A 230,686-nucleotide genomic window follows, 5' to 3' on the forward strand; every position below is an offset into this window, starting at 1 on the left:
GTGAGGCGTTGAGCTAACCAATACTAATTGCCCGTGAGGCTTGACCATATAACACCCAAGCAATTTGACTACTCGAAAGAGCATCAGATTGCGGTGTGTGAAGACGCAATGAACCGAAAGTTCGAGAAGCAACACACAAACTATCGCATACCCAATTCGCTGGAACGTCGCAAGACGCGTCAGCTCAAGAATTTCTTGACGACCATAGAGCATTGGAACCACCTGATCCCATCCCGAACTCAGCAGTGAAACGATGCATCGCCGATGGTAGTGTGGGGTTTCCCCATGTGAGAGTAGGTCATCGTCAAGATTAAATTCCGAAACCCCAATTGCGAAAGCAGTTGGGGTTTTGTTTTGCCCGCAGGAAAGTTCGTACAGCATTACCGGACAGCTCCCGGCTGTCACAGTCTCCCGACAATGCTAAGGTTCGGCCCTAGCTTTTGTATTTTTCCAAGGAAGCCTTTATGCCGGACGCGATGTCCCTCAGTGCTGGTTTTATGGTGGTTCACGGTAACCGCCTGGACGAGCTGCGCAGCCTGGTGGTCAGCTGGATGCGGCGATACCCGCTGGCTCCCTTGGAAAATGAAATCGCTCTGGTGCAGAGCAACGGCATCGCCCAGTGGCTAAAGCTGGCACTGGCAGAAGACCCGGAAGAGGACGATATGGGCGGCTGCGGAATCGCCGCAGCCATCGACGTGCAATTACCGGGCAGCTTCATGTGGCAGCTCTATCGCATGGTGCTTGGACGAGATGAAATTCCTGCCAAGTCTTTGCTCGATAAGGCCCCGCTGACCTGGCGACTCATGCGACTGCTTCCGCAGTTGATCGGTCAGCCCCACTTCGAACCTCTGCAACGCTTTCTGACCAATGACACCGATCTGCGCAAACGCTATCAACTGGCTGAGCGGCTGGCAGACCTGTTCGACCAATATCAGGTGTACCGAGCCGACTGGCTTGAAGACTGGGCTGAAGGTCGTCATCAATTACGCAACGGTCGGGGTGAAGCGAAACCCCTGACCCCGGCCAACTGCTGGCAGGCGGAATTGTGGCGTGCGTTGTTGCTGGATGTGGGGGAGCAAGGCATGGCGCAAAGTCGTGCTGGCGTCCATCAACGATTTATCGAGCGCATTAACAACCTCGATGTCGCCCCCGACGGATTACCATCCCGAGTGATCGTTTTCGGGATTTCTTCGCTTCCCGCTCAGGCTCTGGAAGCACTCGCCGGTCTGGCCCGTTTCAGCCAGGTTCTGCTTTGCGTGCACAACCCATGTCGTCACCATTGGGCGGACATCGTCGCTGATAAAGACCTGTTACGGCATCAATACAAACGTCAGGCTCGTAAGAGTGGCATGCCGGTCGTGCTGGATTCGCAAACCCTGCATCAGCATGCACATCCGCTGTTGGCAGCGTGGGGTAAACAAGGGCGGGACTACATTAATCTGCTCGACAGCTACGACGATCCCAACAGCTATCGCTCGGCGTTTCGTGATGGGCGCATTGATCTGTTCAGTGACAGCCAGCCACAGAATCTGTTGAACCAGCTGCAGGACGACATCCTCGAATTGCGTCCTCTGAATGAAACGCGCGAACGCTGGCCGGCAGTCGATACAGACGCGGATCAATCGATCCGTTTTCACATTGCCCACAGTGCTCAGCGCGAAGTAGAGATACTCCACGATCAGTTGCTCGCACGCTTCAGTGCTGATCCTGGGTTAAGACCGCGCGACATTATCGTGATGGTTCCGGACATCGACAGTTATGCACCGCATATTCGCGCTGTGTTCGGCCAGCTTGAGCGCCATGACCCACGCTTCATTCCATTCACGCTCGCAGATCAAGGCCAGCGCGGTCGTGACCCGTTGCTGATTGCTGTCGAACACCTGCTCAAACTGCCCGACAGTCGCTTCCCCGTCAGTGAGATCCTTGATCTGCTGGACGTTCCAGCGTTGCGCGCTCGCTTCGGTGTAGAGGAACGTGACCTGCCGACCCTGCATCGCTGGATCGAAGGCGCGGGCATCCGCTGGGGCATGAGCGCCGAGCAACGAGCGGGGCTTGGATTGCCGCAGGAACTGGAGCAAAACAGTTGGCGATTCGGCTTGCGGCGGATGTTGCTTGGGTATGCAGTCGGCAGCGCCGGTGCCTGCCAAGGTATCGAGCCCTACGATGAGATTGGTGGTCTGGACGCAGCGCTGATAGGTCCATTAGTAGCGCTCCTGGATGCGCTTGAAATTGCTCACCAGGAACTCACCCGACCTGCGCCGCCCCTGCAATGGGGGATGCGCCTGCAAGCGTTGGTGCAGTTGTTTTTCCAGGCCAGTAATGAGCACGACGACTACTTGCTTGCCCAGCTCGAAGAGTTGCGTGAAACCTGGCTTGAGACCTGTGAGTCTGTCGGTCTGCATGACGAGTTGCCGTTGACCGTAGTTCGTGAAGCCTGGCTCGCCGGTCTCGATCAGGGGCGCTTGTCCCAACGTTTTCTCGCCGGTGCAGTTAACTTCTGCACCCTGATGCCCATGCGCGCGATCCCGTTCAAGCTGGTCTGCCTGCTTGGGATGAATGATGGCGATTATCCGCGTGCGCAACCGCCACTGGACTTCGACCTGATGGGCAGCGATTACCGTCCGGGTGATCGCTCCCGGCGCGAAGATGACCGCTATCTGTTGTTGGAAGCGCTATTGTCAGCGCGTAACCAGCTCTACATCAGTTGGGTTGGCCGCAGCATTCGCGATAACAGCGAGCGCCCGGCTTCTGTGCTGATTGGCCAACTGCGCGACCATCTGGCCAGCGGATGGCGACTGCAAAATGCCGATGAAGACTTGCTTGAGGCAATGACTCAGGAGCACCCGTTACAGCCGTTCAGTGCCCGCTATTTCCACGAAGGCGATGACTTGTTCAGCTACGCCAGCGAATGGCAGGTGCTTCATCATGCTGTTGAGTCGGCAGCCGATAACGGCATCCTCGCCCCCTATGTTCAGGAAGAGCCGCTAAGCCTTGGCCAACTGCAGGACTTTCTGCGCAACCCGGTGCGACACTTCTTCAGTCAGCGGCTGAAGGTGTTCTTTGAAGCGGCTGAAGTGCCGCTTGCCGATGAGGAGCCATTTGTCCTCGACGCGCTGCAACGCTACAGCCTCAGCGACAGTTTGCTCGACGCCGCGCTGGAGCATCTGGATCAACCCGATCAGGCTTTGGAGGCGCAGGCCAAGCGTCTGCAAAACAGCGGCCTGCTGCCCATGGCCGGCTTTGGCGAATGCCTGCAACGGGAATTGATCGAGCCATTGCCGGATCTGCTGCAGCGTTATCAACAGCTTTTGGCCCTATGGCCGACACCGCTCACCAGCGCTTTACCTGTGAGTCTTGAGCTGCAAGGGCTGCGCCTCGAAGGTTGGCTCAGCGGTCTGCATCAGCGAGCCGACGGTGGTTTGCTGTCGGTCACCACGATTCCCAACAGCATCGGCTCGATCAAATCTCGCAAATGGCATCGTCTGACACGGTCATGGGTCAATCATCTGGTTGCCAGCGCCAGTGGAATGGCCATGACCACTGCGCTGGTGGCAAGTGACGACAGCCTGCTGCTCGGTCCGATGGAGAAGTATGTTGCATTCCGGACCTTGAGCGACCTGCTGATGGCCTGGCAAGCAGGCATGCGCCAACCTCTACCCATTGCAGTAAAAACGGCGTTTGCCTGGCTGGCCCAGACTGATCCTGCCAAAGCCGACGCCGCTGCTCGCAAGGCCTATGAAGGCGACGGTTTGACCACTGATGGCGAGCGCCGCGAAAGTCCCGCGCTTGCCCGGCAGTTCAGCGACTATGACGCACTGATTGCCGACGAGACCTTCGCCGATTGGTGCAACGCCTTGTACAAGCCAATGCTGGAAGCCCCTTGGCGCTCATTGACCAGCGAGGAGCCGCGCTCATGACCAGCCAGACACCGTTGGCCCTGGCGTTCCCGCTGCGCGGCAGTCAACTGATCGAGGCCAGTGCCGGGACCGGCAAGACCTTCACTATTTCCGCGTTGTACCTGCGTCTGGTCTTGGGCCACGGCGGGGAATCGAGCGGATTTGGACGTGAACTGTTACCGCCGCAAATCCTCGTAGTGACGTTCACCGACGCCGCGACCAAAGAGCTGCGCGAACGCATTCGAACGCGTCTTGCCGAAGCGGCACGTTTTTTCCGCGATGAAACACCGGCGCCGGATGCCCTGATTGCAGAGCTGCGTGAACAGTACCTTCCCGAGCAGTGGCCCGGATGCGCAAACCGTCTGGACATCGCTGCTCAGTGGATGGACGAAGCGGCTGTCTCGACCATCCACAGTTGGTGTCAGCGCATGTTGCGCGAGCACGCGTTCGACAGTGGCAGCCTGTTTACCCAGACCCTGGAAACCGATCACAGTGATTTGCTCGGCGAGGTTCTGCGCGATTACTGGCGATTGTTTTGTTACCCGATGCAAGGCGATGCGCTGAATTGGGTGCGCGGTAATTGGGGCGGGCCCGCAGCCCTGTTGCCGCGAGTTCGTGGTTTGTTCGCCAGTGAGCGCCACAGCACTGAAGGCAAAGAGCCTGTCGAGCTGATCACTGAGTGTCTGCAAGAGCGACGAGCCGCATTGCTCGAACTCAAAATGCCTTGGCGTCAATGGGCGGACGAGTTGCTTGCCATCTGTCATGAGGGCGTCGCGAGTAAAAGCGTCGACGGTCGGAAGATGCAGGCACGCTATTTCGAACCCTGGTTCGAAAAGATAAAAGCCTGGGCCGAAGATGAATCGCTTGAGCAGTTGGATATTGGCACCGGCTTCACTCGCCTGACGCCTGATGGCATGGCTGAGGCGTGGAAAAAGGGCGAAGCGCCCAATCACCCTGGACTGGACGCAATGCCTGGCCTCAAGGCCAGTCTCGACAGATTGCCGACCCCCGATGCGGCAGTCCTGCAACACGCCGCTCAGTGGGTAGGCGCGCGGTTCGAGGAGGAAAAACGTCGCCGCGCGGAAATGGGTTTCGATGACATGCTGTTGCGCCTCGATGTCGCGTTGCAAGCCGAGGGCGGCGAACGTTTGGCAACCCTGATCCGCGAGCAATTTCCGGTAGCGTTGATCGACGAATTCCAGGATACCGACCCGGTTCAGTACCAGATCTTCGAAAGCATCTATCGTATCGAGGACAACAATCCTGAATGCGGCCTGTTCCTGATCGGCGACCCGAAGCAGGCGATCTACGCCTTCCGTGGTGCTGACATCTATACCTATCTGCGTGCCCGCCAGGCCACCACTGGCCGGTTGCATACCCTGGGCACCAACTTCCGTTCCAGTCATGGCATGGTCGATGCGGTGAACCATGTGTTCGAGCGCGCCGAGTCGCGGGAAGCGGGGCGGGGCGCATTTCTGTTCCGTGAAAAAAATGGCGAAAATCCGGTGCCGTTCCTGCCGGTCGACTCCCAGGGCCGCAAAGAAGTTTTGCAGGTTAAGGGTCAGGTTGTACCCGCTCTGAACATCTGGCATCTGCCCGCCGAGCAACCATTGTCCGGCGCCGTTTACCGACAGCAATTAGCCGCCGCTTGCGCCAGCGAAATCACCGCTTTGCTCAATGGCGGACAACAAGGCCAGGCGGGTTTCATCCAGGACGGCAAGGACTTCAAAGGTTTGCTGCCAGCGGATATTGCGATCCTGGTACGTGACGGCAAAGAGGCCCAGGCCGTGCGCGCCGAACTCACGGCCCGGGGCGTGCGTAGCGTGTATCTGTCGGACAAGGACTCGGTGTTCGCCGCACAGGAAGCTCATGACCTGCTGACCTGGCTCAAGGCCTGCGCCGAGCCGGATGTCGAGCGTCCGCTGCGAGCGGCGTTGGCCTGTATCACGCTGAATCTGTCGCTGGCTGAGCTGGAACGCTTGAATCAGGACGAGTTGGCGTGGGAAGCGCGGGTCATGCAGTTCCGCGGTTATCGCGAACTCTGGCGCAAACAGGGTGTGCTGCCGATGCTGCGTCGCTTGCTGCATGACTTCCAGCTACCTCAGGCACTGATTGCGCGAAGCGACGGCGAGCGTGTGCTGACCAACCTGTTGCACTTGTCCGAACTGCTGCAACAGGCGGCCGCCGAACTCGATGGCGAGCAAGCATTGATCCGGCATTTATCCGAACACCTGGCGTTGTCCGGCCAGGCTGGCGAAGAGCAGATACTGCGTCTGGAGAGCGACGAGCAACTGGTCAAGGTCGTGACGATTCACAAGTCCAAGGGGCTTGAGTATCCGTTGGTGTTCCTGCCGTTCGTGTGTTCGGCGAAGCCGGTCGACGGCAGCCGCTTGCCGCTGCATTACCACGACGAGACCGGCAAGGCCCAGGTGACGTTGAAGCCGACACCCGAGTTGATCGCGCTGGCCGATCATGAGCGCCTGGCCGAGGATCTGCGCTTGTTGTATGTGGCCTTGACCCGTGCACAACATGCCTGTTGGCTCGGTGTTACGGACCTCAAGCGCGGCAATAACAACAGCTCGGTGCTGCACCTTTCGGCACTGGGTTATTTGCTGGGCGGTGGTGCGCCATTGACCGAATCGGCGGGGTTGACGCGTTGGCTTGAAGACTTGCAGCAGGACTGTCCGGCGCTGAACTACAGTGAAATGCCTGAAGAAACCGCCGAGCATTACCACCCGCCGCAAAACGATGCGACATTGCTTGCCCCGCTGATTCCCAAACGCAAGGCCAGCGAAAACTGGTGGATTGCCTCCTACAGCGCCCTGCGCATTGGCGACAGCCTGAGCGTGGGCAGTGACGAAGCACCGGAAAACCCGCAAGCGCAAAAGCTGTTTGACGACGAGCGCCTTGACCCGGAAGCGCCGCGAGAAGTGGTCGCTGGCGGTGCAGATATCCATCGCTTCCCTCGGGGTCCGAATCCCGGCACCTTTCTCCATGGTTTGCTTGAATGGGCCGGTAACGAAGGTTTTGCCGCCACACCACAAGCCGTGGAAGATGCCATTGCCCGCCGCTGCAACCGTCGTGGCTGGGAAGGCTGGATCACCACGCTGAGCGATTGGCTGCAGCACCTGCTCAAGTCCCCGCTGCACATCGGTGCCGGACAGGCGCCAGTGATATTCGAGCAATTGACCCAGTACCGCGTCGAGATGGAATTCTGGTTCGCCAGCCATAAAGTCGATGTGCTCAAACTCGACGAACTGGTCCGCCAATACACCCACAACGGCGTTGCCCGTGTTGCAGCCGAACCGGTGTTGCTCAATGGCATGTTCAAAGGTTTCATCGATCTGACGTTCGAGCATGATGGTCGCTATTACGTCGCCGATTACAAATCCAATTGGCTGGGCGTCGATGACATGGCTTATACCGAGCAAGCCATGGAGCAGTCGATTCTGGACAATCGCTACGACCTGCAATACGTGCTGTACCTGTTGGCCCTGCACCGCCAACTCAAGGCGCGGCTTGCCGATTACGATTACGACCGGCACGTCGGTGGGGCGCTGTATCTGTTCCTGCGTGGCACCCGCGCATCCAGTCAGGGCGTGTATTTCGCCCGTCCGCCAAGAGAACTGATCGAGCGTCTTGACCGGCTGTTCCAGGGCAAGCCAGAACCCAAGGCCGAACCCGCCTGGGAACAGGGAGTACTGCTATGAGTCGCACCTTCGCCGATTTGCTGCCGACGCCATTGGCAGCGGAAAGTCTGGCGAGTCTGGCACCGTTGAGTCGTGCCGATGACTTGTTGCTGCTGCTCACCCGTTGGGTCGAACGGGGTTGGTTGCGAGCGCTGGACAAGGCCTTCGTTGCGTTCTTGCACGAACTCGCTCCCGACGATGACCCTCTGGTGCTGCTGGCTGCGGCATTGACCAGTCACCAATTGGGCCACGGCCATGTCTGCCTGGACCTTTTCGAGACCCTGAAAGAGCCGGACTTCGCGTTGTCATTGCCGCCGGAAGGCGATCTGCAAAGTGGCGCGATGCTGCTGCCATCACAATTGCTCGAGGCGCTGGACGGCGCCCATTGGTGCAAGGTACTGGCCGCCAGCAATCTGGTCGCATTGGCAGCAGACAGGCGTGAAACGGCTCAACAAAGGCCGTTGGTACTGTCGGGAAAACGCCTTTACCTGCGCCGCTATTGGGCTTACGAGCGGCGTATCGATGACGCCCTGCGTGTGCGTCTGGCCGAACACGAAACCACACCGAGTGATCTGCCCCAACGTCTTGTCGGTTTGTTCGGCCAGGCCAAGCCTGGCGAGCTGATCGACTGGCAGAAACTCGCGTGTGCCTTGGCGACCCGCAGTGCCTTCAGTATCGTCACCGGCGGCCCGGGGACGGGCAAGACCACCACGGTCGTGCGCTTGCTGGCATTGCTTCAGGCGCCGGCGGTGGAGGCTGGCAAACCACTGCGCATTCGGCTCGCCGCCCCCACCGGGAAAGCTGCGGCACGGTTGACGGAGTCCATCAGCCAACAAGTCCGCACGCTGGAAGTCGCTGAAGCCGTGCGAGATAAAATTCCGTCAGACGTGACCACCGTGCACCGTCTGCTCGGCAGTCGGCCCGGTACGCGACATTTCCGGCACCACGCCGGTAACCGTTTGCCGCTGGATGTGCTGGTGGTGGATGAAGCCTCAATGATTGACCTGGAGATGATGGCCAATCTTCTCGACGCGATGCCGGCCCATGCCCGACTGATTCTGCTGGGTGACAAGGACCAACTGGCCTCGGTGGAGGCCGGCGCTGTGTTGGGTGATCTGTGCCGCGACGCCGAGGCCGGTTGGTATAGCCCGCAGACGCGTCAGTGGCTGGAAACGGTCAGTGGTGAAAACCTCGCAGCCAGTGGTTTGCAAGAAGACACTCACGGGACTCATCCACTGGCCCAGCAAGTGGTAATGCTGCGTCACTCGCGCCGGTTCGGCGAGGGAAGCGGCATTGGCCAACTGGCGCGCTGGGTCAACCGGCAACAACCCGAAGAAGCTCGGCAGCTGCTGGCGGCTCGAAGCCACGGCGATGTATTTTCCCTGCCCCTCAAGGGTGAACAGGACCGGACGCTGGAACGCTTGTTGCTCGAAGGTCATGGTGATGGGCCGCAAGGCTACCGGCATTACCTCAGCCTGCTGCGCCACCTGCGGCCACCGCCCGACAGCTCGCTTGAGGATTCACGCTGGACCGATTGGGCGCGCCAGGTGCTGCAAGCCTTCGACGCCTTCCAGTTGTTGTGTGCCGTTCGTAAAGGGCCATGGGGTGTGGAAGGTTTGAATCAGCGCGTGACCGATGCGTTGCTCAAGGCCCGATTGATCGACAGCAATCAGCAGTGGTACGAAGGCCGGCCGGTGCTGATGACCCGTAACGACTATGGCTTGGGTTTGATGAACGGCGACATCGGCATTGCCCTCAAGCTGCCAGAGCGCGATGGCCCCGAGGCGGGTCGTCAGGTATTGCGCGTGGCCTTCCCGCGCAATGATGGCCAGGGTGGCGTGCGTTTTGTCCTGCCGAGTCGGCTCAATGATGTCGAAACCGTGTACGCCATGACCGTGCACAAATCCCAGGGCTCCGAGTTTGCCCATACGGCGCTGATTTTGCCGGACGCCCTGAACCCGGTTCTGACCAAGGAGCTGATCTATACCGGCATTACCCGGGCCAAGGACTGGTTCACATTGATCGAACCACGTGCCGGAGTGTTTGAAGAGGCGGTGCGACGCAAGGTCAAGCGGTTGAGCGGGTTGATGCTGGAGTTGGACGAGGCCGTCGAGCCGAGGCAATAAATGGCGGCGGCACCGGACGCCGGAAACTGTCCGAAGTGCCGTCGTACGTGGCCTCGCTGGTGTTTCAGCGCTGTGCTATCGTTGCGGCACCCTCCCGTTACGACCGAAGAGAATCCCTGCATGAAGGTGGCTGTCTGGATGACAGAGTGCGTTGCTGGCTGCAAGCAGGCCGTACTTGCAGGCTTTCTCTGTTTGCTGAGCGGCTTCGTTTTCGCTCAAACGCAAACCCCACCAGGCATGGCCGACCAGCGCGCCAAATCGGTCACGCAGGTTGTACTTGGGATACTCAGCTATGCCCGCTGGCCAGTCGAGCCCGCACAACTTCGTTTGTGCATCGTCGGCCCTACCGAATACACCGACGACCTGGTCAAGGGCACCACCCAGGCCACCGGCCGACCCGTTACCGTGCGCCGCCTGCTGGCCGACAACCCATCCATTGTCAGTGAGTGCGACGCGGTGTACATCGGCAAATTGACCAGCGAAGAGCGCAGCCGGTTGTTCGCTTCGCTGAGCGGGCATCCGGTGTTGAGCATCAGCGAAAGCGACGATCAATGCACCGTCGGCAGTCTGTTCTGTTTGCGTGTCGGCGATGAACAAGTGTCCTTTGAGGTCAACCTCGATTCCGTCGCCCGCAGCGGCGTGCGAATTCACCCAAGTGTGCTGCAACTGTCCCGCCGCAAACCGGCGGCGCCATGAGTCTATTCAAGCCGGGCAGTCGTCCGACCTTGCGTTCGGTCATTGGCCGCGGTCATTTGATCGTCGCGCTGGTCGGCGTGGCCATGGCCAGCATCTCGCTGACGCTGCTCGGCGTCCTGGCGTTGCGGGTCTATGCCGACCACAACCTGCATTTGATTGCGCGCTCCATCAACTACACCGTGGAAGCTGCCGTGGTGTTCAATGACAAAGCCGCCGCCACTGAAGCGCTGGCGCTGATCGCCTCCACCGAAGAAGTGGCGGATGCCCAAGTGCTGGACTTGCAAGGCAAGTTGTTGGCGCGTTGGCAGCGGCCGGAAACCGGATTGTTCTCTGATCTCGAAATGCAGATGGCCAAAGCCTTTCTGGAAGAGCCCATCAGCATGCCGATCATCCATCAAGGTCAGGAAATCGGCAGCACTCTGCTGATCGGCCACGGCGGCAGCCTGATGCGCTTCTTGCTCAGCGGTCTGGTGGGCATCGTTCTGTGCACCGCCGCCAGTGCCTGGGTAGCGCTTTATCTGGCTCGCCGACAACTGCGCGGGATCACAGGGCCGCTGCGCAGTCTGGCGTTCGTGGCGCACGCCGCGCGCAGCGAACGTGCCTTCGACCAGCGTGTACCGCCTGCCGACATCGCCGAACTCGATAACCTGGGCAATGACTTCAATGCCCTGCTCGATGAACTCGAATCCTGGCAAACCCACCTGCAAAGCGAGAATGAAACCCTCGCCCACCAGGCCAGTCATGACAGCCTCACCGGGTTGCCGAACCGGGCGTTTTTCGAAGGACGATTGATTCGTGCGCTGCGCAACGCCAACAAGCTCAACGAGCGGGTAGCGGTGCTGTTTCTCGACAGTGACCGGTTCAAGGAAATCAACGACACCTTCGGTCACGCCGCTGGCGATGCAGTGTTGGTCGCAGTCGCCAATCGGGTTCGCGCGCAACTGCGCGAAGAGGATCTGGTGGCGCGTCTTGGGGGGGACGAGTTTGCTGTCCTGCTGACACCGCTGCACAAGACCGAAGACGCCGAGCGGATCGCCGATAAAATCATTGCCAGCATGGAAGTGCCGATCCCGTTGCCGGGTCATACTCAGGTTTTGACTTCCCTGAGCATCGGCATTGCCGTGTACCCGGATCATGGTGCTACACCGGGTGCTCTGCTCAATGCTGCCGATGCGGCCATGTACCAGGCCAAACGCTTTTCCAGAGGTGCGCAGCACACGTCAGGGTCGGAGCACCCTGTCGCCGATGTTCAAACCAGGAGCTAATGTCCGTGTTCTCATTCAATCTGCGATTTCTTGCGATCCCCTTGTTCATGGTTTTGCTGGCACTGACCGGTTGCCAGACGGCACCACAAAAAGGTTTGAGTCCGGCACAGGTTGCAGTGCTGCAACAGCAAGGTTTCGAGTTGACCGACGAGGGCTGGGCGTTTGGCTTGTCCGGCAAAGTGTTGTTTGGCAGTGATGTCGAAAGCTTGAATCCGCAGAGCACCGAGATCGTCGAGCGCATTGGCAAGGCGTTGCTGGGTGTCGGGATCGATCGGGTGCGGGTTGATGGTCACACCGATGCGTCGGGCAAAGAGACCTACAACGAACAGCTGTCCCTGCGCCGCTCGAACAGCGTCGGCAAGGTTCTGATCGCGGTTGGCATGAAAGAGCAGAATATCCAGCTAAGGGGCTTTGGCAGCAGTGAACCGGTAGCCTCCAACGACAACGCGGCCGGTCGAACCGAAAACCGTCGGGTGTCGATTGTGGTGAGCGCCGATTGATCGGCTGCCTCCCTTTTTAACTATTTTTTTTGGGGGGAATTCATACCCCCGTAGATGAACGGAACACGACGACTGCCACATGGAAAAAATAATAAATTACTGCCGCAACCACTTCTGGAAAAAATGGCTTCGCCAGCATAAATGCAAGATCGCTGGCGGGGTGTCATCGCTTAACGCCAAAACCACGTTGCTGGTGGAAGAGAATGTTTCGCTCGGCCATGTGGTTGTCGGCACCAAACGGTTGAGCATTGGTGCCCACACGTACATTCGAAGTGGTTGCGTGCTGTCCGCGGTGTCATCGATAGGACGGTTTTGTTCGATTGGAAATGACTGCTACATCGGGCAAGACAAAAATACCCACCCGTCCGATTGGGTCAGTTCGCACCCCTTCCAATTTACCCGTACAAAACTGTCCTTCGAACCAGAGATCGTTGATGTAACGATCGGCGACGACGTCTGGATCGGACATGGCGCCATGATCATGGAAGGTGTCACGGTGGGCACGGGTGCCATCATCGCCACCCGCGCACTGGTTGCCCACGATGTGCCGCCCTATGCAGTAGTCGCCGGGATTCCGGCGAAGGTCATCAAGTATCGGCACCCGCCAGAGGTTGTGGCGCAGTTGCTTGAGAGCAAATGGTGGGAATGTAGTGTCGATTTTCTTCTGAGCTTGCGTTTGGACGATCCCCGTACTTCCCTGCCAATGATTATCGAGTCACACAAGGCCAACCGGGTTGTTTACAAGCGGCTGGAAGTCACCCGCAAGGGCTGCCAATTGGCTAGCCCACTTTGAACATCTGCTCAGCCGCTCAGTCCGTAAACCGTAGCTCCCGCGTTTCGCCCAGTAATAACGGGCGGTTTAGCTCGGTCACTTCGCGGATGTAATCCCACAACAGGGTAATCCGCTTGAGCTTGCGCAGGTCCTCGCGGCAGTACATCCAGAACTGCCGGGTGATGTTGATTTCCTCCGGCAACACCGGCAGCAACCGCGGATCCTGAGCCGCGAGGAAGCACGGCAGGATCGCCAGCGAACGCCCTTGCTGCGCTGCCACGAACTGCGCAATCACGCTGGTGCTGCGCAAGTTGGCGCTGGCGCCGGGCAGCACGTTCGCCAGGTACAGCAGCTCCGAACTGAAAGCCAGGTCGTCGACATAACTGATAAATGAATGCTTGCCCAAGTCCGCCGGGCGCCGGATCGGTGGGTGTTTGTCCAGATAGTCCTGGGTCGCGTACAGCTGCAACCGGTAGTCGCAGAGTTTGCAGCAGACGTACGGGCCATGCTCCGGACGTTCCAGGGCGATGACGATGTCCGCCTCGCGTTTGGACAGGCTGATGAAGTGCGGCAGCGGCAGGATGTCCACCGAGATCGCCGGGTAGGCGTCGACGAAATGGCTCAGTTGCGGGGTGATGAAAAAGCTGCCGAAACCTTCGGTGCAACCCATCCGCACATGACCGGACAGCGCCACGCCGGAACCGGAAACCTGTTCGCACGCCATGTGCAGCGTGCTCTCGATCGACTCGGCGTAACCCAGTAAACGCTGACCCTCAGCGGTCAGGACAAAACCGCTGGTCCGGGACTTCTCGAACAACAATGTACCCAATGCCGCTTCCAGCGAGCTGATACGCCGCGACACCGTGGTGTAGTCCACCGCCAGGCGCTTGGCCGCGGTGCTGGCCTTGCGGGTGCGGGCCACTTCGAGGAAAAACTTGAGGTCATCCCAGTTCAGCGAACCTAAAGACGTGATGTTTTTTTGCATGATGGACCGGCTTTTATGTGCGTTCTTATTAGAAGTTTGCACATCTATACTCCAAAAACAGTCCGACAACCAATTCGCGACACACGCCTCATCTCAAGGCGACTTATCCGCCTTGGCTCCCTGCATAACAACAAGTCCAGGAGACCAGCATGAACGCATCGCTCACGCCCAACGAAACCACTGTCCAGAACGTCAAACTGTTGATCGACGGCGAGTGGGTCGAGTCCCAGACCACTGAGTGGCACGACATCGTCAACCCGGCGACTCAGCAAGTACTGGCCAAGGTTCCGTTTGCCACCGCCTCGGAAGTCGACGCCGCGATCAGCGCCGCCCATCGCGCCTTCCAGACCTGGAAGCTGACGCCGATCGGCGCCCGCATGCGCATCATGCTCAAGCTCCAGGCGTTGATTCGCGAACACTCCAAGCGTATCGCCGTGGTGCTCAGCAACGAACAGGGCAAGACCATTGCCGACGCTGAAGGCGATATTTTCCGAGGCCTGGAAGTCGTCGAACACGCGTGCTCCATCGGCAGCCTGCAAATGGGCGAGTTCGCCGAGAACGTCGCAGGCGGCGTCGATACCTACACCTTGCGTCAGCCAATCGGTGTTTGCGCCGGTATCACCCCGTTCAACTTCCCGGCGATGATTCCGCTGTGGATGTTCCCGATGGCCATCGCCTGCGGCAACACCTTCGTGCTCAAGCCGTCCGAACAGGACCCGATGTCGACCATGCTGCTGGTGGAGCTGGCGATTGAAGCAGGCGTTCCGGCGGGCGTGCTCAACGTGGTTCACGGCGGCAAGGACGTGGTGGACGCGCTCTGCACCCACAAAGACATCAAGGCGGTTTCCTTCGTCGGTTCGACTGCCGTCGGTACTCACGTTTATGACCTGGCCGGTAAGCACGGCAAGCGCGTGCAATCGATGATGGGCGCTAAAAACCACGCCGTGGTGCTGCCGGATGCCAACCGCGAACAAGCGCTGAATGCGCTGGTCGGTGCCGGTTTCGGTGCGGCCGGTCAGCGTTGCATGGCAACGTCGGTGGTGGTGTTGGTCGGCGCGGCCAAGCAATGGCTGCCGGACCTGAAAGCGCTGGCGCAGAAGCTCAAGGTCAACGCTGGCAGCGAGCCGGGCACGGACGTTGGTCCGGTGATCTCCAAGCGTGCCAAAGCGCGGATTCTGGATCTGATCGAAAGCGGCATCAAGGAAGGCGCCAAGCTTGAGCTGGATGGTCGTGACATCACGGTTCCCGGCTACGAGAAGGGCAACTTTGTCGGTCCGACCCTGTTCTCTGGCGTGACCCCCGAGATGCAGATCTACACCCAGGAAATCTTCGGCCCGGTACTGGTGGTGCTGGAAGTGAATACGCTCGACGAGGCCATCGCCCTGGTCAACGCCAACCCGTTCGGCAACGGCACGGGCCTGTTCACCCAAAGCGGTGCGGCGGCGCGCAAATTCCAGAACGAAATCGACGTGGGTCAGGTCGGCATCAACATTCCGATTCCGGTGCCGGTCCCGTTCTTCAGCTTCACCGGTTCGCGCGGTTCCAAGCTCGGTGACCTCGGCCCGTATGGCAAGCAAGTGGTGCAGTTCTACACTCAGACCAAGACCGTCACCAGTCGCTGGTTCGATGACGACAGCGTCAACGACGGTGTGAACACCACCATCAACTTGCGTTAAGGAGCCGGACATGAAAATCGCTTTTATCGGTCTCGGCAACATGGGCGCGCCGATGGCGCGCAACCTGATCAAGGCCGGCCATGCGCTGCGACTGGTTGATTTGAACAAAACCGTTCTGGCCGAACTGGAGCAACTGGGCGGCAGCATCAGCGCGACGGCTCGTGAAGCGGCTCAAGGCGCAGAACTGGTGATCACCATGCTGCCCGCCGCTGTGCATGTGCGCAGCGTGTGGCTGGGTGAAGACGGCGTGCTGGCGGGGATCGCCAAAGGCGTGCCGGCCGTGGATTGCAGCACCATCGATCCGCAAACGGCGCGAGATGTGGCGGCGGCCGCGGCCAAGCAAGGCGTGGCCATGGCCGATGCGCCGGTGTCGGGTGGCACTGGCGGTGCAGCAGCCGGGACCCTGACCTTCATGGTCGGCGCCACGCCTGAACTGTTCGCCACCCTGCAACCGGTGCTGGCGCAGATGGGTCGCAACATTGTCCATTGTGGCGAGGTCGGCACCGGGCAAATCGCCAAGATCTGCAACAACCTGCTGCTGGCGATCTCCATGGTTGGCGTCAGCGAAGCCATGGCACTCGGTGATGCACTGGGGATCGACACTGGCGTGCTGGCCGGGATCATCAACAGTTCCACGGGACGTTGCTGGAGTTCGGAGATGTACAACCCGTGGCCGGGCATCGTTGAAACGGCACCTGCGTCGCGAGGTTATACCGGTGGTTTTGGTGCCGAGCTGATGCTCAAGGATCTGGGACTTGCCACGGAAGCGGCACGTCAGGCGCACCAACCGGTGGTGCTCGGCGCGGTGGCCCAGCAGTTGTATCAGGCGATGAGCCAGCGTGGGGAAGGGGGTAAAGACTTCTCGGCGATCATCAACAGCTATCGCAAACCGCAATAACGACCTGCTTCAACCTGTGGGAGCGAGCCGGCTCGCGATGGTCGTTAACGATAACGCGGGGAATCTGACCCCCCGCGTTGCTCTCGAGTTTTTCGCCAGCAAGCCGGCTCCTACAGGTGTGTGCGCATCGACATTTACCGGGAAATCACGTCGGGTGATCTCCCGGTTTTTTTGCATCAGGCAAACACGAAATACTTGCGCACGGTTTCAACCACTTCCCACGTGCCTTTCATCCCCGGCTCGATGACGAAAATATCACCGGCACGCAGATGGATCGGCTCCTTTCCTTCCGGGGTGATGATGCAGTAACCCTCGCGGAAATCGCAGTATTCCCACTTCACGTATTCCACATACCACTTGCCCGGCGTGCAGATCCAGGTGCCCATGATCTTGCTGCCGTCTTCGCTGGTGTAGGCGTTGAGGTTGACGGTGTGCGGATCGCCTTCGAGTTTTTCCCATTTGCAGGCGTCGAGTACTGGCAGCGGGTGGGTGTCGCGAAGAACGGTAATCGGTGCGGACATGATGACTCCGAGCGTGATGGAGAACTGAAGTCGCACCCTATCGGGCTTGGTGTGGCGTCAGTTGTCTGTGCTCGACATCGAGGTATCCAGAAACGCTGGATTCACTGCGCTCGCCATAAAAAACGCCCCGGCATTCATCGAATGCCGGGGCGTTTTTTTTACGCGATTACTGAGTCACTGACAGCTTTCGGTGCCTGGCCATGCGCAACCGATAGCAACCGTAGATGAGCAACACCCACACCGGCATGGCGTACACCGAGGCGCGCACCGGCGGGATCATCCAGATAACGCAGATGATCACGGCCATGAACGCCAGGCACAGGTAGTTGGTGTACGGCGACCAGAACGCCTTGAAGCCTGGCACGATGCCGCGCTGGACCATGGCCTTGCGGAACTTCAAATGCGTGAGGCTGATCAGCGCCCAGTTGATCATCAAGGACGCGACCACCAGGGCAAACAACAACTCAAGCGCTTCGTGCGGCGCGACGTAGTTGACCAGCACCGCCAGCATCGTGATCAACGCCGAAACGCCCAGTGCCAGCAATGGAACGCCCTGCTTGTTCAACTTCATCAGCACTTTGGGGGCGTCGCCTTGCTCGGCCAGGCCGTAGAGCATGCGGCTGTTGCAGTACACGCCGCTGTTGTAGACCGAGAGCGCGGCGGTAAGCACCACGAAGTTGAGGATCTGCGCGGCGGTGTCGCTGCCGATCAGGGCGAAAATCTGCACGAACGGACTGCCGCTGTAGGCATCGCCCGAGGCGCCCAGTGTCTGCAGCAGTTGGTCCCATGGGTAAAGCGACAGCAACACGGTGAGTGCGCCGACGTAGAAGATCAGCACCCGATAAACCACCTGGTTGATGGCCTTGGGAATGACCTTGCGCGGTTCGCTGGCTTCAGCGGCGGTGATGCCGACCAGTTCCAGGCCGCCGAAGGAGAACATGATGAACGCCATCGCCATCAGCAAACCGTTGGTGCCATTGGGGAAGAAACCGCCGTGGCTCCACAGGTTGCTCACCGATGCTTGCGGGCCGCCGGTGCCGCTGAACAGCATGTAGCAGCCCAGGAGGATCATGCCGATGATGGCCACGACCTTGATGATCGCGAACCAGAACTCCATCTCGCCGAACACTTTGACGTTCAGCGTATTGATCAGGTTGACCAGCACAAAGAACACCGCCGCGCTGACCCAGGTCGGCACTTCCGGCCACCAGAACTGCACGTACTTGCCGACGGCGGTCAGCTCAGCCATGCCCACCAGCACATACAGGACCCAGTAGTTCCAGCCGGACAGGAAACCGGCAAAGCCGCCCCAGTAGTTGTGAGCGAAGTGGCTGAACGAGCCGGCCACGGGTTCCTCGACAATCATTTCGCCCAGTTGGCGCATGATCAGGAACGCGATGAAACCGGCAATCGCATAGCCGAGGATCATCGACGGTCCGGCGGACTTGAGCACTCCGGCGGAGCCCAGGAACAGCCCCGTACCAATGGCGCCGCCCAATGCGATCAGTTGAATGTGCCGATTTTTCAACCCCCGCTTGAGCGTTGCCTGTTGCAAGATTTCATCCGCCATCTGGTTCCCTTTTGGTTGTTGTGGCCAGGCTTGATTTGAAAGGGCAGATATTACTCTTCGCAGCCTTCGTCATACAGGTGCCTGTTGGGCCAAACACTGGTTTTCAAAGGCTCCCGGCCCGGTTTGCAGCGCACAACGCGTCGAGCAAGGCTCTGGCGTAACCGGGCAGGCCAGCAAACGAGCGGGCGCACAGCAGCAGTTTGCGCTGCGCCCAGGCTTCCTGCAGGGCAACGTATTTGAACGGTTGATCGACGGCCCGGCGCTCGATCGCCGCCAGCGGCACGATCGCCAGCCCCGCGCCGCGAGCGACCATGCGAATCACCCCGTCGAAGCCTTCCGCCCGGATGCGGATCTGCATGCGGGTGCCCGTGTGCAGCGCCTGTTCTTCGAGGTACACCGCCAGTGCGCTGTTGGCGCTCAGGCCGACGTAATCGTGATGCAGCGTCTCGCTGAAGCTCGGTGTTGCGCCGTCAGCCAATGGATGCCCGAGTGGCATGATCAGCACCAGCGGATCGTTGCGAAAGGGCTGGGTTTCGAGGGCGTGGGTGTCGACGGCGTCGGAGACGATGCCAAGGTCCGCCGCACCCTGATGCAGTGCATGGACGATGCGCAGGCTTGGCAATTCCTGCAGATCAATGTCGAGGTTGGGATGGCGGCAGAGGAAGTCCGCCAGCACTTCCGGCAGGTACTCGGTGATTGCCGTGGTGTTGCATAACAAACGCACCTGACCTTTGACGCCTTTGGCGTATTCGGCCAGGTCCTGCTGCATGCGGTCGGCGTGTTGCAGTAGTAGTCGGGCGTGTTGCGCCAGGGCTTTTCCGGCGGACGTGGGGGTGACGCCGCGACGACCGCGTTCCAGAAAGTCGATGCCGAGCGAGGCCTCCATCGCGCGGATTCGCGCGCTCGCCGCCGCCAGGGATAAATGGCTGCGCGCGGCGCCGGCGGTGATGTTGCCGGTGTCGAGGATATTCAGGTAAAGGCGCAGGTCGGTGAGGTCGAAGTGCATGGGTACAGCCTCGGGAGGTGTGTTGACTGGGCAGCCGCCTTCGCGGGCAAGCCTCGCTCCTACAGGGTCACAACAGTGCAAATACCGCATTAACTGTAGGAGCGAGGCTTGCCCGCGAAGGCGTCAGCAGCAACAACGAAATCGTCAGCCTCTATCAAAACAAGAGGCACCCTCAGTATATGGCGAATTTTCACACGGCCAATCCAGGCGCAGGATCAGCCCATGAATACACTCGCCACGTTCTACCAAAATCTTGGCCTGGCCCTTTCTCTACTGGTCATCGCCACCTTCCTCCTGGCCGGCATGATCAAAGGCGTGATCGGCCTCGGCCTGCCAACCATCGCCATGGGGCTGCTCGGTCTGGCTATGGCACCGTCGCAGGCTGCCGCGCTGCTGATCATTCCGGCGACCCTGACTAACGTCTGGCAACTGGCATTCGGCGGGCATTTGCACGGGCTGGTCAGGCGGCTGTGGCCGATGCTGCTGGCAATCTTCATCGGCACCGGTGCCGGGACGGTCTGGATTGGCATGGCGGGTGGTCATTGGGTGGTGCGGGGGTTGGGCGCGGCATTGCTGCTCTATGCGTTGAGCGGTTTGTTCCTGCCGACTTTGCGCGTCAGCCGTCAGACCGAGCGCTGGCTCGGTCCACTGTGCGGCGTGCTGACCGGCGTCATCACTTCCGCCACCGGCGTCTTCGTGATTCCGGCGGTGCCGTATCTGCAAGCACTGGGTTTGAACAAGGATGAGCTGGTGCAGGCGCTGGGCCTGTCGTTCACCGTATCGACCCTCGCCCTCGCTGCCGGCCTGTTGTGGCGCGGGGCGCTGGGCGGTGGCGAATTGAGCGCGTCATTGCTGGCGCTGATCCCGGCGGTGCTCGGCATGTTGCTCGGGCAATGGCTGCGCCAGCGGATCAGCGCCGTGCTGTTCAAACGCGTGTTCTTCATCGGCCTCGGTGTGCTCGGCGGCCACTTGCTGATCAGCGGGTAGCGGACGACGGGCTGAGCATCTCGATGGCACGGATATCGAAATCCTGTTCCAGGAATTCGTCGCGCTGTTCGAGGAACTGCTTCATGTGCGGCAGGTTCGAGTGCACGTCGAGGTGCGCCTGGGATTGCCAGATCTCGAAGAAGATAAACAGCGTCGGGTCCTGTTTGTCGCGCAGCATGTGGTACTCGATGCAGCCCGGCTCGGCACGACTCGCTTCCACATAACCGCGGAAGAACGCTTCGAAGGCGTCGGATTTTTCCGGGCGGGTTTTGGCGTGCAGGATGAAGCCTTGTATTTCACTCATCAGGAGTCTCCTCAAAGTCAGAATCGGCGCCATTTTATGGCAACAATCGCCCGTTGATTCGTGCGTATAGGTCAAATGAATTTTGCGAATTCAGGACTTATTCCGCGCGAGGCCGATGGCTAACCTGCCGCCATCCACTTTCTGACCCTTCCGAGATTCCTCATGAAAAAAGTACTGTTGCTCAATGGCGGCAAAAAGTTTGCGCACTCTGATGGCCGCTACAACACCACCCTGCATGAAGCCGCGTTGAGCGTGCTGGATCGCGGCGGCGTTGACATGAAAACCACCTTCATCGACGAGGGCTATGACGTCGCTGAAGAAGTTGCCAAATTCCTCTGGGCCGACGTGATCATTTATCAAATGCCGGGCTGGTGGATGGGCGCGCCGTGGACTGTGAAAAAGTACATCGACGAAGTCTTCACCGAAGGCTACGGCAGCCTCTACGCCAGTGACGGCCGCACCCGTTCCGATGCTTCGCAAAAGTACGGCAGCGGTGGTTTGGTGCAGGGCAAGCAATACATGTTGTCGCTGACCTGGAACGCGCCGCAGCAAGCCTTCGACGACCCGACCGACTTCTTCGAAGGCAAGGGCGTGGACGCGGTGTACTTCCCGTTCCACAAGGCCAACGAATTCCTCGGCATGACCGGTTTGCCGACGTTCCTGGCGGTTGATGTGATGAAACGCCCGAACATCGAAGGTGATGTGGCGCGTTATGAGCAGCACCTGACCAAGGTGTTCGGCCTGAAGGCGTAAGGTTCGGCTACTATCGTCATCTGGAATCCGAACCTGTAGGAGCCGGCTTGCTGCGGGCGGCGTTCCGACGATGGCGCCCTCAAGATCGCTATCGCCAGCAAGCCGGCTCCTACAAAAAGCGATCGGCGCTGAATTCTCGATAAGGAACACAGGTGAAAGCCAGATCCGATGAGTTGCAGATTTTCGTCTGCGTGATTGAGTGCGGATCGATTTCCGCTGCGGCCGAACAGGTCGGGCAGACGCCTTCGGCGGTCAGCCGCACGTTGTCGCGGCTGGAGGCCAAGCTAGATACCACGCTGATCAACCGCACCACGCGGCGCATGGACCTGACGGAGGAGGGCAAGTATTTCTTCGAGCACGCCAAACTGATACTCGATCAGATGGAGGAGCTTGAAGAGCGCCTCAGTTCACGTCAGCAAACCCCGTCCGGGCGTCTGCGGATCAACGCCGCCTCGCCGTTCATGCTGCACGCTATCGTGCCGTACATCGACGAGTTCCGCCGGCTCTACCCGGACATCCAGCTCGAACTCAACAGCAACGACCTGATCATCGACCTGCTCGAACAAAGCACCGACATTGCCATCCGCATCGGCACGCTGGCCGACTCGACCCTGCACGCCCGCTCGTTGGGTTGCAGCCCGCTGCACATCGTCGCCAGCCCGGCTTACCTTGAGCAACACGGCACACCGTTGGTGGTCGAGGACCTGAGCGGGCACGCGCTGTTGGGCTTCACCCACAATGAAGGCCTCAACCAATGGCCGCTCCGTTATGTGCATGGTGACCGCTGGCCGATTCAGGCGTCCATCAGCGCGTCCAGCGGCGAGACGATCAGGCACCTGGCGCTGGAAGGTCAGGGCATTGCCAGCCTGTCGCATTTCATGACCATCGAAGACATCCGTGCCGGGCGCCTGAAAGTGCTGCTGGCGGATTTCAACAGCGGTTATCGCCAGCCGATCAACGCGGTCTATTACCGCAACTCGCAGCTGGCCCTGCGGATTCAGTGCTTCCTGGACTTTATCCAGGGCAAATTGGCGGTGTACGCGAATGCGGATTTTGAAGGTTGATTCATGACTCCTGCGCAAGAGTGAATTGGGTCAACGGGGATTTTTCAGTCGTGATGACTGCTTGATACTCGTTGCATCACTTATTCACGCAGGGAGTTTCTCCATGAACGTATTCGTTACCGGCGCCGCAGGTTTCATCGGCGGCTCCATCGCTACGGGCCTGGTTCGCGCTGGCCACAAGGTCACCGGCCTGGTGCGCAGCAGCGAACAAGCCAATGAACTGAGCGCGTTGGGCATCACTGCGGTGATCGGCACTCTTGACGACAGCGCACTATTGGCCGAACAGGCCCGCGCTGCCGACGCCGTGATCAACGCCGCCAGCAGCGACCATCGCGGCGCGGTGGAAGCCTTGGTCAATGCCTTGCGCGGTTCCAACAAGGTGTTCCTGCACACCAGCGGTTCGAGCATCGTCGGCGATGCGTCGGGCGGCCAGTTCGGCGACGCCATTTATTACGAAGACACGCTGCCGGAGCCTACTGTCGACAAGGCGGCCCGCGTGGCCATCGACAACCTGATCCTCGATGCGGCGAACGACGGGGTGAACTCGGCGGTCATCTGTAACACGCTGATCTACGGCCACAGCCTGGGCGTCAATCGCGACAGCGTGCAGTTGCCGCGCCTGCTGAAACAGGCACGCAAAAGTGGCGTGGTTCGGCATGTCGGCACCGGCCGGAACATCTGGTCCAACGTGCACATCGAAGACGTGGTGTCTCTGTACCTGCTGGCGCTGACCAAAAACGTGCCGGGCACGTTCTATTTCGTTGAGAGCGGTGAAGCGTCGTTCGTCGACATGACCACGGCGATTGCCCAGGCGTTGAATCTCGCTGAGCCGCAAGACTGGCCGCTGAAAGAGGCCGAAGCCGAGTGGGGTTATGAAATGGCCAACTACGGTTTGGGTTCCAACAGCCGGGTGCGCGGCAAGCATGCGCGGGAGTTGCTGGGTTGGGTGCCGAAGCGGACTTCGGTGGTTGAGTGGATTCTTAACGAGATGGTGTGAGTTCGCTTTAGACCGCGTCATCGTTCTTCGCGGGCAAGCCTCGCTCCTACAAGGGTTGTGTCGTTCACAAAATGGGTGAGCGACATAACCCCTGTAGGAGCGAGGCTTGCCCGCGAAGGCGTCTTCAGCACCACCACAACTGGCCGGGCCGCCCTCAATTCCGTACCATCCGCCCCCTCTTCCCCAGTTGTGTCCAGTCCTCCCCATGAAAGCAAACCGTCTGCGCGCCGATGTCCTGGCCGGGCTCACCACCTCTTTCGCCTTGTTGCCAGAATGCATCGCCTTCGCGCTGGTGGCTCACCTCAATCCGCTGATGGGCCTGTACGGCGCGTTCATCATTTGCACCCTGACCGCGCTGTTCGGTGGTCGGCCGGGCATGGTGTCGGGCGCAGCCGGTTCGATGGCCGTGGTGATCGTCGCTCTGGTGGTGCAGCACGGTGTGCAGTACTTGCTCGCGACGGTGTTGCTGGGCGGGTTGATCATGCTGGCGTTCGGGTTGCTGAAGCTCGGCAAACTGGTGCGGATGGTGCCGCATCCGGTGATGCTCGGCTTCGTCAACGGCCTGGCGATCATCATCGCGCTGGCGCAACTGGAACACTTCAAGAGTGGTGACAACTGGCTCAGCGGCTCACCGCTTTATGTGATGAGCGGATTGGTGGCGCTGACGATGGCGATCGTCTATCTGCTGCCGCGACTGACCCGTGCCGTGCCGCCCGCGCTGGTGGCTATTCTGGGCGTCGGGCTGGCGGTGTATCTGCTCGGTTTGCCGACTCGCACACTGGGCGACATGGCGCACATCGCCGGTGGCTTGCCGACGCTGGCCTTGCCAGACATTCCGTGGACGCTGGACACCCTGCGCATCATCGCCCCCTACGCGATATTGATGGCGCTGGTCGGCCTGCTGGAAACCCTGCTGACCCTGAACCTCACCGACGAAATCACCGAGAGCCGTGGCTTCCCGGATCGTGAGTGTGTGGCGCTGGGCGCGGCCAACATGGTCTCCGGTGTGTTTGGCGGCATGGGCGGCTGCGCGATGATCGGCCAGACCGTGATCAACCTCAGCTCCGGTGGCCGAGGTCGGCTTTCCGGTGTGGTGGCCGGCGTGCTGATTCTGCTGTTCATTTTGTTCTTGTCGCCGCTGATCGAACGCATTCCGCTGGCCGCATTGGTCGGCGTGATGTTCGTGGTGTCGCAACAGACGTTTGCATGGGCTTCGCTGCGGGTGGTCAACAAGGTGCCGCTGAACGACGTGCTGGTGATCGTCGCCGTAACGGTCATCACGGTGTTCACCGACCTGGCCACCGCCGTGCTCTGCGGGATCATCATTGCGGCGCTCAACTTTGCCTGGCAGCAGGCCCGCGAGCTGTATGCCGACAGTCACCTCGAAACCGACGGCAGCAAGCTTTACCTGCTGCATGGCACGCTGTTTTTTGCCTCGACTACACCGTTTCTCAACCAGTTCGATCCTGCCAATGACCCGTCCGTGGTGACGATTGATTGTCGTCACCTGAGCTTCGTCGACTACTCGGCCATCGCGGCGCTGAAGACCCTGCGCGAACGTTACGCCAAGGCGGGCAAGCATCTGCGGGTGTTGCACCTGTCCGAACGCTGCAAGAAGTTGCTCAAGCGTGCCCGGGTCAGTCACGACTGATCTATCAATCCTCTGGGCTGCGGCCATTCCCTATAGGAGCGAGCCTGCTCGCGAAAAACGTTCAGACAACGCGTTGATTCAGGAAGTGCGCGTTATCGTTGACGCCCATCGCCGGCAAGCCGGTCTCGCTCCTACAGGGGAATGGATGAAAGTCCGCTTGCCTGATTTTCATATTCACCGACCTCGCATACCTCTGCGCGACAACCCTTACCCCTGTACGAAAATTACTTTCACCTCGTTTGAGTTTCACGCTTCGAAATGTTTTAAGAGTTTCACAAAACTTTCGACGTGACCCTTTCGAGGAGTACCGCATGACCCTGTCCTTCGGCTATTGGCTGCTGGTATATGCCGCCATCGCCATCATCGCGCTGATCGTTCTGATCGCCCGTTACCGGCTTAATCCCTTCATCGTCATCACCCTGGTCTCCATCGGCCTGGCATTGCTCGCCGGCATGCCGCCGTCCGGGGTGGTCGGCGCCTACGAGGCCGGTGTCGGCAAGACCCTGGGGCACATTGCGCTGGTGGTGGCGCTGGGCACAATGCTCGGCAAGATGATGGCCGAATCCGGCGGCGCCGAGCAGGTGGCGCGCACCTTGATCGACCGTTTTGGCGAGAAGAACGCGCATTGGGCCATGGTGTGCATCGCGTTTCTGGTCGGGCTGCCGCTGTTCTTCGAAGTCGGTTTTGTGTTGCTGGTGCCGATTGCGTTTACCGTGGCGCGCCGCGTGGGCGTGTCGATCCTGATGGTCGGTTTGCCGATGGTCGCCGGGCTATCGGTGGTCCATGCGCTGGTGCCGCCGCACCCGGCGGCGATGCTCGCGGTGCAGGTGTATCAGGCGTCGGTGGGGCAGACGCTGATGTATGCGATTCTGATCGGCATTCCGACGGCGATCATCGCCGGTCCGCTGTACGCCAAATTCATCGTGCCGCGCATTCAGCTGCCGGCGGAAAACCCGCTGGAACGGCAGTTCCTTGAGCGCGAACCGCGCGACAGCCTGCCGGGTTTCGGCATCACCATGGCGACCATTCTGTTGCCGGTGCTGTTGATGCTGATCGGTGGCTGGGCCAACCTGATATCCACACCGGGCAGCGGCTTCAACCAGTTTTTGCTGTTCATCGGCAACTCGGTGATCGCGCTGCTGCTGGCGACCTTGCTGAGCTTCTGGACCCTCGGCCTCGCCCAGGGCTTCAACCGTGAATCGATCCTCAAGTTCACCAACGAATGCCTGGCACCGACCGCCAGCATCACCTTGCTGGTCGGCGCCGGCGGCGGCTTGAACCGGATCCTGGTGGACGCCGGGGTCACCGACCAGATCGTCAGCCTGGCCCACGAATTTCACCTGTCGCCGCTGCTGATGGGCTGGTTGTTCGCCGCGCTGATGCGCATCGCCACCGGTTCCGCCACCGTGGCCATGACCACCGCCTCCGGCATTGTCGCGCCGGTGGCCATCGGTCTGGGTTATCCGCACCCGGAGTTGCTGGTGCTGGCGACGGGCGCCGGGTCGGTGATCTTTTCCCACGTCAACGACGGCGGCTTCTGGTTGATCAAGGAATACTTCAACATGAGCGTTACCCAGACGTTCAAGACCTGGACCGTGCTGGAGACCATTATTTCGCTGGTCGCCTTCGCGCTGACCGTGGGTCTTTCTTACCTGATTTAACCGGAGCCGCCTGCCATGGACATCCTCTACCAGATCCGCGCCCGTCAGGATTCCTTCAGCGCCGGCGAAGGACGCATCGCGCGGCTGATGCTCGATGACGTAGGATTTGCCTCTGCCGCCAGCCTCGACGAGCTGGCGCTGAGAGCGGAAGTCAGCACCGCCACGCTGTCGCGTTTCGCCCGCACGGTGGGTTGCCGCGACTTGCGCGACCTGCGCCTGCAACTGGCGCAGGCCAGCGGCGTCGGCAGCCGTTTTCTCGACCCGGCGGGCACGCCCGATCAGTCGGCGTTCTATGGGCAGATTGTGGGCGACATCGAGTCGACGTTGCGTCAGCACCTGTCGGCGTTCGACGAGTCGCGCTTCGCCGACGCGGTGAAACTGTTGGGCAAGGCGCGGATGATTCATGCCTTCGGCATGGGCGGTTGCTCGACCTTGTGCAGCGATGAACTGCAAGTGCGGCTGGTGCGCTTCGGCTACCCGATTTCGGTGTGCCACGACCCGGTGATGATGCGGGTCACCGCCGCCAGCCTCAGTGCCGAGCACGTGGTCATCGTCTGCTCGCTGACCGGCATCACCCCCGAGTTGCTCGAAACGGTGGAAGTGGCCCGCAACTACGGCGCAAGGATTCTGGCCATCACACGCAGCGACTCGCCGTTGGCGCAACTGGCCGACATCGTGCTGCCGCTGCAAAGTGCGGAAACCTCGTTCATCTACAAACCCACGGCGGCGCGCTACGGCATGCTGCTGGCCATCGACGTGCTCGCTACCGAGCTGGCGCTGGCCAATCCTGAAGACAATCAAGAGCGTCTGCGGCGGATCAAACTCGCCCTCGACGATTACCGCGGCGGCGACGATCACTTGCCGCTGGGAGACTGACATGATGTACGACACGCTGATTCGCAACGCCCTGATCATCGACGGCAGCAACGCCCCCGGTTACCCCGCCGACGTGGCGATTCTGCACGGCCGCATCGAGCGCATCGGCGACCTGCACGACGCCACCGCCACCGAAGAAATCGACGCCGCCGGCCGAGTGCTGGCGCCAGGTTTTATCGATGTGCACACCCACGACGACACGGTGGTGATCCGCCAGCCGCAAATGCTGCCCAAGCTCAGCCAGGGCGTGACCACGGTGATCGTCGGCAACTGCGGGATCAGCGCTTCGCCGGTGAGTTTGAAGGGCGATCCGCCAGACCCGATGAACCTGCTCGGCACCTCGGCGGCCTTTGTTTACCCGACGTTCCGCGACTACCGCGCGGCGGTCGAAGCGGCGAACACCACGTTGAACGTCGCCGCTCTGGTCGGCCACACCGCGTTGCGCAGCAATCACCTTGATGACCTGTTTCGCACGGCCACGCCGGATGAAATCAGCGCGATGCGTGAGCAACTGCGCGAAAGCCTTGAAGCCGGCGCGTTGGGTCTGTCCACTGGTCTGGCGTACGCCAGCGCGTTCTCGGCGTCCACCGATGAAGTGATGCAACTGACCGAAGAACTGACCGCGTTCGGCGCGGTGTACACCACCCATTTGCGCAGCGAATTCGAGCCCGTGCTGGAAGCCATGGACGAGGCGTTCCGGATCGGCCGTCATGCGCAATCACCGGTGATCATTTCCCACCTCAAATGTGCCGGCGCCGGTAATTGGGGGCGGAGTCCGCAACTGTTGGCCTCACTTGAAGAGGCCGCGAAAACCCACCCGGTGGGCTGCGATTGCTATCCCTACGCGGCGAGTTCTTCGACCCTGGACCTCAAGCAAGTCACCGATGCGCACCGCATCACCATTACCTGGTCCACGCCGCACCCGGAACTCGGTGGCCGCGACCTGATGGATATCGCCGCCGAATGGGGTGTGCCGTTGCTCGATGCCGCTCGCCGGCTGCAACCGGCTGGCGCGGTGTACTACGGAATGGACGAGGCGGACGTACGAAGCATCCTCGCGCATCCGCTGTCGATGGTCGGTTCCGACGGCTTGCCGGAAGACCCGTTCCCGCATCCACGTTTGTGGGGCGCTTTCCCACGCGTCCTCGGACATTTCAGTCGCGATGTCGGGCTGTTTCCGCTGCACACCGCGGTACACAAAATGACCGGGTTGTCCGCAGCGCGATTCGGCTTGAAGGAGCGCGGCGAAATCCGTGAAGGGCATTGGGCGGACCTGGTGCTGTTCGATCCTGCAACGATTCGTGATGTCGCGGATTTCAACGATCCGCAACGGGCGGCAGAAGGCATCGACGGGGTGTGGGTCAACGGTGTGTTGAGTTACAGCGAAGGGCAGGCGAACGGGAAACGAGAAGGGCGGTTCCTGGCGCGGGAAGGCGATTTGCGTGACGGTTTTCAGAGCCCCCACAAACCCCTGTAGGAGCCAGGCTTGCCGGCGAAAGCGATCAGCCAGTCGACAAATCTTTTGAACTGCTTCACGTGGTGGCACATTGCAATTAAAGAAAGCCATCGCCAAGCCGAAGCGCTGACACTAGCCCGGCTACACTCTGGGCCTTACCAGTCTGGGAGCAACTTGATGAGCTTCGGCAAAACCACCCCGATCCTGCGGATTTTCGACGAAAACAAAGCCGTGGAGTTCTACGTCGACTTCCTCGGTTTCAAGATCGACTGGCAGCACCGTTTCGAGCCGAATTTCCCGCTGTACCTGCAAGTCTCCCGCGGCGAATGCGTGTTGCACCTGTCGGAACATCACGGCGACAGCACACCGGGCTCGGCGCTGCGCATCGAGACCGATGAGCTGGAGGCGTTTCAGCAGCAATTGCTGGCCAAGGACTACACGTTTTCGCACCCACAGATTCAGGCCATGCCGTGGGGCAGCCAGGACATGACCATCAGCGATCCGTTCGGGAATCGGTTGGTGTTTACCAATGCGATTAGTGTGTAACGCAGCAGGAAAAATCACGCCTCGTGATAGTGTCGTCCGTTCAATTTCGACGAGCACAGGAGGCGCTTATGGCCAGCATCACCATTGGCAATCTTGATCCGCAGATCTACGAGCAATTGCGAATCGCGGCAGAGAGTAATTGCCGTTCAGTTGAAGAGGAGGCTCTCTTCATCTTGAGGAAAGCGCTCGACCCGAATGGTCGTACCTGCGGTTTGGGGAGTCGAATCAATAATCGATTCAGAGAGAGTGGTGGTATCGAGTTAGATCTGCCTCTGCGTTAAGGCGGTGAAAGCGAGGCTAAGGGCTGATCCCAGGTATTTGTTGTCTGTTCGATTGCATTCGCGGGCAAGCCTCGCTCCTACAGGATTGATGTCGTTCCGATGATTTTCCGAACGACATCAACCCTGTAGGAGCGAGGCTTGCCCGCGAATGGGCCTTTGCTTCACCGCAAAGTGAACGTCAAACCCTGAAGTGACTCACCATCATCTGCAACTGATTACCCAACCGCGCCAGTTCAACACTGGATTTAGCGGTTTCGTCGCTGGCAGCGGCGGTCTGTTCGGACACGTCGCGTACGTTGATGATGCTGCGGCTGATCTCTTCGGCCACGGCGCTTTGCTGTTCGGCGGCGGCAGCGATCTGCTGGTTCATCGACTGGATGTTGGACACCGTGCGGGTGATGTTTTCCAGTGACACACCGGCCTTGCGGGTCAGGGCGACGCTGCTGTCGGTGAGGGCGCGGCTGTTGTTCATCACGGCGGACACTTGTTGCGTGCCGTTCTGCAAACCGGCCACCAGGCCTTCGATTTCCTCGGTGGATTTCTGCGTGCGCTGGGCCAGGCCACGCACTTCATCGGCCACCACGGCAAAACCACGACCGGCTTCACCGGCGCGCGCCGCTTCAATGGCAGCGTTGAGCGCCAGCAGGTTGGTCTGTTCGGCCACGGCCTTGATCACGTCCATGACGCTGCCGATCTTGTCGCTTTCGTGTTGCAGCACACTCATGGCTTCGGTGGAACGCACCACTTCGCTGGCCAGACGCTCGATCTGGGCGATGGCTTCGTTGACCACTTTGTCGCCTTCGCGGGCTTCGCCGTCGGCGGCGGCCGCTGCTTGTGACGCTTCTTCGGCATTGCGCGCGACTTCCTGCACGGTGGCGGTCATCTCGTGCATGGCGGTGGCCACCTGATCGGTCTCGATCTTCTGGCTGTTAACGCCGGCGCTGGTCTGCCCGGTCACGGCGGACAACTCTTCGGCGGCGCTGGCGATCTGGGTGACGCCGTCGCGGATACCGCTGATCAGGTCACGCAGGGTCACGCCCATGCGCGCGATGCCTTGTTGCAATACGCCGAGTTCATCGCGGCGGGTCACTTTGACGTCCTGGGACAGGTCGCCGCCGGCGATGCGCTCGACCACTGCCAGCGTGTCGCGCAGCGGGCGGGTGATCTGACGGGTGATGATGACGGCGGCAATGATCCCGACCAGCAACGCCAGCAAGGTGCTGATCAGTTGCAGAGTGCGGGCTTGTGCGCTTTCGGCGTCACGACGGTCGAGCTGGATCTGATACAGCTGCTCACTCAGGGTCACGATGGCGGCGCCCTGATCGGTCATTTCCTTGCGCGCCTGCACAGCATCGTTGCTCGCGGCTTTATAAGCCTGCAAAGCGCTGCGGTAATTGCTCAATGCCGTTTCCAGCTGACGCAACTCGTCCAGCATCGTGTCGGCGAATTGCACATTGAGTTGTTTCAGGCTGGCGATGGCCGCGTCCAGTTGGCCGACGGCTTTCTGCTCGGTCTCGGCGTTGGTGGTCGCGGTATAACCGCGCACTTCGTAGCGGGCCAGCATGAACGCTTCCTTGGCGGCGGTGATGGCCTGGAATTGTTCGAAGCGCTGATCGCTCAACGGCATTTGTTGTACGCGGGTACTGATGGCGTTGATCAGCGAATTCGCGTTTTCCGCGTTGGCGCCCATGGCGTCGCGCGCGCTGTTGCCGGAACGGTAGGCGCTGCGCATTTTGTTCAGGGACGTTTTGTACGCGTCAATTTGCGTACCTTGCTCTTTGAGCAGCTTGAGGTTTTCCGGGCTCTTGAACTTCACCAGCAGCGCTTGTTGCTGAGCGGCAAACGCATCCAGGGTGGTCTGGACGTTCTGCGCGGTGGTTTCATCGCCGTTGGTCAGCATGTATTGCAAGCGAACCACACGCAGTTTGGTCAGACCGGCATTGAGCTGGGTGATGTCGCTCATCCAGTTGCTGCGGTCAATCAGACTGCCCAGGCTCGTCCAGCCGGTCAGGGCGAGGACGCAGGTCAGTGCCAGGACCAGGCCAAACCCCAGGCCCAGTTTCATGTTCACGCTGATGTTGCCGAACCAGCTATTCATCAAATTCCTCCAGGAACGTTGCGCTTTTGGTCGTCGGTTGGCTGGAAGATTGTTGTTTTTGGTAGCCAAGGGTGTGTAGCAGGTCTGTATCGGCAGCAATCGCGAGAGCTGAAAGGATTTTGTCAGACGGTTCTGTAACAAAAGTTTTTGCAGGGGGCTTAAGCTTTTTTTCACATGGGTTTCACCGACTGCCGACGCGAGCCTCTCTACCCTCGCGGCATCGAATGTAAGTGATGCATGCCGGTGAGGCGGCCTGATGTGGAATTGAGACTGAGTCTGTTCGGGGTCAAACGCTCGATTGATCTGAGCCGTTTTACCCGCTATCGAAACACCGCAGTGGTACTCGCCTCGGCGCTGTTGGTGATCCCGTTGACCGTCTGGCTGTTGCGGCCTGCCGCCGTTCCGGACCTGGCCCATGGCAATGTCTCGGGCGCCCGGGCGTTGTTATCCGGTTGGGCCAAGGGCGACATGATTGTGCTGGTGCGCCATGTCGAGCGCTGCGATCACTCGACGGCCGCGTGTCTGACGGGCAATGACGGCATCACGGATCGTTCGCGCAGCGTCGCCGTGAGTGTCGGTGCGCAATTCGAAAGGCTCGGCCTGGGCGAGGCTGACATTTACAACAGCCCGATGATGCGGACCGCACAGACGGCCTCCTACATGTTCAACAAGGTGAGTACTCATGAGGAGTGGTTGATCAATTGCAAGGGCACTATGTTGCGTGACGCGCTGGCGCACAAAGTGCCAGGGCGTAATCTGATTCTGGTGACCCACAGTGAATGCATGGCGCAGATCGAAAAAGGCCTCAAGCTGCCGACGGCCACTCTTGGCTATGGATCCTCTTTGTTTATCTCCGCCGAATCGCTACAGGCGCCGCGAATGCTTGGTTATATCGAAGCTTCCGACTGGCGCTCGGTGACCAGCCAATGAGTAATCCCATGCGTTTCTACTACTTCAACTTCGGTATTCCACTGGCCTGCGCAGCCGTCGTTTTTCTGATGTTCGACATGACCAAAATCGACATCGCGTTCAGTAATCTTTTTTTTGATCCGCTGACCCAGACCTTCCCGCTCGACCAGGTTCACTTCTTTGAAAAGCTCACCCATAAATGGGCGCGCATCATTCCGAACTGGACTGCTGAAATTGCCTTGATCGGCGTGATGCTGTCGTTTGTCTGGCCGCTGATCAACCCGCAAAAACGTCCGCGTCTTGGCCGATTCCTGGAGCGGAGCAAAGCCGCTCCGGTGCTGAAGTTTGCCTATGACCATCGTCGGGATTTTCTGTTTGTGGTGTTCGCGTTTGCCATTTGCACCGGGGTGATCCATTTCCTCAAGGCGCACACCAGCGTGTATTGCCCAATTGAAACGACGCTATATGGCGGGAAAATTGCCCACATGGAGTGGTACGAAAACTTCCAACTGTTCAGGGAAGCCGGTGAGGGGCGCTGCTGGCCGGGCGGGCATGCGTCCGGCGGGTTCACCATGCTGGCGCTGTACTTCGTCGCGCGCCGCTACCGCTGGCGCTATTCGAAAGCGCTGATGTACGGCTCGCTGCTGCTCGGTTTCGTCTACGGCACGACGCGGGTCCTGCAAGGCTGGCACTACATGTCCCACACATTCTGGGCCGGGATCTTCGTGTGGCTGGCGTGTTTGCTGACGGCGTTGGCGTTTTATGGGCGAGCGCGGCTGGATGTGCCGGTGGATCAGATGACATCACTGTCGGCTGGCCGTCCGTCATCGCGAGCAGGCTCGCTCCCGCAAGGGAACGCGGTCCAGTGCGGGAGCGAGCCTGCTCGCGATTAACGATGACGCGGTATGCCTGCCTACTCCTGCGGATCAACGTTATCCAGTGCCTGGTTCACTGCCAGCTCCGCCAGCATGATGATCTGCGCAATGGCCAGCGCGGTGTTGCGCTGTGAACCGTCGAGGTAGGTGGCTAAATCGCTGGTCATGACGCTGGCGGATGCCAATGACTCGCAGGCATGGGCGAGGAGGTTTTCAGTGCCGATGTCGGGAAGGATCGTGAAGAAGGGGCTGGGGCGGTATGGGGAGGTAGTCGGGGGATCGGGGATTAATTTGTCCATACAAATTTTCCTTTTGCGTTGGAGCCGCCGCTTGCCGTTTCTCACGCGGCTAAGAGGTGGCAGCTATGTGCGGGGTGAGAAAACCGGTTATGGACACCCGGGCCAGACCAAAGTCTGCCCGCACACAGCCGCCATAACGCATTTGCGGACAGCGGATAAGCTGGCGCGATTATGCGGTTACAGGCTCTGTATGACCATAAGTTGCCAGGTTCTCACACCCGATCACTGAGTTTTCAGTGACAAGCAAAGACTAAAGAGCCCGCTTCCGAGCAACAACCCTAAAAATCTGTGGGCGTTTTCTTCGTTTTTGGTAGGAGATGTCCTGCAATGACGACGACATTTTTATCGACAGTGAAGCCGCCATCGCGAGCAGGCTCGCTCCTACAGGCGACTGCGGTCGTACGCGTAATCCGTGAGCAAAGTCATCAAGCGGGATGGCGTACGGTTACCGGGACAGCGAATTCTTTTTCATGAAGACCAGGAGCGTCTTTCCCGGTAATCCGTGAAGTACCCCAAAAAAAAAAGCCCGCGGGAGGGCGGGCAAACCGTAGTTTCTTGAATGAGCGAGCGCAATGTACCGGTTGCCGGGGTGCGATGGGGTGAAGAAAAATTCATCTGCGCCGCGGCAAAGTCGGGGGCTTACGGCAAATGATCGGCCGCAAAGTCCGCCTCCGACCGTGCCCGCAAACGGCCCTTGCGACAGGCTTGCTGGAAGCGTTCGAAGTCGCGGTCATTCTGTTCGGTATAGGTTTTCGCATACTTGAACAGCGCATCGGCCAGCGCATCGCTTTTGCCGATATAACCGCTGATCTGCGCGGCATGCCCGGAGGATTTGGCGTGCGCACGGGCGAGGGCGCGGCCGCAGATTCGGCCGTAGGCGGCAAAGGCTTCAGCGTCGAAGGTTTCCAGTTCGGCGGAGATTTTCATATCGCGCAACTGGCGCACGTAAAAATGGCGTCCGTTGGGGCCGGTGGTCCAGCCGAGGAACAGATCACTGGCGGACTGCATCAGCCGTTGACCATCGACCACGCGCTGACCGTTATGCCGCACGCGAGACTTGGCCTTCACGTAGTCGGCGAGCACCGATCGCCGTGCTTCCTTGAATTGCAGGAACAACGGGAACTCTTGCTCGTCAGTCAGCAGCGCCACCAGGCAGCGCGTGCCGACACTGCCGACGCCGACCACTTTGAACACCAGGTCCTGAACATTGAAGCGCGACAGCAGCCCGCGCCGGTCGGCTTGCAGGGTCGCCCGATATTCGCTCATGAACGTCTCGTAGAGCGGTCGCCAGTCCGCGAGCCGCAGCCAGTCATCGTCGGCATCCAGCAGCGTGGTGTTTTTGTGCAGATGGAAAATTTCCGGCAGGTCATCGCGAATGATCAGACGGCCTGCGGCGTCACGTTCACTGATTTTCGGCAACAATTCGGCATGGGTACGACGTTCGGCTTTGGCGATGGCGCGCTCCACGTGCTCCAGCGTGGCTTTACTCGCCTGTTGCCGCAGATCGTCATAACTGATGGACTCGTACCAAGTCTCCAACGCGCTTTGCTCCGCGCATTCGAGCATCGTTTGCTGATACGCGGCGACCACTTCGCGGCAGACGTTTTCTTCCACGGTTTCGCCATGGCGCAGGTCACGGGCGGCCACCATGAAACTCGCCACCAGACGTTTGACATCCCACTCCCAGGGGCCGGGATGGACCTCATCGAAGTCATTGACGCTGAACAGCAGGTTGCGCTCTGGCGTGGCGAAACCGCCGAAGTTCATCAAGTGACTGTCACCGCAGATCGTCGACACCAGACCCATGTTCGCCGTGCCGGCCAGGTCGTGAGCCTGCAACAGCGCGTTGCCGCGATAAAAGGTGAACGGCGACACCAGCATGCGGCCATAGCGTAACTCGACCAGAGAATTGACCCGTCCCTCGCTGGATCGCTTGATCAGTGGCAGCGGGTCACGACTGGTTTTTCCGGTGGCCGCTTGAGCACTGCGAGGGCAGTTTTTTCGAGCGTCCTTGCCTTGCTTCAAGCGGTCTTTGAGGGTCATGGGGGCTCGGTAGATAAAAGTGATGAAAGGTCAGGTTTTGGTATCCGAACGATTTGTCTTGGATGGGATGAGTGTAGAGAAAAATGCTCAAAGCACTGCTTCAAGTTGGTTGATGTCATTTTGATGTTGAAGTGGGCAGTAATGGCCCCTAAAGTGATTGTTCTTATGTTCAAGAGAAGGAACTCCCGCGTGAAGATTATCCAGTGCTCTTTGATCTTGGGTGCCGTGTTCGTGTTGAACGGCTGTGTGGTGCAAAGCACCTATAGCAAGACCATCGCCGTTACCAAGGACGCTGACGGTCGTGTGATTCAAACCGTTGAAAGCGAGACAGTGGTTCAGCCAGCCTCGGGTTACCCACTGCGACTGGAAAAAATCAAAGGTGTTCAACCTTGATGGTTCGTTGAAAAAACATCTCTTGGAAAGTGATCGCCGGGTAAAAATTCCAGGCAACAAAAAAGCCGTGAAGCTTCGATTTCTCGACGCTTCACGGCTTTGTTCAGTCTGCGCAGCAAGAACCTCTACGAGCCAGATTACTTGGCCTTCGCGCTCTTGATGTCGCTGATGATTTGTTGCGCAATCGCCTGGACCTGTTTTTTGGTCATGGCCGACATCACGCCTTCCCATGCCGACGATGAAGTGTCGTAGGTTCGGGTGCCGATCAGGCTCCCCGATTTCAAATCAGAAAAGTCGGCGCTGGAATTGACCCAGGCGTTGCCCACCATAATGCCAGCGGCAACACGTGCCCCCGGCGTCAGGTAGCGGAAGTTGCTCACGTTGATGGTGATGCCGACGCCATCCTTGGTGCCCGAACTCAACGTCTGAACCTCTGTAAGGCTGTAGCCGGCACGGGCGGCTTCTGCTTGCAGGGCCTCATTCCAGTCACGCTGCAAAAGGGGCCAGTCTTCATTCTGCTGGACTTTGCTGTTCCCTTTGAAATTGACCACCAGGTTTTGCTTCGCCGACTCCTGAATCGCCAGTGTTTCACCACCGCCACTTTTTACCGACGCAGCACAACCGCTCAGAAGTGACACGGCCAGGAGGCATGAAAGGGAGAGCAAATACTTTGGGTTTTTCATTGAATGTCCATATCGGGAACGATTGGGTTGGCGCTAAACAGAGGGTGATAGCGATATGATGGCAGTTGGCGCAATCCTGAGGCGAAGCCATTGATTTCGTCAATCAGTCAGGCATAAAAAAGGAACTTTCGATTCAGATTTAACGTAGCGGCGTACAAAAAAATGGCGCTTTCAATGCTCAACGCATTGCCCACTTGGCTGGGGTGACTTTTTCAACGCAATCGGCTAGGAGAGGACGGTGGGCACAGTGGTGGCAAGTGGGTAGCGTTGCCGATGCTGCTTTCGTATCTGGAAAGCACAGGGCATACGGTCAACCTTGTGGTGTTTCTCACAGGGCGATGTCGCGTTTGCCGCAACCACTTTCAAGCTAGACAAGCACTTACAGGGCGACATGGAGCGTTTACGACAAGCCATCGCAACAAGAAACGCGATATGGCATGTCTTCTAATCAGTAGTCAGATCTCAGGAGAGATCCCCCGATGCCCAGAGAATTTGAGCTCATTACCTCCGTGCCAGTCCCCTCGAGGTCCGGCATCACCCACCTTTACAAGTCGATGAACCTGGCGGACGCTTTTTCGATTCGGCTTCCTGCGGGCGCCTCCAGTAATCCAGATTTGCTAGCTAGATTCCTGTTTTCCCACCAGCCATCCTGGATCGGATGGCTCACGAAAGTCCGAGACACTATCGTTGCCTGTTTTGGTCTCAAGACAGCCAAACACTTGGCATCACTTGCTGGTCGGGTTGGAATCTTCAAGGTCTACAGCACCAACCAGACTGAAATCGTGTTGGGAGAGGACGACAAGCACCTCGACTTCCGTATATCGATTCTATGTTCCGCAGAGGCAGAGCCAGAAGGTAGTCGCCAACTCGTTGTTTCAACCGTGGTCCAGTGCCACAACCGTTTAGGCCGCGCCTACATCTTCATCATTGCTCCATTTCACCGTTTGGTTGTTAAAGCCAGCCTCCTCCGTGCAGCGCGTATCGGTTGGCCTCTGGCTACCTGCCCCTAAGGCTGAAAACGCTGTATCGAGAGGCTGGTTCCGGCAAGCCCGGCCAAGCGTCTCATGTCAAACCTCAGACCTCTAAGGTTCATTCGCTCCATCTGCCGTACATCCCTAAAGGAAAGGAAAACATGTCCAGGTCTGCGCTCAGTGCCAAGGTCTTCGCCGTCTATTTGTTCTTCGTAGGGGCCGTGTTAGTCGTCGCGCCGAACTTCTTGCTGTCGATCTTTCAGATTCCACCAACCTCCGAAGTATGGATTCACGTGGTTGGCGTTATCGCATTCAATATCGGCATCTACGCCTGGGTCGCAGCCAAGCACGAAAACAAACCATTTTTGGAAGCGTCGGTGTACACGCGCTTCGTCGTCTTCGTGGCCTTCACTACCTTCGCTGTCGTTGGCCTTGGCAGTCCAATGATCGTTCTCTTTGGAGTGGCGGATCTTTTGGGAGGCATATGGACCTACTTCGCGCTGAAAGCTGATGCTCGGTCGATCAGTCCTGTTCTGGCAGGCCAGCACTGAGGCCTGACTCTCCATCGAGCGGACGTCAGGTTCAATAAGCTTGTGCTCAATAGACATTCTCTGAATTTCAGGCACAAAAAAAAGACGTCCGTGGACGTCTTTTTTCGTTGAAGTGGTGGGCCGGGGGAGAAACTCCTTGGTGGTGATGTCATTGCGGTTATGTGTGGCTGAGATTTTTTTAATCGAATCACCAAAAGTCGAGGCCTTGTAATCGGACCGTAGTTGGTAATAAGATCCATCCATCGCTTTAGTGCGTGTGGTGCCTGAGCAACCACGGCTGGGAAGTTGCCTCCTCAGTTGATCAGCTCAAAGGGGCTTTCCCCTCTCTCTCCAAATCCATTGCTGACCATGACCTGTTGCCTGAGGCGGCACGGTGCTTTGTTGCCGTGGCTTTATTGGAGAGAGCTATGAAAATTTCTGACCTTTTGCACGCATCGCGTGACGTCTATGTCCTGACTGAGAAGCCGAACATCGAGGAAGGGTGTTCTGATCGCTTCTGGTCTATGCGACTCGAAGGCCTTCATCACGATCATATCTGTCGTGCCGTAGCTGAGCTGCGTAAACGCCGGTCTCGTCCTATCTCAAAGCAAGTCGAGCGCACCACGAAGTCGGTTGCGCTTCAGGACTCTCTGGCTCGTGCCCTAGGCGCCAAGTCCTACTGCGACTGGCGTGAGGTCGAGCAGCAGAAGATCGCCGACTTTCTGTCCGAGCACGGTATGTCAGTGCCGACCGATCTCATTAGGTGGCCGTATTCGCCAGGGCTGGTTGGCGCTCTGACGGCGCAGAAGGTGGCTGATCGACTTTTCAATTCCGGCTTACCGCTCCCCAAGCGGATCTTCACCGGGGTGAGTTCTTGCCTGTTCTCACCGCGCGCCTACGGTCGTCTGGATTTTGACCAGGCAGCTGGCTACACATACTGGACCGACCAGCAGCGATACGCTTTTTGTGAGCAGCACGAGGACAAGATCCTAATGCGTGCAGAGTACATGCAGGATGGCTGCGGTCTCGATTACCTGGATATGACAGGTCGGATGTTGATGCTCAACGCGGTAAAAGAGTTTATCGGCTGCATGTACAACATGATGGGCTGCAATCTCATGGATCCTGCGGTCGGTGATCCAGTGATGCGCAGTTACAACATGTCCGAAGAGGATCTGGTGTTTGAGCTGCAGCTATTCCGACTGTTCCGGAAAGAGATTGAAGGTTCCGACGACGGTTGGGTGGAGGTGCTGCCCGTTCCTGGGAACGACAATCTCATCTTCCTGAAAGGTGCCAACGATACTTTTGACTGGGTAATTCGTGATCAGCGCGACGTTGCGTTTTCGTCCAATCCGCTTTACCCGTTCTTCACAAAGGACGAGGTGCCCAAGGCAATGGACCGGAGCAAGCTGGAAGGGCACTTGTACTTCGCAACCGGCATATGGGCTGAGCGGCTGGAACACGATGCGGAGACACGCCATTACGCCAAAGGGGGAACGGCGGCGAATTGGCCTGGTTATGCGAAGCTGATTCAACGCGAGCTCATTGCCAGTCAGGGGTATCGGACTCCCCGTCCTGAAACTGGGGGCGCATCTAATCACTTTATCCTGCATCGGCTTGGTGAAAGTTGCTTGATGGTCTCTCCACTAGTAACGATCGCTAATTTTTTTGATTTCTGTAGCCGGTCGAATTGGGGGCAAGTCAGGCAAGAGAAAGCCCACAAGACAAGAGACAAACGGATTGACGATTTGGGCACTATCAACATGGAGTCCAGTGAGCTTCCGGTGAGCGTAACTTGGCTGGATGCTGTCGCGTATTGCCGTGACTATGAGCGTCAGACGGAGCTCCCTGTTCGGCTGATGACCGTCGAGGAGTGGCAGCAAGTTGCCCCGCCGTCGATGGATTTTAGCCATGTATCACCGGTGCGTACCTTTATGGTCAAGTCAGGGGAGATGCCAGACGATCCCATTTACGAGCAGTTGGGGTGGGGCATTGTCGGCGGGGATGGCAGGCTGGGTGGCAACTCGTCGCATCGATACCGGCCTGATGGCTCCATGCACTTCGGGCCTAACCTGAAATGGGTCGACAACGGCGAAGGAGTTCCATTCCTCTCGGCACCTGGTTTTGGCGAATGGCTGTCTGATTACCAGCATGGGGCTGCTCCGGCTGCTTGTGTCGCAACCGGTCTGTCTGTTGCCGGCGGAGCTATTGAACGGGATCTTTGCCCTGTTCGCATGACGATGAGCTACAAGGGCGTCAAAGTCGGATTTCGGCTTTGCTACGTCGCTCATCTCGACGCCTAACCCCCGCTCCAGGAGCTGAGTAAATGGTGTATCTCCAGCGAGGAGAGGGGAGCGTTCGCCCTCACGTATCCGAGTTAGTTATCAACTGGCACATCACGGAAGCCTGTAACTATAAATGCCGCTATTGCTGCGCAAAATGGGATGGTGCTGGCAGGAAGCTGTCGCATGACTCGTGCCGTGTCCGCAATTTGCTGGATGAGCTACAGGCGTTTTTTTATCCAGGGAACGCTTCCAACCCACTCCGCCAGCACATGTCGTGGTCCGGCATCCGTTTGAACTTGGCCGGTGGCGAGCCGCTGCTGTATCAAGATGCCTCGCTTCGCGTGCTGGATTACGCGAGGAGCAAAGGGATGTCAGCCTCCATTATCACGAATGGCAACCGGCTCACTGATGATCTGATTGCCCGACTCGCACCGCTCGTTTCGATGTTCGGGCTGAGCTTGGATTCAGCGAGCCCTGTCAAGATTATGGAGATCGGCCGCGTCGATAGCCGTGGCTGTTTGCTGGACGTCGACTCAGTCTCGGAAATGCTGGCGCGCGCAAAGCTGCGAAATTCGGCCCTGCGGTTGAAGGTCAATACAGTGGTCAAAGCGCTGAACCGCCAGGAGGACATGTCGCCGATCATTCATACGCTTGCGCCGCATAGGTGGAAGGTGTTGCGCATACTGCAGGTGGTGACCAGTGAGCTGGCTGTTTCCACCGAGGACTTTCTCGCCTTCGTTGCGCGACATGACGCATTTCATGACGTGATGTGTGTCGAGGGCAATGACGACATGAGTGAGTCGTACATCATGATCGACCCGTTGGGACGCTTCTTTCAGAACACAAGCGGTCAGAAGGGTTACCACTTCAGCATCCCTATTGATGTCATTGGCGCGGAGCGTGCGTTCAGCGAGTGGCGCCTTTCGGTTGGTGCATATGCTGCGAGGTATCGGAGCGCATTGATGGTAGGGCGATCATGAGGAGATACAGTTCATCCAAGGACATTAATCTGCTCATCAAGAGTCTTCTAGCTAAGGGCTGGTCCTATCAGACAGGTAAGCGTCATGGTCGAATTCGCCCACCATGGGGAAGTGGTTTTATCAGCGTGCCATGCACCCCCAGCGATTTCCGTGCATTTGATAACTTCTCACATGCAGTCAGTCGTCTGGTCCGTGATGGCCATCCCGTGCCGGACACCTAGCATTCGTTGATTGCCCCTGGTCAGGAGGGAACTGTTTACTCTTGGTCAGGGGCAAGCTTGTCAGCGTATCGGAACGACTTTCCTATCCCCATTTTTTGGATGGCTGACACAGACAGGTTGCCGGTAGCAGCTTCCTGGATGTGTTCGCTCCACCACTTCATCATGGGGCGTCTGCGCTCAATGTAGTCGGCTCGGTTGTGGCGCTGCATACCTCATCTTTATCGACGTGCGCAAGTGCGACCTCGATCAGTTCAGGATCAAAGCTGCGCTCGTTGAGGATGGTGCTCGCCATTGAGCGCATACCATGACTTACCAAGCGCCCTTCGAACCCCATGCGCTTCAGCGCCATGTTGGCGGTCTGGCTGTTGCAGTGAGTGCGAGGGTTCCGGTCTGCAGGAAACACGTACTCTCCGTGTCCACTGTAGGGCTTGATGGCCTCTAGGAGCGCTAAAGCCTGCTCCGTGAGGTGCGACGTTTCTTCATGCGCTCCGCTGGGATCGTCCAGATCTTCTTCTCAAAGTCGATGTCAGCCCAACGGGTGGTGGCAGCCTCTGCTGGTCGGGTCATAGTGTGGAGCTGCCATTCGATTAGGCAACGCGTAGTTTTTTTGATGCTGGCATTGGCAATTGCCACCATGAGCTCATTTAGCTCATCGGGAGGTAGTGCCGCCATATTTTTCTTTTTTCGTTTTGAAACGTGTGCTCTGTCGCGGCTTTTTTTACTTGGCGCTGAACATCACGCTGCTCTTTCGGATTTAGTCCTTGGGCGACAAGCTCCTAGGCCTCAACAGTCCGTTTTCGCGCTTGTGCCAGGCTGACTTCGGGAAAGGTACCTAATCCCATGTTTATCCGTTTGTTGGTCACGGGATGGATATAGTTAAAGTTCCAAAGTCTAGATCTTTTGATTCTCACTTGTATTTGAGGGTTGTTGCCATCCGTGAGCGTGTAGTCCTTTTTTTAGGCTTGGCTGCTTTGACTTTCATGTCTGAAAGGCGCGTGGCTTGGGCACCCATGGTGTATTCCAAAAATTACCAGTCGGGAGGTTGGAATACCACTTGGAATACACGTTTGCATGGATGTCTATGGACGCTGATGGATCCTGATATCGCTGAAAGCCCCATATTTGCTGAATTTCAGGCACAAAAAAAGACGTCCGTGGACGTCTTTTTTCGTTGAAGTGGTGGAGCCGGGGGGATTTGAACCCCCGTCCGCCAGTACTCCGCTGTCGGTACTACATGCGTAGCCGTGTCTATTAAGTTAACCCTCAGCGACCCGACGGGCAGGGTGCTTTGGGCGAGTTGTGTAAGTTTTAGCCGCTTCGTCCACAACGTACTGCACGGCGATTCTGTTCTATATGACAATCACTTTGGGTTTACAGACATCCCCTGATGATTGCTGGACCCGAAGGTACCAGAAGGGAAGGGCTAAGGCTGCTTACGCAGCGAGAGCGTATTCCCCGTAGGTTTCGTCATTGGCAACTATAAGAAGTTGCAACAGTGGATTTACGAGTTCTGTTACCAACTCGGCATGCACCTAAAGTTTCGCGACCGGCGTCGAATCCTAAACGGCCCCGTGCCTGTTGCTCTGTGAATCAAAGTGAGCAGCAAGCCTGCGCAGTGTACGCCAACGTGGCTCAGAAGGCCACCCGATGCTTGGCGCGAGTGATCATGGGTTGGGATCTTTGCTCAGTTTGCCAGCGACAATCCCTGGGTGGCCTCGGTGACGCATTTTTTGTCGTCCCCGGCCGCTTTTGAAGCTTCGGCGCTGGCCAGCAGTCTTTTGATCTCCATTGTGGTGTTGTCGGCGCTCGCCGGCAGTGCATTCACTTTGGCTTTGAGCTGTTGCAGCTTGCTCGTACACAGGTCGTTGTCCGCTGCAAATACGGGAGAAGCCAACAGTGCAGCAGACATGAGCAAACCAGCGATCGCGGTACGTTTCATGGGTATTTCCTTGTACGGGTAGTCTCGGTGCTGCCATAGGGGCGGGGGCTCGGCCGAGGTCGAAAAACAAGCCACGATTGATCGGCCCTAACTAAAAGACTACGACGCTGCGCAAGAATTCGCTTTTCACCCGAAGGCTATGGAAAAAAGGTCCATGCAGGACCAAACCCCAGAAGCAACAAAACCCGCAGTTGGCGGGTTTTGGTTTGTTTCGCATTGGGTGGAGCCATCCTGAGCGCTCCCTGGCCTGTTGCTCTGTGAATCTTGATGAGCAACAAGCCTGCGAGTTGAACGCCAGGAAAGCCCACCCGAAGGTTGGCAGTGTGCCGGGTTACTTCCCGCCTTTGTTCGCGTCCTTGATTTGCTTGATCGTTTGTTCTGTCTCGGCGATGCAATCATCAGTCCCTTCCTTGGTGCCTTTTGCCTGATCGGCTTTGGCTTGCTTGACGCTGTCCATTACCTGATCAGACATTTCTGGAGGAGTCTGTGCCCTGGCATTTTCGATGGTTTTAATGTTGACCGCACAGAGGTCTTCAGCGGCAAACGAGGGGGACGCCATCAGCGAGACAGTAACGAACAGACCTAACAGTACAGAACGTTTCATGAGTATCTCCTTGAACTGAGGGCTCAGGTGTTTCCGGGCCATCAGAACGGGCTGCCGAGGTTGGGTAAGGCCCGGCAATGTCCGGGCTTAACCAGTGGACTACGACGTTCCGTCAGGGTTCTATTTTTCTTCAGATGCCCCTCGGCTGTGTGACCCGATCCACCAGATAGACCAGCCCGTGGTAGTCGATTCCGCCATGTTGCGTCAGACCGATCTCACAGGTGCGGCTGGTCGAAATCCCCTCGCTGCACTGTTGCACCGCGTCCTTGAGCGTACGCAGCGAATGGGCGTTCAGCTCCGGCGTGGTGAAGCCCTTGTCGCCGGCAAATCCACAGCAGTGAATGCCTTCGGGGATTACCACGTTTTTGCTGCACTTGCGCGCCAGATCAATCAGCGCCTGGCTTTCCCCGAGGTGCTGAGTGCTGCACGTGACATGCACGGCGATGGGCGCTTCCTGCGGTGTGAAGTCGAGTCGATCCATCAAATGCGTACGGATGAAACGCACTGGGTCGTACAGGTCCAGTCGAACATCTCCCAGGTCCTGAACCAGTCGCAAGGTGCAGGGGCTGGTGTCGCAGTAGATCGGATCGAGCCCGCCACGGCTGGCGTGCAGTAGTGCGCCAATCAGTTCCTGGCGCTTGTGTTCGGCCTGTTCGGCGTAGCCCTTGGAGGCAAACGGCTGGCCGCAGCAGAGGCTGTCCTGATTGTCCGGAAAGACTACCTGGTAACCGGCTTTTTCCAGCAGGCCACGGGTTTTGTCGTACAGCGACATTTGCTCTTTATCACCGGCCGCAGGCCCCATGACCCGCGAGACGCAAGCCGCCAGGTACACCACGCGAGGGCGCTCGTCCGACACGATCGGGCTGAAGCGAATGGCTTTTTCCGGCTGCGGCATGGCGTTGGTCCATTGTGGGACCTGACCTTTGGACAACTTCGTCAGCGTTGCCGAAAGCTTCGCCAGACGTGGTGCCCCCAACAGCATCCGCGCGCCATTGGCCACATGCAGGGTGAAACGGGCGCCTTGCAGCGCGGTGGCGAAATTGCCTTCCAGCCAGTTGGCGGTTTTCGTATGCGTCGCCTTACGGCTGCGAAGCTTTTTCACCAGCTCGCCAGTGTTGATTCCTACAGGGCAACGCTGTGCGCACAACCCGGTGGCGGCGCAGGTGTCGATGCCCTGGTATTCGTAAGCGGCTTCGAGTTCAGTGGTGTCCACGCCGGCGCGTTTTTTTGCCTGAATGTCTCGCCAGATCACGATGCGCTGGCGCGGGCTCAGGGTCAGGCCTTTCGACGGGCAGACCGGCTCACAAAAACCGCACTCGATGCACTTATCCACAATCTCGTCGGCGGCCGGCAACGGCTTCAGGTGTTTGAGGTGAATCTGCGGATCGTCACTGAGCACCACGTCCGGGTTGAGAATGCCGTTGGGGTCGAGCAGGCGCTTGAGCTGCCACATCAACTGGTAGGCATCTCTGCCCCATTCCAGCTCCACGAACGGCGCCATGTTGCGACCGGTGCCGTGCTCGGCTTTCAGCGAACCGCCGAACTCCACCGCGACCAACTGCGCCACGTCGTCCATGAACGCCTGATAGCGTGCGACTTCTTCCGGGTTGTTGAAGCCTTGGGTGAAGACGAAGTGCAGATTACCTTCCAGCGCGTGTCCGAAAAGGATCGCTTCGTCGTAGTGATGCTTGTCGAACAACTCGATCAGACGATTCACGCCGATGGCCAGTTGTTCTACCGGGAAGGTCACGTCTTCGATGATCACCGTGGTGCCGGTTTTACGCACCGCGCCGACGGCGGGGAAGGTGTCCTTGCGAATGGCCCAGAGGCGGGCGTTCTCGATTGGGTCTTCGGTGAAGTCGACCTGTTTTTCCACTGGGAACGAAGTCAGTGACGCCATGATTTGCGCCAATTGCTCGTGCAGTAAAGTCGACGACGCAGCGCGGGATTCGATCAGCAGCGCGCAGGCATTGTTCGACAGATGCTGTACGAAATCCGGCATGCCGGGTTTGTTCTGCACTGAACGCAGACTGCGACGGTCGAGCAGTTCCACGGCCGACACCGGTTGGCTTTTCAGCACGGTGACGGCGTTGCAGCAGGTCTCCACATCCGGAAACACGATCAGCGCCGACGCCTTGTTCGGGTGGTCGATCACCGTGTCGTAGGTCACGGCGCTGATGAACCCCAGCGTGCCTTCGGAACCCACCAGCAAGTGGCTCAAGATATCCACAGGCTCGTCGTAATCCACCAGGGCGTTGAGTGACAGGCCGGTGGTATTTTTCAGACGGTATTTGTGGCGGATTTTTGCAGCCAGTTCGGAATTGGCGCGGGTCTCGTGGCCCAGTGTCGCTAAACGTTCAAGCAGCGCTGCGTGGCTCTCACGAAACGCCGTGACACTCGCCGCATCTTCGGTGTCGAGGCGGCTGCCGTCGGCGAGCACCAGGCGAATACCGGCCAGCGTGTGATAGGTGTTTTGCGCCGTGCCGCAGCACATGCCGCTGGCGTTATTGGCGACGATACCGCCGATTTTGCAGGCGTTGATCGAGGCCGGGTCGGGACCGATCTTGCGTCCGAACGGTGCCAGCCACGCGTTGGCCTGCGCGCCGATAACGCCCGGCTGCAGACGAATTTGCATGCCGTGGCCGCGGATCTCGCGTCCGTTCCAGTTATCCCCAAGCACGATCAGCACCGAGTCGCTGATGGCCTGGCCGGACAGGCTGGTGCCGGCGGCGCGGAAGGTCACCGGAACCTGATCCCGTTGCGCCAGTTTCAGCAGCGCCACCACTTCATCTTCAGACTCGACGCGGATCACCAGTTGCGGAATCAACCGGTAGAAACTGGCATCGGTGCCGAACGCCAATGTCGACAGCGGGTCGTCGAACCGTCGTTCTTGAGGGATCAGTTGCTGCGCATCTCGCAGGAAAGTCGCCGGTAGAGTCATTGGTCCTCCAGGATCAAAACCACCAGGTCTTTCGGGCCGTGGGCACCGTAAGCCAGGACTTGTTCGATGTCGGCCGTTTTCGACGGGCCGGACACTAACAGCGCGTTGGTCGGCATGCCGTGAGCCCAGTTGAACTCCTGCTGCACCTGATAGAAGTTGTCACGGATTTCACTGGCCTTGAGCAGGGCGAAATGTACGGGTGGCACCAGGCTCAACAAGCGCGGTTCTTCCCGCGTCGGCCAGAGAATCAGACTACCTGTCGCGGCGATTGCGCCGAGGGTGGTGGTCAGGCTGGCCGGTGTGTCGTTGAACAGCTCGGCTTTCCATTCTTCCACCGGACGGTCGTAGGCCTGTAGCGTCGGCAAGCCGGGATTTTTCGCCCAGTGCTGAGTGACACGTTGACCGTGCGGCGTCGTCGGCGCGATCAACAGGCTCGGCAACTGACGATCTTGCAGCAACTGAGCAAGCAACGAAGGCCAGGCTTCGCCGGACGTCAGATGGATTTCCGTGTGCACCGCTTCCATCAGTTTGCGCAGCTGCGGAATGCGTTGTTCGGGTGCGTAGGTGTACGGCGCTGTCACCAGTTCGACGTCGAACTCGTCAGGCACGGGCGTCGTGCCGGTCAGACTTTTCCGTAACTTGGCGAGGATGTTTTGCTTGGCGCTCATCAGCGATCTCCCTGTTTGGCCAGATGCTCGCGGGCCATGTCGTGCAGTGAGCGGGCAGCCGGTTTCGGGGCGCTGTGGTTTTGCGTCCAAGGGCCGACGTTGCTCGGTGCGAGGGCACGCAGACGCGTGGCGACAAAGCCGAACAGTCGATACAGCGTCGGCGAACTGTTGAGTTTCGCCCAGGCATTCCAGATAAAACGCTCCTTGCGCGAATACTTGCTGCCCTGGCCGCGCATCACTTGATGCGGGCTGTCCGGGGCTTTGACGTTCTCTTCCCGCAGGCGACGCAGTAGGGAAGGGATAGGAATTTTTACCGGACAGACTTCGCCGCAAGCACCACACAGCGACGACGCACTCGGATGATCCGGGACATTCGCCAGGCCGACCATGTGCGGCGTGATGATTTTTCCGATAGGCCCAGGGTAAACCTCCCCATAGGCGTGGCCGCCGATTCGAGTGTAGACCGGGCAATGATTCATACAGGCGCCGCAGCGAATGCAGTTCAGGGTCTGGCGCAATTCACTGTCGGCAAAGGCCTGGCTGCGACCGTTGTCCAGCAGCACAAGGTGCACTTCCTGCGGGCCATCGAGTTCATCGGCCTTGCGTGGGCCGGAGATCATATTGACGTAGGTAGTGATCGGCTGGCCGAGGGCCGAGCGGGTCAACAGTGACACCAGCGGCACCACGTCACGCAGGTTTTCCACGACTTTTTCGATGCCGGTGACCGCGATGTGTACCGGCGGCACCGTGGTGGTCATGCGCCCGTTGCCTTCGTTTTCCACCAGCAGCAAGGTGCCGGTTTCGGCCACGGCGAAGTTGACGCCTGAGACGCCGATGTCCGCTTCGAAGAATTTCTGCCGCAAGACTTTGCGACCGATCTGAATGAGTTGGTCAACGTCCTTGGTGTATTCCACGCCAAGTTTGTCATGGAACAAGGACGCGACCTGACCGGCATTCTTGTGGATCGCCGGCATAATAATGTGTGAAGGCTTCTCGTGGTCGAGCTGGACGATGTACTCGCCCATGTCCGATTCCAGGCATTCAATGCCCCGTTCAGCGAGGAAATGGTTCATCTCCATTTCTTCGCTGACCATCGATTTGCCCTTGATCACTTGCCGCCCCTCGTGAGCGCGGATGATCGAGAGGACGATGCCATTGGCTTCGTCCACCGTTTCCGCCCAGTGCACTGTCACACCGTTGCGGGTCAGGTTCTGTTCAAGCTGCTCGAGCAGGTCGGGCAACTTCGATAACGCACGGGCGCGGACAGCGTTGCCCAGCGCTCGCAAATGTTCTCTTTCATGGGCATCGCTGAAGGACGCTGCCCGTTTTGTCATCAGAGAATCCATCGCAGTGCGAAAGTTGTTTCGCAGTTGCTTGTCACCCAATGCCGTGTGAGCACGGGTGCGGAAATCTTCTTCTACGGCAACCGTAGGAATAATCGCGGAAGCGTTCATTGAACACCTCCGGTGCGCTGCCAAAGGAAACTGGCCAGGTGTTGGCCGCGCAACGCTTCCTTCTGTTTCTCCAGCGAGCCGTTGATGTTCATCAGGCAACCGCAGTCGGCACTGAGTACCTTGTGCGCACCGGATTCCTTCAACGCCCGGGTCTTGTCAGCCACCATCGCGCCGGAAATGTCTGGCATACGGACGCTGAAAGTCCCACCGAAGCCACAGCATTCACTTTCATGGCTATGGTCGACTCGCTCCACATTCCCCAACTGCGCCAACAACTCGCGGCCGTGCAAGTGGGTGTTCATCTCACGACGTGCCGAACACGATGTGTGCAATGCCACTTTGACCGGTTCGCCGCTGTCCTTGAGCTGCACCTTGCAGACAAACAACAGAAACTCGGCCAGCTCATAAGTCCGGGCCGCCAGGGCCTGAACCTGTTTCAACGTTTGCGGCTCGTCCTTGAACAAGTCGGCATAGTGCTCGCGCAACATGCCGGCGCACGATCCCGACGGCACCACCACCGGATAATCTCCGGCGAACAGCGCCAGTTGCGCGCGTGCCACGGTCCGGGCCTGGTCGGTGTAACCGGAGGTGTAGGCCGGTTGTCCGCAGCAGCTTTGCCCTTGCGGGTACTCGACGCGAATGCCTTCGCGTTCCAGCAGGTGAATCGCATCCATCCCGGCTTCCGGGTAGAACAGATCAACCACGCAGGTCCCGAACAGGTAGACCCGTTTCGGTTTTTCGCTGGGATATTGCCGAGGCTTGGGCAGTGGCGGGGCGACGCGGGTCGCGTTCGGCACGGCGTTGTAAAAAAGCTCGCTCATCAGGCGTGTCTCCGGGTGGTCCCGGTTATCCGTCCGCTGAGGCTGCTGAATATAGAGAGAGATTCTTTCAGCAGCCTTACAGACCGGGTTGTGAATAGCTGACGCCGGAATCGTGGTCCGGCGTCGGTTTTTGCGTTTTTTCTTGTAGTACTTAGTGCACCAGCATGCCGGTGAACCAGTAGGCCTGAGCCAAGGTGATCAGGCCGACGATGGTTGCGAAGAACAGGCTGTGCTTGAGGGTGAAACGGAACAGGTCCGATTCCTTGCCGACCAGACCGGTCGCGGCGCAGGCCACGGCGATCGATTGTGGCGAGATCATCTTGCCGGTCACGCCGCCGCTGGTGTTTGCCGCCACCAACAAGGTGTCGTTGACGCCGATCTGGTGTGCGGTGGTCGCTTGCAACGAGCTGAACAGCGCGTTGGACGAGGTGTCGGAACCGGTCAGGAACACGCCCAGCCAGCCGAGGAACGGCGAGAAGAACGGGAACGCCGCGCCGGTGCCTGCCAATACCAGCGCCATGGTCGACGACATGCCCGAGTAGTTGGTGACGAAGGCAAACGCCAACACCATGCCGATGGACAGGATCGGCCAACGCAGCTCGTAGAATGTCTCTCTAAAAGTGGTCAGACCAGTTTTGATGTTGATCTTCAACACCAGCATCGAGATCAGTGCGGAGAAGAAAATCGCCGTACCGGTCGCGGAGATCGGATCGAGTTTGAACACGGCCGGGATGGCGGTCGGAGCGGTCACGATCGGAGCGACCTTGATCACCATTTGGTCCAGGTGCGGAATGGCGAAGTTGAACACCCAGCCGTACATCGAGCCGCCAGCGGCGAACATCGCCTTGAACGGCTTCAGGGTCCAGATGGTGACCAGCACGGTGAGGATCAGGAACGGCGACCAGGCTTTGAAAATTTCACCGAGGCTGTAAGGCGAGGCCACGGTTGTGCGCGGCTGGCCGAAACCGCCGGCGCTGGCGGTCACAACGGAGGCCGAAACGGCACCGACGATGTGTTGGCCTGCGGCGCGTTTCGGCTGCCAGACTTTCAGGAACAGCGTCAGGGAGATCAGGCTGGCCAGGGCCGAGGTGATGTCCGGCAGTTCCGGGCCGATGAAGTTCGACGTGAAGTATTGGGTGATGGCGAAGCTCAAACCGGCCACCAGTGCTGCTGGCCAGGTTTCCCGCACGCCGCGCAGGCCGTCCATCATGAACACCAGCCAGAACGGCACGAACAGCGACAGCAGCGGCAGTTGGCGACCGGTCATGGCGCCGATCTTGAACGCGTCGATACCGGTCACTTGCCCGGCCACGATGATCGGGATCCCCAAGGCGCCGAAGGCCACTGGCGCGGTGTTGGCGATCAGGCACAGGCCTGCAGCGTATAGCGGGTTGAAGCCGAGTCCTACAAGGAGGGCGGCGGTAATCGCTACCGGTGCGCCGAAACCGGCTGCACCTTCAAGGAATGCACCGAAGCAGAAGCCGATCAGCAGCACCTGCAAACGCTGGTCGTCGGTGATCGACAGGACGGAGCTGCGAATCACTTCGAACTGACCACTCTTGACCGTCAGTTTGTAGAGGAACACGGCGGCGACGATGATCCACGCAATCGGCCACAGGCCGTAGGCGAAGCCATACCCGGCGGCGGCGAATGCCATATCGACCGGCATCTGGAACGCGAAGATGGCCACCGCAATGGACAAGGCCAGCGTGATGCTGCCGGCCACGTGCCCTTTGAGTCGGAACACGGCCAACGCCAGGAAGAAAAACACGATGGGGATAACGGCTGCGAGCGCGGAAAAGCCGAGGCTGCCGAGCGGGGTATAGAGCTGTTGCCAGGTTTGCATATGGGGTGGCCCCTAATTGTTGTTGGTCAGGCACTGATCAGCGTTCTTGGATAATTGGTAATACCAATTTACAATCGCTGTTCGCTAGGGTAAAAGCCTTGTAGGCGGCGTGTCAATTTGCCGCCCTAAAACTTTTGTCGAACACGTGCTGTGGCGTCTGCTTGATCCGCTCGTACAAATGCCGTCTGGTAGGTGCTGGCAAAGCGCCGATAGGCCAGAATAGAGAGCCCGGCGAGCCGTCGGGATCGTGGAGAATTGAGTTATGGGGTTTGATCAAATTCGTCAGCGCCGTTTGTCTGACGATATTGTCGAGCAGCTCGAGGGGATGATTCTCGAGGGCACGCTGAAGGCTGGTGAGCGCTTGCCGGCCGAGCGTGCATTGGCCGAGCAGTTCGGCGTGTCACGCCCTTCGTTGCGCGAAGCGATTCAGAAGCTGGCGGCCAAGGGCTTGCTGGTCAGTCGCCAGGGTGGCGGCAACTATGTGGTGGAGTCACTGGGCACGACCTTTAGTGATCCGCTGCTTCATCTGCTTGAAAGCAACCCTGAGGCCCAGCGCGATCTGCTTGAATTTCGCCATACCCTGGAGGCGTCCTGCGCCTATTACGCAGCAATGCGGGCGACAGATGTCGATCGCGAGCGGTTGACCGCGGCCTTCAATGAATTGCAGGACTGCTACACCCGTCACGATGAAGTGAGTCGGGCGGAAGAGGGGGCGGCGGACGCGAAGTTTCACCTGGCAATCGCCGAAGCCAGTCACAACGCGGTGTTGCTGCACACCATTCGCGGGCTGTTCGATCTGCTCAAACGCAACGTGGTGACCAACATTGGCGGCATGTACAAACAGCGCACGGAAACCCGCGACATGCTGATCACGCAGCATCGGGAGTTGTACATGGCGATTATTGAGGGGAGGGCGGAGCAGGCGCGGGAAGTTTCCAGTCGACACATTCTGTATGTACAGGAAGTGCTGGAAGAGGTGCGTCAGGAAGTGCAGCGCATGGCCCGGGCGGAGCGGCGCAAGGGGATGTAGTCAGTTAGTTTTGTATCGTTCGTGCGATTGCATTCGCGGGCAAGCCTCGCTCCTACAGGGTGATGTGTAGGAGCGAGGCTTGCCCGCGAAGAGGGCCTCAAGGCGAAAAATTACTCTTCCTTGCCCTTGTTGCGCACCGCTCGCTGCAACTCGCGACCGGCGTCGCGTTCGCGTTCGGTATCACGCTTGTCGTATTCCTTCTTGCCCTTGCCCAGAGCGATCTCGCACTTGACCATGTGCTTGCTCCAGTACCAGGACAGGCACACGCAGGCGTAACCCTTTTGCTGCACGGCGGCGGCCAGCTTTTCCAGCTCGCGGCGGTTGAGCAGCAATTTGCGGGTGCGCGTCGGATCGGCGATGACGTGCGTGCTGGCGGTCGTCAGGGGCGTAATGTGGCTGCCGAGCAGCCATGCTTCGCCATCTTTCAACAGCACGTAACTGTCGACCAGTTGCAGCTTGCTTGCCCGCAGACTTTTTACTTCCCAGCCGGCCAGGACCAGACCAGCCTCGAACCGATGTTCGATGAAGTAATCGTGTCGCGCCTTTTTATTCTGCGCGATGGTCCCTGTTGGGTGTTTCTTCTGTTTAGCCATAGGGGCGGCATTATAGGGAGTTGCACGCGAGTCGGCTACGGTGATGCTGCGTGCTTGAGCAGGTTGATTGAATCCCGGACAATGCGCCCTCTTTTTTCAATGCTTGGACGTGGTAACGATGTCGACAGACAAGGTTTCTGTCCACGGCAGTTGGGCTAGCCGCTGGGTCTTCATACTCGCCGCGACCGGTTCGGCCGTGGGCCTGGGTAGCATCTGGAAGTTCCCGTACATGGTCGGGGTCTACGGCGGCGGTGCCTTTGTATTGATGTTCCTGGCCTGTATCGCACTGATCGGAGTACCGGTCATGCTGGCTGAAACCCTGATCGGTCGTCGCGCCCGGCAAAGTCCGGCCAATGCCTTGAAGGTGCTGGCGCTGGAGGCCGGGCATTCGGGCAAGTGGTCCTGGGGCGCATTCGCCGGGATGATCACGGCGTTGCTGATCCTGTCTTTCTATAGCGTCGTCGGTGGTTGGTCGCTGGATTACATCATCGACATGGGGCGCGGCGACTTTCAGGGGGTAACGCCGGATCAGGTCGGTGCGTACTTTGGTAAGGTGATCGCCGATCCATGGCGCCTGACACTTTGGCATACGATTTTTATGCTGTTGTCCGCTGTTGTCATCGCCAGAGGCGTAGTCGCCGGCCTTGAGCGCAGCCTGCGCATCATGATGCCGCTGCTCTTCGTGATGGTTCTGGTGCTGCTGGGTTACAGCATGACCACCGGCCATTTCATGGAGGGCGTGCATTTCATGTTCGACTTCCACCCGGAAAAAGTCCTCGACGGCTTGCTGCCGGCCATGGGGCACGCGTTCTTTTCCCTGAGCGTCGGCGTTGGTTCGATCATGATTTATGGCGCCTACATGCCGAAACATTCGTCGATCTCCGGCACAGTGGTTGGTGTCGCGCTGCTCGATACCTTTGTTTCGCTGGTCGCGGGTCTGGCATTGTTTCCGATTGTGTTCGCCGCCGGCCTGAACCCGAGCGAAGGCCCTGGCCTGATGTTCGTCAGCCTGCCATTTGCCTTTGGCAACGTAGCGTTTGGTCAGTTGATGGGGGTAGTGTTCTTCGTCCTGGTCGCGATTGCAGCCTGGAGTTCGGCGATTTCACTGCTTGAACCGATGGTGGCTTACCTGGTTGAACGCACTAAAGTCAGTCGCGCGTGGGTGACTTTCTGGCTGGCGTTCACCTGCTGGTTCGTCGGTCTGGGCACGGTGTTTTCCTTCAATATCTGGAAGGAAGCCAAGTTTTTCGTGAACGAAGGCGGGATGTTCCATCTCTATCAATGGGGTGCGGCCGGCGGTCTGGATTTCTTTGGCGTGATCGATTTCTTTACCTCGCGGATCATGTTGCCACTCGGTGGTTTGTGTTTCGTGGTGTTTGCAGGATGGGTGATGGGGCGTGAAGCGGTGCGCGACGAGTTGTCGATCCGCAACCCCATGCTGTTCAATCTGTCCCTGTTTTTGATGCGCTATGTGGCGCCCATCGGCATTCTTGTAGTGTTTGCCGCCCAGCTGTGGAAGTGACGCTGACATGACGACACACATTCAACGTTCGGCTCTGCTGCCGTACCCGGCACAAGCGCTGTATGACCTGGTCAATGACGTGGCACGTTACCCGGAGTTTTTGCCGTGGTGCTCGTCGGCCGAAGTCCTGGAAAACTCTCCCGAGTACATGCGCGCGAGCGTTGGCGTGGCCAAGGGTGGCCTCAGTCAGCATTTCGTGACGCGTAACACCTTGGTCCCCGGGCATTCGATCGAGATGAATCTCGAGGAAGGCCCATTCACCCAGTTGCATGGCATCTGGGTGTTCAAGGCGTTGACCGACAAGGCCTGCAAGATCAGCCTGGACCTGTCGTTCGATTACGCCGGGCCGATTGTTCGCGCGACCCTGGGGCCATTGTTCAATCAGGCGGCCAATACGCTGGTCGATGCGTTCTGCCAGCGCGCCAAACAGATACATGGTTAAGCCCGTGATCGAAATCGAGGTGGTGTATGCCGCTGTTGATCGTCAGGTGCTTCGCTGTGTGACGGTGCCCGCAGGCACAACAGTGCGCGCAGCGCTGCTTGATTCGGGAATAGGCGAAGCGTTTCCAGAGCTGGATCTGGGCGAATGCCCTGTCGGGATATTCGGCAAGGTGATCGCCGATCCGGACACGCATCAGGTTCGGGCAGGGGATCGTATCGAGATCTATCGGCCTTTACTGGCCGATCCGAAAGAGGTTCGCCGGTTGCGCGCAGCGAAGGCTGCCGAGGCAAAAGCCCGAAATCAGTGACCTGGTTAAATGCCAGGCAATAAAAAACCCGGACATTCCGGGTTTTTTATTGCGTCGCAAATTATTGCGGCGAGGTTTCCAGCGGTTCTGGCGTCGGGACTGGAACGGTTTCTACGCCGTCCACGTCCTTCTGGATCTGATCCAGCAACGAACCTGGCTTGACCGGTTTTTCCGGTTTCGGCTTCTCGGCGTTTTCAACAGGCGCGGTCACGTTAGTGCCACTGTCCTTGCCGAGAATGGCTTCGTCCCGGCTCACGCCTGGCATGAAATCACCAGAGAGGCTGACAAGTTGGTCATTTGGGTTGAAGATAACGCTAATGCGTTCCTGTTGGCGTTCACCGCCACCGGGTTGCAGGCTGTACAGATAATCCCAGCGATCGGCATGGAACGTGTCGGTCAACAGGGGGTTGCCCATGATAAACCGTACTTGCTTACGGGTCATTCCCGGGCGTAACTGGTTTATCATGTCCTGCGTGACGACATTGCCCTGCTGGATGTCGATTTTGTAAACCCCGGGGAATGAACAACCGGCGAGTGCGAGCAGTCCCACAAAGGTGAAACTGGTTAGCAAGAGCTTGGTGTTTTGCATCGGTGGGCGACTTCCACTATCTTGGCTGGGACAACGTAAACGCCGATCATACCCGCATTAAGAGAAGCTGCGAAGCAGCATCGCGAGAAAGCTGACCATGGTTGAAAATAGCGAACTACGCAAAGCCGGTCTCAAAGTGACCCTTCCACGGGTCAAAATTCTGCAAATGCTCGATTCCGCCGCGCAACGCCACATGAGTGCCGAGGATGTTTACAAGGCGCTGATGGAGGCTGGTGAGGACGTCGGTCTGGCCACGGTTTACCGTGTACTGACTCAGTTCGAGGCAGCTGGCCTTGTGGTGCGGCACAACTTCGACGGAGGCCATGCGGTCTTCGAGCTGGATGACGGCAAGCATCACGACCATATGGTCAACGTCGAAACCAGCGAAGTGATCGAATTCTTCGACGAAGAAATCGAGCGCCTGCAGAAAGCCATCGTCGACAAGTACGGTTTCGAGATGGTCGATCACAATCTGGTGCTGTACGTGCGCAAGAAAAAGTAAGCATGTCGCGCGAATTTCACATTCGCGAAACGAACGAAGGCGACCCCAGGGTCGCCTTCGTGCTGTCTGCCGTTCTTAAATCTTTGCGGTAACGACCATTTTTTTCGCGTGCGCCAGGGATTCCTTGGTGAGGTCGATGCCGCCGAGCATCCGCGCGACTTCTTCAACGCGATCATTCTTGCTCAGTTTGGAAACGGCCGTGTGGGTCGCCTCTTCGCCACGCACCTTGTGCACAAATAGATGCTGATGCCCTTGCGCCGCCACTTGCGGCAAGTGAGTCACTGTCAGCACCTGTCCGCGCTCACCGAGGCGACGCAGTAACTGGCCGACAATCTCCGCCGTCGGGCCGCCGATGCCGACGTCCACTTCGTCGAATACCAGGGTTGGTACGCGTGAAGTCTGTGCGGTGATCACCTGAATCGCCAGGCTGATCCGCGACAGCTCACCACCCGAGGCTACTTTGGCCAACGCTTTCAAGGGCTGGCCGGGGTTGGCGCTGACCAGCAGTTCTACCTGTTCGAGCCCGTTAGGCAGCAGCTCATCGCTGCTGTTGGGGCGCAGCTCGATGGTGAAGCGGCCGCCGGGCATGCCCAGTCGCTGGATTTCCTGCTCAACAGCGCTGGCCAGGCTGCTGGAGGCCTGGTGGCGCAAATCGCTCAGTTCGCGAGCCTTCTCCTGATAGTGGCGGGCATAAGAAGCCAGTTCATCGCCCAGGCGCTCGATGGATTCATCATTGGCATTGAGGGTTTCAATTTCATCCAGCAAGCGCTGCTGCATCTCGGCGACCTCGGTCGGCTGGATGCGGTGCTTGCGCGCCATGGTGTAGATCGCATCGAGGCGTTCTTCCAGGTACTGCAGGCGCGCCGGGTCGGCATCGAAGTTATCGAGGAAGCGATTCAGTTCGCCGACGGCCTCTTCAACCTGGATCTGTGCACTGGTCAGCAAACTGCTGGCTTCACCCAGTGCGCCGATCGAGTTGTTCACGCTCGACAGGCGGTTGAGGCTGGCGGTCAGGGCGTTGAGGACATTGCCGGAATCACTTTCGCTGCATTGTTCGACCACTTGCCGGCAGATGCCAAGCAGGGTTTCGGCGTTGGTCAGGTTCTTGTGTTCCTGCTCCAACTGCTCCAACTCGTTGTCACCGAGACCGAGGTTTTCCAGTTCTTCGAGTTGATAGCTGAGCAGTTGATGGCGGGCGCGTTGTTCATCGCCGGAGTTGGAGAGGCGCTCCAGTTCCTGGCGAGTCTGGCGCCAGCGCTGGGCGGCCAATTGCACCTGGCGGGCAAGGTCGGTGGCGCCGGCGTATTCGTCGAGCAGGCGGCGGTGAGTATCGGTCTTGAGCAGGGATTGGTGCTCATGCTGGCTGTGGATATCGATCAGCAACTCGCCCAGGGCCTTGAGATCACCAAGCGGGCAGGGCGTGCCATTGATATAGCCGCGGGAGCGCCCTTCGGCGGTGATCACCCGGCGCAAGATGCACGGGCCGTCGCTTTCAAGGTCGCGCTCGGCCAGCCAGGCACTGGCTTCGGGAATATCGACCAGGTCGAAGGTGGCCAGGATGTCGGCCTTGTCGGCGCCCGGGCGGACCACGCCACTGTCGGCGCGATCGCCCAGGGTCAGGCCGAGGGCGTCGAGCATGATCGACTTGCCGGCGCCGGTTTCCCCTGTGATCACACTCATCCCGCGATCGAGTTCGAGATCGAGATGTTCAACGATGGCGTAATTGTGTACGGACAGGTGCACCAGCATAAAGGCCGCTCCCAGGCTTTAGGTCTGGTTATTTATACAGTGTTTTATTTGCGGCTGACAATGCCCTCGCTTAGCTCGATTTGATTGATCCGACGAAATCGTTAGCGCATCGGGAAATGACAATGCAGCTGTTTTTTGTAGGGTTAATCACAACAAACCCCTTGAAGCTGATTTTTGCGGCCCCATATAGCTGGGCAGAAGCGCGAGTTGAGCTCGCGGACGATATTGAAAGGAGAAATCTATGGCTGACGAACAGACAGTGGATACGCAAAATCAAGAAGCCAACCAGGGCTCCGCGGCTTCGGGTGAAGACCTCGCGGCTCGTGTACAAGTGCTCGAAGAGCAACTGGCAGGCGCGCAGGATCAGGCTTTGCGTGTTGCCGCCGATCTGCAGAACGTCCGCCGTCGCGCCGAGCAGGATGTTGAAAAGGCTCACAAATTCGCTCTGGAAAAATTTGCCGGTGATCTGCTGCCGATCATCGACAGCCTTGAGCGTGGTCTGGAGTTGTCCAACCCGGACGATGAAAGCATCCGCCCAATGCGCGAAGGCATCGAGCTGACCCTGAAAATGTTCCAGGACACCCTGAAGCGTTATCAGCTGGAAGCGATCGACCCGCATGGCGAACCGTTTAACGCCGTTCTTCATCAGGCAATGGCCATGCAGGAAAGCGCTGACGTCGAGCCGAACAGCGTGCTCAAGGTGTTCCAGAAGGGCTATCAGCTCAATGGTCGTCTGCTGCGCCCGGCCATGGTCGTGGTCAGCAAGGCACCGGCACCGGTTTCGCCTTCGATTGACGAGCAGGCTTGAAATTAGCCGCAAGGCCCCCATTTAGAAGTCAAGCGTTTAAGTGCTACCGCAGTTAGCCACCACTGCTGCGGCAACCAAATCCAAAGTTTCGGGAGAGTGAACATGGGCAAAATTATCGGTATCGACCTGGGGACTACCAACTCCTGCGTCTCCGTGCTTGAAAACGGCGTAGCCAAAGTTATTGAAAACGCTGAAGGCGCGCGTACCACGCCGTCGATCATCGCTTACGCCAACGACGGCGAAATCCTCGTTGGTCAGTCGGCCAAGCGTCAGGCTGTGACCAATCCGCACAACACCCTGTATGCGGTGAAGCGTCTGATCGGTCGTAAGTTCGACGAAGAAGTCGTACAGAAAGACATCAAGATGGTCCCTTACAAAATCGCCAAGGCTGACAATGGCGACGCTTGGGTTGAAGTGAACGGCCAGAAAATGTCGCCGCCACAGATCTCGGCTGAAATTCTGAAGAAAATGAAGAAGACCGCCGAAGACTACCTCGGCGAGCCAGTGACCGAAGCGGTGATCACCGTTCCGGCCTACTTCAACGACAGCCAGCGCCAGGCGACCAAAGACGCCGGCCGCATCGCGGGCCTGGACGTTAAACGTATCATCAACGAACCAACCGCAGCTGCTCTGGCTTACGGTATGGACAAGGCGAAAGGCGATCACACCGTGATCGTTTACGACTTGGGCGGCGGTACTTTCGACGTTTCCGTGATCGAAATCGCTGAAGTCGATGGCGAGCACCAGTTCGAAGTATTGGCCACCAACGGTGACACGTTCCTGGGCGGTGAAGACTTTGACATTCGTCTGATCGACTACCTCGTCGACGAATTCAAGAAAGAAAGCGGCATGAACCTCAAAGGTGACCCGCTGGCCATGCAGCGCCTGAAAGAAGCCGCTGAGAAAGCCAAGATCGAACTGTCTTCGAGCATGTCGACCGACGTGAACCTGCCGTACATCACTGCAGACGCCACCGGTCCTAAGCACTTGAACGTGAAAATTTCCCGCGCCAAGCTGGAAGCGCTGGTTGAAGACCTGGTTCAACGCACCATCGAACCTTGCCGCATCGCTCTGAAAGACTCCGGCATCGAAGTTGGCTCGATCAACGACGTGATCCTGGTAGGCGGTCAGACCCGTATGCCACTGGTTCAGAAGCTGGTGACCGAGTTCTTCGGTAAAGAAGCACGTAAAGACGTGAACCCGGACGAAGCCGTTGCCATGGGTGCTGCTATCCAGGGCGCCGTATTGGCCGGTGACGTGAAAGACGTTCTGCTGCTGGACGTCAGCCCGCTGACCCTGGGTATCGAAACCATGGGTGGCGTGATGACCGCGCTGATCGAGAAAAACACCACGATTCCTACCAAGAAATCGCAAGTGTTCTCGACTGCCGACGACAACCAGGGCGCCGTGACCATCCACGTGCTGCAAGGTGAGCGTAAGCAAGCCGCCCAGAACAAGTCCCTGGGCAAGTTCGACCTGGCCGAGATTCCACCAGCACCACGTGGCGTGCCACAAATCGAAGTGACCTTCGACATCGACGCCAACGGCATCCTGCACGTAGGCGCCAAAGACAAGGCCACCGGCAAGGCTCAATCGATCGTGATCAAGGCAAACTCCGGTTTGTCCGATGAAGAGATCGAGAAAATGATTCGCGACGCTGAAGCGAACTCCGAGGAAGACCGCAAGTTCGAAGAGCTGGCCACTGCCCGCAACCAGGGCGATGCACTGGTTCACTCGACTCGCAAAATGGTCACTGAGGCAGGCGATAAAGTGACTGCTGAAGAGAAGACTGCAATCGAAGCTGCTGTTGTTGCTCTGGAAGCCGCTGTCAAAGGCGACGACAAAGCTGCAATCGAAGCCAAGGTTGAAGAGCTGTCGAAAGTCTCCGCTCCAGTGGCGCAGAAGATGTACGCCGAACAGGCTCAGCCTGCTGAAGGCGCAGCACCGCACGACGAAAAAGCTGAAAAAGCCGACGACGTTGTCGATGCCGAGTTTGAAGAAGTCAAAGACCACAAGTAAGTTGTTGGTCGCCCGGTTGACTGCCTTTAGGCGGTGACTGGTAGGATGTCGCCGCGCGGGAGCCTGCTCCCGCGTTGGCGTGTCTGGAGTACACGAATTTTTACAGCATGCGACAAGTTCGTGTGCTGGCGGTATGGCCGGGAATGCTCCTGCTTTTCGAGCCGAAAGTACCGCATCGAATCAAAGACCAGGATCGTTGAATTGACGTGAGTTGGGTCCGGGCCTGTATTGGGGCTCAACGAGTTCGGCAGGGCTCAGGAGAGGTTTGCCGAACGTCCTTAAGAGTGCAAAGACTTATGGCAAAGCGTGACTATTACGAAGTATTGGGTGTTGAGCGTGGCACAAGCGAAGCGGACCTGAAAAAGGCCTACCGTCGCCTGGCGATGAAGCACCACCCGGACCGTAATCCCGATGACAAAGCGTCGGAAGAGATGTTCAAGGAGGCCAACGAGGCCTACGAAGTGCTGTCCGATTCCAGCAAGCGCGCGGCGTACGACCAATACGGTCATGCCGGTGTCGACCCAAGCATGGGCGGCGGCGGTGCCGGGTTTGGCGGTCAGAACTTCTCCGACATCTTTGGCGATGTCTTCAGTGACTTCTTCGGTGGCGGTCGCGGCGGTGCTCGTGGCGGCGCTCAGCGCGGCAGCGACCTGCGTTACACCCTGGAACTGAATCTGGAAGAAGCGGTACGCGGTACCACCGTGAATATCCGCGTTCCGACACTGGTCAACTGCAAGCCGTGCGATGGCTCGGGTGCCAAGAAAGGCTCTTCGCCAGTCACTTGCCCGACGTGCGGCGGTATCGGTCAGGTCCGCATGCAGCAAGGTTTCTTCTCGGTGCAGCAGACCTGCCCGCGCTGCCATGGCCAGGGCAAGATCATTTCCGACCCGTGCAACTCCTGCAACGGCGACGGTCGCGTTGAAGAGTACAAAACCCTTTCCGTGAAAGTGCCGGCCGGTGTCGACACCGGTGACCGCATTCGTCTGTCCGGCGAAGGCGAGGCGGGCGCTCAGGGTGGTCCGACGGGCGATCTGTACGTCGTGATCAACGTGCGCGAACACGCGATCTTCCAGCGTGACGGCAAGCATCTGTTCTGCGAAGTGCCGATCAGTTTCGTCGATGCGGCGCTGGGTGGCGAGCTGGAGATTCCGACCCTTGATGGTCGGGTCAAACTGAAAATCCCTGAGGGGACTCAGACCGGCAAGCAGTTCCGTGTTCGCGGCAAAGGCGTTGCGCCTGTGCGTGGCGGCGGTGCCGGTGACTTGATGTGCCGTGTTGCGGTGGAAACCCCAGTCAATCTGGGTCGTCGTCAGCGCGAATTGCTGGAAGAGTTCCGTAGCTCCCTGGCGGACGACAATAGCCATTCGCCGAAAACCACCGGTTGGTTCGAAGGCGTGAAGCGCTTCTTCGGCGATCTGTAAGGAGTGAGCATGCGACGTATAGCTGTGATGGGCGCCGCTGGCCGCATGGGCAAGATCCTGGTTGAAGCGGTGCAGCAACGTGCACCGCTGACCGGTCTGACAGCCGCCATCGTGCGTCCTGGCAGCACGCTGATTGGCGTGGATGCTGGCGAGCTGGCTTCGCTGGGGCGTATCGGTGTGCCGTTGTCCGGTAACCTGGATGCGGTCGCGGATGAGTTCGATGTGTTGATCGATTTCACGCTGCCGGAAGTCATGCTGAAAAACCTGGCGTTCTGCCGCAAGGCGGGCAAAGCCATGGTCATCGGTACGACGGGGCTCGACGCTGCGCAGAAGCAGTTGCTGGCCGAGGCGGGCAAGGACATTCCAATCGTGTTCGCGGCGAATTTCAGTGTCGGTGTGAACCTGTCGCTGAAGCTGCTCGACATGGCTGCCCGCGTGCTGGGCGGTGACGCCGATATCGAGATCATCGAGGCGCATCATCGGCACAAGATCGATGCGCCTTCCGGCACCGCCCTGCGTATGGGTGAGGTGATTGCCAGTGCGCTGGATCGTGACCTGCAGAAGGTCGCGGTCTACGGGCGTGAAGGTCACACCGGTGTGCGCGAGCGTGAAACGATCGGTTTTGCCACTGTGCGCGGCGGTGATGTGGTCGGTGATCACACCGTGCTGTTCGCCTGTGAGGGCGAGCGCCTGGAAATCACGCATAAAGCGTCCAGTCGCATGACCTTCGCCAAGGGCGCTGTGCGTGCGGCGTTGTGGCTGGACAGTCGTGAGCCTGGCCTCTACGACATGCAAGACGTGCTCGACCTGCGTTAAGATGCAGCCGAAACCGGGTTCCAACATTGCGTTTGGGCCCGGTTTTATTACGCCAAGCGACGTCCTGTCGCATTCTCCGGCCTTTAGGGCTCATTGGCGGTAGACCAAAAAAGCCTTTTTCTGTAAGCTACAGCTTTAGTGTGTCCACTAAAAGCGCGCAGAATAATTCAGTGAAGAAGCGGGGTGACGTGTCCATACGTCACTCCGCTTTTTTACAACCTGCGATCGCCCTTTCAGGCTTTATTTACGGGAGGTCTTCTTGACTAAGCCAGCCATACTCGCCCTTGCTGATGGCAGCATTTTTCGCGGCGAAGCCATTGGAGCCGACGGTCAAACCGTTGGTGAGGTGGTGTTTAACACCGCAATGACCGGCTATCAGGAAATCCTTACCGATCCTTCCTACGCCCAACAGATCGTTACCCTGACTTACCCGCACATCGGCAACACCGGCACCACGCCGGAAGACGCCGAGTCCGATCGCGTCTGGTCCGCTGGCCTGGTCATCCGTGACCTGCCGCTGGTTGCGAGCAACTGGCGTAACACGATGTCCCTGTCCGACTACCTGAAAGCCAACAACGTTGTGGCAATCGCCGGTATCGACACCCGCCGCCTGACGCGCATCCTGCGTGAGAAAGGCGCGCAGAACGGCTGCATCATGGCCGGTGACAACATTTCCGAAGAAGCGGCCATCGCCGCGGCTCAAGGCTTCCCTGGCCTCAAAGGCATGGACCTGGCGAAAGTCGTCAGCACCAAGGAAACCTACGAGTGGCGCTCGACTGTCTGGGAGTTGAAAACCGACAGCCACGCGACCATCGACGCTTCCGAGCTGCCGTACCACGTGGTTGCCTACGACTACGGCGTCAAGCTCAACATCCTGCGCATGCTGGTCGAGCGCGGTTGCCGTGTGACCGTGGTGCCGGCGCAAACGCCTGCCGCTGACGTGCTGGCGATGAAGCCGGACGGCGTGTTCCTGTCCAACGGCCCTGGCGACCCGGAGCCTTGCGATTACGCGATCCAGGCGATCAAGGATGTGCTGGAAACCGAGATTCCGGTATTCGGCATCTGCCTCGGTCACCAACTGCTGGCCCTGGCCTCCGGCGCCAAGACCCTGAAAATGGGCCACGGCCACCACGGTGCCAACCACCCGGTCCAGGATCTGGACAGCGGCGTGGTGATGATCACCAGCCAGAACCACGGTTTTGCGGTAGACGAAGCGACCCTGCCAGCCAACGTTCGTGCGATTCACAAATCGCTGTTCGACGGCACCCTGCAAGGCATCGAGCGTACCGACAAGAGCGCCTTCAGCTTCCAGGGTCACCCGGAAGCCAGCCCTGGCCCGAACGACGTAGCGCCATTGTTCGATCGCTTCATCAACGAAATGGCCAAGCGACGCTGATCGCTCGCCTTGATGCAGCAAAGCTTGAGGGCGGTCCCGCACCGGTGGCCCCCTCAAGGCTTCAAAGATTGAACAAGACGGCTTGCCGACTGACCTGCGGATTTGAGTGACAAACCCATGCCAAAACGTACAGACATTAAAAGCATCCTGATTCTCGGCGCTGGCCCGATCGTTATCGGCCAGGCCTGCGAATTCGACTACTCCGGCGCCCAGGCCTGCAAGGCCCTGCGCGAAGAGGGTTACCGCGTCATCCTGGTGAACTCCAACCCAGCGACCATCATGACCGACCCGGACATGGCCGACGCCACCTACATCGAACCGATCAAATGGCAGACCGTTGCCAAGATCATCGAGAAAGAGCGTCCGGACGCGCTGCTGCCAACCATGGGCGGCCAGACCGCTCTGAACTGCGCACTGGACCTGGAGCGCGAAGGCGTTCTGGAGAAGTTCGGCGTAGAGATGATCGGCGCCAACGCTGACACCATCGACAAGGCTGAAGACCGTTCGCGCTTCGACAAGGCGATGAAATCCATCGGCCTGGACTGCCCGCGCTCGGGTATCGCCCACAGCATGGAAGAGGCCAACGCCGTTCTTGAACGCTTGGGCTTCCCGTGCATCATCCGTCCGTCCTTCACCATGGGCGGCACCGGCGGCGGTATCGCTTACAACCGTGAAGAGTTCGAAGAAATCTGCGCCCGTGGCCTGGACCTGTCGCCGACCAAAGAGCTGCTGATCGACGAATCCCTGATCGGCTGGAAAGAATACGAGATGGAGGTTGTCCGCGATAAGAAGGACAACTGCATCATCGTCTGCTCCATTGAAAACTTTGACCCGATGGGCGTGCACACCGGTGACTCGATCACTGTTGCGCCGGCACAGACCCTGACGGACAAGGAATACCAGATCATGCGTAACGCCTCCCTGGCGGTACTGCGCGAGATCGGCGTGGAAACCGGCGGCTCCAACGTTCAGTTCGGCATCTGCCCGGACACTGGCCGCATGGTCGTCATCGAGATGAACCCGCGGGTATCCCGCTCCTCGGCCCTGGCCTCGAAAGCCACCGGTTTCCCGATTGCGCGTATCGCTGCAAAGCTGGCGATCGGCTATACCCTGGACGAGCTGCAGAACGAAATCACCGGTGGCGCTACTCCGGCGTCGTTCGAGCCGTCGATCGACTACGTCGTCACCAAGCTGCCGCGTTTCGCCTTCGAGAAATTCCCGAAAGCCGACGCACGCCTGACCACTCAAATGAAGTCGGTCGGTGAAGTCATGGCCATCGGCCGGACCTTCCAGGAATCCCTGCAGAAAGCCCTGCGCGGCCTGGAAGTGGGCGTTTGCGGCCTGGACGAGAAGCTCGACCTGGGCAACCCGGAAAGCATGAGCATCCTCAAGCGCGAACTGACCGTGCCGGGCGCCGAGCGCATCTGGTACGTGGCTGACGCCTTCCGCGCCGGCCTGTCGGTCGAAGACATCTTCGGCATGAACATGATCGACCCGTGGTTCCTGGTACAGATCGAAGATCTGATCAAGGAAGAAGAGAAGGTCAAGACCCTGGGTCTGGCCAGCATCGACCGCGACCTGATGTTCAAGCTCAAGCGCAAAGGCTTCTCGGACATGCGTCTGGCCAAGCTGCTGGGCGTGACCGAAAAAGCTTTGCGTCGCCACCGTCACAAGCTGGAGATCTTCCCGGTCTACAAGCGCGTTGACACCTGCGCGGCCGAGTTCGCCACCGACACCGCCTACATGTACTCGACTTACGAGGAAGAGTGCGAAGCCGCGCCGTCGGGTCGCGACAAGATCATGATCCTCGGCGGCGGTCCAAACCGTATCGGCCAGGGCATCGAGTTCGACTACTGCTGCGTACACGCGGCACTGGCCCTGCGCGAAGACGGTTACGAGACCATCATGGTCAACTGCAACCCGGAAACCGTTTCCACCGACTACGACACCTCCGATCGCCTGTACTTCGAACCAGTAACCCTGGAAGACGTGCTGGAAATCTGCCGGGTCGAGAAGCCGAAAGGCGTAATCGTCCAGTACGGCGGCCAGACTCCACTGAAACTGGCTCGCGCCCTGGAAGAAGCCGGCGTGCCGATCATCGGCACCAGCCCTGACGCCATCGACCGTGCCGAAGACCGTGAGCGCTTCCAGCAAATGGTTGAGCGTCTGAACCTGCGTCAGCCGCCAAACGCCACCGTGCGCAGCGAAGACGAAGCGATTCGTGCCGCGGCCAAGATCGGTTACCCGCTGGTGGTTCGTCCGTCCTACGTACTGGGCGGCCGTGCAATGGAAATCGTCTACGAAGAAGAAGAACTCAAGCGCTACCTGCGTGACGCAGTGAAAGTGTCCAACGACAGCCCGGTGCTGCTTGACCACTTCCTGAACTGCGCCATCGAGATGGACGTGGATGCAGTTTGCGACGGCACCGACGTGGTGATCGGCGCGATCATGCAGCACATCGAGCAGGCCGGTGTTCACTCCGGTGACTCCGCATGCTCCCTGCCGCCGTACTCGCTGCCTGCGCACATCCAGGACGAGATGCGCGAACAGGTCAAGAAAATGGCCCTGGAACTGGGCGTTGTCGGCCTGATGAACGTTCAGTTGGCGCTGCAAGGCGAAGACATCTACGTCATCGAAGTCAACCCGCGCGCTTCCCGTACCGTACCGTTCGTGTCCAAGTGCATCGGTGTTTCCCTGGCGATGATCGCGGCACGCGTCATGGCCGGTAAAACCCTGAAAGAAATCGGCTTCACCAAAGAAATCATCCCGAACTTCTACAGTGTGAAAGAGGCGGTCTTCCCGTTCGCCAAATTCCCTGGCGTGGACCCGATCCTGGGCCCAGAGATGAAGTCCACCGGTGAAGTGATGGGCGTGGGCGACACCTTCGGCGAAGCGTTCGCCAAGGCTCAGATGGGCGCCAGCGAAGTGCTGCCGACCGGCGGTACCGCGTTCATCAGCGTGCGTGACGACGACAAGCCACTGGTTGCAGGCGTGGCCCGTGATCTGATCAACTTGGGCTTCGAAGTGGTTGCCACTGCCGGTACTGCCAAGCTGATCGAAGCCGCAGGCCTGAAAGTGCGCCGTGTGAACAAGGTGACTGAAGGTCGTCCGCACGTGGTCGACATGATCAAGAATGACGAAGTCACCCTGATCATCAACACCACCGAAGGTCGCCAGTCGATTGCTGACTCGTACTCCATTCGTCGTAATGCCTTGCAGCACAAAATCTATTGCACCACCACCATTGCTGCTGGCGAAGCCATCTGCGAAGCGCTGAAGTTCGGTCCCGAGAAGACCGTACGCCGCTTGCAGGATCTACACGCAGGATTGAAGGCATGATCAAGTACCCAATGACCGTCCAGGGCGCGAAAGCCCTGGAAGAAGAACACGCTCACCTGACCAAGGTCGTCCGTCCGAAGCTCAGCCAGGACATCGGTACGGCCCGGGAATTGGGTGACTTGAAGGAAAACGCCGAATACCACGCAGCTCGCGAGCAGCAAGGTATGGTCGAGGCGCGGATTCGTGACATCGAAGGCCGGATTCAGAATCAGGTCATCATCGACGTCACGAGCATTCCTCACACCGGTAAAGTGATTTTCGGCACCACCGTTGAAATCGCCAACGTCGAGACCGATGAGCGCGTCACTTACCACATCGTGGGTGAGGACGAGGCTGACTTCAAACTCGGCAAGATTTCGGTAGGTTCGCCATTGGCCCGCGCCTTGATTGCCAAGGAAGAGGGTGATGTGGTTGCCGTGAAAACGCCGGGTGGCGTTATCGAGTACGAGATTGTCGAAGTCCGCCACATCTGAAAGAAGGCGCCCGCTGCGTGCGGGCGCCATGCTTTGGCAGCTGACTCAGATGTTGTGGGTCGGCGGCTTGTGGCTGTTACACATCGGTCTGCTGCCGGTGCTGGGCCAAATTGGCCTGGCGCCGCTGCTGATCGAAGAAATTGCAGGCATGCTGAATGCGCTGATGGTGGGGTTCGCCTCGGCGTGTGTAATTTTTCAGGCTTTGGTGCTGGTTCAGGCTGAGGGCCTTGCCAGTCTATGGCGCGATATTCGCGGGCAACTGCTAATGATGGCGCTGTATGCGTGCGCGATGTTTTTCGCGGTGCGTGTCGGCTGGCCGGATGCAGTGCGTTGGCAAGTGTTCAGCTATCTTGTTCTGGGCTTTTCCGGGCTGGTGCTGGTCTTGCAGCCGGTACCGGGATGGAGCGGCAGGGTGCGCGAAGCACACCCTTGACCCTTGCCATCACTTGAAGCGATGGACGTTCGACAGCTGCTTGTTGACGCTGAAGTTCTTGCGGTAAATCAGTGCCATCTTGCCGATGACTTGAACCAGATCCGCTTTGCCGACCTTGCAGAGTTCTGCAATGGACGCCAGGCGCGATTCGCGATCGAGGATGTTGAGCTTGATTTTGATCAGCTCGTGATCCGCCAAAGCGCGTTCAAGTTCGGCTAACACACCTTCAGTCAGACCGTTGTCAGCCACAATCAAAACTGGTTTCAGATGGTGGCCAATGGATTTGTACTGTTTCTTCTGCTCTTGAGTGAGCGGCATAATCTGACCCTTTCGTCTGGATTCTGTAAAATGGCGGCCATTTTACCCGAGGGTTCGTGGATCCGCCCAACTAATCACGACCCTTATCATCGAGGTGCCCAATGGCGCGTTCCAAGACAAGCCTTGGTTGGCTGAAAAGACATGTCAATGATCCCTATGTGAAGCAGGCGCAGAAGGATGGTTACCGCTCGCGTGCGAGTTACAAGCTTCTGGAGGTCCAGGAGAAATACAAGCTGATCCGTCCGGGTATGAGCGTTGTCGACCTGGGGGCGGCGCCCGGCGGCTGGTCGCAGGTCACCAGTCGGCTGATCGGTGGTCAGGGGCGCCTGATCGCCTCGGACATCCTGGAAATGGACGGCATTCCGGACGTGACTTTCATCCAGGGTGACTTCACCGAGGACAAAGTGCTCGCTCAGATCCTTGAAGCCGTCGGTAATTCGCAGGTGGACCTTGTGATTTCCGATATGGCCCCCAATATGAGTGGTACGCCTGAGGTGGACATGCCAAAAGCCATGTTTCTATGTGAGCTGGCTCTTGATCTGGCTGCCCGGATACTCAAGCCGGGTGGTAACTTCGTGATCAAGGTGTTTCAGGGCGAAGGGTTTGATGCTTACGTGAAGGACGCTCGTCAGAAATTCGACAAGGTCCAGATGATCAAGCCGGACTCTTCCCGTGGCAGTTCCCGCGAGCAATACATGCTGGCTTGGGGTTACCGTGGCCGTAGTGAGTAAATCGAGGTTTTTTTGCGGGGCGATAGGTTTTTCGTATTTCGCCTTGTGGGAATTAGCGAATATTGTGTAGGAAGTGTTTCACAAAGGGTTACAGACGGCGCCTGCCAGTGTTGTAGGTAATGTAGTAAGTTAGGCCGGTGAATATCATGCGAAGCGCGCGCCATTAGCGGCGCTTGCTTCAGAGGGTAGTTAATTGAACGATATGGCAAAGAATCTGATCCTGTGGTTGATCATCGCGGCTGTCCTGGTGACAGTGATGAACAACTTCTCCAGCCCTAACGAGCCGCAGACCCTCAACTATTCCGACTTCATCCAGCAGGTCAAGGATGGCAAGGTCGAGCGCGTAGCCGTTGATGGCTATGTGATTACCGGTAAGCGCAACGATGGCGACAGCTTCAAGACCATTCGTCCTGCGATCCAGGACAACGGTCTGATCGGCGATCTCGTGGACAACCACGTGGTAGTCGAAGGCAAGCAGCCTGAGCAGCAAAGCATCTGGACTCAACTGCTGGTCGCGAGCTTCCCGATCCTGGTGATCATCGCCGTGTTCATGTTCTTCATGCGGCAGATGCAGGGCGGTGCCGGAGGCAAGGGCGGGCCGATGAGCTTCGGCAAGAGCAAGGCGCGCCTGCTCTCCGAAGACCAGGTGAAAACTACCCTGGCTGACGTTGCCGGTTGCGACGAAGCCAAGGAAGAAGTCGGCGAACTGGTCGAGTTCCTCCGCGATCCGGGCAAGTTCCAGCGTCTGGGCGGCCGCATTCCTCGCGGCGTGCTGATGGTCGGTCCTCCAGGTACCGGTAAAACCTTGCTGGCCAAGGCAATTGCCGGTGAAGCCAAGGTGCCGTTCTTCACCATTTCCGGTTCCGACTTTGTCGAAATGTTCGTCGGTGTCGGTGCCAGCCGTGTTCGCGACATGTTCGAGCAAGCCAAAAAACACGCGCCATGCATCATCTTCATCGATGAAATCGACGCCGTCGGTCGCCATCGTGGCGCCGGCATGGGCGGTGGTCACGATGAGCGCGAGCAGACTCTCAACCAGTTGCTGGTAGAGATGGACGGCTTTGAAATGAATGACGGCATCATCGTCATCGCCGCAACCAACCGTCCGGACGTACTGGATCCTGCGTTGCTGCGTCCGGGCCGTTTCGACCGTCAGGTTGTGGTCGGGCTGCCGGATATCCGCGGTCGCGAGCAAATTCTCAAGGTCCACATGCGCAAAGTGCCAATGGGTGACGACGTCGCTCCGGCCGTGATCGCTCGTGGTACGCCTGGTTTCTCCGGTGCCGACCTTGCCAACCTGGTGAACGAGGCGTCGCTGTTCGCCGCTCGCACCGGCAAGCGCATCGTTGAGATGAAAGAATTCGAACTGGCGAAAGACAAGATCATGATGGGCGCCGAGCGCAAATCCATGGTCATGTCCGAGAAAGAGAAGCAGAACACCGCTTATCACGAAGCAGGCCATGCCATTGTTGGTCGCGTCGTGCCTGAGCATGATCCGGTCTACAAAGTGTCGATCATCCCGCGCGGTCGTGCGCTGGGTGTGACCATGTTCCTGCCGGAAGAAGATCGCTACAGCCTGTCCAAGCGTGCGTTGATCAGCCAGATCTGCTCGCTGTACGGCGGCCGTATCGCTGAAGAGATGACTTTGGGCTTTGACGGTGTCACTACCGGTGCATCCAACGACATCATGCGTGCCAGTCAGATTGCACGGAACATGGTGACCAAGTGGGGACTGTCGGAGAAACTCGGTCCGTTGATGTACGCCGAAGAAGAGGGCGAAGTGTTCCTCGGTCGCGGCGGCGGTGGTCAGAGTGCAAGCTTCTCTGGTGAGACGGCCAAGCTGATCGACTCCGAAGTGCGCAGCATCATTGACCAGTGCTATGGCACGGCCAAACAGATCCTCACGGATAACCGTGACAAGCTCGACGCCATGGCTGATGCCCTGATGAAGTACGAAACGATCGATGCTGATCAGATCGACGACATCATGGCGGGTCGTACGCCTCGCGAACCTCGCGACTGGTCGGGCGGCACCGGTACCTCCGGAACGCCTCCGGTGGTACAGGATGAGCGTCCGGAAACACCGATCGGCGGTCCGGCTGCTGACGTTTAAGGTTTGAAATGACTTCTGTTCAGTCCTCGACCCGGTTGCCTTGCGGCAACCGGGTTCTTGATTTGGCCCAGACGCATGTCATGGGCATTCTCAATGTCACCCCTGATTCCTTTTCCGATGGCGGCCAATACAGCCAGCTCGATGCGGCCTTGCGCCACGCCGAAGCCATGGTGCTGGCCGGCGCGACGCTGATTGATGTCGGTGGTGAGTCGACCCGGCCCGGTGCCAGGGCGGTTTCGCCGCTCGAAGAGCTGGAGCGCGTAGCGCCGATCGTCGAGCGCATCAATCGCGAGCTGGATGTGATTATCTCGGTCGATACCTCCACGCCAGCGGTCATGCGTGAAGCGGCGCGGCTGGGTGCGGGTTTGATCAATGACGTCCGCTCGTTGCGTCGAGAGGGTGCTCTGGATGCGGCGGCCGCCACTGGTCTGCCGGTCTGTCTGATGCATATGCTCGGTGAGCCGGGCGACATGCAGGACAATCCGCATTATCAGGATGTCACCCGAGAGGTTGGCGAGTTTCTTGTCGAACGCATGGCGCAGTGTGCGTCAGTCGGAATTCCGGCTGAACGGATCATCCTGGATCCGGGTTTCGGCTTCGCCAAAACCTTGCAGCACAACCTGAGCTTGTTCAAACATATGGAAGTCCTGCATGCCTTGGGGCGGCCCCTGTTGGTCGGGGGTTCGCGAAAGAGCATGATAGGTCAGGCCTTGAATCGCCCGGTCGGTGAGCGACTGTATGGCGGTTTGGCGCTCGCGGCGCTGGCTTCATTCAAGGGGGCGCGTATATTGCGCGTCCATGATGTGGCCGAAACCGTCGATGTGGTGCGGATGATCGCCGCAGTGGAATCAGCCGAATAAGAATGATGGAGCACTTATGACTAAGAAATATTTTGGCACCGACGGCATTCGTGGTCGGGTCGGCGTGTACCCGATTACTCCTGAATTCATGCTCAAGCTCGGCTGGGCTGCGGGCATGGCGTTCCGCAAAATGGGCGCCTGCAAAGTGTTGGTAGGCAAGGACACCCGGATCTCCGGATACATGTTTGAATCGGCGCTCGAGGCCGGGCTGACTTCGGCGGGTGCCGACGTGATGCTCCTGGGCCCGATGCCGACGCCGGCCATCGCCTACCTGACGCGTACGTTCCATGCCGAAGCGGGCATCGTGATCAGTGCCTCGCACAATCCTCACGATGACAACGGCATCAAGTTTTTCTCCGGCAAGGGCACCAAGCTGCCGGATGAAGTCGAGCATATGATCGAAGAGTTGCTCGACACCCCGATGACCGTGGTTGAGTCGAGCAAAATCGGCAAAGTGTCGCGAATCAACGATGCTTCGGGCCGTTATATTGAATTCTGCAAGAGTAGCGTACCGACCGGCACCAGCTTTACGGGCCTGAAGATCGTGATCGATTGCGCTCACGGTGCGACCTACAAAGTGGCGCCGAGCGTGTTCCGTGAGTTGGGCGCCGACGTTGTCGTGCTTTCAGCGCAGCCAAACGGCCTGAACATCAATGACAACTGCGGTTCGACCCATATGGGTCAGTTGCAGGCTGCCGTTCTTGCCGAACATGCTGATCTCGGTATTGCGTTCGATGGTGATGGCGACCGGGTCCTGATGGTCGATCACACGGGGGCTGTTGTTGATGGTGACGAGTTGCTGTTCATCATCGCCCGCGACTTGCATGAGCGTGATCTGCTGAAAGGCGGTGTGGTTGGAACATTGATGAGTAACCTGGGGCTGGAGCTGGCCCTGGCAGATCTGTCGATTCCGTTTGTGCGCGCCAACGTCGGTGACCGTTATGTGATCGCGGATCTGCTGGAACGCAATTGGCTGGTCGGTGGCGAGAACTCGGGTCATATCGTCTGCTTCAATCACACCACCACCGGTGATGCGATCATTGCCGCGTTGCAGGTGCTGATGGCATTGCAGACTCGCTCCGAAGGACTGGCTCAAGCCCGTCAGTCGCTGCGCAAGTGTCCTCAGGTGCTGATCAACGTGCGTTTCAGTGGCGGTGCGAGCCCGCTGGATCATCCGTCGGTCAAAGAGGCCAGCGAGCGCGTTACCAAGGCCATGGCCGGGCGTGGGCGCGTGCTGTTGCGCAAGTCCGGCACCGAGCCGTTGGTGCGTGTCATGGTCGAAGGCGAGGACGAAACACAGGTTCGCGGCTACGCCGAAGAGCTGGCAAAACTGGTTACTGAAGTTTCTGCCTGAATTCGGCTTGCCAGCCATGATTGTGTTGGGTAACATCTGCGCCCACTTTGACCGACGAGGTACAGCATGCGTCGCCCTATGGTAGCTGGTAACTGGAAGATGCACGGTACCCGCGCCAGCGTCGCTGAGCTGATCAACGGCCTGAGTCATTTGGCCTTGCCGAGCGGTGTTGATGTCGCGGTATTCCCGCCTTTCCTGCATATCAATCAAGTGATTGAAGGTTTGAAAGGCAAGTCGATTTCGGTCGGCGCGCAGAACTCTGCAGTGGAATCCATGCAAGGTGCTTTGACCGGCGAAGTTGCACCGAGTCAGTTGGTGGATGCAGGTTGTACCTTTGTACTTGTCGGGCATTCCGAGCGCCGCCAAATGGGCGAGCAGGACGGAATGCTGATTCGCAAGTTCGCAGCGGCACAGGCATGTGGCTTGATTCCAGTGTTGTGTATAGGGGAGACCCTGGAGCAACGCGAAGCTGGAAAAACTCTTGAGGTTGTCGGGCGTCAGCTTGGCAGTATCATTGAGGAGCTGGGTGTTGGTGCTTTTGCAAATGCAGTCATTGCTTACGAGCCGGTCTGGGCCATTGGCACCGGGCTGACTGCTTCGCCGCAACAGGCGCAGGATGTGCACGCAGCCATTCGCGCTCAGTTGGCGGCAGAGAATTCTGAGGTCGCACAAGGTGTGCGGCTTCTATACGGCGGCAGCGTGAAGGCGGCCAATGCGGTCGAACTGTTCGGCATGCCGGATATCGATGGGGGGCTCATTGGTGGAGCTTCCCTGAATGCAGATGAGTTCGGTGCGATTATTCGCGCCGCGGGAAACTGAAAAAATGCTGGAAACAGTCGTAGTCGTTTTTCATCTGCTGGGTGCATTGGGCGTAGTTGCTCTGGTATTGCTGCAGCAGGGTAAGGGTGCGGATGCTGGCGCGTCTTTCGGAGCAGGTGCTTCAAATACTGTGTTCGGAAGCCAAGGTTCCTCTACCTTTCTTAGTAAGTTTACTGCTATACTTGCCGCCGGTTTCTTCATAACCAGCTTAGGGTTAGGTTACTTTGCTAAAGAGAAGGCTCACCAGCTGACTCAAGTAGGTTTGCCAAATCCAGCAGTGTTGGAAGTTCCAAAGCAACAACCGGCTTCTGATGATGTACCGGTGCTTCAAGAGCAAAAGTCGGCTACTCCAGCGACTGACGTACCTCCAGCTCAAGAGCAGAAGTAAGAAGGGTTTCAAACGTAGTATTGCCGAGGTGGTGGAATTGGTAGACACGCAACCTTGAGGTGGTTGTGCCCATAGGGTGTAGGGGTTCGAGTCCCCTTCTCGGTACCAATTATCAGGAGAGCCCGCTGTTGCGGGCTTTCTTGTAGGTGGAAGGTTACATTGACCCTGTCAGGGATCGGTCGTATACTTCCGCCCCAGCTTTGTCGCGGGGTGGAGCAGTCTGGTAGCTCGTCGGGCTCATAACCCGAAGGTCGTCGGTTCAAATCCGGCCCCCGCAACCAGTTTAAGGAGCCCCTTTTAAGGGGCTTTTTGTTAGCTGGACACTTTCTACGCCGCTGTTCGACGGCGTTTCAAGGATGGGCGTTTCGCCCATTTTTTTATTTTGCATAGCATGCACATACATGCACGAGGGGGTTCAGGTGTCGAGCAAGCTAGAAGAGTTGCAGGCCTTGTTGGCCCCGGTGGTCGTGGCCCTAGGCTATGAATGCTGGGGTATTGAGTTTTCGGCTCAAGGTCGCCACTCAATGTTGCGCGTTTATATTGATAAAGAAGGCGGCGTGCTGGTGGACGATTGCGCCATCGTCAGCCGTCAGATCAGCGGTGTCCTGGATGTTGAAGATCCAATCGCCGTTGAGTACACCCTTGAAGTTTCCTCGCCTGGCATGGAACGCCCGCTGTTCACTATTGAGCAGTTTGCAAAATTTGCCGGTGAACAAGTGAAGATCAGGCTGCGCTCGCCTTTTGAAGGGCGACGCAACTTTCAGGGCCTTCTGCGCGGTGTAGAAGAGCAGGATGTCGTGGTGCAGGTAGAAGACCATGAGTTCCTGTTGCCGATCGATATGATCGACAAGGCCAACATTATTCCCAGTTTTGACTGAGACGCGGATCCCGCGGATCCAATGGCTTGCGAAAGGCGAGGCGTACGATGAGCAAAGAAGTACTGCTGGTTGTTGAGTCGGTATCCAATGAAAAGGGCGTACCGGCAAACGTAATTTTTGAAGCGCTGGAGCTGGCTCTGGCCACTGCTACCAAAAAGCGTTTCGAGGACGAAGTCGATCTGCGTGTGGAAATCAATCGCCACACCGGTGCTTACGAGACCTTCCGTCGCTGGACGGTTGTCGAAGAAGCAGATCTGGACGATCCGGCCATCGAAACCTGGCCGAGCAAGGTTGCCGAAACGCATCCTGGTGCCCAGGTTGGTGATGTAGTCGAAGAAAAAATCGAATCCATCGAGTTCGGCCGCATTGCTGCACAGACTGCCAAGCAAGTCATCGTGCAGAAAGTTCGCGAAGCCGAGCGCGCTCAAGTCGTTGACGCCTATCGCGAGCGCCTGGGGGAAATTATCTCCGGCACCGTGAAGAAAGTGACCCGCGACAATGTGATCGTCGACCTGGGCAACAACGCTGAAGCGTTGCTGGCTCGTGAAGACATCATCTCTCGCGAAACCTTCCGGGTTGGCGTACGTCTGCGTGCGCTGCTCAAGGAAATCCGCACCGAGAACCGCGGCCCGCAGCTGATCCTGTCGCGTACCGCGCCGGAAATGCTGATCGAGTTGTTCCGCATCGAAGTGCCGGAAATCGCTGAAGGCCTGATCGAAGTAATGGCTGCTTCCCGTGACCCGGGTTCGCGCGCCAAGATCGCGGTCCGCTCCAAGGACAAACGCATCGACCCGCAGGGCGCTTGCATCGGTATGCGCGGCTCGCGCGTCCAGGCAGTGTCGGGTGAGTTGGGCGGTGAGCGTGTTGATATCGTCCTGTGGGACGACAACCCGGCTCAGTTCGTAATCAACGCCATGTCCCCGGCTGAGGTTGCGGCAATTATCGTTGACGAAGATGCCCATGCAATGGACATCGCCGTTGGCGCAGACAATCTGGCTCAGGCCATCGGTCGCGGTGGTCAGAACGTGCGTCTGGCTAGCCAGTTGACTGGCTGGACCCTGAACGTGATGACCGAATCGGACATCCAGGCTAAGCAGCAAGCAGAAACCGGCGACATCCTGCGCAACTTCATCGACGAGCTGGAAGTCGACGAAGACCTGGCACAGGTGCTGGTAGATGAAGGCTTCACCAGCCTGGAAGAGATTGCCTACGTACCGTTGGAAGAAATGCTCAACATCGACGGCTTTGACGAAGAAACCGTCAACGAGCTTCGCGCTCGTGCCAAGGATCGTTTGTTGACCAAAGCCATCGCTACTGAGGAAAAGCTGGCAGACGCCCATCCGGCCGAAGACCTGCTCTCGCTTGAGGGTATGGACAAGGATTTGGCGATGGAACTGGCGGTGCGCGGCGTAATTACCCGCGAAGACCTGGCCGAGCAGTCTATTGACGACCTGCTCGACATCGACGGCATTGACGATGATCGTGCCGGCAAGTTGATCATGGCCGCCCGAGCCCACTGGTTCGAGTAATTAGGCGCGGCCTGAGGAGAGAAGTGCATGACGCAAGTCACGGTGAAACAACTGGCCGATGAGGTCAAAACACCGGTAGAGCGCCTGTTGCAGCAGATGCGTGAGGCAGGTCTGCCGCACACCGCCGCCGAAGAACATGTGACTGACAGTGAGAAGCAATCTTTGCTGACTCACTTGAAAAGCAGCCACAAGGCGAAAGTGGAAGAACCACGCAAGATCACACTGCAGCGTAAAACCACCAGCACCCTGCGTGTTGCTGGCAGCAAAAGCATCAGTGTTGAAGTCCGTAAAAAGAAGGTTTTCGTACAACGCAGCCCGGAAGAAATCGAAGCCGAGCGCAAACGCGAACTGGATGAACGTCGCGCAGTAGAAAATGCTGCTCGTCAGAAGGCTGAAGAAGAAGCCAAGCGTCGCGCCGAAGAAGAAGCGCGTCGCCAGCCTGCTGCTGCGCAAACCGCTACCAACGACGCTGTTGCAGCGCCGGTTGCCGTTGCCGAGCCAGTGCGTGAAAGCGCTCCGGTGGTTGCAGCTGCTCCAGCTCCGTCTGCTGATGTTCGCAACAAGCAGAACGAACAGCGCCGTCCGGACAAACCACGTGCCGACGATAACAATCGTCGTGGCAGTGGCGATGGCGAGCGCAAAAACGCTCCGCATCGTGCTTCGGTTAAAGAGAAAGCGCCTGCTCCACGTGTTGCGCCACGTACTACCGACGAAGAAAGCGATGGCTTCCGTCGTGGTGGTCGCGGCAAGGCCAAGCTGAAGAAACGCAACGCTCACGGTTTCCAGAGCCCAACCGGCCCTGTAGTGCGCGAAGTGAAGATCGGCGAGACCATCACTGTTGGCGATCTCGCCCAGCAGATGTCGGTCAAGGCTGCTGAAATCATCAAGTTCATGTTCAAACTGGGTACCCCAGCGACCATCAACCAGGTACTGGATCAGGAAACTGCCCAACTGGTTGCCGAAGAGCTGGGCCACAAAGTGACCCTGGTCAGCGACACCGCCCTGGAAGATTCCCTGGCCGAGTCCCTGAAGTTTGAAGGTGAAGCGTTCTCCCGTGCTCCGGTCGTGACCGTAATGGGCCACGTTGACCACGGTAAGACCTCGCTGCTCGACTACATCCGTCGTGCCAAGGTTGCTGCTGGCGAAGCCGGCGGTATCACCCAGCACATCGGCGCGTACCACGTTGAAACCGAACGCGGCATGGTCACCTTCCTCGACACCCCTGGTCACGCCGCGTTTACCGCCATGCGTGCTCGTGGTGCCAAGGCGACCGACATCGTGATCCTGGTGGTTGCAGCGGACGACGGCGTGATGCCGCAGACCGTTGAAGCCGTTCAGCACGCCAAGGCTGCCGGTGTTCCGCTGGTTGTTGCTGTGAACAAAATCGACAAGCCGGGCGCCGATCTCGATCGCATCCGTAGCGAACTGTCGGTTCACGGCGTGACTTCGGAAGAGTGGGGCGGCGACACCCCGTTCGTATCGGTTTCGGCGAAAGTCGGTACTGGCGTTGACGAGTTGCTCGAAGCTGTTTTGCTGCAAGCTGAAGTTCTGGAACTGAAAGCAACTCCGTCGGCTCCGGGTCGTGGCGTTGTGGTTGAATCGCGTCTCGACAAAGGTCGTGGCCCGGTTGCAACCGTTCTGGTTCAAGACGGTACCCTGCGCCAAGGCGACATGGTCCTGGTCGGTTCGAACTATGGCCGTGTACGTGCCATGCTCGACGAGAACGGCAAGCCAATCAAAGAAGCCGGTCCTTCCATCCCTGTCGAGATCCTCGGCCTGGACGGTACGCCGGATGCTGGCGACGAGATGAGCGTGGTTGCCGACGAGAAGAAAGCCCGTGAAGTGGCTCTGTTCCGTCAAGGCAAGTTCCGCGAAGTCAAGCTGGCCCGTGCTCACGCCGGCAAGCTTGAAAACATCTTCGAGAACATGGGTCAGGAAGAGAAGAAGACGCTCAACATCGTCCTCAAATCCGACGTCCGTGGTTCGCTGGAAGCGTTGAACGGTGCCTTGAATGGCCTGGGTAACGACGAAGTGCAAGTGCGTGTTGTTGGTGGCGGTGTCGGTGGTATCACCGAGTCCGACGCTAACCTGGCACTGGCCTCCAACGCTGTACTGTTCGGCTTCAACGTGCGTGCCGATGCCGGCGCTCGCAAGATCGTCGAGCAGGAAGGTCTGGATATGCGTTACTACAACGTGATCTACGACATCATCGAAGACGTCAAGAAAGCCCTGACCGGTATGCTCGGCAGTGATGTTCGCGAGAACATCCTGGGTGTGGCCGAAGTGCGTGACGTGTTCCGTTCGCCGAAGTTTGGCGCGATCGCCGGTTGCATGGTTATCGAAGGTGTTGTTCACCGTAACCGTCCAATCCGTGTACTGCGTGAAGACATCGTTATCTTCGAAGGCGAGCTGGAATCCCTGCGCCGCTTCAAGGATGACGCTTCCGAAGTACGTGCCGGCATGGAATGCGGTATCGGCGTGAAGAGCTACAACGACGTCAAAGTCGGTGACAAGATCGAAGTCTTCGAGAAGGTTCAGGTTGCTCGCAGCCTCTAACTCGCGCACTTCAAGGGCCACGATGGGCCGCTGCATGCAAATGCGCGGCACAGCGTCAGGACTCTAAACGCAACGCCCGGTCTGGCTTTTGTCAGGCCGGGCGTTTGCCGCTTTCAGACCCCACGGGTTTCACCGTGAGGCAGTAACAGGTAACAAGACATGGCAAAAGAATATAGCCGTACCCAGCGTATCGGCGATCAGATGCAGCGTGAGCTGGCACAGCTGATCCGTCGTGAAGTCAAAGACCCGCGCGTAGGCCTGGTCACCATTACCGCTGTTGAAGTCAGTCGTGACGTTGGTCACGCCAAGATTTTCATCACCGTGATGGGCCAGGACAGCGCCGAAGATATCGCGCAAAGCATCAAGGTGCTCAACTCCGCCGCCGGTTTCCTGCGTATGCAGTTGGCCCGCGAAATGAAGTTGCGCAGCGTTCCGCAGTTGCACTTCCACTACGACGAAAGCGTCGTACGTGGTGCGCACCTGTCGGCCCTGATCGAGCGTGCGGTGGCTGAAGACAATCAGCACCCGGTTGCGGCAGAAGTCGAAGACACCAAGGAGTAATCGGTGGCTCAGGTCAAACGTATCCGTCGTAACGTCAGCGGCATTATCCTGCTCGACAAACCGCTGGGGTTCACTTCCAACGCGGCGTTGCAGAAGGTTCGCTGGTTGCTGAACGCCGAGAAGGCCGGGCACACCGGCAGTCTTGATCCGCTGGCCACCGGCGTGTTGCCGTTGTGCTTCGGTGAGGCGACCAAGTTCTCGCAATACCTGCTCGATTCCGACAAGGGTTATGAAACCCTGGCGCAACTGGGCAAAACCACCACCACGGCGGATGCCGAAGGTGAAGTTTTGCAGGAGCGCCCGGTGACCGTTGGTCGATCCGATGTCGAAGCGGTGCTGCCGAAATTTCGTGGGCAAATCAGTCAGATACCGCCGATGTACTCAGCGCTCAAGCGTGATGGCCAGCCGCTGTACAAGCTGGCACGTGCAGGCGAAGTAGTGGAGCGCGAACCGCGTTCTGTTACTATTGCGCGCTTGGAATTGCTGGCCTTTGAAGGTGATACTGCGCGGCTTGCGGTGGATTGCAGCAAAGGCACCTATATCCGCACCCTGGTGGAGGATATCGGTGAGCAACTCGGTTGTGGCGCTTACGTTGCTGAATTGCGACGTACCCAGGCCGGGCCTTTCACGCTGGCGCAGACTGTCACGCTTGAAGAGCTGGAAGCGGTACATGCCGAAGGTGGCAACGAAGCGGTCGACCGCTTCCTGATGCCATCGGACAGCGGCCTGCTGGATTGGCCGCTGCTGCAGTTCTCGGAAGCGAGCGCGTTCTACTGGCTCAACGGCCAGCCGGTTCGTGCCCCGGATGCTCCGAAGTTCGGCATGGTACGGGTACAGGATCACAATGGTCGCTTCATCGGTATCGGTGAAGTGAGCGAAGACGGGCGCATCGCGCCGCGTCGACTGATTCGGTCAGAATGACCGGACGAGGGTGGCTGTTAACAGGCACGGTCACTACTCATTTTTAGATACAGGGATTTGTCCCTGGCCTGTTGAAGCTGTTTTTTTGAAACAGTTTCCTGATAAAAGGATTGCCTCATGGCTCTCGACGTTCAAGAAAAAGCTCAAATCGTAGCTGACTACCAGCAAGCTGTTGGTGACACTGGTTCGCCAGAAGTGCAAGTTGCACTGCTGACCCACAACATCAACAAGCTGCAAGGTCACTTCAAGGCCAACGGTAAAGATCACCACTCCCGTCGTGGTCTGATCCGCATGGTAAACCAGCGTCGTAAGCTGCTGGACTACCTGAAAGGCAAGGATCTGGGTCGTTATCAGACTCTGATCGGTCGCCTGGGTCTGCGTCGCTAATAAGCGATTGCGCTAGAGGTTGGTTGTCTGCCGTGCATCAGTGGGTTTCCCGCTGGTGCGTGGCAGGCTCCCAGCCTCAAGTTTTATCTGGATACACCGTTTTACCCTGGACAGGCGTTGGGCCGATTCCCGACATTGCCCAAGAATTTCGCAAGAAGACAAGTTCCCCAAGAGCCACAAAAGAAGGTAGGACACCGTGAACCCGGTAATCAAAAAATTCCAGTTCGGTCAGTCGACCGTTACCCTCGAGACTGGCCGTATCGCCCGTCAGGCCTCCGGCGCAGTATTGGTCACCGTTGACGACGACGTCAGCGTATTGGTGACCGTAGTCGGTGCCAAGCAAGCCGATCCAGGCAAGGGCTTCTTCCCTCTGTCCGTTCACTACCAGGAAAAGACTTACGCTGCCGGTAAGATCCCTGGCGGTTTCTTCAAGCGCGAAGGCCGTCCTTCCGAGAAAGAAACCCTGACTTCCCGACTGATCGACCGTCCGATCCGTCCGCTGTTCCCGGAAGGCTTCATGAACGAAGTGCAGGTTGTCTGCACCGTCGTTTCCACCAGCAAGAAGACCGATCCGGACATCGCTGCGATGATCGGTACCTCGGCTGCGCTGGCCATCTCCGGCATTCCTTTCGACGGCCCGATCGGCGCTGCCCGCGTTGCGTTCCACGAAAGCACCGGCTACCTGCTGAACCCGACTTACGAACAACTGAAAGCATCGAGCCTGGACATGGTCGTTGCCGGTACTTCGGAAGCCGTTCTGATGGTTGAATCGGAAGCCAAAGAGCTGACCGAAGACCAGATGCTGGGCGCGGTACTGTTTGCTCACGACGAGTTCCAGGTGGTGATCAACGCCGTCAAGGAACTGGCCGCCGAAGCTGCCAAGCCGACCTGGACCTGGGCTCCACAACCAGAAGCCACTGCTCTGCTGGGCGCTATCCGTGCCGAGTTCGGCGACGCGATCTCCCAGGCTTACACCATCACCATCAAGGCCGACCGTTACGCTCGCCTGGGTGAGCTGAAGGATCAGGTTGTTGCCAAGCTGTCCGGTGAAGAAGGCCAGCCTTCTTCCAGCGAAGTCAAAGCTGCTTTCGGCGAAATCGAATACCGCACCGTTCGCGAAAACATCGTTAACGGCAAGCCACGTATCGACGGCCGCGACACCAAGACCGTACGTCCTTTGAACATCGAAGTCGGTGTTCTGCCAAAGACCCACGGTTCGGCTCTGTTCACCCGTGGCGAAACCCAGGCTCTGGTCGTTGCAACACTGGGCACCGCCCGTGACGCACAACTGCTGGACACCCTGGAAGGCGAGAAAAAAGACCCGTTCATGCTGCACTACAACTTCCCTCCGTTCTCGGTAGGTGAGTGTGGTCGCATGGGTGGCGCTGGTCGTCGCGAAATCGGTCACGGCCGTCTGGCCCGTCGTTCGGTTCAGGCCATGCTGCCTGCTGCCGACGTGTTCCCGTACACCATCCGTGTTGTATCGGAAATCACCGAATCCAACGGTTCGAGCTCCATGGCTTCGGTCTGCGGCGCTTCCCTGGCCCTGATGGACGCCGGCGTTCCGATGAAGGCACCGGTTGCCGGTATCGCGATGGGTCTGGTTAAAGAAGGCGAGAAATTCGCTGTCCTGACCGACATCCTGGGTGACGAAGACCACCTCGGCGACATGGACTTCAAAGTAGCCGGTACCGCCAAAGGTGTTACCGCGCTGCAGATGGACATCAAGATCAAAGGCATCACCGAAGAAATCATGGAGATCGCTCTGGGCCAAGCCCTGGAAGCGCGCCTGAACATCCTCGGTCAGATGAACCAGATCATTGGCCAGTCGCGTACCGAACTGTCGGAAAACGCTCCGACCATGATCGCGATGAAAATCGACACCGACAAAATCCGTGATGTCATCGGTAAAGGCGGCGCGACCATTCGTGCGATCTGTGAAGAGACCAAGGCTTCGATCGACATCGAAGACGACGGCTCGATCAAGATCTTCGGCGAAACCAAGGAAGCGGCTGAAGCAGCACGTCAGCGCGTTCTGGGCATCACCGCAGAAGCTGAAATCGGCAAGATCTACGTCGGTAAAGTTGAGCGCATCGTCGACTTCGGCGCATTCGTCAACATCCTGCCGGGCAAGGACGGTCTGGTTCACATCTCGATGCTGAGCGATGCTCGCGTTGAGAAAGTGACCGACATCCTGAAAGAAGGCCAGGAAGTGGAAGTGCTGGTACTGGACGTGGACAACCGCGGCCGTATCAAGCTCTCCATCAAAGACGTAGCAGCAGCCAAGGCTTCGGGCGTTTAATCACTCCCCACGCCTGACCGCTTCAACGTTATAAAAAATGCCCCGCAGTGAAAACTGCGGGGCATTTTTTTGTCTGCGAAAACTGGAAACGGTTTGTGGATTTGCCCGCTTCCAATCTCGATGCTAGGTTTAGCTCACCGCCCGTGTAGCTCAGCCGGTAGAGCAGCGCACTCGTAACGCGAAGGTCGCAGGTTCGATTCCTGTCTCGGGCACCATCCCCTGTTATTTCACCTTGCTTCTCAGATCATCCACGGCGCGTTTCAGCTGATCCAGTTGGCTGTCCTGATTGCTGACGTCCCGCTTGAGGCTGGACAGGTCGCTGGAACTCGCGCTGGAGCTCGACCCGGCGCTACGTTTCAAGTCTTCCACCTGACTGGCGAGCCTTTTCAAGTCGTTGTCCTGTGCGCTGACGGTGCGTTTGAGGTCGCTCACTTCGCTGGAGCTGGAGCTTGAACTGGAGTTCGAGCCGCTGCTGCGCTTGAGGTCGTCCATTTGGCTGGCGAGCTTTTTCAGGCCGTTGTCCTGTTCACTGACGGTGCGCTTGAGGTCGCTCACTTCGCTGGAACTGGCGCTTGAACCGGAATTCGAGCTGCTGCTGCGCTTGAGATCGTCCACCGCTTTAGCAAGGTTTTTCAGGCCGTTGTCCTGTTCACTGACAGAACGCTTGAGGTCGCTCACTTCGCTGGAACTGGCGCTTGAACCGGAGTTCGAGCTGCTGTTGCGCTTGAGTTCGTCCACTGCTTTGGCGAGGTTTCTCAGGCCGGTTTCCTGTTCACTGAGCGTGCGCTTGAGGTTGGCCACTTCGCTGGAACTGGAGCTGGAACTCGAACCGCTGTTGCGTTTGAACTCCTCCAATTGCTTGGTGAGTTCTTTCAGGTCCTTGTCCTGTTCGGTGGCAGTGCGTTTGAGGTTGGTTATCTCACTGGCACTCGAACTGGAGCTTGTTCCGTTGTTGCGCTTGAGTTCCTCGATGAGACGAGCCTGCGCTTCGAGGAGATTCTTGAGTTCCTTGATGTCATCCGTGTTGGTTTTAGTGGTGCGTTGCAGTGTTTCCATACCCTCGACACTGAGATTGCTCCTGACCATAACGTCTTTACCATACAGTCTGTGAAAGACGAGGAAGCTGTCGGTGGAGGAAGGGTTGTCTGAGGCGAACTCCAGACCGGCTTGGGCCGTATTGGCCATTGCCATGTTGCCAAGAAAAAGGGCGGCCATGCCGGTTGCCAACAGGGTAGACGGAAGCTTCTTGAAAATGCGCATCACCTGAGTTCCTTGTGAAGTGCCTAGATGGCACATCGCTATGACTTTGCTTTTTGAAGGTTGTTCCTGTGTGGCGAGGGAATATTTTCAGAAAAACCGCTCGGCATTTTTTTTGTAGATTTGATGTAAAAGTCCATATAAATCGTCTTCCAAACGTCCTATATTCGGACATTGCACGAGCATCACCCTGCAGTTTTCAAATGATCCACGAATGGTTCTGAAGGCCAGACAAACCGGGCTTCACACGGTTTTTTGCGTCAGAGAGATCCTTGATGATCCAGATCCATCTTCCATTCCCCCGATCAGCGAGAACGAAATGACCGTTAAAGAATTGACCCAGGAAGCCAGGCACGAAGAAGCGCTGAAGAAGTACGTGCTGGACGCGCCCCAACTGCTGGAAGAGATCAAGGACTTGTCCGCCGACGATCAGAAAGACCAGATTCAATGGGCGTTCGAGGATGAAGCAGAAGCCCAGGGCTTGCAGCCGTGGGAGCTGACGCTCAAGTACACCTCGAGCCCGGAAGAGTTTGAAGCGGCGCGACTGGTGCTGCACAAAGAGGCGGCCGAGGTATTGGGCGTCGAGTGGGAAGAGTACTGCGAGATGAATAATCTGGTGGTCTGACCCTTGTAGGAGCCGGCTTGCTGGCGATGGCGGCGTAACGGGTAAACCGCGTCGCCTGGATCGCCAGCAAGCCGGCTCCTACAGTTTCATGTCGTTCAGGAAATTTCAGAGGCTGAGTCGCATCGACAGATCGACAGCCTTCACGTCCTTGGTCATCGCACCAATCGAAATGTAATCCACCCCGGTTTCGGCGATCGGCAGCAGCGTGCTTTCGTTGATGCCGCCGCTGGCTTCCAGTTTTGCCTTGCCGCCATTCAGGCGCACGGCCTCGCGCATGTCATCCAGGCTCAACTCGTCGAGCATGATGATGTCGGCACCCGCCGCAAGCGCTTCCTTCAGCTCCGCCAGGCTTTCCACTTCGATCTCCACCGGTTTGCCCGGGGCGATCTTGTGCGCGGCGTTGATCGCTTCAGGTATGCCGCCGCTGGCAGCAATGTGGTTTTCCTTGATCAGGAAGGCGTCGTACAGGCCGATGCGGTGGTTGTGGCAGCCGCCGCAGGTCACGGCGTACTTTTGCGCCAGGCGCAGCCCCGGCAGGGTTTTGCGGGTGTCGAGCAGCTTCACCTGCGTTTCGGCGACGAAATCCGCCAGGTATTGCGCACGAGTGGCCACACCGGAAAGCAATTGCAGGAAGTTCAGCGCACTACGCTCGCCTGTGAGCAGGGAGCGGGCAGGGCCTTCGAGGTGGAACAGCACTTGATTGGGCTTCACTCGTTCGCCATCGGCCACCTGCCAATGCACGGCAACCCGCGGGTCCAGTTGCCGGAAAACCGCGTCAACCCAGGCGGTGCCGGCGATGACTGCGGCGTCGCGCGTGATGATGGTGGCTTTGGCCAGGCGTTCGGCCGGGATCAGCTGCGCGGTGATGTCGCCGCTGCCGATGTCTTCGCGCAACGCACGGCGTACGTTGGCTTCGATTTCGGCGGTCAGATCGGCGAGACGTAGATTCGGCATAACGGACTCCACAAACAAAGTGGCTCGATTATAGGGCCATGGCGCGGGGCAACCCAAGGCGCGCGAGACCTTCCGGTCGTTCTGAAACCTGCATTTGGTCGAATCTCTTGAGCCTGCGAGGTTCAGCAGCGGTCCTTTACAGGCGTCTATTTCAAAGAGAAACACAGAGTCTGCTGGCATACGGGACATCTTTTGCAAGATAATGCGCCTTGCATTTGACGTCATGACTTTGACGTGTCTTTGGTTCGCCGATTATTGAATGACAGCGGGCGGGCATTGTCTTCTGTTGCGCACGGCTGTGAGGCTGGCGTACTCGATCTTTCCAACCGAACCGAAGCATCACCGTTTCAGGAGGCCAGGATGCACAACGACGGGAATGTAGTGCCTTTGCACAAGGCAACTACCGATCAGGCGAGTCACTCGCCGCTCGCCCGCCTGCCTGTGATTCTGCTTCAGGTTCGCGACAAGGCCGCTCAACAGCTGCGGCATGCTCTGCAGGAGCTGTTCGATAACGCCGACGACACGCTGTTCGAAATGGCTGACCGGGCCCGCAATGACGTCGAGCAGAACATTTTTTTTGAAGCCATGCGCGATTTGCGCCTCAAGCGCAAAAATATCGAGCGGGCGTTTCTCGAACAGTTCTTCGAAGCGTTTGTCGGTCTCGCAGGCAGTATTCAGACGGCCTTGCCGCCGGCATTGACCCTCGATATTCAGGCGCAACAGTCCGGTGATGAGCTGGAACGTCGCGTGGCAGTGGAGGCCATGGTCAATAAAGTGCTGAGCCGCGACGGTTTTGCGCTTGATCAATTGACCGCCCGGCTCAGCACGTTGCTGGGCAAGCAGCTGGTGACTACGCGCAATCCCCTGGGCCCGGCGATGCTCTGTGAGTATTTCATGCAGGCCGGGCGTAACCTGGGGGTCGAGATCAAGGTCAAGTTGATCATCCTCAAGCTTTTCGAGCGTTATGTGCTCAGTGATGCCGATCAGCTCTACACCGAAGCCAATCAGATATTGATCGCCACCGGCATATTGCCCGACCTGAAGCCGGCCCCGAATCGGCGTGCCATTGATCGTGCGCAGGCCAGTGTTCGTGCCGAGCCCGACGAGGCTGGCAACCGTTGGGACAGCACGCCAATCGATGACAGCGTGCAGGAAGTGTTCGCGGCGTTGCAGGAATTGCTGCTCCATGTGCGTGGCAGTGTCGCGCCAACGCTGGAAACCAGTGCTCAGACGCAACCGATATCCACCCGCGACCTGCTGCGGCTGCTCTCGCACTTGCAGCAGTACGTGCCGGCTCCGGCGGTCCAGGACGAATTCGACCTGCGAAACCAGCTTGAGCAACTGCTGACCCGGGTCAGCGTCAAAAGCGGCAAGTCGCGTGTGGTCGGCGTCGCTGACGAAGATGTGATCAACCTGATTGCCATGCTCTTCGAATGCATCCTCGATGACCGCAATCTGCCGGATTCTCTCAAGGCGCTGATCGGGCGCTTGCAGATCCCGATGCTGAAAGTGGCGGTGATCGACAAGAGTTTCTTCAGCCGCAGCAGTCACCCGGCCCGTCGTCTGCTCAACGAAATCGCCGCCGCGGCCCTGGGCTGGGGCGAGTGCGATGACCACGAGCGCGACAGCCTGTACCTGCGCATCGAGCAAGTGGTGCAGCGTTTGTTGAACGACTTTGTCGACGATCCGGCGATCTTCTCCGAATTGCTGGCGGATTTTCTGGCGTTCACCAGCGACGAACGTCGTCGCAGCGATTTGTTGGAGCAGCGTACCCGCGACGCCGAAGAGGGCCGCGCCAAAACCGAACTGGCCCGGCAACGCGTCGAGCTGGCGTTGAATCAGGCGTTGTTGGGTAAAGTGCTGCCGCAACGGGTGGTGGCGTTTGTTCAGGACGCCTGGAGCCAGGTGCTGCTGCTGACCTGCCTCAAGCACGGCGATCAGTCCGCCGAGTGGCATGCGGATGTGCAAACCATGGAGCAATTGATCTGGAGCGTGCAGCGTCATGACGACGCTGACGCAAGCCTGCGCCTGTTGGCGCTGGTGCCGGGGTTGCTCAAGTCCTTGCGCGACGGGTTGAGCAGTTCTGCGTTTGATCCGTTCGCCACCGGAGAGTTTTTCAGCGAGCTGGAAGGCTTGCACGTTCAACTGTTCGAACGAGCGGACCTGGCACCGGCCGCCACCTGTCCTGCCGATGCGCCGCTGATGGTTGAAGTGCGCGAAGAAATCGTGCTGCTCACCGCCGACGAAGGACCAGTCGAAACGGCCTCGGTGCGCTTGCCGGCGGATGATCCGGGCCTGCTTCAAGTCGATCAGTTGCACGCGGGTTGCTGGGTCGAGTTTCAGGAAGACGAGGAAAACACCCTGCGCTGCAAGCTCGCCGCGATCATCGAAGCCACGGGCAAGTACATTTTCGTCAACCGCACCGGCATGAAAGTGCTGGAGCGCAGCCGTACCGGGCTGGCGCTGGATTTCCGTCGTGGCGCGGTGCGTACCCTCGACGACACCTTGCTGTTCGATCGGGCCCTGGAGTCGGTGGTCGGCAACCTGCGGCGGCTCAATCGCGGCAAGTGATCGCGCGCCGAGGGTCTATCACGGCATACTGGGCACCAACACAGTCGTCGTTGAAGGAACCTGTATGCAGTTGGACCCCGCGAGCGGTTGGTGTCAGGGCGTGAACGTTTGCCCCTCACCCAACTTCAATGCGCGCCCCACGGGCGAAATTTCCCTGCTGGTGATCCACAACATCAGTCTGCCGCCGGCGCAGTTTGCCACCGGCAAGGTGCAGGAATTTTTCCAGAACCGGCTGGATGTCACAGAGCATCCCTACTTTGAAGGGATCGCTGACCTACGGGTGTCTGCGCATTTTCTGATTGAGCGTGACGGCACCGTCACTCAGTTTGTCTCTTGTCTTGAACGCGCCTGGCATGCCGGTGTGTCGTGTTTCGACGGCCGGGAAACCTGTAACGATTTTTCCGTGGGCATCGAGCTTGAAGGCACGGATGATCTGCCGTTCACCGATGCTCAATATGACGCGTTGACGGCCCTGACCTTGCAACTGCAAAGCGCTTTTACGGGCATCACCGCGCAGCGCATCTGCGGGCATAGCGACATCGCGCCGGGGCGCAAGACGGATCCCGGACCTGCGTTCGACTGGGCGCGTTATCGCGCGGCCCTGGCTAAAGAGGAACCACAATGAGTTTTCTGGTGTTGCTGTTGGCGGTCTGGATCGAGAAGTTCTCGGCCCTGCGCCATCGGGTTCAACGTGATGGCGGTTGGGTGGCCGAGTTGCACAAGCTTGAAGCCAACCCGCGTATGGTCAATCGCCCGTGGTTGATTTTGCTGATTCTGGTGCTGCTGCCAGTGGCACTGTTGGGGTTGTTGCTGGTGGTGCTGGAGCCGGTCGCTTACGGTCTGTTGGCGCTGCCGGTGCATTTGCTGGTGGTGATTTATAGCCTGGGGCGCGGTGATCTGCTGGCCGATCTCGGACCGTTTCGCGATGCCTGGCGCCGGGAAGACCTGCAAGCTGCCGCTCATGTGGCAAAACGTGACCTGGACATTTGTGCCGAAAACGGCGAGCAACTACTGGAACGGGTTGAGGGGCATCTGCTCTGGGAGGCGTACCAGAGTTTTTTTGCGGTGATTTTCTGGTACTTCCTGCTGGGCCCGGTGGCGGCGCTGAGCTATCGACTGCTGGCCCTCGCCGAAGAACACGGGCAGAACCCGGCCGTCGTCGAGCGCGCCGCACAACTGCGTCACGCCTTCGATTGGGTGCCGGTGCGTCTGTTGGCGGCGAGTTTTGCGCTGGTCGGCAATTTTGTCGCCGTCAGTCGGGTGATGCTGAGCGAACTGCTGAACTGGAACATCAGTGCCGCCCAACTGATCGAGAAGGTCGGGCTGGTGGCCGGTGAAATTCCTGCGCCGGTGGTCGGGCCCGATGGCATCAACAGTCTCGACCGGATCTGGGAGCTGTTGCTGCGTGCGGCGGTGCTCTGGTACGCCGGTTTCGCGCTGTGGACAGTCTTCCCCTAAACACCACACCCCTGTAGGAGCCGGCTTGCTGGCGATAGCATCGACGCGGTGTCCCTGAGGCACCGAGGTGCAGCCATCGCCAGCAAGCCGGCTCCTACAAGGTCTGTAATGGCAAGACGGAGCGTCTCGTCGGATAAGCTGCCGTTAACCTTAAGTTACAAAACCTCCCGTCGATTTAAGCTATACAGAGATAGCACTCAATAGTGGCTATCTGCTGCTTGTCTGTGCCTGCCAATAAAAATAAGAAACCCAAGGGAGACTTCCAGTGAAGAGCTTGCTCTATCCCGCCGTCGCGCTAATGAATCGCCTGAGCTTCGGCATGAAGTTCAGCCTGATCAGCGTTCTGTTCCTGGTGCCCATGCTGGTGACCAACTTTTATCTGGTGCGTGATTCCTATCGCGAATTCCAGGGCACCCGGGTGGAACTGCAGAGCCTCGACCTGCTGGGCAGCAGCCTGTCGCTTCGACGCGACCTGGAAACCCTGAACAACCTGGTGCAGATCAACGTCATCCTTGGCCAGTCCGGCAAGGCCGGTAATCTCGAATCCCAGATCACATCCCTGGAGCAAAACGTTCTGGCCCGCCTGCAAGGGCTGACAGCGATGACCACCGATCCGGAACTGATCACCGTTTTCGATGGCAAACGCGACGAAATGATCACCGCGTTCAAGGCCCAGCAAACGGAAAACTCCCTGCAAAGTAAAAGTGCGCTGATCGGCAAGTTGCTCGGCAATGCACAGATTTTCAGCCAGATCATCGCCAGCCAGGCGGGTTTGAGCCGTGACAATCAGAGCGACATGCGTCAGCTCACCGAACTCATCACCAATGTCACGCCGCCCGTCACCCAGACGTTGGGCGATGGTCGCGCCATGGGCTCTTACTCGCTGGGGCAGGGGTTTCTCAATTCGTCTTCGAGCACCCGCTTCGATGAATTGCTGGTGCAGATTGAAAAGCTGCAAGCCGAGTACGGTCTGAAGTTGCAGGATGCGCTGGGGTCGAGCAAGGCGGCACGTGAAACCCTGGCGGCGCAGGCCGAGAGCAGCAAGGCGTCGCTGAAAAAGGCCAGTGAACTGTTCGAAGAGCAGGTGGTGATGGCCGACACCCTCGATGCGCCGTGGCTGGCCTTCTACGATCAGGTCAGCGGCCTGATGGACCAGACTTACCAACTCAACGAAGCCACCCTGAAATTCCTCGACACCCAATTGCAACAACGACTGAGCCAGAACCGCACGCACATGGTCTTGCAGGCCGTGGCGCTGTCGGTGGTGTTTGTGTTGATTTTTTATCTCTACGGCGGCTTCTACGCCTCGACACGCACCACCCTCAAGCGCCTTGGCGCGATGATGGACAAGGTCGCGGCCGGCGACATGACCGTGACCTTCAACGCCAACAGCCGTGATGAATTGGGTGAGTTGGGCGAGGTGTTCAACGGCACGGTGAAGAAAATCCATGACTTGATCGAGCGTGTCGGTCAAACGGTCGGGGAAGTCGAGCGTCAGGCCGGTCAGGTCGAGAACGTGTCCGCCCAGAGCAACCAGGCTGTCGCGGGGCAACGCACGCAGATCGAGCAAGTCGCCACGGCGATGAACCAAATGTCGGCCACCTCACTGGAGGTGGCCCGCAGCGCTGCCGCGGCGGTCAGCAGTGCCCACAGCGTCAACGACGAAACCATCAGCGGTCGCGGGTTGGTGGAGTCTCAGCAGGGCAGCATCGCTGCGCTGGCCAGCGAGATCGATCAGTCGGTGCTGGTGATCAATCAACTGGCCAGCGACAGCCAGTCCATCAGCCGTGTGCTGGAAGTGATCAAAAGCATCGCCGAACAGACCAATCTGCTGGCGCTCAACGCCGCTATCGAAGCAGCGAGGGCAGGCGAGCAGGGGCGTGGTTTTGCGGTGGTGGCGGACGAGGTCCGGACCCTGGCCAAACGCACCCAGCAATCGACCGAAGAAATTGAACAGATGATCGCCAAACTGCACAGCGGTGTCGGCGCCGCGGTGAAGGCCATGGGCACCAGTCATCAAATGGCCAACGGCACGGTAGGTCAGTCGGAAAAGGTCCAGCAGGCGCTGGAAAACATCCTTGGCGCTGTCGGCATGATCGTCGATCAGAACCAGCAGATTGCGGCCGCCGTAGAGCAGCAGACCGCCGTGGCCCACGACATTGACCAGAACATCGTCGAGATCAACCGGGCTGGCGAACGCACCGCCGAAGGTGCGCACCAGACCGAGGACGCCAGCCGGGCGTTGTCGGCGCAGGTGGTGGAGCTCAAGCAGTTGATCAGCGCGTTCCGGGTTTGAAGAACCGCATAACCCCTGTAGGAGTGAGCCTGCTCGCGATGGCGTAGGTACATTCACCCTACAGGGTGTTTACCAGACCGCTATCGCGAGCAAGCTTGCTCCTACAGTTTTGTGCGTTGTCTGTAGTACTTGTTTCTTCCACAAGTAGGCGGTATCCGATTTCCCTCCAGAGTCTGGTTTTTGGTCTTCAATGAGGGATGATCCACAACCCTGACCTACTCTGAGGAGGCTCGGTTATGTCCTTCGCTACAACTGGAATCCAGGGCCATTGTGCCCATTGCGGATGCACACTCCTGCTCGAACCCTGGCAACTCAACGCCATTGCCATCCATGAAGCCTTCGCCTGTTCCCACTGTCACAAAGCCTTGCAACTGAGCGACCCGAAACAGATCAGGCGCATCAAATCCCTCGACTCGCTTGCGATGCTACGTGCGAGCACGCTGGTGATGGTATGCACCGCTTTGCTGGTGGCATTAGTGATGGAATGGGTGGGGATGCTCAGCGCGGTCGAGCAGCTGAATTTTTCGTTGATCGCGATTCTGGTCTACTTCGCGGTTATCCGGTTCGCCCGTCACCGACAACACATGACGCTGATTCTGGAAGCGGCCAAGGCTCACGCCGACTGATTACCAGTTGAACAACTCACACGCATTGGCCGTGCTCGCAGCGGCCAACTGCTCAGGGCTGATCGCCATGATGTCAGCCAGCGCCGAGCAGATCGCCGGCAAATGCGCCGGGCTGTTGCGTTGACCGGGAAACATGGCGGGGGCCATGTCCGGTGAGTCGGTTTCCAGCACCACAGACTCCAACGGCAACTCTGCAAGCACCCTGTGCATGCGCAACGCCTGCGGCCAGGTCGCCGCGCCGCCCAGGCCCAGTTTGAAGCCGAGCCTGATGTACTCGCGGGCTTCTTCCTTGCTGCCGGCGAAGGCGTGAATAATCCCCGCGCGTTTCAACTTGAAGCGCTTGAGCGTGGCAATCACCGCCGCATGGCTGCGTCGCACGTGAATCAGCGCCGGCAGATTGAAGTCCGCCGCCAGTTGCAGTTGCGCGTCGAACAACGTCTGCTGGCGTTCGCGGTCAAGGGTTTCGATGAAGTAATCCAGGCCGATCTCGCCCACCGCGCACAGCTGTCGGTGACCGGCCAGGCGGGTCAGCCACTCGGCGAGTTCGCGTAGGTCCTCAGGCCGATGCTCGTCCAGATACACCGGGTGCAAACCGAACGCCGCGTGCAGATCGGGATCGCTTTGCACCAGATCCCAGACCCGCTGCCAATTGGCCTGATAAACCCCCAGCACCACCATCCGCCGCACGCCAAGGGCGCGGCTCTCGGCGAGCAGCGCCTGACGATCCTCGTCGAAGTCCGGAAAATCCAGATGAGTGTGGCTGTCGATCAGCTCCACGGTTCAGTCCTGGCGAATACGCTGCTTGAAGGTCCGCGCGATGGCTTGCACACCGGGCTGGTAGTCGGACTGCTCGATGGCGGCGAGGGCCAGTTCCAGCGCTTTGTCGGCGATCAACTGGTGTTGCTGGGCCATGGCGTTGACCGGCAGCGGCAGAAAGTCCAGCAACTGCGTGTCGCCGAATGTGCCGAGGCGCAGCGGACGGTTTTTCAGCGGGAAGTCGTGCAAGGCGTCGAACACACCCTGGAGCAGCACGTAGGAAGTGGTCACCAGCGCGTCCGGCAAATGCCCCAGGCGCTGAAGCATTTCTTCCATCAGTTGCTTGCCGTACTCACGGCTGAACGATTCGCCGTGTTCGATCAGGATCTCGCCTTTGAACCCGGCCAGCGCTTCCTTGAAACCGGCGGCCCGTTCCTGACTGATGCTCAGTTCGGGGCGCGCGCCGATCAGGGCGATCTGCTTGGGCAACGGATCGAGCAGGCTGCGCGTCAGTTGCAGGCTGGCTTCGCGATCATCACTGATCACCGAGCAGAAATGCTCGGGCTCCATGACCCGGTCGATGGCGATGATTGGGATGCCTTTGGCTTGCAACTGGCGGTAACTGTCGTCGCCGGACGGCAGGCAACTGGCGACGATCAACGCATCGCAGCGCCGGGCGCGGAACAGTTGCAGCAGTTGCCGTTCGCTGTCCGGCGCATCGTCGGAACTGGCGATCAGCAACTGATAACCGCGGGCCCGGGCACCTTGCTCCAGCAGCTTGGCGATACGTGCGTAACTGGGGTTTTCCAGGTCCGGCAGAATGAAACCCAGCGTGCGGGTGTGCCGACTGCGCAGCCCGGCCGCTTGCGGATTGGGCGTAAAGCCATGTTCTTCAACAACCGCGCGCACGCGCTCGACGGTGGCACTGCTGATGCGTTGCTGTTCCGCCTTGCCGTTGATGACATAACTGGCGGTGGTCACGGACACACCGGCCAGTTGGGCGATATCACTGAGTTTCAACTCGGGATTTCCTTGTTTTTCGGCCGATACTTTCGCCAATCCTACCCGATTCAGGCAGGGGACTATTGTCGCAACATATCCGACAAGTTGGACTTCAAGGATGGGACATTATCGAGTAACGTGCCAATCATTCTAGATTAAACGTTTCAGCAAGCGTATTTTCTACGCATCAGGTGCATTTGGCCGGTTCTGCCGCGAAACCGCCAAAAGTGATGGTTAAGCGCCTAAGCTGACTCATTCAAAACAATACCTGGCACCTCAAGGTGCCAAAAAGGAGAAAGCATGCTCGAGCTCACTCTAGAGCAGATTTCCATGGGCCAGTCGGCCGTGGACAAGTCCGCAGCACTGCATTTGTTGGCGCAGCATCTGGTCAACGACGGCCTGGTCGCCGACGGTTATCTCGCCGGTTTACAGGCGCGCGAAGCCCAGGGCTCGACCTTTCTCGGTCAAGGTATTGCCATCCCCCACGGTACGCCGCAAACCCGCGACCAGGTGTTTTCCACTGGCGTGCGGCTGATGCAGTTTCCCGAAGGGGTGGATTGGGGCGACGGTCAGATCGTCTACCTGGCGATCGGCATTGCGGCCAAATCCGATGAACATTTGCGCCTGTTGCAATTGCTGACCCGCGCCCTCGGCGAAACCGATCTGGGCCAGGCCCTGCGTCGTGCCAGTTCTGCCGAAGCGTTGCTGAAACTGCTGCAAGGCGCGCCGCAGGAACTGGCGCTGGATGCGCAGATGATCGGCCTCGGGGTGTCGGCCGATGACTTCGAAGAACTGGTCTGGCGCGGTGCCCGTTTGTTGCGTCAGGCGGATTGTGTGAGCAATGGTTTTTCTGCGGTTTTGCAGCAAGTCGACGCGTTGCCGCTGGGCGACGGTTTGTGGTGGTTGCACAGCGAGCAAACGGTGAAGCGTCCGGGCCTGGCGTTTGTCACGCCGGACAAACCGATGCGCTACCTCGGCCAGCCGCTCAGCGGTCTGTTCTGTCTGGCCAGCTTGGGCGAGGCGCACCAGGCGTTGCTCGAACGCCTTTGCGCGTTGCTGATCGAAGGCCGTGGCCATGAACTGGGACGCGCCACCAGCAGCCGTAAAGTCCTCGAAGTGCTCGGCGGTGAACTGCCGGCGGACTGGCCGAGCGCACGCATTGCGCTGGCCAATGCCCATGGTTTGCATGCGCGCCCGGCGAAGATCCTCGCGCAACTGGCGAAGAGTTTTGAAGGCGAAATTCGTGTGCGCATCGTCGATGGCCAAGACAGCGCAGTGTCGGTGAAAAGCTTGAGTAAACTGCTCAGCCTCGGCGCCCGTCGCGGTCAGGTGCTGGAATTCATCGCCGAGCCGAGCATCGCCGCCGATGCCTTGCCGGCGTTGTTGGCGGCAATCGAAGAGGGGCTGGGGGAAGAAGTCGAGCCTTTGCCTGCCGTGAGCCCGCAGCGTGAAGTGATCACCGAGGTGGCCGAAGTGCTGTTCGCCCCGGCGTCCGGCAGCCTGGTTCAGGCCATCCCCGCCGCACCGGGCATCGCCATCGGCCCGGCGCATATCCAAGTGCTGCAAACCATCGAATACCCGTTGCGCGGCGAGTCCGCCGCCATTGAGCGCGAGCGTCTTAAACAAGCGCTGGCGCATGTGCGTCACGACATCGAAGGCTTGATCGAGCGCAGCAAATCCAAAGCCATCCGCGAAATCTTCATCACCCATCAGGAAATGCTCGACGACCCGGAACTGACCGATGAAGTCGAGACTCGCCTCAAGCAGGGCGAAAGCGCCGAAGCGGCGTGGATGGCGGTGATTGAAGCGGCGGCGAAACAACAGGAATCGTTGCAGGATGCATTGCTTGCCGAGCGTGCGGCGGACTTGCGCGATATCGGCCGTCGCGTGTTGGCGCAACTGAGCGGCGTCGAAACCCCGAGCGAACCCGATCAACCGTACATTCTGGTGATGGACGAAGTGGGTCCTTCCGACGTGGCACGTCTCGATCCGACCCGAGTCGCCGGCATTCTCACCGCCCGTGGCGGCGCCACCGCGCACAGTGCCATCGTCGCCCGTGCGCTGGGCATTCCGGCATTGGTCGGCGCAGGTGCCGCGGTGTTGCTGCTGGCGCCGGGCACGCCGTTGCTGCTCGATGGCCAGCGCGGTCGCCTGCACGTGGACGCCGACGCGGCGACCTTGCAGCGCGCCACCGAAGAGCGCGACACCCGCGAGCAACGCTTGAAAGCGGCGGCCGAACAACGTCATCAACCGGCGCTGACCACAGACGGCCATGCGGTCGAAGTGTTCGCCAACATCGGCGAAAGCGCGGGCGTCACCAGCGCAGTGGAGCAGGGCGCCGAAGGCATTGGCCTGCTGCGCACCGAACTGATTTTCATGGCCCACTCGCAGGCGCCGGACGAAGCGACTCAGGAAGTTGAATACCGGCGCGTGCTCGATGGCCTCGCCGGTCGGCCACTGGTGGTGCGCACCCTCGACGTTGGTGGCGACAAGCCGCTGCCGTATTGGCCGATTGCGAAAGAAGAAAACCCGTTCCTCGGCGTGCGTGGCATTCGCCTGACCTTGCAGCGTCCGCACATCATGGAAGCGCAATTGCGCGCTCTGTTGCGAGCCGCTGACAACCGCCCGTTGCGCATCATGTTCCCGATGGTCGGCAGTGTTGAAGAGTGGCGTCAGGCGCGGGACATGACCGAGCGCCTGCGTCTGGAAATCCCTGTGGCGGACCTGCAACTGGGGATCATGATCGAAGTGCCGTCGGCCGCACTGTTGGCGCCGGTGCTGGCCAAAGAGGTCGACTTTTTCAGCGTCGGCACCAACGACCTCACCCAATACACCCTGGCCATCGACCGTGGTCATCCGACCTTGTCGGCCCAGGCTGACGGCTTGCACCCGGCGGTGCTGCAACTGATCGACATCACCGTGCGCGCGGCCCATGCCCATGGCAAATGGGTCGGTGTGTGCGGCGAACTGGCGGCCGATCCGCTGGCGGTGCCGGTGCTGGTCGGCCTCGGTGTGGATGAGTTGAGCGTGTCGGGCCGCAGCATTGCCGAGGTCAAGGCGCGCATCCGCGAACTCAGCCTGACCCAGACTCAAACCCTTGCCCAGCAGGCTCTGGCCGTGGGCAGCGCCAATGAAGTGCGCGCATTAGTGGAGGCCCTGTAATGGCCAAGATCCTGACCCTGACACTCAACCCGGCGCTGGACCTGACGGTGCAGTTGCCGCGCCTTGAGCCCGGCCAGGTCAATCGCAGCGACGAGATGCACACCCACGCCGCCGGTAAAGGCGTGAACGTGGCGCAGGTGCTGGCAGACCTCGGGCATTCGCTCACCGTCAGCGGTTTTCTCGGCGAGGACAACCTTCAGGCGTTCGAAACCCTGTTCGCCAAGCGCGGTTTTGTCGACGCGTTTATCCGCGTTCCCGGTGAGACCCGCAGCAACCTCAAACTGGCGGAAAGCGACGGGCGCATCACCGACATCAACGGTCCCGGACCCAAGGTCAGTGAAGCGGCGCAGCAGGCGTTGCTCGATCGACTGGAACAGATTGCCCCGGGGCATGACGCGGTCGTTGTGGCCGGTAGCCTGCCGCAAGGCGTCAGTCCTGAATGGTTGCAGGCATTGGTACTGCGCTTGAACAACCTCGGGTTGAACGTCGCGCTCGATACCAGTGGCGAAGCGTTGCGGGCGGCGCTCAAGGCCGGTCCGTGGCTGATCAAACCGAACACCGAAGAGCTGGCCGAAGTGCTCGGCTGCGAGGTTGTTTCGGTTGCGGCTCAGGCCGAAGCCGCGAGCCGTTTGCATGCCCAAGGCATCGAGCACGTGGTGATTTCCCACGGCGCCGACGGTGTGAACTGGTTCAGTGTCGGCTCGGCGCTGCACGCCACGCCGCCCAAGGTCAGCGTCGCCAGCACCGTGGGCGCAGGGGATTCGTTGCTGGCCGGCATGCTTCACGGTTTGCTCAAGCCCGATACGCCGGAACAGACCCTGCGCACCGCCACGGCGATTGCGGCGATGGCGGTCACGCAGATCGGTTTCGGTATCGGCGATGCGGCGCAGTTGGCGCGGCTCGAACAGGGCGTGCGCGTGCGCCCCCTGACAGAACAATAAGAGGGTTTGTCATGAAGTTAGCCATCGTTACGGCTTGCCCCAACGGCATGGTCACCAGCGTGCTGTGCGCCCGTTTGCTCGATGCTGCGGCGCAGCGTCAGGGCTGGAGCACCAGTGTCGAAGTGGTGGATGTGGCGCACCCGGAACGCCAGTTGTCGGCGGCCACGATCGAGGCCGCCGAGTGGGTGTTGCTGGTCACCAGCGCGCCGGTGGATATGTCGCGATTCGTCGGCAAGCGTGTGTTCCAAAGCACCCCGGCACACGCCCTGCAAGATGTCGAAGCAGTGCTGCGACGCGGTGCCGGAGAAGCGCAGGTTTACGCCGCAGCCGAAGTCACCGTCGAACCTGCAGCCGTTGCCAAAAGCGCCCCGCGCCTGGTCGCGATCACCGCGTGCCCGACCGGCGTTGCTCATACTTTCATGGCCGCTGAAGCCTTGCAGCAGGCGGCCAAGCGATTGGGCTATGACCTGCAAATCGAAACCCAGGGCTCGGTCGGTGCGCGCAATCCGTTGAGCGCGGCAGCGATTGCCGATGCGGATGTGGTGCTGCTGGCCTGCGATATCGAAGTCGCGACCGAGCGTTTTGCCGGCAAGAAAATCTACCGTTGCGGCACGGGCATCGCCTTGAAGCAAGCCGAAGCGACGCTGAACAAAGCGCTGGCCGAAGGCAAGCAGGAAAGTGCCGCGACCGGTGCCAAAGGCCCGGCCAAACAAGAGAAGACCGGCATCTACAAACACCTGCTGACCGGCGTGTCGTTCATGCTGCCAATGGTGGTGGCGGGCGGTCTGATGATTGCCTTGTCGTTCGTCTTCGGCATCACCGCGTTCAAGGAAGAAGGCACACTCGCCGCCGCGCTGATGCAGATCGGCGGCGAGACCGCGTTCAAGCTGATGGTGCCGCTGCTGGCGGGCTACATCGCCTACTCGATTGCCGACCGTCCGGGCCTGGCGCCGGGGATGATTGGTGGCTTGCTGGCGAGCACGTTGGGCGCCGGTTTCATCGGCGGGATCATTGCCGGTTTCATCGCCGGTTACGCGGCGCAGGCGATCAACCGTTACGCGCGATTGCCGCAAAGCCTTGAAGCGTTGAAGCCGATCCTGATCATCCCGTTGTTGGCGAGTCTGTTCACCGGGTTGGTGATGATCTATGTAGTCGGTAAACCGGTGGCCGGGATGCTCACCGGGCTCACGCATTTCCTCGACAGCATGGGCACCACCAACGCGATTCTGCTCGGCGTGTTGTTGGGCGGGATGATGTGCGTCGACTTGGGCGGGCCGATCAACAAAGCCGCTTATGCCTTCTCGGTGGGGCTATTGGCGTCCCAGAGTTATGCGCCAATGGCCGCGACCATGGCCGCCGGGATGGTGCCGCCGATTGGCCTGGGTATTGCCACGTTCATTGCCCGGCGCAAGTTTGCCCAGACTGAACGCGAGGCGGGTAAAGCGGCGTTGGTGCTGGGGCTGTGTTTCATCTCCGAAGGCGCGATTCCGTTTGCCGCCAAGGACCCGCTGCGGGTGATCCCGGCGAGCATTGCCGGTGGCGCGCTGACCGGTGCGCTGTCGATGTATTTCGGCTGCAAACTGATGGCGCCGCACGGTGGATTGTTCGTGTTGGCGATTCCGAATGCGATCAACCATGCGTTGTTGTATCTGCTGGCGATTGTGGCCGGGAGTTTGCTGACGGCGGTGGTGTATGCGGTGGTCAAGCGACCTGAGGTTGTCGAGTTGGCAATAGAACCCGTCAACGCATAATCCACCTTTGTAGGAGCCGGCTTGCTGGCGATGGCGGTGTAACAGTCACCGTTTTCGTTGAATGGTGCACCGCCATCGCGAGCAGGCTCGCTCCCACAGTGATCTCTGTCGTACACAAGATTTGTGTCCAGCGCCGTAACCTGTGGGAGCGAGCCTGCTCGCGATGGGGCCGGCGGCAACACCGCTAAATCGTGGTTTTGTACTCATTCTCCCGCTGCGATGCCCGCGCTTGAACCACATCCAGCACGGCACAGCCTTCACGCATCAGCAGATGCACGGCGCGGGTGACCCGTGTCAGGTCACAGTCGGAAATGTTTTTCAGATTCAGGCTGGTCAGCGTATCTGCCAAATCGCGAACCACGGTGAAGCGATGCATGGCGCAGGCGGTGAGTTCACTGAGTTCTTTGTGGGTGTTGACGAAGAGCACCGGTGTTTCGGCGTCGTAGGTATCGATGGGGAGGTAACGCGGCATGACTTGGAACATGATGTAACTCCTGTAATTGGAGCTACCACCATTCGCAGCCAAACGAAGAGGGTGGCAGCCATACGCGGGTTGGCCGACCGGGCACAGGAACCGGCACACCCGAAGGTGTCCCACGCACAGCTGCCATAAAACAACACCTCAGGCACAAAGTGCCTGAGGAGGTGTTGCTGCGCTGTAGCGTTCCTGCACCGACCGGCCAAGGTCGTTCGCGGTGTTCTCCGCGAGCCCGAACTATGGAGTCGATACCGAAACGCGGCAACAAGATACGTTGTAGGAAACGTCTTGAAAAGTTGTGTGCCCCACGGTGATCATTTCCACCTGTGTGGGAGAACGACGCAGATCCTGTAGGAGCAGAGCTTGCTCGCGAAGGCGGTGTAACGGTCAGCATCGTTGGTGAATGTTAAACCGCCTTCGCGAGCAAGCTCTGCTCCTACAGGGATTTGTGGTGTTGGTGGGTTTTGTGTCATGCCTGAGTCATGCGTGCGTGTTTTAGTTTTCCTTTTTCAGGGAGAACACCATGAGCGAATTCAACCTCGGTCGCCGTCGTGTCATGCAAGCAGTCGGCGCCGGGATTCTGCTTCCCGGTCTTGCGCCGGCGGTGATTGCCTCGGTCAAGGATCGGCCGCAACTCACCGATGGCGTGCAGTCCGGCGACGTACTGGGCGACCGGGCGATGGTCTGGAGCCGCAGCGATCGTGCGGCGCGGATGGTGGTGGAATGGGACACCCGTAGCCTGTTCACCAACCCTCGGCGTTTTGTTTCGCCGCTGGCTGATGCCCGTAGCGATTTCACCGCGCGGGTCGAGCTCACCGGTCTGCCCGCCGACCAGGCGATTTTCTATCGCGTGCATTTCGAAGATGCCCAGAGCGGTGTCACCAGCGAACCCTGGTTTGGCCACTTGCGCAGCGTGCCGCAAACCCTGCGCGACATCCGTTTCGTCTGGAGCGGCGATACCGTTGGCCAGGGCTACGGCATCAACCCGGACATCGGTGGCATGCGCATCTACGAAGCCATGCGTTTGCGCCTGCCGGACTTCTTTATCCACAGTGGCGACACCATCTACGCCGACGGCCCGGTGCCGGCACAACTTGTGACTGAAAGTGGCCGCGTGTGGCGCAACATCACCAGCGACGCCAAGAGCAAAGTCGCCGAAACCCTCGACGAGTATCGCGGCAATTACCGCTACAACCTGATGGACGAAAACGTCCGTCGCTTCAACGCCGAAGTGCCGCAGATCTGGCAGTGGGACGACCACGAAGTGGTCAATAACTGGTCACCGGGCAAGCAACTGGACGAGCGTTACCAGAGCAAGGATATCCACAGCCTGGTAGGCCGCGCACGTCAGGCGTGGCTGGAATATGCGCCGATGCGTTTGCAGATCGCGGATAACGGCGGGCGGATCTATCGCAAGCTCGGTTATGGGCCGATGCTGGATGTGTTTGTGCTCGACATGCGCAGCTATCGCGAGGCCAATGATGACAACCTCGGTGCAGCCAAACCCTTTCTCGGGCGTGAACAGCTGGACTGGCTCAAGCGTGAATTGAAAGCCTCCAGCGCCCAGTGGAAAGTCATTGCCGCCGACATGCCGATCGGCCTCGGTGTGCCTGACGGCGAAGTCAGCCCCGGCGTGGCGCGCTGGGAAGCGGTGGCCAACGGTGATCCGGGCGCGGCCCAGGGGCGTGAGCTGGAAATCGCCGAACTGCTTGGTTTTCTGCGGGCGCAACAGGTGCGCAATTTCGTGTTTCTGACGGCGGATGTGCATTACTGCGCGGCGCATCACTACCATCCGGATCGTGCCGCGTTTCAGGATTTCGAACCGTTCTGGGAGTTTGTTGCCGGGCCGTTGAACGCGGGGAGCTTCGGGCCTAATCCGCTGGATAAAACCTTCGGGCCTGAAGTGGTGTTCGAGAAAGCACCGTCGGCGCAGAACATGTCGCCGTTTGCCGGGTTTCAGTTTTTTGGCGAGGTGAATATTGAGGGGGCGACGGGGGAGATGAGTGTGGTGTTGCGGGATCTGGATGGGGTCAGTGTGTTTGAGCAGAAGTTGCAGCCGGTAGAAGCGTAACGGACGACACTTGGCCCCTGTAGGAGCCGGCTTGCTGGCGATGGCGGTGCAACATCCAACAGATCTGTTGAATGTAAAACCGCCATCGCCAGCAAGCTGGCTCCTACAGGGGGAGGGGGTCAGTAAACGTCGCGGCGGTAGCGGCCTTGCTCGATCAAGCGCTCAACCTCCTCAGCCCCGAGCACTTCGTTGAGCACCTGATCCACCCCCGAAGCCATTCCCTGCAAGCTGCCGCAGATGTAAATGACGGCACCGTCATCCAGCCATTGCTTGAGCAAACTGGCGGATTCACGCAGGCGATCCTGCACGTAGATCTTCTCGGCCTGATCCCGCGAAAACGCCAGGTCCAGCCGTTCGATATCCCCTGAAATCAACCACTCTTCAAGTTCGTCGCGGCACAGGTAGTCGTGCTCGCGGTTTCGCTCGCCAAACAACAGCCAGTGACGTTGTTGCCCATCGGCGATCCGCGCCTTGAGCAAACTGCGCAGCCCGGCCAGGCCGGTGCCGTTGCCCAGCAGGATCATCGGCAGCGGTTCGACCGGCAGATGGAAACCGCTGTTGCGGCGCACCCGCAGGCTGATGGTGCTGCCCACCGGGGCGTGTTCGGTCAGCCATCCGGAGCCGATACCCAGGCTGCCGTCGGGGTGCAGTTCCTGGCGCACGATCAGTTCCAGCACACCGTCGGCGGCAATCGAGGCGATGGAGTATTCGCGCATGGCCAGCGGCACCAAAGCATCCACCAGTGCTTGCGCGTGCAAGCCGACAAGGTGCGTGCGGTTCTCGGGCAATTGTCGAGTCGCGAGTGCTTGTTCCAGCGCTTGCGACAGGCCATCGAGTATCACCGAGGCGCGACCGTCGATCCCGAGGCCATCGAGGAAATGCTCGATTGCCCATGGGCAGTTACGTGGCAACACTTCCACCAGATCACCGGCCAGCCAACTGCTGGTGGTGGGTGCGCTGAGGCCCAGCAGGTACACCGGCGAGCCGCTGCTGTCCGGGTTCATCACGTCGCGGCGGCTCAGCGTCCAGTTGTCGTAGCTTGGCGCTTGCCAGGTGTCCACGGGCGCTTGTCCGGTCAGCAGACCAAGTTGCTGCTGCCAGTGACGCAAGGCGTAAGGGTCGCCGCAGTCGACTTCCACCGGCGCGAACAAATGCTTGCCGCCGTGCTCGCCGAGCCAGGCATGCAAGCGTCGGGCGAAACCACAGAAGTGTTGATACTGCCGGTCACCCAATCCAAGCACCGCATAATTCAGGCTCTCCAGGCTCAATGCCCGGCCCAGCACTTTGCGTTCGAAACCACGGGCGCTGTCCGGCGCTTCGCCGTCGCCGAAGGTGCTGACGACGAACAGCGCATTGCCGGAGTTCCGCAGGTCATGCTCGCTGACGCTGGCCAGTGGCTGAACCTTTACCGGCAGGCCTGCTGCCTGCAGTTGGCCGGCGGTCTGCCACGCCAGTTGTTCGGCAAACCCGCTTTGGCTGGCGAAACCGATCAGCCACGCCGGAGCATCGCTGTCCGGTTGTTCGAGACCTTTGCGGGCGTCCTTGATCTGCTTTTTCTTGCGTCGACGATCGAGGTACAGCAACCAGCCCGTGACGAAAAACAGCGGCATGGTCAGCGCGCTGAGCGTCAGGACGATCCGCCCGACAATCCCGAAGTAACTGCCGACGTGCAGCGCGTAGATGCTCGTCAGCAGTTGCGCCTTGAAGCTTTTGTCGCTGTAGCGGTCATGGCGTTTGACGACGCCGGTGGCCGGGTCGAGGGTGATCTGGTTCAGCGCGCGGTCGTGAGGCGAGGTGGTCAACAGGTAGAACACCGTCGCGGGTTGCCCGGCCACAGGCGGCATACGAATGTTGTAGGCACTCAATGCCGGGCCGGCAGCGCTGTAAATGCTGCTCCACATCGATGCGTAATCGGCCGTCGGTGCCGGGCCTTCCGGTGCCGGGCCACGATTGCGAACACGTTCATTCTGCGGCGCATCGGACAGCAATCGGGTCAGGCCCTTGTTGTACCACTCATAGGACCAGGACAACCCGGTCAGCGCTGCCAACAGATAAAACACCAGGCACCAGGTGCCGGCCACCGAGTGCAAATCCCAGTTGAAGCTGCGGCCTGTTTTTTTCCAGTCGAGGGTCAGCCAGGCGCGCCAGCTTTTCCATTGACGCGGCCAGCGCAGGTACAGGCCGGACAGGCAGAAGAACAGCAGAATCAGCGTGCACGCGCCGGTGATCTGCCGACCGGTATCGCCCATGGCGAGGAAGCGGTGCAGTTTCAGCATCAGGTCGAAGAAACCCTGGCCGGTGGCGTCGCCCATGAACTCGGCGGTGTACGGGTCGAAATAGCGCATCTCCCCGCGACGCTCACCCGGTGGCGGGGTGAAGTTCACCCGTGCGGCGTTACCGCTGTCGGTGTCGACCCAGAGCATCGAGACTTTCTTGCCCGATGCACCCTCGATTTTTTCCACCAGCTCAGCGGGCGGCAGCACACCGGCGACCTGTTTCTCGACCTGCAACACCGACGGGTTGAGTGCGCGCAGGATTTCATCCTCAAACGACACTATCGCCCCGGTGATGCCCATGAGGGCCAGGACCAGCCCGGCACTGATACCGAAAAACCAGTGCAACTGGAACAGGGTTTTCTTCAACACGTCACTCGCCTTGTTCGTTCGAAATTGTCATCACGGCGCGCATTATGCCGTGGGCTGTCGAGAAGCATTCTTTTTTACACACAAAAGCCCCGTTCAATTGCGTGAACGGGGCCTGTCCCTGATTCCAGCCTTCATCTGCACACCTGTAGGAGCACAGCTTGCTGGCGATGACGGTGTGTCAGGCAACATAAATGCTGTCTATGCCGACGTCTTCGCGAGCAAGCTTTGCTCCTACAGGGTTGTGGTGTGGTCAAAAGTGGAAGTTGGCGCTCAGCAGGGCGGTACGGCCGGCCGCTACGTGGGCGTAGTGGTTCTGCAGTATCTGGTCGAAGTAACGCTTGTCGGTCAGGTTCTGCACGTTGAGTTGCAGGTCGACGTTTTTGGTCAGACGGTAGCTGGCCATCGCGTCGTAACGCCAGTAGGACGGGATCTCCACCGAGTTGGCGATGTTGCCGAACTGCGAGTCAACAAAAGTGGCACCCGCACCCACGGTAAGCTTGTCCGGCACCACGTCGTAAGTCGACCACAGGGTGAAGTTGTTCCGCGGGGTGCTCGGCATGTGATTGCCTTCATCGGCGGCGAGGGTGGTTTTGACCACTTCGCTTTCCATGTAGGTGTAGCCGCCGAAGACTCTCCAGTTGCGGGTCAGCTTACCGGTGTACGTCAGCTCGAGGCCGTTGACGGTTTGCTCGCCATCCAGCACTTGCGAGGTGGCACCATCCGGATCGTTCATACGTGCGTTGGTTTTCTCGGTGCGGAACAGTGCAGCGGTCAGCGACAGGTCGTCACCGAAGAAGTCCCACTTGGTGCCGATCTCGTAGTTGCGGTTCTTTTCCGGGTCCAGATCGGTGTTGTTCGCCGCCAGATCCAGGCCACCGTTGCCGCTGGTTTCACCGGACGGGTTGCTGGAGGTGGAGTAGGCCGCGTAGATGCTGCCGTTAGGCAACGGGTTGTAGACCACGCCGATCTGGTAGTTGAGCAGGTCGCTGGTGTTCTCGCGGGAGAAGTCGTTCGCCGGCGCTGTGCTGCTAGCGTTGGCGTGGCCGCTGGATTCGACCTGGTAGTTGTCATAACGCAGGCCCAGGTTCAGGGACCATTGATCGTTGAACTTCAGCGTGTCGAACACGTAGGCCGCAGCGGTTTTGGTGTCGGTGTCGGTGAACGCGGCGCTGTCGGTGATCTTGCCGTTCCAGGTATCCCCGGGCGTCGGGTTGTACAGGCTGGTGCAGTCGCCGGAGCGGAAGAGTGCAGTGTTGCACGTCGTGCCGCTGGCGGCCGAAGTCAGGATGTAAGGGCGGTTGTGGGTGTCTTGATAAGAGAACTCAATACCGGTGACCAGGCTGTGTGCGATGGTGCCAGTGTCGAACTTGGCGCTCAGGTCGGTCTGGTTGATCCAGCCGCTGGACGTCGAATTACGGCTCTTGGCGCCACGGTACACATTGCCCTTGGCGACGTTGCCCTTGCTGTCGTCCGGGTTGGTGACGATGTAGTCCAGCGTCGAACGGGACATGCGGAAGCTGTTGGACACGGTCAGGTCTTCATTCAGATCGTGTTCGATCTTGAAGGTGCCGCTGTCATTGGTGGTTTCGCGAAAGTCGCGGCTGGTGATGCCGTAGAAATTGTCGCGGTCGACATGCACCGGTTTGTCGACGTTGTACTTGCTGCGGGCCGGGTTCAGGGTCAGCGGAATGCCGTAGTCCGGCATGTCGTCGGTTTCAACGTGGTAGTAACCGAGGGTCATGCGGGTATCGGTGCCCAGGCCGAAGGCGAACGTCGGCGCGACACCCCAGCGGCTGACGTCCACGGTGTCACGGCCGGCGACATTGGCTTCGTGTTTCATCAGGTTCAGGCGCAAGGCCGAGGTGTCGGTCATCTGCTGGTTCAGGTCAAGTGTGGTGCGCTTGGTCTGATCCGAGCCCCAGGTGAAGCCGCCATTGTAGAAACTGCCCAGTTTGGCGGTCTTGCTCACCAGGTTCAGGCTGCCACCGGTGGAGCCGGCGCCGGTGTAGGCCGACCCCGGCCCTTTGCTGACTTCGATCGATTCAACGTTGAAGATTTCGCGGCTCTGGGACGCCGGGTCGCGCATGCCGTCGACGAACGTGTCGCTTTCAGCGCTGAAGCCACGAATGATCGGACGGTCGCCCGCCGGGTTACCGCCTTCGCCAGCACCGAAGGTGATGCCGGGTGTCGTACGCAAGGCGTCGACCAGGCTGGTAGCGCCTGTGTCGCGGATCACCTGCTGCGGAATCACGGTGACACTTTTCGGTGTTTCACGCAGCGGTGCGGTGTATTTCTTGTTGGCCGAGGTATCGGTCTTGTAGGAGGTATCGTCCTGTGTTTCGCCGGTGATGGCAGTGGCGTCCAGGGAAATCGCATTGTTCGGCGCTTTTTCGGTCTTTTCAGCCGCGAAAACCATATGCCCCGCAGAGCCGGCGGTGATTGCCACGCCAATCGCAGAAGCGAGCAAACGCGGTGAATTGACAGGTAATTGTGGTTGTTGGCGTGACATGTGAATTCCCCTCCCCAAGGATTTGAGGCCGCGGAATATAGGGTAGACGCGTCTATGTATCAATTGCGAAACGTTTCTATTCGCACTGAATTTACATTCTTTACAATTTACCCTTACGGTTTTTGCTGTTTCATTCGTCATGGGGGTTTTACAGCGTCAATAAGAATCAATACCATTGACGCCCCTTTGTCTTCAGGTGGTCCTCATGCTGCTGCACATTCCCGGCTTGTTCACTAAAGAAGAAGTGCAGCGCATCCGCGAGGCTCTGGAACAGGCAGATTGGGCCGACGGCAAGATCACCGCCGGCTACCAGTCGGCCAAGGCCAAACACAACCTGCAACTGCCGGAAGGTCATCCACTGGCCAAGGAAGTCGGCGCGGCGATGCTGGAACGGTTGTGGAAAAATCCGCAGTTCATGTCGGCGGCGTTACCGCACAAGGTCTTTCCTCCGTTGCTGAACTGTTACACAGCGGGCGGCAGTTTCGATTTTCATATCGACAACGCCGTACGCCAGCCCAAAGGCAGCATCGAGCGCGTGCGCACGGATTTGTCGTCGACCCTGTTCTTCAGTGAGCCGGAGGACTACGACGGCGGCGAACTGGAAATCCAGGACACCTACGGCACCCAGCGCGTGAAGTTGCCGGCCGGCGACATGGTCTTGTACCCCGGCACCAGCCTGCACAAGGTCAATGCCGTCACCCGTGGTACACGGTTCGCCTCATTCTTCTGGACCCAAAGCCTGGTCCGCGAAGACAGCCAGCGCGCCTTGCTGTTCGAGATGGACGGTGCGATCCAGCAACTGACGCAGGACATGCCCGACCACCCTTCACTGATCCGCCTGACCGGCACGTATCACAACCTGTTGCGTCGCTGGGTCGAGGTATGAGTTTTCAACTGCGCCGCGAGGAAGTGCTCGACGGCGATCACCTCAAAGCCATGCTTGAGGAAAGTCCTGCGCGTGCTGCTCAGGCAATCCTGATCGCTGCCCGCGAAGGCGTGCTCGATGCGCAAGCCTTGCTCGGCCAGATTCTGCTGGACGGACAGGGCATCGCGCTGGATCAACCGCTGGCGCTGCGCTGGTTCGAGATAGCCGCTCAGCGCGGGCACCTGATGGCGCGCAACATGCTCGGTCGCTGTCACGAACATGGCTGGGGTTGTGCGGCAGATGCTTCAGTTGCAGCGCAGCATTATCGCATCGGCGCTGAAGCCGGACTGGATTGGGCGATGTACAACTACGCCAACCTGCTGGCGACCGGGCGCGGGGGGACCGAGGATCAGCCGCAAGCGCTGAGTTTTTATCGCCGCGCTGCGGAGCTGGGCCATGCGAAGTCGATGAACCTGCTTGGGCGTTACCTGGAGGAAGGACGGATTTGCCCCGCGGATCTGCAAGGCGCACGCGAGTGGTATCGACGTTCGGCCGATGCCGGGGATTTTCGTGGGCAGTTCAGTCATGGCGCGGTTTTGGTGGAGCAGGGCAGGCTTGACGAAGGAATGGCCTGGTTGCGCCAGGCGATGGTCAACGGCAATCAGCGGTTCCTGCGGGTCAGTGTCCAACGCTTGCGCGAAGCGTCCGACCCTGCGCTCAAGTGTTTGGCTGATGAGTATGCCCATCACGAACAAACACTGTTCGGTCGAGCCTGAAAGACGCTTCATATAAACATGAAGTGGGTTGTTTTGCAGGTTTGTATTCTTTTCTTATATATGCCCCTCAGGGTTTCTTTGACAGCACTTTTATAAGTGGATTAGTCTTTTGTTCGGCGCAGTTAAATTGGATTTGACAGTGCGCTGTTACGATCTGCTTTAAATTATTTAAATATATTCATGCCTATAGTTAATGGAGTAGTTATGAGCAATGACACATTGTGGGAGAACTCTTTACGGGGGGTGAACTACGAGAAGATTACCGAGTTTGCAACCGAAGTTCCAAAGATCCTGTCCGATGCGTCCAACGCGGATGCGGACAATGTGACGCGTGAAGCCGGTTTGTTACTGACCAAAAAACAGATCATTGATCTGCGCAGGTACGAAGCTGCAGGCTTGGCCCTTCCTTATACATTGAAGGATGTCACCGACTATCTGCGCTTCGGTGCGGGCCAGGATGGCGGTGACGGACTCAGGGCCGCCGACTTCCTGAAGACGTTTGCCGAGACTCGTGATCACGCCAGGCGCTGGTCACCGCTGCGCGAACGCATCATGATCACCGGGACCGAACTGAAGCTGTTTGGCGCAAGCATGCAGCGCTACGGTGAAGACATGGAAGAGGTCTACCTCGATCTGAAGTCCGGTCCATTGCTTGAACAATATAATGTCAAAACAGTGGAGCAACTGAAAAAGTTGCAACTTGAGCTGGGCGATAAATTTCCCGGTATAGAACTTGATGCGGATACGATTCCGGACATGAAGTTTTACCTGGGTAAAATATTCGACAGAGTTGCATCCAATCTGGTGAGTGTCCGGGGTATAAAAACCGATCTGGACAAGTTTGGTTATGACCTGCGTGAAAAAGTGCTTCCAGGTATCAAGTTGCGAGTGGCATTGATTCAAACCAATTCCTATCCAGCGGAAGTCAAGAAACTCGATGAAGTTATTGCCCGTCGTGCCGAAGAGATTCTGGAAAAGAATACCCAATACCAGGCGTTGGTCGACAAGGCGCTGGGCTCTGCAGCCGGGTTGAATCTTTTCGGCTTGGGTATGGCTATTTACTACGGTGTCGAAGCGGAGGCGGTACGAGCCGTACGCAAGGAGCTGAACGCGGCGCAGGACAAAGACATTGAAGTCCTGAGAAACATGAACCAGACCCTCGGTTCGTTGAAACGTGTCGAGCAGGATCTGCAAAACCTGACAGTCATCGCCATTGATGCTGATCTGGCCACGCAGAATCTCATACACGTCTGGAATGTGATGCATCGGTACGTCGATGAATCGTCGACCGCCATGTTGGGTATCACCGATGCGCTGAGTTTGAGGCGCTTCATGACGTCATTCCGAGAGGTCGTCGGCCCTTGGGTGCAAATCCACAATGATGCGGACCTCTTGATCGAAGTGTTCAAGGAAGCGGATCAGGAATACAACCAGGACCAAGGAAGGGCGGTACCCAGAATGACAACTTTTTCCATCAGTCAGAACTACCCGGAGCCGAATCTTCAGGTTCTGAAGGACAGCCATCACGCGATGCGTGACGATGCTGTCGCGGCCGAAGCCCTTTTTATTAGGCTCAATTATTTGCCGGGTGTATTCGATCGTTTTCAAAGGTTGCTCGGCGATGTCGGTGCCGCAGCCCGGGATCTGCGTGAATCGAGCCTCAACAGCAAGATGGACCTGGAGTCCAAGGTCCGTAAGTTAGTGGCGCTTGAAAAGGAACTGACCGGTGCCGTGGAGGGTTCCGAGGAGTTCGACGAGATTGAAGAGGATCTCATTGCGGCATTGAAAAAAATGCTCGCCATCACGCGTAGCGAGGCGAGCAAAGTGAGTATTCGCCTGGCCAACATCAGCGACGGGTATGACCGACGCGCCACATTGGGCTACATCGCGGGCCTGGAAAAGGACCAAATCGACGCCAGGGAGTCCAAACAAGCGTTGAGCGAGACTCAGGCCACGCTACAACGTGAGCTCAAGGTTTTGTCCGAAGCAATCAGCGCTATCGAAAAAGCCGGCATCGAGAAAATCGGCAAAGACATTGCGTTGACCATCGATAAGCTCAAAGAACTGGGCATGGCGCCGCCGCAAGCTCAGATCGTGATGTTTGCGATCGATGAGTTGAAGAAAACCATGGTCGATATCAATGCAGGCATCACGTTCATCAACATGATTCATGAAAGCAACAAGCTTCAAGAAAAGGTCAATGAGCTTGGCCGCAAGATTGCGCTCAAAGACCGGGATATCGATCAGTCGGTGGGCAAGATCGAGTTTATCCACTTGATTCATTCGCTGGAGGACCAACGTCAGCGTTATGTGGGCGAGTACAAGCCGGCTGTTGCTGCATTCAATCAATTCCTGACGGTCATGGAGGGCAACACGGCGGGTGATGTCGCAGCGCGCAGTGCCAGGGCCATAAAAGAAACGAACCAGTTCATTGGTTTTCTGACGCCGGTTTCACTGCCGTAACGCCAGCATTCACTGATGGCAGGGGGGCATTGAGCATCGCTCCCCTTGCCGGATATTGATCGGTGACGGTTTCCCACGCTGGCCTTCGTCAGTGTCATCAGGTTATTTGCCATGTATGAATTTTTGCTTGCGAAGACGCATTTCGTTGCGTTGAAAAAATACTTCGATTTCCTCCGCGTACTTCCCGCCACGCTGGATCAACTGAAAAGCCATTCAGACAACTTGCAGCGTCAGGGACATGTGCCGACGACAGGACCTGACGCCGAGCGTCTTAAAGTGCTGGCTTCATTCAGCACCGGTTATCTGGAACGGCTTGAGGCTGATATTTCGGCGCTGGGTAAGGTGTGTGATGAGAGCTTGCACCACATCGGGGTGTTTACCGTGGAGTGCCGAATACTGGCCAAACTGTCGCACAAGCAAGGCCGCTCTTTCAGTATCAGCTCCGTGAACTACAAATTATTCAGCCTGTCCCGATCGCAGTGGTGGATCTGGTTTCCTCCCAGGGATGTCGCTGACCTGGCTTTCGAGCTTTCTCTGCGCCTGGGTCGTACCAAGTCTGCACTGTTGGACTTCAAGGCTGTGCCGCAGGAATTGAACAATGATATCCAGAACGTGTTTGAGCGGTTTTTCCGCTCATTGACCTTGAAATCCTGTGAGTGCCACTCGCGCTATTCCCGACTTGAAGCCTGGTACGTGGACGGCGGATCAGGCCTGCCCGGGCTGAGTGGCACTGCCAGTCCAGGCGATTCTGCACAGGCGCGTCAGGCCCGGGCGAACGAGCATCTGCGTGAACTGTTCGCGATCAAGACAGACGCCTGCTCGGCGATTCACAATCTGAGCGACTTCCTCTATGCAATGCAGCACTTTCTGACGGTAGCAGAGCTTGAATTACGTAACGTCAGGTCGACTATTAAACTCTCGCAATTGAACTGCGCTCTGGCGCAGGTCGGGCATGTGCTGAGAGAGGTCAAGTCGATGGCTGAACAAATTCGGTACTGGTCCCGGGCATAAAAAAAGGTCCATGACATGTCATGGACCTTTTGTAGTTACAACAAGCCGTATTACACGTAGAACGATTTCAGCGGCGGGAAGCCATTGAACTCGACGGCGCTGTAGCTGGTGGTGTACGCACCGGTCGACAACCAGTACAAACGATCACCGATCGCCAGGTTCAGCGGCAAACCGTACTTGTAGTTTTCGTACATGATGTCGGCGCTGTCGCAGGTCGGGCCGGCGATAACCACTTCTTCCACTTCGCCTTTCTTTTCGGTCCAGATCGGGAACTTGATGGCTTCGTCCATGGTTTCGATCAGGCCGGAGAACTTGCCCACATCCGTGTACACCCAGCGCTCGACGGCGGTGCGGGATTTGCGTGCAACCAACACCACTTCACTGACCAGGATGCCGGCGTTGGCGATCAACGAACGGCCCGGTTCCAGGATGATTTCCGGCAGATCGTCGCCGAAATCTTCCTTGAGGAAGCGGATGATTTCTTCAGCGTAGGTTTCCAGGCTGTTGGTGCGGGTAATGTAGTTGGCCGGGAAGCCGCCGCCCATGTTGATCAGCTTCAGGTGAATGCCGTCTTCTTCTTTCAGGCGTTCGAAGATCACTTTGACCTTGGCGATCGCTGCGTCCCAGACGCTGATGTCGCGCTGTTGCGAGCCGACGTGGAACGAGATGCCGTAAGGCACCAGGCCCAGGTCACGAGCGAGGATCAGCAGGTCCATGGCCATGTCGGTCTGGCAGCCGAATTTGCGCGACAAAGGCCAGTCTGCGGTGGTCGAGCCTTCGGTGAGGATGCGCACATAGACTTTCGAACCCGGTGCAGCCTTGGCGATGTTGCGCAGGTCGGCTTCGGAGTCGGTGGCATACAGACGCACGCCCTTCTCGTAGAAGTAGCGGATGTCCTTGGATTTCTTGATGGTGTTGCCGTAGCTGATGCGATCCGGGCCAACGCCCTGGTTCATCACTTTATCGAGCTCGTAGATCGAGGCGATGTCGAAGTTCGAGCCTTTCTCTTTGAGCAGGTCGATGATTTCGACGGCCGGGTTGGCCTTGACGGCGTAGTAGACCTTGGCGAATTCGAAACCGGCGCGCAGGTCGTCATAGGCCTGGCTGATCATCGCGGTGTCGATAACCACGAACGGGGTTTCTTGTTTGTCGGCGAATGCCTTCATTTTCTGAAAGGTATCGCGCGCGAAATAGTCTTCGACGTTGATCGACATGCTGGGAACTCCTACTGGCAAACTGAAATTATCAATGGGTGCAAATGAACGTCCTCCGTATCCCCACTTTGGTTCGCCTACTTCCCAAGGCATGTCGCCGAAAGCAAAAAGGCCATGGGAAGCGGTGCTTTCCCTTGGCCTTGCTGTCTCGTCGTCAGTACTTGAGCCGGATGGATCGTTTCCAGCATGGACGTTCGGCGCGAACTTTAGGGCGTGAGGGGCTTGAGATCAACAAAAAATGTCGCGTTTTTGCACTTGTCTGACGCACGTTGCCGCCAGCTCTCCTTGTACTCGACACAGATGACAGGCCGATGTTCCCGAGGAAATCTGAAGTGTTAAAAATACCTGCACGTTCGACGCTTATGTCTGCCAACTCAAAGACAACTGCGATGGCGTCAACATCGGCGACGATAGCTGCGAAAAGCTCGGTTGAGCGATTTTTTGACTGTTTCGGCGGACCTTTTTAGAGGCCGCTTGCCGAGGCAGGTGTTGATATTTTTTTCCGGTCACAGGCTGTGCGATTTTTGTGGGAGCGAGCCTGCTCGCGATGGCAATTTCAAATTCAACATCGTCGTTGGCTGACCATGCGCTATCGCGAGCAGGCTCGCTCCCACAGTTTTTGCATTTTTACCCAGCGATTCCGGCTGTCAGGCGACTGCCTCGGCCGGCGACACGATATTGGTTTTCATGCCCCGTGAGCGTCCTGAACTCAGATAGGCCGCAATCGACTCCTGCGTCACTTCACCCAAAAACACCCGCTCGGCATCCATCACCGGCAACCACGAACGGTTGAACTCGTACATCCGCGACAACAGGATGCGCAAATGCTCGTCGTACGCCGCCGTGGCATTGAACTCACGCAGGTACTGCGTGCAAGCCCCGGTCTGACGGTGCAGGTCGCGACGTCGTACATAACCGAGCGCCTTGTTCTCACCGTCCGTGACCACGACATAACGACGGTCATGTTCATCCATCAACTCCAGGGCTTCAGTCACCGGCGTCTCCGGGCTGACGGACGGTGCGTTGTCCGCCGCGTCTTCGGCCTTCACCAGCAGCAGACGCTTGAGCGTGCTGTCCTGGCCGACGAAGTTGCTGACAAAGTCGTCCGCCGGGTGCGCCAGCAGCGTGTCCGGGTGATCGATCTGCAACAGCTTGCCGGCGCGGAAGATTGCAATCTTGTCGCCGAGCTTGATCGCTTCGTCGATGTCGTGGCTGACCATGATCACGGTCTTGTTCAGCGCCCGTTGCATCTCGAAGAACTCGTTCTGGATCATCTCGCGGTTGATCGGGTCGACCGCGCCGAACGGTTCATCCATCAACAGCAACGGTGCATCCGCCGCCAGTGCGCGAATCACGCCGATCCGTTGCTGCTGACCACCGGACAATTCGCGCGGATAACGATTCAAATACTGCTTGGGCTCAAGCTTGATCATGCTCATCAACTCGCGGGCGCGGTCGTGGCACTTCTGTTTGTCCCAGCCCAGCAGGCGCGGAACGATGGTGATGTTTTCTTCGATGGTCATGTTCGGGAACAGGCCGATCTGCTGGATCACGTAACCGATGTTGCGGCGCAGGGTCACTTCGTCGAGGCCGGTGGTGTCTTCGCCGTTGATCAGGATTTTGCCCGAAGTTGGCTTGATCAGGCGGTTGATCATTTTCAGCGTGGTGCTTTTGCCGCAGCCCGATGGCCCGAGGAACACACAGATTTCGCCTTCATTGACGGTCAGGCTGACCGAGTCCACGGCTTTCACATCTTTGCCGTTGCTTTGGAAAGTCTTGCTGAGGTTTTGAAGTTCGATCATTTGAGCAGTCCTTTTGGAGTCAGCGTGCGTTGCAGCCATTGCAGAAGCAGGTCGGCGAAGATGGCCAGCAGGCTGACCAGCACGGCGCCGACGATCAGCATCGACATGTCGCTGCGGCTGATGGAGGCGAGAATGAGGACGCCGAGGCCACCGGCGCCGATGGTCGCGGCGATGGTCATGACACCGATGTTCATGACCACGGCGGTGCGCACGCCGGCGAGGATCACCGGCACGGCGATGGGCAGTTCGACCATGCGCAGGCGCTGGCCGAAGGTCATGCCGATGCCGCGTGCGGCTTCGCGAATGCCCGGTTCGACGCCAGTCAGGGCGAGGTAGGTGTTACGCATGATCGGCAGCAACGAGTACAGAAACACTGCCGTGATCGCAGGCATCGGGCCCAGGCCCTGGCCGAATTTGGAGTAGAACGGCAGCAGCAGGCCGAACAGTGCAATCGACGGCACGGTCAGCAGCACCGTGGCGCTGGCTTGCAAGGGGCCGGCGAGCGTCGGGAAACGTGTCATCAGAATGCCCAGCGGCACGCCGACCAGAATCGCCAGGGTCACGGCGATGCCGACCAAGGTGATGTGTTGCCAGGTCAGGTGCAGCACCAGCGGCCAGTCGAGATGGGAAAAGGCGTTGAGAAATTCCATGACTTTTCCTCCTTAGTTGATGGGGTGCTGGCGCAGGAAATCGGCAGCAACGGATGAAGGGCTTTCGTGATCGACATCGACCCGCGCGTTGAGCTGGCGCATGGTTTCGTCATCGAACAGCTCGGCCAGCGGTTTGATCTCTTGCGCCAGTTGCGGGTGGGCATCGAGGTAAACCTGACGCACCACCGGCGCGGCGGTGTAGTCCGGGAAGTAGTGCTTGTCGTCTTCAAGCAGTTTCAACTTGAAGGCGTTCAAGCGACCGTCGGTGGTGTAGACCAGACCGGCAAACACCTGGCCATTGCGCAGGGCGGTGTAGACCAGGCCTGCATCCATCTGGCGGATGTTTTTGCGCGTCAGGTTCATGCTGTAGAGGTCGACCATGCCGTCCAGACCGTCGGAGCGGTTGGCGAACTCGGTGTCCAGCGCGACCAGGTGATTAGTCTTCGCCTCAGCCTGCATCACCGTGTTCAGCTCGCTGATGGTGTTGATCTGCGGGTAGGCCTTCGCGGTTTTTTCCGGCAGGGCCAGGGCGTAGGTGTTGCTGAACTTCGACGGGGTCAGCCAGACGAGGCCTTTTTTCGCGTCGAGTTCTTTCACCTTGGCGTAGGACTGAGCGCTGTCGAGTTTTTCGGTGACGTGGTTGTAGGCCACCAGCGACACGCCGGTGTATTCCCACATCAGGTCCAGTTGGCCACTTTCGTGGGCGCTGCGAGCGAGGTTGCTGCCCAGACCGCCAGTCACCTGGGTGTCGTAACCCTTGGTGCGCAGGTACTGGGAGGTGATTTCCGCGAGCAGGGTTTGTTCGGTGAACACCCGGGCGCCGATGCGGATCACCGGTTTTTCAGCGGCTTGGGCAAATCCTGCGAGCAGCAGGACGCAGCCTAAGAATAAGCATGTTCTTTTCATGAGATTTCCTTTGCCGAGGCTTAAGACGGGCGCAGACCGCGTTCGAGCCAGAGGCGGCTGGCGAGTGTCACCAGGCCGTCGAGCAGCAAGGCCAGCAGGGCGGTGCAGGCCGCGCCGAGCAGCAGTTGCGGCTGATTGTTCAGGGCGATGCCGGGGAAAATCAGGCTGCCCAGACTATTGGCGCCAATCAGGAACGCCAGCGGTGCAGTACCGACGTTGATCGCCAGCGCCACACGCACGCCGCCGATGATGATCGGCACGGCGTTCGGCAGTTCGACCCGCCACAGCACTTGAGTCGGCGTCATGCCGATGCCGACGGCCGCTTCCTTGAGGGAACCCTGAACATTTTTCAGGCCTTCATAGGTGTTGCGCACGATCGGCAACAGCGAGGCGAGGAACAGGGCGAAGATCGCGGGGCCGCTGCCGATGCCCAGAATCCCCAGGGCGATGGCCAGTACGGCGAGTGGCGGCACGGTGTTGCCGATGTTGAAGATCTGCATGAAGCGTTCGGCGCGTCCCACCATGGTCGGACGGCTGAGGAAGATACCGGCGGGTATGCCCACAACAAGGGCGGCCAGCATGGAGGCGAGGACGAGAATCAGATGAGCTTGCAGGTAAAACAACAAATCGTCGCGGTACTGTTCGATCGTGTTGATGCCAATCCAGTGGACCAGCAGGGCCAGAAGGGCGACGACAACCGCACCTCCTGTCAGCCCTTTGCCATAGCGAATAGCCACAGGCGGACTCCTTTTTTCTTTGTCGGCGAACGCAGCTTCGTGTGGCAATGCCAGTCCTGGCTGCCGAAGTAAGCGTTCGCGAGAAGCAGCGCGTTCTATGCCCGCGAAGGGACATGAATCGAGCCATAAGCGCAGCCTCGTCAGGCTAACTTGCTGATTTTTCAGCCCCTGGGACGAGTGCCGTAACAGGGGAGTGGACGCCTCCACCTTTTAAAAGGTTCCATAATTAGCAGCAGATAGCCACCCTTGATGCCGACGGGTACCTGCCCGATGCCATAACACCCACCTGTAGGAGCCGGCTTGCTGGCGATGGAATCACCTCGGTGTATCTGACAGGCCGAGGTGCGGCCATCGCCAGCAAGCCGGCTCCTACAGGTTGCATTTTTGCTGCTCCTCACCGGGCGGGCGGTGGTCCGTGGCGGTCGGTTTGCGCTATACTCGCCGCCCTTTTTTGAATCACCGCCAGGCGATTTCCCATGACCAAACAGGCCGCCGAAGTCGCGAAACGCCGCACTTTCGCCATTATTTCCCACCCCGATGCCGGTAAAACCACCATCACCGAGAAGCTCTTGCTGATGGGCAAGGCGATTGCGGTTGCCGGCACGGTGAAGTCTCGCAAGTCCGACCGCCATGCCACCTCCGACTGGATGGAAATGGAAAAGCAGCGGGGTATCTCGATTACCACGTCGGTCATGCAGTTCCCGTATCGCGATCACATGATCAACCTGCTCGACACCCCGGGCCACGAAGACTTCTCCGAAGATACCTACCGCACCCTGACGGCGGTGGACTCGGCATTGATGGTCCTCGACGGCGGTAAGGGTGTAGAGCCACGGACCATCGCGCTGATGGACGTCTGCCGTCTGCGTGACACGCCGATCGTCAGCTTCATCAACAAACTCGACCGTGACATCCGCGACCCGATCGAACTGCTCGACGAAATCGAAGCGGTCCTGAAGATCAAGGCCGCGCCGATCACCTGGCCGATCGGTTGCTACCGCGATTTCAAAGGCGTTTATCACCTCGCCGACGACTACATCATCGTGTACACCGCCGGCCACGGCCACGAGCGCACCGATGTGAAAATCATCGAAAAGCTCGACTCCGATGAAGCCCGCGCGCACTTGGGCGACGAGTACGATCGCTTCGTTGATCAACTGGAACTGGTTCAGGGCGCCTGCCACGAATTCAACCAGCAGGAATTCCTCGACGGCCAACTGACCCCGGTGTTCTTCGGTACCGCACTGGGCAACTTCGGTGTCGATCACGTGCTCGACGCCGTGGTCAACTGGGCACCGAAACCGCTGGCCCGTGTCGCCAACGAGCGCACCGTGGAGCCGGTCGAAGAGAAATTCAGCGGCTTCGTGTTCAAGATCCAGGCGAACATGGACCCGAAACACCGCGACCGTATCGCCTTCATGCGCATTTGCTCCGGCAAGTACGAAAAAGGCATGAAGATGCGCCACGTGCGCACCGGCAAGGACGTGCGGATCGGCGATGCCCTGACGTTCTTCTCCTCCGAGCGTGAGCAACTGGAAGAAGCGTTTGCCGGCGACATCATCGGCCTGCACAACCACGGCACCATCCAGATCGGCGACACTTTCACCGAAGGCGAAGTCCTGGGCTTCACCGGTATCCCGCACTTCGCCCCGGAACTGTTCCGTCGCGTGCGTCTGCGTGATCCGCTGAAATCCAAGCAACTGCGCCAAGGCTTGCAGCAACTGGCGGAAGAGGGCGCGACCCAGGTGTTCTTCCCCGAGCGCAGCAACGACATCATCCTCGGCGCCGTCGGTGTGCTGCAGTTCGACGTGGTCGCCAGCCGCTTGAAAGAGGAATACAAGGTTGAGTGCTCCTACGAGCCGATCACCGTGTACTCCGCGCGCTGGATCGATTGCGACGATAAGAAGAAGTTCGAGGAGTTCCGGGTCAAGGCCGTGGAAAACCTCGCGGTCGACGGCGGTGGTCACTTGACCTATCTGGCGCCGACCCGCGTCAACCTGGCGCTGATGGAAGAGCGCTGGCCGGACGTGAAATTCCGTGCGACGCGTGAGCACCACTAAGCGCTGAGCTGCAAAACCAGAAGCCCCGGTCGCGAAAGCACCGGGGTTTTTTAATGCCCGGCATAAATCCCCCCTGCAGGAGCCAGCTTGCTGGCGATGGACCAGAGAACGCCGCGTTAATCCTGACAGCGCGCGTTATCGTTAATGACCATCGCCAGCAAGCTGGCTCCTACAGAAAAGCATCGTGTTAGCGGGTTTGGTTATAGGTCATATTCACAACCAATCTCTAAAGCCAGCGCATTCCGTCTCTTCGTTAGCGTCCTATCTGGAGAACCCGGCTGATCGGAACTAGATTTCAAAGAGCGCCAGACAGGTACAGATGTTTCACCTGCAAAAGGATGGAATCGACTATGAACAGGTTGCTACGCGTTGTGCTGCTGTTGAAGGTTTTGCTGATGCTGGCCCTCGGCAGTTCGGCGGTCTGGGCCGAGTGTGAGGATCACGAAAGCCAGGCGTCGAGCGGGCAGGTAACGCACACCGGCATGATGATCGCCAAGTCCGAATCAGAGCCCGGTGATCAGGGGCAGGGCGGCAGCGCGGACGATGATGATACGACCACCGACGAGCCGGACAGTGATGAGGAAGAAGGGGCCTGAGTAGCAGGCAAAATAAAACCCCTTCGACCCGATTGACGCGCAATCGAAGCAGAAGAGGTTTTTGAACAGAACACCTATCCCTTGTAGGAGCGAGCCTGCTCGCGATGGAGTATCAGTAACAGCCGTGTTGGCTGACACTCCATCGCGAGCAGGCTCGCTCCTACAGGTTTTTTCAGCCCGCTGTTACGCCGCGCCGTCGAGGAATTGCTCCGCGTAGTGGCAAGCCACCTGGCGGTTATCGAGAGGGCGCAGGGCTGGCTCTTCGGTTTTGCAGCGCTCCGTCGCGTACGGGCAGCGCTTGTGGAAAGCGCAGCCCGATGGCGGGTTCAGCGGGTTGGGCAACTCGCCGACGATTTTGATCTTCGGCTTGTTCGGGTCCGGGTGAATGGTCGGCGTGGCCGACAGCAACGCCTGGGTGTACGGGTGCAGAGGACGTTCGTAGATGTCGTTCTTCGGGCCCATTTCCACCGGGCGACCGAGGTACATCACCATCACGTCATCGGCAACGTGTTGCACCACGGCCAGGTTGTGCGAGATGAACACGTAGGCGGTGTTGAACTCTTGCTGCAGGTCCATGAACAGGTTCAGCACCTGCGCCTGGATCGACACGTCCAGCGCCGAGGTCGGTTCGTCCGCGACCAGCACTTTAGGCTGCAGCATCATGGCGCGGGCGAGGGCGATCCGCTGGCGCTGACCGCCGGAGAACATGTGCGGATAGCGCTGGTAATGCTCAGGGCGCAAACCCACCTGCTTCATCATCGCCTGCACTTTCTCGCGACGCTCGGCTGCGCTAAGGCTGGTGTTTATCAGCAGCGGTTCGGCGAGTTGATCACCGACTTTCTGCCGAGGGTTCAACGAGGCGTAAGGGCTCTGGAACACCATCTGCACGTCTTTGCGCAGTTGTTTGCGTTGAGCCTTGTCAGCTCCGGCGACTTCCTGCCCGGCGATTTTCAAGGAGCCGGAAGACGGCTCTTCGATCAGCGTCAGGGCGCGGGCCAGGGTGGATTTGCCGCAACCGGATTCGCCCACGACAGCGAGGGTCTTGCCGGCTTCCAGTTCAAACGACACACCGTTCAGGGCGCGTACGGTCGCATGGCCCTTGAACAGGCCGCGGGACACTTCGTAGTGACGGGTGAGGTCGCGGGCGGTAAGTACGACGGCCATTACGCCACCTCCTGGTTCAGCGGGTAGAAGCAGCGGGCGAGGCTGTTGCTTTTCGGGTCAAGGGTCGGACGCTGCGCACGGCAGCTGTCCTGCACATACGGGCAGCGCGGCGACAGCAGGCAGCCTTGCGGACGGTCGTAACGACCGGGAACGATGCCCGGCAATGTCGACAGGCGTGAGGCGCCGAGGCTGTGTTCCGGAATCGCCTTGAGCAGCGCTTCGCTGTACGGGTGCGCCGGAATGTCGAACAGTTGTGGCACATGACCGACTTCTACGGCCTGGCCGGCGTACATCACGCACACACGCTGGGCGGTTTCGGCCACGACCGCGAGGTCGTGAGTGATCAGCACCAGGCCCATGTTCTGCTCTTTCTGCAACGCCAGGAGCAGGTCCATGATCTGCGCCTGAATCGTCACGTCCAAAGCTGTGGTCGGTTCGTCGGCGATCAGCAGTTTCGGCTCGCCGGCAATCGCCATGGCGATCGCAACACGCTGGCTCATGCCGCCCGACAGTTGATGCGGGTAGGCCTCCATACGGCTGGCGGCGCCCGGGATTTCCACTTTTTCCAACAGTTCGATGGCGCGTTTGCGCGCTTGCTTGCCGGACATTTTCAGGTGCAGGCGCAGCACTTCTTCGATCTGGAAACCGACGGTGTAGCTCGGGTTCAGCGCGGTCATCGGGTCCTGGAAGACCATGGCCAGGTCTTTGCCGACGATTTGCCGACGCTGACGGTTGCTGAGCTTGAGCATGTTCTTGCCGTCGAAATTCAGGGCGTCGGCGGTGACGATCCCCGGATGTTCGATCAGGCCCATCAGCGCCATCATGGTCACGGATTTACCCGAACCCGACTCGCCAACGATGGCCAGCACTTCGCCTTTGTCCACGGAAATGTCGAGCCCGTCGACCACCGGAACGGCGTTCTTGTCGCCGAAGCGAACGTTGAGATTCTTGATTTCTAACAGTGACATTTGAATCTCCTCAGGCGGCGTTCTTGAGTTTCGGGTCCAGCGCATCGCGCAGGCCGTCGCCCATCAAGTTGATTGCCAGCACGCTGAGCAAAATGGTCAAACCAGGCAGGCTTACTACCCACCAGGCGCGTTCGATGTAGTCGCGAGCCGAAGCCAGCATGGTGCCCCACTCAGGGGTTGGCGGTTGTACGCCAAGGCCCAGGAAGCCAAGGGCTGCGGCATCGAGAATCGCCGAGGAGAAACTCAGGGTGGCCTGAACGATCAGCGGCGCCATGCAGTTGGGCAGCACGGTGACGAACATCAGGCGTGGCAGACCGGCACCGGCCAGGCGCGCGGCGGTCACGTAGTCGCGGTTCAGCTCGCCCATCACCGCAGCGCGGGTCAGACGAACATAGGACGGCAACGAAACGACGGCGATGGCAATGATGGTGTTGATCAGGCCAGGGCCGAGGATGGCGACAATCGCCACGGCCAGCAGCAGCGAGGGCAGGGCCAGCATGATGTCCATCAGACGCATGATGGTCGGGCCAAGGATGCGGGGGAAGAAGCCGGCGAACAGACCGAGCAGGATGCCCGGGATCAGCGACATCACCACCGACGACAAGCCGATCAGCAGGGACAGGCGCGAACCGTTGATCAGGCGCGACAGCAGGTCGCGGCCCAGTTCATCGGTGCCGAGCAGGAACTGGATTTGCCCGCCTTCCAGCCAGGACGGCGGGGTCAGCAGGAAGTCACGGTATTGCTCGCTCGGGTTATGCGGCGCGACCCACGGCGCGAAGATCGCGCAGAAGATCACCAGCAACATGAACATCAGGCCGGCGACGGCGCCTTTGTTCTTGGAGAACGCTTGCCAGAATTCTTTGTACGGGGACGGGTACAGCAGGCTTTGATCGACTGTTACCGCTTGATTTGCAGTTGAAGCTGGAGTGGTCATGGTCATGATCTCAGCGCTGGTGACGGATGCGTGGGTTGGCGAAGCCGTAGAGGATGTCCACGATGAAGTTCACCAGAATCACCAGGCAGGCGATTAACAGGATGCCGTTTTGCACCACGGGATAATCCCGTGCGCCAATGGCTTCGATCAGCCATTTGCCGATGCCGGGCCACGAGAAGATGGTTTCGGTCAGGACCGCACCGGCCAGCAATGTGCCGACTTGCAGGCCGACCACGGTCAGTACCGGAATCAGTGCGTTGCGCAGGCCGTGTACGAACACTACGCGCGACGGCGACAGGCCTTTGGCCTTGGCGGTCCGGATGTAGTCTTCGCGCAGCACTTCGAGCATCGAAGAACGGGTCATCCGCGCAATCACCGCCAGCGGGATGGTGCCGAGCACGATGGCCGGCAGGATCAGGTGATGCAGGGCATCGAGGAACGCACCGACGTCATCGGCCAGCAGCGTGTCGATGAGCATGAAGCCGGTGCGCGGCTCGATGTCATAGAGCAAGTCGATCCGCCCGGACACCGGGGTCCAGCCCAGGGACACCGAGAAGAACATGATCAGGATCAGGCCCCACCAGAAGATCGGCATCGAATATCCCGCCAGGGAGATGCCCATCACCCCATGGTCGAACAGGGATCCTCGCTTGAGTGCCGCGATCACCCCGGCCAGAAGGCCCAGGATGCCGGCGAACAACAGGGCGGCCATGGACAGTTCCAGGGTCGCGGGGAATAGAGAGCTGAATTCGCTCCACACGCTTTCACGGGTACGCAGGGATTCGCCGAGATCGCCGTGAGCCAGTTTGCCGATGTAGTCCAGGTATTGGGCATACAGCGGTTTGTTCAGACCTAGGCGTTCCATTGCCTGAGCATGCATTTCGGGGTCGACTCGTCGTTCGCCCATCATTACTTCCACGGGGTCGCCTGGAATCATGCGAATCAACGCGAAAGTCAGCAAGGTGATGCCGAAGAACGTGGGGATCAATAACCCCAATCGGCGGGCAATAAAACTAAACATCTTCTGGTGTACCTCATCAGCCGGTTAGGCGTGCCTGGTGTCCCTGGAGTCAGGGACACCGGGAGTTTTCTTATCTACTTCACCTGGGTGGTGGCGAAGTTATTAGTGGTGAGGGGGCTAATGTGATAGCCCTCTACGTTGTTGCGCATAGCGGTGAACATTCTAGTGTGCGCCATGCTGATCCATGGCTGGTCCTGGTTAAAAATAACCTGGGCCTGTTCGTACAGCGCTGCCCGCTCGGCCGGATCGGTTTTTTCGCGAGCCTGGTCGATCAGCGCCTGGAACTTGTCATTGCACCAACGTGCGTAGTTTTCGCCGTTCTTCGCGGCTTCGCAACTGAGCATAGGCGTCAGGAAGTTATCCGGGTCGCCGTTATCACCCGCCCATCCGGCGGAAACCATGTCGTGCTCGCCGTTTTTCGCGCGTTTGAGCATTTCGCCCCATTCCATCACGCGGATGTCGATCTTGATCCCGACCTTGGCCAGGTCAGCCTGCATCATCTGCGCGCCAAGCATCGGGTTCGGGTTGGTCGGGCCGCCACCGTTGCGGGTGAACAGGGTGAAGGTGGTGCCTTCCGGTACGCCGGCTTCCTTGAGCAGGGCGCGGGCCCTGTCCAGATCGCGGGCCGGGTTTTTCAGGCTGTGGTTGTAGCCCAGCAGCGTGTCCGGGAACGGGTTGACCGCCACTGTCGCATTGCCTTTACCAAACAGCGCGTTGACATAAGCCTCTTTATCGAAGGCGATGTCGATGGCTTTGCGCACCCGCACGTCGCTCATGTACTTGTGCGTGGTGTTCATGGCGATGTACGAAACGGTCATCGCGTTCAGTTCATCGACGCTCAGTTTGGCGTCTTTCTTGATGCTCGGGATGTCATCCGGCTTCGGATACAGCGCGACCTGGCACTCGTTGGCCTTGAGCTTTTGCAGGCGCACGTTGTTGTCGGTGGCGATGGCCAGGATCAACGAGTCAGCCGGCGGCTTGCCACGGAAGTAGTCCGGGTTGGCCTTGAAGCGAACCTGAGCGTCCTTGGCGTAACGCTGGAAAACGAACGGACCGGTGCCGACCGGTTTGTTGTTGAGGTCGCCGGTCTTGTTCGTCTTGAGCAACTGGTCGGCGTACTCGGCAGGGTAAATCGAGGAGAACGCCATGGCGATGTCGGCCAGGAACGGCGCTTCGCGGCGGGTCAGGGTGAATTTGACCGTGTTGTCGTCAACTTTCTCGACGCTTTTCAGCAGTTCCTTGAAGCCCATGCTTTCAAAGTACGGGAAGCCCACGCTCGACAGTTTGTGCCACGGGTGATTCGGGTCCAGCTGCCGCTGGAAGCTCCAGACCACGTCGTCGGCGTTCATGTCGCGGGTCGGCTTGAAGTATTCGGTGGTGTGAAACTTGACGCCTTTGCGCAGGTGGAACGTGTAGGTCAGGCCGTCTTCGCTGATGTCCCAGGACTCGGCCAGTGCCGGAATCACTTCGGTGGTACCGGGCTTGAAGTCCGCCAGGCGGTTGAAGATGGTTTCGGCCACCGCATCGGCTGTGACTGCAGTCGTGTATTGAACCATGTCGAAGCCTTCCGGACTGGCTTCGGTGCAAACCACCAAGGGTTTGGCCGAGACGCCAACGGCAACACTCAGCAACGCGGCAGCGATGGCCGCACGTAGGGGAAGCATTTTCATCAAGAGCCCTCTGCAATCAGTTAAGGACAAAAGCCGAACGGTAGATTCGTCACTGAATCAGCCGTTCGGCGGGTGCATTACAGAACGTTGAACGGGATGGTGGTCACGAGACGGAACTCGTTGAGGCTGCCATCCGCCTGGTTTTCGCTGGCGCGGTGAGCGGTGTAGGTCGCGCGGATCGCGGTCGCCTTGAGCGGGCCACTCTGCACGGCGTACGAAGCACCGATGCCGTATTCGTAATGGTGCTCGCCGTCCATTCCTTTCACGTCGCCGTAGCCGGTGCTGTTGTAGTGAGTACCGTCGATGCCCCAGCCGCGCGCCTGGTAGATGTTGAACTTCAGGCCTGGAACGCCGTATTCAGCCATGTTCAGGCCATAGGCGACCTGGAAGGATTTCTCGTTCGGGCCGTTGAAGTCCGACAACAGGGAGTTGGCCAGGTAGATGCCGTTGGTTTCGTGCAGGTAGTCGAAGTACTCGTTACCGTTCACTTCCTGGTACGAGAAGGTCAGGCTGTGAGCCTGGTGGGTCAGGCCGAACGACAGGGAGTAGGTGTCGTTGTCGATCTGGCCGAGCTTGGCTTTACCTTCGTCGACGGTTTTGTAGTAGTTCAGGCCGGTGGTCAGGCTCAGGATCGAGCTGTCGCCCAACACATGGCTGGCGCCGAAGTAGTACTGGTTCCACAGGTCTTCAGCCTGGGTGCCCCACAGGCTGGTGGTCAGGCTGGCGAACGGCTGGTAGGTGATACCGGCGGTGTTGACGTGATCCGCTTCGGCTGTGCCGTCGCCGTATTCGGAGCGGAACTTGCGCTGGCTCTGTTCGGTACGCGGCGAGTTACGGTCGAAGGTGCCGAGGTCGAAGGAGAGGTTTTCCAGCTCTTCGCTGTGCAGGGTCACACCTTCGAAGCTCGAAGGCAGGGGACGGTTACCGATGACATCCACTTGCGGGCTGCTGAAATTCTGGCGACCAGCCGTCAGTGTGGTGTTGGAGACGCGTGCCTTGACGTTGGCCAGGCCCAGTTTGCTCCACTGATCAACAGCGTCACCGCCATTTTCAGTCAGCGTACGGTTGTTACCACGGCCGGAGCGACCTGGCTCAGGCGCACCGCCGTTGCCGGAGGCGAGGTCTTTACGGTCACGGTCCAGGGCAATGGCGTTGTAGGCGGCGATTTCGGTGCTGAAGCCTACAGTGCCTTCGGTGAAGCCCGAGTTGTACTTGATGATCGTGCCTTGCACCCAGTTGATGCGGCGGTCAGTCGTGTGAGTCTCACCATTTTTACGATAGTTGAGCGTCGCGCCCCGCTTGAACGACTCATTCGCATACCAGTTACGCGTGGAACCGGTGACCGATTGCCCTTCAACAAAGCCGGTGGCTTCGCTTTGGGCGCTCTTTTCCTTGACGGTGACCGGTGTGAAAGCCTGACTCTGGGACTCAGCGTAGGCCGTGGCGGTAACGCTGCTGATGGCCAGGGCCAATAACGCGGTGCTGCTCAGTTTCATGGGTGAAGCTCCTTTCTTTCTTTTTTTATACCGGTCTTTTTTTGTGATCCGGCTATTGGTTTTGGAACTCATACAAGGCTTCGCAAACGTTTGCTGTCGGCCTGATCGGCAAATAACGGCAATACGCTTGCGTGAGGGCGGAATCCGCCCCCAGCGTTTTTTGGCTAATCGGTTATTTGTCGATACTGACGCCCGAGAACACGTTGCGGCCGAAAGGACTCACCTTGAATCCTTCGACTTTGGCGCTTAACGGCTGGTTGACCGTCGAGTGAGCGACAGGTGTGATCGGCACTTGCTGCTTGAGCAACTGCTGAGCCTGTTTGTAAAGCACGGTGCGCTGGTCACGGTCGGTGACGACCTTGGCCTGCTTGATCAGCTTGTCGTAAGCCGGATCACACCATTGGGAGTAGTTGTTGCCGCCAATGGCGTCGCAGCTGTAAAGCGTGCCGAGCCAGTTGTCCGGGTCCCCATTGTCACCGGTCCAGCCAATCAGGCTGACGTCGTGCTCGCCATTCTTGGTGCGCTTGATGTACTCGCCCCATTCGTAGCTGACGATCTTCACTTTGAGGCCGATCTTCGCCCAGTCAGCCTGGAGCATCTCGGCCATCAACTTGGCGTTGGGGTTGTAGGGACGCTGAACCGGCATCGCCCACAGGGTAATTTCGGTGCCTTCTTTCACGCCGGCAGCCTTGAGCAGTTCCTTGGCTTTTTCCGGGTTGTAGGCGGCGTCTTTAATGGTCTCGTCGTAGGACCATTGGGTCGGCGGCATGGCGTTTTGCGCCAGTTGACCGGCGCCTTGGTAAACGGCGTTGAGAATGCTTTGTTTGTTCACCGCCATGTCCAGCGCCTGGCGCACTTCGAGCTGGTCGAATGGCTTGTGGCGCACGTTGTAGGCGATGTAACCGAGGTTGAAGCCAGGCTTTTCGATGAGCTTGAGATTCGCGTCGTTCTTCAGCGCTTCGACATCGGCAGGACGAGGGTGCAGGGTGATCTGGCACTCGTTGGCCTTGAGTTTCTGCACCCGCACCGAGGCGTCGGTGTTGATGGCGAAAATCAGGTTGTCGAGCTTGACCCGGCTCGGGTCCCAGTACTGCTTGTTGCCGCTGTAACGGATGTTGGAGTCTTTCTGGTAGCTCTTGAACACGAACGGCCCGGTGCCGATCGGCTTCTGGTTGATGTCGCTCGGCTTGCCTTCGGCCAGCAGCTTGTCGGCGTATTCGGCGGACAGGATGGCAGCAAAGCTCATGGCGATGTTCTGGATGAACGCGGCGTCCACGCTGTTGAGCGTCATGACCACGGTCAGCGGCCCGGTCTTTTCGACCTTGGCGATGTTCTTGTTCAGGCTCATCCCGTTGAAATACGGGAACTCGGTTGGATAAGCCTTACGGAAAGGTTGCTGCGGATCGAGCATGCGATTAAACGTGAACAGCACGTCATCGGCGTTGAAATCACGGCTCGGCGTGAAGTACTTGGTCGTATGAAATTTCACCCCTTCGCGCAGGTGAAAGGTGTACTTGAGGCCGTCTTCGGAAATATCCCAGCTCTTTGCCAGGCCTGGTACGACGTTGGTGGCGCCTTTTTCGAATTCTGCCAATCGGTTGTACAACGGCTCGGCGGCGTCGTTATCGGTCGCGGTCGTGTACTGCGCGGTGTCGAAGCCAGCCGGGCTGCCTTCGGAGCAGAACACCAGGCTGTTGTTGGCGGCCTGGCTGATGGAAGTGGCGGCCAGCAGGCCGGTGCCCAGCAATGCGGATAAAACCAAGGTATGGCGCATGACGCTCCCTTTTCTCTTTCGCTAAGTGTTTTCAATGCGCCGCTGTCCCGTCCGGGGACGTGGAGGCGTCACTGATCTCAAGCCATGAGGTACAGCAAAAACCGAGAGCCCACGCGTGCACTGGTCAGAACCCGACGGTAAGAGCCGCGAGTCTGGCAGTAAATGCGTAGAGTCCTAAAGACTCGTAGGAAAGGGCAACGCGTCCGACGCCGCAGCTGTAATGCTCAGCGGAATAGGATGTAGGTTGTTTCCTGCTTTCTCGGTAGAAAAAGCAACGGCGACGTCAAAAACGTCGCCGTTGCCAAATCTTATTTGCTGACGCTAACGCCGTAGAAGGAGTTCAAGCCGAATGGGCTGATCTTGAAATCCTGCACTTCGTTGCGCATGGGTTGGAACACCGTCGAGTGAGCGATAGGTGTCATTGGAACAGCGTCTTTGAGGACGTGTTGCGCCTGCTTGTACAGTTCGGTGCGCTTGCCCTGGTCGGTTGTGCGCTTGGCTTCTTTGACGATGCCGTCGAACTTCTTGTCGCACCACTTGGAGAAGTTGTTGCCTTGCAGCGAGTCGCAGCCGAACAGCACGTTCAGCCAGTTGTCCGGGTCACCGTTGTCGCCGCTCCAGCCAATCAGCATCGCGCCGTTTTCGCCGCCTTTGGAGCGCTTGATGTACTCGCCCCATTCGTAGCTCTGGATTTTGGCCTTGATACCGATCTTCGCCCAGTCGGACTGCAGCATTTCTGCCATCAGCTTGGCGTTCGGGTTGTACGGACGCTGCACCGGCATTGCCCATAGAACGATTTCGGTGCCTTCCTTCACACCGGCTTCCTTGAGCAGCTCCTTGGCTTTCTCAGGGTTGTACGGAGCATCCACGATGGTGGTGTCGTAAGACCACTGGGTCGGCGGCATGGCGTTGACGGCCTTTTGACCTGCACCCTGGTAAACCGAGTCGATGATCTGTTGTTTGTTGACGGCCATGTCCAGTGCCTGACGCACTTTCAGTTGGGCCATCGGGTTCGGCTTGTCGTCACCCTTGATCTTGTCCATCACGTTGTAGGCGATGTAACCCAGGTTGAAACCAGCCTGGTCAGGCACCTTCAGGGTTTTGTCTTCTTTCAGCGCCTTCAGGTCGGCCGGACGCGGGAACAGAGTGATCTGGCACTCGTTCTTCTTCAGCTTCTGGATACGCACCGACGGGTCGGTGGTGATGGCGAAGATCAGGTTGTCGATCTTGACGTCGTCAGGCTTCCAGTAGTCCTTGTTCCCGGTGTAGCGGATGTTGGAGTCTTTCTGGTAGCTCTTGAACACGAACGGACCAGTGCCGACCGGCTTCTGGTTGATGTCGGCGGCTTTGCCTTCCTTGAGCAGCTGGGCTGCGTACTCGGCGGACTGCACCGAGGCGAAGCTCATGGCCATGTTCTGGATGAACGCGGCATCTACTTCTTTGAGGGTGAACTTGACGGTGTGGTCGTCGACTTTATCGATCTTGGTGATGTTGGTGTCCATCCCCATGTCGGTGAAGTACGGGAATTCGGTCGGGTACGCCTTACGGAACGGATCATCCTTGTTAATCATGCGATTAAAGGTGAACAGCACGTCGTCGGCGTTGAACTCGCGAGTCGGCTTGAAGTACGGGGTAGTGTGGAACTTGACGCCTTCACGCAGGTGGAAGGTGTAAGTCAGGCCATCATCGGAGATGTCCCACTTGGTCGCCAGACCAGGAATAACGGCGGTGCCGCCGCGCTCGAACTGAGTCAGACGGTTGAACATGGTTTCGGCAGAGGCGTCGAAGTCGGTTCCGGTGGTGTACTGACCAGGATCAAAACCGGCCGGGCTCCCTTCGGAGCAGAACACCAGGTTAGTCGCCGCTTGGGCGAAAGGTGCGGCAGCTAACAAGCTGGCGCCGACTAAAAACGGAATGACCGCGTGTTTAAGCATGGTGGCCTCATGATTTGTTGTCATTTTTGAATTTGAGGACGACCTCGTGAGTCGTGCCTGCGGATACTTATGCAGGGGCCATACCCAATGCAAGATGTTGAATGGCCACAAGCCTTAAACAGTGGCACGAACGTACCTTAATGTCGCATATGTATAAATTGACGCGCATTTGACCGTTTGCGTGTATTTTTTTCGGTGCAAACCACGCACTGACGAAGGGCAACCGGGGCGCTGGGCGCACCCGGTTGGCGCGCGGTGTTACTTATTTATACCCACACCATAGAAGGGTGTGAGGCCGAACGGGCTGATCTTGAAGTCGGTGACTTCCTTGCGCAGCGGCTGGAACACCGTCGAGTTGGCGATCGGCGTGATAGGGACCTGTTGCTTAAGGATTTGTTGGGCCTGTTGATACAGTTTCACCCGCTGCTGTTTGTCCGTGGACACCTTGGCTTGCTGGACGAGTTTGTCGTAGGCCGGGTCGCACCACTTGGCGTAGTTGCTGCCCTTCACGGCCGCGCAGCTGTAGAGCACGCCGAGCCAGTTGTCCGGGTCGCCGTTGTCGCCGGTCCAGCCGTAGATCATCGCGTCGTGTTCGCCGTTCTTGGCGCGCTTGATGTACTCGCCCCATTCATAGCTGACGATGTTGGCCTTGATGCCGACCTTCTCCCAATCCTGCTGGATCATCTGTGCCGACATCCGCGCATTGGGGTTGGAGGCACGCTGCACAGTCATGGCCCACAAGTTAATGGTGGTACCGGGTGCAACCCCTGCTTCTTTCAGTAGCGCCCGGGCTTTTGTCGGGTCGTAGGAAGCGTCCTTGATACTCGGGTCGTAAGACCATTGCGCGGGAGGCAAGGCGTTTTGCGCCAGTTGCCCGGCACTCTGGTAGACAGCCTTGATGATCGCCGGTTTGTCGATCGCCATGTCCAGGGCCTGACGCACCTTGAGCTGGTCCAGCGGCGGGTGTGTCACGTTGTAGGCCAGGAAGCCGAGGTTGAACCCGGCCTGCTTGAGCACGCGCAGGTTCGGGTCTTTCTCCATCACCTCGATGTCGGCCGGGCGCGGGTAACCGCTGACCTGGCACTCGCCGGTCTTGAGTTTCTGCAAGCGCACGGCGGCGTCCGGGGTGATCGAGAACACCAGGTTGTCGATTTTCACATCCTCGGGTTTCCAGTACGCCTTGTTGGCGACGTAGCGGATCTGCGAGTCCTTTTGATAACGCTTGAACACGAACGGGCCGGTGCCGACGGGTTTCTGGTTGATGTCGGCCGCTTTGCCTTCCTTTAACAATTGCGCGCCGTACTCGGCGGATTGCACCGAAGCGAAACTCATCGCCAGGTTCTGGATGAAGGCGGCGTCGATGTTGTTCAGGCTGAAGCGCACGGTGTGTTCGTCGATTTTGTCGACGCTCTTGATCGTTTTGTTCAGGTCCATGTCGGTGAAGTACGGGGACTCGGCGGGATAGGCTTTGCGGAACGCATTCTGCGGGTCGAGCAGGCGCTGGAAGGTGAACAGCACGTCGTCGGCGTTGAAGTCGCGGGTCGGGGTGAAATAGTCGGTGGTGTGGAATTTCACGCCGTCGCGCAGGTGGAAGGTGTAGGTGAGGCCGTCTTTTGACACGTCCCAGTTTGTCGCCAGCCCGGGTTCGACTTCGGTGCCGCCGCGTTTGAATTGGGTGAGGCGGTTGAAGACGGTTTCGGCCGAGGCGTCGAAGTCGGTGCCGCTGGTGTATTGGCTGGGGTCGAAGCCGGCAGGGCTGGCTTCGGAGCAGTAGACCAGGGTGGTGGCGGCTTGTGCGAATGGGGCGGTTGTTGCGAGGGCTAGGGCGAGCAGGAGTGGTTTGACGGTGGTTCTTTCCATGGAGTCCCCGGGGGTTTGGGTCGCTGTGTTTTCCTCAGGGTAGCGTCGTCGACGGGGTGAGCGGAAATATCCGTTTGTGAGGGGGACCCCTCTATCTCGGTATATTCAGGCTGGTTGCCGGATGTGTGCGCATCGACATGTAGGAGCCGGCTTGCTGGCGATGGCGGCCTTATGGCCGACCATATTCCTTCAGGTGTACATATCCATTCCTGCGGTAACGGCCACTTACGGTTTCGCCCTTACGGCGACCGATTTCGCGGATGTACCACGCCTTTGTAGGAGCCGGCTTGCTGGCGATGGCGGCCTGTCAGCCGACCTGATTTCGCGGATGTACCTGAACCTTTGTAGGAGCCGGCTTGCTGCGGGCGGCGTTCCGACGATGGCGTCCGAAACAGCGTCGCAAAATCCGGAATTTTTCGCCAGCAAGCCGGCTCCTACAGGATCGGGTGGCGTCGATTTTCCGGGGGCATAAAAAACGGCGATCACTTTGGTGATCGCCGTTTTTTGTAAGGGCTATCGAATCAAGGCATCAATACTTCAATCGACCCATCCGCCGTCATGCTGACCTGGCTGGTGCCGGCTTCAACTTCCGGCGTAACCGGCGCGGCATCCATGCTGGCCGCTTTCATCATCATCGGCCCACGCATGTACGGTTGTGGATAACCGTTGCTGTTCAGGTTCAGGTTGACGATTTTGTAACCCTTGCCGCCCAGCGCGTCGGTGGCCAGTTGTGCTCGGGCTTTGAAGGCGGTCACGGCGTCTTTGAGCAGGGCGTCTTCGCTGGCCTTGCGGGTTGGCGTGGCGATGGCGAAGTCCATGCCGCCCATTTTCAGGTCGGTGAGCAGTTCGCCGGTCAGTTTCGACAGGGCGGCGAAGTCGGAGCTTTCCAGGCGCAGTTCGGCGCGCTCGCGCCAGCCAGTGATTTTCTGGCCCTTGGTGTCGTAGATCGGGTAGCTGTTGCGGCTGCCCTGGCGCAGGGTGATGTCTTTGACTTGCTTGGCCTGGGCCAGCGCCTTGTTCATGGTGGTGCTGACATCGGCCGCGAGTTTGGCCGGGTCGGTGTTTTGTTCTTCGGTGTAGAGGGTCACGATCATCAGGTCGCGGGCAACTTCCTGACTGACTTCGGCGCGCAGGGAAATCTGGTTGTAATGCAGCTCGTCGGCGGCCATGGCCGGGAGGCTGGCGACGGTGCCAACGCTGAGGGCGAGAAGGGCGGCGCTGCGGCGGAAAGTGTGCATGAAAACTCCTTGGACGATGCGCAGGGGTTAGGTCCGAGCCTGCGTGAAACCATCAGACTCTAGCTTTAATGATCCGGTTCGCACAGTTACAACTTCTATACAGATGGTTGACCGCGTCGCGGCCTTCGCGGACAAGTCGGATCGCCGCCCGCTCGCTCCTACAGCTCTGGGTAGTGCGCGGCAACCTTTGGACTTGTAGGAGCGAGCGGGCGGCGATCCGACTTGCCCGCGAAGGCGGCCTTATAGACGCAGCTGACATTCCTGCCATGTGGCCGTTTGCCGCACTTTTGCCTGTCAGCCCCCGTGCTTGGTTATACTCCGTGCGATCTGCCTGGAGCGCTCATCAGGAGAGCTCATGCTCGCCCCCGTTCAAATCACTTCCGCAACTCGTCAGAATCTCTGGCGGCTGACGTTCATCCGCACATTGGTGTTGGCCGCTCAGGCCGGTTCCGTGGGCCTGGCCTACTGGCTCGACTTGCTGCCGCTGCCTTGGTTTCAACTGGCCGCGACCCTCGGTTGCTCCATGTTGCTGTGCGCGTTCACGGCGATTCGGCTGCGCACCTCCTGGCCGGTTACTGAGCTTGAATACGCCGTACAACTGGCCTGCGACCTGTTTATCCACAGCGCCTTGCTGTATTTCTCCGGCGGCTCGACCAACCCCTTCGTCTCTTATTACCTGGTGCCGCTGACCATCGCCGCCGTGACGTTGCCATGGCGTTATTCGGTGATTCTGTCGGGCATCGCCCTGGCGATGTACACCTTGTTGCTGGCGGGTTTCTATCCGCTGCAAACCTTCCCGATTGCCCGGGAAAACCTGCAGGTCTACGGGATGTGGCTGAGCTTCGCCCTGGCTGCTGCGGTGATTACCTTCTTCGCCGCGCGCATGGCCGAAGAGCTGCGCCGGCAGGAGGAGCTACGGGCCATCCGTCGCGAAGAAGGCCTGCGTGATCAGCAATTGCTGGCCGTCGCGACTGAGGCCGCCGGTGCCGCCCATGAGCTGGGCACGCCGCTGGCGACCATGAGCGTGCTGCTTAAGGAAATGCGCCGGGACCATCACGATCCGATGTTGCAGGACGACCTCAGCGTGCTGCAGGATCAGGTCAAACTCTGCAAAGAAACCTTGCAGCAACTGGTGCGCGCCGCCGAGGCCAATCGCCGCTTGGCAGTGGAGATGCAGGACGTCACCGATTGGCTCGATGAAGCGCTGAACCGATGGCACTTGATGCGCCCGGAAGCCAGTTACCGCTTCCAGCGCCTGGGCCAAGGCACCGTGCCACGCATGGCGCCGCCGCCGGACCTGACCCAGGCGCTGCTGAATTTGTTGAACAACGCCGCTGACGCATGCCCTGAAGGGCTGCAAGTGACGCTGGACTGGAATGCCGAGGACTTGACCATCAGCATTCGCGACCACGGCGCCGGTGTGCCGCTGGCCATTGCCGAACAGATCGGCAAACCGTTTTTTACCACCAAGGGCAAAGGTTTCGGCCTGGGCCTGTTTTTGAGCAAGGCCAGCGTGACACGCGCCGGCGGCTCAGTGAAACTCTACAGTCATGAGGAAGGCGGTACGCTCACCGAGCTGCGCCTGCCCCGTGTCGCCCGAGGAGACGAACATGAGTGAAGAGATCCAAGTCGAAGGCGAAGAACTGCCGCATTTGCTGCTGGTAGATGACGACGCCACGTTCACCCGCGTGATGGCGCGCGCCATGGCTCGCCGTGGTTTTCGCGTCAGCACCGCCGGCTCCGCTGAAGAAGGCCTGACCATCGCCCAGGCCGATATCCCGGATTACGCCGCGCTGGACTTGAAAATGGACGGCGATTCAGGCCTGGTGTTGCTGCCAAAACTGCTCGAACTCGACCCGGAAATGCGCGTGGTGATCCTCACCGGTTACTCGAGCATTGCCACCGCTGTCGAAGCGATCAAGCGCGGTGCCTGCAACTACCTGTGCAAACCGGCGGATGCCGATGATGTCCTTGCTGCGCTGCTCTCCGAGCACGCTGACCTCGACTCCCTGGTGCCGGAAAACCCGATGTCGGTGGACCGTTTGCAGTGGGAACACATCCAGCGCGTGTTGACCGAACACGAAGGCAACATCTCCGCCACTGCCCGCGCCTTGGGCATGCACCGCCGTACGCTGCAGCGCAAACTGCAAAAGCGTCCCGTTCGTCGCTGAACCTGCGCTGAACAAATGCCGGCCGCGCCTCGCGACAAACCGAGCCGATCATCTATGATCGGTTCGTGCGTGTTCTTTTCTTTATCGAGCCTTTTCCATGAATCAGAACGCTGAATATTCCGCGGTCAACGATGCCGTGCGCGGGCAGTTTTTTCGCAAAGTCTGGGCGATGATCACGCCTTATTGGCAAAGCGAAGAGAAGGTCAAGGCCTGGACACTACTGATCGCGGTGATCGCGTTGTCGTTGATCAGCGTGGGGCTCTCGGTGTGGTTCAACACCTGGTACAAGGACTTCTACAACGCTCTGCAGAAGAAGGACGAAGCCGCGTTCTGGCAGCTGATTCTGTATTTCTGCGGGATTGCGGCGGTGGCGATCATCGGTGCCGTTTACCGGCTCTATCTGACGCAGATGCTGACCATTCGCTGGCGTGCCTGGCTCACGGAAAAGCATTTCGCCCGCTGGCTCGGCAACAAGAATTACTACCAGCTGGAGCAGGGCGGTTACACCGATAACCCGGACCAGCGGATTTCCGAAGACCTCAACAACTTCACCTCCAATACCCTGGAGCTGGGCATCGGTTTGCTGCGCAACATTGTCAGCCTGGTGTCGTTCTCGATCATTCTGTGGGGCGTGTCGGGCAGTATCGAAGTGTTCGGTTTCACCATCCCCGGCTACATGTTCTGGTGTGTGCTGGTGTATGCCGTGATCGGTAGCTGGCTGACGCATCTGATTGGTCGTCGCCTGATCGGCCTGAACAACCAACAACAACGCTTTGAAGCCGACCTGCGTTTCTCCATGGTACGGGTTCGCGAAAATGCCGAGACCATTGCGCTGTACAACGGCGAACCCAATGAAAATCGTCGCTTGAGCCACCGCTTCGGGCTGGTCTGGCACAACTTCTGGGACATCATGAAGGTGTCCAAGCGTCTGACGTTCTTTACTGCGGGTTACCAACAGGCCGCCATCATCTTTCCGTTCATGGTCGCCGCACCACGTTATTTCGCTGGCAAGATCGAACTCGGTGATCTGATGCAAATCAGTTCGGCGTTCGGCAATGTGCAGGAGAGTTTCAGCTGGTTTATCAGTGCTTACCAGAACCTCGCCTCATGGCGTGCCACTTGTGATCGTCTGCTGAGTTTCCGTCAGGCCATGACCGACAACGAAGAGCGCGCGCCGGCCATCGACGTACAGAATCAGGGTAATGGGTTGAAGATTCACAACCTGGGCCTCGATCTGGCGGACGGTCGGCATTTGCTGACCAATGCCGACATGACCGTGGAGGAGGGCGAGCGCGTGATGCTCAGCGGCCGTTCCGGCAGCGGCAAGTCCACGTTGTTGCGGGCGATGGGGCATTTGTGGCCAACAGGCCATGGCAGCATTCGTCTGCCGGCGGCGCGCTATTTGTTCCTGCCGCAAAAGCCTTATCTGCCGATTGGCACGCTGCGCGAGGTGTTGAGTTATCCACAGCCTGGCGAAACCTATCCGCAGGAACGCTACGTTCATGTGCTGGAAACCTGTCGTTTGCCGCACCTGGTTTCGCGCCTGGATGAAGCGAATCACTGGCAACGCATGCTTTCGCCGGGCGAACAGCAACGTCTGGCCTTTGCCCGTGCGCTGCTTTATGCGCCGCAATGGCTGTACATGGACGAAGCGACTTCGGCGATGGATGAAGAGGATGAAGCTTCGCTGTATCAGGCGTTGATCGATGAGATTCCGGGGCTCAGCATCGTCAGCGTCGGGCATCGCAGCAGCCTGAAACGCTTCCATCCACGGCATGTGCGCATCGACAACGGCCACCTGGTGGACCAGACCGTAACCGCATAATCACCACAATCCCTGTAGGAGCGAGCGGTGCGGCGATCCGACTTGCCCGCGAAGGCCGTTACGCGGTTTGTAATCAAGACCGCGTCATCGTTCTTCGCGGGCAAGTCGGATCGCCGCACCGCTCGCTCCTACAAAGGGGGGATGGTGATCGTACAACCGCGTTGAGCTATGATGCGGTTTCAGCCGAATTTTTCGAGACAGACGTTCACCATGGAAAACCCGATCGACGCACCACGCCTCCCTCGCAAGCGCCGCAGCCTCGCACAGGAATTGGTGACGGTGCTGTCCGAGCAGATCCGCGATGGTCACCTCAAGCGCGGCGACAAATTGCCCACCGAGTCGGCGATCATGGATGCCCATGGCGTCAGCCGCACCGTGGTGCGCGAGGCGATTTCCCGTTTGCAGGCGGCCGGGCAGGTGGAAACCCGCCACGGCATCGGCACCTTCGTGCTCGATACACCGAGCCCGAGCGGCTTCCGTATCGACCCGGCGACGGTGGTGACGCTGCGTGATGTGCTGGCGATTCTGGAGCTGCGTATCAGCCTCGAAGTGGAATCCGCGGGGCTTGCTGCGCAACGCCGCAGCCCTGAACAGTTGGCGTTGATGCGCGCCGCCCTGGACGCCTTGAACGAAAGCGCGGCCCACGCCAGCGATGCCGTGGCCTCGGACTTCCAGTTCCACCTGCAAATCGCGCTGTCGACCGGCAACCGCTACTTCACCGACATCATGACCCACCTGGGCACCAGCATCATTCCGCGTACGCGCCTCAACTCTGCACGCCTGGCCCATGACGACCAGCAGCACTACATGAGTCGCCTGAGCCGTGAGCACGAAGAGATTTACGATGCGATCGCACGCCAGGATTCCGATGCGGCGCGGGCGGCGATGCGCTTGCATCTGACGAACAGCCGCGAGCGGCTGCGTCATGCGCATGAAGAGGCGCAGGCGCAGCGCTGACATCCCCGTGTTGATGAGATAATTTGTTTTGTTCCCCTTAACGTTCTACGCTAAGTTCCAAGTAGTACGACTCTTTTTCAATTTCCCCGAACTTTACTGTGTAAAGAAGTTCCGCATTACCTTTGTTGGAAATTATGTTGAATACATCGGCGACTGCAAATTTTTTAATGTTGACATTGTCATCTCTAATATTGATTCCGCCGTACCATGAATCGGTTGAACCGTTGTCATTGATGACGTTTATGTAGACCATCGCGAATTGTCCCGGGACTTGGCCATTATATTGAATGCCTACTTCTAAATACTCACCAATATCTGCCAGTTTGAGGGTGTTTCCAGAAAATTGAGGGGTGGTTGGCGCCGCTAGCTCCGGAGATCCAGATGGTTTAAAAGGGGTAGATGTTTTCTTTGCAGTATCGTCCATGTCCATCTCCATTTAATAACAGGTAATCGCGAATACTTATCCGCAACACCAGTTCATCAGAGGGGTTTCATCTCGGCTACTGTCAGAAATTACAGTTTCGACGAGCGGTCAGGGTTTATTCGTTCAGTCAGCTGCTCCTTGGGAAATGCCATCGCGAGCAGGCTCGCTCCCACAGTGGGTCATTGGCGCCACGAATATCGTGTTTACCGAAGACCCCTTGCGGGAGCGAGCCTGGTCGCGATGGGGCCATTAGCTTCAGCCAGTCTTCAGAATCGAACGATCCACCCGCACAGCCAGCTCAGTCGCAGCAGATTTAACATCGAACGTCACACTTCCATGTTTATCCACAACGCCCCGAGCAATCGGCACACCCTTTGCCAACAATTCCAACGGCGCCCTCTCCAGCGATTGCCCCGAAGCCAATTCCAGTTTCAGTTTGATAGTCATCATCGATCTCCTTGTCAGGCCACGTTGCCAGTCGGGTTGTAGTCCTTGAGCAGCAGGTAAGTGCTCCAGCCCCACCAATCATCGACGGTGGCGGTGTCATTCAGGTTATTGACGTCCTTGCGCCGCAGCACCTTGTTGCCCTCGACCTTGAACAGCGGCGAGAAATTGCCCGTCGGGTTCAGTACAGCTTGCAGATCAGGCAGTTTTTTCAATGCCGCGAAACTGCCGGGCGACGGGGCGATGCCGCTGAGGTACGTCGCGAAAATTTCATCCGCCGACACCTGGACCGCTAGATTGACCTGGGCGCGATTGGCGCTGTCGATTGCATCGAAGTAGCGCTTGTCGCCATAAGCGTGCCATTGAACGCCGTCACCATTGCGCACATTGAGGCCGAACTTGCTGTCTTCGTCGTGCATGAAGCGGGTAATCAACGAGCCCAGGTCACTCGGCGTGACCACCGCTGCCAACTGTTTGCGCGGCACCCGCAGGTGGCCGGCGGAAAACAGGTCAGTCAGGTAGTGATCAGCAAAAGCGTTCATCGCGTAAGCCAGTTCCAGCGACGCGTCATCGCCACTGTTGTGGGCGACCACCGCTTGTTGCAATGCCGCCGTATGCCCGGCGATGTAGGCCAGCAGTGCCCACTCGGCGAAGTGGTCTGCGTTGTTGGCGGCCAGTTTCAGGTAGCGGCCCAATGGATACAGGGCCGAGACGAAACTGCCGCCGCCGGTGATCTTGTTCCACTCTTCCGACAACGTATCACCCAATGCGTCATACGCCTCGTGGGGCTGTTTGCCGTCCTTTATCGCCTGTTTAACCGCGGCGATTTCCTTCTGCATGACGCCGAGGATCAGCTTCGCTTCGGCATTTGACGCCGGCAGCACCGCCAGGGAATTGAAGGCCTCGTTAAAGCGCTGGATCCGGTCGGCGGCGGTTGCGCCTTCGCTGACCGGTTTGTCCGGGATTCCATAGAAATCACCGCCCAGTGCAACAACCTGCCCATACGTCAGGGCCAGGCCGTTAGGCAAATGCAACTCGACCTGCGAGGCCGTTATCGCCGGTGCATCCTTGACGAAACGCAGCAGCGTGTTGTCGCCGATGGCGGTGTGTTCACCACCTTCGAACCTCAGCTGTGGCTTGCCTTTCAAGGCGTTGCCGGATGCAGGGGCGGATGGCTGATGGGTGTCGGTCCGGTGCTCGTCGAGGCGCAGGACCAGATGGTCATTGCCCGTAATGGCGATGCCGTTTTCGGTGAACAGATCATCCAGCCCGGCAATGACCTGTTTTGGTTTTTCCTGAGTTTTTGTGTGTAGACCTGACATTTCTATCTCCTTGATATGTCGTCGGTATGTCTCAAACAACTGTATGTATGTACAGTTGTTCAGAGCATAGAGGAGATCTTTCCTACGTCAAGAAAATACTTTTCCGACGCATAAATTTTGGGTGCGGCGATGAAATGCAGTTGACGGTTGTTTTTTAAGTTGTACGATGACCTACAACTTCGGCGCAGGCTGAACGGTTTTCTCACACACACAAACAAACGTTGCTACCCAGGGTGTTCGAATAATGAATCCACAAGAACTGAAGTCCATCCTCTCTTCCGGTCTGTTGTCTTTCCCGGTTACCGATTTCAATGCTCAGGGCGACTTCAATCGCGCGGGCTACATCAAGCGTCTCGAATGGCTGGCCCCATACGGCGCCTCGGCTCTGTTCGCCGCAGGCGGCACCGGTGAGTTCTTCTCCCTGGCGGCCAGCGAATATTCGGAAATCATCAAGACTGCCGTCGACACCTGCGAAACCAGCGTGCCGATTCTGGCCGGCGTTGGCGGTTCGACCCGTCAAGCCATCGAATACGCACAGGAAGCCGAGCGTCTGGGCGCCAAAGGCCTGTTGCTGCTGCCGCACTACCTGACCGAAGCCAGCCAGGACGGCGTTGCCGCCCACGTTGAAGCCGTGTGCAAATCGGTGAAGATCGGCGTGGTGGTTTACAACCGTAACGTCTGCCGCCTGACCGCGCCGCTGCTGGAACGCCTGGCCGAGCGCTGCCCGAACCTGATCGGCTACAAGGATGGCCTGGGCGATATCGAGTTGATGGTGTCGATCCGTCGTCGCCTCGGCGATCGCTTCAGCTACCTGGGTGGTTTGCCGACTGCCGAAGTCTACGCCGCTGCCTACAAGGCCTTGGGCGTACCGGTTTACTCCTCGGCGGTGTTCAACTTCATCCCGAAAACCGCGATGGATTTCTACCACGCCATCGCTCGCGAAGATCACGCCACCGTCGGCAAGATCATCGACGACTTCTTCCTGCCGTACCTGGACATCCGTAACCGCAAATCCGGTTATGCGGTGAGCATCGTCAAGGCGGGTGCGAAAATTGCCGGCTATGACGCAGGTCCTGTGCGTGCGCCGCTGACCGATCTGACCGGCGAAGAGTACGAAATGCTCGCCGCGCTGATCGACAAGCAAGGTGCGCAGTAACACACCCGATTAAACAAGGCCGCTGAGCAATCAGCGGCCTTTTGCGTGAGGAGATTGTTGTGGCTGATACAAAGCGTTTCGATAACTACATCAACGGTGAATGGGTTGCCGGCAGTGAATACTGCGCCAACATCAACCCGTCCGAACTGACCGACACCATCGGTGAATACGCCAAGGCTGATCTGGCCCAGGTCCACGCCGCCATCGACGCCGCTCGTGCTGCGTTCCCGGCCTGGTCGACCTCGGGCATTCAAGCCCGCCACGACTCGCTGGATAAAGTCGGTACTGAAATCCTCGCTCGCCGCGAAGAACTCGGCACCTTGCTGGCTCGGGAAGAGGGCAAGACCCTGCCTGAAGCCATCGGCGAAGTGACCCGCGCCGGTAACATCTTCAAGTTCTTCGCCGGTGAAACCCTGCGTCTGTCCGGCGACTACTTGCCGTCGGTACGTCCGGGCGTCAACGTCGAAGTCACTCGCGAAGCCTTGGGCGTGGTTGGCCTGATCACCCCGTGGAACTTCCCGATTGCCATCCCTGCGTGGAAAATCGCCCCGGCCCTGGCCTACGGCAACTGCGTCGTGCTGAAACCGGCGGATCTGGTGCCGGGTTGCGCCTGGGCGCTGGCTGAAATCATCTCCCGCGCAGGCTTCCCGGCCGGCGTGTTCAACCTGGTGATGGGCAGCGGTCGCGTGGTTGGCGATGCAATGGTTCAGAGCCGGAAAGTCGATGGCATCAGCTTCACCGGTTCCGTCGGTGTCGGTCGTCAGATCGCCGTCAGCTGCGTGTCGCGCCAGGCCAAGGTTCAGCTGGAAATGGGTGGCAAGAACCCGCAGATCATCCTCGACGACGCCGACCTCAAGCAAGCGGTCGAACTGTCGGTACAGAGCGCGTTCTACTCCACCGGCCAGCGTTGCACCGCTTCCAGCCGCTTCATCGTCACTGCCGGCATCCACGACAAGTTCGTCGAAGCGATGGCCGAGCGCATGAAGCCGATCAAGGTCGGCCACGCGCTGAAAACCGGCACCGACATTGGACCGGTGGTCTCGCAAGCTCAGCTTGAACAGGACATGAAGTACATCGACATCGGTCAGTCCGAAGGTGCACGTCTGGTCAGCGGCGGCGGTCTGGTGACCTGCGACACCGAAGGCTACTACCTCGCGCCTACGCTGTTTGCCGACAGCGAAGCGGCGATGCGCATCAGTCGCGAAGAGATCTTCGGCCCGGTGGCCAACATCGTTCGCGTGGCGGATTACGACGCTGCACTGGCCATGGCCAACGACACCGAATTTGGTCTGTCGGCGGGCATCGCCACCACGTCGCTGAAGTACGCCAACCACTTCAAACGCCACTCCCAGGCCGGGATGGTGATGGTCAACCTGCCGACGGCGGGCGTGGATTACCACGTTCCATTCGGTGGGCGTAAAGGTTCATCCTATGGTTCCCGCGAGCAAGGTCGCTACGCGCAAGAGTTCTACACGGTTGTGAAGACCTCCTACATCGGTTCCTGATTCACGCAATACCTGTAGGAGCCGGCTTGCTGGCGATCGCATCACCACGGTGTAAATGACACACCGAGGTGCCTGCATCGCCAGCAAGCCGGCTCCTACAGAACATCGTTATTACCCGCATAAAAATAATCAGTGGGAGTACATCTACATGCAAGCGACCAAGCCGACCCACGTCCGCTATTTGATTTTGCTCATGCTTTTTCTGGTGACCACGATCAACTACGCCGACCGGGCAACCATCGCAATCGCGGGCTCCAGCCTGCAAAAAGACCTCGGCATCGACGCGGTCACCCTCGGTTACATCTTTTCCGCATTCGGTTGGGCCTACGTGGCCGGGCAAATTCCCGGTGGCTGGCTGCTGGACCGTTTCGGCTCGAAAAAAATCTACGCGCTGAGCATTTTCACCTGGTCATTGTTCACCGTGCTGCAGGGCTATGTCGGCGAGTTCGGCATGTCCACGGCAGTGGTTGCGCTGTTCATGCTGCGCTTCCTGGTGGGCCTGGCCGAAGCGCCATCCTTCCCTGGTAACGCACGCATCGTGGCCGCCTGGTTCCCGACCGCTGAACGCGGCACCGCCTCGGCGATCTTCAACTCGGCGCAATACTTTGCCACCGTGTTGTTCGCGCCGCTGATGGGCTGGATCGTCTACAGCTTCGGCTGGCAGCACGTGTTCATCGTGATGGGCGTGATCGGCATCATCTTCTCGGGCATCTGGCTGAAGGTGATCTACAGCCCACGCCAGCACCCGATGATCAACGACGCTGAGTTCAAACACATCGCCGACAACGGCGGCATGGTCGATATGGACCAGGACAAAGGCAAAGGCAAAAAAAGCGACGGTCCGAAGTGGGACTACATCCGCCAGTTGCTGACCAACCGCATGATGCTCGGCGTGTACCTGGGCCAATACTGCATCAACGGCATCACCTACTTCTTCCTGACCTGGTTCCCGGTGTACCTGGTGCAAGAACGCGGCATGACCATCCTCAAGGCTGGTTTCATCGCTTCGTTGCCGGCGATCTGCGGTTTCATCGGTGGTGTGCTCGGCGGGGTGATTTCCGACTACCTGCTGCGCAAGGGCCATTCCCTGACCTTTGCTCGCAAGGCGCCGATCATCGCGGGCTTGCTGGTTTCCAGCAGCATCGTGGCTTGCAACTATGTCGATGTTGAATGGATGGTCGTGGGCTTCATGGCCTTGGCTTTCTTCGGCAAAGGCGTGGGTGCGCTGGGTTGGGCAGTCGTGTCCGATACCTCGCCGAAACAGATTGCCGGTCTCAGCGGGGGCCTGTTCAACACCTTCGGCAACATCGCGTCGATTACCACGCCGATCGTCATCGGCTACATCATCAGCTCCACCGGTTCGTTCAAGTGGGCACTGGTGTTTGTCGGTTGCAACGCACTGGTTGCAGTGTTCAGCTACCTGGTGATCGTTGGCCCGATCAAACGTGTGGTGCTCAAAGAGCCACCGGTCAGCGGCCCTGAAACAAACAACAAATTGTCACAAGCGCATTCCTGAGGAGCGGCGTCATGCAGTTGATTGAACATTCCGACTCGCCGCGCTACATCCGCCTGCACGAGCGAGACAACGTCGTGATCGTGGTCAACGATCAGGGCGTGCCGGCGGGCACCGAGTTTCCCGATGGCCTGGTCACCGTGGACTTCGTGCCGCAGAGCCACAAGGTCACCCTCGAGGACATTCCCGAGGGCGGTCAGGTGATTCGTTACGGCCAGACCATTGGCTACGCGTTGCAGCCGATTCCGCGCGGCAGTTGGGTCAAGGAAGATCAACTGCGCATGCCCACCGCGCCACCGCTGGACAGCTTGCCGCTGTCCACCGAGGTGCCGGCGGCGCAGGCACCGCTGGAAGGCTTTACGTTCGAGGGTTATCGCAACGCCGACGGCACCGTCGGCACGCGCAACATTCTCGGGATTACCACCACGGTGCAGTGTGTCACCGGCGTTCTGGATCATGCGGTCAAGCGCATCAAGGACGAGTTGCTGCCCAAGTACCCGAACGTCGATGACGTGGTCGCGTTGACTCACAGCTACGGCTGCGGCGTGGCAATCACCGCGACGGATGCGTACATCCCGATCCGCACCGTGCGTAACCTGGCGCGCAATCCGAACCTGGGCGGCGAAGCGCTGGTGATCAGCCTGGGCTGCGAGAAATTGCAGGCCGGGCAGGTGATGCACGAGAACGACAGCTCGGTGGATTTGAGCGATCCGTGGCTGTATCGCTTGCAGGATTCGAGTCACGGTTTCACCGAAATGATCGAGCAGATCATGGCCCTGGCCGAGACTCGATTGAAGAAGCTCGATCAACGTCGCCGGGAAACCGTGCCGGCGTCCGAACTGATTCTCGGCATGCAGTGTGGTGGCAGCGATGCGTTCTCCGGCATCACCGCCAACCCGGCGCTGGGTTACGCCTCTGACCTGTTGCTGCGCGCCGGTGCGACGGTGATGTTTTCCGAAGTCACCGAAGTGCGCGACGCGATTTACCTGCTGACGTCCCGCGCCGAAACCGAGGAGGTCGCTCAGGAACTGGTGCGGGAAATGGACTGGTACGACCGTTACCTGGCCAAGGGCGAAGCGGATCGCAGCGCCAACACCACGCCGGGCAACAAGAAGGGCGGGTTGTCGAACATTGTCGAGAAATCCCTTGGGTCGATCGTCAAATCCGGCAGCAGCGCGATCAACGGCGTGCTGGGTCCTGGCGAGCGCTTCAAGCGCAAAGGCCTGATTTTCTGCGCGACCCCGGCCAGCGATTTTGTCTGCGGGACGTTGCAACTGGCGGCCGGGATGAACCTGCACGTGTTCACCACCGGGCGTGGCACGCCGTATGGCCTGGCGATGGCGCCGGTGGTGAAGGTGTCGACCCGGACCGAACTGGCGCAGCGCTGGCCGGACCTGATCGACATCGATGCCGGGCGGATTGCGACCGGACGCGCGTCGATCGAGGATCTCGGCTGGGAGTTGTTTCACTACTACCTGGATGTGGCCAGCGGGAAGAAACAGACGTGGTCGGAGCGGCACAAGCTGCATAACGACATTACCCTGTTCAACCCTGCACCGATCACGTAAGACCGCGTCATCGTTCTTCGCGGGCAAGTCGGGTCGCCGCACCGCTCGCTCCTACAGAAGATCACCGAACCTGTAGGAGCGAGGCTTGCCCGCGAAGGCTTTCTACCAGACGCCAACGCCCTGGGTGGCTTATCATTAGCCCCCTAACGACGCCCACCCAAGGTGACCCCCGGCATGCTGGCTATCTTCCTCGAAACCCTGAACATCACCGCGCCGGTGTTTGCCATGCTGTTTCTGGGCGTGCTGCTCAAGCGCATCAACTGGATCAACGACAATTTCATCCACACTGCGTCGGCTCTGGTGTTCAACGTCACCATGCCGGCGTTGCTGTTTCTGGGCATCCTGCATGCCGACTTGCACGCCGCGCTGCAACCGTCGCTGCTGATCTATTTTTCGATTGCCACGCTGGTCAGCTTCGCCATCGCCTGGGGCTGGGCGATCTGGAAGTGCCCGCGTGAAGACCGCGGGATTTACACCCAGGGTGCGTTTCGCGGCAACAACGGCGTTATCGGCCTCGCGCTGGCAGCGAGCATGTACGGCGATTACGGAATTTCCCTTGGCGCGATTCTCGCGGCACTGGTGATCCTGTTTTACAACACGCTGTCGACCATTGTGCTGGCGGTGTACAGCCCGGTGATCAAGTCCGACCCGTGGAGTATCTGCAAAAGCGTGATGAACAACCCGCTGATCATCAGCGTGTTTGCGGCGGCGCCGTTTGCGTATTTCAATATTGCCTTGCCGGGCTGGCTGGAGAAGTCCGGGCAGTACCTGGCGCAAACCACGTTGCCCTTGGCGTTGATCTGCATCGGCGGCACGCTGTCGCTGGCGGCGATGCGCAAAAGCGGCAACATGGCACTCAGCTCCAGCCTGGTGAAGATGATCGGCCTGCCGGTGCTGGCGACGCTGGGCGCATGGCTCTGGGGTTTTCGCGGGGCGGAGTTGGGGATTCTGTTCCTGTACTTCGGCAGCCCGACCGCGGCGGCCAGTTTTGTCATGGCGCGTCAGGCCGATGGCAATCATGAACTGGCGGCGGCGATTATTGTGATCACCACGCTGATGGCGGCGGTGACCACCAATATCGGGATCTTTTTGTTGCAGTGGGGTGGGTGGATCTAGCTTCAGATTCTCTGTGCGCTTTAGATCCATTCGCGGGCGAGCCTCGCTCCTACAGAAGGTCATCGAACGTGTAGGAGCGAGGCTTGCCCGCGAAAGCGGCGGACCTGCTTACTCCGGCTTCTGATAGCTATCGATCACTTCCTGCGCCGCCCGAAACGCATCGATCGCCGCCGGCACACCGGCATACACCGCGCAATGCAGCAGAGCCTCGCGAATCTCTTCCACGGTGCAACCGTTGTTCAGCGCGCCGCGCACGTGGCCTTTCAATTCCTGTGGGCACTTCAACGCGGTCAGCGCGGCGAGGGTGATCAGGCTGCGGGTTTTCAGCGGCAAACCTTCGCGGCTCCACACACTGCCCCAGGCGTGTTCATTGACGAAATCCTGCAACGGCTGGGTGAACTCGGTGGCATTGCCCAATGCGCGATCGACGAACGCGTCGCCCATCACTTGGCGGCGGACTTCAACGCCGGTTTTTTTATTGTCGGTCATGGCAATTCCTTCTTGTGGTGTTGGCGACGCCAGGCGCGCAGCGACGTGAACAGCAAAAACGCCAACAGCGCCGGCAGGACGAAAAACAGCATCAGGTGTTCAAGCTTGCCGGCCAGCGGCATGCCGGTGGTGAACGACACCACGTGCAGGCCGTAAGCCAGGTACAAACCCAAAAACAGCAGACCTTCGGCGCGGGTCACCCGGTAGCCGGAATAGAACACCGGCAGGCACAGCGCCGCGACGCCGAGCATCACCGGCAAGTCGAAATCCAGCGCGTTGGGCGAGACCGACAGCGGCGACGGCGCGATCAGTGCGGTAACGCCCAGCACGCCCAACAGGTTGAACAGGTTGCTGCCGATCACGTTGCCTACGGCGATGTCGCGCTGGCCACGCAATGCCGCGATCAACGAGGTCGCCAGTTCCGGCAACGAAGTGCTGACGGCGACGATGGTCAGGCCGATGATCCGTTCCGACAGCCCCAGGTCCGTGGCGACCGACACCGCGGCGCCCAGCAGCAAATGCCCGGCGTAGATCAGCATCGCCAGGCCCGCGACGATCATCAGCAGGCTGCTGAACCACGGAACTTCAGGGCCTTCATGCGGGCTCGTTTGTGGGCGCGCCGAATGCCGCGACTGGCGCAGCAGCAGGCCCAGATACACCATCAGCGCCGCCAATAGCAGGACGCCGTCGACCCGGGTCAGTTCTTCATTCCATGCCAGGACGAACACCAGCAGGCTGGCGCCGATCATCAATGGAATATCCAGGCGCACCAGTTGTCGCGAGACCCGCAGCGGGATGATCAGCGCCGAAAGCCCGAGGGTGACGAGGATGTTGAAGATGCTGCTGCCGATCACGCTGCCGACGGCGATGTCGGCGTTCTGCGCCAGCGTGGCTTGCAGGCTGACGGCCATCTGCGGTGCGCTGCTGCCGAGGGCGACGATGGTCAGGCCGATGATCAACGGTCGAACGTGCAGTCGCGCGGCCACGCGCACGGCGGCGCGCACCATCAGTTCGGCACCGGCGATCAGTAGAACCAGGCCGCTGAGCAGTTCAATCACGCTGAGCAGGGGTAAGTCGGCAAGTCCGAAAATGGTCGGGGCTCCGTGAGTCAGTCGAGGGCTTGCACGCGAACCCGTGCGGTGCCGCTTTTGATCATGCCCAGTTGCTCGGCGGCTTCGTGAGACAAGTCGATCAGGCGCCCGCGAGTGTGCGGCCCGCGATCATTGATGCGGACTACACAGGATTTGTCGTTTTTCAGATTGGTGACCTTCACCCGCGTACCAAAGGGTAGTTGGCGGTGGGCAGCGGTCATGGAATTTTTGTCGAAACGTTCACCGCTGGCGGTACGTTTGCCCTGGTGTTTGGCGCCGTAGTAGGACGCCACGCCTGTCTGGTCGTAACCGTGAGGATCGACGACATCGGTGCTGGCGCAACCGGCCAGTAAAGACAACAGGGCGCAGGCCCCCAGTAGACGTTTCATAAACGGTTTCCCAAAAACAAATGTGGGAGCGGGCTTGCTCGCGAAGGGGTCATTACATCCAACATAAATGCTGAATGTCACACCGCTTTCGCGAGCAAGCCCGCTCCCACAGGGGGTAGAGCCAGGCTTGAATACTGGCTCCATGCTCATCAGCCTTCGAGCTTGCTTTTCAGCAGTTCGTTGACCTGTTGCGGGTTGGCCTTGCCTTTGGAGGCTTTCATGGCCTGGCCGACGAAGAAGCCGAACATCTTGCCACGTTTGGCTTCGTCTGCCGCGCGGTATTGTTCGACTTGCTCGGCGTTGGCCGCGAGCATTTCGTCCAGCACCGCCGAGATCGCGCCGGTATCGGTCACTTGCTTCAAGCCGCGCTTGTCGATGATCTCGTCTGCGCTGCCTTCGCCATTGGCCATCGCTTCAAACACCACTTTGGCGATCTTGCCGGAGATGGTGTTGTCCTTGATGCGCAGCAGCATGCCGCCCAGTTGCTCGGCCGAAACCGGCGACTGATCGATGTCCAGGCCTTGTTTGTTCAACAGGCTGCCCAGTTCAACCATGACCCAGTTGGCCGCCAGTTTGGCGTCGCCGCCAATGCTCGCGACTTTCTCGAAGTAATCGGCTTGCTCGCGGCTGGTGGCCAGGACGCTGGCGTCGTAGACCGACAGACCGAACTGCTCCTGGAAGCGCTCGCGTTTCTGCGGTGGCAATTCCGGCAGGGTGGCGCGCACGTCGTCGAGGAACGAGTTCTCGATGACCACCGGCAGCAGGTCCGGATCGGGGAAGTAACGGTAGTCGTTGGCTTCCTCTTTGCTGCGCATCGGACGGGTTTCGTCCTTGTTCGGGTCGTACAGGCGAGTCTGCTGGATCACCTTGCCGCCGTCTTCGATCAGTTCGATCTGACGCTGCACTTCGGTGTTGATCGCCTTCTCGATGAAGCGGAACGAGTTGACGTTCTTGATCTCGCAACGCGTGCCGAACTCAGCCTGGCCTTTCGGACGGATCGACACGTTGCAGTCGCAACGCAGCGAACCTTCGGCCATGTTGCCGTCGCAGATGCCCAGGTAGCGCACCAGCGCGTGGACAGCCTTGACGTAAGCCACGGCTTCCTTGGCGCTGCGCATGTCCGGCTCGGAAACGATTTCCAGCAGCGGCGTGCCGGCGCGGTTCAGGTCGATGCCGGTGGCACCGTTGAACTCTTCGTGCAGGCTTTTACCGGCGTCTTCTTCCAGGTGCGCGCGGGTGATGCCAACGCGTTTGACCGTACCGTCTTCAAGGGCGATGTCCAGGTGGCCCTTGCCGACAATCGGCAATTCCATCTGGCTGATCTGGTAGCCCTTGGGCAGGTCCGGGTAGAAATAGTTTTTACGGGCGAACACGTTGTGCTGGCCGATCTCGGCATCGATAGCGAGGCCGAACATCACGGCCATGCGCACCGCTTCCTGGTTCAGCACTGGCAAGACGCCAGGCATGCCGAGGTCAACCAGGCTGGCCTGGGTGTTCGGCTCGGAACCGAAAGTGGTGGAGCTACCGGAAAAGATTTTCGACCGGGTGGTGAGCTGGGTATGAATCTCCAGCCCGATCACGACTTCCCATTGCATGTGTTTCTCCTCAGAAGCCGGTTGGGGTGCGGGTGTGCCAGTCAGTGTTCAACTGATACTGATGGGCAACGTTCAACAGGCGACCTTCCTGGAAATACGGGGCGAGCAGTTGCACGCCGACCGGCAGGCCATCGACGAAACCGGCGGGCATGGACAAGCCCGGCAGGCCGGCGAGGTTGGCGGTGATGGTGTAGACGTCTTCCAGATAGGCAGCGACCGGGTCGCTGCTCTTGGCGCCAAGCTTCCAGGCCGGGTTCGGCGTGGTTGGGCCGAGGATGATGTCGACTTCATTGAAAGCCGCCATGAAGTCGTTCTTCACCAAACGACGAATCTTCTGCGCCTTCAGGTAGTAGGCGTCGTAGTAGCCGGCCGACAGCGCGTAGGCGCCGACCATGATCCGGCGCTGCACTTCTGCACCGAAACCTTCGCCACGGGAACGCTTGTACAGGTCTTCCAGGTTTTTCGGGTCTTCGCAGCGATAGCCGAAACGCACGCCGTCGAAACGCGACAGGTTGGAAGACGCTTCTGCCGGGGCGATCACGTAGTACGCAGGAATCGCGTGCTGCATGTTCGGCAGGCTGATTTCCTTGATCACGGCACCGAGCTTTTCCAGCTCCTTGATGCTGTTCTGGATCAACTCGGCGATACGCGGGTCGAGACCGGCGCTGAAGTATTCCTTCGGCACACCGATGCGCAGGCCTTTCAACGAGTCGTTGAGGCTGGCGCTGTAATCCGGCACGGGCTCGTCGATGCTGGTGGAGTCATTGCTGTCGAAACCGGCCATGCCTTGCAGCAGGATCGCGCAGTCTTCGGCAGTGCGCGCCAACGGGCCGCCCTGATCGAGGCTGGACGCGTAAGCGATCATGCCCCAGCGCGAAACGCGACCGTAGGTCGGTTTCAGGCCGGTGAGGTTGGTGAACGCGGCCGGCTGGCGGATCGAGCCGCCGGTGTCGGTGGCGGTCGCGGCTGGCAACAGACGAGCGGCAACGGCCGCCGCCGAACCACCGGACGAACCGCCCGGCACGTGTTCCAGGTTCCACGGGTTTTTCACCGCGCCGTAGTAGCTCGACTCGTTGGCCGAACCCATGGCGAATTCGTCCATGTTGGTCTTGCCCAGGGTCACCGCGCCGGCGGCTGCCAGTTTGGCGACGACGGTGGCGTCGTACGGTGCCTTGAAGTTGTCGAGCATCTTCGAGCCGCAGCTGGTGCGCACGCCCTGGGTGCAGAACAGGTCTTTATGGGCGATCGGCGCGCCGAGCAGGGCGCCGCTCTCACCATTGGCACGGCGTGCGTCAGCGGCTTTCGCCTGCTGGAGCGCCAGGTCTTCGGTGAGGCTGATGAAACTGTTGAGCTGTGGATCGAGCTGGGCGATGCGCGCCAGCAGGACTTTGGTCAGCTCTTCGGAAGAAAACTTTTTATCGGCGAGTCCGCGGGCGATCTCGGCCAGAGTCAATTGATGCATTGCAGGCTCTTTCCCTTTAGTCGATGACTTTCGGAACCAGGTACAGGCCGTTTTCGACCGCTGGTGCGATGGACTGATAGGCCTCGCGATGATTGGTCTCGGTCACGACGTCTGCACGCAGGCGCTGGCTGGCTTCCAGTGGGTGGGCGAGCGGCTCGATACCGTCGGTATTGACCGCCTGCATTTCGTCGACCAGTCCCAGAATGCTGTTCAGGGCCGAAGTGATGTGTGGAAGATCGGCATCATTGAGGCCCAGACAGGCCAGATGAGCGATTTTTTCCACGTCGGAGCGTTCAAGCGTCATGGGATTCTCCAGTGGAAGGAAAACAGAACGGATGCTATCCGTGTGTTAGATTGTCGGAACACTACCGCATTTCTACGGTCATAAGGCCGCGATTGTGGGGGTTGGTGCACAGAAAAGCGGCCAATTTAACATATTGGCGCCTTGCCCAAAATCCCTGTCGTTGTTAGAGTTTGCCGCACTTTTTTACCCACGCGTTGCCTAGGGTCCCTTTCCCATGTTCAAGAAACTGCGTGGCATGTTTTCCAGCGATCTTTCCATTGACCTGGGCACTGCCAACACCCTTATTTACGTGCGCGAGCGCGGAATCGTCCTGAATGAGCCATCGGTTGTGGCTATTCGGACACACGGTAACCAGAAAAGTGTCGTTGCTGTCGGCACCGAGGCCAAGCGCATGCTCGGCCGTACGCCGGGCAACATTGCCGCCATTCGTCCGATGAAGGATGGCGTCATTGCCGACTTCAGCGTCTGCGAAAAGATGCTGCAATACTTTATCAACAAGGTTCACGAAAACAGCTTCCTGCAGCCTAGCCCTCGTGTGCTGATCTGCGTTCCGTGCAAATCCACTCAGGTTGAGCGTCGTGCCATCCGTGAATCGGCCCTTGGTGCCGGCGCACGTGAAGTGTTCCTGATCGAAGAGCCGATGGCGGCTGCGATCGGTGCCGGCCTGCCGGTTGAAGAAGCACGCGGTTCGATGGTGGTCGATATCGGTGGTGGTACCACTGAAATCGCACTGATCTCCCTGAACGGTGTGGTTTACGCCGAATCCGTACGGGTTGGCGGCGACCGCTTCGACGAAGCGATCATCACCTACGTGCGCCGCAACTACGGCAGCCTGATCGGCGAATCCACCGCCGAGCGCATCAAACAGGAAATCGGTACTGCCTACCCGGGCGGCGAAGTTCGCGAAGTCGACGTTCGCGGCCGTAACCTGGCCGAAGGCGTTCCACGCGCATTCACCCTGAACTCCAATGAAGTGCTGGAAGCTCTGCAAGAGTCCCTGGCCACTATCGTTCAGGCTGTTAAAAGCGCACTGGAGCAGTCGCCTCCGGAGCTGGCTTCCGACATCGCCGAGCGTGGCCTGGTACTGACCGGTGGTGGCGCCTTGCTGCGTGACCTCGACAAGTTGCTGGCCCAGGAAACCGGTCTGCCGGTGATCGTTGCCGAAGACCCGCTGACCTGCGTTGCTCGCGGCGGTGGCCGCGCATTGGAAATGATGGATAAACACACCATGGATCTGCTGTCGAGCGAGTGATCGCCCGATGCAACTATGCTGTTGAGCGCGCAGGCGGCACTTTGCAGTGCTGCCTGTTTGCGTTTACCTTCTGTCAGTCTGTATCCAGGCCGGTCTGCCGTATGAATAAAGAAAACATTTGCCTGGGAGGAGCGGCTTATTAAACCGCTTTTCACCAAAGGGCCTTCACTGGGCGTGCGCTTGTTGGTGCTGGTCGTGCTATCGGTCGCGCTGATGGTGGTCGATGCCCGCTTCACACTGCTCAAGCCAGTGCGTAGCCAGATGTCGCTGGTGCTGATGCAGTCTTACTGGATCACCGACCTGCCGCAGCGGCTATGGCAAGGTGTGGCCAGCCAGTTTGGCAGCCGTACCGAACTGGTCGCCGAAAACGAAAAACTCAAGACCGAAAACCTGCTGCTGCAGGGTCGCATGCAAAAGCTTGCCGCCCTCACCGAGCAGAACGTTCGGCTGCGCGAGTTGCTCAATTCCTCCGCGCTGGTCAACGAGAAGGTCGAAGTGGCCGAGTTGATCGGCATGGACCCCAACCCCTTCACCCATCGCATCATCATCAATAAAGGTGAGCGCGACGGTGTGGTCCTCGGTCAGCCGGTGCTCGATGCCCGTGGCCTGATGGGCCAGGTAGTCGAGTTGATGCCGTACACCTCCCGTGTGCTGTTGCTCACCGACACCACCCACAGCATCCCGGTGCAAGTGAACCGTAACGGACTGCGAGCGATTGCCAGCGGCACCGGCAACCCGGAGCGTCTGGAACTGCGTCACGTGGCCGACACGGCGGATATCAAGGAAGGCGACTTGCTGGTCAGCTCCGGTCTCGGCCAGCGATTCCCGGCGGGTTACCCGGTGGCGACGGTCAAGGAAGTGATTCACGATTCCGGCCAGCCATTTGCCATTGTCCGCGCCGTGCCGACCGCTGCCTTGAACCGTAGCCGTTACCTGTTGCTGGTGTTCAGCGATACGCGTACACCGGAAGAGCGTGCAAACGACGCCGCTCAGGCCCAGGAAAACCTCGATGCGCAAGGCGGCGGGCCAATCATTCCCGCCACCGTGCCGAAACCTGCTGCGGTGATTGCACCTGCTGCTGCCGCCGCCGTTCCAGCGACTTCACCTGCTGTGACCCCGGCCAAGCCTGCTGCCACAACCCCGGTCAAACCCGCTGCCGCACACCCTGCCGCCGCCAAGCCGCCCGCGACTGCACCCGCCGCCAAACCACCGGCGACACAACCCGCTGTCGTGAAGCCCGCTGCCAAACCGCCTGTCTCTGCACCGGCTACCACTGGGGGAAGAGAATAATGGTCGGTGCTACCGCCTCCCGAAACGGCTGGATGATCTGGCTGACGTTCGCCATCGGCATGTTGCTCAGCGTTTCGCCGCTGCCGCAATTCATGGAAATCCTTCGCCCGCTATGGCTCGCCTTGCTGCTGGCGTTCTGGGCGTTGGCCCTGCCGCAGAAAGTCGGCATGGTCACCGCGTGGTGCCTGGGCCTGGCCGAAGATGTGCTTTACGGCACGCTGCTGGGCCAGAACGCGTTGATCCTGACGCTCATCACGTTCCTGGTGCTGTCGCTGCAACAGCGGCTGCGGATGTTCCCGATGTGGCAACAGAGCCTGGTGATCCTGGTGATCTTCGGCCTCGCGCAGCTTGTTCAGCTGTGGCTCAGCGCCCTGACCGGCAATCGTCAGCCAACGCTGGCGCTGGTCTTGCCGGCACTGGTCAGCGCGTTGCTCTGGCCGTGGATCAGCTTCGGTTTGCGCGGTCTGCGTCGACGTTACAAAATTAACTGATTCGGTCAGGCATTTGCCCACACCATGACAAGGGAGATGTCTTGATGAAACAGCTATTCCTCGCCTCAGGCTCGCCGCGTCGGCGTGAGCTGCTTACGCAGATCGGCGTGCCGTTCTCCGCCATCAGCGCGGACATCGATGAAACCCCTTTGAACCATGAATCGCCGTCGGCCTATGTCGAGCGCCTTGCGCGCGGCAAGGCTGAAGCCGGGCGTAGCGCAGTCGTGTCCGACGCAGCATTCTGCGTGCTGGGCGCTGATACCGCCGTAGTGCTCAACGGCAAAATTCTCGGCAAACCGGTGGACGAAGCCGACGCGTGCGCCATGCTTATGATGTTGGCAGGACAAGAACATGAAGTGCTGACCGCCATTGCCTTGCTTGACGGTGAGCGTTGCGAGTCTCGTGTTGTGCGCAGCCTGGTGCGTTTTCGCCCCATTGATCTCAATGAAGCGGCAGCCTACTGGGCCAGCGGCGAACCGCGGGACAAGGCGGGTGGCTATGGCATTCAAGGACTGGGCGCGGTGTTTGTCGCCGGGCTCAATGGCAGCTACTCGGCGGTGGTCGGGCTGCCGCTGTGCGAAACCGCTGAGCTGCTTGGCCATTTCGGCATACCCTGTTGGCAAACCCTTAACGCGCGCTGAGCGTCGTACTGACAAGATGCGGCCATTATCGTGAACATGCCTGAACGAGACCCTGCCATGAGTGAAGAGATCCTGATCAACATCACGCCGATGGAATCGCGCGTGGCGGTGGTTGAAAACGGTGTCCTGCAAGAGGTCCACGTCGAACGCACGCAAAAACGCGGTATCGTCGGCAACATCTATAAAGGCAAAGTTGTGCGGGTGTTGCCGGGCATGCAGGCGGCGTTCGTCGACATCGGTCTGGACCGCGCTGCGTTCATTCATGCCTCGGAAATTTCCCTGCGCGAAGGCCCTGCGGTCGAAAGCATCAGCTCCCTGGTCCATGAAGGCCAAAGCCTGGTCGTGCAAGTCACCAAGGACCCGATCGGTTCCAAAGGCGCACGCCTGACCACACAACTATCAATACCTTCGCGTTATCTGGTGTACATGCCGCGTACCGCGCATGTCGGCATTTCCCTGAAGATCGAAGACGAAGCCGAGCGCGAGCGCCTCAAGCAAGTGGTCACCGATTGCGTGGCCACGGAAGGTATCAAGGAAGCCGGTGGTTTCATCCTGCGTACCGCCGCCGAAGGCGCCGGGGCCGATGAGATCCTCATGGACATCCGCTACCTGCGCCGGCTCTGGGATCAGATCAACGAGCAGATCAAAACCATCAGCGCGCCGAGCGTGATCTACGAAGACCTTGGCCTGGCATTGCGCACCTTGCGCGACCTGGTCAGCCCGAAGATCGAGAAGATCCGCATCGACTCCCGGGAAACCTTCCAGAAAACCACGCAGTTCGTGGCCGAACTGATGCCGGAAATCGCTGATCGCCTGGAGCATTATCCGGGCGAGCGGCCGATCTTCGACCTGTACGGCGTCGAAGACGAAATCCAGAAAGCCCTCGAACGCAAAGTCCCGCTGAAGTCCGGCGGTTACCTGGTGGTGGACCCGGCGGAAGCCATGAGCACCATCGACGTCAATACCGGGGCGTTCGTCGGTCATCGCAACCTTGAAGAAACCATCTTCAAGACCAACCTCGAAGCCGCGACCGCCATTGCTCGCCAGCTGCGCCTGCGCAACCTGGGCGGGATCATCATCATCGACTTCATCGACATGGAAGACGAAGAGCATCAGCGTCAGGTGCTGCGTACGCTGGAGAAACAACTGGAGCGCGACCACGCCAAGACCAACATTATCGGCATCACCGAGTTGGGCCTGGTGCAGATGACCCGCAAGCGCACCCGCGAAAGTCTCGAACAAGTACTGTGCGAGCCGTGCAACAGTTGCCAGGGGCGCGGCAAGCTCAAGACACCGGAAACGGTCTGCTACGAAATTTTCCGCGAAATCCTCCGTGAGGCTCGCGCCTATCAAGCGGAAGGCTATCGTGTATTGGCGAACCAGAAAGTCGTCGACCGCTTGCTCGATGAAGAGTCGGGCAACGTCGCCGAGCTGGAAGGATTTATCGGACGCACCATTCGGTTCCAGGTGGAAACCATGTATTCCCAGGAACAATACGACGTGGTGCTGCTCTGAATCGCTGTGTTTCAACCCGACTAGAACAGCTGGCCTCAGCTTTTTGCAGTAATTTTGCCATGGGAGCCAACTGACATGGACCGTCTGACACGCATTTTGGCCGCACTGACCCGCTGGGGTCTGGGCCTGTGCGCGTTGGCTTTGGTGATGATGGCGCTTTACGTCAGTCTCGGTCGCGAGCTGGCGCCGCTGGTGGCCGAGTACCGGGCCGAAGTCGAAACCAAAGCCGGTGCTGCCCTGGGCATGCCGCTGCATATCGGTGAGCTGGAAGGCAACTGGAGTGGCTTCGCGCCGATTCTGCTGGCTCACGACGTGATGGTCGGCGAGGGCACCAATGCCCTGCGTCTGGATCAGGTGCGCGCGGTGCCGGACCTCTGGGCCAGCCTGACGGCCCGTGAACTGCGCATCGCTCATCTGGAACTCAACGGTCTGAAGATCAGCCTCAAGGAAGGCGAGGACGGTCATTGGGCGCTGGAAGGCTTGCCGGTGCAGCAGGATCAGCCGCTGGATCCGGAACAACTGCTCAATCGCATGCAGATGGTCCAGCAGTTGTCGGTGCTCGACAGCCAAGTGACCTTGCAGCCACTGGATCACCCGCCGCTGACCTTGACCTACGTTGGCCTGAATCTGAAAACCGGCGTCTCCCGGCAGCGACTCGACGCACGGCTGACCCTGCCCGACGGCCAGCCGGTTGCCATGAGCGTGCGCACCCGCATTAGCGCCAGTCAGTGGCAGGACGGTGCAGCGGATGCGTACCTGAGCCTGCCGCAAAGCGACTGGTCGAAATGGCTGCCCGAGCGTGTGACCCAGCAATGGAATTTTTCCGAGATCAAGGCCGGTGGCGAGCTTTGGATCAACTGGAGCAAAGGCGCTCTGCAAAGCGCCGCGATCCGCTTGAACGCGCCGCAACTCAAGGGCGCCTACGCCGAGCGCAAGCCGATCCAGATCAACAACCTGGCGCTCAACAGTTATTTCCAGCGCAGTGCCGAAGGCTTTCTGGTGACGGTGGACTCGCTGTCCATGAACTTCGGTGAGACCCGCTGGGAATCGCACCTGCAACTCAAACAGAGCCTGGCCACCGACACGACCGAAGAGCTCTGGCATCTGCAAGCCGACCGCCTCGACCTCACCCCGCTGACTCCGCTGCTGAATGCCTTGGGGCCATTGCCCGAAGGCCTCGCCACCGCCGTCGAGCGGCTCAAGGTGACGGGTGGTTTGCGTAACGTGCTGGTCGACATCCGGCCCAACGCCACCGACGACAGCAAGGTCAGTTTTGCCGCCAACCTCGACCGGGTCGGCTTTGATGCCTATCACGGCGCCCCGGCAGCGCGGAATGTCAGCGGCAGCATCAGCGGTGATCTGGGGCACGGCGAACTGCGCATGGACAGCAAGGATTTTTCCCTGCACCTGGACCCGATTTTCGCCAAGCCATGGCAATACATTCAGGCCAACGCCCGTTTGACCTGGAAGCTCGACAAAGAAGGTTTCACCCTGATCGCGCCGTACCTGAAGGTGCTGGGCGAAGAGGGCAAGATTGCCGGCGACTTCCTGATCCGCCTGCATTTCGATCACACCCAGGAAGACTACATGGACCTGCGGGTCGGCCTGGTGGAGGGCGATGGCAAGTACACCGCCAAGTACCTGCCCGAAGTGCTCAGCCCGGCGCTGGACGAATGGTTGCGTACGGCGATTCTCAAGGGCGCGGTAGACCAGGGCTTCTTCCAGTATCAGGGCTCGCTGAACCATGGCGCCGCCGACACCGCGCGCAGCATCAGCCTGTTCTTCAAAGTGCACGATGCCGAGCTGGCGTTCCAGCCGGGCTGGCCGCATGTCAGCAAGGTCACTGGCGACGTGTTCATCGAAGACAGTGGCGTGCGGATTCTGGCCAGCAAAGGTCAGTTGCTCGACACACAAGTCAGCGATATTTACGTCAATATTCCCCACGCGCCCGCCGGGCAAAACCCTCACCTGTTGCTCGATGGTGCTTTCGCTGGCGGGTTGGGCGATGGCCTGAAAATTCTCCAGGAAGCGCCGATCGGCACCGCCGCCACCTTCGCCGGATGGGAAGGCGAGGGCGAGCTGAAGGGCAAGCTGAAACTGGATATTCCGCTGGCCAAAGGCGAACAGCCGAATATCCTCGTCGACTTCAAGACCGCCAAGGCGCGCTTGAAACTGGCCGAGCCAGTCCTTGAACTGACTCAGTTGAAGGGCGATTTCCGCTTCGACAGCACCAAAGGCTTGAGTGGGCAGAACATCACCGCTCGTGCCTTTGACAAACCCGTCACCGCACAGATTTTCGCCGATGGCAGTCCAGGCGACATCAAGACGCGCGTCACCGCTTCCGGCCAGGTCGAGGTCAAAAAGCTGACTGATTGGCTGAGTGTCACGCAGCCGTTGCCGGTCTCTGGTTTGATCCCGTATCAGTTGCAACTGAACCTGGATGGCGCAGACAGCCAGTTGATGGTCAATTCCAGCCTCAAAGGTGTGGCCGTCGATTTGCCGGCCCCGTTCGGCATGGCGGCCGATGTGGGGCGTGACACGACGTTCCGCATGACCCTGCAAGGGCCGGAACGGCGTTACTGGGTCAAGTACGGCGAATTGGCCAGCTTCACGTTTGCAGCGCCGGCCGGCAGTTTTGCCGACGGTCGCGGTGAACTGTTCCTCGGTGGTGGCGATGCCGTATTGCCAGGCGGCAAAGGCCTGCGGGTGCGCGGCGTGCTGTCGGAGCTGGATGTCGGCCCGTGGAAGGATCTGGTGGACAAGTATGCCGGCCAGGATCCGGGCGGCAGCGCCAAGCAGTTGCTCAGCGGTGCGGATTTCAAGGTCGGCAAGCTCAGCGGCATCGGTACCACGCTTGATCAGGCCTCGGTGCAGTTGAACCGCAAGCCGAGTGCGTGGGCCCTGCAACTCGACAGCCAACAGGTCAAGGGCACCGCCGGTATCCCCGATGCGAAAGCCGCACCGATTGCGATCAATCTGCAATACGTGCGTTTGCCGGCACCGGACCCAACGGTTTTGGCCGATGAAAATTCGCCGGATCCATTGGCTTCCGTGGATCCGACGAAGATCCCGGCGCTGGATATCACCATCAATCAACTGTTCCAGGGGCAGGACCTGGTCGGGGGCTGGTCGCTGAAAGTGCGTCCGACCGCCAAAGGCATAGCGCTCAATACGCTGGATCTGGGCCTCAAGGGCCTTCTGTTGCAGGGCAGCGGTGGCTGGGAAGGCGCGCCCGGTGCTTCCACCAGTTGGTACAAGGGCCGGGTCAGCGGCAAAAATCTGGCGGATGTGCTGAAAGGCTGGGGCTTTGCGCCCAGTGTCACCAGCGAAGAGTTTCATATGGATGTCGACGGTCGCTGGCCCGGTTCACCGGCCTGGCTGGCCACCAAGCGCTTCTCCGGGACGCTTGATGCGTCGCTGAACAAAGGCCAGTTCGTTGAAGTCGAGGGTGGCGCTCAGGCGTTGCGGGTGTTTGGCCTGCTCAACTTCAACTCCATCGGCCGGCGCTTGCGGCTGGACTTCTCCGATCTGTTTGGCAAAGGCTTGAGTTACGACCGGGTCAAAGGCCTGCTGGTCGGGACCAACGGCGTTTACGTGACCCGTGAGCCGATTCTGCTGACCGGTCCGTCGAGCAATGTCGAGCTCAATGGCACGCTGGACCTGGTGGGTGATCAGATCGATGCGAAACTGCTGGTGACCTTGCCGGTTACCAACAACTTGCCGATTGCCGCGCTGATTGTCGGTGCACCGGCCATCGGTGGGGCGCTGTTCCTGATCGACAAGCTGATCGGTGACCGCGTGGCACGTTTCGCCAGCGTGAAATACACCGTCAAAGGCCCGTGGAAAGAGCCGAAAATCACCTTCGACAAACCTTTTTGACGCGCTTTTTCAGAACCCACACGCCAGGCCTATGGAGTAGCATGGACGCCTGTCTATTCAGGAGCGCGCCATGTCTTTTGCGGTGATTCAAATGGTCAGCCAGAGCGACGTGCTGGCCAATCTGGCCCAGGCCCGTCGGCTGCTTGAACAAGCGGCCGTCGGGGGCGCAAAGCTTGCCGTGCTGCCGGAAAACTTCGCCGCCATGGGCCGACGCGACATCGCTGACATCGGCCGCGCCGAGGCGTTGGGCGAAGGTCCGATCCTGCCCTGGTTGAAACAGACCGCCCGCGACCTCAAGTTATGGATAGTGGCCGGCACATTGCCGTTGCCGCCGGCGGATCAGCCAGCGGCGAAAGTGCATGCCTGCTCGCTGCTGGTCAATGATCAGGGCGAAACGGTGGCACGCTACGACAAGCTGCATTTGTTCGACGTGGACGTGGCGGACAACCGTGGGCGGTATCGTGAGTCCGATGACTATGCTTATGGCAGTGGCGTGGTGGTCGCGGACACGCCCGTCGGTCGAGTCGGCCTGACGGTCTGTTACGACCTGCGCTTCCCCGAGTTGTACAGCGAATTGCGCGCTGCCGGGGCGGAGTTGATTACCGCGCCGTCGGCCTTTACCGCAGTGACCGGCGCGGCGCATTGGGATGTGCTGATTCGTGCGCGGGCCATTGAGACCCAGTGTTACGTGCTCGCGGCTGCCCAGGGTGGAACGCATCCGGGGCCGCGAGAAACCTGGGGGCATGCCGCAATTGTCGACCCGTGGGGTCGAGTGCTGGTGCAACAGGATCAAGGCGAGGCCGTGCTGCTGGCCGAACGCGATAGCAGCGAACAGGCGTCCATCCGGGCGCGGATGCCGGTGTCCAGTCACCGGCGCTTTTTCTCGCAGGGCGCCCGGCGACCTGCCTCAGAACGATGAATTTAAGGCGTAAAGCATATGAGCGAGTTGTTGTCCTCAGTCAGTGAACACCTCCTGGCGCCCGGCGGCGTTACCATCGAAAGCCTGCAAGGTGTGCTCGGCGATCTGGCCGGCCCGGGCATCGATGCCGCCGACCTGTATTTCCAGGGGCAGATTTCCGAGTCCTGGGCGCTGGAAGACGGCATCGTCAAGGAAGGCAGTTTCAACCTTGACCAGGGCGTTGGCGTGCGCGCGCAATCGGGTGAGAAAACCGGTTTTGCCTACAGCAATGCCATTACCCTCGAAGCCCTTGGCGCTGCGGCCCGTGCTGCGCGCTCGATCTCCCGCGCCGGGCAGAACGGCACGGTGCAGGCCTTCACCACCCAGGACGTCGCCCAGTTGTACGGGCCGGACAACCCGCTGGAAGTGATGACCCGCGCCGAGAAAGTCGAACTGCTCAAACGCATCGACGTCGCCACCCGCGCTCTCGACCCGCGTATCCAGCAAGTCACGGTGAGCATGGCTGGCGTCTGGGAACGCATTCTTGTCGCTTCGACCGACGGCAGCCTGGCAGCGGATGTGCGGCCGCTGGTGCGCTTCAACGTCAGCGTCATCGTCGAGCAGAACGGTCGTCGCGAGCGCGGCGGCCATGGCGGCGGCGGGCGTACCGATTACCGTTATTTCCTCAGCGACGACCGCGCCATGGGCTACGCCCGTGAAGCGTTGCGTCAGGCGCTGGTCAACCTCGAAGCCATTCCGGCACCGGCCGGTACGTTGCCGGTGGTGTTGGGTTCGGGCTGGTCCGGCGTGTTGCTGCACGAAGCGGTCGGTCACGGTCTGGAAGGCGATTTCAACCGCAAGGGCAGCTCCGCTTACAGTGGTCGTATGGGCGAGATGGTTGCGTCCAAGCTCTGCACCATCGTCGATGACGGCACGCTGGCCGGTCGTCGCGGTTCGTTGAGCGTCGACGACGAAGGCACCCCGACCGAGTGCACCACGCTGATCGAAAACGGCGTACTCAAAGGCTACATGCAGGACAAGCTCAACGCGCGCCTGATGGGCGTCGCCCGCACCGGTAACGGTCGCCGAGAGTCCTACGCGCACCTGCCAATGCCACGCATGACCAATACCTACATGCTGGCGGGCGAAAGCGATCCGGCGGAAATCATCGCGTCAGTGAAGCGCGGCATCTACTGCGCCAACCTTGGCGGCGGTCAGGTGGACATCACCAGCGGCAAGTTCGTGTTCTCCACCAGCGAGGCGTACCTGATCGAAGACGGCAAGATTACGGCGCCGGTCAAAGGCGCAACGTTGATCGGCAACGGGCCTGAAGCGATGAGCAAGGTGTCGATGGTCGGTAATGACCTGGCGCTGGACAGCGGCGTGGGCACGTGCGGCAAGGATGGGCAGTCGGTGCCGGTGGGTGTCGGCCAGCCAACGCTGAAAATCGATGCGATCACTGTGGGTGGTACAGGATCGTAAGGGATGGAGCTTCGGGTGAGCCGCGTGGCGACTCACCCGAGAAGAGATTCAACGCAGACCGCGTTGAGTCTCGTCCAGCTCACGGATGTACTTGAAGATTTTACGGCTCGATGCCGGTGGCTTGTTGGTCGCCAGTTCGTGCTGGGCCTGACGGATCAGGGAGCGCAACTGCTGACGATCAGCCTCCGGGTAGTCGAGCACGAACTTCTCCAGGACTGCATCGTCGCCCGCGATCAAGCGATCGCGCCAGCGTTCCAGGCCATGGAAACGTTCGTTGTACTGCCGGGTGGAGGCATCGAGTTGATCGAGCAAAGTCAGAATGGCGTCAGTGTCCTGATCGCGCATCAGTTTGCCGATGAACATAAGGTGCCGTTTACGCGCGATATTCGCGGTGTGCTTGGGCGCATCGCCCAGAGCCCGGCGCAGAGCGTCGGTCAACGGGAGTTTTGCCAGCAAGTCAGGCTTGAGCGTTGTAAGGCGTTCGCCGAGGTCAACCAGAGCATGCAGCTCGCGTTTAACCTGGGATTTGCTTTTTTCTCCCGTATCGAGGGAGTCGTCGTAAGAATCAACCATGGTGGCCGTCCGCAAAGAAACGCCGCCATGATAACCAGTCGGGGGCCGCTTGTCCGGCCCGGTCGCTCGAAGGCCTTTACCGAAAGCAGAATTTGAGTGGAGAACAGCATGAGTGCAGTTGAAAGCGTCGGCCCACAAGCGTTGCCGGCACTGCAAGAACAAGTCGAGCAGATCATCGCTGAAGCCAAGCGTCAGGGCGCCAGTGCCTGTGAAGTGGCGGTGTCCCTGGAGCAGGGCCTGTCCACATCGGTGCGTCAGCGCGAGGTCGAAACCGTCGAATTCAACCGCGATCAGGGCTTTGGCATCACCTTGTACGTCGGGCAGCGCAAGGGCTCGGCCAGCACGTCGGCCAGCGGTCCTGAAGCGATTCGTGAAACCGTCGCTGCGGCACTGGCCATCGCTAAACACACCTCCGAAGACGAAGCCGCCGGCCTGGCGGATGCCGCGCTGATGGCCAAGGATCTGCAGGATTTCGACCTGTTCCATCAGTGGGACATCACACCGGAACAAGCCATCGAGATGGCCCTGAGCTGTGAAGCTGCGGCATTTGCCACCGACAGCCGGATCAAGAACGCCGACGGCACCACCCTCAGCACGCATCAGGGCTGCCGCGTTTACGGCAACAGCCACGGTTTTATCGGCGGCTATGCATCGACTCGTCATAGCTTGAGCTGCGTCATGATCGCCGAAGCCGACGGCCAGATGCAGCGTGATTACTGGTACGACGTCAATCGCCAGGGCAACTTGCTGGCCGACCCGGCGAGCATCGGCCAGCGTGCCGCGCAGCGGGCGGCGAGCCGACTGGGTGCACGTCCGGTGCCGACCTGTGAAGTGCCGGTATTGTTTTCCGCTGAGCTGGCCGGTGGCTTGTTCGGCAGTTTCCTTTCGGCGATTTCCGGCGGCAGTCTGTATCGCAAATCGTCGTTCCTTGAAGGCACCTTGGGTCAGAAGCTGTTCCCGGAATGGCTGACCATCGATGAGCGTCCGCATTTGATGCGCGCGATGGGCAGTTCGGCGTTTGACGGCGATGGCCTGGCGACCTACGCCAAACCGTTCGTCGAAAAAGGCGAGTTGGTGTCCTACATCCTCGGCACCTATTCCGGTCGCAAACTCGGCATGCCGAGCACGGCCAACGCCGGTGGCGTGCACAACCTGTTCGTCACCCATGGCGATGAAGATCAGGCGGCGTTGCTGCGCCGCATGGGCCGTGGCTTGCTGGTCACCGAGCTGATGGGCCAGGGCCTGAACATGGTCACGGGCGATTACTCCCGTGGCGCGGCGGGTTACTGGGTCGAGAATGGCGAAATCCAGTTCGCCGTCCAGGAAGTGACCATCGCCGGCAACATGCGCGACATGTTCAAGCAGATCATTGCGGTGGGTAACGACCTGGAATTGCGCAGCAACATTCGCACGGGTTCGGTGCTGATCGAGCGGATGACAGTCGCAGGCAGCTAACCCGCGACCGCTACACAAAAGGCGCGTCACCCATCGGGTGGCGCGCCTTTTTTTGTGCCCGCATAACACACCTGTAGGAGCCGGCTTGCTGGCGATTGCGGTCAATCAGTCGACATCGATGTTGAATGCCAGATCGCAATCGTCAGCAAGCCGGCTCCAACAAGGGACCACACCCTTGGGCTTGTGTTGGTTCTCATTATCATCTAATAATAAATCTCATTACCGAATGAGCCCCGGATCATGAGTTCTGCCTTGCACGAGCAGCCTTACCTCGAAAGCTGGCGCTGGATGAGTCGCCAGATCCGTTGCGGGATGGACCCTGACGAGCCGCGCCTGATCGACCACTACCTGGCCGAAGGCCGGTATCTGGCGTGTTGCACGGCGACTTCACCCTGGACCATCGCCGAAACCTCTTTCCGTTTATTGCTCGACACCGCCGCAGACGTCGCGCTGCCCTGGCACTGGCGAACCTATTGCCTGGACCAGGCATGGCGCCCGTTGCGCGAACTCGAACGCCTCTCTCTGTGCAAATGCCGCCTCAAGCGCTGGCAAAGCTACACCTGGCAACTGGCGACCTGCGAGTTGCAGCCTTCGATTCCTCTCATAGAACTGGTGCAAGGACTTTCTGATGACCAAGACACGTATTGAGCGCGACAGCATGGGCGAGCTTCAGGTCCCGGTGGACGCCCTCTACGGCGCACAGACCCAGCGTGCGGTGAACAACTTCCCGATCAGCGGCAAGCCGATGCCCGTGCAGTTCATCCGTGCGCTGATCCTGGCCAAGGCCGCTGCCGCCCGCGCCAACGTCGAACTCAAGCAGATCAGCGAATCCCAGGGCAATGCCATCGTCGAAGCGGCGTTGGGTTTGCTCAAGGACGACTTCATGCAGCACTTCCCGGTGGATATTTTCCAGACCGGTTCCGGCACCAGTTCCAACATGAACGCCAACGAAGTGATTGCCACGCTGGCGAGCCGACTGCTTGGCGAGCCGGTGAACCCCAACGATCACGTCAACTGCGGGCAGAGCAGCAACGACATCATCCCGACCACCATCCACGTCAGCGCTGCGCTGGCATTGCATGAGCAATTGCTGCCGGCATTGGTGCGCTTGGTGCAGGTGATCGAGCAAAAGGCTGAAGAGGTTCACCACCACGTCAAAACCGGTCGCACTCACTTGATGGATGCGATGCCGGTGCGCATGAGCCAGGTGCTCAACGGTTGGGCGCAACAGCTCAAAGCCAACATCGGCCATCTGCAGGATCTGCTGCCGAGCCTGCAATCTCTGGCTCAGGGTGGCACGGCGGTGGGCACCGGTATCAATGCGCACCCTGAATTTGCCGGGCTTTTCAGCCAGCAGTTGAGCAAGTTGACTCAGGTGCAATTCACGCCGGGCACAGATCTGTTTGCACTGATCGGCTCTCAGGACACCGCCGTTGCGGTTTCCGGGCAGCTGAAAACCACCGCTGTCTCGCTGATGAAAATCGCCAACGACCTGCGCTGGATGAACTCCGGCCCGCTGGCCGGCCTCGGTGAAATCGAACTCGAAGCCTTGCAGCCGGGCTCGTCGATCATGCCCGGCAAGGTCAACCCGGTGATCCCGGAAGCCACCGCGATGGTCGCCGCCCAGGTGATCGGCAATGACACGGTGATCACCATCGCCGGTCAGTCGGGCAATTTCGAGCTGAACGTGATGCTGCCGATCATCGCCCAGAACCTGCTGAGCAGCATCGAATTGCTGGCCAACTCCAGCCACCTCTTGGGTGAAAAGGCTATCGCCAGTTTCAAGGTGAACGAAGCCAGGCTCAAGGAAGCGCTGTCGCGCAACCCGATACTGGTCACGGCACTCAACCCGATCATTGGTTACCAAAAAGCTGCGGAGATCGCCAAGAAGGCTTATCAGCAGGGCCGGCCGGTGATCGATGTCGCTCTGGAGCACACCGAACTGTCGCGCAGCCAACTGGAAGAGTTGCTCAATCCGGAAAAGCTCACCGCAGGCGGCGTGTAATCACCGCAACCGCTTAGGAGGCTCACCATGGAGCACTGGAAACGCACGATCGAAAGGGCAAACCGTTGTTTCATGCTGGGCGAATACGTCGATGCCCGCGAGGCGTACTTGCAGGCATTGGCCCTGGCCCAGGTGTTGTTCGAGCGCTGGGCGGATGCCGACGAAGCGGTGGCGGCCTGCGTCATTTCCCATCACAACCTCGCGGACCTGCATTTGCGTCTGAACCAGCCGGAGGAGAGCGCCGAATACCTGTGCGCCATCCACCAGCGCTTGTTGAAGACCATGCAGGACCCGCGACTGGCGCCGGCATTGCGTGAAGCCGCACTGCGTCAGAGCAGCAAAACCTACGTCGAACTGCTGAATTTCATCAGCGAGCATGGCGAATACCCGCGCACTCATCGTTTGCTGCACGTCGATGCCGCGTCGCCCCCTGCGCCTCTACATCACGGAGTCCACTGAAATGGCTTTTAGCTTGCCTGCCTTGCCGTATGCCTACGATGCCCTGGAACCGCACATCGATGCGCAGACCATGGAAATCCACTACACCAAGCATCACCAGACTTACATCAATAACCTCAACGCGGCTGTCGAAGGCACCGAGTTCGCCGAGTGGCCGGTGGAAAAACTGGTGGCAGCAGTCCAGCAACTGCCGGAAAAGCTCCGCGCGGCGGTGATCAATCAGGGCGGCGGTCACGCCAACCACTCGCTGTTCTGGGAAGTGATGGTGCCCAACGGCGGCGGTCAGCCGGACGGTGAGCTGGCCAAGGCCATCGAAGACCAGTTGGGTGGCCTCGACCGTTTCAAGGAGGCCTTCACCAAAGCCGCGCTGACCCGTTTCGGCAGTGGCTGGGCCTGGCTGAGTGTGACGCCGCAAAAGACGCTGGTCGTTGAAAGCAGCGGCAACCAGGACAGTCCCTTGATGAGCGGCAATACGCCGATTCTGGGGCTGGATGTCTGGGAGCATGCCTATTACCTGCAGTATCAAAACCGCCGGCCGGAATACATCAACGCTTTTTACAACGTGATCAATTGGCCCGAAGTCGCTGCGCGCTATCAGGCTGCACTGGTTTAAGTCTTCTATAAAAACAATCCTGGGCGGGCTATGGGCACTGAAACACTGGCGATCGGAAGTGGACGAATGTTTCGTTACGCGTTTGGGTCGCTGTTACTACTGGCGGGCATGAGCCTGTTGGTTGCGCATGGGCTCGCGTGGCTGGACCTTGAGCCGAAACTGCTGCGTGCGTTGCAGGGCGGGGCCATTTGCGCCTTGGGCACGGCCTTGGGCGCGGTGCCGGTGCTGGTGATTCGACGCATGCCCCAGGCGGTCAGCGATACGCTGCTCGGCTTCGGTGCCGGGGTGATGCTCGCGGCGACGGCGTTTTCGCTGATCGTGCCGGGCATTGCCGCCGCTGAAAGCCTGGGGCTGACACCCTGGGCGGCCAGCGGTCTGATCAGTTTCGGCATCATGCTTGGCGCGTTCGGGCTGTATCTGGTGGATCGAAAGGTTTCCGGCGCCTCACCGGAAATGCTCGTCGGCACGCTGGAGCGGCCGGTCATTGCGCCACGGATCTGGTTGTTCGTGTTTGCCATCATTGCCCATAACATTCCCGAAGGCATGGCGGTCGGTGTCTCGGCGGGTGGCGGCATGCCCGACGCCGACAGCCTGGCCATGGGCATCGCCTTGCAGGATGTGCCGGAAGGATTGGTCATTGCGTTGGTGTTGGCCGGGGCAGGGATGTCGCGGGTCAAGGCGTTCCTGATCGGGGCAGCATCAGGCTTGGTCGAGCCGGTCTTCGCACTGTTGTGCGCCTGGCTGGTGAGCCTGGCCGAACTGCTGTTGCCATTGGGCCTGGCGCTCGCGGCCGGGGCCATGTTGCTGGTGGTCACGCACGAAGTCATCCCCGAGTCGCGCCGCCATGGTCACGACAAGCTGGCCAGCCTTGGGCTGCTGATCGGGTTTTGTTTGATGATGGTGATGGATGCAGCGCTCGCCTAGGCGAGCGTTATTCGCCTTCGTCGAAGTAACGGTTGATCAAGTCTGTCAGCGCATCCAGCGCTCTTTGCTCGTCTTCGCCTTCGGTGCTGATATAGATTTTGGTGCCTTTGCCTGCAGCGAGCATCATCATTGCCATGATGCTTTTGCCGTCGACCGTTGATTCCGGCGTTCGTCCGACTCTGATCGTGCAGTCTTTGAACTCGCCGGCGACACCAACGAATTTGGCGGAAGCACGGGCATGCAGACCCAGCTTGTTGATGATTTCGATTTCCAGAGCAGGCATCGCGATGTGAATCCTTTAGCTGAGGTCGCGGTGGCGGACCTGGACGTTCTTCAGGGTTTTTTGCAGGGCCTGACCCAGACGTTCGGTCAGATAGACGGAGCGGTGATGCCCGCCGGTGCAGCCGATGGCAATGGTGACATAAGCGCGGTTGCTGGCGGCAAAGCGCGGCAGCCATTTGAGCAGGTACGTGGAGATGTCCTGGAACATCTCTTCGACGTCCGGCTGGGCGGCCAGATACGTGGCAACCGGTTCATCAAGCCCGGACTGATCGCGTAGCTCGGGCTTCCAATAGGGGTTCGGCAGGCAGCGCACGTCGAACACCAGGTCGGCGTCCACCGGCATGCCGCGCTTGAATCCGAACGACTCCACCAAAAACGCAGTACCGGGTTCCGGCTGGTTCAGCAGGCGCAACTTGATGGTATCGCGCAGCTGATACAGGTTCAGGTTGGTGGTGATGACCTTGAGATCGGCGAGGTCGGCAATCGGCCCGAGCAGGCTGGTTTCGTCGTTGATCGCCTCGGCCAGCGAGCGATTGGCGCTGCTCAGCGGGTGACGACGGCGAGTTTCCGAAAAACGTTTCAGCAAGGTTTCTTCGTCGGCGTCCAGGTACAGGACGTCGCACTGGATATGCCGGCTGCGAACTTCTTCGAGCAGTTCCGGAAACCGGCTCAGGTGGCTCGGCAGGTTGCGCGCATCAATAGAGACGGCAACCAGCGGTTGCGCCAGTTCGGTGTGGATCAGCGCGCGTTCAGCCAGTTCCGGCAACAATCCGGCGGGCAGGTTGTCGATGCAGTAATAGCCGTTGTCCTCGAGAACATCGAGCGCGGTGCTTTTACCTGAGCCGGAACGGCCACTGACGATGATCAAGCGCATGATTAGTGCCCGTTTTGCTCGTCCAGGACAACCTGATACAAGGCTTCATTGCTCGGGGCGCTACGCAGGCGATCGCGGACTTCCTTGCGATCGAGCATGCTGGCGATCTGGCGGAGCAATTCAAGGTGCGCATCGGTAGCGGCTTCGGGGACCAGCAGGACGAACAGCAGGTCAACCGGAGCACCGTCGATGGCGTCGAAATCGATGGGGGCGTCCAGGTGCATCAAGGCACTGATGGGCGAGGTGCAACCTTTCAGCCGGCAGTGAGGGATAGCGATGCCGTTGCCAAAACCGGTCGAGCCGAGTTTTTCACGGGCAATCAACGCCTCGAAGACATCTTGCATCTCCAGATCCGGCACTTCCCGGGCGATCAGGTTGGCAATTTGCTCGAGGGCTTTCTTTTTGCTGCCGCCCGGCACGTTCACGAGGGAACGGCCGGGGGTCAGGATGCTTTCAAGTCGGATCATGGGTTGGGAGTGTTAACGACCGGTCGCGCCCTGGAGGAGGCTCTGGGTCTTTTCCTTATGCTTTTTGAGTTGTTTATCCAGCTTGTCGGTCAATGCGTCGATCGCCGCGTACATATCGGTATGTTCCGCGTTGGCGACCACTTCATTGCCGGGAATATGCAGCGTGGCTTCGATTTTCTGCTTCAGCTTTTCGACCGTCATCGTGACCTGCACGTTGGTGATCTTGTCGAAATGCCTCTCTAACCGTTCGAGTTTTTCGCCGATGTAGGTGCGAAGAGGTTCGGTCACTTCCAGTTGGTGTCCACTGATGTTGACTTGCATACAGCTTCTCCTTCGTTGCCAGTGCATAAAGCGGTAGACCAGATGATCTACCACTGGAACGCTGTGGCGTGGCTCTACATCAACCGCTTGCGTTCGCTCGAAGGCGCGATCCCGAGGGATTCGCGGTACTTGGCGACGGTGCGGCGAGCCACCTGAATGCCTTGTGCCTCCAGTAAACCAGCGATCTTGCTGTCACTCAACGGCTTTTTCTGATTTTCCGCGGCAACCAGTTTTTTGATGATCGCGCGGATCGCCGTGGACGAGCATTCACCGCCTTCGGAGGTGCTGACGTGGCTGGAGAAAAAGTATTTCAGCTCATATATGCCCCGGGGGGTATGCATGAATTTTTGTGTGGTTACGCGGGAAATCGTCGACTCGTGCATGCCCACCGCTTCGGCGATGTCATGCAGCACCAGCGGCTTCATCGCTTCGTCGCCGTATTCCAGAAAACCGCGCTGATGCTCGACGATCTGGGTGGCAACTTTCATCAGGGTTTCGTTGCGGCTTTGCAGGCTCTTGATGAACCAGCGGGCCTCTTGCAACTGATTGCGCATGAAGGTGTTGTCGGCACTGGTGTCGGCGCGGCGCACAAAACCGGCGTATTGGGCGTTGACCCGCAGCCGTGGCACCGATTCCTGGTTCAGCTCGACCAGCCAGCGCTCGTTGTCCTTGCGCACGATCACGTCGGGGACGACGTACTCGGCTTCGCTGGATTCGATCTGCGAGCCAGGGCGCGGGTTGAGGCTCTGAACCAGTTCGATCACCTGGCGCAGTTCATCTTCCTTGAGCTTCATGCGGCGCATCAGCTGGCTGTAGTCGCGGCTGCCGAGCAGGTCGATGTAATCGGTGACCAGGCGCTTGGCCTCGGCCAGCCAAGGTGTCTTGGCAGGGAGTTGGCGCAATTGCAGCAGCAGGCATTCACCCAGGTTGCGGGCGCCGATGCCGGCGGGTTCGAATTGCTGGATACGATGCAGGACGGCTTCGATTTCATCCAGTTCGATGTCGAGTTCCGGATCGAAGGCTTCGAGGATTTCCTCAAGGGTTTCGTCCAGGTAGCCCTGATTGTTGATGCAGTCGATCAGGGTCACGGCGATCAGGCGATCGGTGTCGGACATCGGCGCGAGGTTCAGTTGCCACAGCAGGTGGCTTTGCAGGCTCTCACCGGCGGATGTACGGGTAGTGAAATCCCACTCGTCGTCATCGTTGCTTGGCAGGCTGCTGGCGCTGGTCTGGTAGACGTCTTCCCAGGCGGTGTCGACGGGCAGTTCGTTGGGAATGCGCTCGTTCCAGTCACCTTCCTCGAGGTTGTCCACCGTCGGGGCGGTTTCCTGATAGGAGGGTTCTGAAACGTCGGCGTTGGGTTGCTGTTCGGCTTTGTCGGCCAAGGGGTCGGCGTTATCGAAGTCGTCGCCTTCTTCCTGGCGTTCGAGCATCGGATTGGACTCCAGGGCCTCCTGGATTTCCTGTTGCAGGTCCAGGGTCGACAATTGGAGCAGGCGGATGGCCTGTTGCAGCTGCGGTGTCATCGTCAGCTGCTGGCCCATTCTCAAGACTAGCGATGGTTTCATGGCAGGGGCTAAACACCTTATTCGCCGGCGCACATGCGCCATCCACTACAGGGCGCCGAAGCGCCAAACATAAGCAAATTATATGCCCGAAACCGTAGCGTTTGCCTAGAGCGCTGTAACAATAAAAAAGTATTGATTTTTTATCGAGACAAGCGCTCGGGCAGCCAGCCAGACACCTTAGTGCTTACAGGCGGAACTCATGGCCCAGATAGACTTCTTTCACGAGGTCGTTGGCCAGGATGGTGGCCGAATCACCTTCGGCGATCAGTTGGCCATCGTTGACGATGTAGGCGGTTTCGCAGATATCCAGCGTCTCACGGACGTTGTGGTCGGTGATCAGCACGCCAATGCCCTTGGCCTTGAGGTGGTAGATGATCTGTTTGATGTCGCCCACCGAAATCGGGTCCACGCCGGCGAACGGTTCGTCGAGGAGGATGAATTTCGGGTTGGTGGCCAGTGCCCGGGCGATTTCCACGCGGCGGCGCTCGCCACCGGACAGGCTCATGCCGAGGCTGTCGCGGATGTGGCTGATGTGGAATTCCTGCAGCAGGCTTTCCAGTTCCTTGCGGCGATCGGCCTTGTCGAGTTCCTTGCGGGTCTCGAGGATCGCCATGATGTTGTCGGCGACCGAGAGTTTGCGGAAGATCGACGCTTCTTGCGGAAGATAGCCGATACCTGCCTTTGCACGACCGTGCATCGGCTGGTGGCTGACGTCCAGATCATCGATCAGTACGCGACCCTGATCCGCCTGAACCAGGCCGACAATCATGTAGAAACAGGTGGTTTTACCGGCGCCGTTAGGGCCAAGCAGGCCGACGATCTGACCGCTGTCGATAGACAGGCTGACGTCGCGCACGACCTGACGGCTCTTGTAGCTCTTGGCCAAATGCTGAGCTTTCAGAGTTGCCATTACGGGGCCTTTTGCTCGTCGGTTTTCTTTTTCGGCTGGATAACCATGTCGATACGCGGACGCGACTCGGTCACGTTGGTGCCCGTGGCACGGCCTGCGCTGGCAAGCTTTTTGTTGGTGTCGTAGACGATTTTCTCGCCTTGGGTGACGTTACCGTCCTTATCGACAACTTTGGCGCGATCGATCAGCACGACGCGATCTTGCGAGGCGTGGTACTGGATGGTGACACCCCAGCCCTGAACCGGCTTGGTGTCGCCCGCCGTTTGCAGTTGTTCGAAATAGGCAAGGTTGCCCACCGAAGTCACCACGTCGATGTCGCCCGCAGGGGTGCGGGTCATGGTCACAGTATTGCCTTTAACGATCATCGAACCTTGGGTGATGATCACGTCACCTTTATAGGTGGCAATACCGTTCTTGTCGTCCAGTTGGGCGTCGTCGGCCTGGATGCGGATCGGCTGCTGTTGATCGTTCGGCAGAGCCCAGGCGCTCACGCTTCCCAGTGCTGCGCTCAGGCCGAGCAAAATAGGGAGAGTTTTAACGAGCCTCATACTGTCCTCTTACGTTCGATAGCAGGTGTATCCTGCTTTCTTTCAAATACGCTTTCATTCCCTTGCCAGTCGATACACCGCCAGCGCCGTCGATTCTAACGGGTTGCTCGGTCTGCGCATATTGCTGTTGCGGGAACACGGTCATACGGGTGGTGGTAATCAGGGTCTTACGGTTTTTCTCGTCGAAACGCGTGATGCGCACCGAGTCGATCAGTTCGACCTGGGTGCCGTCCGGGTTGACCTCGCCGTGTTCGCTCTGGACGTGCCAAGGGAACTGGGTGCCGCGGAACAGGTTCAGGTCCGGGTTGGTCAGCAGCGTCACTTCGGTCGCCTTCAGGTGTTCAACCTTGTCGGACGTCATTTCGTATTGCAGTTTGCCATCCGGCAGGAACTGGACGCTGTGCGCGTTGATCGCGTAGTAGTCGATTTCGCTTTCGTCGACCGTTGCCACAGGCTTGTCGAGGAAGCGCTCCGGGCTGATGTTCCAGTAGCCGACCGCAGCAAATATCGCTGCGATGCAACTGAACATCAGGATGTTGCGAAATTTCTTGCTCAGCATAGTTGGCTCACAGGTACGCGGCGTTGGCCGCATCGAGGCGGCCCTGGGCGCGCAGGATCAATTCGCAGAATTCGCGAGCGGCACCCTCGCCACCACGGGCCTGGGTGATGCCGTGGGCGTGTTCACGCACGAAGCTGGCGGCATTGGCCACCGCCATGCCCAGGCCAACGCGGCGGATCACCGGCAGGTCTGGCAGGTCGTCGCCGAGGTAGGCGACTTGTTCATAGCTTAGATTGAGCTGTGCGAGAAGCTCGTCAAGCACCACCAGTTTATCTTCACGGCCCTGATAAAGGTGGGGAATACCGAGGTTCTTCGCCCGTCGCTCGACCACCGGGGTCTTGCGGCCGCTGATGATAGCCGTCTGCACGCCCGCTGCCATCAACATCTTGATGCCCTGGCCGTCGAGCGTATTGAATGTCTTGAATTCGCTGCCGTCTTCAAGGAAGTACAGGCGTCCGTCAGTCAGGACGCCGTCAACGTCGAATACCGCCAGTTTGATCTGTTTGCCGCGTTGCAGCAGGTCCGTGCTCATTACATTACTCCCGCGCGCAGCAAATCGTGCATGTTCAAGGCGCCGACCGGGCGGTCTTCGCTATCGACCACGACCAGCGCGTTGATTTTATGGTCTTCCATGATTTTCAGGGCCTCGGCCGCGAGCATCTCGGCGCGGGCGGTCTTGCCGTGAGCGGTCATGACCTGGTCGATCGTCGCGCTGTGGATGTCGATGCTGCGATCCAGGGTGCGACGCAAATCGCCGTCGGTGAAGATCCCGGCGAGTTTGCCGTCGGCTTCCAGGATCACGGTCATGCCCAGACCCTTGCGGGTCATTTCCATCAGCGCGTCCTTGAGCAGGGTGCCGCGCTGGACTTGCGGCAGCTCCTGCCCGGCGTGCATGACGTTTTCCACTTTCAACAGCAGGCGTCGACCCAGCGCGCCGCCAGGGTGGGAAAAGGCGAAGTCTTCAGCGGTAAAGCCGCGGGCCTCCAGCAGCGCAACGGCCAAGGCGTCGCCCATGACCAGCGCCGCGGTGGTCGACGATGTCGGCGCCAGGTTCAGCGGGCAGGCTTCATGCTCGACGTGCACGTTGAGGTTGACCTCGGCGGCCTTGGCCAACGGTGAGTCGGGGTTGCCGGTCACGCTGATCAGTTTGATGCCCAGGCGCTTGATCAGCGGCAGCAGGGTCACGATTTCGTTGGTGGAACCGGAGTTCGACAGGGCCAGGATGATGTCGTCGCGGGTGATCATGCCCATGTCGCCGTGACTGGCTTCGGCCGGGTGCACGAAGAATGCGGTGGTGCCGGTGCTGGCCAGGGTGGCCGCGATCTTGTTGCCGATGTGCCCTGATTTGCCCATGCCGACCACGACTACGCGGCCTTTGCTGGCCAGAATCATCTCGCAAGCGCGTACGAAATCTGCGTCGATGTGGGGCAGCAAGCCTTCTACGGCTTCCAGTTCGAGGCGGATGGTGCGTTGTGCTGATTGAATCAGGTCGCTGGATTGGCTCATGTCAGAAATCGTATAGCCTGATGAAAAGGCGGCGATTATAGCGGTAATGATCGAAACCCTCACGCAAGTTCGTCGCGCTTTGTCATTCCCTGTTACCGAAACCCTCCGAGTGAATGCTTTTTGCCTGTCATGTTGCTGAACATGGCCCGGCTTGGCGCTTGGGCGCTTGGCCTTTGCAGTGATATAGTTCGCCGCCAGTTCGGCCTGCCCGGGAGGTATGTGCTTTCGTCAGAAAGTCAGGCGTCCGAGTGAGAGGCTGCATCGCAAGGAGTTTAGATGAGTGCCGATAACGCCTACGCGGTCGAGCTGAAGGGACTGACCTTCAAGCGCGGTTCGCGCAGCATTTTCAATAACGTCGATATCCGTATTCCACGCGGCAAGGTCACCGGCATCATGGGGCCTTCCGGGTGTGGCAAGACCACATTGCTGCGTTTGATGGGCGCACAGCTGCGTCCCACCAAGGGCGAAGTCTGGGTCAACGGTCAAAACCTGCCGAAGCTGTCGCGCAGCGATTTGTTCGACGCGCGCAAGCACATGGGTGTGCTGTTCCAGAGCGGCGCACTGTTTACCGATCTCGATGTGTTCGAGAACGTCGCCTTTCCGCTTCGCGTTCATACCGAGCTTCCGGAAGAAATGATCCGGGACATCGTCCTGCTCAAGTTACAGGCCGTGGGCCTGCGTGGTGCCATCGACCTGATGCCCGAGGAGCTGTCCGGCGGCATGAAGCGTCGTGTGGCGCTGGCCCGGGCAATTGCTCTCGATCCGCAGATTCTCATGTATGACGAACCTTTCGTCGGTCAGGACCCGATCGCCATGGGCGTCCTGGTGCGCCTGATCCGCCTGCTCAACGACGCGCTGGGCATCACCAGCATCGTGGTCTCCCACGATCTGGCCGAGACAGCGAGCATCGCCGACTACATCTATGTGGTCGGCGAAGGCCAGGTGTTGGGGCAGGGCACGCCCGAGGAGCTGATGAACTCGCAGGAGCCGCGAATTCGCCAATTCATGACCGGCGAACCCGACGGCCCGGTGGCATACCACTTTCCAGCGACGGATTACCGCGCAGATCTTCTGGGGAAGCGTTGATGCGCAAGATTTCACTATTGGAGCGCGTGCGCCGGTTCGGCCACTCCGGCATCGATGTGCTGGCGGTGTTCGGTCGTTCGACGATCTTCCTGTTTCATGCCTTGCTCGGCCGTGGCGGTATCGGCGGCGGGTTCGGGCTGCTGATCAAGCAATTGCATTCGGTGGGCGTGATGTCCCTGGTGATCATCGTGGTCTCCGGGGTGTTCATCGGCATGGTGCTGGCGCTGCAGGGGTTCAATATCCTGTCCAGCTATGGTTCGGAGCAGGCGGTCGGGCAGATGGTTGCGCTGACGTTGCTGCGTGAACTGGGCCCCGTGGTCACGGCGTTGTTGTTCGCCGGGCGCGCCGGTTCGGCCCTGACGGCTGAAATCGGCAACATGAAGTCCACCGAGCAGTTGTCCAGTCTGGAAATGATTGGTGTCGACCCGCTCAAGTACATCATTGCCCCGCGCCTGTGGGCCGGCTTCATTTCCCTGCCGGTGCTGGCGATGATTTTCAGCGTGGTGGGTATCTGGGGCGGTTCGTGGGTGGCCGTCGACTGGCTGGGTGTCTATGAAGGTTCCTACTGGTCGAACATGCAAAACAGCGTGACCTTTGCCGACGATGTGCTGAACGGCATCATCAAAAGCATTGTCTTCGCTTTTGTCGTGACCTGGATCGCCGTATTCCAAGGCTATGACTGCGAGCCCACATCCGAGGGGATCAGTCGTGCCACTACCAAGACCGTTGTGTACGCCTCGTTGGCGGTACTCGGCCTGGACTTTATTCTGACCGCCTTGATGTTTGGAGATTTCTGATGCAAAACCGCACCCTGGAAATCGGTGTCGGCCTTTTCTTGCTGGCTGGCATCCTGGCTTTGCTGTTGCTGGCGTTGCGGGTGAGTGGCCTGTCCCCGAGCGCAACCAACGATACTTATAAACTTTATGCGTATTTCGACAATATCGCCGGTTTGACGGTCAGAGCTAAAGTGACCATGGCCGGTGTGACCATCGGCAAGGTCACGGCGATCGATCTGGACCGCGACAGTTTCACCGGTCGAGTGACGATGCAGCTGGAAAAGCGCGTAGATAACCTGCCGAATGACTCCACTGCATCTATCCTGACTGCTGGCCTGTTGGGCGAGAAGTACATCGGTATCAGCGTGGGCGGCGAAGAAGCCCTGCTCAAGGATGGTGGAACCATCCATGACACCCAGTCGTCGCTGGTGCTCGAGGACCTGATCGGTAAATTCCTGCTCAATACCGTTAGCAAAGACGCCAAATGAGGAGCTTTTGAATGATCTCTACCTTGCGACGTGGCCTGTTGGTATTACTCGCGGCCCTGCCGTTGATGGCTAACGCCGTGGCGGCGCCTTCCGCGCACGAACTGGTACAAGACACCACGACCCGGTTGCTGGCGGATCTGTCGGCCAACAAAGAGAAGTACAAACAGGATCCGCAGGACTTTTACACGGCGCTGAACACCATCGTCGGGCCTGTGGTGGATGCCGAGGGCATCTCCAAGAGCATCATGACGGTCAAATATTCGCGCAAGGCCACGCCGGCGCAAATGAAGACCTTTGAAGAAAACTTCAAGAAAGGCCTGTTCCAGTTCTATGGCAACGCCTTGCTCGAGTACAACAACCAGGGCATCGTCGTCGACCCTGCCAAGGATGAGTCGGGAGACCGCACCAGCGTTGGCATGACGGTCAAAGGCAGCAACGGCGCGATCTATCCTGTGTCTTACACGCTCGAGAAGATCAACGGCGAGTGGAAGCTGCGTAACGTGATCATCAACGGCATCAATATCGGCAAGCTGTTCCGCGACCAATTCGCCGATGCGATGCAGCGCAATGGCAACGACCTGGACAAGACCATCAATGGTTGGGCCGGTGAAGTCGCCAAGGCCAAGGAAGCCAGCCAGAAGCAATCCACCGAGCAGCAAGCCCAATGAGTGTATCGGCCATTCGCATGAACGAATCCGGTGAGCTGATGCTCAGCGGCATGCTGGACTACCTCACTGGCCCGGGCCTGCGCAAGCAGGGCCAGGCGCTGATCAAGGCCAGCAAGGCCCCCGCACTGGTGGTGGACTGTTCGGCGGTGTTGAAATCCAGCAGCGTCGGCTTGTCGTTGCTGCTGTGTTTCATGCGGGATGCGCACGAGGCCGGTAAGTCGCTGAGCATCCGCGCGATGCCCGAAGACATGCGCGAAATCGCTCAGGTCAGCGAAATGACCGAGCTGTTGGCGCATCCCTAACCGCATCGACAGAGAAGCCCCCCGTCAGAGTCCTGCTTCGCGGGGTTCGCAGGCGCGGGGCTTTTTTGTATGATGTCCGACCCGCGCGCACAGGGCGCCGATTGAGGTTGAGCATGCAGGCCGTAGAAGTGAAGAGCTTCCTTGAAGGAAAGCTGCCAAACACCAAGGTGGAAGTTGAAGGCGAAGGCTGCAATTTCCAGCTGAATGTGATTAGCGATGAACTGGCGGCGTTGAGCCCGGTGAAGCGTCAGCAGCAGGTCTATGCCCATTTGAACCCATGGATCACCGATGGCAGCATCCATGCGGTCACTATGAAATTTTTCAGCAGCGCGGCCTGGGCCGAGCGCACCTGAGCCCAAGGGCGTCGAGATTCTTATGGATAAATTGATTATTACCGGTGGCGCTCGTCTTGATGGCGAGATCCGCATTTCCGGGGCAAAGAACTCTGCCCTGCCGATCCTGGCTGCAACTTTGCTGTGCGATGGCCCGGTTACCGTTGCCAACCTGCCGCACCTGCACGACATCACCACCATGATCGAGCTGTTCGGTCGCATGGGCATCGAGCCGGTGATCGACGAGAAACTCAGCGTCGAAATCGACCCGCGCACCATCAAGACCCTGATCGCTCCGTACGAACTGGTTAAAACCATGCGTGCGTCGATCCTGGTGCTGGGCCCGATGGTTGCCCGTTTCGGTGAAGCCGAAGTCGCACTGCCTGGCGGTTGCGCCATCGGTTCGCGTCCGGTGGACCTGCACATCCGTGGTCTTGAAGCCATGGGCGCGGTCATCGACGTCGAAGGCGGCTACATCAAGGCCAAGGCGCCTGAAGGCGGCCTGCGTGGCGCGCACTTCTTCTTCGACACCGTCAGTGTGACCGGTACCGAAAACATCATGATGGCCGCAGCCCTGGCCAAGGGCCGCAGCGTGCTGGCCAACGCCGCGCGCGAGCCTGAAGTGGTCGACCTGGCGAACTTCCTGATCGCCATGGGCGCCAAGATCTCTGGCGCCGGCACCGACACCATCACCATCGATGGCGTCGAGCGTCTGCACACCACCACTTACAAAGTGATGCCGGACCGTATCGAAACCGGTACCTACCTGGTTGCCGCCGCCGTGACCGGCGGTCGTGTGAAGGTCAAGGACACCGATCCGACCATCCTCGAAGCCGTCCTGGAAAAACTCCGTGAGTCGGGTGCCGAAATCACCTGCGGCGAAGACTGGATCGAGCTGAACATGCACGGCAAGCGGCCAAAAGCCGTCAACGTGCGCACCGCTCCATACCCGGCGTTCCCGACCGACATGCAGGCGCAGTTCATCTCGCTCAACGCCATTGCCGAAGGCACCGGTGCCGTGATCGAGACGATCTTCGAAAACCGCTTCATGCACGTTTACGAACTGCACCGCATGGGCGCCAAGATCCAGGTCGAAGGCAACACCGCCATTGTCACCGGTACCGAGAAGCTGAAAGGCGCGCCAGTCATGGCCACCGACCTGCGTGCTTCGGCCAGCCTGGTGATCTCGGCGCTGATCGCTGAAGGCGACACCCTGATCGACCGCATCTACCACATCGACCGTGGTTACGAGTGCATCGAAGAGAAACTGCAGATGCTCGGCGCCAAGATCCGCCGCGTACCGGGCTAGTTTTTTGCTGCATGGGCATAAGGATGTGCCCGTTGAATTCGTTTCAAGTCGAGGGTACTTCACCCACGATGTGTGTCCGGCGCCGTTTGTGACCGGGCACGTACCTTGATAAGGACTGACGTTTCCCATGTTGACCATCGCACTGTCCAAGGGCCGCATCCTTGACGACACCCTGCCGCTTCTGGCTGAAGCGGGCATCGTGCCGACCGAGAATCCGGACAAGAGCCGCAAGCTGATCATCCCCACGACCCAGGAAGATGTACGCCTGCTGATCGTGCGCGCCACCGATGTGCCGACCTATGTCGAGCATGGTGCCGCTGACCTGGGCGTCGCCGGTAAAGATGTGTTGATGGAATACGGCGGCCAGGGCTTGTACGAGCCACTGGACCTGCGCATTGCCCTCTGCAAGCTGATGACCGCTGGCCGTGTCGGCGACGTCGAGCCCAAGGGCCGTTTGCGGGTGGCGACCAAGTTCGTCAACGTTGCCAAGCGTTACTACGCCGAACAAGGTCGTCAGGTCGACATCATCAAGCTGTACGGCTCGATGGAACTGGCGCCGCTGATCGGTCTGGCGGACAAGATCATCGACGTGGTCGACACCGGCAACACCCTGCGCGCCAATGGCCTGGAACCCCAGGATTTCATTGCCGACATCAGCTCCCGGCTGATCGTCAACAAAGCTTCGATGAAAATGCAGCACGCCCGTATCCAGGCGTTGATCGACACCCTGCGCAAGGCAGTGGAGTCTCGACACCGCGGCTGATTCACCTGCGCGACCTTGAGTCGCGCCCGTCTATCCGCCTCATAGCCAGAATCTCAGGTGCCCAAGCGGAAACGACTGCTAAGTTAGGGCGCCTGAGTTTTTGCCATTCCTATGAGGCTCTCGCTATGACCGCACCGACTGCAATTCGCCGACTCAACGCTGCTGACCCGGATTTCGCACATCATCTGGATCATCTGCTGAGCTGGGAAAGTGTGTCTGACGACTCGGTCAATCAGCGGGTGCTGGACATCATCAAGGCCGTGCGCGAGCGTGGCGATGCGGCGCTGGTGGAATTCACCCAGAAGTTCGACGGCCTGGAAGTCGCCTCGATGGCCGACCTGATCCTGCCGCGCGAGCGCCTGGAACTGGCGCTGACCCGCATCACCGTGCCGCAGCGTGAAGCGCTGGAAAAAGCCGCGGCCCGTGTGCGCAGCTACCACGAAAAGCAGAAACAGGATTCCTGGAGCTACACCGAGGCCGATGGCACCGTGCTGGGCCAGAAGGTCACGCCGCTGGATCGCGCCGGTCTTTATGTCCCGGGTGGTAAAGCGTCGTACCCATCGTCCGTGCTGATGAATGCGATCCCGGCCAAAGTGGCGGGCGTGACCGAAGTGGTCATGGTGGTGCCGACACCGCGCGGTGAAATCAACGAACTGGTATTGGCCGCAGCGTGCATCGCGGGTGTCGATCGTGTGTTCACCATCGGTGGCGCCCAAGCCGTTGCCGCGTTGGCTTATGGAACCGAAAGCGTGCCGAAGGTCGACAAAGTGGTCGGCCCGGGCAACATCTATGTCGCCACCGCCAAGCGTCACGTGTTCGGCCAGGTCGGCATCGACATGATCGCCGGCCCGTCGGAAATTCTCGTGGTCTGCGACGGCCAGACCGATCCGGACTGGATCGCCATGGACCTGTTCTCCCAGGCTGAGCACGACGAAGACGCACAGGCAATTCTGGTCAGCCCGGACGCCGGGTTCCTCGACAAGGTCGCCGCCAGCATCGCCAAACTGCTGCCGACCATGGAGCGCGCCGAGATCATCGAAACCTCGATCAATGGTCGTGGGGCGCTGATCCAGGTTCGTGATATGGAGCAAGCCATCGAAGTGGCCAACCGCATTGCGCCGGAGCACCTGGAGTTGTCGGTCGCCGATCCACAAGCGTGGTTGCCGCAGATCCGTCACGCCGGCGCAATCTTCATGGGCCGTCACACCTCCGAAGCCTTGGGCGACTACTGCGCCGGCCCGAACCACGTGCTGCCGACCTCCGGCACTGCTCGTTTCTCGTCGCCGTTGGGCGTGTACGACTTCCAGAAACGCTCGTCGATCATCTTCTGCTCCGAGCAGGGTGCGTCGGAACTGGGCAAGACCGCTTCCGTGCTGGCCCGTGGCGAGTCGCTGACCGCCCACGCCCGCAGCGCCGAATACCGCATCATCGACGACAAGCAGGGGAACTGAGATGAGTAAATTCTGGAGCCCGTTCGTCAAGAACCTGGTGCCTTACGTGCCGGGCGAGCAGCCGAAACTGGCGAAACTGGTGAAGCTCAACACCAACGAAAACCCGTACGGCCCATCGCCAAAAGCCCTGGCGGCGATGCAGACCGAGCTCAATGACAACCTGCGTTTGTACCCGGACCCGAACAGCGACCTGTTGAAGAACGCTGTCGCCAAGTACTACGGCGTGCAAAGCAATCAGGTGTTCCTCGGCAACGGTTCCGATGAAGTCCTGGCGCACATCTTTCACGGTTTGCTGCAACACGATCAGCCGGTGCTGTTCCCGGACATCAGCTACAGCTTCTACCCGGTCTACTGCGGGTTGTACGGCATCACGTTCGACGCGGTGCCGCTGGACGAGCAGTTCCAGATCAACCCGGCGGATTACGCCAAGCCGAACGGCGGGATCATCTTCCCGAACCCGAACGCCCCGACCGGTTGCCTGTTGGCGCTGGACGCGGTTGAGCAAATCCTCAAGGCCAGCCCGGATTCGGTGGTCGTTGTGGATGAGGCTTACATCGACTTCGGTGGCGAGACGGCGATCAGTCTGGTGGACCGTTATCCGAATTTGCTGGTGACTCAGACGTTGTCCAAGTCCCGTTCCCTGGCCGGCCTGCGGGTCGGTCTGGCGGTGGGGCATCCGGACCTGATCGAGGCGCTGGAGCGGATCAAGAACAGCTTCAACTCTTATCCGCTGGACCGCCTGGCGAACGTCGGTGCAGCCGCCGCGTTCGAAGACCGTGAGTACTTCGACAAGACCTGCGGGTTGGTGATCGAGAATCGCGAGAAGGTCGTTGCGCAACTGCAAGCCAAGGGCTTTGAAGTGCTGCCGTCAGCGGCGAACTTCATCTTCGCCCGGCATCCGCAGCACGATGCGGCGGGGCTGGCAGCGAAGTTGCGCGAGCAAGGCGTGATCGTCCGGCACTTCAAGCAGGAACGCATTGCGCAGTTCCTGCGGATTTCGATTGGCACGCCTGAACAGAATCAGGCACTGATCGACGGCCTCGGCGACCTGTAAATCGCTATCGCTGGCAAGCCAACTCCTACAGTGAACTGTGTCGTACACAACTCCTGTGATCGACACAAACCCTGTAGGAGCTGGCTTGTCGGCGAAAGGCTCACCGGAGAACCAATGCCTTACTCGTGATGCGGCTCGCCCAGAAACGTCAGCGAACTGAACAATCCCCGACTGCTCACGTCAGCGTTGTCCTTAACCGGCAGTTCCATCTGCGCAGCAATCACATTCAGCCCTTCATTACGCACCAACACCTGCGCCCGTCCCTGCGCATCGGTCTCGGTGCTCAACGTATTCGGCGCGTTGCGGTAATCGCCTGTCAGCTTCACCCCCGCCACCGGCTTGCCATCCAGTAGCACCCGCACCGGCAACGACTTGCCCGGCCCGACCGTCAGCGGATCGACCTCCGGCAAAATCAGCAATTTCATCTGATCAAGCGACGGCAATTTCGCCCCCGGTTGGTAGATCGCCAGGCTGTACTTGAACGTTTGGATCGACTCGATTGCGCCCGGTACTTTGCTGCGCCCTTCGTTGACCCACTTCTTGTCGGCAGTTTGCGACCACAGGCCATTGTTCAGCGCTACGACCATGACGGCCGGTGGTTTCAGCGGTTGCAGGCGGGCGTGGTCGGCGAGCCGTTGCACGGTTACCGGGATCATTTTGCCGTTGACGTCATACGCCCAGGCGCCGCTGATCTTTTGCGGTTTAAAGGCATTGTCCTCGGCGCCGTGGCCGTAAACCACTTCGATGTTGCCACGGCGTTGTTCGGTCCATAGACCATGGGCCGAGGCTTCAGTGGCGAAGAGCAGACCGAGCACGGCCAAGGGGTTGAGAAGGTGCATGGTGACGTCCTTTTACAGATTGAGTGTCAGGCTGACGGTGAAATTGCGCGGCTCGCCGGGGTTGACCCAGTAGTTGCTGTAAGAGCGCTCGAAGTATTTCTCGTCGAAAAGGTTGTTCAGGTTCAGGCCCACAGTGACGTTTTCGCTGGCCTTGTAATGGGCCAGCAGGTCGACGGTTTGGTAAGCCGGCAGTTCGAAGTCAGCGCCGGCTTCACCCGAGCGATCGCCGACATAGGTGAATGCTGCGCCGAGGTCTGAACCGCGCAGACGGCCCTCCTGAAATTCATAAACTCCCAGCAGACTGCCGCTGCGCCTGGCTACGCCGAGGATGCGGCTGCCGGTAGGAATGACCTTGTCGCCCTTGGTGACTTCGGCGTCGATGTAGGCAAACGCGCCTATCACCCGCACGGCGTCGCTCACTTGCCCGGCGACTTGCAGATCAAAGCCCTGGCTGCGCGCCTTGCCCATGGCGCGACTGGTATCGGTGCCGGGGTCTAGGGCCAGCACGTTTTCCTTGTCGATTCGAAAAGCGGCGAGGGTGCTGCTCAGGCGGTTGTCGAATAGTTCGGTCTTGATCCCGACTTCATAACCGACCCCTTCTTCCGGGTCGAAGGATTTGCCGGTGGCGTCCAGGCCGTTGTTCGGTTTGAACGAGGTGGAGGCGTTGGCGAACACGCCGACTTCAGGCGTCAGTTGATAGAGCAGACCGGCCCGTTGAGTCAGCGCATCGTGCTTCTGGCGACTGGTCGCACTGCGCGTGTGATCGTCGATGCTTTGCTGGAAATGTTCTATGCGCGCACCGAGCATGCCGCGTAGTTTGTCGGTAAAGACAATCTGGTCCTGCACGTTCAGCGCCTGGCTTTCGACATGCTCGAAAAAGTCTGTGCCTGAGCGGGCACCGTTGGGTTTCGGTTGGCCGTAGACCGGCTGATAGATGTCGATGGCGTAGCCACCGCCGGCAATCGTGGTCACCCGTTCGTTCTTGCGGTAGTTCTCGTATTCGCTGCCGATCAGCAGTTCGTGCTGCCAGCCACCGAGGTCGAACAGACCCCGCAATTCGAGCTGGGTAATGCTGTCGTGCCAATCGTTGTCGCGCTCGCGGTAGCGGCGATTGACCGTGTGGCCGTTGGCATTCAGCGGCCGCGTCTCGGAGGCGAATCCCCAGAGTTTGCCTTCTTTGTAATGGCTGGCCAGGCGCAGCTTCCAACCGTCGTTGAGCTGATGTTCGAGGGCGGCTTGCAGGCTGTTGTTGTGGTTGTCGATGTCGCCGTCGTTGGGTTCGCCGAGGAAGGTCGAGCGCGAGACGCCGCTCCACGTATTGTTCGGGGCGACGATGCCACGGTCGAACGTCGAGCTGTGACGGACGAATTCGTTTTCCACCAGCAAATGGGTGTCCGGGTTCAGCTGCCAGCTGAAGGAGGGCGCGACGAACACGCGCTGACTCTCAACGTGATCGCGAAAACTGTGGTTGTCCTCGACGGCCAGGTTGACGCGGGACAACACATGGCCGTCGTCGTCCAGCGGCGTGTTGACGTCCAGCGCGGTGCGATAGCGGTCCCGACTGCCAGCGCTGGTCTGCAACGTGGTGAAGGCTTCAGACTGCGGCTTTTTGGTGACGATGTTTACCGTACCGCCCGGATCACCACGGCCATAGAGACTGGCTGCCGGACCTTTGAGCACTTCAATGCGCTCAATGTTCGCCACGTCCGGTGTGCTCGGGTAACCCCGGTTGGCGCTGAAGCCGTCCTTGTAGAACTCGGAGGTGGTGAAGCCACGCACGCTGTATTCGTAGAGCGTCAGGCCACCGAAATTATTCTGCTTCGACACGCCGCCGGCAAAATCCAATGCGCGCTCGACGCTATTGCTGCCGAGGTCCTTGAGCACGCTGGCGGGAATCACGCTGATGGATTGCGGAATGTCGCGAAGAGCAGTGTCGGTTTTGGTCGCGCTGGAGGAGCGGGTGGCGCGGTAGCCTTTGACCGGGCCAGTGGGGGATTCGTAGTCGGAGGTGACGCTGATGGCGTCCAGTTCGAGCGGGCTTGAGTCTTCGGCGAAGACCGGATCTGCGAGCAGGCCAAAGGCGAGACCCGCCACAGAAACCATTGTTCGAGACGACATGTTATGTTGTTCCAATAGTAATATTGAAACAATATAACATGTCTAATGAGAATGTCTGCTGTTAGCCCGAGTGCCTCGGGCCAGCGCTTACTGCTCTTCTTTTTCCTTCACTGGCGCCGGTGGCGGGCGCAAGCCGATTTCAGCGGTGAGCTTCAGTTCCTTGCCGTTGCGCATCACCTGAACCGTGACTTTGTCGGTCGGTTTGATCCGCGCGACCTGGTTCATCGAGCGACGACCATCACCGGCCGGTTCGCCGTCGATGGTGAGAATCACGTCGCCCAATTGCAGGCCGGCCTTCTGCGCCGGACCGTCACGGAAAATCCCCGCGACCACAATGCCCGGACGTCCCGACAGACCATACGACTCCGCCAGTTCCTGGCTCAACGGCTGCACTTCGATACCGAGCCAGCCGCGAATCACCTGGCCGTGTTCGATGATCGACTTCATCACTTCCATCGCCAGTTTGACCGGGATCGCGAAACCGATGCCTTGCGAACCGCCGGACTTGGAGAAGATCGCCGTGTTGATCCCGGTCAGGTTGCCATTGGCATCCACCAGCGCACCGCCGGAGTTGCCGGGGTTGATCGCGGCGTCGGTCTGGATGAAATCTTCGTAGTTGTTCAGGCCCAGCTGGTTACGGCCGGTGGCGCTGATGATGCCCATGGTCACGGTCTGGCCGACGCCGAACGGGTTGCCGATGGCCAGTGCGACGTCGCCGATGCGGATGTTGTCGGAGCGGCCGACGGTGATCGACGGCAGGTTTTTCAGATCGATCTTCAGGACCGCGAGGTCGGTTTCCGGGTCGCTGCCGATGACGCGGGCCAGGGTTTCACGCCCGTCCTTCAGCGCGACGACAATCTGGTCGGCGCCGCTGGTCACGTGGTTGTTGGTCAGCAGGTAGCCTTCCGGGCTCATGATCACGCCGGAGCCGAGGCTCGATTCCATGCGTTTCTGCTTGGGCGCGTTGTCGCCGAAGAAGCGACGGAACTGCGGGTCTTCGAACAGCGGATGGTTCGGCTTGTTGATGACTTTGGTGGTGTACAGGTTCACCACCGACGGCGCAGCGGTGGTGACGGCGTCGGCATAGGACACCGGCCCCTGTTGCATGGTGGTGGTTTGCGGGGCTTGCTGCAGGTTGACGTCGAGGCTTGGAAGCCCGACCCACTGCGGGTAACGCTGGATGATCAATAGAGCGATAAGCACGCCGGCCAACAGCGGCCAGCCGGAAAAACGCAGCGCCTTGAGCATTAAGCACGTCCTGAGAGGTTGCAGGCGGTTAGAGACCGCCCATAATGTCGCGCATTATACGAGGCCGCGCGCGCCTCTGAACGGGATATTTAGGAGTCTTTTATGGCCGTCGCCCTGAGCACCCTGGTCGAAGAAGCCGACCGTTATCTGAACAGTGCAAAGATTGCCGATTATTGCCCCAACGGGTTACAGGTCGAAGGCCGGCCGCAGGTGATGCGCATCGTCAGTGGCGTCACGGCCAGTCAGGCGTTGCTGGATGCAGCCGTCGAAGCGCAGGCCGATCTGGTGTTGGTGCATCACGGTTACTTCTGGAAGGGCGAGAACCCGTGCATCACCGGCATGAAGCAGCGTCGGTTGAAAACCCTGCTCAAGCACGACATCAGCCTGCTGTCCTATCACTTGCCGCTGGACCTGCACCCGGAAGTCGGAAACAACGTGCAGCTCGCCCGTCAGTTGGACATCACCGTCGAAGGGCCACTGGATCCGGATAACCTGAAGATTGTCGGTCTGGTCGGCTCGTTGAACGAACCGGTGACGCCGCGTGATTTCGCTCGCCGCGTGCAGGAAGTCATGGGGCGCGAGCCGCTGCTGATTGAAGGCAGCGAGATGATTCGTCGGGTCGGCTGGTGCACTGGTGGCGGTCAGGGGTATATCGATCAGGCGGTCTTGGCGGGCGTCGATCTGTACCTCAGCGGCGAGGCGTCCGAGCAAACCTTCCACAGCGCCCGGGAAAACGACATCAGTTTCATCGCCGCCGGTCACCACGCCACCGAGCGTTATGGTGTGCAGGCGCTGGGGGATTACCTGGCGCGACGGTTTGCGCTGGAGCACATCTTCATCGATTGCCCGAATCCGATTTGATTTCAACACGTCTTCGTAGGAGCGAGGCTTGCCCGCGAAGAACGATGACGTGGTGCGTCAGGTCTACCGCGTTATCGTTCTTCGCGGGCAAGCCTCGCTCCTACAGGGCGCGGTAGGCCCAAACGAGGGGGTATATTCATATACCCTTTCGATCTAGCTCGCGTCCTGATTAGAAGAGGTCGCTGTGCTAGGATTCCCCGCTCGAACACGGCCCGCTGGCCGTCCATAAGATCGTTTTCGTGAGTAGCCATGGTCGACAAACTGACGCATCTGAAACAGCTGGAGGCCGAAAGCATCCACATCATCCGCGAGGTCGCCGCCGAGTTCGATAACCCGGTGATGCTGTACTCCGTCGGTAAAGATTCCGCCGTGATGCTGCACCTTGCGCGCAAGGCATTCTTCCCGGGCAAATTACCGTTCCCGGTGATGCACGTCGACACCCGGTGGAAGTTCAAGGAAATGTACGAATTCCGCGACCGTATGGTCGAAGAACTCGGCCTGGACCTGCTGGTGCACGTGAACCCCGATGGCGTGGCCCAGGGCATCAACCCGCTGACCCACGGTAGCGCCAAGCATACCGACATCATGAAAACCGAGGGCCTGAAACAGGCGCTCGACAAGTACGGTTTCGACGCCGCTTTCGGTGGCGCTCGCCGCGACGAAGAGAAGTCCCGCGCCAAAGAACGCGTGTATTCCTTTCGCGACACCAAGCACCGCTGGGACCCGAAAAACCAGCGTCCAGAGCTGTGGAACGTCTACAACGGCAACGTCAACAAGGGCGAATCGATCCGCGTTTTCCCATTGTCGAACTGGACCGAACTGGACATCTGGCAGTACATCTACCTCGAAGGCATCCCGATTGTGCCGCTGTATTTCGCCGCCGAGCGCGACGTCATCGAGATGAATGGCACCTGGATCATGATCGACGACGAACGCCTGCTCAATCACCTGAGCGACGAAGACAAGGCGCGCATCGTCAAGAAGAAAGTCCGTTTCCGTACACTGGGTGACTACCCGCTGACCGGTGCGGTCGAGTCCGAGGCCACCAGCCTGACCGACATCATTCAGGAAATGCTCCTGACGCGAACTTCCGAACGCCAGGGCCGGGTCATCGATCACGATGGCGCAGGCTCGATGGAAGAAAAGAAACGTCAGGGTTATTTCTAAGGGGTTGTCATGTCGCACGCATCTGATTTGATCAGCGAGGACATCCTCGCCTACCTGGGCCAGCACGAACGCAAGGAAATGCTGCGCTTTCTGACCTGTGGCAACGTCGACGACGGCAAGAGCACCCTGATCGGGCGCCTGCTGCACGACTCCAAGATGATCTACGAAGATCACCTGGAAGCCATCACCCGCGACTCGAAAAAAGTCGGCACCACCGGCGAAGACATCGACCTGGCGTTGCTGGTCGACGGCCTGCAGGCCGAGCGTGAGCAGGGCATCACCATCGACGTCGCTTACCGCTACTTCTCCACCGCCAAGCGCAAATTCATCATCGCCGACACCCCTGGCCATGAGCAGTACACCCGCAACATGGCCACCGGTGCGTCCACCTGTGACCTGGCGATCATCCTGGTCGACGCCCGCTACGGCGTGCAGACCCAGACCCGTCGCCACAGCTTCATCGCCTCGTTGCTGGGCATCAAGCACATCGTGGTCGCCATCAACAAGATGGACCTCAATGGCTTCGACGAAAGCGTGTTCGAGTCGATCAAGGCCGATTACCTGAAGTTCGCCGAAGGCATCGCGTTCAAGCCGACCACCATGGCCTTCGTGCCGATGTCGGCGCTGAAGGGCGACAACGTGGTGAACAAGTCCGAGCGCTCGCCGTGGTACACCGGCCAGTCGCTGATGGAAATTCTCGAAACCGTCGAAATCGCCAGCGACCGCAACTACACCGACCTGCGTTTCCCGGTGCAGTACGTCAACCGTCCGAACCTGAACTTCCGTGGTTTCGCCGGCACCCTGGCCAGCGGCGTCGTGCACAAGGGCGATGAAGTCGTTGTGCTGCCGTCGGGCAAGAGCAGCCGCGTGAAATCCATCGTCACCTTCGAAGGTGAGCTGGAGCATGCCGGTCCGGGTCAGGCTGTGACGCTGACCATGGAAGACGAGATCGACATCTCCCGCGGCGACTTGCTGGTGCACGCCGACAACCTGCCGCAAGTGACTGACGCCTTCGACGCCATGCTGGTGTGGATGGCCGAAGAACCGATGCTGCCGGGCAAGAAGTACGACATCAAGCGCGCCACGACGTACGTGCCGGGTTCGATCACCAGCATCGTCAACCGCGTTGACGTGAACACCCTGGAAGAAGGTCCTGCCAGCGCGTTGCAGTTGAACGAGATCGGTCGCGTCAAGATCAGCCTTGACGCCGCCATCGCGCTGGACGGTTACGCGAGCAACCGCACCACCGGTTCGTTCATCGTCATCGACCGTTTGACCAACGGCACCGTCGCCGCCGGCATGATCATCGCTCAGCCGTTGGCGCATGGCAGCAGCACGCACCACGGCAAACTGGCGCACGTTGCCACCGAAGAACGCGCTCAGCGTTTCGGCCAACAGCCGGCCACCGTGTTGTTCAGCGGTTTGTCGGGCGCGGGCAAAAGCACTCTGGCGTATGCGGTTGAACGCAAGCTGTTCGACCTGGGCCGTGCGGTGTTTGTGCTCGATGGCCAGAACCTGCGTCACGACCTGAACAAAGGTCTGCCACAGGATCGCGCCGGGCGTACCGAGAACTGGCGTCGTGCCGCGCACGTTGCGCGTCAGTTCAACGAAGCCGGTCTGCTGACCCTCGCAGCCTTCGTTGCGCCGAGTGCAGAAGGGCGTGAGCAGGCCAAGGACCTGATCGGCAAGGAGCGTCTGCTGACGGTCTACGTCCAGGCCTCGCCGACGGTTTGTGCCGAGCGTGACCCGCAAGGCTTGTACGCAGCGGCCGGGGATAACATTCCGGGCGATTCCTTCCCGTACGACGTGCCGCTGGACGCCGACCTCGTGGTCGACACCCAGTCGCTGTCGCTGGAAGAAAGCGTCAAGCAAGTGCTGGATCTGCTGCGCAAGCATGGCGCGATCTAAGCGTTAGCTGCTCATGAAAAACCCGCCGATGAGTGATCATCGGCGGGTTTTTTTGTGCCCCTGAAATCGCCTTCGCGGGCAAGCCTCGCTCCTACGGGATGGGTGTGACCGCGACATCGGGAACGACGTAAATCCGTAGGAGCGAGGCTTGCCCGCGAAGGGGCCGGAACAGGCACCTGATTACTGGGCGGGATACTCGCGATGCATCTGCGTCAGCAGCGCGTCCTTGTCTAACCAAAGCTGATTGATCCACCCCTGAAACTGCAACCGATACTCCCCATCCTGGTCGTAGTTCTTGCCAATAAACTGCGGCGGAATCTTCAACTCCTGAAAGTGCACCACCACGTCCGCAACGTTCCCGCATAACAGATCCCAATACCCCGGACGCCCGCCCGGATAGTGAATCGTCACGTTGACGATCGACTCCAGCTGCTCACCCATGGCGTCCAGCACAAACGCAATGCCACCGGCCTTGGGTTTGAGCAGGTACTTGAACGGGGATTTCTGCTGCGCATGCTTGCCTTCGGTGAAGCGCGTGCCTTCGACGAAATTGAAAATCCCCACCGGGTTATCACGAAACTTCGCACAGGTCTTGCGCGTGGTTTCCAGGTCTTTGCCTTTCTTCTCCGGGTGCTTTTCCAGGTAAGCCTTGGAATAGCGCTTCATGAACGGAAAGCCCAGCGTCCACCAGGCCAGGCCAATCACCGGCACCCAGATCAGCTCTTGCTTGAGAAAGAATTTCAGCGGCTGGATACGACGGTTGAGCACGTACTGCAACACCATGATGTCGACCCAGCTCTGGTGGTTGCTGGTGATCAGGTACGAGTGCTGATAGTCCAGCCCTTCAAGGCCGCTGAGGTGCCAGCGGGTGCGGCGGACCAGGTTCATCCAGGCCTTGTTGTTGCTGATCCAGGCTTCATGGGTATGGTTCATCAGCCAGCGTGTGAAACGCTGGGTGAGGGCGAACGGCAACACCTTGAAAATCGCTACGCAGAACAGAAACGAGCAGAGCAGAATCGTATTCAGTGCCAGCAACAACGATGCAATCACGCCGCGTGCGGCGGCAGGCAGGAAATCCAGCATTTAAACATCCAGAGGTCGGTTGGCAGCTTGAATCGCGGTCAACGCGATGGTGTACACGATGTCGTCGACTTGCGCGCCACGCGGCAGGTCGTTCACCGGTTTGCGCAGGCCTTGCAGCATCGGGCCGAGGCTGACGCAGTCGGCGCTGCGCTGCACGGCTTTGTGCGTGGTGTTGCCGGTATTCAGGTCGGGGAACACGAACACCGTGGCGCGGCCGGCGACCTGACTGTTCGGCGCCAGTTGCCGGGCAACGGTTTCGTTGGCGGCGGCGTCGTACTGCAACGGGCCGTCGATCAGCAGCGAATGTTGTTGTTCGTGGGCGAGCAACGTCGCCTCGCGGACCTTCTCGACCTCTTCGCCGCTGGCCGATTCACCGCTGGAGTAGCTGATCATCGCCACGCGCGGCGTAATGCCGAACGCTGCTGCCGAGTCCGCACTTTGCAGGGCGATCTCGGCCAGTTCCGTGGCGCTCGGGTGCGGGTTCATCACGCAGTCGCCGTAGACCAGCACCTCTTCGGGAAACAGCATGAAGAACACCGACGACACCAGGGTGCAGCCCGGCGCGGTCTTGATCAACTGCAAGGCCGGGCGGATGGTGTTGGCGGTGGAGTGAATGACACCGGACACCAGGCCGTCGACTTCATCCAGCGCCAGCATCATGGTGCCGATCACCACGGTGTCTTCCAGTTGCTGCTCGGCCATCGGCGCGTTGAGGCTTTTGGTCTTGCGCAACGCAACCATCGGCTCGACGTAACGTTCGCGAATCAGGTCCGGGTCGAGAATCTCCAGGCCTGGCGGCAGTTCGATATCGTGGGCACGCGCCACGGCTTCGACGTCCGCCGGTTTCGCCAGCAACACGCAACGGGCAATGCCGCGCGCCTGGCAGATTGCCGCGGCTTGCACGGTCAGCGGCTCACTGCCCTCGGGCAGCACGATGCGCTTGTTGGCGGCCTGGGCGCGCTGGATCAATTGATAACGGAACACCGCAGGCGACAGGCGCATTTCCCGTGGCGTGCCGCAACGCTGGTGCAGCCAGTTGGCGTCGAGGTGGCTGGCGACGAAGTCGGTGATGATCTCCGCACGCTCGCGGTCGTCGATCGGGATTTCCTTGTTCAAACCGTTCAGCTGGTTCGCGGTGTCGTAGGAGCCGGTGCTCACCGACAACACCGGCAAACCGGCCTGCAAGGCGCCACGACACAGGTCCATGATGCGCGGGTCGGGCAGGGTGTCGCTGGTCAGCAGCAGGCCGGCCAGCGGCACGCCGTTCATGGCGGCGAGGCTGACGGCGAGGATGATGTCGTCGCGATCGCCGGGCGTCACCACCAGCACGCCGGGCTTGAGCAGCTCCACGGTGTTGCGCATGGTGCGCGCACAAATGATGATTTTGGTCATGCGCCGGGTTTCGTAGTCGCCGGCATTGAGGATTTGCGCGCCCATCAGATCGGCCACGTCGCGGGTGCGCGGCGCGTTCAGTTCCGGCTGGTACGGGATGCAACCGAGCAAGCGGAAATCACCGCTGCGCAGCAACGGCGAATGCTCCTTGAGGCGCGAGGCGAAGGCCTCCATGCTCTCGTCGGTCTTGACCTTGTTGAGGATCACGCCGAGGACTTTCGGGTCTTTCGGCCCGCCGAACAATTGCGCCTGCAACTCCACGCGACCGGAGAGCTCGGTCAGCACTTCGTTTTCCGGTGCCGAAACCAGAATCACGTCGGCATCCAGACTCTTGGCCAAATGCAGATTGACCCGCGCGGCGTAACTGGCGCTGCGGGTCGGGACCATGCCTTCGACGATCAGGACGTCCTTGCCGATGGCCGCTTGCTGATAGAGCGTGATGATTTCTTCGAGCAACTCATCGAGCTGGCCGTCGCCGAGCATGCGCTCGACGTGCGCCAGGCCCAGCGGTTGCGGCGGTTTCAAACCGTGGGTTCGCGCCACCAGTTCGGTGGAGCGCTCCGGCCCGGTATCACCAGGATGCGGTTGGGCAATCGGTTTGAAAAAGCCGACCTTGAGGCCGGCCCGCTCGAGGGTGCGCACCAGCCCGAGGCTGATGGAGGTCAGACCCACACCAAAATCGGTGGGCGCGATAAAAAAAGTTTGCATGCGGATTCTCTAAGGGAGCATGACAAAGGTGATCATCTATAGCTGACGATCTACCGAAATTCAGTCGCCAAGGTTATCGCTAACCGAGCCTTGTGCGCACCAACCGCATTCAAAGGGCTGACCTATTTTTTCATGACGCAGCAGTGGGTCCATGACCCAGGCGCGCGATTGCCACGGTGGCTGGTGGCGCAGGTGCTGCGTGTGGCCACAGGACAGCTCGGCCACCCAATGCCCGTCCTCGTCCTGATGGAAACCTGTGACCGTCGAGCCTGGCGCCGCATTCCGTCTGTCCGGGTTGTGTTCGCTTTCGGACGATTGCTTCGCTAAACTTGGCCTTTCTAAATTCTTATGCAAAAGGTCTCGCCCCATGCTGATCGCCGCCAATAAGGCTGTCTCCATCGACTATACCCTGACCAACGACGCTGGTGAGGTCATCGACAGCTCCGCCGGCGGCGCGCCGCTGGTCTACCTGCAAGGCGCAGGCAACATCATTCCGGGCCTGGAAAAGGCTCTGGAAGGCAAAGCAGTCGGCGACGAGCTGACCGTGGCCGTTGAACCTGAAGACGCTTACGGCGAATACGCTGCCGAACTGGTCAGCACGCTGAGCCGCAGCATGTTCGAAGGCGTCGACGAGCTGGAAGTGGGCATGCAGTTCCACGCTTCCGCACCAGACGGCCAAATGCAGATCGTGACCATTCGCGATCTGGACGGCGACGATGTCACCGTCGACGGCAACCACCCGTTGGCCGGTCAGCGCCTGAACTTCCAGGTCAAGATCATCGCCATCCGTGACGCCAGCCAGGAAGAAATCGCTCATGGTCACGTCCATGGCGAAGGTGGCCATCACCACTGATTTTCTGCGCTAAGCTCAGAGAACTGGAGAGGCGCCCGAGGGCGCCTTTTTAGTCCGCGGCTGTCCTTGGTGGCCTCACCAAGAGGCTGTTTCGAGAAGAACACGGGAATCTGGAGTACGTCATGAGTGCTTTTCACGACCTTAATTTGACAGGCCTGGATGGTCAGGAGCTACCTCTGGCGCCCTTCAAGGGGCATGTCGTGCTGGTGGTCAACGTCGCCTCCAAATGTGGCTTGACCCCACAATACGCGGCGCTGGAAAACCTTTACCAGCAATACAAAGGTAAAGGCTTCAGCGTGCTGGGCTTGCCGTGCAACCAGTTTGCCGGACAGGAACCGGGTACCGAGAAAGAGATCCAGGAGTTCTGCAGCCTCAACTATGGCGTGACCTTTCCGTTGTCCAGCAAGCTGGAAGTCAACGGTCATGAGCGTCATCAGTTGTACCGCCTGCTGGCGGGCGAGGGGGCTGAATTCCCGGGTGATATCACCTGGAACTTCGAAAAATTCCTGCTCGGCAAGGACGGTCGCGTACTGGCACGGTTCTCACCGCGTACGGCGCCGGATGATCCCACTGTCATTCAGGCAATCGAAAAAGCCCTGAGCTGATTCCCCCTGTAGGAGCGAGGCTTGCCCGCGAAGGCGTCAGGTCAGTCAGTAATGATGTCGACTGACCGACCGCCTTCGCGGGCAAGTCGGAGCGCCGCCCGCTCGCTCCTACGATGCTTTCCACCTTTTATTCCTTAATCACCAAAATCAATAGTGCTATTCAAGGCGTTCCCAACTCCATATTATCCTCGTCATAAAGTCATTTTCCGTGGAGCGTCCCATGCCTGTCAAAGCCCTGTTCAAACCGTTCCACCTCGGCACCCTCGAACTGCCGACCCGTGTCGTCATGGCGCCGATGACCCGCTCGTTTTCGCCGGGTGGCGTACCCAATTCCAAAGTGATCGAGTACTACCGTCGTCGCGCCGCTGCAGGCGTGGGCTTGATCATCACCGAAGGCACCACCGTCGGCCACAAGGCCTCCAACGGCTACCCGAACGTGCCGCATTTCTACGGTGAAGCCGCGCTGGCCGGCTGGAAGAAAGTCGTCGATGCGGTGCATGCCGAAGGCGGCAAGATCGTTCCGCAGCTTTGGCATGTCGGCAGCGTGCGTCGCATCGGCACCGAGCCTGACGCCAGCGTGCCGGGTTACGGTCCGTCGGAAAAACTGAAGGATGGTCAGGTCGTGGTTCACGGCATGACTAAACAGGATATCCAGGACGTGATCGCCGCGTTCGCTCAAGCTGCCAAAGACGCGCAAAGCATCGGCATGGACGGCGTGGAAATCCACGGCGCCCATGGCTACCTGGTGGACCAGTTCTTCTGGGAAGGCACCAATCAGCGCACCGATGAATACGGTGGCGACCTGGCGAACCGTTCGCGTTTCGCCATCGAACTGATTCAGGCGGTGCGTGCGGCAGTCGGTGAAGGCTTCCCGATCATCTTCCGTTTCTCTCAGTGGAAGCAGCAGGATTACACCGCGCGTCTGGTGCAAACACCGGAAGCGCTGGGCGAGTTCCTCAAGCCGTTGTCCGACGCTGGCGTGGACATTTTCCACTGCTCGACGCGCCGTTTCTGGGAGCCGGAGTTCGACGGTTCCGAGCTGAACCTGGCAGGCTGGACGCGCAAACTGACCGGCAAGCCGACCATCACCGTGGGCAGCGTCGGCCTGGATGGCGAGTTCCTGCAATTCATGGTCAACACCGACAAGATCGCGCAGCCGGCCAGTCTGGAAAAACTGCTGGAGCGTTTGAACAACGACGAGTTCGATCTGGTGGCAGTGGGGCGTGCGCTGCTGGTGGACCCGGACTGGGCGCAGAAAGTGCGTGACGGTCGTGAGGGAGACATCCTGCCGTTCAGCCGTGAGGCGTTGATGACGCTGGTTTAAGCGGCGACTGGAAAGGCCTCTTCGCGGGCAAGCCTCGCTCCTACAGGGTATGTGCCGGAACGCAAGTCCCTGTAGGAGCGAGCGGTGCGGCGACCCGGCTTGCCCGCGAAGCCTTTAAGGCAACAAAGCCACATCAGGCAAAACCTGTTCCTGCGAACAAGCCCCCCGCAACTGCCCCTCGAACTGCTCGATAATCGCTGCCCAACCCTGCCGACTCGCATGCTGGCGCGCATTGAGCCTTACGCATCGCAAGGTTTCGCGCTTCTCAAGCAGCCACACCGCGGCATCGCTGAACGCCTCCTCATCCCCCGGCATCGCCAGCACGCCGTTGTAGCCATGGCGAATATGCTGCGCCGCCGCAGCCTGATCGTAGGCCACCACGCCTAACCCTGACGCGAGTGCCTCAAGCACCACATTGCCGAAGGTTTCGGTCATGCTCGGAAACAAAAACACATCCCCTGACGCATAGTGGCTGGCCAGGGTCTCGCCGCGCTGAGTGCCACAGAAAATCGCTTCGGGCAGTTCCTGTTCCAGAGCCACTCGTTGCGGACCGTCACCGACGATGATCAGCTTTAGGATTCGCTGTGGATAAGTCGCTTTCAGCGTGTCGAAACAGCGCTTGAGCAAACCAAGGTTCTTCTCCGGTGCCAGGCGTCCTACGTGGATGACTGCGATGTCCTTCTCGCCAAGGCCCCATTGCTCACGCAACGATTGCAGCCGTTTGGTCGGGTGGAACAACTGACTGTCGACCCCACGGGACAGCAATGCCAGCCGCTCGAAATGCCGGCGCTCCAACTCCAGTCGCTGGCTGACACTCGGCACCAGCGTCAGGGTCGAGCGATTGTGAAACCAGCGCAGGTAGTGGGTCAGCAGGCGCGTGAGCAATCCGAGCCCGTACTGATTGGAGTACTGCTGGAAGTTGGTGTGAAAACCGCTGACCACCGAAATCCCCAAGCGCCGTGCTGCACGCAACGCGGACAGGCCCAGCGGTCCTTCCGTGGCGATGTACAGCACGTCCGGGCGCTGGCGCTTCCAGCGTCGTAGCAGCTTGTGCATCGACGACTGACCCCATTGCAAGCCCGGATACCCCGGCAGCGGCCAGCCCCGGCACAGCAGTAATTCATCGTCGCTGCCCAGCTGCTGATCGCAACCCTGGCGTGGCCGCACCAGTTCCACCTGATGCCCGCGCGCGCGCAAACCGTCGCACAAGCGGCCAAGGGTATTGGCCACGCCGTTGATTTCGGGAGGGAAGGTTTCGGTGATCAGGGTGATATGCAGAGCTGTCGTCATGACCTCAGTGTCGGCTGAGGCCATGTCGTCGTTGTGGCGTTTTGATGATGGATTTGTGACCGGCTTAGCGTTGCGTCACCAGATTCTCCGCACCGCGCTCTCGCACCCAGAACAATGTCGCCCCGGCTACTGCCGCCGGCATCATCAGAATATTGACCACCGGAATCAGCAGCACCAGGTAAACACTCCCGCCGAAACTCATGCTCTGCCAGCGCTTCTCACGCAACCACGCGAGCATCTCTTTCCAGCCCAACTTGTGGTTGTCCGCCGGGTAGTCGATGTACTGGATCGCCATCATCCATACGCCGAACAGTAGCCACAGCGGTGCGGCGATGATGTTCACCACCGGGATGAACGAGAGGATGAAAAGCCCGATCGCCCGCGGCAGGAAGTAGCCGAGTTTGCGCATTTCCCGGGCGAGGGTGCGCGGGATCATGGCGATCAGTTCACCCCAGCTGAAAGCCGGGAAGTCGTCGGTGCCGCGCACCACCACTTCGACTTTCTCCGCGAGAAAACCGTTGAACGGCGCAGCGATGACGTTGGCGAGCATGGTGAAGGTGAAGAACACCATCAACACCACCAGCACCACGAAAATCGGCCAGAGGATGTAGCTGAGAAAACTCAGCCAGTCGGGCAGGGACGGCATCAGCGTATCGACCCACAGACTGAATTGATGGCCGGCCAGATAGATCAATCCGACGAACAGCACCAGATTGATTGCCAGCGGCAGCAACACGAATAAACGCAGGCTGGGGCTGAGGACCAGCTTGAGGCCTTCGCGCAGGTATTGCGGGCCGGACAGAACAGGGGCGGGCATATCGAGCTCCGAGCAGAAGGGAAACGCGCCGACCTTACCGGCTTTGCCTTACGGGCGAAAGCGCGGTCGCAGCATCGACATCAACAGTAACAAAGGCGTCTATATATTGGCCGTGACGGGATAGAGACCGCCTATGAGCTGGATTGTTAAACCGTATTTCCTTAATCTTCGCCCCCTCGATACGCTGCACCCAATCTTTTTACAGGACTGTCGAGTTCAAGCCTTCCCCAAGTGCTTTCAACGGTCCTTTTTTATTCCCGCCGGCAATCCGGCGTTCCGCGCCAGGTATTCCGGGCCGGTCAACAGGAGCAGGTCATGTCTGAAGTCCGTCATTCGCGAGTGATTATTCTCGGTTCCGGCCCTGCCGGTTACAGCGCCGCGGTGTATGCCGCCCGTGCCAACCTCAAGCCACTGCTGATCACCGGCATGCAAGCCGGCGGTCAACTGACCACCACCACCGAAGTCGACAACTGGCCGGGCGATGTCCACGGTCTGACCGGCCCGGCGTTGATGGAGCGGATGCGTGAGCACGCCGAGCGCTTTGAAACCGAGATCGTTTTCGATCACATCAATGCCGTGGACTTCGCCGCCAAGCCTTACACCCTGACCGGCGACAGCGCGACTTACACCTGCGACGCCCTGATCATCGCCACCGGCGCCAGCGCTCGTTACCTGGGCCTGCCATCGGAAGAAGCGTTCATGGGCAAAGGCGTTTCGGCCTGCGCGACCTGCGACGGTTTCTTCTACCGCAACAAGCCAGTGGCCGTGGTCGGTGGCGGTAACACCGCTGTCGAAGAAGCCCTGTACCTGGCCAACATCGCCAGCACCGTGACCCTGATCCACCGTCGCGAAACCTTCCGCGCCGAGAAGATCCTGATCGACAAGCTCAATGCTCGTGTTGCCGAAGGCAAGATCATCCTGAAGTTGAACTCGAACCTGGACGAAGTCCTGGGCGACAACATGGGCGTGACCGGTGCTCGCCTGAAGAACAACGACGGCAGCTTCGACGAGCTGAAAGTCGACGGCGTGTTCATCGCCATCGGCCACACCCCGAACACCTCGCTGTTCGAAGGCCAGCTGACGTTGAAAGACGGTTACCTGGTGGTGCACGGCGGCCGTGAAGGCAATGCGACCGCGACCAACGTTGAAGGCATCTTTGCTGCCGGTGACGTGGCTGACCACGTTTACCGTCAAGCGATCACCTCGGCCGGTGCTGGTTGCATGGCGGCACTGGACACCGAGCGTTACCTCGACGGTCTGCAGAACGCTTCGTTCTGATTCCGTTGAACTGAAAAAACCGGCTTCGGCCGGTTTTTTTGTGCCGCTCATTTTGCTTGTCCTGTAGGAGCCGGCTTGCTGGCGATGCAGGCGGCGCGGTGCTCCTGTCATACCGAGTCGACTGGATCGCCAGCAAGCCGGCTCCTACAGGGATCAGGTCAGCTTTTTCAGGCACGCCTCCAGGATGTCGAGGCCTTCTTCCAGCACCGCCGCCTCCGTGGTCAACGGCGCCAGCAGCCGGATGATGTGCCGCGACTTGCCGCTAGGCATCAGCAGCAACCCCGCTTCACGGGCCAGGGCCAACAGTTGTGTCAGCTGCGCCGGGGCGGGTGTGCCGTCGGCGTTGGCCAGTTCGATGCCGCGCATGGCGCCGACACCGGTCAGGCGTCCGAGATAAGGGGAAACCTTGTTGGCTCGCCAGGCTTCGTAGCGGCTGACGATCGCTTCCTCCTGCTGCGAACCCCAGGCGTGCAGGTTGGCGTCGGTCATTTCATCCAGCGTCGCCAACGCAGCGGCGCAGGCGATCGGATTGCCCGAGTAAGTGCCGCCCAGACCGCCCTTGGGCAAGGTGTCGAGCAGCGACTTGCGCCCGACCACCGCCCCCAGCGGCACGCCGCCGGCAATGCTTTTGGCCAGCAGGATCAGGTCCGGCTCGATGCCCAGTCGCGAGAACGCAAACCGCTGGCCGGTGCGGCCGAAGCCGGACTGAATTTCATCGGCGATCAGCAGGATGTTCTTTTCATCACAGAACTTGCGCAAGGCCTGAGCGAACTCGACATCCATCGCCAGGAAACCGGCCTCACCCTGCACAGGCTCGACGATAAAACACGCCACGTCGTCGACATCGATCTCGACGCTGAACAGCCGATCCATCGCCTTCAACGCTTCGGCGCAGGTCACGCCGTTGTCCTTGCTCGGGTAGGGCAAGTGGAACACCGGACCGGGCAACACGCCGACCTTCTGTTTGTAGGGGGCGACTTTGCCATTGAGGTTGAGAGTGGCGAGGGTGCGCCCGTGGAAGGCGCCGTCGAAAGCGATGACGGCCGTGCGACCGGTCGCGCCCCGGACGATCTTCAGGGCGTTTTCCGCTGCTTCCGCGCCGCTGTTGGTGAGCATGCCGCTGACCGGGTAATCCACCGGGATGAACGCGGCCAGACGCTCCATGAGTTCGAGGTAAGGCACGTGCGGGGCGGCGTTGAACGCGTAATGCGTCAACCGGGTGGCTTGTTCGCGAATGGCCTCGACGATGCGCGGGTGGCAATGGCCGAGGTTCAACACGCCGATGCCGCCGACAAAGTCGATGTAGCGTTTGCCCTCGGTGTCCCAGACCTCGGCATTTTTGCCGTGGCTGAGCGTGACAGGGTGCACGATGTTGATCGACCGGCTGATGGTTTCGCTGCTCATGGATGACCGACTCTGAAGAAGGGATGCTTCTTTTTATCTAAGCCGTGAGCAGTGGTGCCCGGCAAACGAAATAAAGTTGCCGGGTCAATCTTAAAAGTCGGGATGTGGTTTGAGCGTTGTGCAAAATCAGCCAGGCAACACGAAACCCTGTAGGAGCCGGCTTGCCGGCGATGGGGCCCTTAAGTCTTGCATCGACATTGAGGACGCCATCGCCAGCAAGCCGGCTCCTACAGTGGGAGGTGTTGCTCAGAAATCAGCGGCGGGTCAGGGGTTGCTGGGTGAACTTCACACCGGCCAATCCATGGGCAATCAACGCGCGGATGTTGCCGTGATCGCTGCCTTCTGGGGTGGCTACGACGGAGCGGTAATGCTCGCCGAATGCCAACAGTGCTTCTTCATCGCTCAACCCTTCCAGCAGCGCCAGGCCCAGGGTCTTGCACGAACCTTCGTTTTGCCCGGCGGCGTTCTCCACGCCGCCGTTGTTGAACGCCTGTGGCTGGTAGTCATAACCGGCGGCGATGAAGGCCAGGGTGTCAGCAAAAACGTGTTCGCCGCTCTTGAGGCTGGCGCGCAGGGTGTTCAAATCACTCATTGGGTTTTCCTTTGGCGAACGCCGCTTGTTGCTCGGCGCTGGCTTCTTGCTGATATTGGGCTTTCCACTCGGCGTACGGCATGCCGTAGACGACTTCACGGGCGTCGTCGAGGCTGACCTCGATCTGACGTTCGTCAGCCGCGGCCTTGTACCATTTGGACAGGCAGTTGCGGCAGAAACCCGAGAGGTTCATCAGGTCGATGTTCTGCACATCCTTGCGGCTGTCCAGGTGCGCGACCAGCCGGCGGAAGGCGGCGGCTTCAAGTTCGAGGCGTTGTTGGTCAGTCATGATGGGCTCTGTGCTGTTCAGTCGTGCGCGAGATAATAAAAGTCTGGCGAGCAATGCGCCAGACGCGGTCAGCGGCTCGCGGCCAGGGTGATCGACACTGACTCGGCGAAACGCAGGGCGTGGGGCTTGTCGACTTCGACTTCGGCGTACAGCACCGACTCATTGGCCATGACCAGATCGAGAATTTCCTGGGTCAGGCGTTCGAGCAGGGCAAAGCGATTGCCTTCCACGTGAGCGATGATCGCTTTGGTGATGGTCCGGTAATTCAGCGCGTGATCGATGTCGTTGTCACGCACCGCTTCCTGGGCTGCATACAGGATCGTCAGGTTGATCAGCACGTCCTGCTTGTTGAGGATTTCATCCTCGTTGATCCCGATGAACGTCCGCAGGCACAGGTCCTTGACCCGGATGCGTGCCATTCCTGGTTGAAGTTGTGGCATTGCTACTTGCTCCGTCCAATCAATTGCAGGAACTCCTGGCGGGTGTTGCTCGACTCGCGGAAGGCGCCGAGCATCACCGAGGTGTTCATGGTCGAATTCTGTTTCTCGACGCCGCGCATCATCATGCACATGTGCTGTGCCTCGATGACCACCGCAACACCGGCGGCACCGGTCACTTGTTGCACCGCGTCGGCGATTTGCCGGGTGAGGTTTTCCTGGATTTGCAGGCGACGGGCAAACATGTCCACCAGCCGCGCAATCTTCGACAGGCCCAGCACTTTACCCGTGGGAATATAAGCCACATGCGCCTTGCCGATGAAGGGCAGCAGGTGATGTTCACAGAGTGAGTACAGCTCGATGTTGTCGACAATGATCATTTCATCGTTGTCGGAAGCGAACAACGCGCCGTTGACGATTTCTTCGACACATTGCTCGTAACCATGACACAGGTACTGCATGGCTTTGGCTGCGCGCGCCGGGGTATCGAGCAGGCCTTCGCGTTCGGGATTTTCGCCGAGGCCGATGAGGATCTCGCGGTAGTTCTGGGACAGGGCGTTCTGGGGCCGGGATAACGTCATGAAATATCCTCGCGGGGCAACTTACTTGAGGTGCCGCCCGCCGTTGACGGTCAGGGTCGTGCCGGTGACATAAGGGTTGTCGAGCAAATAACGCAGGCTTTGGTAGATCACGTCGCTACCGGGTTCGATACCCAATGCGGATTTGGCCAGAGCCTTGGCGCGGTACGCCGCGTCGTCGTCAGGGTTGAACAGTAGCAGGGCGGGTGCGATGCCGTTGACCTTGATGTCAGGCGCGTACTTCGCCGCGAAGGACAGGGTCAGGCTGTCGAGCCCGGCTTTGCTGGCGCAGTAGCCGATGTGCTTGCTGCTGCCCTTGCGCGTGACGTCATCGCTGATGTGCACGATGTCCGCCGGGGTCGAGCGTTGCAACAAGTCGGCACAGTGCAGGTTGATCAGGTAGGGCGCCAGCATGTGCACGCTGAACATGCGGGTAAACGCTGCGGCGTCGGTGTCCGGCGTTTCGGCCAGCCATTCGGATGCGTTGTGGATGATCGCCCGCAGGCAGTCGGTGTGGGTTTTCAGTTCGCTGATGAAGGCGAGAATCCCGCCCTCGCTGGAAAAGTCGGCGAGGATTGCCGTTGCCCCTAGATCACGCAATGCCTGTACGCCGGGGCGTTCAGTGCGATAGCTGAAGATCAGCGCATGGCCGTCTTCGAGCAATCGCTGCGCACAGTGCAGGCCGACACGCTGGCCGGCACCGGTGATGAGGATCGGGGCGGATGAAGAGGTCATGAACGGCTCGCGTCGCGGTAAGAGCAAAACTATACCAGCGACGAGCCGTGAGGTGGCTTTTGTAGGAGCGTGCGGCGCGGCGATCCGACTTGCCCGCGAAAGCGGTGTAACAGTTGACAAAATATGTTGAACGGTACATCGCTTTCGCGGGCAAGCCTCGCTCCTACAAGGGCTCAGTGATTTTGGGAGGACGGCTCGGCGGGCAACCGTCGTTGCGGTGTACTTTGCAGCCAACCCGCCAACAAACGGGTCGACAGCGGAATAAAGAAGTAGACCATCAACGGCGTCAGACACAGCGTGCTGATGAATACCCGAGGCAGCAGGCTCATTTCGCCGAGCAACGGCCCCAGTACGAAGTTGAACAACAACGACACCGGGAAGAACGCCAACCAGATTGCCACGGCCTGTTTCCAGCGCGGTGGACGTTGGCCGACAGCGCCGAACCAGCCTTCGATGCCGCTCACGCGATGTTCCGTCTTATGCGCAAACAAGTCGCTGCCGCGCGCGAGCCAGGCGGTACGCGAGGCCGAATGCTCCCAGGCGTGCATGGTCTGGGCGTTGGCGAAGCGGAAAATGATCTGGAATTCGTCATCGTCGGGCGGCGGGGCGAGCACGCCTGAGCCGAGATAACCCTGGAAATCGGTGGCCAGTTGTTCGCCTTCGCGCAACCAGGCCATCAGGTCCTGATAACGCCCATCGGCGACGCGGCGCGCAACCATCAGCGTGACGGGGGAGGTAGACATTATGTATCTCCGTATGACAATCGCGTTACTCCGGATAGGAGTTTCGCCAGGCGCAGCGCCGGGGTGATGGGCTGCGTCTCGGAACAAGCAAGGATTAGTCCGGATTCTACAGGTTATGGCAGCGACAATCGTCGTTCATTAATGTATTGAATGGTGATGGGGCAAGAGAGGTAGAATGGGATCCAATTTACACGCGGACGTTGACTGCCCTATGCCTGTCTTGACTGAAGATGTCGCTGGTTTGCAGCGTGCTCTTTCCATCGAAAAGGAAGAACTGTTTCCAATCCGTGAAGTATCACGGCTGACGGGCGTCAATCCGGTCACCTTGCGGGCGTGGGAGCGACGTTATGGTCTGATTCAGCCAATGCGCACCGAAAGCGGGCATCGCTTGTACGCAATGACCGATATCGAGCGGGTCCGCAGCATCCTGGGCTGGATCGAACGTGGCGTCGCCGTCAGCAAGGTCGGCAAGATACTGGCCAAGACTGCCCCGCTTCAAGCGTTGTCGCACATCATTCCCAACGAACTGGTGCAGGCTGACTACGCGCAGTGGCAGGAACAAGTCAAAGCGGCGGTGAGCGTGTTCGATGAGGTGCAACTGGAGCAGGTCTATGGGCAGATCTTTTCCAGTTACCCCCTGACCGTGGCGTTTCAGGACATTCTGATGCCACTCTGGAAGCAATTTCTGCAACGTCAGGAAGTGTTCGGCCAGGCCAGCGAGTGGCTATTCCTGGACGGTTTTTTGCGTTCACGGGTATTACAGCGGCTGCTGCTGGTGCGCGTCATGCAGCCACGGCGCGTGATTGTCTGTCCCCTGAACGATCAATGTCGCGAACTCGAACTGTTGGTCACGGCGCTGTTTTTGAGCAGTGTCGATTCGGCCATTCAATTGCTGGCGGTTGGTCAGCCCTTTGATGAACTGGCGCTGGTCTGCGAAAGGGTCAAGCCCCAGGCGTTGGTGCTGTTTTCCAATCACGCGCCGACCAGTGATTTGCCGCGACGTTTGAATCGTCTGGCGATGAGCCTGGATTGCCAGTTGATGCTGGCCGGTGACGCGTCGGAACTGGTGCAGGAGAGCCTGGACGGATCGTCCATCGGCTGCCTGGGTAACGAAGGAGTGGTGATGCGTCAGCGCCTGAAACAGTTCCTGGCAGGCAACCTGGATACCTGAATCACAGATGCAGGGTCGGGTGGGTCAGTCGATGCTGCTGAAGGATGTACTGGCGAAGGCGCTCGGTTTCATCCTTGTCGCTCTGACTCAACTGATAGGCAAAGAAGCCGTTCTCGGTTTCTCTCTCGAAGGTGCCGCGCAACGCGATACGTTCGTAGCCTGACGGGCTGAACCACAACGCGAAATGCTTGGGCGGTTTGGTCTTGTTGCGAACTTCCAGCAAAACCCCTTTGAACGACACTTCATGCACCCACATCGTGCCGGCATGGCCGGCGGCATTTTCCAGGGCGACCGGTTCTTCGAGGACCAGGCGCCATGGCCGGACCAGCGGTCCGTCTTCATAAATGCTGGGGACGCCGAGGCGTAAATGCAGCGCGTGAAATTCGTCTTCCACCAGGTGCAGCGGGAAGGTCATTTGCTGATTTTCGAAGTTGGCCTGGATCGTGACTTGCTCATGAGCAGCAAGGCGCGTGAGCAGGTCACGGATTTGCGAACCACCATTTACAAGCAGACTCGACGTCGCATCCCGCACATTGAGTTGCGGGTTGTGTTGCATGGTCTGGATAAAATCCAGCTCATCCTGGGTCAGGAGTGCGTCGCGCTGCATGATGGGCTCGAAAGGAAAAGTAACAAAGTCATCGGTGATTGTAGTTAATGACAATCAATTCTCGGTTTTGTTTGCGCCGTTCGTCGGTTTGAGCGCGGCGAGCTCGGCCTGAAGCTCTGCCACTTGCGCTTCAAGCTGCGCTACCCGCTGCTGCGCCTTGACCTGCACGGTGACGTCCTTTTGCACGCCGACAAAATACGTCTGACCGTCACTCGGGTTTTTCACCGTAGAAAGCGACAGCTCATTCCAGAAGGGCGTGCCGTCCTTGCGGTAGTTGCGCAGGATTTCCCGGCAGGAGCCGCCACTGCTCAACGCATTGCGAATCAAGGGCAGCGCTTCCTGGTCGCGGTCACCTGATTGCAGAAAGCGGCAATCCTGGTAGAGGATTTCTTCGCTGGTGTAACCGGTCAGTCGTTCGAACGCCGGGTTGACGTAAATCAGGATGTTGTCGTGCTCACCTTCTTTTTCGGCAATCACGATGCCGTCGTTGGACGCGTCAATCACCATTTGCAGCAGTTGTGCGTTGATCATCGGAGAATCCTTTCCAGATTGATTGAGCGCAGCATTCTAAAAGAACTCTAGCGGCCTTCAATGCTTAATGAGAGCTAATCGCAGCTTTTTTGCTGCGGCTGTTAATATCCCTCATCTTTTTACTCAGCTTCAGGATCAGATTGATGAAAGTCGCCATCTTTTCGGGCTCGGTGTACGGCACGGCTGAAGAAGTCGCTCGCCACGCTGCGAATATTTTGAAAACCGCGGGCTTCGAAACCTTTCACAACCCGCGCGCCAGCCTTGCCGATGTACAGGCGTTTGGCCCGCAAGCCTTCCTGGCAGTGACTTCGACCACGGGCATGGGCGAACTGCCGGACAACCTGCAACCGTTGTATTTCGCCATTCGCGATCAATTGCCGGCCGCCTGGCGTGGTTTGCCGGGCGCGGTGATCGGCCTGGGCGATGCGAGCTACGGCGATACGTTCTGTGGCGGCGGTGAGCTGATGCGCGAGCTGTTCGGCGAACTGGGCATCCGCGAAGTGCTGCCGATGCTGCGCCTGGATGCCAGCGAAAGCGTCACCCCGGAAACCGATGCCGAACCCTGGCTGGCGGAACTCGTCACCGCTCTGCGGGGCTGACTGGCCAATCGCGCAGCAAGGCGAGCCAGGATTGTGCCGCTTCGGGGTTGCGGAACCGGTTCGCTGCCCCCTTGTTGGCGGCGGTACTTTGACATGGATCCAAGCTGTCTGGCGCAGTGACTCGCTAGGTCATCAAGCTGGCTGCCAATGCAACTACATGAACCCCGGGGGCTGACTAGACTGCTAAACGTGAGCAAAACAATAAGAACAGGAGTTCCTTGTCGTGAGCGTAGCCCCCGTCCAATCGCCCCACAGTGTCAAAGACCAGGTCAGTGCCGCCGAGTGGCAGACCCGCGTCGATCTGGCCGCCTGTTATCGTCTGGTCGCCCTGCATGGCTGGGATGATCTGATCTTCACGCACATCTCCGCCAAGGTGCCAGGCACTGAAGATTTCCTGATCAACCCGTTCGGGTTGATGTTCCACGAAATTACCGCTTCGAGCCTGGTCAAGGTCGATCAGGCCGGCAACAAGCTGATGGACAGCCCTTACGAGATCAACCCGGCGGGTTACACCATCCACAGCGCCGTGCACGAAGTGCGGCACGATGTCGTCTGTGTATTGCACACGCACACGGCGGCAGGCGTTGCGGTGTCGGCGCAGAAGCAGGGCGTTTTGCCGATCAGCCAACAGTCGCTGTTTGTTCTGTCGAGCCTGGCGTATCACGCCTATGAAGGCGTTGCGCTGAACCACGAAGAGAAGGCGCGGCTGCAGGCCGACCTCGGTGAAAACAATTTCCTGATGCTGCACAACCATGGGTTGCTGACCTGCGGCGGCACCATCGCCGACACGTTCCTGATGATGTTCACCTTCCAGCGCGCCTGCGATATCCAGGTGCTGGCACAGAACGGTGGCGCGGAACTCATCGCCATCGAACCGCAGATTCTGGCGGGCGCCAAGGCAATGATCGCCGGCGTCACCAAAAGTGCACAAGGGATGGGCGGCGCACTGGCCTGGCCGGCGCTGCTGCGCAAACTCGATAAACAAGACGCGGGATATAAACTCTGATGCCTCTCGCCGAGATCCCCCTGTGTGTCTGGCGCAAGCGCAGCCAGACGTTCGACTTTCGTGATCAGACGGTGCGTTACTGGACGGCGGGGCAGGGTGAGCCGCTGTTGCTCATCCATGGCTTCCCGACCGCCAGTTGGGACTGGCACTACCTGTGGCAGCCGCTGGCCCAGCGTTATCGGGTGATTGCCTGCGACATGCTCGGTTTCGGCGATTCAGCCAAACCGGTGGATCATGAATACAGCCTCTTGGAGCAGGCCGATCTGCAACAGGCGTTGCTGGAACATTTGAACGTCGAGCAACCGGTGCACGTGCTCGCCCACGATTATGGCGACAGCGTGGCTCAGGAACTGTTGGCCCGGCATTACGAGGCGCGCATTCACCTCGCCAGTTGCGTGTTCCTCAATGGGGGGTTGTTTCCTGAAACCCATCGTCCGGTACTGATGCAAAAACTGTTGCTCAGCCCGGTGGGCTGGATGATCGGCCGCGCGTTTTCCCGTGATGCGCTGGTGAAGAGTTTCCGCCAGATTTTCGGACCGCAGAGCCGTCCGACCGAGAGTGAGATGGATGATTTCTGGAGCCTGATCGACAGCAATCACGGGCCACGGATCATGCACAAGCTGATTGCCTACATCCCCGAGCGCAGGGTTCAGCGCGAGCGTTGGGTGAGTGCCATGCAGCGCGGCGAAGTGCCGTTGCGGGTGATCGATGGCGAGGTCGATCCGATCTCCGGCGGGCATATGGTCGAACGCTATCGGGAGCTGATCCCGAACCCGGACACGGTCCTGCTGCCCGGCATCGGCCATTACCCGCAAACCGAAGCACCGGCTCAGGTGCTCAAGCATTATCTGGCGTTTCGCGACCGGCTGATTTCAACGCCGCTGAAAGTGGCCTGTTCGTAGGCATCACCGCAACCTTGTAGGAGCCGGCTTGCCGGCGATGGCGTCCTCGAGGCTTGTGGTGTCTGTCAGATTGCCATCGCCAGCAAGCCGGCTCCTACAGGTTTTGTGGTGTTTGGTGAGGTGGTGTTCACCCCAATCCTTGCCGGCGATGGTGTCCTCGAGGCTTGTGGTGCCTGACGGATTGCCATCGCCGGCAAGCCGGCTCCTACAGTGTTTTTGTGGTGTTTGATGAGTTTGGGGCACCCCGGTCCTGTAGGAGCCGGCTTGCTGGCGATGGGCCGTGACTCGGTCCACGCGCTCATCATCCCCCCGCCTTATCGAGCACCATTCAGCCTACCCCGTGTTCATTGTGACCGGCAGCGCCTTGCCTGAGACTCGGACTTATTGTCCCACGGCCTGCTGGAGTCCCCCTAATGAATGAGCCTGTGCGCTTCGAAGATAAAGTCGTGATCATCACCGGAGCCGGTGGTGGCCTGGGCCGCGCTCATGCGCTGTTGTTCGCGAAACAGGGCGCCAGGGTGCTGGTCAACGATCTCGGTGGCTCGGCGCAAGGTGAAGGTGCAAACGCTTCGGCAGCAGACCGCGTAGTCGCGGAAATCCGTGAGGCCGGCGGCACTGCCGAGGCCAACCATGACTCCGTCACCGACGGCGACAAAATCGTCCAGAACGCCCTCGACGTTTTCGGCCGGGTCGACGTAGTGGTCAACAACGCCGGGATCCTGCGGGACAAGACTTTCCACAAAATGGACGATGCCGATTGGGACCTGGTCTATCGCGTCCACGTCGAAGGCGCCTACAAAGTCACCCGCGCCGCCTGGCCTCATATGCGCGAGCAAAATTATGGTCGCGTGATCTTCACCGCATCGACCTCGGGCATCTACGGCAACTTCGGCCAGTCCAACTACGGCATGGCCAAGCTCGGCCTCTACGGCCTGACCCGCACCCTGGCCATCGAAGGCCGCAAAAACAACATCCTGGTCAACGCCATCGCGCCTACCGGCGGCACCCGCATGACCGAAGGCCTGATCCCGCCGCAAGTGTTCGAACAACTCAAGCCGGAACTGGTCAGCCCGCTGGTGGTGTACCTCGCCAGCGAAAACTGCCAGGAAACCTCGGGGCTGTTTGAGGTCGGTGGTGGCTGGATGGGCAAGGTGCGTTGGGAGCGCAGCCTCGGCGCCGGGTTCGATCCACGGGTCGGGTTTTCACCGGAAGATGTGGCGGCGCACTGGCAGCAGATCTGCGACTTCGAAGGCGCAGCGCATCCGAAGGACAACATCGAGGCACTGAAGGAAATGATGGGCAATTTGCAGAAGTATTCCCTCTGATTCCTTCGCCTCGCGCAGGGCTCGCCTGAGTTCTGCCTCCGCGCAAAACCATCGCCCATAAAAAAGGCCGCTGCAAACGCAGCGGCCAAAGTAAGACGTTGGATCAAGGAGCTACAAATCAACGTCAGTGAACACGGGGCGATGAGTCGAAACCTTCGACACATCTGAAATCTGTCGCCAATGGCGCGGACTGATCACACGCCATCGCTGTGTGCTGTCAGGCTGTTGCCGTGAAAGCCCGACAAGAATAAGCGCTTGAACCCAAAGGAAAAATAGCGATTCCCGACATGCAGTGTTGCAGTCTGGGCAACAGTCTTGCGCTCATGCATCCGGCTGATGAACCTCCATCCACTTCATCCATACCTCGCGCAACTCCCCGCGCCGCAAGGCCATTCATCCTTTAGAGCGACACAACGAATACCTCCTTGGTGCGCTTATCGCTCCCGACCTGCGGCAGTAGGGTGTGGCCTTCTGTCACTCACCGGGGAAGACGCATGACAAAAACAACAATGCGCGCCATCTTCACGCCGCAGGCGCTGGCCGCTGCGGTTGCCTTGGGTTGCTGTGCCCAGGCGCAGGCCGTTTCATTCAACATTGGCGAAATCGAGGGGACATTCGACTCCTCGCTGTCCGTCGGCGCGAGTTGGGGCATGCGCGATGCCGATAAATCGCTGGTGGGCATCGTCAACGGCGGGACCGGCCAGGCGTCGACCGGTGACGACGGGCGTCTGAACTTCAAGAAGGGCGAAACCTACTCCAAGATCTTCAAGGGTATTCACGACCTCGAACTGAAGTACGGCGACACCGGCGTGTTCGTCCGTGGCAAGTATTGGTACGACTTCGAACTGAAGGATGAAGACCGCGAGTTCAAGCCGATCAGCGATCACAATCGCAAAGAGGGGGCCAAGTCTGCCGGCGCGCAGATCCTCGATGCGTTCGTCTATCACAACTACTCCATCGCCGATTTGCCGGGCACCTTTCGCGCAGGCAAGCAGGTGGTCAGTTGGGGCGAAAGTACCTTCATCGGCAACTCGATCAACAGCATCAACCCGGTCGACGTTTCAGCGTTCCGCCGTCCTGGCGCAGAAATCAAGGAAGGCCTGATTCCGGTGAACATGCTGTTCGCCTCCCAGGGCCTGACCGACAGATTGACGGTGGAAGGTTTCTATCAACTGGAGTGGGACCAGACCGTTCTCGACAACTGCGGCACCTTCTTCGGCGGGGACGTGGCGGCAGATGGCTGCAACACGGGGTACACGGTCGCCAGCCCGGCGATTGCACCGTTGCAACCGATCGCTGCCGCTTTTGGCCAAGGCTTCCAGGTCGGCAAGGAAGGGGTGATCGTGCCCCGTGGCGGCGACCGCGACGCCCGCGACTCCGGGCAATGGGGCACGGCGTTGCGCTGGCTGGGTGATGACACCGAGTACGGCCTGTACTTCATGAACTACCACAGCCGCACGCCGAATGTCGGCACCACCACTGCCGGGGCGGGGACGCTGGCACGCATTCCGGCCATCGTCGGTACCGCCAACGCCATCGCACCCGGCTCTGGTTCGGCCTTGGCCCAGAGCGTGATGCTCGGTCGCGGCCAGTACTACCTCGAATACCCGGAAGACATCCGCCTCTACGGCGCGAGTTTCTCCACCACCTTACCGACCGGCACCGCATGGACCGGCGAGATCAGCTATCGCCCCAACGCACCGGTGCAGGTCAACAGCACCGACCTGACACTGGCCTTGCTCAACCCGATTGCCGGCGGCGCTGCTTCGCCAATCGCCACCCGGCCAGGCGCGGACAACAAAGGTTATCGCCGCAAGGAAGTGACGCAGATCCAGAGCACCCTGACGCACTTCATCGATCAGGTCGCAGGTGCGGACCGTCTGACCCTGGTGGGTGAGGCGGCCGTTGTTCACGTCGGCGGGCTGGAAGACAAAAGCAAGCTGCGTTACGGCCGCGACTCGGTCTACGGACAGTACGGTTTCCGCGGTGATACCGACGGTTTTGTCACCTCGACATCCTGGGGCTACCGCGCCCGCGCGATCCTTGATTACAACAACGTCATCGCCGGGATCAATTTCAAACCCAACCTGTCGTGGTCCCATGACGTCGCCGGTTACGGCCCCAACGGGCTGTTCAACGAAGGCGCCAAGGCCATCAGCGTCGGCGTCGATGCGGACTATCGCAACACCTATACCGCGAGCTTGAGTTACACCGATTTCTTCGGCGGTGACTACAACACCCTGGAAGATCGCGACTTCCTGGCGCTGAGCTTTGGCGTGAACTTCTGATCTGGCTGAGAAGGATGATTTCAATGCGCAAAATGATTCTGCAATGCAGCGTTCTGGCCCTGAGCCTGTTGGCCGTCGATGTAATGGCTGCGGTGTCGCCGGACGAAGCCAACAAACTCGGTACCAGCCTGACGCCGTTGGGCGCCGAGAAGGCGGGTAATGCCGATGGCTCGATTCCGGCCTGGACCGGCGGCATCCCGAAAAACGCGGGCGCGGTGGACAGCAAAGGGTTCCTTGCCGACCCGTTCGCCAATGAAAAACCGCTGTTTACCATCACGGCGGCAACCGTCGACAAGTACAAGGACAAGCTCTCCGACGGCCAGATCGCGATGTTCAAACGCTACCCGGAGACCTACAAGATCCCGGTCTATCCGACCCACCGTACAGTGGCCTTGCCAGCGGACATCTACGAGTCGGCCAAGCGCAGCGCGCTGAATGTAACGCCGATCAACGACGGCAATGGCCTGGCCAATTTCACCGGCAATCGCTACTACGCGTTTCCGATTCCGAAGAACGGCGTTGAGGTGATCTGGAACCACGTTACCCGTTATCACGGCGGTAATTTGCGTCGCACCATCACCCAGGCCACGCCGCAGTCCAATGGCGATTTCACGGTGATCCGCTTCAAGGATGAAGTCGCCGTGCCTTCGCTGCTGGGGGACTTGAAACCCGGCAGCGACGACAACGTGCTCAGCTACTTCAAGCAGGAAGTCACGGCGCCAGCGCGGTTGGCCGGCAACGTGTTGCTGGTTCACGAGACACTCGACCAGGTCAAGGAACCGCGCAAGGCCTGGATCTACAACGCCGGCCAGCGTCGCGTGCGGCGTGCGCCGCAGGTGGCCTATGACGGCGTCGGCACCTCGTCCGACGGGTTGCGCACCACCGACAACTTCGACATGTTTTCCGGCGCACCGGATCGCTATGACTGGAAGCTGATCGGCAAGAAGGAAATGTACATCCCTTACAACAGCTACAAGCTCGACTCGCCCAACCTCAAGTACACCGATGTGATCAAGGCCGGGCATATCAATCAGGACCTCACACGCTACGAGCTGCACCGGGTCTGGGAGGTGGTCGCCACGGTCAAGCCCAACGAACGGCACGTGTACGCCAAGCGTCACATGTACATCGACGAAGACAGCTGGCAGGTGGCACTGGCCGATCACTATGACGGTCGCGGTCAGCTGTGGCGTGTGGCCGAAGGTCATGCCCAGTTCTACTACGATCACCAGGTGCCGGCCTACACCGTTGAAGCGCTGTACGACTTGATCGCCGGTCGCTACATCGCACTGGGGATGAAGAACGAGGAGAAGCACAGCTTCGAATTCGGCATCGATGCCAAAGCAGGTGACTACACGCCAGCAGCGCTGCGGAGTACAGGGGTGAGGTAATCATTCCTACAGGCTCTACAGAAAAAGGTGACTTCGCGGTCACCTTTTTTATAGGTGTCGATAAGTGTGTTGAATACTTCTTCAACAAGCCGTGTAGAGAGGGCTAGGGTGGCGCCACAATTATAAAAAGGCGCACCACTATGACCGCCATGACCCCGTGTCTGGACCGTCCTGGACTTCTGCCCCGTTTGTCTTCCCATCACCAGTCTCGCGAGCGGCTGATCGAGCCGTTACTGGCCTCGACCGCACGCGTGAAATTGCTCTGTGCGCCGGCGGGCAGTGGCAAGAGTGCGCTGCTGATCGAATGCCTGTTGCAGGCGCCCGAGCAGTGCCGGGTCTGTTGGTTGCCGTTGGCGGGGGCGCCGATGGAGGCTGCCGATTTTCGGCAGCGGCTGGCCCACGCGTTGGGATTGGCCGCGGCGGACGAATCCGCATTGCTGTCATCGCTGGCTCAATGGCAGACGCCGACCTGGCTGTGCCTCGATGACTATTGCCGCACGCCCAACCCGGAGCTGGACCTGCTGCTCGACCGGTTGCTGGCCATCAGCAGCCCGATGATTACCTGGTGGCTCAGTGGTCGCCGCCGCCCGCAATGCAATTGGCCACGCTTGTTGCTCGCCGATGAGCTGTACGACTGCGAGCGCGCCACGCTCGCCTTCACTCAAACGGAAATTGCCCGACTGCTGCATCACCTGGAGCCGGAGCAAGCGGCGAAACGTGCCGGCAGGATCATCGAACTCAGCGGTGGCTGGTGCGCAGGTGTGCGGATAGCGCTGCTGCAAAAATGCGACTGGTCGCGCAACGAGTCGCTGCACGGTCGGCCGGACACCCTGCACGATTACCTCGAACACGAATTGTTCGGCATGCTGACCCCGGAGCTGGCAGAAGCCTGGCGGGTGCTGGCCCATTTGCAGCGATTCAATGCGCGGTTGTGCGACCACCTGTTCGGTGCAGGCGAGGGCGCCCAATGCCTGAGCACGTTGCAGGCGTTGGGCTGTTTCATCGAGCCCTGGCAGGACTCGACCGACTGGCTGCAGATTTTCACCCCCCTCACGCAATTGATGCGCGAAGAGCAGTGGCCCGCGGGACGTTCCTGGCATCGCCGCGCTTGTCAGTGGTTCGCCGCCGAACTGGACTGGAAAGCTGCGTTTGAACAAGCCTTGCTGGCCGAAGAGTTCGAGGTCGCGGTCAGCCTGTTGCAGCATTTCAGTTTCGAGCACCTGTTCGAAGAGCAGACCGTGGTGCTGTTGTTGCGTCTGCATGAACACAAAGGCGACGAGCTGATGCTTGGCTCGCCGCAACTGGTGGGGCTGATCACCGCGGCGTTGCTGTTTGCCGGGCGGTTCGAGCAGGCGGGTGAGTGCATCGGGCATTTGTCACGTTTCGCCCCTCAGCCGTCGGCGTTGCATCAACGGCAGCTGATGGCGCGTTGGCAGGCAATGCAGGGTTGGCTGTTGCATTTGCAGGGGCGCATGGAGCCTTCGCGCGCGCATTTGCTTGAGGCACTCGACGAACTCGACCCCTCGCTCTGGACGGCTCGGCTGATGTGCCTGTCAGCGCTGACCCAGCAAGCCTTGCTCAGGGGCGAGCTCGACGTGGCGCAGGCGACCAACCGTGAGGCGTTGTGTCTGGCGCGTGCGCAAGGTTCGCTGGTGTTCGAGGGGCTGCTGGAACTCGATCATGCGCAATTGCTTGAGCAGCGTGGAGCGTCCGGCCGGGCCGAAACCCTGCTGGCCAACATGCATGGCTTGCTCGTCCAGCAGCAACCGCTGGCCGAACCGCTGCTGGGGCGGATTGCCTTGCAGCGCGGACGCTTGAGCCTGTGTCAGGGACGAGAGACGCAGGCGGCCGCGTACTTCGAGAGCGGCCTGCAAATCTGCCTGCGCAGCCAGGACAAACGCGTGCTTTACGGTTTCCTCGGCCTCGCGCAATTGGCCGCCAATCGCCAGGACTACGCCCAGGCTTTTGTCCTGCTGCGTGACGCCGAACGATTGATGCAACAGCGGCGGATACCAGACACGGTCTACCGCAGTGTTCTGCTGCAATACAGCTGCCATTTCTGGCTACAGCAGGGCCGTCCGGATTTGGCCCATGAAGCCCTGACCCGGGTGCTGCGCCACTATCACGGCGTCCATGCTCGTCAGGCGCCGCCGGCGACGCTGGAGCTGATTCCCGGCCTTGAATACCTGCTGGTGCTGACCGAAGTGTATCGAGGGCAGGCGCCAAACCCTCTGGTGCAGCTCGAGGCTCAGTTGCACTGGGCGCGTCAACGGGGAATGGCGGGGCTGCAAGCGCAATTGCACCTGGCGTTGGCAGAAGTGGCCTGGCTGACGGGCGACACGCCTGCCGCTCGCGAGGCGATGCAGGAAGGTTTGGCACTGGTCGAGCGCTGCAATCTTCAACAGGCTCTGCGCGATCTGCAATTGCGTCAGCCACGCTTGCCGGAGGCGATCGGGCGTACCGAGCCGGGTAACCCTGCTGAACCGCTGGCTTCGGTCCAGAACCGCTTGAGTCAGCGTGAAATAGAAGTACTTGAGTTAGTCGCCCTGGGTAACTCCAATCAACAGATAGCTGATCAGTTGTTCATATCGTTACATACCGTTAAAACCCACGCGCGGCGGATCAATGGAAAGTTGGGTGTAGAACGAAGGACTCAGGCTGTGGCCAAAGCCAAAGTTCTGGGGATTGTTGTTTGAAGTGTTTGGTAAGTTTACGTCTGCATACAAGTTGCGGGGTGTACTAAGTTAATTGAGTTGTTTATAAAGTGGGCGTCGGCCCGTCAATCAGTGTTTATATTTTTTGAATGTGTTTTGGCCGACTTCCATTATTAGTAAGGATGCTATTTGTGAGTAATAAGTTGCTGGAAGAAGTAGGTAAGAAACTGGCTGAGGTGTTCAGTCATATGGGGTATTCCATTCATGTCGATGAGACCTACCTGAATTCGGTAGTGGTCAACGACGAGGGCAAACAGGTAGTTGATTACTCCGAGAGTTTGAGCTGGGCTATCATGGAAAAAGTGCAGGCGGATGAGTTGCCGGCTTTCAATGAAGTTTACGCAGGTATCTTTTCCGAACGGTGGACTTTTGATAAAGCTGATCGAGTTGTCGGTTTGGATATCATCGATCTTAATAATGCAGGTCGTGTTGTGGTCGAGTCCTACCGAAGCAAGTAATCACTGCAGTAGGCTGATAACTTAGTTAGCCAGTGAAAGCGGATGGCTCATAGCCCATTCGCCAACTCACGGCCCGCGTCGCCGCCAGCAATCGCTGCGCCGCCGGGCCGTTTTCGTCGGCGTGAAACAGTGATGCCGGGCCAACGATGGTCATGACGGCCACCACATTCCCCACCGCGTTGAACACCGGGGCCGACAACGCATCGACGCCGGGCATCAACAAACCATGCACATGGTGCAGGCCGCGCTCGCGGATCTGCTCACACAAGGTCACATAAGCCTGATCGTCCGCCAGCGTATGGGAATTGCTTGCCAGCACTTCCTGCTCGCGCAAATCCACCGTTTCACGCTTGGGCAGATAAGCGCCAAACACCAATCCCGTGGATGAACTGAGCAACGGCAACACAGAGCCCAATTGCGTCACCACGGTCACCGCGCGCACTGCCGGTTCGATATGCACCACGGTTGCGCCCTGATTGCCCCACACCGCCAAAAAACACGTTTCATTCAATTCATCGCGCAGTTCGGCCAGGGGCAGGGCGGCGACTTTCAGCACGTCCATACTGTTAAGTGCGGCCAACCCCACGCGCAGCGCTTCGCGGCCCAGGCCGTAGTGGTTGGTGGCGGTGTTCTGTTCGGCAAAACCGCTGGCGATCAACGCCTGTAGATAGCGGTGGACCTTGCTTGCCGGCATCTGCACATGCTCGGCCAGGCGCGACAGTGAAGTCGATGGCGACAACTCGGCCAGTGCCTTGAGGATGTCGGTGCCGACCTCGGCCGAGCGGACTTTCTGTTTGTCGTTGTTGCGCGGCGTTTCCATGGAGGCAGTCTGATCCCGGGACGAATGGGCGTCTTTATAGCTTGACGGTCAATACCAATCAAATTACGTTATGCGTAATTGAATTACGATAAAAATAACCCAGGCGTGCCGAGACCTCTGCAACAGAGTGACAGGCCATTGCCTACTCCCTGTTCAGGAGGCTCCATGAACCTCGATTCAACGGCGCCCGCGCTGGCTTATCAGTCCGGTTTCGGCAATGAGTTCAGCAGTGAAGCGTTGCCCGGCGCACTGCCCGTCGGCCAGAACTCCCCGCAAAAAGCCCCATACGGCCTCTACACTGAGCTGTTCTCCGGCACCGCGTTCACCATGGTTCGCGCCGAAGCGCGGCGGACCTGGATGTACCGCATTCAGCCGTCGGCCAATCACCCGGCGTTCGTCAAACTGGATCGGCAACTGGCCGGCGGACCGTTGGGTGAAGTGACCCCCAATCGCCTGCGCTGGAACCCGTTGGACATCCCGACCGAGCCCACCGATTTCATTGACGGGCTGGTGAGCATGGCCGCCAATTCGGCGGCGGAAAAACCGGCCGGAATCAGCATTTACCATTACCGTGCCAACCGCTCCATGGAGCGCGTGTTCTTCAACGCGGATGGCGAACTGCTGCTGGTGCCGGAACTGGGCCGCCTGCGCATTGCCACCGAACTGGGCGTGCTGGAACTCGAACCGCTGGAAATCGCCGTGCTGCCGCGCGGTCTGAAATTTCGCGTCGAACTGCTCGACCCGCAGGCGCGTGGCTACATTGCGGAAAACCACGGCGCGCCATTGCGCCTGCCGGACCTCGGACCGATTGGCAGCAACGGTCTGGCCAATCCACGGGACTTCCTGACCCCGGTCGCCCATTACGAAAACCTCAAGCAGCCGACCACCCTGGTGCAGAAATTCCTCGGCCAGTTGTGGGGTTGCGAGCTCGATCATTCGCCGCTGAACGTGGTCGCCTGGCACGGTAATAACGTGCCGTACAAATATGACCTGCGCCGTTTCAACACCATTGGCACGGTCAGCTTCGATCATCCGGATCCTTCGATTTTCACCGTCCTGACTTCGCCGACCAGCGTCCATGGCCTGGCCAATCTCGACTTCGTGATCTTCCCGCCACGCTGGATGGTCGCCGAAAAAACCTTCCGTCCACCGTGGTTCCACCGCAACCTGATGAACGAATTCATGGGCCTGATCAAGGGCGAGTACGACGCCAAGGCCGAAGGCTTCGTGCCCGGCGGTGCGTCGCTGCACAGCTGCATGAGCGCCCACGGCCCGGACGGCGAAACCTGCACCAAGGCAATCAACGCGCAGCTTGCACCCGCGAAAATCGACAACACCATGGCCTTCATGTTCGAGACCAGCCAGGTGCTGCGCCCGAGTCGCTTCGCCCTCGACTGCCCACAGCTGCAACCCCATTACGACGCCTGCTGGGCCACGTTGCCCGCTACTTTCGACCCGACCCGGAGATAACCCATGACTCAGACTTCCATCACTCGTAGCTGGGTTGCCTCCGCCAACGGCCATGTCGACTTCCCGCTGCAAAACCTGCCGCTGGGCGTGTTCAGTGTGAAGGGTTCTGCGCCGCGCAGTGGCGTGGCGATTGGCGAACACATCTTCGATCTGCAAGCGGCACTCGACGCCGGCCTGTTCGACGGCGCTGCAAAAGCGGCGGTCGAAGCCACCCGTGGCGGTCAGCTCAATGCGTTTTTCGAACTCGGCCGCGAGGCTCGTGTTGCCCTGCGTGAGCGCTTGATCGAACTGTTCAAGGAAGGCAGCACCCTGCACGGCAAGATCGAAGCCCAAGGTGCAAAACTGCTGCCGCTGGCGGCGAACTGCGAGATGCACCTGCCGGCGAAAATCAACGATTACACCGACTTCTACGTCGGCATCGAGCACGCGCAAAACGTCGGCAAACTGTTCCGTCCCGACAACCCGCTGCTGCCGAACTACAAGTACGTGCCGATCGGTTACCACGGCCGCGCATCGACCATTCGCCCGTCCGGCACCGACGTTCGCCGTCCGAAAGGCCAGACCCTGCCGGCCGGTCAGACCGAACCGACCTTCGGCCCGTGTGCACGGCTGGACTACGAACTGGAACTGGGCATCTGGATCGGCCAGGGCAACGACATGGGCGACTCGATTGCCATCGGCGACGCCGCCGATCACATCGCCGGTTTCTGCCTGCTCAACGACTGGTCGGCGCGGGATATCCAGGCGTGGGAATACCAGCCTCTGGGGCCGTTCCTGTCGAAAAGTTTCATAACCAGCATCTCGCCATGGGTGGTGACGGCCGAAGCGCTGGAGCCGTTCCGTCGTGCGCAACCGGCGCGTCCGGAAGGCGATCCGCAGCCGCTGCCTTACCTGTTCGACAAACGTGACCAGGCCGCGGGGGCCTTCGACATCGAACTGGAAGTGCTGCTGCTGACCGAAGGCATGCGCGAGCAGAACCTGCCGGCCCATCGCCTGACCCTGAGCAACACCCGACACATGTACTGGACCGTGGCGCAAATGGTCGCGCACCACAGCGTCAACGGCTGCCAGTTGCAGGCCGGCGATCTGTTCGGCTCGGGCACTTTGTCGGGGCCGGAAAATGGTCAGTTCGGCAGCCTGCTGGAAATCACCGAGGGCGGTAAAAAGCCGATCGAACTGGCTTCCGGCGAAGTGCGTAAATTCCTTGAGGACGGCGACGAAATCATCCTGCGCGCCCGTTGCAGCCGCGACGGTTTTGCCTCCATCGGTTTCGGCGAATGCCGTGGCAAAGTGCTGCCGGCGCGTTAAGAGGAACGGGTCATGGAACTCTATACCTACTACCGTTCAACCTCGTCTTACCGGGTGCGTATCGCCTTGGCGTTGAAGGGCCTGGATTACCGGGCGCTGCCGATCAACCTGATCGCGCCGCCGGGCGGTGAGCATCGCCAGCCACCGTACCTGGCGATCAATCCGCAAGGCCGGGTGCCGGCCTTGCGCACCGACGAAGGCGAGTTGCTGATCCAGTCTCCGGCGATCATCGAGTACCTGGAGGAACGTTATCCACAGGTGCCGCTGCTGTCCAAAGACCTTGCCGCTCGCGCGCATGAGCGCGGTGTGGCGGCGGTGATTGGCTGCGACGTGCATCCGCTGCACAACGTCAGCGTGCTCAACAGGCTGCGGCAGTTGGGCCACGATGAACCGCAGGTGGTCGAGTGGATCGGGCACTGGATCAGCCAAGGGCTGGCGACGGTGGAACAGTTGATTGGTGATGAAGGTTATTGCTTCGGCGCTGAACCGGGGCTGGCGGATGTGTACCTGATTCCGCAGTTGTACGCGGCTGAACGTTTCAACATTTCGCTGGAGGCGTATCCACGGATTCGTCGAGTGGCGACGCTGGCCGCGACGCATCCAGCGTTCATGAAAGCGCACCCGGCCAATCAGCCAGACACTCCTTGAAAACATCACACCGCCCCCTGTAGGAGCGAAGCTTGCTCGCGATGAACGATGACGCGGTGTTCCTGACTGACCGCGGCGTCTCAATCGCCAGCAAGCCGGCTCCTACAGGTTCAATTGCCGCACAATTCCCTGTAGGAGCGAAGCTTGCTCGCGAAGAACGATAACGCGGTGTTCCTGATGGACCGCGGCGTTTGAATCGCCAGCAAGCCGGCTCCTACAGGTTCAATTGCCGCACAATTCCCTGTAGGAGCGAAGCTTGCTCGCGAAGAACGATAACGCGGTGTTCCTGTGGGACCGCGGTGTTTGAATCGCCAGCAAGCTGGCGCCTGCAGGTTCAGTGGACGATGGAGTTGGGGGGCAGGTGGCCGAGTCGTTCGGTCAGGCGGATCCGCTGGATCGGGTCGTCGCTGAGCAGCAGCGCATGCTCCAGATCGAAACGCTCGGCGTTCGGGCAGTCCAGCCGCTGGTAAAGGCTGGCCCGGGCCAGGTAATCGGAGGCACTGGCGTTACCCAGTTCAAGCACACGTTCGGCGTCGATCAACGCGCCAATGTAGTCATCGTGGGAAAGGTGCAACTGGCGCAGGTTGCGTGACAACCGCTGGAGCATTTGCACCGGCTCGGCCGTCAGCAAATGTTCGGCGCTGAGTTTCATGTTCGGGCCGTACTGGCGTTGCAGCAGTTCCCGGCAATCGTTGGGGTACAACCGTCGACCGCCACAAGGGTCCAGCAAGTGATCGGCCCCCGGAACCCGCAGCAGGAAATGCCCTGGGAAGTTGACCCCGACCAAGGGGATTTCCAGGCCTCTGGCCAGTTCCAGCGCAATCAGGCCCAGGGCCAATGGCTGGCCACGTCGGCGCTCCAGCACTTTGTCGAGCAAGGCCACTTGCGGTCGCAATGGCGTGAAATCGTCCTGGGCGTATCCCAGATCATTCAGGCGTCGCAACAGCGGCTGGGCCAGCTCGCTGACCGGCAAC

201 protein-coding genes, 3 tRNA genes, 1 rRNA gene, 1 other RNA gene and 2 pseudogenes (1 of these 208 cut by a window edge) are annotated in these 230,686 nt (G+C 59.3%); 124 read left to right on the forward strand and 84 right to left on the reverse strand.

Going from position 1 to position 230,686, the window contains the following annotated elements; genetic code table 11:
* Positions 1–194: 194 nt before the first annotated feature.
* From rrf to KGA82_RS12680, 8 genes are all read left to right on the forward strand, one after another.
* A 5S ribosomal RNA gene (gene rrf / locus KGA82_RS12645) occupies positions 195–310 on the forward strand.
* A 154-nt stretch (positions 311–464) separates the two neighbouring features.
* The gene (recC, locus tag KGA82_RS12650) at positions 465–3,917 is read left to right on the forward strand and encodes an exodeoxyribonuclease V subunit gamma (protein ID WP_223450567.1); all 3,453 of its coding nucleotides are present in this window, start codon (positions 465–467) and stop codon (positions 3,915–3,917) included.
* Positions 3,914–7,606 (forward strand): exodeoxyribonuclease V subunit beta, encoded by a 3,693-nt coding sequence (recB, locus tag KGA82_RS12655; RefSeq protein ID WP_223450568.1) that lies wholly within the window; start codon positions 3,914–3,916, stop codon positions 7,604–7,606. The genes recC and recB overlap by 4 nt, the downstream gene beginning before the upstream one ends.
* Entirely contained in the window at positions 7,603–9,711 is a 2,109-nt protein-coding gene (recD, locus tag KGA82_RS12660) for an exodeoxyribonuclease V subunit alpha (RefSeq protein ID WP_223450569.1), read from the forward strand. The genes recB and recD overlap by 4 nt, the downstream gene beginning before the upstream one ends.
* Before the next feature lie 120 nt (positions 9,712–9,831).
* Positions 9,832–10,407 (forward strand): YfiR family protein, encoded by a 576-nt coding sequence (locus tag KGA82_RS12665; protein ID WP_192417458.1) that lies wholly within the window; start codon positions 9,832–9,834, stop codon positions 10,405–10,407.
* Positions 10,404–11,672, forward strand: coding sequence for a diguanylate cyclase domain-containing protein (locus KGA82_RS12670; RefSeq protein WP_223450573.1), 1,269 nt, complete (start codon positions 10,404–10,406; stop codon positions 11,670–11,672). Before KGA82_RS12665 ends, KGA82_RS12670 begins: the two co-directional genes overlap by 4 nt.
* On the forward strand, positions 11,672–12,172 hold the full coding sequence (locus tag KGA82_RS12675) for an OmpA family protein (protein ID WP_223450575.1): 501 nt from the start codon (positions 11,672–11,674) through the stop codon (positions 12,170–12,172). Before KGA82_RS12670 ends, KGA82_RS12675 begins: the two co-directional genes overlap by 1 nt.
* A 79-nt stretch (positions 12,173–12,251) precedes the next feature.
* Positions 12,252–12,965 carry a CatB-related O-acetyltransferase gene (locus KGA82_RS12680; RefSeq protein ID WP_207285315.1) on the forward strand — a complete coding sequence of 238 codons (714 nt, stop codon included), beginning with the start codon at positions 12,252–12,254 and terminating at the stop codon, positions 12,963–12,965.
* A gap of 16 nt (positions 12,966–12,981) precedes the next feature.
* Here the strand turns inward: KGA82_RS12680 and KGA82_RS12685 are convergent, their stop codons facing one another.
* A complete protein-coding gene (locus KGA82_RS12685) occupies positions 12,982–13,929 on the reverse strand; it encodes a LysR family transcriptional regulator (protein WP_008024087.1) in 948 nt (315 codons plus the stop codon).
* A gap of 149 nt (positions 13,930–14,078) precedes the next feature.
* Here KGA82_RS12685 and KGA82_RS12690 point away from each other — a divergent pair, with 149 nt between their 5' ends.
* Positions 14,079–15,605, forward strand: coding sequence for a CoA-acylating methylmalonate-semialdehyde dehydrogenase (locus KGA82_RS12690; protein WP_008024085.1), 1,527 nt, complete (start codon positions 14,079–14,081; stop codon positions 15,603–15,605).
* Positions 15,606–15,615: 10 nt separating this feature from the next.
* Positions 15,616–16,503 carry a 3-hydroxyisobutyrate dehydrogenase gene (gene mmsB, locus KGA82_RS12695; protein WP_008040816.1) on the forward strand — a complete coding sequence of 296 codons (888 nt, stop codon included), beginning with the start codon at positions 15,616–15,618 and terminating at the stop codon, positions 16,501–16,503.
* Positions 16,504–16,679: 176 nt separating this feature from the next.
* Here mmsB and KGA82_RS12705 read toward each other — a convergent pair whose 3' ends face one another.
* The 3 genes from KGA82_RS12705 to KGA82_RS12715 all read right to left on the reverse strand — a co-directional run bounded on the left by KGA82_RS12705 (position 16,680) and on the right by KGA82_RS12715 (position 19,600).
* Complete coding sequence (locus KGA82_RS12705; RefSeq protein ID WP_008024653.1) at positions 16,680–17,024, reverse strand: cupin domain-containing protein; 345 nt, start codon at positions 17,022–17,024, stop codon at positions 16,680–16,682.
* 166 nt (positions 17,025–17,190) lie between these two features.
* A complete protein-coding gene (locus tag KGA82_RS12710; protein WP_008024654.1) occupies positions 17,191–18,594 on the reverse strand; it encodes an amino acid permease in 1,404 nt (467 codons plus the stop codon).
* Between the two features lie 103 nt (positions 18,595–18,697).
* Positions 18,698–19,600: a LysR substrate-binding domain-containing protein gene (locus KGA82_RS12715; RefSeq protein ID WP_223450577.1), complete on the reverse strand. Its 903-nt coding sequence runs from the start codon at positions 19,598–19,600 to the stop codon at positions 18,698–18,700.
* 222 nt (positions 19,601–19,822) lie between these two features.
* On the opposite strand from KGA82_RS12715, the gene KGA82_RS12720 reads away from it, so the two are divergent.
* A complete protein-coding gene (locus KGA82_RS12720) occupies positions 19,823–20,587 on the forward strand; it encodes a sulfite exporter TauE/SafE family protein (RefSeq protein WP_223435501.1) in 765 nt (254 codons plus the stop codon).
* On the opposite strand, the gene KGA82_RS12725 is transcribed toward KGA82_RS12720, so the two are convergent.
* Positions 20,577–20,891 (reverse strand): putative quinol monooxygenase, encoded by a 315-nt coding sequence (locus tag KGA82_RS12725; RefSeq protein WP_008024657.1) that lies wholly within the window; start codon positions 20,889–20,891, stop codon positions 20,577–20,579. The genes KGA82_RS12720 and KGA82_RS12725 overlap by 11 nt on opposite strands.
* 162 nt (positions 20,892–21,053) lie before the next feature.
* Between KGA82_RS12725 and KGA82_RS12730 the strand changes: the two genes are divergently transcribed.
* From KGA82_RS12730 to KGA82_RS12770, 9 genes are all read left to right on the forward strand, one after another.
* The gene (locus KGA82_RS12730; RefSeq protein ID WP_223450579.1) at positions 21,054–21,644 is read left to right on the forward strand and encodes an NAD(P)H-dependent oxidoreductase; all 591 of its coding nucleotides are present in this window, start codon (positions 21,054–21,056) and stop codon (positions 21,642–21,644) included.
* 152 nt (positions 21,645–21,796) lie between these two features.
* Entirely contained in the window at positions 21,797–22,708 is a 912-nt protein-coding gene (locus KGA82_RS12735; protein ID WP_008024659.1) for a LysR family transcriptional regulator, read from the forward strand.
* A 103-nt stretch (positions 22,709–22,811) separates the two neighbouring features.
* Positions 22,812–23,705 carry an NAD-dependent epimerase/dehydratase family protein gene (locus tag KGA82_RS12740; protein ID WP_223450580.1) on the forward strand — a complete coding sequence of 298 codons (894 nt, stop codon included), beginning with the start codon at positions 22,812–22,814 and terminating at the stop codon, positions 23,703–23,705.
* Positions 23,706–23,910: 205 nt separating this feature from the next.
* Positions 23,911–25,356 (forward strand): SulP family inorganic anion transporter, encoded by a 1,446-nt coding sequence (locus tag KGA82_RS12745; RefSeq protein ID WP_008040823.1) that lies wholly within the window; start codon positions 23,911–23,913, stop codon positions 25,354–25,356.
* Between the two features lie 311 nt (positions 25,357–25,667).
* Positions 25,668–27,017, forward strand: coding sequence for a gluconate:H+ symporter (locus KGA82_RS12750; RefSeq protein ID WP_192227665.1), 1,350 nt, complete (start codon positions 25,668–25,670; stop codon positions 27,015–27,017).
* A 15-nt stretch (positions 27,018–27,032) separates the two neighbouring features.
* Positions 27,033–27,893 (forward strand): MurR/RpiR family transcriptional regulator, encoded by an 861-nt coding sequence (locus tag KGA82_RS12755; RefSeq protein ID WP_223435496.1) that lies wholly within the window; start codon positions 27,033–27,035, stop codon positions 27,891–27,893.
* Position 27,894: 1 nt separating this feature from the next.
* The gene (locus KGA82_RS12760; RefSeq protein ID WP_223450581.1) at positions 27,895–29,370 is read left to right on the forward strand and encodes an N-acyl-D-amino-acid deacylase family protein; all 1,476 of its coding nucleotides are present in this window, start codon (positions 27,895–27,897) and stop codon (positions 29,368–29,370) included.
* A gap of 156 nt (positions 29,371–29,526) precedes the next feature.
* On the forward strand, positions 29,527–29,895 hold the full coding sequence (locus KGA82_RS12765; RefSeq protein WP_192227667.1) for a glyoxalase superfamily protein: 369 nt from the start codon (positions 29,527–29,529) through the stop codon (positions 29,893–29,895).
* A gap of 68 nt (positions 29,896–29,963) precedes the next feature.
* A complete protein-coding gene (locus KGA82_RS12770) occupies positions 29,964–30,176 on the forward strand; it encodes a FitA-like ribbon-helix-helix domain-containing protein (protein ID WP_223450582.1) in 213 nt (70 codons plus the stop codon).
* Positions 30,177–30,354: 178 nt separating this feature from the next.
* Here the strand turns inward: KGA82_RS12770 and KGA82_RS29490 are convergent, their stop codons facing one another.
* Entirely contained in the window at positions 30,355–31,218 is an 864-nt protein-coding gene (locus KGA82_RS29490; protein ID WP_411736724.1) for a methyl-accepting chemotaxis protein, read from the reverse strand.
* A gap of 42 nt (positions 31,219–31,260) precedes the next feature.
* Positions 31,261–32,274 (reverse strand): annotated as a pseudogene (locus KGA82_RS29495) (methyl-accepting chemotaxis protein); the annotation flags it as partial.
* A 258-nt stretch (positions 32,275–32,532) separates the two neighbouring features.
* On the opposite strand from KGA82_RS29495, the gene KGA82_RS12780 reads away from it, so the two are divergent.
* Positions 32,533–33,204 carry a histidine phosphatase family protein gene (locus tag KGA82_RS12780; protein WP_008036560.1) on the forward strand — a complete coding sequence of 224 codons (672 nt, stop codon included), beginning with the start codon at positions 32,533–32,535 and terminating at the stop codon, positions 33,202–33,204.
* Positions 33,205–33,212: 8 nt separating this feature from the next.
* A complete protein-coding gene (locus KGA82_RS12785) occupies positions 33,213–34,076 on the forward strand; it encodes a phosphatase PAP2 family protein (protein ID WP_223450583.1) in 864 nt (287 codons plus the stop codon).
* 20 nt (positions 34,077–34,096) lie between these two features.
* On the opposite strand, the gene KGA82_RS12790 is transcribed toward KGA82_RS12785, so the two are convergent.
* Entirely contained in the window at positions 34,097–34,357 is a 261-nt protein-coding gene (locus KGA82_RS12790; protein ID WP_008029850.1) for a DUF6124 family protein, read from the reverse strand.
* Between the two features lie 639 nt (positions 34,358–34,996).
* The gene (locus tag KGA82_RS12795) at positions 34,997–36,400 is read right to left on the reverse strand and encodes a DUF2252 domain-containing protein (protein ID WP_223450584.1); all 1,404 of its coding nucleotides are present in this window, start codon (positions 36,398–36,400) and stop codon (positions 34,997–34,999) included.
* 189 nt (positions 36,401–36,589) lie between these two features.
* On the opposite strand from KGA82_RS12795, the gene KGA82_RS12800 reads away from it, so the two are divergent.
* Positions 36,590–36,793, forward strand: a complete 204-nt coding sequence (locus KGA82_RS12800; protein ID WP_223450889.1) for a hypothetical protein — start codon at positions 36,590–36,592, stop codon at positions 36,791–36,793.
* A gap of 137 nt (positions 36,794–36,930) precedes the next feature.
* Here KGA82_RS12800 and KGA82_RS12805 read toward each other — a convergent pair whose 3' ends face one another.
* Positions 36,931–37,476, reverse strand: a complete 546-nt coding sequence (locus tag KGA82_RS12805; RefSeq protein WP_223450585.1) for a hypothetical protein — start codon at positions 37,474–37,476, stop codon at positions 36,931–36,933.
* Positions 37,477–37,955: 479 nt separating this feature from the next.
* On the opposite strand from KGA82_RS12805, the gene KGA82_RS12810 reads away from it, so the two are divergent.
* The 4 genes from KGA82_RS12810 (at position 37,956) to KGA82_RS12825 (ending at position 42,242) form a co-directional block, all read left to right on the forward strand.
* Positions 37,956–38,486, forward strand: a complete 531-nt coding sequence (locus KGA82_RS12810; protein WP_223450587.1) for a DUF2867 domain-containing protein — start codon at positions 37,956–37,958, stop codon at positions 38,484–38,486.
* Positions 38,487–38,608: 122 nt separating this feature from the next.
* A complete protein-coding gene (locus KGA82_RS12815) occupies positions 38,609–38,998 on the forward strand; it encodes a hypothetical protein (protein ID WP_223450588.1) in 390 nt (129 codons plus the stop codon).
* Positions 38,999–39,405: 407 nt separating this feature from the next.
* On the forward strand, positions 39,406–41,280 hold the full coding sequence (locus KGA82_RS12820) for a formylglycine-generating enzyme family protein (RefSeq protein WP_223450590.1): 1,875 nt from the start codon (positions 39,406–39,408) through the stop codon (positions 41,278–41,280).
* Positions 41,281–41,303: 23 nt separating this feature from the next.
* Positions 41,304–42,242 (forward strand): viperin family antiviral radical SAM protein, encoded by a 939-nt coding sequence (locus KGA82_RS12825; RefSeq protein WP_223450592.1) that lies wholly within the window; start codon positions 41,304–41,306, stop codon positions 42,240–42,242.
* A 281-nt stretch (positions 42,243–42,523) separates the two neighbouring features.
* Here the strand turns inward: KGA82_RS12825 and KGA82_RS12830 are convergent.
* From KGA82_RS12830 to KGA82_RS12870, 9 genes and pseudogenes are all read right to left on the reverse strand, one after another.
* Positions 42,524–43,475 (reverse strand): annotated as a pseudogene (locus KGA82_RS12830) (tyrosine-type recombinase/integrase).
* Between the two features lie 165 nt (positions 43,476–43,640).
* Positions 43,641–44,034, reverse strand: a transfer-messenger RNA (tmRNA) gene (gene ssrA, locus KGA82_RS12835).
* Between the two features lie 113 nt (positions 44,035–44,147).
* The gene (locus KGA82_RS12840) at positions 44,148–44,402 is read right to left on the reverse strand and encodes a hypothetical protein (protein WP_008029815.1); all 255 of its coding nucleotides are present in this window, start codon (positions 44,400–44,402) and stop codon (positions 44,148–44,150) included.
* A gap of 331 nt (positions 44,403–44,733) precedes the next feature.
* A complete protein-coding gene (locus KGA82_RS12845) occupies positions 44,734–45,006 on the reverse strand; it encodes a hypothetical protein (RefSeq protein ID WP_008036547.1) in 273 nt (90 codons plus the stop codon).
* 130 nt (positions 45,007–45,136) lie between these two features.
* Complete coding sequence (locus KGA82_RS12850; RefSeq protein ID WP_223450594.1) at positions 45,137–47,947, reverse strand: FAD-binding and (Fe-S)-binding domain-containing protein; 2,811 nt, start codon at positions 47,945–47,947, stop codon at positions 45,137–45,139.
* Entirely contained in the window at positions 47,944–48,615 is a 672-nt protein-coding gene (locus KGA82_RS12855; RefSeq protein ID WP_223450596.1) for a lactate utilization protein C, read from the reverse strand. The genes KGA82_RS12850 and KGA82_RS12855 overlap by 4 nt, the downstream gene beginning before the upstream one ends.
* Positions 48,615–50,069, reverse strand: coding sequence for a LutB/LldF family L-lactate oxidation iron-sulfur protein (locus KGA82_RS12860; protein WP_192227686.1), 1,455 nt, complete (start codon positions 50,067–50,069; stop codon positions 48,615–48,617). The genes KGA82_RS12855 and KGA82_RS12860 overlap by 1 nt, the downstream gene beginning before the upstream one ends.
* Positions 50,066–50,890 carry a (Fe-S)-binding protein gene (locus KGA82_RS12865; RefSeq protein WP_223450602.1) on the reverse strand — a complete coding sequence of 275 codons (825 nt, stop codon included), beginning with the start codon at positions 50,888–50,890 and terminating at the stop codon, positions 50,066–50,068. The genes KGA82_RS12860 and KGA82_RS12865 overlap by 4 nt, the downstream gene beginning before the upstream one ends.
* A 151-nt stretch (positions 50,891–51,041) precedes the next feature.
* Positions 51,042–52,736, reverse strand: coding sequence for a lactate permease LctP family transporter (locus KGA82_RS12870; RefSeq protein ID WP_223435482.1), 1,695 nt, complete (start codon positions 52,734–52,736; stop codon positions 51,042–51,044).
* 262 nt (positions 52,737–52,998) lie between these two features.
* On the opposite strand from KGA82_RS12870, the gene KGA82_RS12875 reads away from it, so the two are divergent.
* The gene (locus KGA82_RS12875; RefSeq protein WP_008029801.1) at positions 52,999–53,766 is read left to right on the forward strand and encodes a GntR family transcriptional regulator; all 768 of its coding nucleotides are present in this window, start codon (positions 52,999–53,001) and stop codon (positions 53,764–53,766) included.
* 110 nt (positions 53,767–53,876) lie between these two features.
* Here KGA82_RS12875 and smpB read toward each other — a convergent pair whose 3' ends face one another.
* Positions 53,877–54,359, reverse strand: coding sequence for an SsrA-binding protein SmpB (smpB, locus tag KGA82_RS12880; protein WP_008029800.1), 483 nt, complete (start codon positions 54,357–54,359; stop codon positions 53,877–53,879).
* Positions 54,360–54,477: 118 nt separating this feature from the next.
* Here smpB and KGA82_RS12885 point away from each other — a divergent pair, with 118 nt between their 5' ends.
* The 3 genes from KGA82_RS12885 to KGA82_RS12895 are packed head-to-tail and all read left to right on the forward strand — an operon-like array spanning position 54,478 to position 56,630.
* Complete coding sequence (locus KGA82_RS12885; protein ID WP_008029797.1) at positions 54,478–55,881, forward strand: sodium-dependent transporter; 1,404 nt, start codon at positions 54,478–54,480, stop codon at positions 55,879–55,881.
* Positions 55,882–55,888: 7 nt separating this feature from the next.
* Positions 55,889–56,323, forward strand: a complete 435-nt coding sequence (locus KGA82_RS12890) for a type II toxin-antitoxin system RatA family toxin (RefSeq protein WP_223450608.1) — start codon at positions 55,889–55,891, stop codon at positions 56,321–56,323.
* Positions 56,316–56,630, forward strand: coding sequence for an RnfH family protein (locus tag KGA82_RS12895; protein WP_223414121.1), 315 nt, complete (start codon positions 56,316–56,318; stop codon positions 56,628–56,630). Before KGA82_RS12890 ends, KGA82_RS12895 begins: the two co-directional genes overlap by 8 nt.
* 61 nt (positions 56,631–56,691) lie before the next feature.
* On the opposite strand, the gene KGA82_RS12900 is transcribed toward KGA82_RS12895, so the two are convergent.
* The gene (locus KGA82_RS12900; protein WP_008029791.1) at positions 56,692–57,219 is read right to left on the reverse strand and encodes an outer membrane protein assembly factor BamE; all 528 of its coding nucleotides are present in this window, start codon (positions 57,217–57,219) and stop codon (positions 56,692–56,694) included.
* Between the two features lie 97 nt (positions 57,220–57,316).
* On the opposite strand from KGA82_RS12900, the gene fur reads away from it, so the two are divergent.
* Complete coding sequence (gene fur / locus KGA82_RS12905) at positions 57,317–57,721, forward strand: ferric iron uptake transcriptional regulator (RefSeq protein ID WP_064679800.1); 405 nt, start codon at positions 57,317–57,319, stop codon at positions 57,719–57,721.
* 75 nt (positions 57,722–57,796) lie between these two features.
* On the opposite strand, the gene recN is transcribed toward fur, so the two are convergent.
* Complete coding sequence (recN, locus tag KGA82_RS12910) at positions 57,797–59,470, reverse strand: DNA repair protein RecN (protein ID WP_223450609.1); 1,674 nt, start codon at positions 59,468–59,470, stop codon at positions 57,797–57,799.
* 241 nt (positions 59,471–59,711) lie between these two features.
* Here recN and grpE point away from each other — a divergent pair, with 241 nt between their 5' ends.
* From grpE to KGA82_RS12950, 8 genes are all read left to right on the forward strand, one after another.
* Positions 59,712–60,278, forward strand: a complete 567-nt coding sequence (gene grpE / locus KGA82_RS12915) for a nucleotide exchange factor GrpE (RefSeq protein ID WP_008029789.1) — start codon at positions 59,712–59,714, stop codon at positions 60,276–60,278.
* Positions 60,279–60,380: 102 nt separating this feature from the next.
* Entirely contained in the window at positions 60,381–62,297 is a 1,917-nt protein-coding gene (gene dnaK, locus KGA82_RS12920; protein ID WP_008029786.1) for a molecular chaperone DnaK, read from the forward strand.
* 296 nt (positions 62,298–62,593) lie between these two features.
* Positions 62,594–63,718: a molecular chaperone DnaJ gene (gene dnaJ / locus KGA82_RS12925; protein ID WP_008029785.1), complete on the forward strand. Its 1,125-nt coding sequence runs from the start codon at positions 62,594–62,596 to the stop codon at positions 63,716–63,718.
* A 9-nt stretch (positions 63,719–63,727) separates the two neighbouring features.
* On the forward strand, positions 63,728–64,534 hold the full coding sequence (gene dapB / locus KGA82_RS12930) for a 4-hydroxy-tetrahydrodipicolinate reductase (protein WP_223450610.1): 807 nt from the start codon (positions 63,728–63,730) through the stop codon (positions 64,532–64,534).
* A gap of 259 nt (positions 64,535–64,793) precedes the next feature.
* On the forward strand, positions 64,794–65,930 hold the full coding sequence (gene carA / locus KGA82_RS12935; RefSeq protein ID WP_008029779.1) for a glutamine-hydrolyzing carbamoyl-phosphate synthase small subunit: 1,137 nt from the start codon (positions 64,794–64,796) through the stop codon (positions 65,928–65,930).
* A 117-nt stretch (positions 65,931–66,047) separates the two neighbouring features.
* Entirely contained in the window at positions 66,048–69,269 is a 3,222-nt protein-coding gene (gene carB, locus KGA82_RS12940; RefSeq protein ID WP_008029777.1) for a carbamoyl-phosphate synthase large subunit, read from the forward strand.
* Positions 69,266–69,742 carry a transcription elongation factor GreA gene (greA, locus tag KGA82_RS12945; RefSeq protein WP_008029775.1) on the forward strand — a complete coding sequence of 159 codons (477 nt, stop codon included), beginning with the start codon at positions 69,266–69,268 and terminating at the stop codon, positions 69,740–69,742. Before carB ends, greA begins: the two co-directional genes overlap by 4 nt.
* A 28-nt stretch (positions 69,743–69,770) precedes the next feature.
* Positions 69,771–70,175, forward strand: coding sequence for an MFS transporter (locus KGA82_RS12950; protein ID WP_192227690.1), 405 nt, complete (start codon positions 69,771–69,773; stop codon positions 70,173–70,175).
* Positions 70,176–70,184: 9 nt separating this feature from the next.
* Here KGA82_RS12950 and KGA82_RS12955 read toward each other — a convergent pair whose 3' ends face one another.
* Positions 70,185–70,493 carry a YhbY family RNA-binding protein gene (locus tag KGA82_RS12955; protein WP_007942889.1) on the reverse strand — a complete coding sequence of 103 codons (309 nt, stop codon included), beginning with the start codon at positions 70,491–70,493 and terminating at the stop codon, positions 70,185–70,187.
* 101 nt (positions 70,494–70,594) lie between these two features.
* Between KGA82_RS12955 and rlmE the strand changes: the two genes are divergently transcribed.
* The 16 genes from rlmE (at position 70,595) to KGA82_RS13035 (ending at position 86,107) form a co-directional block, all read left to right on the forward strand.
* A complete protein-coding gene (gene rlmE / locus KGA82_RS12960; protein WP_008029769.1) occupies positions 70,595–71,224 on the forward strand; it encodes a 23S rRNA (uridine(2552)-2'-O)-methyltransferase RlmE in 630 nt (209 codons plus the stop codon).
* A 202-nt stretch (positions 71,225–71,426) separates the two neighbouring features.
* Positions 71,427–73,337 carry an ATP-dependent zinc metalloprotease FtsH gene (gene ftsH / locus KGA82_RS12965; protein ID WP_032828773.1) on the forward strand — a complete coding sequence of 637 codons (1,911 nt, stop codon included), beginning with the start codon at positions 71,427–71,429 and terminating at the stop codon, positions 73,335–73,337.
* 8 nt (positions 73,338–73,345) lie between these two features.
* Positions 73,346–74,197: a dihydropteroate synthase gene (folP, locus tag KGA82_RS12970; RefSeq protein WP_223450612.1), complete on the forward strand. Its 852-nt coding sequence runs from the start codon at positions 73,346–73,348 to the stop codon at positions 74,195–74,197.
* Positions 74,198–74,213: 16 nt separating this feature from the next.
* Positions 74,214–75,551, forward strand: coding sequence for a phosphoglucosamine mutase (glmM, locus tag KGA82_RS12975; RefSeq protein ID WP_223450614.1), 1,338 nt, complete (start codon positions 74,214–74,216; stop codon positions 75,549–75,551).
* Positions 75,552–75,617: 66 nt separating this feature from the next.
* A complete protein-coding gene (gene tpiA, locus KGA82_RS12980) occupies positions 75,618–76,370 on the forward strand; it encodes a triose-phosphate isomerase (protein ID WP_008024463.1) in 753 nt (250 codons plus the stop codon).
* 4 nt (positions 76,371–76,374) lie between these two features.
* Complete coding sequence (secG, locus tag KGA82_RS12985) at positions 76,375–76,758, forward strand: preprotein translocase subunit SecG (RefSeq protein ID WP_017336473.1); 384 nt, start codon at positions 76,375–76,377, stop codon at positions 76,756–76,758.
* 22 nt (positions 76,759–76,780) lie between these two features.
* Positions 76,781–76,866 (forward strand) — tRNA-Leu (locus tag KGA82_RS12990).
* A gap of 96 nt (positions 76,867–76,962) precedes the next feature.
* A tRNA-Met gene (locus KGA82_RS12995) sits at positions 76,963–77,039 on the forward strand.
* A 138-nt stretch (positions 77,040–77,177) separates the two neighbouring features.
* Complete coding sequence (gene rimP / locus KGA82_RS13000; RefSeq protein ID WP_032828556.1) at positions 77,178–77,636, forward strand: ribosome maturation factor RimP; 459 nt, start codon at positions 77,178–77,180, stop codon at positions 77,634–77,636.
* A gap of 47 nt (positions 77,637–77,683) precedes the next feature.
* Positions 77,684–79,165, forward strand: a complete 1,482-nt coding sequence (gene nusA / locus KGA82_RS13005) for a transcription termination factor NusA (protein ID WP_008024459.1) — start codon at positions 77,684–77,686, stop codon at positions 79,163–79,165.
* A gap of 27 nt (positions 79,166–79,192) precedes the next feature.
* Positions 79,193–81,721 carry a translation initiation factor IF-2 gene (gene infB / locus KGA82_RS13010; RefSeq protein WP_008024457.1) on the forward strand — a complete coding sequence of 843 codons (2,529 nt, stop codon included), beginning with the start codon at positions 79,193–79,195 and terminating at the stop codon, positions 81,719–81,721.
* A 159-nt stretch (positions 81,722–81,880) separates the two neighbouring features.
* Entirely contained in the window at positions 81,881–82,282 is a 402-nt protein-coding gene (gene rbfA, locus KGA82_RS13015) for a 30S ribosome-binding factor RbfA (RefSeq protein WP_008024456.1), read from the forward strand.
* A gap of 3 nt (positions 82,283–82,285) precedes the next feature.
* Positions 82,286–83,203, forward strand: coding sequence for a tRNA pseudouridine(55) synthase TruB (truB, locus tag KGA82_RS13020; protein WP_008024455.1), 918 nt, complete (start codon positions 82,286–82,288; stop codon positions 83,201–83,203).
* Positions 83,204–83,320: 117 nt separating this feature from the next.
* Positions 83,321–83,590: a 30S ribosomal protein S15 gene (gene rpsO / locus KGA82_RS13025; RefSeq protein WP_003177875.1), complete on the forward strand. Its 270-nt coding sequence runs from the start codon at positions 83,321–83,323 to the stop codon at positions 83,588–83,590.
* 196 nt (positions 83,591–83,786) lie between these two features.
* Positions 83,787–85,892, forward strand: a complete 2,106-nt coding sequence (pnp, locus tag KGA82_RS13030) for a polyribonucleotide nucleotidyltransferase (protein ID WP_008024453.1) — start codon at positions 83,787–83,789, stop codon at positions 85,890–85,892.
* A 139-nt stretch (positions 85,893–86,031) separates the two neighbouring features.
* Positions 86,032–86,107: transfer RNA gene (locus KGA82_RS13035), tRNA-Thr, on the forward strand.
* A 7-nt stretch (positions 86,108–86,114) separates the two neighbouring features.
* Here the strand turns inward: KGA82_RS13035 and KGA82_RS13040 are convergent.
* Positions 86,115–87,152 carry a hypothetical protein gene (locus KGA82_RS13040; protein WP_223450616.1) on the reverse strand — a complete coding sequence of 346 codons (1,038 nt, stop codon included), beginning with the start codon at positions 87,150–87,152 and terminating at the stop codon, positions 86,115–86,117.
* A 316-nt stretch (positions 87,153–87,468) separates the two neighbouring features.
* On the opposite strand from KGA82_RS13040, the gene KGA82_RS13045 reads away from it, so the two are divergent.
* Positions 87,469–87,774 (forward strand): DUF6388 family protein, encoded by a 306-nt coding sequence (locus KGA82_RS13045; RefSeq protein ID WP_223450618.1) that lies wholly within the window; start codon positions 87,469–87,471, stop codon positions 87,772–87,774.
* 105 nt (positions 87,775–87,879) lie between these two features.
* Here KGA82_RS13045 and nadC read toward each other — a convergent pair whose 3' ends face one another.
* Positions 87,880–88,728, reverse strand: coding sequence for a carboxylating nicotinate-nucleotide diphosphorylase (gene nadC / locus KGA82_RS13050; RefSeq protein WP_008024450.1), 849 nt, complete (start codon positions 88,726–88,728; stop codon positions 87,880–87,882).
* Positions 88,729–89,088: 360 nt separating this feature from the next.
* Here nadC and KGA82_RS13055 point away from each other — a divergent pair, with 360 nt between their 5' ends.
* The 5 genes from KGA82_RS13055 (at position 89,089) to KGA82_RS13075 (ending at position 95,679) form a co-directional block, all read left to right on the forward strand.
* A complete protein-coding gene (locus KGA82_RS13055; RefSeq protein ID WP_223450620.1) occupies positions 89,089–91,299 on the forward strand; it encodes a DUF1631 domain-containing protein in 2,211 nt (736 codons plus the stop codon).
* 64 nt (positions 91,300–91,363) lie between these two features.
* Positions 91,364–91,924, forward strand: a complete 561-nt coding sequence (gene ampD, locus KGA82_RS13060) for a 1,6-anhydro-N-acetylmuramyl-L-alanine amidase AmpD (protein ID WP_008024447.1) — start codon at positions 91,364–91,366, stop codon at positions 91,922–91,924.
* Positions 91,921–92,757: a regulatory signaling modulator protein AmpE gene (gene ampE / locus KGA82_RS13065; protein ID WP_008036227.1), complete on the forward strand. Its 837-nt coding sequence runs from the start codon at positions 91,921–91,923 to the stop codon at positions 92,755–92,757. Before ampD ends, ampE begins: the two co-directional genes overlap by 4 nt.
* Before the next feature lie 265 nt (positions 92,758–93,022).
* On the forward strand, positions 93,023–95,053 hold the full coding sequence (locus KGA82_RS13070; RefSeq protein ID WP_192227699.1) for a methyl-accepting chemotaxis protein: 2,031 nt from the start codon (positions 93,023–93,025) through the stop codon (positions 95,051–95,053).
* 236 nt (positions 95,054–95,289) lie between these two features.
* Positions 95,290–95,679 carry a hypothetical protein gene (locus KGA82_RS13075; protein ID WP_223450622.1) on the forward strand — a complete coding sequence of 130 codons (390 nt, stop codon included), beginning with the start codon at positions 95,290–95,292 and terminating at the stop codon, positions 95,677–95,679.
* Here KGA82_RS13075 and KGA82_RS13080 read toward each other — a convergent pair whose 3' ends face one another.
* Together KGA82_RS13080 and cra are read right to left on the reverse strand one after the other, a co-directional pair.
* The gene (locus KGA82_RS13080; protein ID WP_223450624.1) at positions 95,680–96,456 is read right to left on the reverse strand and encodes a TatD family hydrolase; all 777 of its coding nucleotides are present in this window, start codon (positions 96,454–96,456) and stop codon (positions 95,680–95,682) included. It abuts the gene before it with no gap.
* 3 nt (positions 96,457–96,459) lie between these two features.
* Entirely contained in the window at positions 96,460–97,455 is a 996-nt protein-coding gene (cra, locus tag KGA82_RS13085) for a catabolite repressor/activator (protein WP_008036238.1), read from the reverse strand.
* Between the two features lie 282 nt (positions 97,456–97,737).
* On the opposite strand from cra, the gene ptsP reads away from it, so the two are divergent.
* The 3 genes from ptsP to KGA82_RS13100 are packed head-to-tail and all read left to right on the forward strand — an operon-like array spanning position 97,738 to position 103,291.
* The gene (gene ptsP, locus KGA82_RS13090; RefSeq protein ID WP_223450626.1) at positions 97,738–100,599 is read left to right on the forward strand and encodes a phosphoenolpyruvate--protein phosphotransferase; all 2,862 of its coding nucleotides are present in this window, start codon (positions 97,738–97,740) and stop codon (positions 100,597–100,599) included.
* On the forward strand, positions 100,599–101,540 hold the full coding sequence (pfkB, locus tag KGA82_RS13095) for a 1-phosphofructokinase (RefSeq protein WP_223450629.1): 942 nt from the start codon (positions 100,599–100,601) through the stop codon (positions 101,538–101,540). The genes ptsP and pfkB overlap by 1 nt, the downstream gene beginning before the upstream one ends.
* An 11-nt stretch (positions 101,541–101,551) precedes the next feature.
* Positions 101,552–103,291 (forward strand): PTS fructose-like transporter subunit IIB, encoded by a 1,740-nt coding sequence (locus KGA82_RS13100; protein WP_223450631.1) that lies wholly within the window; start codon positions 101,552–101,554, stop codon positions 103,289–103,291.
* 184 nt (positions 103,292–103,475) lie between these two features.
* On the opposite strand, the gene KGA82_RS13105 is transcribed toward KGA82_RS13100, so the two are convergent.
* Positions 103,476–103,775, reverse strand: coding sequence for a hypothetical protein (locus KGA82_RS13105; RefSeq protein ID WP_192417411.1), 300 nt, complete (start codon positions 103,773–103,775; stop codon positions 103,476–103,478).
* 517 nt (positions 103,776–104,292) lie between these two features.
* Here KGA82_RS13105 and KGA82_RS13110 point away from each other — a divergent pair.
* Positions 104,293–105,840 carry an alkaline phosphatase D family protein gene (locus tag KGA82_RS13110; protein ID WP_223450634.1) on the forward strand — a complete coding sequence of 516 codons (1,548 nt, stop codon included), beginning with the start codon at positions 104,293–104,295 and terminating at the stop codon, positions 105,838–105,840.
* A 119-nt stretch (positions 105,841–105,959) separates the two neighbouring features.
* Here the strand turns inward: KGA82_RS13110 and KGA82_RS13115 are convergent, their stop codons facing one another.
* Positions 105,960–108,485, reverse strand: a complete 2,526-nt coding sequence (locus KGA82_RS13115; protein WP_223450636.1) for a PepSY domain-containing protein — start codon at positions 108,483–108,485, stop codon at positions 105,960–105,962.
* 250 nt (positions 108,486–108,735) lie between these two features.
* A complete protein-coding gene (locus KGA82_RS13120; protein ID WP_223450638.1) occupies positions 108,736–110,994 on the reverse strand; it encodes a TonB-dependent receptor in 2,259 nt (752 codons plus the stop codon).
* A gap of 205 nt (positions 110,995–111,199) precedes the next feature.
* Here KGA82_RS13120 and KGA82_RS13125 point away from each other — a divergent pair, with 205 nt between their 5' ends.
* From KGA82_RS13125 to KGA82_RS13140, 4 genes are all read left to right on the forward strand, one after another.
* Positions 111,200–111,880 carry a Fe2+-dependent dioxygenase gene (locus tag KGA82_RS13125; RefSeq protein ID WP_008036255.1) on the forward strand — a complete coding sequence of 227 codons (681 nt, stop codon included), beginning with the start codon at positions 111,200–111,202 and terminating at the stop codon, positions 111,878–111,880.
* Positions 111,877–112,635 (forward strand): tetratricopeptide repeat protein, encoded by a 759-nt coding sequence (locus KGA82_RS13130; RefSeq protein ID WP_223450640.1) that lies wholly within the window; start codon positions 111,877–111,879, stop codon positions 112,633–112,635. Before KGA82_RS13125 ends, KGA82_RS13130 begins: the two co-directional genes overlap by 4 nt.
* Before the next feature lie 204 nt (positions 112,636–112,839).
* Positions 112,840–115,098, forward strand: a complete 2,259-nt coding sequence (locus KGA82_RS13135) for an alpha-xenorhabdolysin family binary toxin subunit A (protein ID WP_223450647.1) — start codon at positions 112,840–112,842, stop codon at positions 115,096–115,098.
* 111 nt (positions 115,099–115,209) lie between these two features.
* Positions 115,210–116,109: a hypothetical protein gene (locus KGA82_RS13140; protein WP_223450649.1), complete on the forward strand. Its 900-nt coding sequence runs from the start codon at positions 115,210–115,212 to the stop codon at positions 116,107–116,109.
* A 50-nt stretch (positions 116,110–116,159) separates the two neighbouring features.
* Here KGA82_RS13140 and KGA82_RS13145 read toward each other — a convergent pair whose 3' ends face one another.
* The 5 genes from KGA82_RS13145 to KGA82_RS13165 all read right to left on the reverse strand — a co-directional run bounded on the left by KGA82_RS13145 (position 116,160) and on the right by KGA82_RS13165 (position 121,418).
* Positions 116,160–117,323: a type III PLP-dependent enzyme gene (locus KGA82_RS13145; protein ID WP_008024420.1), complete on the reverse strand. Its 1,164-nt coding sequence runs from the start codon at positions 117,321–117,323 to the stop codon at positions 116,160–116,162.
* Between the two features lie 647 nt (positions 117,324–117,970).
* Complete coding sequence (locus KGA82_RS13150) at positions 117,971–119,125, reverse strand: betaine/proline/choline family ABC transporter ATP-binding protein (RefSeq protein WP_223450651.1); 1,155 nt, start codon at positions 119,123–119,125, stop codon at positions 117,971–117,973.
* Positions 119,122–119,775, reverse strand: a complete 654-nt coding sequence (locus tag KGA82_RS13155; RefSeq protein ID WP_007942812.1) for an ABC transporter permease — start codon at positions 119,773–119,775, stop codon at positions 119,122–119,124. Before KGA82_RS13155 ends, KGA82_RS13150 begins: the two co-directional genes overlap by 4 nt.
* A gap of 12 nt (positions 119,776–119,787) precedes the next feature.
* Complete coding sequence (locus KGA82_RS13160) at positions 119,788–120,681, reverse strand: glycine betaine ABC transporter substrate-binding protein (RefSeq protein WP_223450653.1); 894 nt, start codon at positions 120,679–120,681, stop codon at positions 119,788–119,790.
* A gap of 20 nt (positions 120,682–120,701) precedes the next feature.
* On the reverse strand, positions 120,702–121,418 hold the full coding sequence (locus KGA82_RS13165; RefSeq protein WP_008036263.1) for an ABC transporter permease: 717 nt from the start codon (positions 121,416–121,418) through the stop codon (positions 120,702–120,704).
* A 476-nt stretch (positions 121,419–121,894) separates the two neighbouring features.
* Here KGA82_RS13165 and KGA82_RS13170 point away from each other — a divergent pair, with 476 nt between their 5' ends.
* Entirely contained in the window at positions 121,895–123,478 is a 1,584-nt protein-coding gene (locus KGA82_RS13170) for a peptide chain release factor 3 (RefSeq protein ID WP_008024413.1), read from the forward strand.
* A gap of 350 nt (positions 123,479–123,828) precedes the next feature.
* The gene (locus KGA82_RS13175; protein ID WP_223450655.1) at positions 123,829–124,074 is read left to right on the forward strand and encodes a hypothetical protein; all 246 of its coding nucleotides are present in this window, start codon (positions 123,829–123,831) and stop codon (positions 124,072–124,074) included.
* Between the two features lie 183 nt (positions 124,075–124,257).
* Here the strand turns inward: KGA82_RS13175 and KGA82_RS13180 are convergent, their stop codons facing one another.
* The 10 genes from KGA82_RS13180 to KGA82_RS13225 all read right to left on the reverse strand — a co-directional run bounded on the left by KGA82_RS13180 (position 124,258) and on the right by KGA82_RS13225 (position 138,133).
* Positions 124,258–125,238 carry a peptide ABC transporter ATP-binding protein gene (locus tag KGA82_RS13180; RefSeq protein WP_223450657.1) on the reverse strand — a complete coding sequence of 327 codons (981 nt, stop codon included), beginning with the start codon at positions 125,236–125,238 and terminating at the stop codon, positions 124,258–124,260.
* The gene (locus KGA82_RS13185) at positions 125,238–126,206 is read right to left on the reverse strand and encodes an ABC transporter ATP-binding protein (RefSeq protein WP_223450658.1); all 969 of its coding nucleotides are present in this window, start codon (positions 126,204–126,206) and stop codon (positions 125,238–125,240) included. The genes KGA82_RS13180 and KGA82_RS13185 overlap by 1 nt, the downstream gene beginning before the upstream one ends.
* 10 nt (positions 126,207–126,216) lie before the next feature.
* Positions 126,217–127,140 (reverse strand): ABC transporter permease subunit, encoded by a 924-nt coding sequence (locus KGA82_RS13190; protein WP_223450660.1) that lies wholly within the window; start codon positions 127,138–127,140, stop codon positions 126,217–126,219.
* A 10-nt stretch (positions 127,141–127,150) separates the two neighbouring features.
* Positions 127,151–128,161, reverse strand: coding sequence for an ABC transporter permease subunit (locus tag KGA82_RS13195; RefSeq protein WP_008024401.1), 1,011 nt, complete (start codon positions 128,159–128,161; stop codon positions 127,151–127,153).
* Positions 128,162–128,235: 74 nt separating this feature from the next.
* Positions 128,236–129,831: an ABC transporter substrate-binding protein gene (locus tag KGA82_RS13200; RefSeq protein WP_008036266.1), complete on the reverse strand. Its 1,596-nt coding sequence runs from the start codon at positions 129,829–129,831 to the stop codon at positions 128,236–128,238.
* 77 nt (positions 129,832–129,908) lie between these two features.
* Positions 129,909–131,327, reverse strand: a complete 1,419-nt coding sequence (locus tag KGA82_RS13205; protein ID WP_008036267.1) for an OprD family porin — start codon at positions 131,325–131,327, stop codon at positions 129,909–129,911.
* Between the two features lie 172 nt (positions 131,328–131,499).
* A complete protein-coding gene (locus tag KGA82_RS13210; protein ID WP_008024394.1) occupies positions 131,500–133,101 on the reverse strand; it encodes an ABC transporter substrate-binding protein in 1,602 nt (533 codons plus the stop codon).
* A gap of 308 nt (positions 133,102–133,409) precedes the next feature.
* Positions 133,410–135,035 (reverse strand): ABC transporter substrate-binding protein, encoded by a 1,626-nt coding sequence (locus KGA82_RS13215; RefSeq protein ID WP_223450662.1) that lies wholly within the window; start codon positions 135,033–135,035, stop codon positions 133,410–133,412.
* A 258-nt stretch (positions 135,036–135,293) separates the two neighbouring features.
* Positions 135,294–136,895, reverse strand: a complete 1,602-nt coding sequence (locus KGA82_RS13220) for an ABC transporter substrate-binding protein (RefSeq protein ID WP_223450664.1) — start codon at positions 136,893–136,895, stop codon at positions 135,294–135,296.
* Positions 136,896–137,416: 521 nt separating this feature from the next.
* Positions 137,417–138,133 carry an SIMPL domain-containing protein gene (locus KGA82_RS13225; protein ID WP_008037440.1) on the reverse strand — a complete coding sequence of 239 codons (717 nt, stop codon included), beginning with the start codon at positions 138,131–138,133 and terminating at the stop codon, positions 137,417–137,419.
* A gap of 355 nt (positions 138,134–138,488) precedes the next feature.
* Between KGA82_RS13225 and KGA82_RS13230 the strand changes: the two genes are divergently transcribed.
* The 4 genes from KGA82_RS13230 to KGA82_RS13245 all read left to right on the forward strand — a co-directional run bounded on the left by KGA82_RS13230 (position 138,489) and on the right by KGA82_RS13245 (position 143,086).
* Positions 138,489–139,751, forward strand: a complete 1,263-nt coding sequence (locus KGA82_RS13230; RefSeq protein ID WP_008037438.1) for an ATP-binding protein — start codon at positions 138,489–138,491, stop codon at positions 139,749–139,751.
* Complete coding sequence (locus KGA82_RS13235; RefSeq protein ID WP_008026845.1) at positions 139,744–140,304, forward strand: response regulator transcription factor; 561 nt, start codon at positions 139,744–139,746, stop codon at positions 140,302–140,304. The genes KGA82_RS13230 and KGA82_RS13235 overlap by 8 nt, the downstream gene beginning before the upstream one ends.
* A 97-nt stretch (positions 140,305–140,401) precedes the next feature.
* Positions 140,402–142,129 carry an ABC transporter ATP-binding protein/permease gene (locus tag KGA82_RS13240; RefSeq protein ID WP_008037437.1) on the forward strand — a complete coding sequence of 576 codons (1,728 nt, stop codon included), beginning with the start codon at positions 140,402–140,404 and terminating at the stop codon, positions 142,127–142,129.
* Positions 142,130–142,339: 210 nt separating this feature from the next.
* Positions 142,340–143,086 (forward strand): FadR/GntR family transcriptional regulator, encoded by a 747-nt coding sequence (locus tag KGA82_RS13245; RefSeq protein WP_223450667.1) that lies wholly within the window; start codon positions 142,340–142,342, stop codon positions 143,084–143,086.
* Between the two features lie 37 nt (positions 143,087–143,123).
* On the opposite strand, the gene KGA82_RS13250 is transcribed toward KGA82_RS13245, so the two are convergent.
* The 3 genes from KGA82_RS13250 to KGA82_RS13260 all read right to left on the reverse strand — a co-directional run bounded on the left by KGA82_RS13250 (position 143,124) and on the right by KGA82_RS13260 (position 145,276).
* Entirely contained in the window at positions 143,124–143,510 is a 387-nt protein-coding gene (locus tag KGA82_RS13250; protein WP_223450669.1) for a hypothetical protein, read from the reverse strand.
* A gap of 255 nt (positions 143,511–143,765) precedes the next feature.
* Positions 143,766–143,957: a hypothetical protein gene (locus KGA82_RS13255; protein WP_223450671.1), complete on the reverse strand. Its 192-nt coding sequence runs from the start codon at positions 143,955–143,957 to the stop codon at positions 143,766–143,768.
* Between the two features lie 14 nt (positions 143,958–143,971).
* A complete protein-coding gene (locus KGA82_RS13260) occupies positions 143,972–145,276 on the reverse strand; it encodes a phospholipase (protein ID WP_223450673.1) in 1,305 nt (434 codons plus the stop codon).
* A 244-nt stretch (positions 145,277–145,520) separates the two neighbouring features.
* Between KGA82_RS13260 and kdgD the strand changes: the two genes are divergently transcribed.
* The 5 genes from kdgD (at position 145,521) to KGA82_RS13285 (ending at position 152,134) form a co-directional block, all read left to right on the forward strand.
* Positions 145,521–146,432: a 5-dehydro-4-deoxyglucarate dehydratase gene (gene kdgD, locus KGA82_RS13265; RefSeq protein ID WP_008026855.1), complete on the forward strand. Its 912-nt coding sequence runs from the start codon at positions 145,521–145,523 to the stop codon at positions 146,430–146,432.
* 59 nt (positions 146,433–146,491) lie between these two features.
* A complete protein-coding gene (locus KGA82_RS13270; protein ID WP_223450675.1) occupies positions 146,492–147,937 on the forward strand; it encodes an aldehyde dehydrogenase family protein in 1,446 nt (481 codons plus the stop codon).
* Between the two features lie 148 nt (positions 147,938–148,085).
* On the forward strand, positions 148,086–149,453 hold the full coding sequence (locus KGA82_RS13275; RefSeq protein ID WP_008026859.1) for an MFS transporter: 1,368 nt from the start codon (positions 148,086–148,088) through the stop codon (positions 149,451–149,453).
* Positions 149,454–149,464: 11 nt separating this feature from the next.
* Complete coding sequence (garD, locus tag KGA82_RS13280; RefSeq protein WP_008037432.1) at positions 149,465–151,018, forward strand: galactarate dehydratase; 1,554 nt, start codon at positions 149,465–149,467, stop codon at positions 151,016–151,018.
* Positions 151,019–151,192: 174 nt separating this feature from the next.
* Positions 151,193–152,134 (forward strand): AEC family transporter, encoded by a 942-nt coding sequence (locus KGA82_RS13285; RefSeq protein ID WP_008026863.1) that lies wholly within the window; start codon positions 151,193–151,195, stop codon positions 152,132–152,134.
* A 108-nt stretch (positions 152,135–152,242) separates the two neighbouring features.
* Here the strand turns inward: KGA82_RS13285 and KGA82_RS13290 are convergent, their stop codons facing one another.
* The 6 genes from KGA82_RS13290 to gatC form a co-directional block, all read right to left on the reverse strand.
* Positions 152,243–152,623 carry a carboxymuconolactone decarboxylase family protein gene (locus tag KGA82_RS13290; protein WP_008026864.1) on the reverse strand — a complete coding sequence of 127 codons (381 nt, stop codon included), beginning with the start codon at positions 152,621–152,623 and terminating at the stop codon, positions 152,243–152,245.
* Positions 152,620–153,681 carry a calcium/sodium antiporter gene (locus tag KGA82_RS13295; RefSeq protein WP_008037426.1) on the reverse strand — a complete coding sequence of 354 codons (1,062 nt, stop codon included), beginning with the start codon at positions 153,679–153,681 and terminating at the stop codon, positions 152,620–152,622. Before KGA82_RS13295 ends, KGA82_RS13290 begins: the two co-directional genes overlap by 4 nt.
* Before the next feature lie 50 nt (positions 153,682–153,731).
* A complete protein-coding gene (locus KGA82_RS13300; RefSeq protein ID WP_008037420.1) occupies positions 153,732–154,103 on the reverse strand; it encodes a septal ring lytic transglycosylase RlpA family protein in 372 nt (123 codons plus the stop codon).
* A 149-nt stretch (positions 154,104–154,252) separates the two neighbouring features.
* The gene (gatB, locus tag KGA82_RS13305; RefSeq protein ID WP_008026871.1) at positions 154,253–155,698 is read right to left on the reverse strand and encodes an Asp-tRNA(Asn)/Glu-tRNA(Gln) amidotransferase subunit GatB; all 1,446 of its coding nucleotides are present in this window, start codon (positions 155,696–155,698) and stop codon (positions 154,253–154,255) included.
* A gap of 10 nt (positions 155,699–155,708) precedes the next feature.
* On the reverse strand, positions 155,709–157,160 hold the full coding sequence (gene gatA / locus KGA82_RS13310) for an Asp-tRNA(Asn)/Glu-tRNA(Gln) amidotransferase subunit GatA (RefSeq protein WP_008026874.1): 1,452 nt from the start codon (positions 157,158–157,160) through the stop codon (positions 155,709–155,711).
* Between the two features lie 16 nt (positions 157,161–157,176).
* Entirely contained in the window at positions 157,177–157,464 is a 288-nt protein-coding gene (gatC, locus tag KGA82_RS13315; RefSeq protein WP_008026876.1) for an Asp-tRNA(Asn)/Glu-tRNA(Gln) amidotransferase subunit GatC, read from the reverse strand.
* 214 nt (positions 157,465–157,678) lie between these two features.
* Between gatC and mreB the strand changes: the two genes are divergently transcribed.
* The 8 genes from mreB to tldD all read left to right on the forward strand — a co-directional run bounded on the left by mreB (position 157,679) and on the right by tldD (position 168,912).
* Positions 157,679–158,716: a rod shape-determining protein MreB gene (gene mreB / locus KGA82_RS13320; protein ID WP_002555108.1), complete on the forward strand. Its 1,038-nt coding sequence runs from the start codon at positions 157,679–157,681 to the stop codon at positions 158,714–158,716.
* A 138-nt stretch (positions 158,717–158,854) separates the two neighbouring features.
* Entirely contained in the window at positions 158,855–160,006 is a 1,152-nt protein-coding gene (mreC, locus tag KGA82_RS13325) for a rod shape-determining protein MreC (RefSeq protein WP_223450885.1), read from the forward strand.
* Positions 160,006–160,497, forward strand: coding sequence for a rod shape-determining protein MreD (gene mreD / locus KGA82_RS13330; protein WP_008037410.1), 492 nt, complete (start codon positions 160,006–160,008; stop codon positions 160,495–160,497). Before mreC ends, mreD begins: the two co-directional genes overlap by 1 nt.
* A gap of 44 nt (positions 160,498–160,541) precedes the next feature.
* Entirely contained in the window at positions 160,542–161,138 is a 597-nt protein-coding gene (locus KGA82_RS13335; protein WP_223450678.1) for a Maf family protein, read from the forward strand.
* A 57-nt stretch (positions 161,139–161,195) separates the two neighbouring features.
* Positions 161,196–162,653 carry a ribonuclease G gene (gene rng, locus KGA82_RS13340; RefSeq protein ID WP_008026884.1) on the forward strand — a complete coding sequence of 486 codons (1,458 nt, stop codon included), beginning with the start codon at positions 161,196–161,198 and terminating at the stop codon, positions 162,651–162,653.
* 75 nt (positions 162,654–162,728) lie between these two features.
* Positions 162,729–166,532: a YhdP family protein gene (locus KGA82_RS13345; protein WP_223450683.1), complete on the forward strand. Its 3,804-nt coding sequence runs from the start codon at positions 162,729–162,731 to the stop codon at positions 166,530–166,532.
* A 70-nt stretch (positions 166,533–166,602) separates the two neighbouring features.
* Positions 166,603–167,451 carry a carbon-nitrogen hydrolase family protein gene (locus KGA82_RS13350; protein ID WP_223450684.1) on the forward strand — a complete coding sequence of 283 codons (849 nt, stop codon included), beginning with the start codon at positions 166,603–166,605 and terminating at the stop codon, positions 167,449–167,451.
* An 18-nt stretch (positions 167,452–167,469) separates the two neighbouring features.
* Entirely contained in the window at positions 167,470–168,912 is a 1,443-nt protein-coding gene (gene tldD / locus KGA82_RS13355; RefSeq protein WP_008037402.1) for a metalloprotease TldD, read from the forward strand.
* A 48-nt stretch (positions 168,913–168,960) separates the two neighbouring features.
* On the opposite strand, the gene yjgA is transcribed toward tldD, so the two are convergent.
* A complete protein-coding gene (gene yjgA / locus KGA82_RS13360) occupies positions 168,961–169,485 on the reverse strand; it encodes a ribosome biogenesis factor YjgA (RefSeq protein WP_008026892.1) in 525 nt (174 codons plus the stop codon).
* 108 nt (positions 169,486–169,593) lie between these two features.
* Here yjgA and pmbA point away from each other — a divergent pair, with 108 nt between their 5' ends.
* The 6 genes from pmbA to KGA82_RS13390 all read left to right on the forward strand — a co-directional run bounded on the left by pmbA (position 169,594) and on the right by KGA82_RS13390 (position 174,941).
* The gene (pmbA, locus tag KGA82_RS13365) at positions 169,594–170,940 is read left to right on the forward strand and encodes a metalloprotease PmbA (RefSeq protein WP_207285276.1); all 1,347 of its coding nucleotides are present in this window, start codon (positions 169,594–169,596) and stop codon (positions 170,938–170,940) included.
* A gap of 240 nt (positions 170,941–171,180) precedes the next feature.
* Complete coding sequence (locus tag KGA82_RS13370) at positions 171,181–171,588, forward strand: FagA protein (RefSeq protein ID WP_223450686.1); 408 nt, start codon at positions 171,181–171,183, stop codon at positions 171,586–171,588.
* On the forward strand, positions 171,569–172,945 hold the full coding sequence (locus KGA82_RS13375; protein WP_192227730.1) for a class II fumarate hydratase: 1,377 nt from the start codon (positions 171,569–171,571) through the stop codon (positions 172,943–172,945). The genes KGA82_RS13370 and KGA82_RS13375 overlap by 20 nt, the downstream gene beginning before the upstream one ends.
* Positions 172,946–172,972: 27 nt before the next feature.
* Positions 172,973–173,404, forward strand: a complete 432-nt coding sequence (locus KGA82_RS13380) for a hypothetical protein (RefSeq protein ID WP_008026901.1) — start codon at positions 172,973–172,975, stop codon at positions 173,402–173,404.
* A gap of 1 nt (position 173,405) precedes the next feature.
* Positions 173,406–174,017 (forward strand): superoxide dismutase, encoded by a 612-nt coding sequence (locus tag KGA82_RS13385; RefSeq protein ID WP_223450694.1) that lies wholly within the window; start codon positions 173,406–173,408, stop codon positions 174,015–174,017.
* A gap of 30 nt (positions 174,018–174,047) precedes the next feature.
* Positions 174,048–174,941 carry a ZIP family metal transporter gene (locus KGA82_RS13390; RefSeq protein WP_223450696.1) on the forward strand — a complete coding sequence of 298 codons (894 nt, stop codon included), beginning with the start codon at positions 174,048–174,050 and terminating at the stop codon, positions 174,939–174,941.
* Between the two features lie 7 nt (positions 174,942–174,948).
* Here KGA82_RS13390 and KGA82_RS13395 read toward each other — a convergent pair whose 3' ends face one another.
* From KGA82_RS13395 to KGA82_RS13440, 10 genes are all read right to left on the reverse strand, one after another.
* Positions 174,949–175,224, reverse strand: a complete 276-nt coding sequence (locus KGA82_RS13395; RefSeq protein WP_008037392.1) for an HPr family phosphocarrier protein — start codon at positions 175,222–175,224, stop codon at positions 174,949–174,951.
* A 15-nt stretch (positions 175,225–175,239) separates the two neighbouring features.
* Positions 175,240–176,097 carry an RNase adapter RapZ gene (rapZ, locus tag KGA82_RS13400; RefSeq protein WP_008026911.1) on the reverse strand — a complete coding sequence of 286 codons (858 nt, stop codon included), beginning with the start codon at positions 176,095–176,097 and terminating at the stop codon, positions 175,240–175,242.
* 2 nt (positions 176,098–176,099) lie between these two features.
* Positions 176,100–176,564: a PTS IIA-like nitrogen regulatory protein PtsN gene (ptsN, locus tag KGA82_RS13405; protein WP_008026914.1), complete on the reverse strand. Its 465-nt coding sequence runs from the start codon at positions 176,562–176,564 to the stop codon at positions 176,100–176,102.
* Positions 176,565–176,576: 12 nt separating this feature from the next.
* Positions 176,577–176,885 (reverse strand): ribosome hibernation-promoting factor, HPF/YfiA family, encoded by a 309-nt coding sequence (hpf, locus tag KGA82_RS13410; protein ID WP_007941242.1) that lies wholly within the window; start codon positions 176,883–176,885, stop codon positions 176,577–176,579.
* Positions 176,886–176,959: 74 nt separating this feature from the next.
* Entirely contained in the window at positions 176,960–178,453 is a 1,494-nt protein-coding gene (locus KGA82_RS13415; protein WP_032828652.1) for an RNA polymerase factor sigma-54, read from the reverse strand.
* 184 nt (positions 178,454–178,637) lie between these two features.
* A complete protein-coding gene (gene lptB, locus KGA82_RS13420) occupies positions 178,638–179,363 on the reverse strand; it encodes an LPS export ABC transporter ATP-binding protein (RefSeq protein WP_008026918.1) in 726 nt (241 codons plus the stop codon).
* Complete coding sequence (lptA, locus tag KGA82_RS13425) at positions 179,363–179,911, reverse strand: lipopolysaccharide transport periplasmic protein LptA (RefSeq protein WP_008026920.1); 549 nt, start codon at positions 179,909–179,911, stop codon at positions 179,363–179,365. Before lptA ends, lptB begins: the two co-directional genes overlap by 1 nt.
* Complete coding sequence (gene lptC / locus KGA82_RS13430) at positions 179,898–180,470, reverse strand: LPS export ABC transporter periplasmic protein LptC (RefSeq protein WP_223450697.1); 573 nt, start codon at positions 180,468–180,470, stop codon at positions 179,898–179,900. The genes lptA and lptC overlap by 14 nt, the downstream gene beginning before the upstream one ends.
* A gap of 7 nt (positions 180,471–180,477) precedes the next feature.
* Positions 180,478–181,002, reverse strand: a complete 525-nt coding sequence (locus KGA82_RS13435) for a KdsC family phosphatase (protein ID WP_008037377.1) — start codon at positions 181,000–181,002, stop codon at positions 180,478–180,480.
* Positions 181,002–181,976 (reverse strand): KpsF/GutQ family sugar-phosphate isomerase, encoded by a 975-nt coding sequence (locus tag KGA82_RS13440; protein ID WP_008026924.1) that lies wholly within the window; start codon positions 181,974–181,976, stop codon positions 181,002–181,004. The genes KGA82_RS13435 and KGA82_RS13440 overlap by 1 nt, the downstream gene beginning before the upstream one ends.
* A 276-nt stretch (positions 181,977–182,252) precedes the next feature.
* Here KGA82_RS13440 and KGA82_RS13445 point away from each other — a divergent pair, with 276 nt between their 5' ends.
* From KGA82_RS13445 to hisC, 10 genes are all read left to right on the forward strand, one after another.
* On the forward strand, positions 182,253–183,062 hold the full coding sequence (locus KGA82_RS13445; protein ID WP_008026926.1) for an ATP-binding cassette domain-containing protein: 810 nt from the start codon (positions 182,253–182,255) through the stop codon (positions 183,060–183,062).
* Complete coding sequence (mlaE, locus tag KGA82_RS13450; RefSeq protein ID WP_008026928.1) at positions 183,062–183,859, forward strand: lipid asymmetry maintenance ABC transporter permease subunit MlaE; 798 nt, start codon at positions 183,062–183,064, stop codon at positions 183,857–183,859. Before KGA82_RS13445 ends, mlaE begins: the two co-directional genes overlap by 1 nt.
* A complete protein-coding gene (gene mlaD, locus KGA82_RS13455; RefSeq protein WP_008026930.1) occupies positions 183,859–184,326 on the forward strand; it encodes an outer membrane lipid asymmetry maintenance protein MlaD in 468 nt (155 codons plus the stop codon). Before mlaE ends, mlaD begins: the two co-directional genes overlap by 1 nt.
* 11 nt (positions 184,327–184,337) lie before the next feature.
* On the forward strand, positions 184,338–184,994 hold the full coding sequence (locus KGA82_RS13460; protein WP_008026933.1) for a phospholipid-binding protein MlaC: 657 nt from the start codon (positions 184,338–184,340) through the stop codon (positions 184,992–184,994).
* Entirely contained in the window at positions 184,991–185,296 is a 306-nt protein-coding gene (locus KGA82_RS13465; RefSeq protein ID WP_008037374.1) for a lipid asymmetry maintenance protein MlaB, read from the forward strand. The genes KGA82_RS13460 and KGA82_RS13465 overlap by 4 nt, the downstream gene beginning before the upstream one ends.
* A 113-nt stretch (positions 185,297–185,409) precedes the next feature.
* Positions 185,410–185,649 (forward strand): BolA family protein, encoded by a 240-nt coding sequence (locus tag KGA82_RS13470; protein WP_007901566.1) that lies wholly within the window; start codon positions 185,410–185,412, stop codon positions 185,647–185,649.
* 22 nt (positions 185,650–185,671) lie between these two features.
* On the forward strand, positions 185,672–186,937 hold the full coding sequence (gene murA, locus KGA82_RS13475) for a UDP-N-acetylglucosamine 1-carboxyvinyltransferase (protein WP_223450704.1): 1,266 nt from the start codon (positions 185,672–185,674) through the stop codon (positions 186,935–186,937).
* Between the two features lie 127 nt (positions 186,938–187,064).
* The gene (gene hisG, locus KGA82_RS13480; RefSeq protein WP_008026940.1) at positions 187,065–187,700 is read left to right on the forward strand and encodes an ATP phosphoribosyltransferase; all 636 of its coding nucleotides are present in this window, start codon (positions 187,065–187,067) and stop codon (positions 187,698–187,700) included.
* Positions 187,701–187,825: 125 nt separating this feature from the next.
* Positions 187,826–189,151, forward strand: coding sequence for a histidinol dehydrogenase (gene hisD, locus KGA82_RS13485; protein WP_008026941.1), 1,326 nt, complete (start codon positions 187,826–187,828; stop codon positions 189,149–189,151).
* A gap of 1 nt (position 189,152) precedes the next feature.
* Positions 189,153–190,205: a histidinol-phosphate transaminase gene (gene hisC / locus KGA82_RS13490; protein WP_008037367.1), complete on the forward strand. Its 1,053-nt coding sequence runs from the start codon at positions 189,153–189,155 to the stop codon at positions 190,203–190,205.
* A gap of 119 nt (positions 190,206–190,324) precedes the next feature.
* On the opposite strand, the gene KGA82_RS13495 is transcribed toward hisC, so the two are convergent.
* The 3 genes from KGA82_RS13495 to algW all read right to left on the reverse strand — a co-directional run bounded on the left by KGA82_RS13495 (position 190,325) and on the right by algW (position 194,410).
* Positions 190,325–191,044 (reverse strand): DUF4198 domain-containing protein, encoded by a 720-nt coding sequence (locus KGA82_RS13495; protein WP_192417371.1) that lies wholly within the window; start codon positions 191,042–191,044, stop codon positions 190,325–190,327.
* 12 nt (positions 191,045–191,056) lie between these two features.
* Positions 191,057–193,162 (reverse strand): TonB-dependent siderophore receptor, encoded by a 2,106-nt coding sequence (locus KGA82_RS13500; RefSeq protein ID WP_223450706.1) that lies wholly within the window; start codon positions 193,160–193,162, stop codon positions 191,057–191,059.
* Between the two features lie 87 nt (positions 193,163–193,249).
* Positions 193,250–194,410 carry a Do family serine endopeptidase AlgW gene (gene algW / locus KGA82_RS13505; RefSeq protein ID WP_008026944.1) on the reverse strand — a complete coding sequence of 387 codons (1,161 nt, stop codon included), beginning with the start codon at positions 194,408–194,410 and terminating at the stop codon, positions 193,250–193,252.
* A 102-nt stretch (positions 194,411–194,512) separates the two neighbouring features.
* Between algW and KGA82_RS13510 the strand changes: the two genes are divergently transcribed.
* From KGA82_RS13510 to cysN, 3 genes are all read left to right on the forward strand, one after another.
* Complete coding sequence (locus KGA82_RS13510; RefSeq protein WP_008037366.1) at positions 194,513–195,271, forward strand: Nif3-like dinuclear metal center hexameric protein; 759 nt, start codon at positions 194,513–194,515, stop codon at positions 195,269–195,271.
* Between the two features lie 249 nt (positions 195,272–195,520).
* Positions 195,521–196,438 (forward strand): sulfate adenylyltransferase subunit CysD, encoded by a 918-nt coding sequence (gene cysD / locus KGA82_RS13515; RefSeq protein WP_008026947.1) that lies wholly within the window; start codon positions 195,521–195,523, stop codon positions 196,436–196,438.
* Positions 196,439–196,447: 9 nt separating this feature from the next.
* Positions 196,448–198,346 (forward strand): sulfate adenylyltransferase subunit CysN, encoded by a 1,899-nt coding sequence (cysN, locus tag KGA82_RS13520; RefSeq protein ID WP_192417369.1) that lies wholly within the window; start codon positions 196,448–196,450, stop codon positions 198,344–198,346.
* 180 nt (positions 198,347–198,526) lie between these two features.
* Here cysN and KGA82_RS13525 read toward each other — a convergent pair whose 3' ends face one another.
* The 3 genes from KGA82_RS13525 to KGA82_RS13535 are packed head-to-tail and all read right to left on the reverse strand — an operon-like array spanning position 198,527 to position 201,928.
* Positions 198,527–199,429, reverse strand: coding sequence for an acyltransferase (locus KGA82_RS13525; protein ID WP_223450707.1), 903 nt, complete (start codon positions 199,427–199,429; stop codon positions 198,527–198,529).
* Positions 199,430–201,529 (reverse strand): phosphate acetyltransferase, encoded by a 2,100-nt coding sequence (gene pta, locus KGA82_RS13530; protein WP_008026952.1) that lies wholly within the window; start codon positions 201,527–201,529, stop codon positions 199,430–199,432.
* Between the two features lie 60 nt (positions 201,530–201,589).
* A complete protein-coding gene (locus tag KGA82_RS13535) occupies positions 201,590–201,928 on the reverse strand; it encodes a DUF3565 domain-containing protein (RefSeq protein ID WP_192227739.1) in 339 nt (112 codons plus the stop codon).
* Between KGA82_RS13535 and KGA82_RS13540 the strand changes: the two genes are divergently transcribed.
* From KGA82_RS13540 to KGA82_RS13550, 3 genes are all read left to right on the forward strand, one after another.
* Positions 201,897–202,382 (forward strand): peptidylprolyl isomerase, encoded by a 486-nt coding sequence (locus tag KGA82_RS13540; protein ID WP_008026954.1) that lies wholly within the window; start codon positions 201,897–201,899, stop codon positions 202,380–202,382. The two genes, KGA82_RS13535 and KGA82_RS13540, sit on opposite strands and share 32 nt — an antisense overlap.
* Positions 202,383–202,504: 122 nt before the next feature.
* Positions 202,505–202,987, forward strand: a complete 483-nt coding sequence (locus tag KGA82_RS13545; RefSeq protein ID WP_008037360.1) for a glutathione peroxidase — start codon at positions 202,505–202,507, stop codon at positions 202,985–202,987.
* A 220-nt stretch (positions 202,988–203,207) separates the two neighbouring features.
* A complete protein-coding gene (locus tag KGA82_RS13550; protein WP_207285270.1) occupies positions 203,208–204,311 on the forward strand; it encodes an NADH:flavin oxidoreductase in 1,104 nt (367 codons plus the stop codon).
* Positions 204,312–204,425: 114 nt separating this feature from the next.
* Here KGA82_RS13550 and KGA82_RS13555 read toward each other — a convergent pair whose 3' ends face one another.
* Both KGA82_RS13555 and cysZ read right to left on the reverse strand, forming a co-directional pair.
* Positions 204,426–205,625 (reverse strand): glycosyltransferase family 4 protein, encoded by a 1,200-nt coding sequence (locus tag KGA82_RS13555; protein WP_223450708.1) that lies wholly within the window; start codon positions 205,623–205,625, stop codon positions 204,426–204,428.
* Between the two features lie 40 nt (positions 205,626–205,665).
* The gene (gene cysZ / locus KGA82_RS13560; protein WP_223450710.1) at positions 205,666–206,418 is read right to left on the reverse strand and encodes a sulfate transporter CysZ; all 753 of its coding nucleotides are present in this window, start codon (positions 206,416–206,418) and stop codon (positions 205,666–205,668) included.
* A 315-nt stretch (positions 206,419–206,733) separates the two neighbouring features.
* Here cysZ and trxB point away from each other — a divergent pair, with 315 nt between their 5' ends.
* Positions 206,734–207,696: a thioredoxin-disulfide reductase gene (trxB, locus tag KGA82_RS13565; protein ID WP_008026963.1), complete on the forward strand. Its 963-nt coding sequence runs from the start codon at positions 206,734–206,736 to the stop codon at positions 207,694–207,696.
* Between the two features lie 153 nt (positions 207,697–207,849).
* On the opposite strand, the gene KGA82_RS13570 is transcribed toward trxB, so the two are convergent.
* From KGA82_RS13570 to KGA82_RS13600, 7 genes are all read right to left on the reverse strand, one after another.
* On the reverse strand, positions 207,850–209,100 hold the full coding sequence (locus KGA82_RS13570; RefSeq protein ID WP_207285267.1) for an aspartate aminotransferase family protein: 1,251 nt from the start codon (positions 209,098–209,100) through the stop codon (positions 207,850–207,852).
* Positions 209,101–209,353: 253 nt separating this feature from the next.
* On the reverse strand, positions 209,354–209,692 hold the full coding sequence (locus KGA82_RS13575) for a HopJ type III effector protein (RefSeq protein ID WP_008037347.1): 339 nt from the start codon (positions 209,690–209,692) through the stop codon (positions 209,354–209,356).
* Positions 209,685–209,981, reverse strand: a complete 297-nt coding sequence (locus KGA82_RS13580; RefSeq protein WP_008026968.1) for a DUF1244 domain-containing protein — start codon at positions 209,979–209,981, stop codon at positions 209,685–209,687. Before KGA82_RS13580 ends, KGA82_RS13575 begins: the two co-directional genes overlap by 8 nt.
* Positions 209,982–210,049: 68 nt before the next feature.
* Positions 210,050–210,421: a dihydroneopterin triphosphate 2'-epimerase gene (folX, locus tag KGA82_RS13585; protein ID WP_008026970.1), complete on the reverse strand. Its 372-nt coding sequence runs from the start codon at positions 210,419–210,421 to the stop codon at positions 210,050–210,052.
* Positions 210,422–210,423: 2 nt separating this feature from the next.
* Positions 210,424–210,999 (reverse strand): GTP cyclohydrolase I FolE, encoded by a 576-nt coding sequence (gene folE, locus KGA82_RS13590; RefSeq protein WP_223450712.1) that lies wholly within the window; start codon positions 210,997–210,999, stop codon positions 210,424–210,426.
* Positions 211,000–211,020: 21 nt separating this feature from the next.
* Positions 211,021–211,731, reverse strand: coding sequence for a dihydromonapterin reductase (folM, locus tag KGA82_RS13595; protein WP_008037344.1), 711 nt, complete (start codon positions 211,729–211,731; stop codon positions 211,021–211,023).
* A 173-nt stretch (positions 211,732–211,904) separates the two neighbouring features.
* A complete protein-coding gene (locus tag KGA82_RS13600; RefSeq protein WP_223450714.1) occupies positions 211,905–212,474 on the reverse strand; it encodes an antibiotic biosynthesis monooxygenase in 570 nt (189 codons plus the stop codon).
* Between the two features lie 211 nt (positions 212,475–212,685).
* Between KGA82_RS13600 and KGA82_RS13605 the strand changes: the two genes are divergently transcribed.
* Positions 212,686–213,645 carry a MerR family transcriptional regulator gene (locus KGA82_RS13605; RefSeq protein ID WP_223450716.1) on the forward strand — a complete coding sequence of 320 codons (960 nt, stop codon included), beginning with the start codon at positions 212,686–212,688 and terminating at the stop codon, positions 213,643–213,645.
* Between the two features lies 1 nt (position 213,646).
* Here the strand turns inward: KGA82_RS13605 and KGA82_RS13610 are convergent, their stop codons facing one another.
* Entirely contained in the window at positions 213,647–214,252 is a 606-nt protein-coding gene (locus KGA82_RS13610; protein ID WP_008037336.1) for a hypothetical protein, read from the reverse strand.
* Positions 214,253–214,306: 54 nt separating this feature from the next.
* The gene (locus KGA82_RS13615; protein ID WP_008037334.1) at positions 214,307–214,783 is read right to left on the reverse strand and encodes a PAS domain-containing protein; all 477 of its coding nucleotides are present in this window, start codon (positions 214,781–214,783) and stop codon (positions 214,307–214,309) included.
* 143 nt (positions 214,784–214,926) lie between these two features.
* Between KGA82_RS13615 and KGA82_RS13620 the strand changes: the two genes are divergently transcribed.
* The 8 genes from KGA82_RS13620 (at position 214,927) to KGA82_RS13655 (ending at position 225,466) form a co-directional block, all read left to right on the forward strand.
* Complete coding sequence (locus tag KGA82_RS13620; protein ID WP_008026983.1) at positions 214,927–215,382, forward strand: flavodoxin; 456 nt, start codon at positions 214,927–214,929, stop codon at positions 215,380–215,382.
* 223 nt (positions 215,383–215,605) lie between these two features.
* Positions 215,606–216,388, forward strand: a complete 783-nt coding sequence (locus KGA82_RS13625; protein WP_207285263.1) for a class II aldolase/adducin family protein — start codon at positions 215,606–215,608, stop codon at positions 216,386–216,388.
* Positions 216,388–217,290: an alpha/beta fold hydrolase gene (locus KGA82_RS13630; RefSeq protein WP_008037329.1), complete on the forward strand. Its 903-nt coding sequence runs from the start codon at positions 216,388–216,390 to the stop codon at positions 217,288–217,290. The genes KGA82_RS13625 and KGA82_RS13630 overlap by 1 nt, the downstream gene beginning before the upstream one ends.
* 413 nt (positions 217,291–217,703) lie before the next feature.
* Positions 217,704–218,615: an SDR family oxidoreductase gene (locus KGA82_RS13635; protein ID WP_008026988.1), complete on the forward strand. Its 912-nt coding sequence runs from the start codon at positions 217,704–217,706 to the stop codon at positions 218,613–218,615.
* A gap of 494 nt (positions 218,616–219,109) precedes the next feature.
* Complete coding sequence (locus tag KGA82_RS13640; RefSeq protein ID WP_223450718.1) at positions 219,110–220,903, forward strand: DUF1302 domain-containing protein; 1,794 nt, start codon at positions 219,110–219,112, stop codon at positions 220,901–220,903.
* Between the two features lie 23 nt (positions 220,904–220,926).
* On the forward strand, positions 220,927–222,294 hold the full coding sequence (locus KGA82_RS13645) for a DUF1329 domain-containing protein (protein WP_223450720.1): 1,368 nt from the start codon (positions 220,927–220,929) through the stop codon (positions 222,292–222,294).
* 140 nt (positions 222,295–222,434) lie between these two features.
* Positions 222,435–224,990, forward strand: a complete 2,556-nt coding sequence (locus KGA82_RS13650) for a LuxR C-terminal-related transcriptional regulator (RefSeq protein WP_223450722.1) — start codon at positions 222,435–222,437, stop codon at positions 224,988–224,990.
* A gap of 140 nt (positions 224,991–225,130) precedes the next feature.
* A complete protein-coding gene (locus KGA82_RS13655) occupies positions 225,131–225,466 on the forward strand; it encodes a hypothetical protein (protein WP_223450724.1) in 336 nt (111 codons plus the stop codon).
* Between the two features lie 25 nt (positions 225,467–225,491).
* Here KGA82_RS13655 and KGA82_RS13660 read toward each other — a convergent pair whose 3' ends face one another.
* Positions 225,492–226,286 carry an IclR family transcriptional regulator gene (locus KGA82_RS13660; protein WP_008026998.1) on the reverse strand — a complete coding sequence of 265 codons (795 nt, stop codon included), beginning with the start codon at positions 226,284–226,286 and terminating at the stop codon, positions 225,492–225,494.
* Between the two features lie 165 nt (positions 226,287–226,451).
* Between KGA82_RS13660 and hmgA the strand changes: the two genes are divergently transcribed.
* Genes hmgA through maiA form a run of 3 tightly spaced genes read left to right on the forward strand, consistent with a single transcriptional unit; the run spans position 226,452 to position 229,712 of the window.
* Positions 226,452–227,756 (forward strand): homogentisate 1,2-dioxygenase, encoded by a 1,305-nt coding sequence (gene hmgA, locus KGA82_RS13665; RefSeq protein ID WP_223450729.1) that lies wholly within the window; start codon positions 226,452–226,454, stop codon positions 227,754–227,756.
* Positions 227,757–227,759: 3 nt separating this feature from the next.
* Positions 227,760–229,064, forward strand: coding sequence for a fumarylacetoacetase (gene fahA, locus KGA82_RS13670; protein ID WP_008027000.1), 1,305 nt, complete (start codon positions 227,760–227,762; stop codon positions 229,062–229,064).
* A gap of 12 nt (positions 229,065–229,076) precedes the next feature.
* Entirely contained in the window at positions 229,077–229,712 is a 636-nt protein-coding gene (gene maiA, locus KGA82_RS13675; RefSeq protein WP_008037321.1) for a maleylacetoacetate isomerase, read from the forward strand.
* A 334-nt stretch (positions 229,713–230,046) separates the two neighbouring features.
* Here the strand turns inward: maiA and KGA82_RS13680 are convergent, their stop codons facing one another.
* Positions 230,047–230,686: the 3' portion of a SirB1 family protein gene (locus tag KGA82_RS13680; protein WP_008025317.1), read on the reverse strand. The gene runs 164 nt beyond the window's last position; the window shows 640 of its 804 coding nt (coding positions 165–804); its start codon lies beyond the right edge, outside the window; its stop codon occupies positions 230,047–230,049.

Origin of the sequence: Pseudomonas sp. BF-RE-22 (genome assembly GCF_019956155.1) — a bacterium.
Lineage (GTDB): Bacteria > Pseudomonadota > Gammaproteobacteria > Pseudomonadales > Pseudomonadaceae > Aquipseudomonas > Aquipseudomonas migulae.

Bases quoted from the DNA above. Each gene is read 5' to 3' on its own strand.
- KGA82_RS13155 (WP_007942812.1), bottom strand. From the start codon at position 119,775: ATGGAATTTCTCAACGCCTTTTCCCATCTCGACTGGCCGCTGGTGCTG.
- KGA82_RS13195 (WP_008024401.1), bottom strand. From the start codon at position 128,161: ATGTTTAGTTTTATTGCCCGCCGATTGGGGTTATTGATCCCCACGTTC.
- KGA82_RS13100 (WP_223450631.1), top strand. From the start codon at position 101,552: ATGAAGTTAGCCATCGTTACGGCTTGCCCCAACGGCATGGTCACCAGC.
- KGA82_RS13660 (WP_008026998.1), bottom strand. From the start codon at position 226,286: ATGGAAACGCCGCGCAACAACGACAAACAGAAAGTCCGCTCGGCCGAG.
- KGA82_RS12855 (WP_223450596.1), bottom strand. From the start codon at position 48,615: ATGAGCGCCAAGCAAAACATCCTCGCCAAGTTACGGAAAAGTCTGACC.
- KGA82_RS13245 (WP_223450667.1), top strand. From the start codon at position 142,340: ATGGAAAACCCGATCGACGCACCACGCCTCCCTCGCAAGCGCCGCAGC.
- KGA82_RS13250 (WP_223450669.1), bottom strand. From the start codon at position 143,510: ATGGACGATACTGCAAAGAAAACATCTACCCCTTTTAAACCATCTGGA.
- nusA (WP_008024459.1), top strand. From the start codon at position 77,684: ATGAGCAAAGAAGTACTGCTGGTTGTTGAGTCGGTATCCAATGAAAAG.
- lptC (WP_223450697.1), bottom strand. From the start codon at position 180,470: ATGCTGAGCAAGAAATTTCGCAACATCCTGATGTTCAGTTGCATCGCA.
- KGA82_RS13470 (WP_007901566.1), top strand. From the start codon at position 185,410: ATGCAGGCCGTAGAAGTGAAGAGCTTCCTTGAAGGAAAGCTGCCAAAC.
- hpf (WP_007941242.1), bottom strand. From the start codon at position 176,885: ATGCAAGTCAACATCAGTGGACACCAACTGGAAGTGACCGAACCTCTT.
- KGA82_RS13110 (WP_223450634.1), top strand. From the start codon at position 104,293: ATGAGCGAATTCAACCTCGGTCGCCGTCGTGTCATGCAAGCAGTCGGC.
- KGA82_RS13650 (WP_223450722.1), top strand. From the start codon at position 222,435: ATGACCGCCATGACCCCGTGTCTGGACCGTCCTGGACTTCTGCCCCGT.
- KGA82_RS13185 (WP_223450658.1), bottom strand. From the start codon at position 126,206: ATGTCACTGTTAGAAATCAAGAATCTCAACGTTCGCTTCGGCGACAAG.
- KGA82_RS12865 (WP_223450602.1), bottom strand. From the start codon at position 50,890: ATGAGCGAGCTTTTTTACAACGCCGTGCCGAACGCGACCCGCGTCGCC.
- KGA82_RS12665 (WP_192417458.1), top strand. From the start codon at position 9,832: ATGAAGGTGGCTGTCTGGATGACAGAGTGCGTTGCTGGCTGCAAGCAG.
- ampE (WP_008036227.1), top strand. From the start codon at position 91,921: ATGAGTTTTCTGGTGTTGCTGTTGGCGGTCTGGATCGAGAAGTTCTCG.
- KGA82_RS13260 (WP_223450673.1), bottom strand. From the start codon at position 145,276: ATGTCAGGTCTACACACAAAAACTCAGGAAAAACCAAAACAGGTCATT.
- folE (WP_223450712.1), bottom strand. From the start codon at position 210,999: ATGACGTTATCCCGGCCCCAGAACGCCCTGTCCCAGAACTACCGCGAG.
- KGA82_RS13275 (WP_008026859.1), top strand. From the start codon at position 148,086: ATGCAAGCGACCAAGCCGACCCACGTCCGCTATTTGATTTTGCTCATG.
- hmgA (WP_223450729.1), top strand. From the start codon at position 226,452: ATGAACCTCGATTCAACGGCGCCCGCGCTGGCTTATCAGTCCGGTTTC.
- KGA82_RS12825 (WP_223450592.1), top strand. From the start codon at position 41,304: ATGGTGTATCTCCAGCGAGGAGAGGGGAGCGTTCGCCCTCACGTATCC.
- KGA82_RS13495 (WP_192417371.1), bottom strand. From the start codon at position 191,044: ATGCACCTTCTCAACCCCTTGGCCGTGCTCGGTCTGCTCTTCGCCACT.
- KGA82_RS13205 (WP_008036267.1), bottom strand. From the start codon at position 131,327: ATGAAACTGAGCAGCACCGCGTTATTGGCCCTGGCCATCAGCAGCGTT.
- rpsO (WP_003177875.1), top strand. From the start codon at position 83,321: ATGGCTCTCGACGTTCAAGAAAAAGCTCAAATCGTAGCTGACTACCAG.
- infB (WP_008024457.1), top strand. From the start codon at position 79,193: ATGACGCAAGTCACGGTGAAACAACTGGCCGATGAGGTCAAAACACCG.
- KGA82_RS13175 (WP_223450655.1), top strand. From the start codon at position 123,829: ATGAACAGGTTGCTACGCGTTGTGCTGCTGTTGAAGGTTTTGCTGATG.
- KGA82_RS13645 (WP_223450720.1), top strand. From the start codon at position 220,927: ATGCGCAAAATGATTCTGCAATGCAGCGTTCTGGCCCTGAGCCTGTTG.
- KGA82_RS12810 (WP_223450587.1), top strand. From the start codon at position 37,956: ATGCCCAGAGAATTTGAGCTCATTACCTCCGTGCCAGTCCCCTCGAGG.
- KGA82_RS12720 (WP_223435501.1), top strand. From the start codon at position 19,823: ATGAATACACTCGCCACGTTCTACCAAAATCTTGGCCTGGCCCTTTCT.
- KGA82_RS13200 (WP_008036266.1), bottom strand. From the start codon at position 129,831: ATGAAAATGCTTCCCCTACGTGCGGCCATCGCTGCCGCGTTGCTGAGT.
- KGA82_RS12675 (WP_223450575.1), top strand. From the start codon at position 11,672: ATGTCCGTGTTCTCATTCAATCTGCGATTTCTTGCGATCCCCTTGTTC.
- ftsH (WP_032828773.1), top strand. From the start codon at position 71,427: ATGGCAAAGAATCTGATCCTGTGGTTGATCATCGCGGCTGTCCTGGTG.
- pfkB (WP_223450629.1), top strand. From the start codon at position 100,599: ATGGCCAAGATCCTGACCCTGACACTCAACCCGGCGCTGGACCTGACG.
- KGA82_RS12890 (WP_223450608.1), top strand. From the start codon at position 55,889: ATGACGACACACATTCAACGTTCGGCTCTGCTGCCGTACCCGGCACAA.
- recB (WP_223450568.1), top strand. From the start codon at position 3,914: ATGACCAGCCAGACACCGTTGGCCCTGGCGTTCCCGCTGCGCGGCAGT.
- kdgD (WP_008026855.1), top strand. From the start codon at position 145,521: ATGAATCCACAAGAACTGAAGTCCATCCTCTCTTCCGGTCTGTTGTCT.
- hisC (WP_008037367.1), top strand. From the start codon at position 189,153: ATGAGTAAATTCTGGAGCCCGTTCGTCAAGAACCTGGTGCCTTACGTG.
- KGA82_RS13635 (WP_008026988.1), top strand. From the start codon at position 217,704: ATGAATGAGCCTGTGCGCTTCGAAGATAAAGTCGTGATCATCACCGGA.
- rng (WP_008026884.1), top strand. From the start codon at position 161,196: ATGAGTGAAGAGATCCTGATCAACATCACGCCGATGGAATCGCGCGTG.
- KGA82_RS12860 (WP_192227686.1), bottom strand. From the start codon at position 50,069: ATGAACGCTTCCGCGATTATTCCTACGGTTGCCGTAGAAGAAGATTTC.
- KGA82_RS12785 (WP_223450583.1), top strand. From the start codon at position 33,213: ATGCGTTTCTACTACTTCAACTTCGGTATTCCACTGGCCTGCGCAGCC.
- KGA82_RS13415 (WP_032828652.1), bottom strand. From the start codon at position 178,453: ATGAAACCATCGCTAGTCTTGAGAATGGGCCAGCAGCTGACGATGACA.
- yjgA (WP_008026892.1), bottom strand. From the start codon at position 169,485: ATGGTTGATTCTTACGACGACTCCCTCGATACGGGAGAAAAAAGCAAA.
- KGA82_RS13380 (WP_008026901.1), top strand. From the start codon at position 172,973: ATGGAGCACTGGAAACGCACGATCGAAAGGGCAAACCGTTGTTTCATG.
- KGA82_RS12670 (WP_223450573.1), top strand. From the start codon at position 10,404: ATGAGTCTATTCAAGCCGGGCAGTCGTCCGACCTTGCGTTCGGTCATT.
- recD (WP_223450569.1), top strand. From the start codon at position 7,603: ATGAGTCGCACCTTCGCCGATTTGCTGCCGACGCCATTGGCAGCGGAA.
- KGA82_RS29490 (WP_411736724.1), bottom strand. From the start codon at position 31,218: ATGGGCGTGACCCTGCGTGACCTGATCAGCGGTATCCGCGACGGCGTC.
- KGA82_RS13335 (WP_223450678.1), top strand. From the start codon at position 160,542: ATGAAACAGCTATTCCTCGCCTCAGGCTCGCCGCGTCGGCGTGAGCTG.
- lptA (WP_008026920.1), bottom strand. From the start codon at position 179,911: ATGAGGCTCGTTAAAACTCTCCCTATTTTGCTCGGCCTGAGCGCAGCA.
- KGA82_RS13300 (WP_008037420.1), bottom strand. From the start codon at position 154,103: ATGAAACGTCTACTGGGGGCCTGCGCCCTGTTGTCTTTACTGGCCGGT.
- KGA82_RS13135 (WP_223450647.1), top strand. From the start codon at position 112,840: ATGAGCAATGACACATTGTGGGAGAACTCTTTACGGGGGGTGAACTAC.
- KGA82_RS13105 (WP_192417411.1), bottom strand. From the start codon at position 103,775: ATGTTCCAAGTCATGCCGCGTTACCTCCCCATCGATACCTACGACGCC.
- folX (WP_008026970.1), bottom strand. From the start codon at position 210,421: ATGCCACAACTTCAACCAGGAATGGCACGCATCCGGGTCAAGGACCTG.
- KGA82_RS13145 (WP_008024420.1), bottom strand. From the start codon at position 117,323: ATGTCGATCAACGTCGAAGACTATTTCGCGCGCGATACCTTTCAGAAA.
- KGA82_RS12795 (WP_223450584.1), bottom strand. From the start codon at position 36,400: ATGACCCTCAAAGACCGCTTGAAGCAAGGCAAGGACGCTCGAAAAAAC.
- KGA82_RS13170 (WP_008024413.1), top strand. From the start codon at position 121,895: ATGACCAAACAGGCCGCCGAAGTCGCGAAACGCCGCACTTTCGCCATT.
- KGA82_RS13540 (WP_008026954.1), top strand. From the start codon at position 201,897: ATGCTGATCGCCGCCAATAAGGCTGTCTCCATCGACTATACCCTGACC.
- KGA82_RS13460 (WP_008026933.1), top strand. From the start codon at position 184,338: ATGATCTCTACCTTGCGACGTGGCCTGTTGGTATTACTCGCGGCCCTG.
- gatA (WP_008026874.1), bottom strand. From the start codon at position 157,160: ATGCATCAATTGACTCTGGCCGAGATCGCCCGCGGACTCGCCGATAAA.
- KGA82_RS13610 (WP_008037336.1), bottom strand. From the start codon at position 214,252: ATGCAGCGCGACGCACTCCTGACCCAGGATGAGCTGGATTTTATCCAG.
- KGA82_RS12730 (WP_223450579.1), top strand. From the start codon at position 21,054: ATGAAAAAAGTACTGTTGCTCAATGGCGGCAAAAAGTTTGCGCACTCT.
- KGA82_RS12840 (WP_008029815.1), bottom strand. From the start codon at position 44,402: ATGAAACGTACCGCGATCGCTGGTTTGCTCATGTCTGCTGCACTGTTG.
- KGA82_RS13290 (WP_008026864.1), bottom strand. From the start codon at position 152,623: ATGACCGACAATAAAAAAACCGGCGTTGAAGTCCGCCGCCAAGTGATG.
- grpE (WP_008029789.1), top strand. From the start codon at position 59,712: ATGGCTGACGAACAGACAGTGGATACGCAAAATCAAGAAGCCAACCAG.
- mlaE (WP_008026928.1), top strand. From the start codon at position 183,062: ATGCGCAAGATTTCACTATTGGAGCGCGTGCGCCGGTTCGGCCACTCC.
- KGA82_RS13345 (WP_223450683.1), top strand. From the start codon at position 162,729: ATGGACCGTCTGACACGCATTTTGGCCGCACTGACCCGCTGGGGTCTG.
- KGA82_RS13500 (WP_223450706.1), bottom strand. From the start codon at position 193,162: ATGTCGTCTCGAACAATGGTTTCTGTGGCGGGTCTCGCCTTTGGCCTG.
- dnaJ (WP_008029785.1), top strand. From the start codon at position 62,594: ATGGCAAAGCGTGACTATTACGAAGTATTGGGTGTTGAGCGTGGCACA.
- KGA82_RS13655 (WP_223450724.1), top strand. From the start codon at position 225,131: ATGCTATTTGTGAGTAATAAGTTGCTGGAAGAAGTAGGTAAGAAACTG.
- KGA82_RS13440 (WP_008026924.1), bottom strand. From the start codon at position 181,976: ATGAGCCAATCCAGCGACCTGATTCAATCAGCACAACGCACCATCCGC.
- KGA82_RS13125 (WP_008036255.1), top strand. From the start codon at position 111,200: ATGCTGCTGCACATTCCCGGCTTGTTCACTAAAGAAGAAGTGCAGCGC.
- KGA82_RS13215 (WP_223450662.1), bottom strand. From the start codon at position 135,035: ATGCTTAAACACGCGGTCATTCCGTTTTTAGTCGGCGCCAGCTTGTTA.
- KGA82_RS12850 (WP_223450594.1), bottom strand. From the start codon at position 47,947: ATGACTCTACCGGCGACTTTCCTGCGAGATGCGCAGCAACTGATCCCT.
- KGA82_RS13140 (WP_223450649.1), top strand. From the start codon at position 115,210: ATGTATGAATTTTTGCTTGCGAAGACGCATTTCGTTGCGTTGAAAAAA.
- KGA82_RS13045 (WP_223450618.1), top strand. From the start codon at position 87,469: ATGACCGTTAAAGAATTGACCCAGGAAGCCAGGCACGAAGAAGCGCTG.
- KGA82_RS13445 (WP_008026926.1), top strand. From the start codon at position 182,253: ATGAGTGCCGATAACGCCTACGCGGTCGAGCTGAAGGGACTGACCTTC.
- ptsP (WP_223450626.1), top strand. From the start codon at position 97,738: ATGCTCGAGCTCACTCTAGAGCAGATTTCCATGGGCCAGTCGGCCGTG.
- KGA82_RS13235 (WP_008026845.1), top strand. From the start codon at position 139,744: ATGAGTGAAGAGATCCAAGTCGAAGGCGAAGAACTGCCGCATTTGCTG.
- mreD (WP_008037410.1), top strand. From the start codon at position 160,006: ATGGTCGGTGCTACCGCCTCCCGAAACGGCTGGATGATCTGGCTGACG.
- pmbA (WP_207285276.1), top strand. From the start codon at position 169,594: ATGAGTGCAGTTGAAAGCGTCGGCCCACAAGCGTTGCCGGCACTGCAA.
- rlmE (WP_008029769.1), top strand. From the start codon at position 70,595: ATGGCGCGTTCCAAGACAAGCCTTGGTTGGCTGAAAAGACATGTCAAT.
- dnaK (WP_008029786.1), top strand. From the start codon at position 60,381: ATGGGCAAAATTATCGGTATCGACCTGGGGACTACCAACTCCTGCGTC.
- KGA82_RS12820 (WP_223450590.1), top strand. From the start codon at position 39,406: ATGAAAATTTCTGACCTTTTGCACGCATCGCGTGACGTCTATGTCCTG.
- rbfA (WP_008024456.1), top strand. From the start codon at position 81,881: ATGGCAAAAGAATATAGCCGTACCCAGCGTATCGGCGATCAGATGCAG.
- KGA82_RS12875 (WP_008029801.1), top strand. From the start codon at position 52,999: ATGGGGTTTGATCAAATTCGTCAGCGCCGTTTGTCTGACGATATTGTC.
- KGA82_RS12790 (WP_008029850.1), bottom strand. From the start codon at position 34,357: ATGGACAAATTAATCCCCGATCCCCCGACTACCTCCCCATACCGCCCC.
- KGA82_RS13390 (WP_223450696.1), top strand. From the start codon at position 174,048: ATGGGCACTGAAACACTGGCGATCGGAAGTGGACGAATGTTTCGTTAC.
- KGA82_RS13640 (WP_223450718.1), top strand. From the start codon at position 219,110: ATGACAAAAACAACAATGCGCGCCATCTTCACGCCGCAGGCGCTGGCC.
- ampD (WP_008024447.1), top strand. From the start codon at position 91,364: ATGCAGTTGGACCCCGCGAGCGGTTGGTGTCAGGGCGTGAACGTTTGC.
- KGA82_RS12705 (WP_008024653.1), bottom strand. From the start codon at position 17,024: ATGTCCGCACCGATTACCGTTCTTCGCGACACCCACCCGCTGCCAGTA.
- dapB (WP_223450610.1), top strand. From the start codon at position 63,728: ATGCGACGTATAGCTGTGATGGGCGCCGCTGGCCGCATGGGCAAGATC.
- KGA82_RS12725 (WP_008024657.1), bottom strand. From the start codon at position 20,891: ATGAGTGAAATACAAGGCTTCATCCTGCACGCCAAAACCCGCCCGGAA.
- maiA (WP_008037321.1), top strand. From the start codon at position 229,077: ATGGAACTCTATACCTACTACCGTTCAACCTCGTCTTACCGGGTGCGT.
- pta (WP_008026952.1), bottom strand. From the start codon at position 201,529: ATGCAAACTTTTTTTATCGCGCCCACCGATTTTGGTGTGGGTCTGACC.
- smpB (WP_008029800.1), bottom strand. From the start codon at position 54,359: ATGGCTAAACAGAAGAAACACCCAACAGGGACCATCGCGCAGAATAAA.
- tldD (WP_008037402.1), top strand. From the start codon at position 167,470: ATGAGCGAGTTGTTGTCCTCAGTCAGTGAACACCTCCTGGCGCCCGGC.
- KGA82_RS12765 (WP_192227667.1), top strand. From the start codon at position 29,527: ATGAGCTTCGGCAAAACCACCCCGATCCTGCGGATTTTCGACGAAAAC.
- KGA82_RS13580 (WP_008026968.1), bottom strand. From the start codon at position 209,981: ATGACTGACCAACAACGCCTCGAACTTGAAGCCGCCGCCTTCCGCCGG.
- hisD (WP_008026941.1), top strand. From the start codon at position 187,826: ATGACCGCACCGACTGCAATTCGCCGACTCAACGCTGCTGACCCGGAT.
- KGA82_RS13555 (WP_223450708.1), bottom strand. From the start codon at position 205,625: ATGGCCTCAGCCGACACTGAGGTCATGACGACAGCTCTGCATATCACC.
- KGA82_RS13130 (WP_223450640.1), top strand. From the start codon at position 111,877: ATGAGTTTTCAACTGCGCCGCGAGGAAGTGCTCGACGGCGATCACCTC.
- KGA82_RS13120 (WP_223450638.1), bottom strand. From the start codon at position 110,994: ATGTCACGCCAACAACCACAATTACCTGTCAATTCACCGCGTTTGCTC.
- KGA82_RS12690 (WP_008024085.1), top strand. From the start codon at position 14,079: ATGAACGCATCGCTCACGCCCAACGAAACCACTGTCCAGAACGTCAAA.
- cysD (WP_008026947.1), top strand. From the start codon at position 195,521: ATGGTCGACAAACTGACGCATCTGAAACAGCTGGAGGCCGAAAGCATC.
- KGA82_RS13535 (WP_192227739.1), bottom strand. From the start codon at position 201,928: ATGGAGACAGCCTTATTGGCGGCGATCAGCATGGGGCGAGACCTTTTG.
- folP (WP_223450612.1), top strand. From the start codon at position 73,346: ATGACTTCTGTTCAGTCCTCGACCCGGTTGCCTTGCGGCAACCGGGTT.
- KGA82_RS13550 (WP_207285270.1), top strand. From the start codon at position 203,208: ATGCCTGTCAAAGCCCTGTTCAAACCGTTCCACCTCGGCACCCTCGAA.
- KGA82_RS12900 (WP_008029791.1), bottom strand. From the start codon at position 57,219: ATGCAAAACACCAAGCTCTTGCTAACCAGTTTCACCTTTGTGGGACTG.
- KGA82_RS13615 (WP_008037334.1), bottom strand. From the start codon at position 214,783: ATGATCAACGCACAACTGCTGCAAATGGTGATTGACGCGTCCAACGAC.
- KGA82_RS13075 (WP_223450622.1), top strand. From the start codon at position 95,290: ATGTCCTTCGCTACAACTGGAATCCAGGGCCATTGTGCCCATTGCGGA.
- carB (WP_008029777.1), top strand. From the start codon at position 66,048: ATGCCAAAACGTACAGACATTAAAAGCATCCTGATTCTCGGCGCTGGC.
- tpiA (WP_008024463.1), top strand. From the start codon at position 75,618: ATGCGTCGCCCTATGGTAGCTGGTAACTGGAAGATGCACGGTACCCGC.
- KGA82_RS12770 (WP_223450582.1), top strand. From the start codon at position 29,964: ATGGCCAGCATCACCATTGGCAATCTTGATCCGCAGATCTACGAGCAA.
- KGA82_RS12760 (WP_223450581.1), top strand. From the start codon at position 27,895: ATGATGTACGACACGCTGATTCGCAACGCCCTGATCATCGACGGCAGC.
- KGA82_RS13230 (WP_008037438.1), top strand. From the start codon at position 138,489: ATGCTCGCCCCCGTTCAAATCACTTCCGCAACTCGTCAGAATCTCTGG.
- KGA82_RS12745 (WP_008040823.1), top strand. From the start codon at position 23,911: ATGAAAGCAAACCGTCTGCGCGCCGATGTCCTGGCCGGGCTCACCACC.
- KGA82_RS13210 (WP_008024394.1), bottom strand. From the start codon at position 133,101: ATGCGCCATACCTTGGTTTTATCCGCATTGCTGGGCACCGGCCTGCTG.
- KGA82_RS12710 (WP_008024654.1), bottom strand. From the start codon at position 18,594: ATGGCGGATGAAATCTTGCAACAGGCAACGCTCAAGCGGGGGTTGAAA.
- KGA82_RS13240 (WP_008037437.1), top strand. From the start codon at position 140,402: ATGAATCAGAACGCTGAATATTCCGCGGTCAACGATGCCGTGCGCGGG.
- glmM (WP_223450614.1), top strand. From the start codon at position 74,214: ATGACTAAGAAATATTTTGGCACCGACGGCATTCGTGGTCGGGTCGGC.
- KGA82_RS12750 (WP_192227665.1), top strand. From the start codon at position 25,668: ATGACCCTGTCCTTCGGCTATTGGCTGCTGGTATATGCCGCCATCGCC.
- KGA82_RS13255 (WP_223450671.1), bottom strand. From the start codon at position 143,957: ATGACTATCAAACTGAAACTGGAATTGGCTTCGGGGCAATCGCTGGAG.
- KGA82_RS12895 (WP_223414121.1), top strand. From the start codon at position 56,316: ATGGTTAAGCCCGTGATCGAAATCGAGGTGGTGTATGCCGCTGTTGAT.
- KGA82_RS13150 (WP_223450651.1), bottom strand. From the start codon at position 119,125: ATGATCGAACTTCAAAACCTCAGCAAGACTTTCCAAAGCAACGGCAAA.
- KGA82_RS12955 (WP_007942889.1), bottom strand. From the start codon at position 70,493: ATGCCGCTCACTCAAGAGCAGAAGAAACAGTACAAATCCATTGGCCAC.
- KGA82_RS13180 (WP_223450657.1), bottom strand. From the start codon at position 125,238: ATGGCCGTCGTACTTACCGCCCGCGACCTCACCCGTCACTACGAAGTG.
- KGA82_RS13465 (WP_008037374.1), top strand. From the start codon at position 184,991: ATGAGTGTATCGGCCATTCGCATGAACGAATCCGGTGAGCTGATGCTC.
- KGA82_RS13225 (WP_008037440.1), bottom strand. From the start codon at position 138,133: ATGCACACTTTCCGCCGCAGCGCCGCCCTTCTCGCCCTCAGCGTTGGC.
- rapZ (WP_008026911.1), bottom strand. From the start codon at position 176,097: ATGCGCTTGATCATCGTCAGTGGCCGTTCCGGCTCAGGTAAAAGCACC.
- KGA82_RS13570 (WP_207285267.1), bottom strand. From the start codon at position 209,100: ATGAGCAGCGAAACCATCAGCCGGTCGATCAACATCGTGCACCCTGTC.
- KGA82_RS13435 (WP_008037377.1), bottom strand. From the start codon at position 181,002: ATGAGCACGGACCTGCTGCAACGCGGCAAACAGATCAAACTGGCGGTA.
- KGA82_RS12950 (WP_192227690.1), top strand. From the start codon at position 69,771: ATGCTTTGGCAGCTGACTCAGATGTTGTGGGTCGGCGGCTTGTGGCTG.
- KGA82_RS13350 (WP_223450684.1), top strand. From the start codon at position 166,603: ATGTCTTTTGCGGTGATTCAAATGGTCAGCCAGAGCGACGTGCTGGCC.
- KGA82_RS13385 (WP_223450694.1), top strand. From the start codon at position 173,406: ATGGCTTTTAGCTTGCCTGCCTTGCCGTATGCCTACGATGCCCTGGAA.
- KGA82_RS12815 (WP_223450588.1), top strand. From the start codon at position 38,609: ATGTCCAGGTCTGCGCTCAGTGCCAAGGTCTTCGCCGTCTATTTGTTC.
- mlaD (WP_008026930.1), top strand. From the start codon at position 183,859: ATGCAAAACCGCACCCTGGAAATCGGTGTCGGCCTTTTCTTGCTGGCT.
- KGA82_RS13545 (WP_008037360.1), top strand. From the start codon at position 202,505: ATGAGTGCTTTTCACGACCTTAATTTGACAGGCCTGGATGGTCAGGAG.
- fahA (WP_008027000.1), top strand. From the start codon at position 227,760: ATGACTCAGACTTCCATCACTCGTAGCTGGGTTGCCTCCGCCAACGGC.
- KGA82_RS13395 (WP_008037392.1), bottom strand. From the start codon at position 175,224: ATGCCTGCTCTGGAAATCGAAATCATCAACAAGCTGGGTCTGCATGCC.
- KGA82_RS13370 (WP_223450686.1), top strand. From the start codon at position 171,181: ATGAGTTCTGCCTTGCACGAGCAGCCTTACCTCGAAAGCTGGCGCTGG.
- murA (WP_223450704.1), top strand. From the start codon at position 185,672: ATGGATAAATTGATTATTACCGGTGGCGCTCGTCTTGATGGCGAGATC.
- gatB (WP_008026871.1), bottom strand. From the start codon at position 155,698: ATGCAATGGGAAGTCGTGATCGGGCTGGAGATTCATACCCAGCTCACC.
- hisG (WP_008026940.1), top strand. From the start codon at position 187,065: ATGTTGACCATCGCACTGTCCAAGGGCCGCATCCTTGACGACACCCTG.
- KGA82_RS13600 (WP_223450714.1), bottom strand. From the start codon at position 212,474: ATGTCTACCTCCCCCGTCACGCTGATGGTTGCGCGCCGCGTCGCCGAT.
- fur (WP_064679800.1), top strand. From the start codon at position 57,317: ATGGTTGAAAATAGCGAACTACGCAAAGCCGGTCTCAAAGTGACCCTT.
- KGA82_RS13575 (WP_008037347.1), bottom strand. From the start codon at position 209,692: ATGAGTGATTTGAACACCCTGCGCGCCAGCCTCAAGAGCGGCGAACAC.
- KGA82_RS13055 (WP_223450620.1), top strand. From the start codon at position 89,089: ATGCACAACGACGGGAATGTAGTGCCTTTGCACAAGGCAACTACCGAT.
- nadC (WP_008024450.1), bottom strand. From the start codon at position 88,728: ATGCCGAATCTACGTCTCGCCGATCTGACCGCCGAAATCGAAGCCAAC.
- KGA82_RS13190 (WP_223450660.1), bottom strand. From the start codon at position 127,140: ATGACCACTCCAGCTTCAACTGCAAATCAAGCGGTAACAGTCGATCAA.
- recN (WP_223450609.1), bottom strand. From the start codon at position 59,470: ATGCTGGTGCACCTGTCCGTACACAATTACGCCATCGTTGAACATCTC.
- KGA82_RS13285 (WP_008026863.1), top strand. From the start codon at position 151,193: ATGCTGGCTATCTTCCTCGAAACCCTGAACATCACCGCGCCGGTGTTT.
- greA (WP_008029775.1), top strand. From the start codon at position 69,266: ATGATCAAGTACCCAATGACCGTCCAGGGCGCGAAAGCCCTGGAAGAA.
- recC (WP_223450567.1), top strand. From the start codon at position 465: ATGCCGGACGCGATGTCCCTCAGTGCTGGTTTTATGGTGGTTCACGGT.
- folM (WP_008037344.1), bottom strand. From the start codon at position 211,731: ATGACCTCTTCATCCGCCCCGATCCTCATCACCGGTGCCGGCCAGCGT.
- garD (WP_008037432.1), top strand. From the start codon at position 149,465: ATGCAGTTGATTGAACATTCCGACTCGCCGCGCTACATCCGCCTGCAC.
- cysZ (WP_223450710.1), bottom strand. From the start codon at position 206,418: ATGCCCGCCCCTGTTCTGTCCGGCCCGCAATACCTGCGCGAAGGCCTC.
- KGA82_RS12715 (WP_223450577.1), bottom strand. From the start codon at position 19,600: ATGCACTTCGACCTCACCGACCTGCGCCTTTACCTGAATATCCTCGAC.
- KGA82_RS12755 (WP_223435496.1), top strand. From the start codon at position 27,033: ATGGACATCCTCTACCAGATCCGCGCCCGTCAGGATTCCTTCAGCGCC.
- KGA82_RS13160 (WP_223450653.1), bottom strand. From the start codon at position 120,681: ATGAAAAGAACATGCTTATTCTTAGGCTGCGTCCTGCTGCTCGCAGGA.
- KGA82_RS12740 (WP_223450580.1), top strand. From the start codon at position 22,812: ATGAACGTATTCGTTACCGGCGCCGCAGGTTTCATCGGCGGCTCCATC.
- KGA82_RS12845 (WP_008036547.1), bottom strand. From the start codon at position 45,006: ATGAAACGTTCTGTACTGTTAGGTCTGTTCGTTACTGTCTCGCTGATG.
- KGA82_RS12805 (WP_223450585.1), bottom strand. From the start codon at position 37,476: ATGAAAAACCCAAAGTATTTGCTCTCCCTTTCATGCCTCCTGGCCGTG.
- KGA82_RS12885 (WP_008029797.1), top strand. From the start codon at position 54,478: ATGTCGACAGACAAGGTTTCTGTCCACGGCAGTTGGGCTAGCCGCTGG.
- KGA82_RS13220 (WP_223450664.1), bottom strand. From the start codon at position 136,895: ATGGAAAGAACCACCGTCAAACCACTCCTGCTCGCCCTAGCCCTCGCA.
- KGA82_RS12685 (WP_008024087.1), bottom strand. From the start codon at position 13,929: ATGCAAAAAAACATCACGTCTTTAGGTTCGCTGAACTGGGATGACCTC.
- KGA82_RS13605 (WP_223450716.1), top strand. From the start codon at position 212,686: ATGCCTGTCTTGACTGAAGATGTCGCTGGTTTGCAGCGTGCTCTTTCC.
- KGA82_RS13510 (WP_008037366.1), top strand. From the start codon at position 194,513: ATGGCCGTCGCCCTGAGCACCCTGGTCGAAGAAGCCGACCGTTATCTG.
- ptsN (WP_008026914.1), bottom strand. From the start codon at position 176,564: ATGATCCGACTTGAAAGCATCCTGACCCCCGGCCGTTCCCTCGTGAAC.
- gatC (WP_008026876.1), bottom strand. From the start codon at position 157,464: ATGACGCTTGAACGCTCCGACGTGGAAAAAATCGCTCATCTGGCCTGT.
- KGA82_RS12680 (WP_207285315.1), top strand. From the start codon at position 12,252: ATGGAAAAAATAATAAATTACTGCCGCAACCACTTCTGGAAAAAATGG.
- algW (WP_008026944.1), bottom strand. From the start codon at position 194,410: ATGCTCAAGGCGCTGCGTTTTTCCGGCTGGCCGCTGTTGGCCGGCGTG.
- KGA82_RS13375 (WP_192227730.1), top strand. From the start codon at position 171,569: ATGACCAAGACACGTATTGAGCGCGACAGCATGGGCGAGCTTCAGGTC.
- KGA82_RS12870 (WP_223435482.1), bottom strand. From the start codon at position 52,736: ATGCAAACCTGGCAACAGCTCTATACCCCGCTCGGCAGCCTCGGCTTT.
- KGA82_RS13620 (WP_008026983.1), top strand. From the start codon at position 214,927: ATGAAAGTCGCCATCTTTTCGGGCTCGGTGTACGGCACGGCTGAAGAA.
- KGA82_RS13040 (WP_223450616.1), bottom strand. From the start codon at position 87,152: ATGCGCATTTTCAAGAAGCTTCCGTCTACCCTGTTGGCAACCGGCATG.
- mreB (WP_002555108.1), top strand. From the start codon at position 157,679: ATGTTCAAGAAACTGCGTGGCATGTTTTCCAGCGATCTTTCCATTGAC.
- KGA82_RS13525 (WP_223450707.1), bottom strand. From the start codon at position 199,429: ATGCTGGATTTCCTGCCTGCCGCCGCACGCGGCGTGATTGCATCGTTG.
- KGA82_RS13630 (WP_008037329.1), top strand. From the start codon at position 216,388: ATGCCTCTCGCCGAGATCCCCCTGTGTGTCTGGCGCAAGCGCAGCCAG.
- lptB (WP_008026918.1), bottom strand. From the start codon at position 179,363: ATGGCAACTCTGAAAGCTCAGCATTTGGCCAAGAGCTACAAGAGCCGT.
- mmsB (WP_008040816.1), top strand. From the start codon at position 15,616: ATGAAAATCGCTTTTATCGGTCTCGGCAACATGGGCGCGCCGATGGCG.
- cysN (WP_192417369.1), top strand. From the start codon at position 196,448: ATGTCGCACGCATCTGATTTGATCAGCGAGGACATCCTCGCCTACCTG.
- secG (WP_017336473.1), top strand. From the start codon at position 76,375: ATGCTGGAAACAGTCGTAGTCGTTTTTCATCTGCTGGGTGCATTGGGC.
- trxB (WP_008026963.1), top strand. From the start codon at position 206,734: ATGTCTGAAGTCCGTCATTCGCGAGTGATTATTCTCGGTTCCGGCCCT.